Source organism: Roseixanthobacter liquoris, from assembly GCF_043195135.2.
Taxonomy (GTDB): domain Bacteria; phylum Pseudomonadota; class Alphaproteobacteria; order Rhizobiales; family Xanthobacteraceae; genus NCEH01.
In genome coordinates, this window is the sequence record NZ_CM195537.1 from 3,378,327 (window position 1) to 3,604,531 (window position 226,205).

The window sequence follows — 226,205 nt, forward strand, 5'->3', positions numbered from 1 at the left end:
GCGATGAGCTGGTTCACGGGCACGTCCTGCGTGCCCTCGGGCACCAGGATCTTCGCCATCACACCTTCATCGACGGCTTCCACTTCCATGGTCGCCTTGTCGGTCTCGATCTCGGCGATCACGTCGCCGGACTTGACGCTGTCGCCTTCCTTCTTGAGCCATTTGGCGAGGTTGCCCTTCTCCATCGTGGGAGACAGGGCCGGCATCAGGATTTCGATGGGCATCTGGTCTTCCCCTCAGCGATAGGTCACGGCGCGCACGGCCTCGATCACGTCGGCGACCGTGGGCAGAGCGAGCTTTTCGAGATTGGCGGCATAAGGCATGGGGACATCCTTACCGGTCACGCGCAGGACCGGGGCGTCGAGATAATCAAACGCATCGGCCATCAGGCGGGCGGAAATCTCGGCGCCGACGCCGGACTGGGCCCAGCCCTCCTCGATGGTCACGCAGCGGCCGGTCTTCTTCACCGACTCGATGATGGTCGCGGTGTCCATGGGGCGAATGGTGCGCAGGTCGATGACTTCCGCCTCGATCCCCTGCTTGGCCAGTTCCTCGGCCGCCTTCAGCGCATAGGTCATGCCGATGGACCAGGCCACCAGGGTCACGTCCTTGCCGACGCGGGCAATGCGCGCCTTGCCGATGGGAAGCACGTAATCGTCCAGCTTCGGCACCTCGAAGGAGTGGCCGTAGAGGATTTCGTTTTCCAGGAAGATGATGGGGTTGGGATCGCGGATCGCCGCCTTCAGCAGGCCCTTGGCATCGGCGGCGCTATAGGGCGCGATCACCTTGAGGCCGGGAATATGGCTGTACCAGGAGGTGTAGTCCTGGCTGTGCTGGGCGGCGACGCGCGCGGCCGCGCCGTTCGGGCCGCGGAACACGATCGAGCAATGCACCTGCCCGCCGGACATGTAGAGCGTCTTGGCGGCGGAATTGATGATCTGGTCGATCGCCTGCATGGCGAAATTGAAGGTCATGAATTCCACGATGGGCTTCAGGCCCGCCATGGCGGCGCCGACGCCCATGCCGGCGAAGCCATGCTCGGTGATGGGGGTGTCCACCACGCGCTTGGCGCCGAATTCCTGAAGCAACCCTTGCGTGATCTTGTAGGCGCCCTGATATTCGGCGACTTCCTCGCCCATCACGAACACGTCCGCGTCGCGGCGCATTTCCTCGGCCATGGCGTCGCGCAGGGCCTCGCGCACGGTCATGGTGACCATCTCGGTGCCGGGCGGCACTTCCGGATCCGGCTGGCTCTTCACCTGGGGCGGATTGGCGACGGCGGAGGGCACGGCCGCCTGCGGGGCAGGCGCGGCGGCGGCAACCGGAGACGGCGAAGGGGCGACCGGCGCGCTCTCGGCCGCCTTCTGGGCCGGGGCCGGCGCGGCATTGGCGTCTTCGCCTTCGCCCAGGATCGAGGCGATGGGCGTATTCACGGCCACGTCCTGCGTGCCTTCCGGCACCAGGATCTTGCCGAGGATGCCCTCGTCCACCGCTTCCACTTCCATGGTGGCCTTGTCGGTCTCGATCTCGGCGATCACGTCGCCGGACTTGACGCTGTCACCCTCTTTCTTGAGCCATTTGGTGAGATTGCCCTTCTCCATGGTGGGGGAAAGGGCCGGCATGAGGATATCGATGGGCATGGCTTCTGCTCAGCTCTTGCTCGACGCGGGCTCGCTCACGCTCGCCGGGGCGGGCGGGGCGGGACGCTGTCTCGTGAGATTGGTGTAGGCGGAGGCCGCGGCGGCCGCGACCATGAGGGAGGCGATGAACAGGATGAGGGCCTTGCCGACCCGCCGGGCATGATCGCCCGCCGCGCCTTCGCGCAAACGGGCGGAGAAGGGCCAGAGCACCAGCAGCGCCTGCCGGCCGGCGCTCACCGCGCCCGAGGCGGCCTCGGCCCTCATCCCTTCGCGGATCGCGAGGCCCCAGCTCGCGGCTGCACCCGCGAGCGAGGCCAGAAGGAGAATGAGGGCCGGGATCGCCATGGCCGCCGCCTTAGCGCAGGATGTCCGTGTACAGCTCGGAAGGATCGGGCTCGGGATCATTGGTCGCGAAGTCCGCGGCCGCATTGACGATCTCGCGGATCTCGCCGTCGATCGCCTTCAGTTCGTCCTCGCTCACGAGGCCGTTCTCCAGCAGGCGCGCCCGCACCTGCTCGATGGGGTCGTGCTCGGTCCGCATCTTCTGCACCTCCTCCTTCGACCGGTATTTCGCCGGGTCGGACATGGAGTGGCCGCGATAGCGGTAGGTCTGCATTTCCAGGATGTAGGGGCCCTTGCCGTCGCGGGCGAAGCCGAGCGCCCGTTCGGCCGCGGCCTTCACCGCCCGCACGTCCATGCCGTCCACCTGCTCGCCGGGGATGTTGAAGGAGGTGCCGCGCTTGGAGAAATCGGTCTGGGCCGAGGCACGATTGACCGACGTGCCCATGGCATACTTGTTGTTCTCGATCACATACACGGCCGGCAGCTTCCACAGCTCGGCCATGTTGAAGCTTTCATAGACCTGGCCCTGGTTGGCCGCGCCGTCGCCGAAATAGACCACCGAGACCGAGCCATTGTCGCGATAATGGTTGGCGAAGGCGAGGCCGGTGCCGAGCGAGACCTGGGCGCCGACGATGCCGTGGCCGCCGAAAAACTGCTTCTCGATGCTGAACATGTGCATCGAGCCGCCCTTGCCCTTGGAATAGCCGCCCCGCCGGCCGGTGAGCTCGGCCATGACGCCCTTGGCTTCCATGCCGGTGGACAGCATGTGGCCGTGGTCGCGATAGCCGGTGATCACCTGATCACCCTTCTTCATGGCCATCTGCATGCCGACCACCACGGCTTCCTGGCCGATATAGAGGTGGCAGAAGCCGCCGATCAGGCCCATGCCGTACATCTGGCCGGCCTTTTCCTCGAAGCGGCGGATCAGGAGCATCTCGCGATAGGCGTGAAGTTCCTGTTCCTTGCTGAAGTCCGGTATCGCGCCGGGCGCGGCTTCGGTGCGGGCGACTGCCTTTTTTACGGCCATCTCATCCTCGGGACACGCTGGAACCGAGGAGTCTCTAGCGCACCTGCGACCCGTCTCAAAGCGCGATTTGCGTCGTGCTGCACCGCAACACGTTGCAAACGCTTGACTCTGTTGAGTTGAACTGGATTTCAGTTAATTGATGTCATGAACTTATAATCAGTTCATTATCTGGGTTTTAGCAGCACCAGGTCCTTCGCATTGACGAAATCCAGCTGCCGCCGCCCCTCTTCGTCCAGCAGGTCCGGATCCAGCCGCGACGCCTGGAGGAGGGAGACCTTGTTCTCGATCGCGCGCCGCTGGGCCTTCAGCGCCGCCAGCTCGCCCTCGAGCTGCGCCATCTCCACCTGGAAGTTGCGCTTCGCCATCAGCCCATGCTGGCCGTTATAGGCATGGTACGCAAAATAGCCGATGACACCCCCGGAGAGGGCATAGAGCAGCAAAACGAACAGGAAGGAGCGCAGGCGCGAGCGTGTTTGCATGCCGCCATCCTGCCCCATCGCGGTTGCCGGCTGGTTAAGAGTTGGAGAATGGGTTTGCAGGTGCCGGCGGCAACCGGTCGCTCGTGCCCCCTCCCCACCCCCCCCGCAAGCGGGAGAGGGAGCCCCCGGCGCTTCGCACAGAACATCCCTTCCGTTCCGCCGCAATCCCCTCTCCCGCTTGCGCGGGAGGGATAGGGAGGGGGAATGGAGCGAGGGCGTGAGGGGGAATTCGGGAGAGCCAGGAGGGCGCCGGCCTTCCGAAAACGCAAAAAGGCGGGGCGCTGCCGCCCCGCCTTCCGCTATCCCAAAAGCCCCGGTCGAAAGCTCAGGCGAGCGCCTTCAGCGCGGCCTTGCCGGCGTATTTCGCCGCATCGCCCAGTTCCTGCTCGATGCGCAGCAGCTGGTTGTACTTGGCGATACGATCCGAGCGCGAGAGCGAGCCGGTCTTGATCTGCCCGCAGTTTGTTGCCACGGCGAGATCGGCGATGGTGGAATCCTCGGTCTCGCCGGAACGGTGGGACATCACCGCGCGATAGCCCGCCTTGTGGGCCATTTCCACCGTCTCCAGCGTCTCGGTGAGGGAGCCGATCTGGTTCACCTTCACCAGGATGGCGTTGCCGGTGGCTTCCTTGATGCCGCGGGACAGGCGCGTGACATTGGTGACGAACAGATCGTCGCCCACCAGCTGGCACTTGGAGCCGATCGTGTCGGTGAGCAGCTTCCAGCCCGCCCAATCATCCTCGGACATGCCGTCCTCGATGGTGACGATGGGATAGCGCGACACGAGGTCCGCCAGATACTTCACCTGGGTTTCGATATCGCGGACCTGCTTCTCGCCTTCATAATGATAGGCGCCGTCCTTGAAGAATTCGGTGGCGGCGCAGTCGAGGCCGAGCAGCACGTCCTCGCCCGGCCGGTAGCCGGCCTTCTCGATCGCCTTCATGATGAAGGACAGCGCATCGTCCGCGCTCAGCAGGTTCGGGGCGAAACCGCCCTCGTCGCCCACATTGGTGTTGTGGCCGGCATCCTTCAGGCCCTTCTTCAGGGTCTGGAAGATTTCCGAGCCGATCCGCAGCGCATCGGCGAAGGTGGGCGCGCCCGCCGGCAGGATCATGAATTCCTGGAAGTCGATGGGATTGTCGGCATGGGCGCCGCCATTGACGATGTTCATCATGGGCACCGGCAGTGTGCGGGCGTTCACGCCGCCGACATAGCGGTAGAGCGGCAGATTGTTGGAGATCGCGGCCGCCTTGGCCACCGCCAGCGACACGCCGAGAATGGCATTGGCGCCGAGGCGGGCCTTGTTGGGCGTGCCGTCGAGGGCGATCAGGGTGGCGTCGAGCTTGGCCTGGTCCTCGGCATCGAAGCCGCCGACCGCGTCGAAGATCTCGCCGTTCACCGCATCCACGGCCTTGAGCACGCCCTTGCCGCCGTAGCGGGACGTGTCGCCGTCGCGCAGTTCCACCGCCTCATGGGCGCCGGTGGAGGCGCCGGAGGGAACGGCCGCGCGGCCGAGGGAGCCGTCTTCCAGCACCACGTCCACTTCCACCGTGGGATTGCCGCGGCTGTCCAGGATTTCGCGGCCGATGATATCGACGATGGCGGTCATTGGATGTCCCTCCCTTTGGTCCTGGAGCCGAGATGTCCAGGCGCGCCCGATGTCGCGGCCGCTTCTAGCGCGAACCCGCGCGGCTGCGAAGGGGCGATGGGAGCGGCACCTTGCCCGTTTTCGGCTAATGTCCTGTTCCAGACTGCGATGGGACCGCCTCTTTTGCCGAACAAGGACTTGTCATGACTGCCGCCGACCTCCAGCTCGGTCGCGAGACCGCCCTGCCCGCCTCGCCCGAAACGGCGGTGCTGGATCGCGTGCCCAATCCGCACCCGGACGCGGATTATGTGGCGCGGTTCACCTGCCCCGAATTCACCTCGCTGTGCCCGGTCACGGGGCAGCCCGACTTCGCGCATATCGTCATCGACTATGTGCCGGACCAGTTCCTGGTGGAGTCCAAGTCGCTGAAGCTCTATCTCGCCAGCTTCCGCAACCATGGCGCCTTCCACGAGGATTGCACCATCGCCATCGGCAAGCGCCTCGTGGCGCTGCTGGCGCCGCGGTTTCTACGAATCGCGGGCTATTGGTATCCGAGGGGGGGCATACCCATCGATGTTTTCTGGCAGACTGGGGTTCTGCCGACGGGCGCCTGGCTGCCGGACACGGGAGTTGCGCCTTATCGCGGAAGGGGATGACCATGCCCAACCTGGTGATCACCAATGGGGATGCGGCGGTCGAGCGCCTGAAGGCCGGCGGCATTGCCGGCCATTTCCTGCCCTGGCGGGACATGCTCCACGACGGCCCGGTTCCCGCCGACGCGTCTCTCGCCATCGTCGCCGACGCGCGCGCGGCGTTTCTGGCCCAGTCGCTCGGGCTGGAGTTCGATTCCGTCCGCGCCGATTTCGCCGAGCGCGACGGGCAATTGGAAATCCACATCGCCTTCAATTGCGTGGACCTGTGGTTCGAGCACGACCTCTACGACCAGCTCCAGCTCATCCAATTGCTCAATTATTTCGCCCGCGAGCCGGAGCGCCTCGGGCTGCGGCTGATCCAGGCCGACCATTATCTCGGCCTCATGGACGAAACCCAGGTGCACGACCTGGCGCGGCGGGCCTGCGGGGTCAGCGCCGTGCAGCTGGAGGCGGCGAGCGATGCCTGGGAGGCGTTCACGGCGCCGACCCCGCGCGCCCTCGCCCGCTTCGTGAAACAGCAGATCCCGGCCCTGCCGTTCCTGGTGCCGGCGCTGCGGCGGGCGCTCGCGGAACTGCCCGCGCCGCGCACCGGACTTTCGCTGACCGAGGAACGCATCCTGCGCCAGCTGGCGGACGGCCCGCAGACCGTCGCCCATGTCTATGGCGCTGTGCACAAGATGGACGAGGCGCAATTCCTCGCCGACCTGCCCTTTTTCCTGCGATTGGACGGGCTTGCCTTCGCCCACGAGCCGCTGATCGAGGGGCTGCCGTTCGCTTCCAGCGAGTGCAAACCATTCCAGGCGAGCACGCCGGCGGGTCCGGAGGAGATCACCTATCGCACCTTCGCCTCCGCCGAGATCACCATAACCGAGGCCGGGCTGGCGGCGCTGAAGGGCGCGTTCGACCATGCCTGCCAGAATGCCATCGACCGCTGGCTGGGCGGAACCCGCCTCCAGCCCGGCGCCATGTGGCGGTATGATCGCAATGCGGAACGACTGATCGACCCCAATTAAGGGGAGGCGCAGCCGCCCCGCCGGCCGATGCGCGCCAAAAATGTTTCACGTGAAACAATGGCTTAGGCTAGACGAACAGCGGATTAAAGGGTCATCTCCGCGCTTCTCGGGCCGACCAAACTGCGAATTCGGACGAATCTCATTCGATGAATTTCGGCAAGAGCCCGAACCCTTCGGCAAAGCGTTCCCGCGCCGCCGGGATGGCGTGTTCCCCTTCGCCGGTCGCCACGCCGGTCCGGTCATGGCCGGGCGCGTCCCGGCCATCCGCGCCGGGCCGGGGCGGGCCGGGGCGGGCCTGGAAACGCAGGCACCAAAGGTGCTGCGTGGAGGCACGGGACGGGCCCGTGCAGGAGGATGGCTCCCGCACGGGCCGCAGGCCGGGACAGCCGATCCGCCCTTACGCCGGCGTCAGCAGCTTGAGACCGACGATGCCGGCGGCGATCAGGCCGATGCAGCCGAGGCGCAGGGCGCCGGCGGGCTCGTTCAGCACGAAGATGCCGATCAGCACGGTGCCGACGAGGCCGATGCCGGTCCACACCGCATAGGCCGTGCCGAGCGGAAGATCGCGCAGGGCAAGGCCGAGAAGGCCGATGCTGGCGGTGAAGGTGACCGCCGTGAACAGGGTCGGCCACAGGCGGGTGAAGCCTTCCGCATGCTTCAGCCCGTAGGCCCACCCAATTTCCGCAATCCCGGCCAGAGCCAGGTAAACCCAGGACATGAGACGCTCCGGTACAAGCGGGGTCGTCCCCACCGATCACCCGAAAGGGGCAAGGTCGTCCCGCCCCCGGTGCATTTCATCGTCTCTCTGAAACGGTGAAATGCACCCACAGCTTGTTTTGGCGCATTATCTTCACGCGAACCGGTTCGGCTTCGCTCGAAAATGCTCCAGCGCGCCTCCACGGCACACCAATTGAGAATATTATTTTCTCAATAAGAATATTCTAGCGCCGAGTTTCGCCAGTTCAAGCGGCTCCGGCCGGGCGCTCCACCACCAAAGCGGCGCCGAGCGCGCGCGACGGCTTCACGACCACGATCCCCTCGATGGCCTCTTCCACCATGCCGCGCGCCTGGAGCGAGCGGCGCAGGCTGGCGGCGCCGGGGGAATCGAACCGGATGGCGGCGAGGCGCAGGCCCTCCCCGGCGGGGGCGGGCACGCCATAGCGCTGGGTGAAATTGGCCCGGGTCATCAGGTCGATCTCGCCGCGCGGCGTCTGCGCCACATACCAGTCGTCGCTGGCGCGGCGCGGGGTCACGCCGGTCAGCGTGTCGAGGAAGCTCACATGGTCCACGAGGCTTTCCGACACCAGCACCACGCCGGACACGCCGGTGACGCCGTTGGCGTGACGCTGGAGATCGGGCGACCAGAAATTCTCAGGCCGACGCTGGGTGCAGGTGAAGAAACCCACGTCGGGCGCCAGCGGATCGACGGCGAAGGCGAGCGAGAAGCCCACTTCCACGTCGTTGCCGTCCGGCCGCCGCGCGAGGCGGGAGAAATCGAAGAGATCGAACCCGCCGACGCCGGCGGCATCGAATGTCGCCTTCTCGGCGACGGGATCGGTGCCTTCCAGCGCCAGCATGGAGAGGCCCTCGCCATTGCGGGCGAGAAAATCGCGATTGAAGGCGCCGAAGGAAAACTGCTCCGCCGTGCCGGCGGGGATCTTCTCCGGCTCGGAGATTTCCAGCAGTTCGATGAAGAAGCCGGGCATCTGCACGATGCGGTTCTGGGTGCCCCAGGGATGGCGGTTGCGCGGGCTCACGGTGAAGCCGAGCAGGTCATAGACCTCCCCCGCCGCATCGAGGTCGCGCACCACATGGACGACGTGATCGAGACCTCTGCGCATGGGGAAATTCCTTATACCCGTGGGACGCCGACGCTAGACCAGCCGGCTTTGCTCCATCGCCGCGCCCACGAAGGACGCGAACAAGGGATGCGGCTCGAACGGCCGCGATTTCAGCTCCGGATGGAATTGTACGCCGATGAACCAGGGATGGTCGGCATATTCCACGATTTCCGGCAGCAGTCCGTCCGGCGACATGCCGGAGAAGCGAAGGCCGTGCTGTTCCAGCCGGTCCTTATAGGCGGTGTTCACTTCGTAACGATGACGATGCCGCTCATGGATGTCGGTCTCGCCATAGATGCCGGACACGCGGCTGCCGGGATTGAGCACCGCGTGATAGGCGCCGAGCCGCATGGTGCCGCCGAGGTCGCCCGCCGCCGAACGGCGCTCCAGCTCATTGCCCTTGAGCCATTCGGTGAGCAGGCCCACCACCGGCTCGCTGGTCTCGCCGAATTCGGTGGAATTGGCGTTCTGCACGCCGGCGAGATTGCGGGCCGCCTCGATCACCGCCATCTGCATGCCGAAGCAGATGCCGAAATAGGGCACCTTGCGTTCGCGGGCGAACTGCGCGGCGCGGATCTTTCCTTCCGCCCCGCGCTGGCCGAAGCCGCCGGGCACCAGGATGCCGTGCACATGCTCCAGGAACGGCACGGGGTCTTCGTGCTCGAAGGTCTCGCTCTCGATCCAGTCGAGATTGACCTTCACCTTGTTGGCGATGCCGCCATGGGCCAAGGCTTCGATGAGCGACTTATAGGCATCCTTCAGGCCGGTATATTTGCCGACCACGGCGATGGTCACTTCGCCTTCCGGATTGCGGACGCGGTTCTCGATGGTGGACCAGCGCTTGAGGTTCGGCGCCGGCGCGGGATCGATGCCGAACGCGGCCAGCACTTCCGTATCCAGCCCTTCGGCGTGATAGGCGGCGGGCACGGCGTAGATATTGTCCACGTCCCGCGCCTCGATCACCGCGCTTTCCCGCACGTTGCAGAACAGCGAGAGCTTGCGCCGTTCCTCGCGCGGGATCGCGCGGTCGGTGCGGCACAAAAGGATGTCGGGCTGGATGCCGATGGAGCGCAGCTCCTTCACCGAATGCTGGGTCGGCTTGGTCTTCAGTTCCCCGGCCGAGGGAATGAAGGGCATCAGGGTGAGATGAATGAAGATGGCATGGCCGCGCGGCAGCTCGTTCTTGAGCTGGCGGGTCGCCTCGAAGAAGGGCAGGCCCTCGATGTCGCCCACGGTTCCGCCCACCTCGATGAGCACGAAATCGTAGCCCTCGTTGCCCTCCAGGACGAAGTCCTTGATGGCATTGGTGACGTGCGGGATCACCTGGACGGTGGCGCCGAGATAGTCGCCGCGCCGCTCCTTGGTGATGATGTCCTGGTAGATGCGGCCGGTGGTGACATTGTCCCGCTTGGTGGCGGGGCGGCCGGTGAAGCGCTCGTAATGGCCGAGGTCGAGGTCGGTCTCGGCCCCGTCGTCGGTCACGAACACTTCGCCATGCTGATACGGGCTCATGGTGCCCGGATCGACGTTCAGATAGGGGTCCAGCTTGCGCAGCCGGACCGTATAGCCGCGCGCCTGAAGAAGCGCGCCCAAGGCTGCGGAAGCGAGGCCCTTGCCCAGCGAGGACACGACGCCGCCGGTGATGAAGATGTAGCGCGCCATGGGCTTAAACTCTAATCCGCGCAAACGCGATTCGGCGAGAGCAATGCCGTACGGGCATCGCCTCGCCTGTGGAGAACCTCATATCGCGGCGCGACCGCCGCGATACACGATCACTGAGACTTCGGAACCTGCGGGCCGCTCGGCGCCGCGGGGGCCTCCGGGGCAGGTGCGGGCGCAGCCTGGCCAGCCGGCGCCTGCTGGCGGAGCTGATCGAGAATCGTGCCGCCGCTCTGGGGAACCGCGGGTCCGCTCGGGGCGGCCGGGTTCAGCAGCGCCGGCGGGGTGCGGCCCCAGCCGGCCAGAATGGTCAGCGAAATGGAGGTGATGAAGAAAATGCCGGCAAGGATCGCGGTGACGCGCGTCAGCAGGTTGGCGCTTCCGCGCGCGGTGAAGAAACCGCCGCCGGAGCCGCCGCCCCCGCCGCCAATGCCCAGGCCGCCGCCCTCGGAACGCTGGATCAGCACCACGCCGATCAGCGCGAGCACCACCATCAGATGAATGACGATCAAAACAGTCTGCATGGAATCCACGTCTTCGCGCCGGCGTCGGCCAGAAGGCTCGGCAACCGCGCACAGGTCCGGAAAAAGTCAGTCGGGCGCGTTCCTACACGATCGCGCCGGGCAATGAAAGAGTGCCTGATTTCGCAGCACCTCCCCGCGCCCCGCATGGCATGCCCGCCTCATGCCAGCGCGAAGCCGACCACCGAGGCAAAGGCGATGATCCATACCGCCCCGCTGACGCTGCGGGCACGGCCGGCGATGACGTTCACCACCGCATAGGTGACGAAGCCGATGCCGATGCCGGAGGCGATGGAGAAGCTGAACACGGTGCCGAGGGCGGTCGCCGCGGCCGGCAGCGATTCGCAGGCATCGTCGAAATCCAGCTCGCGCAGCGCCGAGACCATGAGGCACGCCACGAACACCATGGCCGGCGCCGTGGCGAAGGCCGGCACCGCCATGGCGAGCGGCGCCAGCAGCAGGCAGGCGAGGAACAGCGCCGCCGTCGCCACCGAGGCCAGGCCGGTCCGCCCGCCGGCCTGGATGCCGGCGGCGCTCTCGATATAGGACGTGGTGGTGCTGGTGCCGAGCACCGCGCCGAGGATCGCGCCGCCGCTGTCCGCCAGCAGCACTTCGCGCAGGCGCGGCACGGTGCCGTCCGCGCGCATCAGCCCGGCGCGGAACGTGGTGGCGATCAGCGTGCCCATGTTGTCGAGCACATCCACCAGGAAGAAGGTGAACACCACGCTCAGCGCCCCGAGCCGCAGGGCGCCCGCCACGTCCATCTGCAGAAAGGTGGGCGCCAGCGAGGGTGGCAGGGCCGCGACGCCGTCGAATTTCGTCAGGCCCAGCGGCACGCCGAGCAGGGTCGTGACCGCGATGCCGATGAGGATCGCCCCCGGCACCTTGCGGGCGGCGAGGCCCGCCATCAGCAGGAAGCCCACCGCCGACAGCAGCGTCGTGGTGCGGTTCAATTCGCCGAGGCCGATCATGGTCGCGGGCTTGGCCACCACCAGCCCCATGCCCTGGAATCCCAGCAGGCCGAGGAACAGGCCGATGCCGGCGGCGATCCCGAGCTTCAGCGACAGGGGAATGGAATTGATCAGCCATTCGCGCACATGCAGCACGCTGATGGCGAGGAACAGCAGGCCCGAGAGGAACACCGCGCCCAGCGCCACCTGCCAGGGGATCTGCATGCCCAGCACGACGGTGAAGGCGAAATAGGCGTTGAGCCCCATGCCGGGGGCGAGCGCGATGGGATAATTCGCCAGCAGCGCCATCGCCAGCGTGCCGAGCGCCGCGGCAAGGCAGGTGGCGGTGAAGGCGGCGCCATGGTCGATCCCGGCGGCGGCCAGGATCTGCGGATTGACCACGATGATATAGCTCATGGTCAGGAAGGTGGTGGCCCCGGCCATCAGCTCGGTGGCCGGCCGCGTCCCGTTTTCCGTGAGATGAAACAGCCGCTCCAGCATGCCGCCGGTCCCCGTTCGCGCCCGTTGGAAAGCTAGCAGGAAGTCGCCTCCCCGCCAGCCCTTCGCAGGTGCGAACGGTGTTTTTTGCAGCCCGCCCCCTCCCCCGCCCGCTGCGCGGTCGACCTCTCCCCCGCGGGGAGAGGTGGGGGACAGGGGTAGGAAACAGACTCCCTCCCTCGGCCCGGGCCGAATCCCCTCTGCCCGGCGGGGAGAGGGTTAGGGTGAGGGGGCCGCCCGCCGATGACGCGGACGCGCCTCACTGAGCGGTTGCGGACAGCACATATGTGCGGCCTGCCCCCTCACCCGCCCGCTGCGCGGTCGACCTCTCCCCCGCGGGGAGAGGAGGGGGACAGAGGGGTAAGAAACAGACCGCTTCTTCGGCCCGGGCCGAATCCCCTTTCCTCGCCGGGGAGAGGGTTAGGGTGAGGGGGCCGCCCGCCGATGACGCGGACGCGCCTCGCTGAGCGGTTGCGGACAGCACATATGTGCGGCCTGCCCCCTCACCCGCCCGCTAGGCGGTCGACCTCTCCCCGTCGGGGAGAGGTGGGGGACAGGGGTAGGAAACAGACCGCTTTCTCTGTCCGGGCCGAATCCCCTCTCCCCGCCGGGGAGAGGGTTAGGGTGAGGGGTGAGCGTGCGCCGCCTAATGGGCCAGCACCGCCAGCAGCAGCAAGGCGACGATGTTGGTGATCTTGATCATGGGATTCACGGCCGGTCCCGCCGTGTCCTTATAGGGATCGCCCACCGTGTCGCCGGTGACGGAGGCCTTGTGCGCCTCCGAGCCCTTGTAGTGGCGCACGCCGTCCTTATCGACGAAGCCGTCCTCGAAAGACTTCTTCGCATTGTCCCAGGCGCCGCCGCCGGAGGTCATGGAGATGGCGACGAACAGGCCGGTGACGATCACCCCGAGCAGCATGGCCCCCACCGCCGAGAAGGCGGCGGACTTGCCCGCCACCCCGCCGCCCGCCACCAGATAGATGAGGAAATAGCAGACGATGGGCGAGAGCACCGGCAGCAGCGAGGGAATGACCATCTCCTTGATGGCGGCTTTCGTGAGCAGGTCCACGGCGCGGGAATAATCCGGCTTCTCGGCATAGGTCATGATGCCGGGATGCTCGCGGAACTGGCGCCGCACCTCTTCCACGATGGCGCCGGCCGCGCGGCCCACCGCCGTCATGCCCATGGCGGCGAACAGGAACGGCAGCAGGCCGCCGAACAGCAGGCCCACCACCACATAGGGATTTTCCAGCGAGAAGTTCGGCGTGACCCCGGCGAAATAGGACCCGGGAGCGGCCGTGCTGGTGAAGAACTTCAAATCCTGGCTATAGGCCGCGAACAGCACCAGCGCGCCGAGGCCGGCGGAGCCGATGGCATAGCCCTTGGTGACCGCCTTGGTGGTGTTGCCCACCGCGTCCAGCGCGTCGGTGGAATGGCGCACCTCCGGGGGAAGGCCGGCCATTTCCGCGATGCCGCCGGCATTGTCCGTCACCGGGCCGAAGGCATCGAGGGCCACCACCATGCCCGCGAGCGCCAGCATGGTGGTGGCGGCGATCGCGATGCCGAACAGGCCGGCGAGCCCATAGGCCACCAGGATGCCGGCGATGATCACCAAAGTCGGCAGCGCCGTGGATTCCAGCGAGATGGCCAGACCCTGGATGATGTTCGTGCCGTGCCCCGTCACCGAGGCCTGGGCGATGGACACGACCGGGCGATAGCCGGTGCCGGTGTAATATTCGGTGATGACGACGATGGCGCCGGTCACCACCAGCCCGGTCACGCCGGCCAGGAACAGGCTGGTGCCGGTGATGGCGCTGCCGGAGATCGGCCCGAAGCCCGCCAGCACCCAGGTGACGAAGGCGAGGGCGAACACCGAGAGCCCGGCGCTCGCGCCGAAGCCCTTGTAGAGCGCCCCCATGATCGAGGAGGTGGGCCCGAGCCGCACGAAGAAGGTGCCGGCAATCGAGGTGATGATGCACGCGCCGCCGATGGCGAGCGGATAGAGCAGCATGGATTCCAGCGCCGGCGTATTGGCGAAGAAGATCGCCGCCAGCACCATGGTCGCGACCACCGTCACCACATAGGTCTCGAACAGGTCTGCGGCCATGCCGGCGCAATCGCCGACATTGTCGCCCACGTTGTCGGCGATGGTCGCGGGGTTGCGCGGATCATCCTCCGGGATGCCGGCTTCCACCTTGCCCACCAGATCGCCGCCCACGTCCGCGCCCTTGGTGAAGATGCCGCCGCCGAGCCGCGCGAAGATGGAGATCAGCGAGGCGCCGAAGCCGAGCGCCACCAGCGCGTCCACCACCGTGCGGCTGCCCGGCGCCATGCCGAGGCCCTTGGTGAGCACGGCGAAATAGACCGTCACCCCCAGCAGGGCGAGGCCGGCCACCAGCAGGCCGGTGACGGCGCCCGCCTTGAAGGCGAGGTCGAGCCCGCCGGCGAGCGATTTCGTCGCCGCCTGGGCGGTGCGCACATTGGCGCGGACCGAGACGTTCATGCCGATGAAGCCGGCCAGGGCCGAGAGAATCGCGCCCACGGCGAAACCGACCGCCACCAGCCAGCCGAGCAAAAATCCAACCGCAATGAAAATGACGACGCCGACGATCCCGATGGTCGTGTACTGGCGCTTGAGATAGGCCTGCGCGCCCTCCGCGATGGCGGCCGCGATTTCCTGCATCCGCGCATTGCCCGGATCGGCCGACATGACCGCGCGCCCGGCCCAGACTCCGTAGCCGACGGCCAGCAGGCCGCAGGCGATGATCACCACCAATGCCAACATGAATCCACCCCTACGTTTCCACCCGGATGTTCTTGTCTTATGGGGGGAGTGTGAGGGGTGCGCCGGAAAGTCGCAATCGTCTCTTTGCGGGTTTCGCGGGGGCGGCGTGCGCCCCGCCCCGCCGGGCGGCGAAAAGCGGCCGCGCCGTCAGAGCTTGCTGCGATGGAACAGCGGGCGCGGCAAATTGCGCACGATGGCCATGATGCCGGACCAGAACCAGGGCGTGTAGAGCACGGCGCCGCGCTTGGCGATGGCGGCCTCGATCTCGCCCGCCACCTTCTCCGGCGTCGCCCACAGCGGCCCGCCCTGGGGCAGATGGGCGGTCATCTTGGTGGCGACGAAGCCGGGGCGCACGTCCAGCACCGCGACATTGGCCTTGAACAGGCGATGGCGCAGGCCTTCCAGGAATTTTTGCAGCCCGCCCTTGGCGGCGCCATAGAGATAATTGCTCTGCCGCCCCCGGTCGCCGGCCACCGAAGTGATCACAGCGAGGGTGCCCGCCTTCGCCGCCTCGAAGCGCGCGGCGAGCGCGTCGGCGAGCAAAGCCGGGCTGACGAAATTCAGCGCGAGCGCCGCCTCCCCTTCCGCAGCGTCGGCGGAAACGCGGGCCTGGTCGGGCAGCGAACCATAGGCGATGAGCGCCACGTCCAGCCCGCCGAGCGCGGTCCAGGCATTTTCGGCCACCGTTGAAAGTGCTGCGGTGCGGGCGAAATCGGCCTCTTGCACCTCCACCTGCGGCGCCCCGCGCACCGAGAGGTCCGCCGCCAAGCGGTCGAGCGCGGCGCGGTCGCGGCCCACCAGCACGAGGCGCTGGCGCGCCTCGGCGCAGCGGCGGGCGAAGGCGACGGCGATATCGGAGGTGGCGCCGAAGATGGCGACGCGGCGTGCGGTCAAGGTCATGTCTGGGCCTCCGCCGGGTGAATGCCGACGCGGCGCGAGAACGCCGAGGACATTGCGGGATCGAGGAAATGCCGGAACGCGGAGAGGGCCGGATAGCCCTTCGCATAGGTCGCGGCCGACATGGAGAAATCCTTAGCGGGATAGATGCGCCCGCGCGCTTCGACCACGATGTCCTCCAGCCGCCGCAGCAGGCGCAGCGTGCCGTCCCCGAGATTGGGAAAGTCCAGCGCCAGCGTCACGCCGGGCATAGGGAAGGACATGAGGCCGGGCGAACCGACGCTGCCGAAGCGCTTCAGCACCACCAGCATGGAGCCCTGCCCCGCCTCCGCGATGGCGCGCAGCAGATCGGCCGTGCCGTCGCGCGCCGCCTGGGGCGGGATCACCGCCTGGAACTGGTAGAAGCCGCGCGGGCCATAGAGCTTGTTCCACTGGCCGATGGCGTCCAGCGGGAAGAAGGTCTTCTCGTAAGAGGCGATCTGCGTCTTGCGGCCCGAGGGGCCGAGCTTGCGCCAATAGGCGGCGTTGAAGGCGCGCAGCGAAAGGGCGTTCACCGCCGAAATGGGCGGGGCGACGGGCACCGCGATCCGGGTGTCCCGCGACGGCGGCGGCGCGCCGACGCCCGGCGCATGGCGCGCCCGCACATAGATGCCGCGCCCGAGCTGCGCCCCGCCGGCGAGGCAATCCACCCAGGCGGCGGTATATTCCCAGGCCTCGGCGCTTTCCGCATCCAGGGCGAAGAAATCGTCGAGATGGCCGAAGCGGATCTCCTCGCTCTCCAGCGCCAGCCCGCTCACCTTGCGCAGGCGCAGGGTCGCGGAGAGGATCAGCCCGGTCAGGCCGAGCCCGCCGATGGTGGCACTGAACAGGCCGGGATGTTCGGTGCGCGAGCAGATGAGGCGGCTGCCGTCGCTGCGTGCCAGCTCCAGGCTTTCCACATGATTGCCGAAGCTGCCGCAGGCATGGTCGTTCTTGCCGTGCACGTCGTTGGCGATGGCCCCGCCGACGCTGACGAAGCGCGTGCCCGGCACCACCGGCAGCATCCAGCCCGAGCCGTCCGGCAGCGGGCGGGAGATGACCGCGAAAATATCTGCGAGCCGCACCCCGGCCTCGCACGTGAGCAGGCCGGTATCGGAATCGAACGCCATGAAGCAGTCGAGATGCCGGGTATCCACCAGCAGCCCGCCGGGATTGAGCGCCACATCCCCATAAGAGCGCCCGCAGCCATAGGCGATGGCCGGCGCGGCAGGCGGCCCCTGGAGAAAGCGCGCGGCACGGTTCGGATCGAGCGGGCGCACCACCTCGCTCTCGGCGCGCAGCACGCCGCCCCAGGAGCGATAGGCGCGTCGGACCGGCTCCATCAGGATGCCGCCCACAAGGTGAGCAAGGCCAGGACCCCGAGCAGGAGCGAGAAGCGATCCTTCAGCGCGAACACCACCGGGTCCTCGCTCATGCGCCCGTGCACGGTGAGATGCCACACCCGCAGCACCCAGATCAGCACCAGCGGCATCAGCGCCCACAGCATGCCGGGATGCCGGTAGATGTCGCTCGGATACTGCTCGTTGATCAGATAGATCATGAAGATGACGATGGCGGAAAAGCTCGACGCCACGCCCGCCGCCAGCAGCAGCGGCAGATCGCGCATCGTATAGCCGCGCGAAACCACGGCGGTGCCCCCCGCCTGCACCACCCGGTTCAGCTCCGCATAGCGCTTCACCATGGCGAGGCCCAGGAAGATCAGCATGGAGAAGGTGAGCAGCCAGGGCGAAACCGGCTGCGGCGCCAGCAGGCTGCCGGCGAGCACGCGCAAGGTGAACAGCCCCGCCAGCACGAACACGTCGATGATCGGCTGGCGCTTGAGGATCAGCGAATAGGTCAGCGTGACCCCCGCATAGGCCGCGAGCGCCGCCGCGGCGGCGATCGGCAGCGCCAGCGAGATCAGCCCCGACAGCGCGAACAGGGCGATGGCCGCGAACGCGCCGTCGCGCGGGGGAATGGCGCCGGCGGCGAACGGGCGGTGGCGCTTGCGCGGATGCTGCCGGTCGGAGGGCAGATCCAGCAGGTCGTTGACGATATAGGTCGCCGAGGCGAGGATGCCCATGGCGAAGAACAGCAGGACCGCGTTCATCGCCAGCACGGGCGTCGCATGGCTGAAGCCGAGGATGGGCGCGACGAACACCAGCGCGTTCTTCGCCCAATGCTGGATGCGCAGCGCCTTCGCCCAGGTGCGCGCGCCGGCGCGCTTCACCGCAAACGCCTGCTCGATGGCCTTGCCTGCCGGCAGCAGGGGCTTGAGGCGCTCCACCTTTCCCACCAGGACCACCGATTGCGCGGCGGCGAAAATGGGGGCGTCCACCGGGCTGTCGCCGGCATAGACGAACTGTTCCCCCAGCATCTGCCGGATCGCCGCCAGCTTGCGCGTGCCGGAGAGATTGATCCCATTCTGCGAGCCGCGCGCGAGATCGAACAGGCCGAGATGGGCGGCGACCGCATCGGCGATGGATTGATCGGCGGCGGTGACCAGGGCGAGCCGGCGGCCGGCGCGCTTCTGCGCCTTCAGATAATTCAGCAGGTCGGTGTTGTAGGGCAGCAAGGCGGGATCGAAATCGGTGCGGTCGGCGACCGCGCGCTTGAATGCGGCCTTGCCTTCGCCCAGCCGGGCCGCGAGATCGACGACATCTTGCAGCCCCGTCTTCACATAGGCGAGACACCCCTCGTGCAGGGTATCGGAGAAGGTCAGGGTGCCGTCGAGATCCACCGCCAGGGGCGGGAGGGACGCTTGTTCTGTCGCGGCCAGACCTTGCACCTGCTCACAGCCTCCGAAGACACGCCGAAGGCGTCCGGTGCGACGTCCCGGCCGCGCGAACATCTGTCCGCGCCACGCGATGCGGCCCTGGCTTATTGCATTTGCCCTGCGCAGGCGCAACCCGAGCCGGCTTCGCGCGCGCCCGCCGCCGGGGTCGGCGCTTGCGGCGGAGGCCGATAAAAAAGGCCCCGGACGTGTCCGGGGCCTCGCGATCGTGACCGGCCGGAGCGGCTCAGTTCTTGGTCTTGTCCACCAGGGCCTTGGCCTTGATCCAGGGCATCATGGCGCGCAGCTTCTCGCCGACTTCCTCGATCTGGTGGGCATTGGCCTTGGCGCGGGTGGCCTTGAACGAGGTCTGGCTGACCTTGTTCTCCAGCATCCAGTCGCGGGTGAACTTGCCGCCCTGGATGTCGGCCAGGACGCGCTTCATCTCGGCCTTGGTCTCGGGCGTGATGATGCGCGGGCCGGTGACGTATTCGCCATATTCGGCGGTGTTCGAGATGGAATAGTTCATGTTCGCGATGCCGCCCTCATAGATGAGGTCGACGATCAGCTTTACTTCGTGCAGGCACTCGAAATAGGCCATCTCGGGGGCGTACCCCGCCTCGACCAGGGTCTCGAAGCCGGCGCGGATCAGCTCCACGAGGCCGCCGCACAGCACCACCTGCTCGCCGAACAGGTCGGTCTCGCACTCTTCCTTGAAGGTGGTCTCGATGATGCCCGCGCGGCCGCCGCCGATGGCGCTGGCATAGCTGAGGCCGAGATCATGGGCATTGCCCGAGGAATCCTGGGCGATGGCGATCAGGGTCGGCACGCCGCCGCCGCGCTGATATTCCGAGCGCACGGTGTGGCCGGGGCCCTTGGGGGCGATCATCAGCACGTCGAGATCCTTGCGGGCCTCGATCAGGTTGAAATGGATGTTGAGGCCGTGGGCGAACAGCAGCGCCGCGCCGGTCTTCATGTTGTCCTGCAGGCTTTCCTTGTAGATGTCGGCCTGGAGCTCGTCGGGGGTGAGCATCATCACCACGTCGGCCCATTTGGCGGCCTCGGCGGGGGACATCACCTTGAAGCCCTCGGCCTCGGCCTTCTTGGCGGTGGCGGAACCGGGGCGCAGCGCGACCACGACGTCCTTGACGCCGCTGTCACGCATGTTCAGCGCATGGGCGTGGCCCTGGCTGCCATAGCCGACGACGGCAACCTTCTTCCCCTTGATGAGGTTCAGGTCGGCGTCACGATCATAATAAACGCGCATCATTCTCTCCTGTTGGGCGTTTCTTGGATTGTTCGTTACTCAAGGAAGGCGGGACCCACCATCGAGACGGGCCGGAATGGACGAAGGGCCGGCGCGACCTGGCTTGCGGCGGCGCGCAGACCCCTCACACCATTCGACGGCTTTCTTTTCGGCCCTCAGGTATCCCAGCCCCTCGCATCAGCGCAAGCGCAGCCTCGCATGGCCGCGCGCCCAGCCCTGCGGCGGGCGCGCCGCCTCACATGGCCTCCGGGCCGCGGGAAATGGCGACGATGCCGGTGCGCGACACCTCGACCAGGCCGAGCGGCGTCATCAGCACCGCGAACTGGTCGATCTTGTCGGACTTGCCGGTGATCTCGAACACGAAGCTCTCGGTGGTGGCGTCGATCACGCGGGCGCGGAAGGCTTCGGCGATGCGCAGCGCCTCGCTGCGGGCGTCGCCGGTGCCGCGCACCTTCACCATGGCCAGCTCGCGCTCGATGGAGGTGGCCTCCACGGTGAGGTCGCGCACCCGGTGCACCGGCACGAGGCGGTCCAGCTGGTTGCGGATCTGCTCGATCACCATGGGCGTGCCGGTGGTGACGATGGTGATGCGCGAGAGATGGCCCTCGTGGCTCACCTCGGACACGGTCAGGCTGTCGATATTATAGCCGCGGCCGGAGAACAGGCCGATCACGCGGGCGAGAACGCCCGGCTCATTGTCCACCAGGACGGAGAGCGTGTGGCGTTCGATGCGTTCGGGAGGATGGGACATTTGGGTGTCTCTGATCAGGCGAGTCCCTCTCCCGCTTGCGGGGGAGGGTCAGGAAGGGGCCCGGCCAAAGGCCGGAAAAGGCGGGATGGGATGAGGGTGCGTCTGCCCCCTCCCCAGCCCTCCCCCGCACGCGGGAGAGGGCGTTACGGCGCGGTGGACCGAAGCCCTCACACCAGCATCTTGCCCTCGTCGGTGATGGCGTCGTCGAGATCCACCGCCATGTCGCCGAGGATCATCTCGTTATGGGCGCGGCCCGACGGGATCATGGGGAAGCAGTTTTCCTGCTGGTCCACGATGCAGTCGAAGATCACCGGCCGCCTGATGTCGATCATCTCGGCGATCGCCGCATCCAGATCGGCCGGCTTGTCGCAGCGGATGCCGACGCCGCCATAGGCTTCCGCCAGCTTCACGAAGTCCGGCAGGGCTTCCGAGTAGGAATGGGCGTAGCGCCCGCCGTGCAGCAGCTCCTGCCACTGGCGCACCATGCCCATGTAGCGGTTGTTCAGGATGAAGATCTTCACCGGCAGCTCGAACTGCACCGCGGTCGAAAGCTCCTGCATGTTCATCAGGATCGAGGCTTCGCCCGCGATGTCCACGCACAGCGCGCCGGGATGGGCGATCTGCGCGCCGATGGCGGCGGGCAGGCCGTAGCCCATGGTGCCGAGGCCGCCGGAGGTCATCCAGCGGTTCGGCTCCTCGAAGCGGAAGAATTGCGCCGCCCACATCTGGTGCTGGCCCACCTCGGTGGAGATGTAGACGTCCTTGTCCTTGGTGGCCGCATAGAGGCGCTCGATGGCGTATTGCGGCTTGATGATGTCCGTGCCCTGGCGATAGGCGAGGCTGTTGCGCCCGCGCCAGCGGTCGATCTGCTTCCACCACAGGTCCAGCGCGTCGCGGTCGAGCTGCTTGTCCTTCGCCCGCCATTCGGCCACCAGCGCCTCGAGCACCTTGGTGCAGTCGCCGACGATGGGCAGGTCCACCTTGACGTTCTTGTTGATGGAGGACGGGTCGATGTCGATGTGGATCTTCTTGGAATTGGGCGCGAACGCGTCCAGGCGCCCGGTGATGCGGTCGTCGAAGCGCGCGCCGATGCACACCATCACGTCGCAGCCGTGCATGGCCATGTTGGCTTCATAAGTGCCGTGCATGCCCAGCATGCCGAGCCATTGGCCGCTCGCCGCCGGAAAGGCGCCGAGGCCCATCAAAGTGGAGGTGACCGGCACGCCCGTGAGGCGCGCCAGCTCGCGCAGCGCGCGGCTCGCCTGGGGCCCAGAATTGATCACGCCGCCGCCGGTATAGAAGATCGGCCGCTTGGCGCCGGCGATCATCTCCACCGCCGCGGCGATCTTGTCGGCATCGCCCACCAGCTTGGGACGATAGGTCTTATGCTGGATGTTCTCGCGGCCCACATAGGTGCCGGTGGCGAACTGCACGTCCTTGGGGATGTCGACCACCACCGGGCCGGGCCGCCCGTTCTGCGCCACATAGAAGGCTTCGTGCAGCACGCGCGCGAGGTCGTTCACGTCGCGGACGAGATAATTGTGCTTGGTGCAGGGGCGCGTGATGCCGACCGTGTCGCATTCCTGGAACGCGTCATTGCCGATCAGATGGGTCGGCACCTGGCCGGTGATGCAGACGATGGGGATCGAATCCATCAGCGCGTCGGTGAGGCCGGTGACCGCATTGGTGGCGCCGGGGCCGGAGGTGACGAGCACCACGCCCACCTTGCCGGACGAGCGGGCATAGCCCTCGGCGGAATGCACCGCCGCCTGTTCGTGGCGCACCAGGATGTGCTCCACCTTGTTCTGCTGGAACAGCGCATCATAGATCGGCAGCACGGCCCCGCCGGGATAGCCGAACAGATGGTCGACACCCTGGTCGGCCAGCGCCTGCATGACCATTTCGGCGCCCGTCATTTCCCTGCTCATCTCATCCACTCCTCTGCGCCGGTCCCCAAGGGGCATGCGCGCACGTCTATTCTTCATCCGCCCGCCGGCCGCCGGACACCCGATCCGAACGGCGGCCCAGAAACGACGAAGGGGCCCGAAGGCCCCTCGTCACGCGCCACCAGACCCCGAAGCAGCGTTCAAGCAGCTCCGCCGGTGGCGCTCCTGCCTACAAGAATGGTAACGATCTTGCGCATGACTGCACATTGCCTTCCAAAAGTTGCGCGAACCTACCCGCGCACGAAATCTCCGTCAAGGCGCCCTGCCACTTTTTTGTGACGCGCGCGCAAGGAAGCGCCATTGTCCGCGCTTCGCCCCGATATTGCCCAATCTTTCGTGGCAATATAAGGGGGAAAAGCTGGATCAGCAGCCGCTGCGGAAGACCTCATGCTCTTGAACACCAAATGCGCGCGCCTGTCGGCGATCACCTTCGCCCTGTTCCTGACCGGGGCCGGCGCAGCGCTGGCGGATTGCCAGACCGACTTCAACACCCTGCGCCAGGAGATGGAAGAGAAGGGCCAGGCGCTCCAGGCCGCCGGCAAGCGCAAGGCGCCGCCGCAGGAATTGTGCGGCCTGTTCCGCACCTATACGGCGGTGGAAGGCAAGCTCGCCAAGTATCTCGCCGACAACAAGGACTGGTGCCAGATCCCCGATCAGGCCGTGAACTCCGCCAAGGCCAACAACACCAAGACCGCCGCCTTGCGCGACAAGATCTGCGCGGCCGCGGCCTCCGGCGCCACCGGCGGCGAAGCGGGCGGCGGCAAGCCCCCGCCGCAGGGCTCCATCTCCAGCGCGCTGGGCGTCACCACCGGCTACGTGCCCGGCCAGAACTCAAAGGGCGGCGGCGTCTTCGATACTTTGAACGGCAACGCCCTCGGCAAGTGAGGGCCGCCCGATGACCAGCTGGGGGGGAGACGGGGCGGTCGCGCCGGTCGCCGATGCGCCTGCGAACAATTGGGTGGACCGCTACGCCCCGGGGCCGATCCGCCCCTATCTGCGCCTCGCGCGCGCCGACCGTCCCATCGGCAGCTGGCTGCTGGTGCTGCCGTGCTGGTGGTCGACCGCGCTCGCCGCCATCGCGGCCGGGCAGCCCTATCCCGATCCCGTGCTCCTGCTGCTGTTCGCCATCGGCTCCGTGGCCATGCGCGGCGCCGGCTGCACCTGGAACGATATTCTCGACCGGGACATCGACCGCAAGGTCGCGCGGACCCGCAATCGTCCGCTCGCTTCCGGGCAGATCGGCCTGCCCGCCGCGTTCGCCTTCCTCATCTTCCAATGCCTCATCGGCTTCGCGGTGCTGCTCTCCCTGCCGCGCTTCGCCGTCATCACGGGCATCGCCTCGCTCGGCGTGGTGGCCATCTATCCGTTGATGAAGCGCATCACCTCCGTGCCCCAGCTCGCCCTCGGAATCGCCTTTTCCTGGGGCGCGCTGATGGGCTGGGCGAGCGTGTTCCGCAGCATCGACGACCCGGCGCTGCTGCTGTTCGCCGGCTCGGTGTGCTGGGTGTTCGGCTACGACACCATCTATGCCCATCAGGACCGGGAGGACGACGCCATCGTCGGCGTGCGCTCCACCGCCCTGCTGTTCGGGCGCCGCAGCTGGATCGCCCTCGCCTTGTCCTACGGCGCAGCGCTGATCCTGTTCGCCATGGCCCTGGTCTCGGCCCAGGCGGGCCTGTTCGCGGCCCTGGGGCTGGCCGCTTTCGCCGGCTATCTCTTCATTCAGGTGAGGCGGCTGGACATCGACGATCCCGACCGCTGCCTCGCTTTGTTCAAATCCAACCGGGATGCCGGCATCGTCCTGTTCATCGGCCTCGCGCTCGATGCCGCGCTCCAGCATGCGGTGGCGATCGGCCTTTTGTGACCGGCGCGCGGCTGTAGGCGCGCGCCGCGGCATCACCAGATTGTGCACTGCACGCAGAACACCGTCCGGCGCACCGATTCCCCCCGGAACGGGGCGATCTTCGCTTGCGCGGGAAGGCGCCTCCGCCTATTGCCTGCGCCATGAGCCTGCTTGATCCCCCGACCGCGTCCGGTGCGTCCGAAGCGGCGATCGAGGTGCCCGCCCTTGCGGCCCGCCATCTCGCCGACGCCGTCGCGGCGGCTGGCGCGGTTGCGCTTGCCATGTTCCGCACCGGCGTCACGAGCTGGACCAAGGACAATAATTCCCCGGTCACCGAAGCCGACATCGCCGTCGACCGCTTCCTGCGCGAGCGCCTGACGGCGCTGGCCGGCGATTACGGCTGGCTGTCGGAGGAAAGCGCCGATTCGTCCGAACGCCTGGGCGCCCGCCGGGTATGGGTGGTCGATCCCATCGACGGCACGCGCGGCTTCATGGCTGGCGGGGCGGATTGGGTGATCTCCGCCGCCCTGGTGGAGAACGGCCGCCCGATCGCCGGCGCCCTGTTCGCCCCGGTCTCGGACGAATTGTTCGTCGCCTCCCTCGGCGGCGGCGCGACCCGGAACGGCGCGGCGATTTCCGCCGGCGCGCGCCGCGCGGTGGGCGGTTCCGTGATTGCCGGCCCCGCCTCCATTCTCGACCGGGTGGCGCGGCACGCCAGCGTGACGCGGCCGCCGCGCCTGCGCTCGCTGGCGCTGCGGCTCGCCCGGGTCGCCACCGGCGAGCTGGACATCGCCCTCGCCCACGGCAACAGCGCCGACTGGGACATCGCGGCCGCAGACCTGATCGTGCACGAGGCGGGCGGCCTGCTGACCGGCCTCGACGGCACGGCGCCGGTCTATAACGAACCCGTTCCGCTGCACCGGCCCCTGGTCTGTGCCGGGACCGCGCTTCACGCCGAAACCCTCGCCCTCGCCCAGCGCGAGTTCGGGGCCATCTTCTGATCGTCACCGCCGGGGAACGTTGACACCATGACCACCTCTTCCGAACCGAAACAATTGCTGCACCTCGTTTTCGGGGGCGAGTTGAAGGAACTCGACGGGGTCGAGTTCAAGGATCTGTCGAAGGTTGACATCGTCGGCATCTATCCCGACTACGCGAGCGCCGCCGCCGCGTGGCGCGCCAAGGCCCAGCAGACCGTGGACAATGCCCTGGTGCGCTATTTCGTGGTGCATATGCATCGCCTGCTGGATCCCGACACCCACACCCCGGGGCATTAGGCCGAGACGCCCCGGCTGCGGCGCCGCGCAGGGCGCGCAGCCGGGCCAAACACCGCCAAGCTTGCGTTCGGCGGTATCATAGGGGTAAGACTTCCCCCTTCGTCCAAAGTATGCCCCGCTTAGGGGGTGGGTGTGTCCGCGTTCCGTCCGGAACCGCGCCCACGCAAGGAGCAGGACGCTTTTCGAGCATGTGGCGCCGTCTTCGCACGAACCGTGGCTTCCAGATTGCCGCCGGCACGACCTTCGCGTCCTATTTCGCGCTGGTGGCGCGGACCACGCGTTTCGACGTGGAGCCGGCGGACATCTATGAGCGCATCGATGCGCACCTGCCGCTGATCATGACCTTCTGGCACGGCCAGCATTTCCTGACCCCCTTCATCATGAAGCCGCACCACAAGGCCAAGGTGCTGATCTCCCGCCATGCGGACGCGGAGATCAACGCCATCGCGGCGGAGCGGCTCGGGGTCGGCACGATTCGCGGCTCGGGGGCGACCTCGCCGGGGGATTTCCACCGCAAGGGCGGCGTCTCGGCCACCTATGCGCTGATCGAGACCCTGCGCGAGGGCATCAACGTGGCCATGACGGCCGACGTGCCGAAGATCGCCCGCCGCGCGGGCCTCGGCGTGATCACCGTCGCGCGCCATTCCGGCCGGCCGATCCTGCCCATCGCCATGGCAACCGCCAATCGCATCGCCCTGAAGAGCTGGGACAAGGCCAGCCTCAACCTGCCGTTCGGGCGCGGGGCCGCCGTGGTCGGCGAGCCGATCTTCGTCGATCGCGATGTGGACGAGGCCGGCATGCAGGCGGCGCGCGCCCGATTGCAGCTCAGCCTCGAAACCATCACCGCCCGCGCCGAGGCCATGGTCGGCCGCCCGCAGGGGGCGCCGGCATGAAGGGCATCCGCTTGCCGGTTCCCCTGCGCCTCTATCGGGGCGTGACATCGGCGGCGGCGCTGCTCACGCCCGCATGGCTCGGCTATCGCGTGCGCAAGGGCAAGGAAGATCCCGCGCGCCTGCCGGAACGCCGCGGCATCGCCAGCGCCGCCCGCCCGCGCGGGCCGCTGATCTGGGTGCATGGCGCCAGCGTGGGCGAGATCGTCTCCGTCCTGCCGCTGATCGAGCGCCTGGCGGGGCGCGGCTATGGCATCCTGCTCACCTCGGGGACCCTCACCTCCAGCCGCATCGCGGCGCGGCGGGCGCATCCCTCGGTGATCCACCAGTTCATGCCGCTGGACGCCCACCGTTTCATCGGCCGGTTCCTGGACCATTGGAAGCCGGATCTCGTGCTGCTGGCGGAATCGGAATTGTGGCCGAACCTCATGAGCGAGCTCGGCCGCCGCAACACGCCGCTGGTGCTGGTGAACGGGCGCCTGTCGCGCCGCTCGGCGGAGCGCTGGGCCCATCTGCCGAAGAGCGCGCGCGCGCTGCTCTCGCGGGTGGACCTGTGCCTCGCCCAGAGCCGCGACGATGCCGCGCGCTTCAAGGCGCTGGGCGCGCCGCGCGTGGAAGTGGTGGGCAATCTGAAGTTCGACGCCCCCGCCCCGCCCGCCGATGCCAAGGCGCTCGACCGCATGAGCGAGGAATGCGGCAACCGGCCGATTTTCCTCGCCGCTTCCACCCATCCGGGCGAGGACGAGGTCGTGCTGGCCGCCCACCGGCGGCTGACGCAGGAGATTCCCGACCTGCTCACCATCATCGCCCCGCGCCATCCCGAACGTGGCGCGGACGTGCGCCTGCTCGCCGAGGCGGCGCAGCTCGCGGCGGTGCAGCGCAGCGAAGGCTATCTGCCGGACGAAGGCACGGAGATCTACGTCGCCGACACCATCGGCGAACTCGGCCTGTTCTATCGCCTCGCCCCGGTGGTGTTCATGGGCGGCTCGCTGGTGCGCCATGGCGGGCAGAATCCCATCGAGCCCGCCAAGCTCGGCGCGGTCGCGCTGCATGGGCCCCATGTGTGGAACTTCGGCTCCATCTACGCCCGCCTCGACGAACGCCACGGCGCCGCCCTGGTGCAGAATGACGGCGACATCGCCCAATGCGTGTCCGCCTTGCTGTTCGACGGCCATCTGCATGCGCAGACCGCCGCCGCCGCACGCCAGGTGGTGGATCAGCTCGGTGGCGCGCTGGATCGCACGCTCTCGGCCATCGAGCCGTATCTCCTGCATATCCGCCTCGCGCGCTGATGTTCGCCCGGGCGCCCGCCTTCTGGTCGCATCCGCACACGCTGGCCGGACGTCTGCTCGCGCCCTTCGGCTGGATCGTCGGGGTGATCACCCTGCGGCGGATGGCCAAGCCCGGCACCGAGGTCGGCGTTCCGGTGATCTGCATCGGCAATCCGACGGTGGGCGGCGCGGGCAAGACGCCGACCGCCCTGGCGCTGCTCGATCAGCTGAGCGCGCGCGGCGCCCGCCCGTTCGCCCTGCTGCGCGGCCATGGCGGGCGCGAGGCGGGTCCGCTGCTGGTGGATCCGGCCCGCCACGATGCGGCAGCGGTGGGCGATGAAGCCCTGCTCCTGGCTCGGCGCGCGCCGACCGTGGTCTCCCGCGACCGGGTGGCGGGGGCGCGGCTCGCCGTGGCGCGGGGCGCCTCGCACATCGTGATGGACGACGGCTTTCAGAACCCGTCCCTGCACAAGGACGCCGCTTTGCTGGTGGTGGATGGCGCGGCCGGGCTCGGCAATTGGCGCGTGCTGCCGGCCGGGCCGCTGCGCGCGCCGTTCCTCGCCCAGGCGGCGCGGGCGGATGGGCTGCTCATCATCGGCGCGGGGGCGGCCGGCGACGCGACTGCGGCGCGCGCGGCGGGGCAGATCTCGATCCTGCGCGGGCATCTTCTCGCCGACCCCGGCGATGCCGCAGCCCTCGCCGGACGCCGCCTTCTCGCGTTCGCCGGCATCGGCCGGCCGGAAAAATTCTTCCAGACCCTGCGCGACCTCGGTCTCGACGTGGCGCAGGGCCGCCCGTTCCCGGATCATCATCCCTATACGGCGGAGGACCTCGCCGAACTGCACCGCACCGCGCAGGCCGGCGGCCTCAGCCTCGTGACGACGGCGAAGGATGCGGCCCGCCTCGAGGCGCGGGAATTCGCGGACATGCGCGCGCATGTCCGGGTGTTGCGGGTGGGGCTGGACTTGGAAGGTGCGGGCTTGGAAGGCGCGGGCTTGGACAGCGCGGGCGCGCCGGAGGCTCGGGACCTTTCGGCGCGCGGCTTCGATGGGCTGATCGCCCTGGCGGAGGCGCGCGCGGCGCGCCGGCTCAGCCCTGCTGCTGGCGGCGGAGCTGGTTGACGCGCGTCAGCACGGCCTGCGGATCGGCATAGGCTTCCTGGAGATCGACGCTCCAATAGCGCAGCTCATCCAGCGCGATCCCCTGGCCGGTCACGGCGCAGCGCACGAAGGTGCCGGGGCGCACGATGCGGAATTCGCCATCCAGATAGCGCAGCTCGGCTTCGCCATTGCTTTCGGGGAAACGCTCGAATCTGTTCATCACGGTTAAAACAAGGCCTCATCTAGCCGGGTCAACATAAGCCCAACCGGCGCCGACCGAAAGGGCCGTTGCATCCATTGTCAAAGGTCGAACAGGCCAGGCTGGGATTTCGCCGTCTCGCCGCCGCGCGGGCGGGCCGGTTTTACCCGCGCCGGCGCGGCCATGCCCTGCCCGCCCGTGGGCGGAAGCGGAGCGGCGCCGGCACCGTTCGCCACGGCGCCGACACGGCCGTCGGCGAATTCCAGTTCCAGCGCCGCGCCCGGCGCCACGGCCGCGGCCGAGCGCACCGCCGCGCCCCGCGCATCGCGCACCAGAGCGAAGCCGCGCTTCAGCACGCCGTGATAGGACAGGGCTTCCAGCATCTGCGCGGCGCTCGAAAGCTGGCGCCGTTGCTCGCGCAGCAGAATGCGCGCCGCCCGGGCCGCGCGATCGCCGAGCCCCTCCAGCCGGTCGCGATTGCGGGCGATCTGGACCCGCTGTGCGCGCCGCGTCGCATCGAGCCCGGCACCGATGGCGGAGAAGCGCTCGCGCTTGCGCTCCACCGCGCGCCTCAAACACCGCTCCAGATTGGTGCCAAGGCTCGCCGAGCGCTCGCGCGCGCGCTCCAGCCGCGTCTTCAGGGCGGAGGGCGAGAGACGCGCGCTCGCCTTCTGAAACTGGATGCGGTGGGCGAAGGCATTCGCCCGCAAGGCCCGCGGCAGGCGCCCGGAGGCGGCATCCAGGCGCTGGCGGGGAATCGCCAGAAGCGCGTCGGCGGAGGGCAGCAGGCGGGCCAGGCCGCGCAATTCGCCGCGCCGGCGCTCCAGCAGGCGCAGGGGCGCGGCCATGAGCCGGCCGCCCAGCCCCTCCACTGCCACCAGCAGGTCCGCCCGCACCGGAACCACCATTTCGGCGGCGGCGGTGGGGGTCGGGGCCCGCACGTCGGCGGCGAAATCGATCAGCGTCACGTCGGTCTCATGGCCGACGGCGGAGACGAGGGGGATCGCGCTTTCGGCGGCGGCGCGCACCACCGCTTCCTCGGAAAAGCCCAGCAGGTCTTCCAGCGAGCCGCCGCCGCGCGCGACGATGATCACGTCCGGCCGGGGCACCGGCCCGCCTTCGGGCAGCGCGTTGAAGCCGCGAATGGCGGCGGAGACCTCCGCCGCGCAGGTGTCGCCTTGCACCCGCACCGGCCAGACGATGACCCGGCGCGGAAAGCGGTCCGCGAGGCGATGGAGAATGTCGCGGATGACGGCGCCGGTGGGCGAGGTGACGATGCCGATCACGTTCGGCAGATAGGGCAGCAGCGTCTTGCGCGCGGGATCGAACAGGCCTTCGGCGGCGAGCCGGCGCTTGCGCTCCTCCAGCATCGCCATGATGGCGCCGGCGCCGGCGAACTCCAGGGATTCGATGATGATCTGGTAGCCCGACTTGCCGGGATAGGTGGTGAGGCGCCCGATGGCGATCACCTCCAGCCCCTCCTCCGGCCGCAGCTTGAGACGGGCGAAATTGCCCTTCCACACCACGGCATCGAGCCGCGCGCCCTCGTCCTTCAGCGAGAAATAGGCATGGCCCGAGGAATGCGGGCCGCGGTAACCGGAAATTTCGCCCCGGACGCGGACATGGCCATAGGCCTCCTCCACCGTGCGGCGGAGCGCGGCGGAGAGTTCCGAAACGCTCCATTCGGGAGCATTGGCATGGGGTTCGGGCAGTTGGACCATCGACTCACATCGCTGCATACGATCTTGGCAAGAGCATAGCGGCATCATCTCATATGCGGCGAGCGCAATGCCTCCCCCCTTGTTTGGAAGCCCGCAAGCCGATAGCGAAGTTAAAAAGGGAGATGACGCCGCATGAATGTGCTTCTGCTCGGTTCCGGTGGCCGCGAGCATGCCCTCGCCTGGAAGCTCGCGCAGAGCCCTAGCATCGCTCAGCTCTATGCCTTGCCCGGCAATCCCGGCATCGCGGATCACGCCGAGCTGGTGGAAGGCATCGCGCTCTCCGCCCACGACACGCTGGTGACGTGGTGCAAGAAGGCCGGCATCGAACTGGTGGTTGTCGGTCCCGAGGCGCCCCTGGTGGCGGGCCTGGTGGATCGCCTGGCCGAGGCCGGCATTCCCGCCTTCGGCCCCACCGCCGCCGCCGCCCGGCTGGAGGGCTCCAAGCTCTTCACCAAGGAATTGTGCCGCGCCCACGGCATTCCCACCGCCGCCTTCGCCCGCTTCACCAAGCCCGAAGCCGCTTGGGCCTATGTGACCACCGAGGGCGCGCCCATCGTCATCAAGGCCGACGGCCTGATGGCCGGCAAGGGCGTCGTGGTCGCGCTGACGGTGGAAGAAGCCGTCGCCGCCATCGACCAGGTGTTCGCCGGCGGCGGGCAGGAAGTGCTGATCGAGGAGTTCATGGAGGGCGAGGAGGCCAGCCTGTTCTGCCTCGTGGACGGCGAGACCGTGATCCCCTTCGGCAGCGCCCAGGACCACAAGCGCGCGTTCGACGGCGACCTCGGCCCGAATACCGGCGGCATGGGCGCCTATTCTCCGGCTCCCGTGCTCACGGCCGAGCTGGAAGCGCGGGCGATCGCGGAAATCGTCATCCCCACGGCGCGCGCCATGGTGGCCGAGGGCAGCCCCTATCGCGGCATCCTGTATGCCGGCCTCATGCTCACGCAGAGCGGGCCGAAACTTGTGGAATACAATTGCCGCTTCGGCGATCCGGAATGCCAGGTGCTGATGCCGCGCCTGGAGAGCGACCTTCTCGCCTTGCTCAACGCCGCCGCCCACGGCGAACTCGCGGGCGCGGCGCCCCAATGGTCGCCGAAGAGCGCCATCACGGTGGTCTATGCCAGCCGCGGCTATCCCGGCCCGCACCAGACCGGCTCGGAAATCCGCGGCATCGAGGAAGCCGAGAAGGAGGAGGGCGTGATCGTCTTCCAGGCCGGCACCAAGCGCTCGGGCGCCAAGATCGTGTCCAACGGCGGGCGGGTGCTGAATGTCACCGCCACCGGCGACACGCTGCGCGAGGCCCGCGACCGCGCCTATCGCGCCGCCGCCCGCATCGACTGGCCGGACGGCTTCTATCGCCACGACATCGGTTGGCGCGCCCTGGACTGAACGCCCCGCACGGCCGGCAGGGCGCTGGCCCTCGCCGCCTGGGCATGTCACGGTCCGTCCTCCCATTGCCGCCCTCCCCGCGCGGAGCCCGATCATGCCCGATCTCGCCGATTTGTTTCCCGGCTTCTCGACCCACAATGTGGACACGCCCGCCGGTCGCCTGTTCGCGCGCACCGGCGGAGAGGGGCCGCCGCTGCTGCTGCTGCACGGCTATCCGCAGACCGGGGTGATGTGGCATCGCCTCGCGGGGGAGCTGGCCAAGACCCATCGCCTCGTCATTCCCGACCTGCCCGGCTATGGCTGGAGCGCGGCGCCCGCACCGGGCAAGGACCATGCGCCCTATTCCAAGCGCGCCACCGGCGCGGCGCTGGTTTCGCTCATGGAAACCCTCGGCCATGCCCATTTCGCTTTGGCCGGACATGATCGCGGGGGGCGGGTGGGCTACCGGCTGGCGCTCGATGCGCCCGGCCGGGTGGACCGGCTCGCCGTGCTCGATATCGTTCCGACCCTTGCCATGTGGCACGGCATGGACCGGGCCCGCGCGCTCCAGGTGTATCACTGGGCCTTCCTCGCCCAGCCTTATCCGCTGCCGGAAACCCTGATCGGCGGCAATCCGCGCTTCTATCTCGACCACACGCTGGCGAGCTGGACCGCCGCGAAGGATCTTTCCGCCTTCGATGCGCGGGCGCTCGCCCATTATCGCGCGGCCTATGCCTCGCCGGACCATATCCGCGCCATGTGCGAGGATTATCGCGCCGGCGCCACCATCGACCTTGCCCATGACGAAGCCGACCTTGCCGCCGGCCGGGTGATCGAATGCCCGGTGTTCGCGATCTGGGGCGCCCACGGCATTCCGAGCCGGGGCGTCTCCCCGCTGGACGCCTGGCGGGCGTTCGCGCCGAAGATCGAGGGGCAGGCGGTGGAGGCCGGGCATTTCCTGTGCGAGGAAAATCCCGAGCCGACGCTGAAGGCGCTTCAGGGCGTCTTGGGCTAAAGGCGCGGCATGGGCTGCGGGGGTCTCGCAAGACCTGCCCCTCCCCCTGCCCCCTCCCCCTGCCCCCTCCCCCAGCCCTCCCCCGCAAGCGGGAGAGGGAGCGGGCGCGTTCTTTTTGGCCGCGTATTTCCCGCGATCCCACCACAGTCCCCTCTCCCGCTTGCGGGGGAGGGTAAGGGAGGGGGACGGGGGAGGGCGAGAGAGGGGGAATATGCCAGGAAATAAGCGCAGAACCGGCCAAACTCCCGACAGCCTCAGCGCCGGTCCTTGAAGAACGCCCGCAGCACGTCCGCCGCTTGCCGCTCGGCGATGCCGCCATAGACTTCCGGCGCATGATGGCAGGTGGGCTGCGTGTAGAAGCGCGGGCCGCTCTCCACCGCGCCGCCCTTGGGATCGGGCGCGCCGTAATACAGCCTGCGGATGCGGGCGAAGGAGATCGCGGCCGCGCACATGGCGCACGGCTCCAGCGTCACATAGAGATCACAGGACAATAGCCGCTCGGCGCTGAGCATGCGGGCGCCGGCGCGCAGCACCTGCATTTCCGCGTGCGCCGTGGGGTCGGACAATTCGCGCGTGCGATTGCCGTCGCGCGCGATCACGGTCGAGCCCCGCACCAGCACCGCGCCGACCGGCACTTCGCCCCGCTCGGCCGCCGCGCGCGCCTCATTCAGCGCCGTTTGCATGAAAGTCTCGCCCAACCCGCGCTCCTGCACCTCGTGTCGCCGCACGGTTCGTGCTATCGGCCTTCCATGCCCCGTACACAACCTCCCCGCAAGGACAAGAACCGCGTCCCGCGCGACAAGCGCGCGTTGCCGCCGGCCAAGACCAATGACGCCGAGCGCGTCGCAAAGGTGATCGCACGCGCAGGCCTCGGCTCGCGGCGCGAGATCGAGACCTGGATCGAGGCCGGGCGGATCGCCGTCAACGGCATCGTCCTCACGAGCCCCGCCTTCACCGTGACGGAGAAGGACGCCATCCAGGTGGACGGCCAGCCGCTGCCGGAGCGCGAGCGCACCCGTCTTTACCTCTACCACAAGCCCAAGGGCGTGGTGACCACCAACCGCGACCCGGAAGGCCGCACCACGCTGTTTGAAATCCTGCCGAAGGGCCTGCCGCGCCTCGTCAGCGTGGGGCGGCTGGATCTCAATTCGGAAGGCCTGCTGCTGCTCACCAATGACGGCGGCCTTGCCCGCGCGCTGGAGCTGCCGGAGACCGGCTGGCTGCGCCGCTATCGCGTGCGCGCCAACGGCGCCATCGACCAGGCCAAGCTCGACGCGCTCATGGGCGGCATCACGGTGGAGGGCATCGAATACGGCCCCATCGAAGCCACGCTGGAGCGGGTGCAGGGCGCGAACGCCTGGATCAGCGTCTCGCTGCGCGAAGGCAAGAATCGCGAAGTGCGCAACGTCCTCGCCGCCCTCGGCATGCGGGTGAACCGGCTGATCCGGGTCTCCTACGGGCCGTTCCAGCTCGGCGATGTGCCCGAGAACGGCATCGAGGAGGTGCGCACGCGCATCCTGCGCGACCAGCTCGGCGAGGAACTCGCCGCCGCCGCGGGGGTGGATTTCGACGCGCCCCTGTTCGAGCGTGCCATGGAGGAAGCCCAGCGCTACACCCCGCGCGCCGAGGATCTGGACGATCGCCCGGTGCGCCGCGCCCCCACGCGCCGCGACACGGTATCCGTGCGGCACGATACGGAAATCGAGCATCGCGGCCGTTCGCGCCATCCCCACGGGGATGGGGACAGCGAAGGCGGCGCGTTCCGGGTGCGCAGCCGCCGCAAGGAGGAGCGCGAAACCGTCAGCGCCGGAACCGTCGCCGACCGCAAGGGGCGGCAGGTGAAGGTGGAACGTTTCGTGCCGGAACCGCAGGAAGAGCGTTTTGCGGAGCGTTCCGACGCCCGCCGCCCGGCGCGCCCCGGCATGGGCCAGAAGTTCGGGGCGCGCACGCCGCGTCCCGAGGGGCGCTTCAACCGCGATGAGGAGCGCCCGCGCGCGGCCCGTGCCGATGCTGGCGGCCCCAAGCGCGGCCCGGCCCGTTTCCAACGCGAGGACAGCCGCGATGGCGCGCCAGCGCGCGGTCCGCGTCGCGAAGGGGCTGGCGCGTCGCCGCATAAGCCGGTCTTCGGCCGCGGCCGCCCTGAAGGTGCCGAAGGCGGCTTCCGCCGTGAGGGTGGCGCCGGTAAGCCCGGCGGCTTCCGGTCGGATCGCTCGGAACGGCCCAAGCCCTTCAGCGCCGACCGGCCCGAGCGCGCCCCGCGCCGTGACGACCGGCCTGCCTATGGCGACAAGCGCCCGCCCCACCGCGAGGGCGGCGCCGGCAAGCCGGGCGGCTTCCGCTCGGATCGCGCGGAGCGTCCCAAGCCCTTCAGCGCCGACCGGCCCGAACGCGCACCCCGCCGTGACGACCGCCCAGCCTATGACGACAAGCGCCCGCCCCGCCGCGAGGGCGGCGCCGGAAAGCCGGGCGGCTTCCGCTCGGATCGCGCGGAACGGCCGAAGCCCTTCAGCGCCGACCGTCCCGAACGCTCCATGCGCCGTGACGACCGGCCGGCCTATGACGACAAGCGCCCGCCCCGCCGCGAAGGTGGTGCCGGAAAGCCGGGTGGCTTCCGGTCGGATCGCGCGGAACGGCCAAAACCCTTCAGCGCCGACCGGCCCGAACGCGCTCCGCGCCGGGACGAGCCGGGCCGCGGCCCGCGCGGCGGCGGCTTTGCCGAGCGCGGACGCGGGTCGGAAGACGTCGGTTTCTCCGGCGCCCGTCCCCAGCGGCCCGATGCCCCGCGGGGCCGTGGCGGCTTCGGCGATCGCCCGCCGCGCGAGGGGGGTGAACGCGGCGGCTTCGGTGCCGGGCCGGGGAGCGAGCGTCCCGCCGGCAAGCCCGGCTTTGCCGGTGGCCGGCCGCGCGCCGGCGCCGCAGAAGGTGGCGAGCGCACCGGTTTCCGCCCCGGCGGCAAAGCGGGTCCCGGCGGCCCCAAGCGGCCCGGCTTCGGCGGACCGAAGGGCGGTGCCCGTCCCGGCGGCGCGCCGCGCGGAAAGCCTTCCGGCCCGCGCAAACGGGACTAGGACTCATCGACAGTCGGGGGTTGACGCCGTTGAAGCAGCGCATCGTCATGCACGGGATTGTCCCGTGCATCCACGCGGCCCCGCTGGCATCGGTGTTTCAAGGCCCGCGCCAACGGCTCGACGTGAATGGCCGGGACAAGCCCGGCCATGACAAAGGGTGAAAGAAAGACAATCGCGTGCACCTGCCGCCAGGCGCCGCGACGATCCCCGACGCCGCTGACTGTCGATCCGTCCCAGACGTTTCCCCCTGTCGCATTCTAGGGGAAACACTCCGCCCCATTGTACACACGCGTTCTCATTACGCGATCCGGTGTCCCGTTCGCCCGAAACTGCTCCGGGCGCAGCTTCAAGGGTGATGCAGCATGCGCATCGTCGGCGGCCTTCATCGCGGGCGGGCTCTGAAAAGCCCGTCCGGCAGCGCCACCCGGCCCACCACGGACCGGCTGCGCGAGGCGCTCTTCAACGTGCTCGCCCATGCCTATGACGACGCGGCCGACGGCGCGCGCGTGCTGGACCTGTTCGCCGGCACCGGCGCGCTGGGCCTGGAAGCGCTCTCGCGCGGCGCCGCCTTCGCCTTGTTCGTGGAGGATGCAGTGGAACCGCGCGCGATCATCCGCACCAATGTGGAAACCCTGGGCCTCACCGGGGTGACGCGCATCTTCCGGCGCGACGCCACCAAGCTCGGCGCCATGGGGCCGGGCGAACCTTATTCGCTGGTGTTCTGCGATCCACCCTATGGCAAGGGGCTCGCGGAGCTGGCCCTGGCCTCGGCGCGGACCGGCGGCTGGCTCGCGCCCGACGCCCTGCTGGTGGTGGAGGAGAAGGCCGGCGCCTTCGTGGCGCCCGAAGGCTTCCGCGAGCTGGAGCGCCGCCGCTATGACGAGACCGAGCTGACGTTTCTCTCGGCCTGATCATTCCGCCGGATCATTCCGCCTTGAGGAACGCGCCCACCCGCTCCACCGCCTCGCGCATGTCGCTCGCCGAACCGGCATAGGAAAAGCGCAGGAACTGGCGGCCCCGGAATGGGTCGAAATCCACGCCGGGCGTCACCGCCACCTGCACCGCATCCAGCATGCGGGAGGCGAAGGCGTGCGAATCGCCGGTGAAGGCGGAGACGTCCGCATAGAGGTAGAAGGCCCCGTCGGCGGGCAGGAAATGATGCAGCCCCACGCGCGGCAGTCCCTCCACCAGGATGCGGCGGTTCTCCTCATAGCCGTGCTTGACCGCCTCCATCTCCGCCCGCCCCTCGAAGGCGGCCGTCGCCGCGACCTGCGAGAGGGTGGGCACGGAGATGGAGAAATTCTGCTGCAACCGCTCCATGGTGCGCGAGAGGCCGGGCGGCACCACCATCCAGCCCACGCGCCAGCCGGTCATGCAGAAATATTTCGAGAAGGAATTGATGACCACCGCATCCTCGGCGATCTCGGCCGCGCTCACGGTGGGAAAGGCATAATCGAGGCCGTGATAGATCTCGTCCGAGACGAAGCGCAGGTCGAGGTCGCGCGCGCAGGCCATCAGCGCCGCGAGGGCGGCGCGGTCCATCATGGTGCCGGTGGGATTCGCGGGGCTCGCCACCAGAACCCCCTTGAGCGGCTTTTCCCGGTGCGCGGCGATCAGGCTTTCCGGCGTCAGGGCGAATCGGTCCTCGGCGCGGGTCTCGATCAGCACCGGCTCGCAGCCGAGCGCGGAGAGCACGTGCCGATAGGGCGGATAGCCCGGGGCGGCGATGGCCACCCGGTCGCCGGCCTCGAACAAAGCGAGAAAGGCGAGAATGAAGCCGCCGGACGAGCCGTTCGTGACCACCACCCGCTCGGGATCCAGCGCCAGGCCATGCACCTCGCCATAATGCCGGGCGATGCGCGCGCGCAGGGCGGGGATGCCGAGCGCGGCCGTATAGCCCACCTGCCCGGCCTGGAGAAACGCCGCTGCGGCATTGCGCGCGCTCAGCGGCGCGGGGGCCGCCGGCTGGCCCACTTCCAGATGGATCACCCGCGCCCCTGCCCGCTCCAGCCGGGCGGCATGCTCCATCACGTCCATGACGATGAAGGGCGCGACCGCGCTGCGGCGGGAGGCGAGCTCGAAATCGGACGCGAGACCCATGATCACTTCCTGCCCTGCGGGCGTTTTGCCGTGGCGCGCCGCCGTGCTCTCGCCGCAATCGCGCGTTGGGTAAGGGGCTCGTCGCCCCAACGTGAACGGGGGTGCATTGACCGCAGCCGCCGGCCCGTGTTCCTTCGTTTCGTACCGTGTCGGCCGGCGTCCGCCAAGGGTGCGCATCCGAGCGCGGAGCAACAGCGCACCGGGGCGTGGCCATGGCGGGTTGCCGCCGCATCCGGCTTGGAACGGCTCCGGGTTGAAACGAAAGTGAGCACGCGCGTTCGATGAGCTTGACGGCCAGTCCTTCCCGCCCCGGGTCCGGCATCGCGCAGCGCTTTGCCGGGGCGTGCGGCCATGGCCTTGCTCTCCTGGCCGCCGCCTTGTTCTGCACTCCCCTTGTGCACGCACAGGAAAGCGGCGCCAAGCCCCGCAGCCAGATCATCCGCGACGCCGAGATCGAGGAATTGCTGCGCGACTATACGCGCCCGGTGCTCAAAGCCGCAGGGCTGGCGCAGCAGAATGTGGAAGTCGTGCTGATCGGCGACCGCGCCTACAACGCCTTCGTCGCCGACGGCAAGCGCATCTTCGTCAATGTGGGCGCCCTGATGGATGCCGACACCCCGAACCAGATCATCGGCGTGCTCGCGCACGAAACCGGCCATATCGCCGGCGGCCATCTTGCGCGCATGCGCGAGCAGATCGCCGGGGCGCAGACCATGGCGATCGTGGCGATGCTGCTGGCCGGCGCCGGCGTCGCGGCGGGAGCGGCCACCGGTTCGAGCAGCCTCGGCAGCGCGGCGGCCGGCGCCATCACCGCGCCGCAGGAGATGATCCGCCGCTCGCTGCTCTCCTACCAGCGCGGCGAGGAACAGGCGGCGGACCGCTCGGCGGTGAAATATCTCAACGCCACCCAGCAGTCCGCCAAGGGCATGATCGAGACCTTCCAGCGCTTCCAGAACGAGCAATTGTTCATCAGCCAGCGCGTCGATCCCTATCTGCTGAGCCATCCCATGGCGCGCGAGCGCATTGCCGCGCTTGAGGAACTGGCCAAGGCCAGCCCCTATTACAACACCAAGGATGCCCCCGCCCTCCAGGCCCGGCACGACATGATGCGGGCCAAGCTCTACGGCTTCGTCGAGCGGCCGGACGTGGTCTATCGGCGCTATCCGCTGAACGACACGTCGCTCCCCGCGCAATATGCCCGCGCCATTTCCGCCTATCGCTTCGGCAATGTGAACGATGCGGTGGCCAAGATCGACGCTTTGGTGGCCAAGCAGCCGTCCAATCCCTATTTCCTGGAATTGAAGGGTCAGGCGCTGCTGGAGGCCGGCCGCGCGGGCGCGGCGGTGCCGCCCCTGAAGCAGGCGGTGAGCATGACCAACGGCAATCCGCTGATCCGCGCCATGCTCGGGCAGGCGCTCGTGCAGTCGGACAATCCGGCCTATACGGACGAGGCGATCCGCGAATTGTCGTTCGCGACCCAGCGCGACCCCAATTCCGCCACGGGATGGCGCTCCTTGTCCCAGGCTTACGGTCGCAAGGGTGATCTCGCCAATGCCGATCTGGCGGCGGCGCAGGCCGCCTTCGCCTCCGGCGACTACAAGACCGCGCGGGAACTCGCCGCCCGCGCCCGTACACGCTTTCCCCAAGGCACTCCCGGCTGGCTGAAATCCGACGACATCGTCAATTTCAAGCCGCCCGCCACCGCCCAGCGTCAATAGACGCCGTTACTGACTGGAGATCTCGATGCTGTCCCGCCTTGGCCCGCGCGCCGCCCTTGCCGCCTTCGCCGCGCTCGCGCCGGCCCTGGCCCTCGTCACACCCGCAGCCGCCTTCACGGATGCCGAGAAGGCGGAGATGGGCCCGATCATCCGCGACTATCTGCTGAAGAACCCGGAAGTGCTCCAGGAGGCCATCACGGTGCTGGAAAGCCGGCAGCAGCAGGCGGAAAGCGCCGGCCGGAAGGATGCGCTGGTGAAGATGAAGGACCTGGTCTTCAACAGCCCGCGCGGCGTGGTGGTCGGCAATCCGAAGGGCGATGTCACCCTGGTCGAGTTCTTCGACTACAATTGCGGCTATTGCAAACACGCCCTTTCCGACATGAACGCCCTCATGAAGGCGGACCCGAACCTGAAGATCGTGCTGCGCGAATTCCCCGTGCTCGGACCGGGCTCGGTGGAAGCCGCGCAGGTGGCGGTCGCGGTGCGCATGGTGGCGCCGGAAAAATATCTCGCCTTCCACGAGGCCCTGCTCGGCGGCAAGGGCCAGGCCGATCGCGCCCGCGCGCTCGCGGCGGCGAAGGAGGTCGGCATCGATCCGGCGCTGATCCAGAAGCAGGCCACCTCGCCCGAGCTGAACGCGACGCTCGATGAAAGCATGAAGATCGCCCAGGCGCTCGGCCTCAACGGCACGCCCAGCTTCGTGGTGGGCGACGACGTGATCATCGGCGCGGTCGGCTTCGACAAGCTGAAGAGCGCGGTCGATGCGGTGCGCAAGCCGGTCGCCAATTGAGGCGTCCGCATTTTTGCGCAGGACCCGGTCTGAACGCCGCGTCGCGCCTCCGCGCGGCGCGCTTCGGCGGTGTATTGCGCGCAACGGCGCTTTTCATGTCGCACCGGGACCCCTATAACCCCGTGGCCCGGCTTGGCCGGGTTCACGGCTGAACGGTCACGGATGCCCGATACCATCCACGTCCTGAACGGACCCAATCTCAATCTGCTCGGCACGCGGGAACCCGCGATATATGGCGCCGCGACGCTCGCGGACGTGGAGGCGCTGTGCCGTGCCGCCTGCGAGAGCCACGGCCTCGACCTCGTGTTTCGCCAGACGAACCACGAGGGCACGCTGGTGGAGCATATCCAGGAGGCGCGCGGCGCCTGCGGCATCGTGCTGAACGCGGCGGCCTACACCCACACCTCGGTCGCGGTGCGCGACGCCATTGGCGGTTGCGGCGTGCCGACGGTGGAAGTGCACCTCTCCAACGTGTTCGCCCGCGAAGACTTCCGCCACCATTCCTATATTTCCCCGGTTGCGCGCGGGGTGATCTGCGGCTTCGGCCCGCAGAGCTACGTGCTCGGCATCGCGGCCCTCGCCGCCGGCCGGACCAAACCCGCATGACCCGCACGATTATCCGCAAGGAGCCCTTGTGCGGCCGCCCAGGCCACACGATCGCAGGACCATGATGAAACCCAGCAAAACCCCCATCGACACCGCGCTGGTGCGCGAAATCGCCAAGCTTCTCTCGGACTCCGATCTGACCGAGATCGAGGTGGAGCAGGACGCGCTGCGCATCCGCGTGGTGCGCACCCCCGCCGCCGTCACCATCGCCGCGCCCGCCCAGAGCTATGCCCCGGCGCATGCCGCGCCCGCGACCGCCGCGGACCCCGCGCCGCTCGCGGCGCCGACCGATTTCTCCAAGCATCCGGGCGTGCTCTCCTCCCCCATGGTGGGCACCGCCTACCGCGCCTCCGAGCCCGGCGCGCCGGCGTTCGTCGAGCTGGGCACGGTGGTGAAGGAGGGCCAGACGGTCCTGATCATCGAGGCCATGAAGACCATGAACGCCATTCCGGCTCCCCATGCGGGCACGGTGACGCGCATCCTAGTGGAGAACGGCCAGCCGGTAGAATATGGCGAGCCGCTGATCGTCATCGAGTGAGGGTGCGCCGAGGCGCACGTCTTGCCCGGCCGGCGTTCGTCGGGTCGGCGTTCGTCGGGTCGGCGTTCGTCGGGTCGATGCCGCCGCGTTCGGCGCGGGGCCGCGCCACGCGGGCGAGCCGAAGAGGTCCGCCCGGAACGGGCGGGCCAGATCCGTTTGAAGACCAGTTTCAGGTGAAAGCAGGCATCCTCAGATGTTCCAGAAAATCCTGATCGCCAATCGCGGCGAGATCGCCTTGCGCATCCTGCGGGCCTGCAAGGAATTGGGGATCGCCACCGTCGCCGTGCATTCCACCGCCGATGCCGACGCCATGCATGTGCGTCTCGCCGACGAGAGCGTGTGCATCGGCCCGCCGGCGGCGCGCGAGAGCTATCTCAACATCCCCTCCCTGCTCGCGGCCTGCGAGATCACGGGCGCGGACGCGGTGCATCCCGGCTACGGCTTCCTGGCGGAGAACGCCCGGTTCGCGGAGATCCTGGCGGACCACAAGATCCATTTCATCGGCCCCAAGGCCGAGCATATCCGCATCATGGGCGACAAGATCGAGGCCAAGCGCACCGCCCAGCGGCTCGGCATTCCCGTTGTGCCCGGTTCGGAAGGCGGCATCCATTCCGACGAGGAGGCGCACCGCGTCGCCAAGGAGATCGGCTTCCCGGTCCTGGTGAAGGCGGCGGCCGGCGGCGGCGGGCGCGGCATGAAGGTGGCAATGACCGAGGAGGATCTCTCCACGGCCCTTTCCACCGCCCGCACGGAAGCCAAGGCCGCGTTCGGCGATGACGCGGTCTATCTGGAAAAATACCTTTCCACCCCGCGCCATATCGAGATCCAGGTGCTCGGCGACGGCAAGGGCCATGCGGTCCACCTCGGCGAGCGCGACTGCTCGCTCCAGCGCCGGCACCAGAAGGTGTGGGAGGAGGCGCCCTCCCCGGCCCTCACCGCCGAGCAGCGCCAGGAGATCGGCGAGACCGTCGCCAAGGCCATGCGCGAGCTGCAATATCTCGGCGTCGGCACGGTCGAGTTCCTGTACGAGGACGGGAAATTCTATTTCATCGAGATGAACACCCGCATCCAGGTGGAGCATCCGGTGACCGAGATGGTCACGGGCATCGACCTCATCAACGAGCAGATCCGCGTCGCCGCCGGCGAGTCGCTGACCATCCAGCAGTCGGATGTGGTGATCGAGGGTCATGCCATCGAATGCCGGGTGAATGCCGAGCATCCGAGCACGTTCCGTCCCTCGCCCGGCCGTATCACGCATTATCACGTGCCGGGCGGCCTCGGCATCCGCGTCGATAGCAACGCCTACCAGGGCTATGTCATTCCGCCCCATTACGATTCGCTGGTGGGCAAGCTGATCGTCCACGGCAAGACGCGGGCGGAATGCCTCAACCGCCTGCGCCGGGCGCTCGACGAGTTCGTGGTGGACGGCATCGACACCACCTTGCCGCTGTTCCGCGTGCTGGTGCGCACCCACGACATCGCCGAAGGGCGCTACGACATCCACTGGCTGGAGCATTTCCTGGCCGAGGGCGAAGGCGCCGATACCGGCAAGCACGGCTGAGGCGAAGGCAAGCGCCGATCGACATTCAGCGGCGAGGAGCCGCGTCGAGGCGCCTGACGCCGGGTGCGCGCGATTGTCTTTCTTTCGTCGGCGGTGATGGCCGGGCGTGTGCCGGCCATCACCGCCGGGCTGCTGGCGCGCGCCTGGAACGCTGGCCGGGCTTGGTCCTGGAGCATTTTCGAGCGAAATGGATACCGGTTCGCGTGAAGAAAATGCGTAAACGCAAAAGCTTAGATCGTTTCCCTGGTTCTATGAAACTGGGAAACGATCTAGCGTTCCGGCCCGAGGAGGCGCTCCAGCAGATCCTCGATGATCGGAGCGACCAGCGCCTGGGCGGAGACCACCACCAGGATGCCGCCGACGATGCCGATCAGGCGATCGATGGCCGGAAGGATGTCCGCCGAGGGGGCGAGGCCCTGCACCATCGACATGAGCAGGGCGATCGCCGCCTGGTGCCCGCTGTAGCTGGCATCGCCGGTGCCGTGCTTGATATGGGCGCTGAAGAACAGACCCACGAACAGCAGCACGAGCCACGGCACGAAGCTGTCGCCCACGAGCCGCATGCACGCGAGGCCATAGCAGCCGCCCATCACGCAGCCGAGCAGGCGGTTCACGCCGGTCAACACCGGCTCGCGCCGCATGGCGATCACGATCACGAAGGCGGTCACCGGCGTCTGGCCGAGCCCGGGAAGCTGTAGACCATCCCAGATCACCGGAATGGCGGCGGTGGCAAGGCCCGCCGTGAGGGCGATGGCCAATTGCGCCCGGTCGAGCGGCGGCGCGAACAGGCCCGGCTTCGGCGCGCCCTTCACCCGCTCGCCGGGCGGGCCGAGGGCATAGTCCACGCCATAGGTGGCGATCACCCCCACCAGGATCTCCGCCGCCCGGTAGAAGGCGACATCGAACGCCTGTTCCGGCGCGCTCATGGCGCCGAACATCACCAGCAGAACGGTGACCGCCGCCAGCAGCAGCGCATAGCCGTGCTCGATGCGGTCCTGTCCATAGATGGCGAGGGCCACCGCCCCGCCGCAGATCAACAGAAAGACGCCGTGCACGTCCACAAAGACGGCGCCGACATACCCCAGCGTCGCGCCCGCGATGGTGCCGAAGGCGCGGTCGACGCTGCGCGTGAGGGTCGCCGCCGAATCCCGTTGCAGGATCGAAACCGCGGTGATGCCGGCCCAATAGGGATTCTCCAGGTGCAGCATCATCGCCGCCAGCACGCTGAGCACGCCGGCGATGGCGGTGCGCAGGGCAAGCCCAGCCTGCGGCCCTTCGAGCGACAACAGGCGCAGTTCAGCCCACAGCCCCGTGCCGATCCGATCGAGCGTGTCCATGCCCTAGCGCCAGAGGAAGACGCGCGCGTCCGCCCCCATGTAGAGGGCGTCCGGCCGGGTATCCAGGTGGATGGTCACCGGCAGGCGGCGGGCGAGGTGGATCCAGTCCGTGGTCGGCGCCACATAGGGCAGGAGCCGATCCGGCTGCTGCGCCCGGGCAATGCCGCGCCCGGTGCCGACCACATGGCCGCGGTATAGCGTCCAAGGGCGGGTCTCCAGCCACACCCACACGGTCAGGCCCTCCGGCAGATTGGCGGCCACGTCTTCCTTGAAATTGGCGATCACGCGCCAGTTGCCGTCGTCGACGAGGCCCACCAGGGGCTTGCCTTCGCTCGCATAGGCGCCGGGCCGCAGGCCGAGATTGGTGACATAGCCCGCCACGGGCGCGACGATCCGGGTGCGGGACAAGCTGTATTGCGCCAGGGCGAGATCGGCCTCGGCGGTTGCGACCTGCGCCTGCGCCACCGCCACGTCCTGGGCATTCTCCCGCATCCGGCCCTCGGCGTCGGCCAGCGCATCCTGCGCCGCCTTGCGATCGTCGGTGGCCTTGTCGAGCGTCGCCTGGGAGAGGTCGTCGGAGCGGACGAGGGAGAAGATCCGGTTGTATTCCTGGGTCGCGAGCGTCAGGGCCGCGCGGGCGGAATCCACGTTCGCCCCGAGCGAGAGGCCGCTCGCCTGCTTCACGCCGATGGCGGCGCGCGCTTCCGCGACCTCACGGTTCTTGAGGTCCACCCGGAGCTGGAAGGGCTGCGGGTCGATCTGCGCGAGAAGGTCGCCCGCCGCGACCTTCTGGTTATCGGTCACGTTCACGCTGACGACCGGACCGGAGACCTCCGGCGCAACCTCGACGAAGTCGGAGCGCACATAGGCATCCTCGGTATAGGCGAGAATGGCATGCAGGCCGAAATAGAGGAGAATGCCGCACGCCAGAACGCCGAGCGCGATCTTCACGCGGAGCCGACGGGGACGCGGCGGCGGGGGCGGTGGAGCTGCCTCGGTCGTCATGGGTCCGCGCTTGCCCCCTCCTGCCAACCGGCGGCCGGCGATGTATCCACCCGGGGCGGACCGCCCTCGGCGCCCGAACGAGATAAACCGCGTCGGTTACCATGACGTGACGCGGGTACCGCACGCACCCGCGCTTACCCCGTCTCCCGCGCCCGAGATGAATCCGCAGGCACGGGCGGGAGGACGGCGGCCGACGGCAGTGCGCTCCACGCAAACCTTATCGTCTGCGCGCGGGCGTTGCGATAGGCTCGGACGATCGGCTCGGGCGATCCTGCGGCGCCGGACATTTCGGCCAGGCCCCTTCGGGGTGGCCGGGCCGAGGGGCCGGCGGCTCAGTCTTCCTCGCCCAGGCTGAACTGCTGCAATTGCTCGTCATAGGCGAAGCTTTCGCCATAGCGGGCCCAGGTGATCACCGCGCGCAGGGATTCGTCGGCGAATTCCTCCGACATATGATCTTCCAGCTCATCCTCGAAGCGCGACCAGGGCGCCTTGTGGCTCGGCCGCTCCTCCAGCACGTGGCGGATGTGGGCGGCGAGCGGCACATGGTCCAGCAGGTGCTTGGCGAACAATTCCTTGCGGTCGTCGATGTCGGCCTCGACGAACTGGCGCCCGGCCTCCGTCAGCAGGATATCGCCGCTCTGCACGTCGGCGAAGCGCAGGATCTGGAGCGTTTCGGCGATGGGGAAGAGCGCGTCGGCCGGCATGTTGAGGCTGTCCGCGAGTGCCGGCAGGTCCGCCCGCCCATTGTAGGGCGCGTCGGTCAGTTCCTCGAGCAGGCCCGCCAGCACGTTGGTGGACACCGCCGTGAGCGGCGTGGTGATGGTGATTTCCTGCCCCTGGCCCTGGTCCGCGCCCGGCTTGTTCAGCTCGGCGCCGGGACCCTCGCGATTGGTCATGCGCGAGTAGATCTCTTCCACCAGCGCGCGGAATTCCGGCGCCAGCCGGTCGCGGGGATGGGCGAGCGGGATCGGCATCTCGTGCGCCACCCGGCCGGGATTGGAGGAGAAGATCAGGACGCGGTCGCACATCAGCACCGCCTCCTCGATATTGTGGGTCACGATGAGGATCGACTTGATGGGCAACGCGCCCTCGGTCCACAGGTCGATGATGTCCGTGCGCAACGTCTCGGCGGTCAGGACGTCGAGGGCGGAGAAGGGCTCGTCCATCAGCATCAGGCGCGGGTGCACGACGAGGGCGCGGGCGAAGCCCACGCGCTGGCGCATGCCGCCGGACAATTCCTTGGGATAGGCGCTTTCAAAGCCGCCGAGGCCGATCAGGTCGATCGCCTGCTCGGCCCGGCGACGGCGCTCGGCCAATTCGATGCCGATGGCCTCAAGGCCGATCTCCACGTTCTGGAGCACCGTGAGCCAGGGGAACAGGGCGAAGGTCTGGAACACCATGGAGATGCCCTGGGCCGGCCCGTCCAGCTTGCGGCCGCACCAGGTCACTTCGCCCGAGACCGGCCTGGTGAGGCCGGAAATGATGCGCAGCAGCGAGGATTTGCCCGAACCCGAGCGGCCGAGCAGGCCGACGATCTCGCCCTCCCGGATCGCCAGCGAGACATCATCCAGCACCAGGAAGCGGTTGTTGTCGCTCTTGCGATACGACTGGACCACATGGGACACCGACAGCATCGGCGTGGTCGCGACCGGGGACGTGGTTTCGAGCATGGGAGGTCTCCTCAGTCGAGCCGCAGGCGGCGGGCCGCAAAGGTGAACAGGGGTCGCCACAAGACCCGGTTGAAGGCGATGACATAGAGCGACATGATTGCGATGCCGAGCGTGATGCGCGGAAAATCCGCCGCCGTCGTGGCATCCGCGATATAGGCGCCAAGGCCCTCGGCGCGCAGGGTGGTGTTGCCCCAGCTCGCCACCTCGGCAACGATGCTGGCGTTCCATGACCCGCCGCTCGCGGTCAGCGCGCCGGTGACATAATAGGGAAACACGCCGGGCAGGATCACCTTGGTCCACCAGTGCCAGCCGCGGATATGGAACGCGGACGCCGCCTCGCGCATGTCGCTCGGGAACGCGCTGGCGCCGGCGATCACGTTGAACAGAATGTACCATTGGGTGCCGAGGATCATCAGCGGCGAGAGCCAGATGTTCGGATCGAGCCCGAGCGCCACGATGCCCACCACCGCGAACGGAAACACGATGTTGGCCGGGAACGCGGCCAGGAACTGCGCCAGCGGCTGCACCGCCGTCGCCACCTTCGGGTTGAGGCCGATCCACACGCCGACCGGCACCCAGATCAGCGAAGCCAGGAAGATCAGCACCGCCACCCGCACCAAAGTGAGGAAGCCGAGATAGAGCACATGCACCACCTCGCCGCCGGCCACCTCGGTCGCCACGAAGGCAACGATCACCCACAGGCTGTAGAGCGCGGCCGCGATCACGAGGCCCGCCCAGATGCGGTCCATGGTGCGGCTGCCCCAGGCCTTGTGGACCTCGCGCGGCACCCGCACCGGCGCGCGCAGCGGCATGCGGCCGAGGGCCCGGGCAAGGCTGCCGAGCGGCGACAGGACGATTCGGAAATAATGCGCGCGCTTGACGAGGTCGAGCACCCAGGAGCGCGGCGGCGGGCCGCCCGCCGATTGCTCGAAGCGGAATTTTTCCGCCCACGCCACCAGCGGGCGGAACAGCACCTGATCATACAGCAGGATGATCACCAGCATGGCCAGCACCGCATAGACCACGGCGGCGATGTTCCGGTCGGAGATGGCGGTCGCGACATAGGCGCCGATGCCCGGCAGGGTGATCGTGGTGTTGCCCACGGAGATCGCTTCCGAGGCCACCACGAAGAACCAGCCGCCCGACATGGACATCATGGTGTTCCACACCAGCCCCGGCATGGAGAACGGCACTTCCAGCCGCCAGAAGCGCTGCCAGCCGGTGAGGCCGAAGCCGTCGCACACCTCTTCCAGGTCGCGCGGCAGCGTCTTCATGGACTGGTAGAAGCTGAAGGTCATGTTCCAGGCCTGGCTGGTGAAGATAGCGAACACCGCCGCCAGCTCCACCCCCAGCACCTGGCCGGGGAACAGGCCCATGAAGAACACCACGGTGAAGGACAGGAAGCCCAGCACCGGCACCGACTGGAGAATGTCGAGGATGGGGATCAGCACCATCTCGGCGCGCCGGCTCTTCGCGGCGATGGCGCCATAGATGAAGGTGAACACCAGCGAGGCGACGATCGCCGCGAGCATGCGCAGCGTGGTGCGCAGGGCATATTCCGGCAGCATTGCCGGATCGAGGGAGATCGGCGTCTGCTGCAATTGCGCGATGGGGACCAGAGTCTCCTGCGTGCCATGGGTGAACAGCGCGAACAGCGCGAAGATGACCGCGAAGGCGAAGATGTCGAAAATGGAGAACCGGTGCTGCCGCACAGGGTTGGGATCGTTTCCGGCACCAGCTGGCTGAAAAAGCATGGCAGGCCCACCGCGCAGAGGAGGATGCAAGCGGTTCACGCCGAGGTGAACACCTGGGCAGTAGCGCGCGCGCATGACAAATGCACTACGCATTTGTCATGCGCCAGCCGGTTGCGCGGCACGGGCCGGAGAATGCGTGTCGGGCCGGTTTGGCCGGGCCGGCGGCAAAGCGCCACATCCTCGCTCAACTTATATGCGCCATCAATGGAGCCATGAGCCGCCCCAACGAACCGATCGTCGAAATCACCCCGGACGTGCTGCTGAAGGCCTATGCCTGCGGCATCTTTCCCATGGCCGAAAGCGCGGACGATCCCGGCCTCTACTGGATCGAGCCGGAGCGCCGCGGGGTGTTTCCCCTCGACGGGCTGAAAATCTCCTCGCGCCTCGCCCGCACCATCCGCTCCGACAAGTTCGAGATTCGCATCGACCACGATTTCCACGGCGTCATCGACGGCTGCGCCGCGCCCCAGGAGGGCCGCGCCAAGACCTGGATTAATGCCCGGATCCGGCGGCTGTATGGGGAATTGTTCATGCGCGGCCGCTGCCACACGGTGGAAGCCTGGCGCGACGGCCGGCTGGTGGGCGGGCTCTACGGGGTGCGGCTCGGCGGCGCGTTCTTCGGCGAGAGCATGTTCCACATCGAGCGCGACGCTTCCAAGGTGACGCTGGTGCATCTGGTGGCGCGGCTGAGGGCCGGCGGCTTTCGCCTGCTCGACACCCAGTTCGTGACCAGCCACCTGGAGAGCCTCGGCGCCATCGAGATCAGCCGGCGCCAATATCACCGGCAACTGGAACAGGCGCTGGAGGTGGAAGGAGACTTCTATTTCTGGCCGGCGGCCTTGCCGGTGGCCGGCGCGGTGGCCTTGCAGTCGGTCAGCCACACGTCATAGACGGGGTGCTCCACGCCGTGCAGGCCGGGGCTGGAGGCGAACATCCAGCCGGTGAAGATGCGCTTCGCCTCGCCCTTGAGGGTGATCTCGTTCACCTCGGTGAAGCTGGTGGTGTTCTGCGTCTCCGTGGGCGGGCGCGTGTAGCATACGCGCGGCGTCACCTGCAGGGCGCCGAACTGCACCGTCTCGCCGATGCCGACTTCGAACGAGGTGATGCGGCCGGTGATCTTGTCGAGCCCGGCATAGACCGCGGTGCGATTGGCGATCCGCTCCGGCGGCGGTTGAACCACCACGACGTCGCCGGAATCGCCAGCGGCGGAGGGCGTTCCCGCGGCCGGCGGCTGCGCCACGGAGGGGGCCGGCAACGGCCCTTGCGCCGGCTGTCCCTGCCCCGGCGGACGGGCCGAGCCGGGCGGCGGCAATTGCGGCGCCGAGGGCCGCTGGGCGGGCGGGGGATATCCCGGCGGGAGCGCGCCATTCGGCGCGGGAGCGGTTGAACTGCCGAAGCCGCTCGGCGGCGCCAGCGGCGCCGATTCGATGCCGGTGCGGCTCTGCGCCAGCGCCGGACCGGCGGCGCAAAGCCCCATCACGAGAGCGAGGCCGGCCTTCAGCCGCGATGACGGAGGGAACGGCCGACGCACGTCGAATTGGACTTTGACCATGAAAACGCAGACCCGAACATGCCGAGGACGAACCCCTTTCCGCGCGCGGCGCGGGCATCCGGCGGACGGCGTGCCGTCCAAGCCGTCCTCCCGGCGCACGCGGCACGGTGAAGCGCGCCCAATTCCCTGCTGGTTATCACCTGCAATGCGGCGCTGCGAGGGCGAATCGCGCCTGCCGGGCGGAAAGCGCGGGACCGGTGCCCGCGCCCGCTGGCTCGATCACTACCGGCCTCAGCGCACGACCGGCGCGCGCCAGCTCACTCGCCGGGCGCCCAGGCCTTGTAGTCGCCGGTGACTTCCGGCCGGTTGCGGCCGCCGGGAAACGCGCCCCTTGGCCGATAGGCGGCGGGCGAGCCGGTCAGGTTCGGCAGATGCGGCTTCTGCCACTCGCGCGGGGTATAGGCGACCTCGGTCGGCGGCGTGTCGGTGCGATGGTGAATCCAGCCGTACCAGCCGGTGGGAATAGTGGTGCTGTCGGCATAGCCGGGATAGATCACCCAGCGGCGCTCAAACCCCAGTTGCGGATCAATGGCGCCGCCCTTGGTGCGGAAATAACGGTTGCCCGCCTCATCCTGCCCCACGAACTCGCCGAAGCGACGGGTCCACACCATGGTGCCGACCGTCTGCTTATTCCACCAGGTGAACACATAGAGCAGGAACTCTTTCACGGCCCACGCCTCGCTGCTTGACGCCTCGCCCTTGATCGCGCGGACCATGCCACCGCGCTCCGGCGGTGTCCACCGCGCGGAAGCGCGTGCCGACGGTCAGGGCGAAAAAAGCGTCATGACATAAACAAAGAACAGCACCAGATGGACCAGGCCGGTGAGCGCATTGGTCTTGCCGGTGCCGAAGGACACGACGCTGAGGATCAGCGCCAGGAGCAATTGGGTACGGTCCTCGGGATCGAGCGAGAGGGTCACTTCCCGATTCACCAGGAACCCCACGGCCACCATCACCGGCATGGTCAGGCCGATGGTGGCGAGTGCCGAACCGAGGGCGGCGTTCAGCGCCCGCTGCAACCGGTTGCGGCGCGCCGCGCGCACGGCGGTGATCGTCTCCGGCAGCAGCAGGATGGCCACCACGATCGCGCCCACCACCGCGTCCGGATCGGGCAGGCCCTGGCGATCCATGAACCGCTCGGCGGCTTCCGCGACATGGTTGGACAGCAGCACCACGCCGCCGAGGCTGAGCAGCAGGAACAGCACCGCGCGCCAGAATTCGCTGGCGGTCGCCTCGCGCTCCTCGGTTTCGTCCCAGCCGAGGAAATGATCGCGGTGCCGCACCGTCTGCATGAACAGGAACGACCCGTAGAGCAGCACCACGCCGATCATGATCACCACGATATCGACCGTGCTCGGCGCGCCGGCCTGGCCGGACTTGGTGACGCTCGGCAGGATCAGCGCGAGAACCGAGATCGCCATGATCACCGAAAGAAAGCCGCTCAGCCCCTGCTGGCGCACTTCCTGCTCGCGATGGCGCAGCCCGCCCAGCAGCAGGCACAGCCCGATGACGCCGGTGAGCACGAACATCACCGTGGAGAGCACCGCCTCGCGCGGCAGCGTCGGGTTGTTCTCCCCGTTCAGCATCATCGACACCAGCACCGCCACCTCGATGAGGGTGACGGAGAAGGTCAGCACGAGCGTGCCGTAGGGCTGCGGCAGCCGGGCGGACACCGTGTCGGCATGGTGCACGGCGGCGAAGATGGTGCCCATCATCAGCAGCGACGCCGACCATTGGGCGACGTGGTCCAGCATGGGATAGAGCACCGGCCATGCCAGGGCCAATGCCAGAGCGAGCAACGGGAAGAGGAAGGGCAATTGCCGGCGGAGCATCGGGCCGGGCCGCTAAAGCGCGATGCTCAGTCCCTGCGCCTTGCGCTGGGCGAGCAGGCACAGATAGGTGGCGGCAAGGCTCGCCCCCGCGAGCGCCGTGATCTCGGCATGGTCATAGGGCGGGGAGACCTCCACCACGTCGAAGCCCTTCAGGTTCAGGCCGCCGAGCCCGCCCACTGTCATCAGCGCCTCGCGGCTGGAAAGGCCGCCGCACACGGGCGTGCCGGTTCCGGGCGCAAAGGCCGGGTCGAGGGCATCGATGTCGAAGGTGAGATAGACCGGCGCATCGCCCACCCGCTCGCGGATATGGCGGATGATGCCGCGCGGGCCGAGGTCCGCCGCGTCGAAGCCGTGCAGCACGTCGATGCCATAGGTCTGCGGGGCATGGGTGCGGATGCCGACCTGCACCGAGCGGTCCACCCGGATCAGCCCGTCCTTCACCGCGCGGGTGATCATGGTGCCGTGGTCGACGCGCGTGCCGTCATCATCCCACGTGTCCTGGTGGGCGTCGAACTGCACCAGGGCGATCGGCTCGCCGAGGTGCGCCACCAGCGCCTTGAGCACGGGATAGGTGAGGAAATGGTCCCCGCCCAGGGTCACGAGATGGGAGCCGCGCGCGAAATGCTGCGCCGCCTGCGCCTCGATGGCGGCGGGGATGGAATACGGCAGGCCGTAGTCGAACACGCAGTCGCCGGCATCCGCCACATCGAGGGTCGCGAAGGGATCGAAGCCGAAGGGATAGAAATCGTCGCCGTCGAGAATCGCGGACGCGGCGCGGATCGCCCGCGGCCCGAACCGGGTGCCCGGCCGGTTGGACACCGTGACATCGAGGGGAATGCCCCACACCACGGCCTCCGCTCCGCCGCCGTCCTTGGCGTATCGGCGGCGCAGGAACGAGGTGGCGCCGGAATAATTCGGCTCCATCGACTGGCCGTGGCGGAAGCTGCGATCCAGGGCCCGATCCACGGGGCGCGGGTGAAGGGGATCATCGCTCATGGAAGACCTCTCGGCGCTGGAACGGCTGCCGCGCCGCCGCGCGCGGCGTTGCGATCGTGCGGCGAAGTACACGCCCCTGTCGATAGCGCCCGCACGCGGCGGCAGGCAAGCCTTTCGCCCGCAAAACACCGTATGACGGCCCGCAAACGTCAGATCGCGTATTCGCCCACCTGGTGGGATGCCGGCGGGCGGCAATCCACCCCCGGCCCGCTGGCCGGAAACAGCCGGGCGCGATCGAACCGCACGGAAACCTTGCCGGCCTCGGGCACCTTGGCCGTGGGCGCGACGTCGGCCTCCACGTGCGCACCGCCCACCACCAGCTCCAGCCGGCGGATGGCGCCATGGCGCCGATAGGCCTTGACGATCCCCTCCGCCCCCGGCGTGCCGGCGAGCGCGACCGTGATGTCGTGCGGCCGCGCGAACAGCACCGCCGGACCGTCCGCCACGCGCTCCACGGCGGTGGCGATGATCTGCCCCTCGGCCCGCACCACGCCCTGCGCGACCTCGACCGGTATGCGGCTCGATTCCCCCATGAAGCCGAACACGTCCGGCGTGGACGGCCGGTCGTAGACATCGTCCGGGGTGCCGACCTGCTCGATGCGCCCCTTGCTCATCACCACCACGCGGTCGGCGAGTTCAAGGGCCTCCTCCTGGTCGTGGGTCACGAACAAGGTGGTGTGGCCGGTCTGCTCGTGCAGATGCCGCAGCCAGGCGCGCAATTCCTTGCGGACCAAGGCGTCGAGCGCGCCGAACGGCTCGTCCAGCAGCAACACCTTGGGTTCGATGGCGAGCGCGCGGGCCAGGGCCACCCGCTGGCGCTGGCCGCCGGACAATTGCGCCGGATAGCGCGCGCCATAGCCCGCAAGCTGCACCAGGGCGAGCAGGCTTTCCACCCGCTTCGCGATGTCGCCCTCGGGCGGACGCGTGGCGCGCGGGCGCGAGCGCAGCCCATAGGCGATGTTGTCGGCGACGTTCATATGGCGGAACAGGGCATAATGCTGGAACACGAAGCCGATGCCGCGATAGCGCACCGGGACGGTCGAGGCATCCGCCCCATCCAGGATCACGCGGCCGGAATCCAATTGCTCCAGCCCCGCGACCGCCCGCAGCAAGGTGGTCTTGCCCGAGCCGGAAGGACCGAGCAGCGCCACCAGCTCGCCCGGCTCCACGTCCAGGGAGATGCCCGCGAGCGCCTGCTGGGTCCCGAACGTCTTGACGGCATTTTCTACGGCAACGGCGACGGTCATACGCGATGCAGGCCCCGGTGAAGCGGATATGCCGGTTATGGCATGATCGCGCGGCACAGGAAACGCACGGCCCGCCGGAGGCGATCAGAGCCGCTTGAGCGGCCCGCTGAGGATCACCTCGCTGGCGCCCTGCCCCGGCGCGACGTCGACCGCTTCGAGTGTGATCTCCACCACGGCCGAGGGCTGCCCGGTCCAGGCCGTGAGATCCGGGGCGAGCGCGGTCGGGTCGCGAAAGGCGCACAGGAGATGGCGGGTCCCGTCCGGCGAGACCAGCCACAGGCGATAGGTCTGTCCTTCCGGCGGCGGCCCGGAGAGCCCCGACACGTCCAGGCGACGGGTCGCCGGATCGAGCGTGATGGTGACGCGGGGGCTGCTGCGCGGGGTCAGCACCGCCTCGTGCTGGGTCGGGGCGGGGGAGATCTGCGCGGCGGGCGCCGGGTGGGCGCCCTCTTTTTCGGGGCGTCCCCAATCCCGCAGCAACAGCCCGCCGAGGGCGAGGACGATGATCGCCATCAGCCCGCTCGCCACGCGCCAGGGATTGCGCGCGGCGGGCGGCGGCGCGGGGGTGGGCTCGGAGGGCGCGGGCTCTGAGGGGGTGCGCGCCGGCGGCACCGGCGCGGGTGCGGGGACCGATGGGGCGGCCGCGAGGGTGGGATCCTTCTCGAGTTCCCGGATTTCCGCTTCCGCCACCACCGGCGGAACCGGCAATGCCTCCTCCGCCACCGGTGCTTCCGTGGCGGGGGACGGTTGGGCGGGGGACGGTTGGGCCTCGGAGGGCGCTTCCTCGGACGGCGGTTCCGGGGATGGCGCCTCGTTGGACGTCGGAAGCGCGGACGGAGCAGCGCCGGGGCCGTGTTCCGGCGCGGCCTCCGCGACCGCTGGCGCGGCTGGCTCCGGCAATTCCGCCATCAGCTCTTGCAGCAGCCCTTCGGGCGGCGCCACGCCCACCGCGAGTTCGTGCAGCGGCCCGAGCCGGCGTTCCCAGAGCGTGACGAGCGCGGCGAATGCGCTGTCGCTGGCGATCCGCGCCCGCGCGGCGCTGCGTTCGGCGGCATCGAGCGTGCCGAGGACATATTCGGCGGCTTCGCGGCGATCTTCTTCGCGCGCACCCGTCATTGCAGGACCGCGTCGATCTCGCCGACGCTGCGTCGCAACCAGCTGTTGATGCCGTGGAGGGGCGCGTCGAAATAGATCGACAGCGCGTCGCGCGTCCAGCCGTCATAATAGGCCAGCAGCACCATGCGGCGGCGTTCCTCCGACAGCTGGCCGAGGCAGCCGAGCAGCTCGAGCAATTCGCGGCTGCGTGGTTCACCGGCGAGCGGATCGTCCGCCTCCTCCTCGGCGGCGAACGGCTCGAACACCGAGCCGTCGTCGCTCGCCTGCTCCCGGGCGAGATCGAGCGCAACGCGCCGGACGTGCGCGACCATCCAGCACAGGGGATCGCCGATGAGGTCGCGCAGGGCCTCGCCCTCGGGCCGGCCGGCGGGGGCATCGCCCGCCCGCGCGGCGGCATCGAGCAGGGGACGCAACGCCGCCGCCTCGTTCCAGATCGAAAGATAGGCCGCCTTCAGCGCGGCCGTGGCGCGATCCTTGTGGCGCAGGAGGCGCAGGGCAACGCCATAGAAGCGGGGGCTCGTGCGGGCATAAAGAATCTGGAAGGCGTCGCGCTTCCCTGAGGAAACCGCGATCAGAAGATCACCCAGCACATCCGAGTTCGCCACGACCGTCTTGATCCCGCACACGGGAACCGCCGGAGAGCGAGACTTAAACTCTCACTCCAAAAGACGGCAGCAAGGCCTTGCAGAAAAACGATTTTTTCTCTGCAAGCCCGCGAACGGCGGAAGCGCCGCACCCCAAGAAAATGAGGCTAAATCAAGACCTGCCAAAGGTGAAGCCCTTCCGCGCCTCCCGCAGGCAAGAAGCTGAAATAACGTCTCTTTTGATAACCGGCCGGCGGGACGGGGGCGCCAGCGCCATCCGCGCGGCCTCAGGCGCGGGCCGGCTCGCCCATGCGCCAGCCGATGCGCCGCTCCAGCGCTTCCGCCTCGCTGACGCGTTCGCGCTCGCTGGCCGCCTCTTCCATCTGGAGCTGGGCCTCGGCATCGGCGAGGGCGCCTTCCGCCTCCTCGCGCTGGGTGCGCAGGTCCTGGGCGGAGCGGGAGAGATTGTCGCGCCGCTGGCGGGCCGCGGCGGCGAGCGGCGAATAAGCGAAATGGCGCGGATCGGATATGCCCGACCGCTCCTCCTCGCCCGCGATGTCGCGATCGAGGTCGGCCGCCATGCGGTCGAACTCGGCGATCATGGTGTCGATCCGCACGATGCGCCGACGCGCATCCTCGATCTTGAACCGCTTGGCGCGGATCAGGGGTTCACGCGACTTCATGGAACGCCATACTCCGAAGGCACAAATGAACGCGGCGGCCGGTTTCCGGGCGCTTCCAGAGCCACAATGACGCCGACCCGTTGCCCTTTCCTTACCGCTGCGCGGCTTTGGCGAGGAAAATCGCTTAACCTCACCGCTCGGAAACCAATCGTTTACCGACTTCGTTAATGATGCCTCCACGGTTCGGATGAGGGTGCTTCGAAAAGGCCCCTCGGCCGACGCTCCCGAGGCTCGGGAGATGGTGTGGAGATACAGGCCGAGTTGGCCGAAACAACTTTAGCCGCGTGCGGAGAGTCAGTCTTCGCATTCATGCACAAAGTTTTTTCGAAGGACTCTTGTCCAGTTGAATCGGTATCGGGTATCGATTCATCACACGTATCGCGAATCACACTGTCGGCTGAGCACACCAAGGGCGGCACGCCGCTTTTCGGGTTGTTGCGAGGAAGGGGATTGCCATGCGCGTCTTGCTCATCGAGGACGACAGTGCGACGGCCCAAAGCATCGAGCTGATGCTGAAGTCCGAGAGCTTTAATGTCTACACGACGGATCTCGGTGAAGAAGGCATCGACCTGGGTAAGGTCTATGAATACGACATCATCCTGCTCGACATAAACCTTCCGGATATGTCGGGCTTCGAGGTGCTGCGCAACCTTCGCGTCGCCAAGGTGAAAACCCCCATCCTCATCCTCTCCGGCCTCGCCGGGACCGAGGACAAGGTGAAGGGCTTCGGCTTCGGCGCCGACGATTATCTCACCAAGCCGTTCCACAAGGACGAGATGGTGGCGCGCATCCACGCCATCGTGCGCCGCTCCAAGGGCCATGCCCAGTCGGTGATCCAGACCGGCGACCTGATCGTCAACCTCGACACCAAGACGGTGGAAGTGGAAGGCGCCCGGGTCCATCTGACCGGCAAGGAATACCAGATGCTGGAGCTGCTCTCGCTCCGCAAGGGCACCACCCTCACCAAGGAGATGTTCCTGAACCATCTCTACGGCGGCATGGACGAGCCCGAGCTGAAGATCATCGACGTGTTCATCTGCAAGCTGCGCAAGAAGCTCGCGAACGCCTCGTCCGGGAAAAACTACATCGAGACCGTCTGGGGCCGCGGCTATGTCCTGCGCGAACCCCTGACGGGCGCCGACCGCATCGCGGTCTGACGCACGCCGGATCCAGCGGTCCGACAAAAAGGCCTCGCCGGCGGCGAGGCCTTTTTCATGGGCGCGCCGCGGGACTGTACCGTCGGCCTCACCGCCCCTTATCGGCGAGCCATTTGCGCATCTCGGCAATTTCCCGCTCCTGGGCCGCGATGATGCCTTCGGCGAGCGTGCGGATCTGCGGATCGGTGCCGTAGCTCAGCTCCACCTTCGCCATGTCGATGGCGCCCTGGTGGTGAGCGATCATGCCCCGCACGAAATCGACATCCGCATCACCGGTATAGGCGATCGCCATGTCGGCGTGCATCCTGGCGTTCGCAGCCTGGAGCGCGGCGGTGGCCGGGGACGCGGCGGCAGCCGCCGGAGCGGCCACGCCCGGCATCGCCATGGGCATGGAATGGTCGTGGCCGGCGGGCCCCGGCATGGACTGGGCCAATGCGGCGCCGGCCAGCCCCAGCAGTCCCATCGCGAGGGCGGCCGCGCACAGTCGTGCGGATCGATGTGTCATGGTCCTGTTTCCTTCCGGCGCCGACGCGCTCCGCGACAAGGAGCGCGGCGGCGGCGGCAAAAATAGGACCTACGGGCCGGCCGCGCGTCGGGACACGACACAGGCGCGCCGGGCCCCTGACCGGCGCAATCGCCGCGATGCGGATGGGCCCGTCGCAGACCTAGGCCGGAGGCGTCACTTCCCGTCGGCCACCGCACGCATCTTGCGCATCAGGGCTTCAAGTTCGGGGTCATGTTCGGCCGGCAGCACCACATTGGCGCTCACCAGCAGGTCGCCATGGCCGCCGGAGGCCTTGGGAAGCCCCTTGCCGCGCAAGCGGAAGGTGCGCCCGCCCGACGTCCAGGCCGGAATGTTCAGGTCCACCGCCCCGGTGAGCGTCGGCACGCGCACCTTGGCGCCCAGCACGGCGTCGGGCAGCGGAACGTCCGCCTCGTAGCGCAGGTCGAAATCCTCGCGCTTGAACTTGTCGTGCGGGGCATAGCTGATGGTGACGAAGGCATCCCCCGGCGGACCGCCGAGCGGGCTCGCTTCCCCCTGCCCCTTCAGGCGCATGCGGTGGCCTTCCAGCGTACCGGCGGCGATCTTCACCTCCACCTGCTTGCCGCTGGGCAATTGCACGCGCTTGCCGGCGCCATGGGTCGCCTCCTCGAAGCTCACCGGCAAGGTCAGCTCGATATCGGCGCCCGGCTCCGGCATGCCGCCGCGCGCACCGCGCCGCTGGCGACCGAAGCCGAAGATATCGCCCAGGTCCTCGCCCAGGTCGGGACCGCGCCGGGCATTGCGCCGCACCCCTTCGGGACCGAAGGAAAAACTCTCGAAAATGGTATCGCCGTCGAAGCCGGAAAAGCCGCCCGGACCGGAGCGGCCGCGCCCGCCGCCGAAGCCGGAGAAATCCGGGGCGCGTGGCTTGCCCTCCGCATCGATCTCGCCCCGGTCGAACTGGCCGCGCTTTTCCGCGTCGGCCAGAATCTCGTGGGCCGTGTTCAGCTCGGCAAAGCGGTCCTGCGCCTTCGGATCGCCCTGATTGGCATCCGGATGCAGTTTCTTCGCCAGCCGCCGATAGGCGCGCTTGATCTCCGCTTCGTCGGCGTTCTTGGCAACGCCGAGGACGTCGTATGGATCACGCATGCAAATTCACCTCAGGGTCGGCGCTTTCCGGCCGACCTCGCCCTTCATGTGGGAACAAGGTGCCCTATTTCAACAGCGGGGCTCAAGCCCGTCCAAGGACTCGCACCTGCGACAGGGTGGTTCCCTTGCCATCGCGGCAGGCTTCGCCCTGCACCCAATGTTCGCCACCGCTGTCGACGACCCCGATGCGGAAATCGCGGCAACCGTTGTCCTTCAACGCGCCCAGCGGCGTGGAGGTCCCGCGCGCGCCGGTAATTGTGTTCTGCCAGGGCATGCTTGCGCCGGCGTCGCGCGATTTCAGCGCCTGGTCGAGGGCGACCTTCGCCTGCACCCAATCGGTTGAGGCAATGCCTTGCGGTGCGTCCCCGGTGGGCATGGACAGCGCCACCGGCTGCGCCTTCAAGGAGCCCGTCACCAGCTGGTCGTCCTCCGACAGGCCCGGCAGCGAACCGCAGCCGGCGAGCGCCAGCACGGCGCCCACAAGCGCCCCTGCGACCAATGGCCGAACGGCTGTGCGGCGCCGGCCGATCGCCCTATATAAGGCGGTCTTCGCGCCGCCTCGGTCCGCCGTTTCACGATAACGCCACACGGGAAAGGCTCCCAGCCATGTCCGATTCGCCTATGGAAGCCGCAAACCCCTTAACAGGCGGTGATTTCACGCAGAGTACCGAGCCTTTTCGCCTGTTTGCCGCATGGCTCGACGAAGCCGGCCGCACCGAGCCGAACGATCCGAACGCCATGACCCTCGCCACCGTGGACGAGGACGGCCTTCCGGACGCCCGCATGGTGCTGCTGAAGGGGCTCGATGGGCGGGGGTTCGTGTTCTACACCAACACGACCAGCGCCAAGGGCCAGGAACTGGCCGGCACTCCCAAAGCGGCGCTCGTGTTCCACTGGAAGTCGCTGCGCCGGCAGGTGCGGGTGCGCGGCCCGGTGGAGCAGGTGACCGACACCGAGGCGGATGTCTATTTCGCCACCCGCCCGCGCCTGTCCCAGATCGGCGCCTGGGCGAGCCAGCAGTCGCAGCCCCTGGAGGGGCGGTTCGCCTTCGAGGCGGCGGTGGCCGCGACGACGGCGAAATACGCCCTCGGCTCCGTGCCGCGCCCGCCCCACTGGACCGGCTTCCGCGTCGTGCCCGTGGCCATCGAATTCTGGCACGATCGCCCGTTCCGCCTGCACGACCGCATTGTGTTCCGCCGTCCGGACCCGGCCGGAGACTGGACCCGCACGCGCCTCTATCCCTGAGGTGCGGCGCGGAACGCCTGGGCGCCGCGCTTGACCCCGCGTCGTGCCCGTGCTGCCTGCGGCGAGCAGGCGCCGGGCGCGCCGCACGGCTTTACGTTTCGAGGAATCCATGTCCGCCAGCAACCTATCGCCACGCATCATGCTGCTGACCGGCGCCTCGCGCGGCATCGGCCACGCGACGGTGAAGCGCTTTTCCAGCGCCGGCTGGCGGGTCATCACCTGCTCGCGCCACGCCTTTCCCGAGCAATGCCCCTGGGCGGCCGGGCCGGAGGACCACATCCAGGTGGACCTCTCGGACCCGGAAAACACCGAAGCCGCCATCGCCGAGATCAAGAACCGGCTGCCGGCCGGGGAACTGCACGCCCTGGTCAACAATGCCGGGATCTCGCCCAAGGGCCAGGGCGGCGCGCGCCTCGGCTCGCTCGACACCACGCGCGAGACCTGGGCCCATGTGTTCCAGGTGAATTTCTTCGCGCCGATCATGCTGGCGCGCGGGCTGGTGGAACAGCTGGAGGCGGCGCGCGGCTCGGTGGTGAATGTCACCTCCATCGCCGGCGTGCGCGTGCACCCGTTCGCGGGCGCGGCCTATTCCACGTCCAAGGCGGCGCTGGCGGCGCTCACGCGCGAAATGGCGGTGGATTTCGGCCGACGCGGCATCCGCGTCAACGCCATCGCGCCGGGCGAGATCGATACCGCCATCCTCTCCCCCGGCACCGACAAGATCGTGGCGCAGATCCCCTTGCAGCGGCTCGGCACGCCGGACGAGGTGGCGAAGATCATCTATGTCCTGTGCACCGAAACCTCGTCCTATCTCAACGGGGCCGAGATCCACATCGACGGCGGACAGAACGTCTAGAGCCTGAAATGCTCCAACTCCATTATCGCTTTTTCTTTACGCGAAGCGGTGTCCGCTTCACGCGAAATGGCCTGGCCGCGCGGGCTACAGCCAGCGGCGCCATTTGAAGAAGACGTAGGGCATGATCGCCGAGATCACCATCGCGGTCAGCGCGAGGGGATAGCCATAGGTCTCGGCAAGTTCCGGCATATGCTGGAAATTCATGCCGTAGATCGAGGCGATCAGGGTCGGCGGCATCAGCACCACCGAGAGCACGGCGAAAATCTTGATGATGTTGTTCTGCTCGAGGCCCACCATGCCGATGGTGCCGTCCAGCAGGAATTGCAGCTTGTTGCCGAGAAAGTTCGCATAGTCCGAGAGGCCCGCGACGTCGCGCGTCATGCTCTTGATCTGGCTCTTGGTGTCCGGGCCGAGGGGCTTGGCGTCGCCTTCCGTGCCGATGAAGGCGAGCACGCGCGAGAGCGAGGCGAGGCTTTCCCGGGCATAAGAGAGCAGGCCTTCCTTGCGGCCGATATGGGTGAGGATCGCCCGATAGCGCTGGGTGCGGTTGCCGCCGTCGGTGTCGCGCTCGAACACGCGCTTCGACAGGCGCTCGATGTCGGTTCCGGCGCGTTCCAGCACCTCGGACACGCGGTCGACGATGGTGTCGAGGAGTTCCATCAGGATCTGCCCGCCGGTGGTCTGCGTGCACAGCTTGTTGAGCCGGGTCGCCAGCACGGTGAAGGGCTTGGGACTGGCGTAGCGCACCGACACCAGCTTTCCCTTGACCAGGATGAAGGTGACCGGCTCAACCGACGGCGCCTCGGTATCGGCGCCGCACAGGATCGACAGCGTCATATAAGCGGCGCCGCCTTCAACATAGAGCCGGCTGGACGGCTCGATCTGGCGCATCTCTTCCCGGGTGGGGATTTCGACCCCCACCGCGCGCTCGATCTGCTCGTCCTCGTGTTCCGCAGGAGACACGAGATCCAGCCACAGCGCATCCGTCGGCACTTCCCCGTCGGGCGCAACGGTCTGCGCCTTGAGCGCACCGTCAACCAGGCAATAAGCCAGCAGCATGTGTCACCGTTTACGCTCGCGGACGCGGCACATGGGCATCCGCTTCACGCGATACATGCGCGGCCCGACATCGGCTGGCAAGCGACTCGCCCGGCGAGCACCGCGAACCGAACGTCGCGACTCAGGCTGCGAGGTGGTCGATGTCGCGCAGGGTGACGATCTTGTTGGGCTCTCCGGCGCTCTTCGGCGTCGCGGCCTTGGTCTCGCTGGCGAGACGGGCGGCGGCGGCAGCGGCAGCAACGGCCGTGATCCCGATCTCGCGCCACTGGCCCGCATGGGCGCCGTAACGGTTTGTTTCGGTCTCCGCGCGGGGGGCTGCGCCCTGCCCAGGCTGATTGCTAGACATCGTACTCTCTCCTAACGAAGGCATCTGCCTAAAACAGAAGCCCTTGGGTGTGAAGACCTCTGACAGATGGTGTGCAACTGCGTCGAAACTGTGCAGCAGCTGCGACATTGCAAAGGTCTTAGTGGGAGAGCATTGCGCAAGGCTTTCAACAGGGTCTTAACGGGTGACGAAAGGTGAGCCACTGAGACATTTTTGCCACGCTTTTCCGCGCTGCGGCGTGGCGAGTTCGTGGCCTCTTCAAGGCGTGGCGGGGTTCGGGTAATCCAGTTTTACGAAACGAATCTGTTCACCCTATTTTGGTAAGAGGCGGTCATGGCGAAGCGGGCGGTCGCGGCTGTTCTGCTTGGACTTCTATTAGGTGGCTGCATGGCGTCTACGCCTCAGCCCGCTCCGGAATCGTCGCTCAAGCCGCGGGACAAGCAATTGCTCGCGCAGGCGCCTTATCCGAAGGTGAAGCCCGAGGGGATGTTTGCACGACAGATTGTCGAGTACACCGGCAAGGAGAAGCCGGGGACGATCGTCATCGATACCGACAAGAAGCTGCTCTATTTCGTCGAGGGCAATGGCCAGGCCATTCGCTACGGCGTGACGGTGGGCGAGGAGAGCCTGGCTTTCCGTGGCGACGCCAAGGTCGGCCGCAAGGCCGAATGGCCGAGCTGGACCCCGACCCCGGAAATCCACCAGCGCATTGCCGGCCTGCCGGCCTATGTGGGTCCCGGCCCGCATAACCCGATGGGCGCCCGGGCGCTGTATCTCTACCAGGGCCAGAAGGACACGCTGTTCCGCATCCACGGCACCAACCAGCCGGAACTGCTGGGCCAGGCCATCTCCTCGGGCTGCATTCGCATGCTCAACGAGGACGTGATCGACCTCTACAATCGCGTACCGGTCGGCGCGGAAGTCGTGGTTCTCTGAACCTGACTCCATCGAAGGGTTGAGAAAGCCGCTGCGCCGATGCGCGGCGGCTTTTTCGTTTTACACGGCCCTTTCCGGGGGGACCCTGGACATCGGCTGGCGATCCGCACGCCCCGCGCCGGCCGCCCTCGCATCGGCGGCGCGTGCGGCCGATGGGAGATGGCGTCGGCCGCAGGTCGGGAAGCCGCGCCGGTGGCCACGCGATGCGAGGAGAGCGATCCGGATCGCGGGAAGACCCGGCCTGCCGCACGCCGGCCGCTTCACCCGGGTGAACGATCCGTCGAACCACAGGCGCCCGCGCGAAGGGGGTCGTGGAAGATCCGCCGGATGCGCGACCCCGGCCCGCCTCACCCGCCGGGCAGCTTTCCGCCATCGCCGGCCGCCTTCGGGCCGGGCTTGATCTGCGGGCGCTTCAGGGGAAGCGGCACCGGCTCCGGGATCATCGTCGCGCCGGCTTCCGCCGCCTCCTGCGGTTCCGCCGCAGCCGCCTCCGCTTCATCCTGGGCGCCCGGCTTGGCACCGGCGGCAGGAGGGTGCGCGGCTTCCGTGCCGGTGGAATGCGCGGCGATCAGCGCCGGGGCCGGCGCCTTGATGATCCAGCGGCACAGCTTGATGTCGAGCCGGCGCTTGGCAATGTCCACGTGGATATGGTCCTCGTGATACCCGTCCGATCCCGGGCCGAGCACGGTCGAGAAGCGCGTACAGGCGTCCGCCTTGATCCGCTCCTGGAGGGCGATGGGCAGCCCGCCGTTCTTCACCTCCATCACTCGCTTGTCGACGGTCTCGAAGCCGCCGAAATCGATCGCATTGCCCTGCCCGTGCTCGCTCATCTTGGCGCCCTTGATGCGGTTGCGGGGGCGGCAGTCGTAGGAGGCGGCGACCTTGAAGGTCTCCATCCGTGTGCCCAGCGCCGCCACCGCGGGGCCGAGATCGTCGCGCACCCATTGCGTCACCGCCGCCGCCATTTCGCATTGGAGGATCGCGGCGGGCGACAGGGTCACGAGATTGCCGTCCACCAGCCGCACTGCCGTGACCTGGACCGGCGCCGGCAGCGCGCAGCCGGGCTTGACCGCGACCGGCGGCGCCGGGGTCGCCACCAAGGCCTGCTGCGCCACCAGCGCGGCGCATAAGGCAGGCAGGGTTCCGGGCGCGACCACTTCCACCGGCACGCCGGCGGGCGGCGGCGCGCCGGGTGCGGCCGACCCGCTCGGCGGCGGCGGCGATACCAGGGCCGGGGCCGGCTTGTCCGCGGCGGCCGGCTCGGCATCCTCCTCGCCCGGAAGCGGCTCGCGCGGCCGGGGGACGGGCACATTGGCGAGGCGCGGCAGGGGACCGGGCGCGACCTCCGCTGCGGCGGGCGCCGGATCGGGCGGCGGCGGGGGGGCGAACGCGGGCGCCGGCGCGAAAGCGGCGAAGGCCGGAAAGGCGAAGGCCGGCGGCGCGGCCTGTTCCTGAACCGGCTGCGATTCGGCCTCCGCCGCCTCCTCGGCCTCGATCTCGGCATCGAGCGTATCGGGACGAGGCGCCGGCAGGGGCACCTTGGCCAGCGGAAGGCGCGGCTTTGCCGTAGGCAGAGAGGCGGGCGGGCGCGGCGCGGGGGTGGTGGCCGCCTGCGTGGCCCCCGCCATCAGCGCCGGCGCGACGCTCGCGAACAGAAGACAGACCCACAGGCGTTTCGCACGCGCCTTCGGATCATGACCCCGCGCGGGGCGATGGGGCACGGCGGTCCACCGCACGGGTGGCGACCAGGTGAGCGGGGATCGCAGTCTCATCGGCGCGATCATAGGCAGATGACGTCATGATGTGAACGCCTATCCACACCAGGCGCGCCTCGCCAAGGTGAAGCTCGCGGTGCGCCTTGTGTTTCCGGTCTCCGGCTTCCACAACACATGGAACTGTTCGCGCCGCATCGGGCGCTATCCCAATTTTATCCTTGCGGGGAGGTCCCATGCGCGACCTGAAGGCGGTTTTATTCGACAAGGACGGCACGTTGGTGGATTTCGACCGGACCTGGGGTCCGTCGGCCGGCTATGTCATGCGCACGCTCGCGGCGGGGAACGCCGCGGCCCTGGCGCGGCTGGAGGCGGTCAGCGAATATCTGCCCGACGAGGAACGCTTCCTGCCCTCCTCGCCCCTCGTCGCCGGCTCCTCGGCCCATTACGGGCCGCTCTGGGCGCAGACCCTGTCGCGGCCGGCGGACGCGGAATTCCTGCATCTCATCGATCGCCTGTTCCGGGAAGCCGGCCTCATCCATCTCACGCCCATCGGTGCGCCGGCCCAGGTGCTTCACCGCCTGCACCAGGGCGGCCTCAAGCTCGCCATCGTCACCAATGACGCCGAATCCAATGCCCGCACCCAGGCCGAGGCGCTGGGCCTCCTGCCATACCTGGAGGCCGTGCATGGCTATGATTCCGGCTTCGGCTCCAAGCCCGATCCCGGCATGGTGAGCGCGTTCGCGAAAAGCCTCGCGCTCGAGCCCCATGCCATGGCGGTGGTGGGCGATACCGAGCACGATTTTACCGCCGCGCGCAGTGCCGGCGCCCGCTTCATCCTGGTCCGCACGGGCCCGGCGCCGGTGGAGCATCTTTACGACGCGGCGGACCTGGTGGTGGATTCCATCGCCGATTTGCCGGCCCGCCTTCTGGCGGAGTGAGAGCCGGCGCTGGAAACGCCCGTAAAAAGCGGGCATAGATCGGCCTGAAGCGGCGCCGGCCGGCGCCGGCCTCTCCTGGGACACCGACGCGACCGCAATGATCAAGCGCCAGCTCTATGTGGAGGAGCGATCTTCCGCCCTCGCATCCTGGAGCCTGCGGCTCGCGCTGTTCGCCATTCCGGTCGTCGCGCTGGCCTCGGGCCTTTATCGCGCCAACCTGCTCGACTTCGAACCGGCCATGGCCACAGTAGGCGCCGGCCTCGGGCTTGCCGCGGTGGGCGCGCTGGTGGCGGTTGCGGCGTGCATTTCCATCTGGGAGAGCGGCTGGCGGGGCCTGGGCAAGGCCATCGGCGCGCTGGCGATCGCGCTGTTCGTGCTGGCGGGGCCGGCCGCCGTGCTGGCGCGCGGCGTGATGCTGCCGCCGCTCACCGATCTTTCCACCGACATGGAAGACCCGCCCTATTTCCGCGCCATGGGTTTCGCGCGGCCGCGGGCCGCCAATCCGGCCGTCTATCCGGGCGAGGATGTGGCGGCGATGCAGCGCTCCGCCTATCCCGGCATCAAGCCCATCGACCTCGACGCGACGCCGGAGGAAGCCTTCAACACCATGCTCGCCCTGGTGCAGAAGCGGCGCTGGCGGGTGCTCGACGCGGTGCCGCCGCGCGGCGGCCTGCGCGACGGGCAGATCGAGGCCGTGGCCATGACCCCGCTGCTCGGCCTGCGCAACGATGTGGTGATCCGCGTGCGGCCGACCGCGAAGGGCGCCCGCATCGATATCCGGTCCATGTCCCGGTTCGGCGTGCATGATCTCGGCGAGAATTCCTGGCGCATCTCCAGCCTGCTCGCCGATATTTCCGCCGAGCGCCGCAAGAAGCGGCAATAGGCTGCCCCCCTTCAGGGGCGCTTCATCGGCGTCTGCGCGAACGCCGGTTCACACCGCGACCGGGTGCGTGAGGTCCTCCCCCTCGTTGCGCACCGCGTTCACCCGGGTGGAAACCGCCCACATCTCCATCGCGGCCGCCGGATAGGGCTTCATCAGATCGACGGGCGCGGGATCTGTCAGCCAGCGTGGGATGTCCGCCGGATCGAGAATCACCGGCATGCGGTCGTGCAGGGGCGCGAGCAGCTCGTTCGCGGCGCAGGTGAGGATGGTGAAGGTGCGCACCCACGCCCCCGACGCCGGATCTTTCCAGCCTTCCCACAGCCCGGCCAGCGCCAGGGGCGCGCGGCTGCGCAACGCGATCAGAAAAGGCTGGCGACCGGCGGCCGTGCGCTGCCATTCGTAGAAGCCGTCGACGGGGATGACGCACCGGCGGGGCTTTCGCCAGGCGGCACGAAAGCTGGGCTTTTCCGCCACGGTCTCGCTGCGGGCGTTGATGAGCGCGGCGGCGCCCGTCATGTCCTTGGCGAAGGAGGGCACCAGCCCCCAGCGCAGCAGGCCGATCTCCGGGCGCGCCGTCTCCGGATTGTAGCGGATGACCAGCAGATCCTGGGTCGGCGCGGCGTTGTAGCGCGCCGGCGCATTGGGCAGGGGGAGGTCTTTCGACTCGAGCCCGAACCGCTCCATGTAATGGACCGGGCCCTGTCCCTGGATGAAACGTCCGCACATGGCCGCAGAGTGCCCCATTGTGCCCGGCGGGAGAAGGCCGCGCACCGCCGCCTCCGCCCGCGACGGCGGACCGCCGGTGCGCCTTAGCTGTCGTTTCCAAGAAGGTTGTTCAGCCTTTTCCAAGGTGGCAGTCCGCCGAGAGCGGTGTGGGGTCTGGAGAGATTGTAGGTGTCTGCCCAGGTGTGGGCGGCGGCCGCCCGTTCCCTTGAGGAGCAATAGGGCCTGGCGTAGGCCCACTCGCGCAGGGATGTCTGGATGAAGCGCTCGGCCTTGCCGTTAGTGCGCGGGGTGTAGGGGCGGGTGCGGACGTGACGGGCGCCGGCGTCCCGCAAGGCATCGGCGAATAGCCTGGAGCGATAGGCCGAGCCGTTGTCGGTCATCACCCGCTGGACGGTGATGCCGTGGCGGGCATACCAGGCCAGGGCCCGCCGCAGGAAGCCGGTGGCATCCTCGCGCCCCAGGCTCGGCAGCAGCTCGACATAGGCCAGGCGCGAGGCGTCATCGACGGCGACGTGCAGGTGTTCGTAGCCGATCCCCCGGGCCCGGTGATGGCCCGCATGCTGGCCGGTGATGCGGTGGCCGATCCCATCGATCCGGCCCAGGCTCTTGATGTCCATGTGGATAAGTTCGCCGGGCGCCGCCTTCTCGTAGCGGACGACCACAGGTTTGGGGTCCAGCGCCGAGAGCCGGCCCAGTCCCAAGCGCCGCAGGACCGCCCCAACCGTGGAGCGCGCCATGCCGAGCAAGGCTGCGATCTGGGGGCCGCTCATGCGCTGGCGCCGGAGCCGCTCGATCTCGGCCACCCGCCCTGCCGGCGTGGCACGGGGACATCGGCGGGGCGCCGAGCTGCGGTCACAATGCCGGCCCGCGCCCCCTCGCCGATGCCGGCCCAGCCACTTGTAGGCCGTTCGCACCGATACACCAGCAGCGGCCGCCGCCGACCGTACGCGCCAGCCCGTCTCTATCCGATCCACAAGCAGGGCTCGACCCGACGGTGTCAGCCGGGCATTCTTATGAACGTTCATCCGGGAAGCTCCGGCTCAGGGTTGGTTGGCTCGCAACCCCAGCTTCTCAGCCAAGCTCCGGATGAACAACCTTCATAGCTTCGACACTTAGCGCGCGATGCGATACGCCCCGGTGATGGAGGGCGCGCCCTCGGTCTCCACCTGCCCCTTTTCCACCAGATGCTCCAGATGGGCGAGCACGGTGAGCGCGGCGGCGCCGAACAGGCGCGGATCGAGGCCGATATAGATGCCGCGTACCAGTTCGGGAATGGCGGAGGTGCGCTCCAGCCCGCGCAGGATCGCCGCCTCGCGGGCGTGGCGATGGTTGAGATAATCGCGCACGAAGGCGGGCGCGTCGGTCACCGCCGGGCCGTGGCCGGGCAGATAGAGCGTCTCGCTGCGCCGGGCGAGCTTTTCCAGCGAATGCACATAATCGCCCATGGAGCCGTCGGGGGGCGCGACGATGGAGGTCGCCCAGCCCATCACATGGTCGCCGGAGAACAGCAATTCGTCCTCGTGCAGGGCGAAGGCGAGATGGTTGGCGCAATGGCCGGGCGTGGTGATCGCCTCCAACGTCCAGCCGCCGCCGGTGAGCACGTCCCCGTCGGCGAGCACGATGTCCGGCACGAAATCGGTGTCGGCGCTCGCGTCCATGGGATTGATCTCGCCGATGAACAGGGGACGCGCCGGGCGATGCGGCCCCTCCCCCACGGTGCGCGCGCCGGTGGCCGCCTGCACCGCCGGGGCGCTGGGAGAATGGTCGCGATGGGTGTGGGTGATGACGATATGGCTCACGCTCTCGCCGCGCACCGCATTCAGCACCGCCGCGACATGGGCGGCATCGTCCGGGCCGGGATCGAGGATCGCCACGTCCCCGCGCCCGACGATATAGGTGCAGGTGCCGGTAAAGGTGAAGGGCGAGGGGTTCGGCGCCACGATGCGGCGCACGTTGGGCGCTACCTGGTCCACCTGTCCGGGCGGCACGTCGAAGCGCCGGTTAAACGCAATGTCATCGCTCATGGGCAATTTTTCGCAGGCTGGCGGGCGCGTCGCGGAGTAATGTCGCGCCGCAGTTGAGGATCGCAAGGACGAGTCGCATGACAATCTTCCGCAGCTTCGCTGGCAAGGCAAATGCGCGGCTGCGCCGCGGCGCCCGCCTGACGCTCGTCGTCGGCGCGGCGATGGCCGGCACACTCTCCGGGGCCGGCGCCGCGCTGGCGCAGGAGGCCTATCCCAGCGGCCCGTCCAGCGTGAACATGACCTGCGCGCAGGCGCTGAGCTTCGTGACCAAGGCGGGCGGCACGGTGCTCGCCACCGGCGGGCTGACCTATGACCGCTATGTGCGCGACCGCTCGTTCTGCAATTATTCCGACGTGACCAAGCCGGCCTTCGTGCCGACGCGGGACGTGAAGCAGTGCTTCGTCGGCTACACCTGCATCGATCCGACCACGGACACGGGCGGGCGGCACTGAGCGGCGCGCGCGCAAGGCCCACACCGCCGCCCATGACAGGCGCGGCCATGTGGCCGCGCCGGACGTCACGAAACGGGCGCTCGCGTCACACCCCGTAGCCGCGCTGCTTCAATACCTCGCCGATTTCCTCCAGCACCGCCGGATCGTCGATGGTGGCGGGCGCTGTCCACACGTCCGCGTCGGCGATCTTTTTCATGGTGCCGCGCAGGATCTTGCCGGAGCGCGTCTTGGGCAGGCGCGCCACGGTCACCGCCAGCTTGAAGGCGGCGACCGGGCCGATGCGGTCGCGCACCAGCCCGACCAATTCCTTCTCGATGATCTCCGGCGCGCGCCGCTCGCCGGCCTTCAGCACCACGAAGCCGCACGGGATCTCGCCCTTCAGCGCATCCTTGACGCCGATCACCGCGCATTCCGCCACATCGGGATGGGAGGACAGCACTTCCTCCATGCCGCCGGTGGACAGGCGATGGCCGGCGACATTGATGATGTCGTCGGTGCGGCCCATCACGAACACATAGCCGTCGTCATCGAGGAAACCGGCGTCGGAGGTTTTGTAATAGCCCGGGAATTCGGCGAGATAGCTCTCGCGGAAGCGCTCGTCCTGCTGCCACAGGGTGGGCAGGCAGCCCGGAGGCAAGGGCAGCTTGATGACGATCGACCCCATCGTGCCGTTGGGCACCGGCTTTGCCGCTTCGTCGACGATATGAAGATCGTAGCCGGGAAGCGGCACCGTGGGCGAACCAGGCTTGATCGGCAGCAGGCCGAGCCCCACCGGATTGCCGGCGATGCCCCAGCCGGTTTCCGTCTGCCACCAATGGTCGACCACCGGCACCTTCAGCTTGTCCCCGGCCCAGGCCACCGTATCGGGATCGGCCCGTTCGCCGGCGAGAAACAGGGTGCGCAACGAAGAGGTGTTGTAGCGCTTGAGGAAGGTCGCGTCGGGATCTTCCTTCTTGATGGCGCGCAAGGCGGTGGGCGCGGTGAACAGCGCCGCGACCTTGTGCTCGGCCACCACGCGCCAGAAAGCGCCGGGGTCCGGCGTGCCCACCGGCTTGCCCTCATAGATCACGGAGGTGCAGCCCATGAGCAGCGGGCCATAAACGATGTAGGAATGGCCCACCACCCAGCCGATGTCCGAGGCGGTCCAGAACACGTCGCCGGGCTTGAGGCCATAGAGATTGTCCATGGTCCAGCGCAGGGCCACCATGTGGCCGCCGGTGTCGCGCACCACGCCCTTGGGGATGCCGGTCGTGCCAGAAGTATAGAGGATGTAAAGCGGGTCGGTGGCGCCCATGGGGGTGCAATCCACACCCCGCCCGGCGGCGGCGGCGGCGGCGCGCTGCTCGGCCCAGTCGAGGTCGCGCCCCTCCAGCATGTCCGCCGCCAGCTGCGGACGCTGGAGGATCAGGCATCCCGAGGGCTTCACATTCGCCATCTCGATCGCGGCGTCCAGCAGCGGCTTGTACGGCACCACGCGGTTGGGCTCGATGCCGCACGAGGCGGCAAGAATGACCTTCGGCGCCGCATCGTCGATGCGCACCGCCAGTTCCTTCGCGGCAAAGCCGCCGAACACCACGGAATGAATGGCGCCGATGCGCGCGCACGCCAGCATGGCGATCACCGCCTCGGGCACCATGGGCATATAGATGACCACCCGGTCGCCCTTGCCGACGCCCATGTCGCGCAGCACCGCGCCGAGGGTGCGCACCTCCGCCAGCAAGGTGGAATAGGTGATCTCGCGCTTGACGCCGGTGACCGGGCTGTCGTGGATCAGCGCGACCTGTCCGCCGCGACCGGCATCCACATGGCGATCCACGGCGTTGAAGCAGGTGTTGCACACCCCGCCCACGAACCAGCGGCCATAGGGCCCAAGGTCGGGATCGAAGACGGTGCGCGGGGGTGCGATCCAGGCGATGTCGCGTGCCGCTTCTCCCCAGAAGGCCTGCGGATCGCTCTGCCAGCGGGCATAAACTTCGCCATAGCGGCTGGAGCCCAGGTCGAGCATGGCACATTCCTCCCGATAGACGTGCTCTGATTGGCGCGCATGATGCGCGGGCGTTTTCACAACGCAAGTCCGCTCTACTGCGTAAGACCTTGGTCGACTACACGGGGTGATTGCGCCGGCCCGAACGGCTCAGCTAGGTTCTGCCCGCCGTTACGGCCCAAAAAGGGGGAAGCGCCATGGTGAGCATATATGATCGCGATCTCGACCGGACGCCCGCCAATTTCCAGCCGCTGACCCCGCTCGGCTTCCTGGAGCGCGCCGCGAGCGTGTTTCCCGAGCACACGGCGATCATCCACGGGACCTTGCGCCGCAATTATCGCGACTTCTACGCCCGCGCGCGGCGCCTCGCCTCGGCGCTGGAAAAGCGCGGGGTCGGCCCCAACGATACGGTGGCGGTGATGCTGCCGAACGTCCCGGCCATGCTGGAAGCCCATTATGGGGTGCCCATGTGCGGGGCGGTGCTGAATTCGCTGAACACCCGCCTCGACGCGGCGATCCTCGCCTTCACGCTCGAGCACGGCGAGGCGAAGGTGCTGATCACGGACCGCGAGTTCTCCCCCGTCATCAAGGCGGCGCTGGCGATCTCCACCAACAAGCCGATCGTCATCGATTATGACGATCCCGAATTCACCGGCTCCGGCAACCGCATCGGCGAGATGGAATATGAGGATTTCCTCGCCACCGGCGATGCCGACTATGAATGGGCCATGCCCAGCGACGAATGGAATGCCATCGCGCTGAACTATACCTCCGGCACCACGGGCGATCCGAAGGGCGTGGTCTATCACCATCGCGGCGCGCATCTGCTCGCTGTCGGCAATGTGGTGACCTGCGCCATGGGCCGGCATCCGGTCTATCTCTGGACGCTGCCCATGTTCCATTGCAACGGCTGGTGCTTTCCCTGGTCGGTCTCGCTCGCCGCCGGCACGCACGTGTGCCTGCGGCAGGTGCGGGCGAAGCCGATCTTCGATGCGTTCGCGGATTATGGCGTCACCCACATGTGCGGCGCGCCCATCGTCATGTCGACGCTGCTGAACGCGCCGGAGAGCGACAAGCGTCCCCTCCCGCACGTGGTCGAATTCATCACCGCCGCCGCCCCGCCCCCCGCCGCCGTGCTCGCGGCCATGCAGGAGGCCGGCTTCAATGTGACCCACGTGTACGGGCTGACCGAAGTGTACGGCCCCGCGGTGGTGAACGAATGGCATGCGGAATGGAACGATCTGCCGGCCCCGGAGCGGGCCGCGAAGAAATCCCGCCAGGGGGTGCGCTACGGCGCGCTGGAGGCGCTGGACGTGATGGACCCCGATACCATGGTCCCCGTGCCGGCCGACGGCGAGACCCTGGGCGAGGTGATGTTCCGCGGCAATGTGGTGATGAAGGGCTATCTGAAGAATCCCTCCGCCACCGAAAAGGCGTTCGCCGGCGGCTGGTTCCATTCCGGCGACCTCGGGGTGAAACATCCCGACGGCTATGTGCAGCTCAAGGACCGCTCCAAGGACATCATCATTTCGGGCGGCGAGAACATCTCATCAATTGAAGTTGAAGACGCGCTCTACAAGCATCCGGCCGTCAGCGCGGCCGCCGTGGTGGCCCGGGCGGACGACAAATGGGGCGAGACCCCGGTCGCGTTCGTGGAATTGCGCGAGGGCGCAAGCGTCACGGTGGAAGAGCTGATCGCCCATTGCCGGGCCCATCTCGCCGGTTACAAATGCCCGCGCCACATCATTTTCGACGAGATCCCGAAGACCTCCACCGGCAAGATCCAGAAGTTCAAGCTGCGGGAAATGGCGAAGGGAGCCTGACCTGCCGCAAGGGCACGCGGGGGTTCGGAACGCAATGACCTTCCGTTCCGAACCTGACCAAGCGGTAATATGCCGGCCATCGTTTTTTCACATCCCCTGGGCGTATGGTGCGCGAAAGTCTCCAACGCCAGGACCGCGATGCGCTCCCTTTTCCGTCTGCTCGGCGATATCCGCCGTCTTGCCCTGCCCTATTTTCGCAGCGAAGAGCGCTGGAGCGCCCTCGGCCTGCTGGCGGCGGTGATCGCCCTGGAACTCGCCTGGGTCTATGCCACGGTGCTGTTGAACGAATGGAACAGCGCCTTCTACAACGCCATCCAGGAAAAGGACTTCCCGGCCTTCCAGAAGCAATTGCTGGTGTTCTGCGGCATCGCCATCGGCGCGATCATCGTTGCCGTGTACCAGATCTATCTCAAGCAATGGCTCCAGATCCGCTGGCGCCGCTGGCTGACCAAGCGTTATCTCGACCATTGGCTGGCCGACGAGACGCATTATCGGCTGCGCCTCTCCGGCGATTCGGCGGACAATCCCGACCAGCGCATCGCCGAAGACGTGAACATGTTCGTCAGCCAGACCATCGGCGTCGGCATCGGGCTTCTGGGCACCATCGTTTCGCTCGCCTCGTTCAGCGTGATCCTGTGGGGCCTGTCCGGCTCCTATGACCTCAAGCTCTTCGGCACCAATCTCCTCATTCCCGGCTATCTGTTCTGGGCGGCCCTGATCTATGCCGGCGTCGGCACATGGCTCGCCCATCTCATCGGCAAGCCGCTGGTGCGGCTCAATTTCGACCAGCAGCGCTACGAAGCCGACTTCCGCGTCGACCTGGTGCGCGTGCGCGAGAATGCCGAGCAGATCGCGCTGCTGCGCGGCGAGCCGGCGGAGGAACGCCGCCTCACGGGCCGCTTCGCCCGCATCCGGGAGAATTTCTTCGCCCTCATGGGGGCGCAGAAGCGCCTGACCTGGTTCTCCGCGGGCTACAACCAGATCTCCACCATCTTTCCCTATGTGGTGGTGTCGCCGGCCTATTTCTCCGGCGCCATCCTGCTCGGGCCGATGATGCAGACGGCCTCCGCCTTCTCGTCCGTGCAGAGTTCCTTCTCTTTCTTCATCTCCTCCTATGCGACCCTGGCCGAGTGGACCGCGGTGGTGAACCGGCTCACCGGCTTTGAAGCCTCCATGGCGGCGGTGAAGCGCGATGCCGGCGCGCCGGCCTTCCGGCATGTGGAGAGCGGCGGCGCCGAGGTGCGGCTGGCGAACCTGGACGTGCGCCTTCCCGACGGCAGCCCCCTGCTGCATGCGCAGGGCATCGCCGCCCATCCCGGAGAGCGCGTGCTGGTGACCGGGCCGTCGGGCGCCGGCAAGACCACGCTGCTGCGCGCGATCGCCGGCATCTGGCCGTTCGGCGAGGGGGAAATCGCCCTGCCCGCGCAGGCACGGCTGATGATCCTGCCGCAGCGGCCCTATATTCCCGCCGGCCGCCTAGACGCCGCCCTCTCCTATCCCGCCGAGCCGGAAACCTACGAGCGCGCCCAGCTGGAGGAGGTGCTGGCGGCGGTGGGGCTTCCCGCGCTTGCGACGCGGCTCGACGAGGCGGCGGCCTGGCCCCATGTGCTCTCGCTCGGCGAACAGCAGCGCCTCTCCATCGCCCGCGTGCTGCTGGTGCGGCCCGACGTGCTGCTGCTGGACGAGGCCACCGCCGCCCTGGACGAACCCCTGGAGGCGCGGCTCTATGCTTTGATCGCGCAGCGCCTGCCGCACGTGGTGCTGCTGTCCATCGGCCATCGCTCCACCCTGGTTGGCCTGCACGATACGGCGCTGGCGCTGGAGGGCGCGCAATCCCCCCGCACGCTGGCGCCGTCCCAATTGGCTCCGGCAGCATGAGGCGACGCGTCGCATAGGATCCGAAGGCTCAATGCTGCCGGACAGTGCAATGCAGCAAAAGGAAAGGTAGCGGGAGGCGACCTTCACCTGAGTAAACCGATTTATTCACGCATTCGATAACTTGCGCGACACCCTTTAACTTGCCCTTAGGGTTTGCTATAAAAGGACAACCATCGGGTGTTTGGATCATGATTTTAGTCGGACGCAAGTTGACCCGTTTCACGACGCTCCGCTAACGGGGAAGTCTTATGCGCAAGGTTCAGGAGTTGATGAACGTATTGTCGATGTTCTTTTTCGTCGCTTGTGCGGCGATTTTGACATGCTCGATGATTGCGTCCACAGCTTACTCGCTTTTCGTCTTCCTCTTTTACGGGTTTGCTCTGCCTCAGGCGGCCATGGCCGGCTTTGACCTGCTGTTCAAGCTCATCATGTGCGCCATTGCTGCCCTGGTCATGTCGATTTTCTGTCGCGCGGTGGCGCGCCTCAGCGCCGAAATGGCCGAGGCTCCGGTCGCCCTGAAGCCCTCCCTTCAGCGCAAGTCGATTTCCGAATAGCGCCGCGCCCGCTCCGCTCGGGCCATCTGCCGCGGGTGAACCGCAGGGCGCGGGACCCGCACACGCCCCGCATTCCAGATCTTTTGCCCGTCGTGCGCATTGACGGTGGCGCCGCCAGCCCGTAACGCCTGGAAAGGCTGGGTGTGAGGCGAAAACCATGATCTTCAAACGGGATCTGCGGCGGGTCCGTGTGGCTCTCACGTCGCGGATCTTCTGGAAGCGTCGAGTCGTCTTCCTGCTGGGCGCGATCGCCGTGGGCCTCGCCTCCGTTCTGTTCGCCGCCGCCGCCGATCGCGGACAGGATCTCTATGTCGCGATCGTGCGCGAAGCGCCCTATGCCTTGCTCATCGTGACGCCGGTCGGCTTCGGCCTGTTCGCCCATCTCACCGCGCGCTATTTCGACGGCGCCCAGGGCAGCGGCATCCCGCAAGCCATTTCCGCCCGGCGCTCGGACGATCCCGCCCATCGGGCCAAGCTGCTCAGCGTGAAGGTCACGCTCGGCAAGGTCGCCCTCACCATCGCCGGCCTCGCGGTGGGCGCTTCCATCGGCCGGGAGGGGCCGACCGTGCAGCTCGGCTGCGCGATCATGGTGATTCTCGCGGGCTTCGTCGGCATCGGCCGCGCCAACGGCCTGATCCTCGCGGGGGCCGCGGCCGGCATCGCCGGCGCCTTCAACACGCCGCTCGCCGGCATCATGTTCGCCATCGAGGAGATGGCCAAATCCTACGACAAGCGCCTCTCGGGCATGATCTCCTACGCCGTGGTCATATCCGGCATGGTGAGCCTGCTCCTGGTCGGGCAATATTCCTATTTCGGCACCATTCCGGCGGAGGCCTTCCCCCAGCAGATCGGCTGGACGGCGGTTGCCGCCTGCGCGGTCATGGGCGGCATCGGCGGCGCCATTTTCTCGCGCGGGCTGGTCGCGCTCTCGTTTGCCAAGGGCGGAATGATCGGCCGCCTGAAGCGCACGCCCTGGCTCTATGGCGGCCTCATCGGCCTCGTGGTGGCCGTGCTCGCCGTGACGACCGACGGCTTCGCCGGCGGCTCGGGCTACGCCCCCACCCGCGACCTGCTGGAACAGGGCATCACCCATCCCTGGTGGTACGCCCCGATCAAGCTCGTGACCACGCTGCTGTCCTCTGCCGCCGGCATTCCCGGCGGGCTGTTCTCGCCCTCGCTCTCCGTGGGGGCGGGCTTCGGCGCGGCGCTTTCGGGGATTCTGCCCCACATCGACGTGCGCGCGCTCGCCATGCTGGGGATGGTGGCCTATTTCGCCGGCGTGGTTCAGGCGCCGCTGACCGCCTTCGTCATCGTTATGGAAATGACCAACGAAGTGCATCTGGTGGTGCCGCTGCTGGCAACCGCCCTGCTGGCCGCCGGCCTCTCCCGCCTGCTCGCGCCCGAGCCGCTCTATCACGCGCTGTCCTATGCGTACGACCCCAAGCCCGTGTCGCCCCCGCCGTCCCGCCCGGCGGCCTCCTGACCCTCGGTCGATGCGGTCGAGCGTCACCGCCTCGGCGTTCGGCCCGGATCAGGCCAGTTGCGCGCCCGCCCGGGCCAGCAATGCAGGAAAGTCATCGCCCGCCAGGACGGCATATTCGCGCGCGCGCTGATCGGTGACGGGATCGCGGCTTGCGAGCACGGCATCGGGATGGCCGGGATGCACCATCGCAAGGCCGCCATCGGGAAGCCCCGCGATGAAATGGCCGAGCAGCGCCGCGAAATCGTGCTGCGGACCGAAATCATACGCGCCGGCAAATCCATCATTGGTGGGAAGGCCCCGCGCCCGCGCCTGGGTCGCAAGTCCGGTGGCAAACAGTCCGAGCAAGCGGGCCTTGGCATCGAACCCGAGGCGCGCCCGCGGGGCCGGCGTGCAATCGCGCACACGGGCACCGGGCGCATGGCGCGCCGTCGCCTCCAGCACCACGCCCCGAATGCCGGGCAGAAGATGCACATGCTGGTGCCCGTCCACATGCGCCGGCGGACGGCCGAACGCGGCGTGAAACGCCTGGAACTGGGCCTCCACCTCGGCGCGGACCGCGCGCGCGTCCAGCCGGCCGGTGAGCGCGCGCAGGACGAGGGTCCGCAACGGCGCGAAGGCCGCGCCGCCGAGCGGATCGGCGGCGAGCGGGGTGAATCCGCCCGTGAACGTGACATGCAGTCCGATGCTGGCGGAGACGCGCGTGGATTTCGCTTGCAGCGCCGCATCGAGGCGCGCGGCCTCCGCGGCAAGGCCGGGAAACACGGTCATCACCGAGGTGGCGTTCAACCGGCCCGTGACCAGCAGCGCGCGGATCGCTTCCGACACACCCGGCGCGAGGGCATAATCGTCCGCGCAGATCCAGATGGACTTCACGGCCGCATCATCGGGCGGGCGCCCCGGTCGGCATAATCGGCGGCGGGTGCGGCGGCTTCCTCGTCATGGCGCAGCGCATGGTCGGCGACGAAATAGACCGGGCGCGCTTTGATCTCGGAGAGGATGCGCGCGATATATTCGCCCATCACGCCGATCACCAGCAATTGCACCCCGCCGATCACCATCAGGCCGACCACGAGCGACGGATAGCCCGGCACGGGGATGCCCCAGAACAGGCGCTCGATCACGATCCACACGCCATACAGGAAGGCGATGCCGGCAAGCCCGGCGCCCACCAGACCGGCGAGCCGCAAAGGCGCGGGCGAGAACGAGGTCAGCGCTTCCATGGACAGGCTCAGCAGGCGGAAAAAGCTCCAGCTGCTGGACCCGTGGGTGCGCCCCGCGGGGCGATAGGGCACGGCGATCTGCCGAAAGCCGATCCAGCTCGACAGGCCCTTGAAGAAGCGGTTGCGCTCCGGCAGGCGGCGCAGGGCCGCCGTGGCGCGCGGCGACAGCAGGCGAAAATCCGCCGCATCCTCGGGAATGCGCGTGGAGGCCCCGAAATTCAGCAGCTTGTAGAACACCTTGACGAACCAGCGCCGGGAGGCCGCCTCATCCATGCGATCCGCCTTGACCGCATAGGGCACGTCATAGCCCTGGTCCTTCCAGAGGCCGACGAAGGTTTCGATCATCTCCGGCGGATGCTGGCCGTCGCCGTCCATGAACAAAAGCGCATCGCCGCGCGCATGGTCGAGCCCGGCGAGCAGGGCGGCTTCCTTGCCGAAATTGCGCGACAGCGCCACCACCTGCACATCGACGCCGAGGGCCGGCAGTTCGGCCGCGACGGTCGCGCACGCGTCCCGGCTGCCGTCGTCCACATAGACGATCTCGATCCGCATGCCGCGCGCGCGGGCCACCGCATGGGCGCAGGCGCTGAGCTTGGCGTGAAAGCTCGGCAGGCCATCCGCCTCGTTGTAGACCGGAACGACGATGCTGAGGTCGGGTGTCATGGGAAAGCCGCCCTTGGCGCCGCTGGCAATTTTCACCCGTTTAGCCGGGATCGTGGGGATAGGCGAGAGACTCGACATTTTTTTAGGACCCAAGGGAACCGCGTGCCCGGAGCTGCGTTGAAGCGATGGACACTGCTCTCCCCCCGGGCGCTGTCCACAGACGCGGTCGCCTCCCCCGGGCGGCCGCGTTTTCCGTTTCAGATGTTGATATCCGACGCGCGGTCGAAATTTGCGGCGGGTCAATGAAGGAATTGTGGCCAATACTTAAGCTGAATTAAATGTCGCGGACACGAGCTAAGGTCGTGTCGCCGACACGGCTAGGAGAGGCCATTTCCGATGATCCGGGACATTCTCGTCAATCTCACCAACGGCGGCGCGCGTGACGCGGCCGGCGAATTCGCCATTCACCTCGCGGGCCGCCTGTCCGCCAACCTCACCGGCTTGGCCGTCACCTATGAAATGGAAGTGCCGCCCTTCTACATGGGCGCGCTGCCGACCGATTTCATCGATGCGCAGATCAAGGAAAACGAGGAAGCCGCGCTGAAGGCGGCGGAGCGGTTCTCGCACGAAGCCTCCGCGGCCGGGATCGTGTACGAAACCCGCACGCTCAGCGCCTCGCTCGGCATCGCGGCGAATCGTTTCGCGAGCATGGCCCGCCTGTTCGATCTGACCGTGGTCGCCCAGCCCGATCCGGATCGTCCCGGGCCGGAAGAGGTGATCGCCGAGACCGTGCTGATGGACAGCGGGCGCGCGGTGATGCTGGTTCCCTACGTGCAGACCCAGCCGCTCGGGACCGGCCGCGCCGTGATCGCATGGGACGGCAGCCGCGCCGCCGCCCGCGCCCTCAACGAAGGCATGCCCCTGCTGCATCAGGCCAAGGCCATCGAGGTTCTCTCGATCATTCGCGGCAACGAGGATGAAGACAGCTTCGAAGGCTGCGCGGAAGTGGCCCGCCACCTTGCCCGCCACGGTCTCAAGGCGGACGTGCACAAGCTGCATATCGGCGCCGGACAGCAGGTGGCCGACACGATCCTGAACGAAGTGTCGGACCAGGGCGCGGATTTCGTCATCATGGGCGGCTACGGCCACTCCCGGTTGAAGGAGCTGGTGATGGGCGGCGTCACCCGCGAAATCCTCGACACCATGACCGTGCCGGTGCTGATGGCCCATTGAGGCCCAAGGCGGCGCGAGGCCGCGAACGGCCGCACCACAAGCCACGCTGAAACAATAACGGCGCCTCAAGGGGCGCCGTTTCTATTTTGGAGCCGATCGCGGCTGCCCCTGAAGGCATGGGTCGGCGCGGCTTATCCGAAGCGGATCACTCGCCCTTCTTGGAGCCGCCCAGCTTGGCGAACACGGTTTCCAGATCCAGCGATTCCCGACGGCCGCTCGGCGCATGGTCGGTATCGTCCTCGTCCTGGCGGGTCGTGACATCGGCGGGCAGAAGGGTCGCGCCCTTCTCCTCGCCGGCCGGGGCGGCGGGTCGATCCTTGGCGGCGCGCTGGACTTCCATGTCGAGATCGATCTGGCTGCACAGGCCGAGGGTCACGGGATCCATCGGGGTCAGGGCCGCCGAATTCCAGTGGGTGCGTTCCTTGATCTGCTGAATCGTCGCCTTGGTGGTGCCGACCAGGCGGATGATCTGCGCGTCCTTCAATTCGGCATGGTTGCGGATCAGCCACAGGATAGCGTTCGGGCGATCGTGGCGGCGCGACACCGGGGTGTAGCGCGGCCCCTTGCGACGCTTCTGCTCCGGCAGGCGCACCTTGGATTCCTGCAACTTCAGCCGGCGGCTCTCATTCTTCTCCGCAAGATCGATCTCCTCGCGGGTGAGCTGGCCGTTGGAGATGGGATCGAGCCCCTTGATTCCCTGCGCCACTTCGCCGTCGGCGATGCCCTTCACTTCCAGCGGGTGAAGTTTGCAAAAATCGCCGATCTGCTCGAACGTGAGGGCGGTATTCTCCACCAGCCAAACGGCCGTCGCTTTTGGCATCAGGGGGGTGTTGGATGACATGGGCTGCCTCTGAAGCTTCTCTTAGGTGGACATTCACGACACCTGGGGCGCAAATCTGCGCGAGGTCGCTCCGGGCCGGGAGCGAACCGCGGATGTCTCACGATGTCCGGGATGCCTTTAATATAAGCGCCTGTGCAGTCTTATGCAAATGCTCCCCCGCGGCAGCGTGCGAATCCGTCCCTGCGGGCCGCGCCGCTTGACAGGCAGGGTGCCGGCGAGGCTTTTCAGCGTCTGAACCCTGGAACACATGAATCATGGAAGAAAAGCCCCCGCTCCGTGTCCTGCTCTGCGCTCCGCGCGGCTTCTGCGCCGGCGTCGTGCGCGCCATCGACGCGGTGGAGCGGGCGCTGGAACTCCATGGCGCGCCGGTCTATGTGCGCCACGAGATCGTGCATAATAAGTATGTGGTGGAAGGGCTTAAGAACAAGGGCGCGATCTTCGTGCGCGAGCTGGACGAGATCCCGCCCACCAGCGCGCCGGTGATTTTTTCCGCCCACGGGGTCGCGAAATCGGTGCCGGAAGACGCGGCCGCGCGCAATTTCTTCTCCATCGACGCCACCTGCCCGCTGGTCACGAAGGTGCATCGCGAGGCGCAGGTGCATCACAAGAAGGGCCGCGACATCCTGTTGATCGGCCACCGGGGCCACCCGGAAGTGGTGGGCACCATGGGGCAGTTCGAGCCCGGCGTGGTCACGCTGATCGAAACCGCCGAGGATGCGCGCGCCTTCATCCCGCGCGATGCGAACAACCTCGCCTATGTGACGCAGACCACCCTTTCCATCGACGACACGGCGGAGATCGTCGCCATCCTGACGTCGCGCTTCCCGGCGACGGTCGCGCCCCACAAGGAAGACATCTGCTATGCCACCACCAACCGCCAGGAAGCGGTGAAGAAGGTGGCGCCCAAGGTGGATGCCATGGTGGTGGTGGGCGCGCCCAATTCCTCCAATTCCCAGCGCCTGCGCGAGACCGCCACGCGCGAAGGATGCGGCGTCGCCGTGCTGGTGCAACGGGCGGCGGACATCGACTGGCCCCGCTTCGAGGGCATCTCCAGTCTCGGCGTGACCGCCGGCGCCTCCGCGCCCGAAGTGCTGGTGGAAGAAATCCTCGACGCATTCGCGGAACGCTACACCTTGCATGTGGAGACCGTGACCGCCGCCCAGGAAGACGTGTTCTTTCCCCTGCCCCGCGCCCTGCGCCCCGACGCGGCGGAATAGAACGTGGCTGTCTATACCGACGTTTCGGCCACGAGCCTTGCCGAATTCCTTGAGCGCTACGATATCGGCACGCTGGAATCCTTCCACGGCATCGCCGAGGGCGTGGAGAATTCCAACTTCCTGCTGCAAACCAGTCGCGGCACCTTCATTCTCACCTTGTACGAGAAGCGGGTGGACCCGGCGGACCTGCCGTTCTTCATCGGGCTAATGCAGCATCTGGCCGCGCGCGGCCTGTCGTGCCCCGAGCCGGTGGCTGGGCGGGACGGCTCCATGCTGGGGGAACTGGCCGGCCGGCCGGCGGCGATCGTCACGTTCCTGCGCGGGGTTTCCGTGCGCCGGCCCACCGCCGCCCAATGCGGGCAATTGGGCGAGGCGCTCGCGCGGCTGCATCTGGCTGGCGCGGATTTCGCGCTGAAGCGGCCGAACGCCCTGTCCGTCGCCGGCTGGCGCCCGTTGTACGCCGCCGCCCGCGACCGGGCCGACGAGGTGATGCCGGGCCTGGCCGAGACCATCGGCACCGAGCTTGCGGAGCTGGAAAGCGGGTGGCCGCGCGGCCTGCCCGCCGGGGTCATCCATGCCGACCTGTTTCCGGACAACGCCTTCTTTCTCGACGATCGGCTCTCCGGCATCATCGATTTCTATTTCGCCTGCACCGATCTCTACGCCTATGACGTCGCGGTGTGCCTGAACGCCTGGTGCTTCGAGCAGGATGGTGCCTTCAACGCCACCAAGGGCCGGGCGCTTCTGGCCGGCTATCAGACCGTGCGGGAGCTGGTGCCCGGCGAGGTCGAGGCCCTGCCGCGCCTCGCGCGCGGGGCTGCGCTGCGGTTCCTGCTGACCCGCCTCGTGGACTGGCTGAACGTGCCGGAAGGCGCGCTGGTGCGCCCCAAGGACCCGCTGGAATATCTGCGCAAGCTGCGCTTCCACCGCGCCGTGGACAGCGCCCGCGATTATGGGCTGACCCCATGAGCGCCCGCATCGAGATCTGGACCGACGGCGCCTGTTCGGGCAATCCGGGGCCGGGCGGCTGGGGCGCGGTTCTGCGCTCGGGTCCGCACGAGAAGGAACTCTCCGGCGGCGAGGCGCACACCACCAACAACCGCATGGAGCTGATGGCCGCCATCAGCGCCCTGGAGGCGCTGAAGAAGCCGAGCGCGGTGGATCTCCACACCGACAGCGAATATCTGCGCAACGGCATCACCAAATGGGTCGCCGGCTGGCGCCGCAACGGCTGGAAGACCGCCGACAAGAAGCCGGTGAAGAACCAGGATCTGTGGGAGCGGCTCGACGCCGCCCTCGGCCGCCACGAGATCGCGTGGCATTGGGTCAAGGGCCACGCCGGCAACGAACTGAACGAGCGCGCGGACCAGCTGGCCCGCGACGGCATGGCCCCCTTCAAGGGCGGCGGCTTCGCCCGCGTCGGGGCGGGTTAGGGCCGATCGCCATCCACGGCGGGACGTGCTTGCGGCCGCCGCCGCCATGCGCGGGCTTGTCCCCTCACAACCGTGACGACCGATCGGGGAACGACACGGGCGCCTTCAAAGAGGCCATGATCCCGCGAGATGCCGATCGGCCTCGAACGGATCGCGCACGGCGTCGCGCCATTGCAGGCGGCGCCCTTGAATGCCGAAGGCTCCGAGCCCAGCCCCTCCCTCAGCCGAGTCCCTCAGCCGAGCGCAGCGGCGTAGTCGGCCTCCTTGAAACCCACCATCAGCCGGCCGCCCAGGTCCAGCACCGGCCGCTTGATCATGGAGGGCTGGGCCAGCATCAGCGTCACCGCCTTGGCCTCGTCGAGGCCGGTCTTCTCGGCTTCGGGCAGCTTGCGGAATGTGGTGCCGGCGCGATTGAGCAGCACCTCCCATCCGAGCGCCCGCACCCAGGTTTCCAGCGTCGCGCGGTCGATGCCCTGGGTTTTGTAGTCATGGAACGCATAAGCGACCCCATGGGCATCGAGCCAGGCCCGGGCCTTTTTCATGGTGTCGCAATTCTTGATGCCATAGATCGTCGCCGTCGCCATGGTGCCGTCTCTTCGCTGATCTGTATGGGTTCTAGCATCTCAGGCCGCGTGCCCGCACGACCCTGACGCGGGCACGCCCGCAGCCATTCGCCGCCCCGGCGCCTGCGCGCACAGCACAGGAAAGAAATTAATTAAATCGCATTTTTAATTATTGATGTGAGATTACGGAGCCGCTAGCCTTCCTTCCAATCGGCGCGGATTCAGACGCCTGTCAGGAGGAAATGCATGTCCAAGCGCGTTCTCGCGGCCCTTGCGCTCGCCTTCACGGCCGCCTTGCCGGCCATGGCCAGCGCCGAATGGGTGCCCAATCGTCCGATCGAATTCGTCGCGGCGGCCGGTCCCGGCGGCGGCACCGATACGTTCGCCCGCGTGGTGCAGTCGGCGATCAACAAGAACAATCTTCTGCCCACGCCCATCATCGTCACCAACAAGGCGGGCGGCAGCGGCGCGGAGAGCTTCATCTACGCCAAGACCAATCCCGGCGATCCCAACAAGCTCTATTTCGGCACGCAGGACGTCTATGTCCTGCCCCTCGCCTCCAAGCTGAGCTACAAGCTCGACGACCTGACACCGGTCGCGGCCATGACCTTCGATCCGTTCCTGCTGTGGGTGAATCCCGCCTCCGGCATCAAGGACGTGAAGGATTTCGTCGCCCGCGCCAAGGAAAAGCCCGGCCAGTTGAAGGTCGGCGGCGCCAAGGCCAAGGAAGCCGACGAAACCCTCATGACGCTGGTGGAGCGCGCCGCAGGCATCGATCTCACCTATATCCCCTACAAGAGCGGCAGCGAGGCGGCGGTGCAGCTCGCGGGCGGCCATATCGACGCCAACATGAACAATCCCAGCGAAAGCGTGGAGCAATGGCGCGCCGGCGTGCAGAAGCCGCTGTGCGTGTTCGAGGAAACCCGCCTCGACAACAAGACCGAAATCTTCGAGGGCCAGTCCTGGGCCTCCATCCCCACCTGCATCGAGGCGGGGCTCGACATCAAGTCCTTCGCCCAGCCGCGCACCGTCTGGCTCGCCGCCAAGATGCCGCCCGACGTGGTCGCCTTCTACATTGACCTGTTCAAGAAGGTCGCCCAGACGCCGGAATGGAAATCCTATGTGGAGCGCGGCGCGCAGATCCCCCGCGTGCTGACGGGCGATGAATTCGCCGCCTTCATCAAGAAGCACGAGGCGGAATACACCAAATACTACGAAGCCAACGGCTGGCTGGTGCGCTGAGGCTGAACGCCCCCTTCCGCGCGGCCGTGCGCCGCGCGGGTCCGGTTTCGGAGACATGCCATGATTTCACGCTTCCGCATGGATGTGGGCTTTGCCCTGCTGGTGGCGCTCGCGGGCGCCGTGGTGAGCTATAATTCGCTCGAAAACGGCATCGCCTGGGGCTCCTCCGGGCCGGAGCCGGGCTATTTTCCCTTCTATGTGGGCTGCCTGATCATCCTCGGCGCGTGCGGCGTGCTCGGGGAAGCCGTGGTGCGCCGCCGGGAGGAAGCCGAGCCGTTCGTGACCGCCGCCAAGCTCGCGGCGCTCGCGCGCTTCTTCCTGCCGGTGGTGGCCTTCGCGCTCGTCTCGGCCGTCCTCGGTCTCTACATCGGCATGGCGCTCTATGTGTTCTACGCCCTGGCCGTGCCGGGCGGGTTCCGCTGGCCCACCTGCATCGGCGGGGCGCTGGCGGTGACGATCGTCTCCTTCATCGTATTCGAGAAGCTGTTCCAGGTGCCGCTGCTGAAGGGCCCGGTCCTCGACGCTCTCGGCATCTATTGAACAAACCGGGCGGAAACACGCGATGGGCAATTTCGGTCAGCTCATGGACGGCTTCGCCGTCGCGCTCACCTTCAACCATGTGGCGATCATGGTGGGCGGGGTGCTGCTGGGCCTGGTGGTGGGCGTGCTGCCCGGCCTCGGCGCGCCGAACGGCGTCTCGCTGCTGCTGCCGCTCACCTTCACCATGGACCCCATCTCGGCGATCATTCTTTTGACCTCCATGTATTGGGGGGCGCTGTTCGGCGGGTCCACCACCTCCATATTGTTCAATATTCCCGGCGAACCCTCCTCGGTCGCCACCACGTTCGACGGCTATCCGATGGCGCGCAACGGGCAGGCCGCGCGGGCGCTGACGCTCGCCTTCTCCTCCGCCGGCATCGGCGCGCTGACCGGCGTCATCGTCATCACGCTCCTGTCGGGCTGGGTCGCGAATTTTGCCCTGCGCTTCGGCGCGGCGGAATATTTCGCGGTCTATTTCATGGCCTTCGCTTCCTTCATCGGCATGAGCGGCGGCTCCCCCTTCCGCAGCCTCGTGTCGATGATGATGGGCTTCGCCTGCGCCACCATCGGCATGGACACCATTTCCGGCGCGAGCCGCCTCACCTTCGAGATGGACGAGCTGATCGGCGGCATTTCCTTCCTGGTGGCGGTGATCGGCCTGTTCGGCTTCGGCGAGTTGCTGCTGACCATGGAGGAGGGGCTGAAGTTCGAAGGCGTGAAGGCCCGCCTCAGCCTGCGCGAGATCTTCCGCACCGTGTGCGAGCTGCCGCGCTATTTCGTGACCATCGTGCGCAGCGCGCTGATCGGCTGCTGGATGGGCATCACGCCCGGAGGCCCCACGGCGGCGTCCTTCATGTCCTATGCCATGGGGCGGCGCTTTTCCAAGCGCGGCAAGCATTTCGGCAAGGGCGAGCCGGAGGGCATCGTGGCCCCGGAAACCGCCGATCATTCGGCCGGCTCGTGCGCCCTTCTGCCCATGCTGGCGCTCGGGATTCCCGGCTCGGCCACCGCGGCGGTGATGATGGGCGGGCTGATGATCTGGGGCCTTGCGCCCGGGCCCATGCTGTTCACCACCCAGCCGGATTTCGTGTGGGGCCTGATCGCCTCCATGTATCTCGGCAATCTCATCGCCGTGGTGCTGGTGCTCGCCACCGTGCCGCTGTTCGCCACCATCCTGCGGGCGCCGTTCACCGTCGTCGGCCCGATGATCGTCGTGGTCTGCGTCATCGGTGCCTATACGGTCGCGAGCCACGTGTTCGACCTGTGGCTGGCGCTGGGTTTCGGCGTGATCGGCTATATTTTCAAGAAGCTGGAGTATCCCCTCGCCCCGTTCGTGCTGGCCATGGTGCTGGGCGACAAGGCGGAGGATGCCTTCCGCCAGGCGATGCTCAGCTCCGGCGGCTCGGCCTCGATCTTCTGGTCCAATCCGCTGGTGGGCACGATGATGGCATTGGGCGTGCTGCTGCTTCTGCTGCCCGCCATCGGCGCGGTGATGGGGCGCCTGCGCGGGCCGCGCGGAGCGGAGGCGGTGTGATGGCGAATCAGTGCTACCAAAGGGATATTTGGCCCACCCGACGCCGGATGATCCTGTCATGACGAGCTCCGCGCACATCGTCCGCCATTCGCTGCACGAAACCCTCGTGGCGCCCTTGCGGGACATGATCCTGCAAGGCGAACTGAGGCCCGGCGAGAAGGTGCCGGAAGAGCAGCTGTGCGCCCATTTCGGCGTCTCCCGCACCCCCATCCGCGAAGCCCTGAAAGTGCTGGCGGCGGAAGGCGTGCTGCAAATCCTGCCCCATCGCGGCGCGATCGTCGCGCGCATCACCGAGGAGCAGGTGGAGGAGTTGTTCCCGATCATGGCGTCGCTGGAAGCGCTGGCCGGCGCGCTCGCCTGCCGCAACGCCACGGACGCGCAGATCGCCAAGGTGCGGGCGCTGCACGAGCAGATGATGTTCTATTACCGGGCCGGCGACGAGCCCGCCTATCTCAAGCAGAACCGCCTGATCCACGACGCCACGTTCGAGCTGGCGGGCAATGCCACGCTCGCGTCCTTCTATCATCAGGTGCTCACGCGCATTCACGCGTGCCGGTTCGTGATGCGCAAGAGCACCGCGCACTGGCGCCAGGCGGTGGCGGAGCACGAGCAGATGATCGCCGCTCTGGAAGCGCGCGACGGGCCGCGCCTGTCCAAGCTGCTGGAAGACCATGTGACCGGCACGACCGTCGGCATCGCCCGCGAATTCATCGCCCGTGAGAGCGCCGCCGACGGCGCCGCGGGCCGCGAAGGCGCGGGCGCGGGAAGCGCGGGGGAAGGGCCGGCCGGGGGGCGGCCCGCAGACACCGCGCTTCCCACCCCTGCCCGGCGCGCGGTCGGCCGGCCGCGCAAGATCCGCGCCGAATAGCAGAAGACGCATGCTCCCTCGGCGCCGTGCGCCGCAGCAAATGTAATTATTGATTAGATGCCAGGAGGCCCATCATGAGCGCAACCCATCGCCCCGCCGCCGCGCGGGACACCGCCGAGCGGCCCGCGGTCGAGGGACAGGCGGCGCGCCGTCCCCTGCCGCTGGAGGGGGTGCGCGTGCTCGATGTCAGCCAGGTGATGGCCGGGCCCTATGCCAGCATGCTGCTGGGCGACCTCGGTGCCGACGTGATCAAGGTGGAGCCGCCGGGCACCGGCGACCAGACCCGCAGCGCCATGGGCTTCAAGATGAAGGGCCCGGACAGCATGGGCTTCCTCAACATGAACCGGAACAAGCGGTCCATCGCCATCAACCTGAAGAGCGAGGCCGGCCGCGACCTGTTCTACAAACTGGTCGAGACGGCCGATATTCTCATCGAGAATTACCGCCCCGGCGTGATGAAGAAGCTCAAGTGCGATTATGAGAGCCTCAAGGCCATCAATCCGCGCCTGGTCTATGCCTCCATTTCCGGGTTCGGCCAGACCGGCCCCTGGGCGCTGCGCCCGGGCTTCGACCTGATGGCGCAGGCCATGTCCGGCGTGATGAGCGTCACCGGCCATCCCGGCGGCCCGCCGGTGAAGGCCGGCGTGCCGGTGGCCGACATCGGCTGCGGCCTGTTCGCGGTCTATGCGGTGCTGGGCGCCTATATCGGCCGCACCCACACCGGCGAAGGGCAATATATCGACACCTCCCTGTTCGAGGCGGCGCTGGCCTTCTCGGTGTGGGACACCAGCGAATATTGGGGCACCGGGAAGGTGCCGACCCCGCTCGGCACCGCCAATCGCATGAGCGCGCCCTATCAGGCGGTGCGGTCCAAGGACGGCTATTTCGTCATGGGCGCCACCAACCAGAAGCTCTATCGCGCCTTGTGCGAAAACCTCGGCCGGCCGGAGCTGATCGAGGACCCGCGCTTCAGCGATATTTCCGCCCGGCTGGCCAATCGCGAGGCGCTGATCGAGGAGCTGGAGAAGGTGTTCGTCACCCGCACCTCGGAAGACTGGGTGGAGCGCCTGCTCGCCGTCGGCATTCCCGCCGGTCCCATGTACAACTACCCCGAGGCGTTCGAGAGCGCGCACGGCCAGCATCGCAACATGCGGATGGAAGTGCCGCACCCCATCGAGGGTACGGTCCCCAATATCGGCTTTGCGGTGAAGCTCCAGGGCACGCCCCAGCAGGTGCGGCTGCATCCCCCGCTGCTTGGCGAGCATACCGAGGCTATTCTCGGCGAGTTGGGCGTGGTCGGAGAAGCCGTGGACGCCCTGCGCACGGGAGGAGCCTTCGAGCCATGAACGACACCCTGACCGCCACCGCCCCTCCCGCCGCCGATTCCGGCACGGTGCGGCTGGAGATCGACGGACCGATCGCCCGCCTCACCTTCGACCGGCCCCATGCGCACAACGCCATGACCTGGCGCATGTATGAGGAATTGGCGCAGGCCTGCGCCCTGCTCGCCACCAAGGCCGACACGGTGCGCGTGGCGGTGCTGCGCGGCGCCGGCGGCAAGGCGTTCGTGGCCGGCACCTCGATCGATCAGTTCCGTGCCTTTGCGGGCGGAGACGACGGCATCGCCTATGAAGCCAAGGTGGAAGGCTTCATCGGCGCGCTGGAGCAGCTGCCCATGCCCACCATCGCCGTGATCGAAGGCTTCGCGGTGGGCGGCGGCATGGCGATTTCCAATGTCTGCGACTTCCGCGTGGCGACGCCCGGCGCGCGGTTCGGTGTGCCGATCGCCCGCACGCTGGGCAATTGCCTTTCGGCGGCGAACCTGCGCCGCCTCACCCAGGCCCTCGGCCTGCCCGTGGTGAAGCGCATGCTCATGCTGGCGGAGCTGATGCCGGCCGAAAGCCTGCCCACCGGCTATGTGAGCGTGGTCGCGCCCGAGGCGCTGGACGCCCATGTGGCGGAGCTGTGCGCGCGCATCGCATCCCAGGCCCCCGTCACCATGCGGGTGACCAAGGAAGCCCTGCGCCGGCTCGGCGATGATCTCGACCCCGAGGACGGCGACCTCGTTCGCGCCGCCTACGGCAGCGCCGATTTCCAGGAAGGCGTGGACGCCTTCACCTCCAAGCGCCCGCCGGTCTGGCGCGGCGTCTAGCCGCCCGCCCGGATTCGTCCCCGGTCCGAAACGACCATGCCCGGCAGATCGCCGGGCATTTTCTTGAATGCGCGTCCCTCAGCGCAGGACGTCGAGGGCGGCTGCCGGCGTTTCGATGGAGAAGGTCTTCATCGCCTTGGCGTCGAGGTCCGCCTTCGTCAGGTCGAGCACCTGGGTCTGGCTGTTCTGGTAGGTGCGCAAGTAGAAGCGCTTCGTCTTGAGATCCGAAACGGCGCTCCATTCCGTGGTCTCGACCCCGGCGATGCCGCCGCCGGCCTGGCTGTCCGCCGCCGTACGCACGACCCCGGGCGCGATGTCGAACGTATTCAGCAGATGGAACGCAAGATCCACCGCATCCGAACTCTTGGCGAGCGGGGGCGCCGCGCGGCTATATTGGAACGCCCGCACGAAACGCGACGGCGACGACACATCGCCCGGCAGGCCCACGGCGCCGGAACCGGTGCTGGGCGGCGAGATCGTCAGCCCGCCGATGGTGACCGGCTTGGGGTCATAGGCCGAGAGATTGAGATAATTGCCAAGATTGGCGATGTGCCACTCGAAGTTCGGCGCATTGGTCAGCACGCCCGTCGGGTTGTCGTGCATCTGAAGCAAGCCGCCGATATATTCGATCACAAGGCTTTTCCCGCCGGCGTCGTGCAGCGTGACATGCAGCGGCGCGGGCATCTTCAGCACCGATTGCAGCGCTTTGTTCACCTTGATCTTGGGCAGGGCGACCTTGACTTCCTCGACCGTGGCGAAGTTCGTCAGGAGATAGAGCAGCAGTTCGTAGGACGCGATCGAACTCTTCGCATCGGCGGGCGCGACCTCCTGATAATCCGCAAGGCCCGGCAGATAGAGCATGCCGCCGGCAAGGCCCGCCTCGTTGAGGCCGTCCACGAGCACCGGGAGGCCGAGCCCATTGAGGCCGACGGCCCCATATTTCGTGGTCCACGGCAGGCCCGCATTGGCGGTGCCGTCCGGCGCGGTGCCGGCGAGCGCGAGCTTGCGCGGCACCACCAGGAATTGCGACTGCATGGGCAGGCCGAATTCCATGGTGCGCCCATAGACGAAACCACCGTCATTGGAGTGCAGCAGGAAAGAGGTGCAGGCATTCGCCTGCTGCACCGGCAGAACGACCGCCGATATCAGGGCAAACGCGGCGGCCATCGATCGGGTGACGCGTGACAGCATGTTGAGCCCCCTTTGCGCGGCCGGTTCGCCGCCGGGGAAGCATAAGCATCGCACCCGCCGCTGCCCAGGGCGCCCGCCAAGTCTTCCCGGTTCCAGAGGTCGGAAATGTTCGGCGGCGGGCACTCCGGTGATTCTCTTTTCGGCATCGCGCCGGCTTCACATTTACGTTTAGTCAATCGTATTGAGACACAAATGTCGCAGAATTCGAGAGTCCGGGCGCGAGAAGATCCGGGTGGAATGGTAGGCTGGCACCCGATTCCACGAACCCTATTTCCTAACGCCAGCCAGTTGCGCGCGCTCTTTCGCCGGCGGCGATCAGGACACCGAAATATCGATGGGATAAAGGGTTGCGGCTCGACGGTCGGGAGCGGAAACACGAAGATTACCTCACGCCAAGTCTCCCGCAACGCGCCTTACACCTGCGTCTTCGCTGCGGCTGCGAGGTTGCTTCTCTTCCGGGCAGCACGCAAAAATCGTGCGTTACCATTTTAACGCGAAAAACGACGAAGACTTGCGGTTGTCAATGAGATGAGGCAATAAAGCATCACTCAAGAATAAGGACGACTTCATTGACCGACGAATCCAACCCCGCCTTGAATGCAATATATGTGGAGCTCGCTGCAGAGATCGTGGCGGCCTACGTCAGCAACAATTCGGTGGCGGCAAGCGAGATCGCGAGCCTGATCGAAACCGTCCACACCTCCATCGCCAACCTCACGCAGACCACCAAGGAACCCGAAGTGGTGCCGCTGACTCCCGCCGTCAGCGTCCGGAAATCGGTGACGCCCGATTACATCATCTGCCTGGAAGACGGAAAGCAGTTCAAGTCGCTGAAGCGCCATCTGCGCACGCGTTACGACCTGACCCCCGAAGAGTACCGCGCGAAGTGGGGCCTGCCGAGCGACTATCCCATGGTTGCTCCGAACTATGCTGCCGCCCGCTCGGAATTGGCGAAGGCCTCCGGCCTCGGCCAGCTGCGCAAGACCGCCGCCGCCGCCCCCGTGGCCGCCAAGCCGGCCGCCAAGCGCCGCGCCCCGGCCAAGAAGAGCTGAAGTCCTCTGCTTGAAAAGACGGCGCGGGCCGCAACGCCCGCGCCGTCTTTTTATTTGCCGGCCGCGCATTGCGCAATCCGAGCCGGCGATTTTTGAAGCCGCGGGCAGTGTTTATACTGACTCCACATTGAGCCGCACCGGTCAGCCGGCGCTGAACGTCCCGTGCGGCGGACGACGCCGGTTTTGCGCATTCGCCTGAGGGCGAATTCAGGCCCGCACCACGGCCCGCGCGCCGCGCACCACACCCGCTCTTGCCATCTGCACCGGATCGTCGCGCAGCGGCGCGGGATCCTCCATCGGCTCGGGGTCGGGGAAAGGATCGCGCCGTGGCTCACGGCGCGGATCATCGTCCGGCAGGGGCGGCAGGTCCGGCCCGGGATCGGGAACATCCTCAGGATCGCCGATGGGGTCGATGGGTGGCACAGGGGGCGTCGGGGGCCGGATCGGCTCGGGATTGCCGGGAAACGGCCCCGCGTGAGGGCCGGAGCGGCGCAGCAATGCGGCCCCGTGCTCCAGGGAATTCATGGACTGTCCTTCCGCGTCTAGACCGGAAGAACCCCCGTGCCGCCCCAGCAGTTCCCATCTGCGCCCGAACAGGCTGCAAGCGAATGCTGAAAAGAAAAGTGCCGGACCTCGCGAGAGGCCCGGCAAGTATCGCCGCAGTGCGGCGAACCTTCCAGAGGGGAACAGCTGCTGCACCGCACAGGATGCAAGCAGTGCAAGAACAAATTGCCCCTTCCTTGGGCAGATTGCAACGCAAAATGATCGCATGTCAGGCATGTGCCTAACGCTGGGCTAATGCGCGCCCAAGCCGCGTGCACCGGCCGGAAGCGTCACAAATCAGTAATTCCAGCGCTGCGCCTTGGAAATCAGGAAGTCGCGGAACACCTGAATCCGCGCCACCGAGCGCATTTCCTGAGCATAAGTGAAATATGCCTCAAGTTGCGGCGTTTCGCGGTCGGTAAACAATTGCACCAGCGAGGTGGAATCGTCGGAGAGATAATCCGGCAAGGTGCCGATGCCCACGCCGCGCTCCACCGCCCGCTTGAGCCCCAGGACGCTGTTGACCTCGAACGCCGGCACCCGCGGGGCCCCGCCCTCGCGGCCGGCATGCTCCAGCCAGTTCAGGCCCTGGAAATAGCTCGGGATCGGCCCGCCGAGCAGCAGGATGCGATGCTTGTCCAGCTCGTCCAGCGTGCGCGGGTGGCCGTGCCGCTTGAGGTAATCCGCCGAGGCATAGGCGTGGAAATGCACGGTGAACAATTTGCGCTGCACCAGATCCGGCTGCACCGGCTGGCGCATGCGGATGGCGACGTCCGCCTCGCGCATGGCAAGGTCCAGTTCCTCGTCCGTGAGGATGAGCTGGATGCGGATGTCGGGATAGAGATCGACGAACTCGCCCACGCGGGCGGTGAGCCAATGGGTGCCGAGGCCGACCGTGGTGGTCACCCGCAGGTCGCCATTGGGCTTCTCCCGGCTGTCCGTGAGCTGCGCGCGCGCCGATTCCAGCTTGAGGAACACCTCGTGCGCGGTGCGATACAGAAGCTCGCCCTGCTCGGTGAGAATGAGGCCGCGCGCATGGCGGTGGAACAGGGGCACTTTCAGCTCCTGCTCCAAGGCCGAGACCTGCCGGCTCACGGCGGATTGGGACAGGCCGAGGGTCTCACCCGCATGGGTGAAGGAGCCCGCTTCGGCAGCGACGTGGAAAACCTTAAGCTTGTCCCAGTCCATGCTTGCGCCCTTACGCTGCTACTCTGCCGCCGCCGAGACCTCGTTGAGCGCCAGGAAGCGCTCCGCTTCCAGGGCTGCCATGCAGCCACGCCCGGCGGCCGTCACCGCCTGGCGATAGACGTCGTCCGCCACGTCGCCGGCGGCATAAACGCCGGGCACGGAGGTGGCGGTGGAATCGGGAGCGGTCCACACATAGCCGCTGTCCTTCAGCTTCACCTGCCCCTCCACGAGGCTGGTCGCCGGCGCATGGCCGATGGCGATGAACACGCCGTCCGTGCGCAGTTCGGCGATCTTGCCGCTATGCACGTCGCGCAGCTTCACCGCCGTGACGCGGGAGGGATCCTCCTCGCCCACGATCTCTTCGAGAGCGGCGTTCCACACCACATTGACCTTGGGATGGGCGAACAGGCGATCCTGGAGGATGCGCTCCGCCCGCAGCCGGTCGCGGCGATGCACCAAGGTGACCTTGGAAGCGAAATTGGTGAGGAACAGCGCCTCTTCCACGGCCGTATTGCCGCCGCCGACCACCACCACTTCCTTGCCGCGATAGAAGAAGCCGTCGCAGGTGGCGCAGGCGGAAACGCCGAGGCCGCGATAGGTCTCCTCCGAGGCGATGCCGAGCCAGCGGGCCTGCGCGCCGGTGGCGAGGATCACCGTCTCGGCCACATAGACCGCGCCCGACTCGGTCACGAGGCGGAACGGGCGGTGCGACAGATCGAGGCTGGAGACATGGTCGGAGACGATTCGCGTGCCCACGTGCTCGGCCTGGGCGCGCATCTGATCCATCAGCCAGGGGCCCTGGATGACGTCGGCGAAGCCCGGGTAATTCTCGACGTCGGTGGTGATGGTGAGCTGGCCGCCGGGCTGGATGCCCTCGATGAGCACCGGTTCCAGCATGGCGCGGGCGGCATAGATGGCAGCGGTATATCCAGCGGGGCCGGATCCGATGATCACGACCTTCACATGCTGGGCGGATGCGTGGAGAGCAGGCATGGCAACCTCGAACCGGGAGCAGTCCCCCCGCTTGCGAGGGCTGCAAGGGCCGAGACCGCCTCTTCCTGCGCCTTCCCTGGCGCGAGCTATGCGTGAATGTAAGGACAGCCGCGCTGTCCCACAAGGCGCTGCCTGCACCCGAATAGGGTTCAGGGCCGATGTCCCCAGCCCACTGGCGAAATATTATTTCGTTGCGTGCCGCTGCGGCTTCACTAAGGTGCGGCGCAAACGCCCCGAAGGAGTGACCCCTTGACCTCTCATCTCGACGCCGTGGACTGGAAAATCCTGGCCGAGCTGCAACGAGACGGGCGCATGACGAATGTGGAGCTGTCCCGCCGCGTGGGGATTTCCGCGCCGCCGTGCCTGCGCCGCGTGCGCGGGCTGGAGGAAGAGGGCATCATCCAGGGCTACCGCGCCCTGCTGGACGAGAAGCGCCTGGGCTATGATTTGATGGGCTTTGCGATGGTGCATCTCATCAGCCAGGCGGAAGTGGACCTTTCCGCCTTCCAGGACCGCATCGACAATTGGCCGCTGGTGCGGGGCGCCTGGATGCTGTCCGGCGACGTGGATTTCCTGATGCTGTGCGTCGCGCCGGACCTGCGCACATTCCAGAATTTCGTGCTCGAAATCACCGCCGCGCCGAACGTGCGCAATGTGAAGACGGCGCTGACCCTGAAACAGGCGAAGAACGCGCCCATCGTGCCGCTGGAAACGATCGAGATGCCGGAGTGAGGGCCACGAGGGCGTAAGCGCCGCGTCGTTCGGCTGGTCTCCGGGTGTGCCTCTCTTTCCACTGGCGCGATCCAACCCTCCGCCGCCGCTCCCTCACCCTGCCTTCAGGACCGCGTTTGCGATTTCTCCCTCCCCCCTTGCGGGGAGGGTGAAACCGGGCGGGATGATCTTCCAAAGGCAAAGCCCTCTCCCGCTTGCGGGGGAGGATTGGGAGGGGGAACGGGGAGGGCAAGAGGGGATTGCCGCGCGACAGAGAAAAGAGAGACGCAGACTCCCCCAAGCCGCAGGCGGACGCCCGCTCAGATCCAGCGCACCGAGACGATCTCGAACGAGCGGGCGCCCTTCGGCGTCACCACCTCGACGGAGGCGCCCTTCTGCTTGCCGATCAGCGCGCGCGCCACGGGCGAGGAAATGGAGATGCGCCCGGCCTTGGCGTCGGCTTCATTGTCGCCGACGATCTGCCAGACCTTCTCTTCTTCCGTGTCCTCGTCCACCAAGGTCACGGTGGCGCCGAATTTCACCGTCTCGCCGGAGAGCTTGGAGACGTCGATGATATCGGCGCGGGATATCTTGTCTTCCAGCTCCGCGATCCGGCCCTCGTTCAGGGATTGCTGCTCCTTCGCCGCGTGATATTCGGCGTTTTCCGAAAGGTCGCCATGAGCGCGCGCTTCGGAAATCGCTGCGATGATCCTCGGACGCTCCACCTGCTGACGGTTGCGCAATTCAACTTCCATGGCGGCAAAGCCGGCCTGGGTCATGGGAATCTTGTCCATGGGTCCTTCGTAGAACCTCCTAGAAACGGAGCGACTCACTGGTCGCCGGCCGGTGGGGACGCCCCATCCGGCCCTGAATATGATACCGCAAGCGCGCGACGATCACCGTCTCGGTTTACGGCGCGCCTTCAAGCAGTCACGCCAATCGCGCGCGCGGGCCTTTTGTCCCGCACGTTCGAAAGGGCTGAGCCCTCAGGATACGGACACCTTGTCCGCCGCCTTAGATGCACCGACGCCGAAATAGCTTTGCAACGCGCGCACCTGGAGATCACCGCCCACATAGGCCTTGACCCCCTGCGCCGCTGCTACGGCTCCTGATAGCGTGGTGTAATATGGCACTTTGTGCAAGAGGGCCGACCGGCGCAACGAGCGGCTGTCCGCAAGTGCCTGTGCACCCTCCGTGGTGTTGAACACCAGTTGCACTTCGCCGTTCTTGATCGCGTCCACGATATGCGGGCGGCCTTCGAGCACCTTGTTGATCTTGCCGGCGGCGATGCCGTGCTCCTCCAGATAGCGCTGGGTGCCGGAGGTCGCGATGACCCGGAAGCCCAGGTCCTGCAGCAAACGCACGGTGGGGAGAATACGTTCCTTGTCGCTCTCCTTCACGGAGACGAACACCGTGCCCGCCTTCGGCACCTTGGTGCCGCCGCCGATCTGGCTCTTGGCGAAGGCGACGCCATAATCGGTGTCGAGGCCCATCACCTCGCCGGTGGAGCGCATCTCCGGGCCGAGCACCGTGTCGACGCCCGGGAAGCGCGCGAACGGGAAGACCGCTTCCTTGACCGCGATGTGGTTCATGTTCTGCTTCACGAGATCGAAGCTCGAAAGCTTCTCGCCCGCCATCACCCGCGCGGCGATCTTGGCGATGGGCACGCCCACCACTTTGGCCACGAAGGGCACCGTGCGCGAGGCGCGCGGATTGACCTCAAGCACATAGATGTCGTCGCCCTTCAGGGCGTACTGCACATTCATCAGCCCGACCACGCCGAGCGCCAGGGCGAGCGCGGAGGTTTCCTCCTCCAGCCGGGCGATCATCTCCGCGGAAAGCGAATGAGGCGGGAGCGAGCAGGCGCTGTCGCCGGAATGGATGCCGGCTTCCTCGATATGCTCCATGATGCCGGCCACGAACACCTGCGTTCCGTCGCACAGCGCATCCACGTCCACCTCGATGGCGTCGGAGAGATAGCGGTCGAACAGCAGCGGGTTCTTGCCCAGCACCGTGTTGATCTGGCCGGTCTTGTCGTTGGGATAGCGCGCCTTCACATCCTGCGGCACGAGGCCGGGAAGGGTCTCCAGCAGGTAATCGCCGAGCTGGCCTTCCTCGCGGATGATCTGCATCGCCCGCCCGCCGAGCACGTAGGACGGTCGCACCACCAGCGGGAAGCCGAGCTGCGCGGCGACGATACGGGCCTGTTCCACCGAATAGGCGATGCCGTTGTCCGGCTGGCGCAGCTTGAGCTGGTTCAACAGGCGCTTGAAGCGGTCACGGTCCTCGGCGAGGTCGATGGCGTCGGGCGAGGTGCCGAGGATCGGCACATTCGCCTGTTCCAGCGCATGGGCGAGCTTCAGGGGCGTCTGTCCGCCGAACTGCACGATCACGCCCACCAGCGTGCCACAGGTGCGCTCGCGCGCGATCAGCTCCAGCACGTCCTCGGCGGTCAGCGGCTCGAAATAGAGCCGGTCCGAGGTGTCATAATCGGTGGAGACGGTCTCGGGATTGCAATTGACCATGATGGCTTCATAGCCGGCTTCCTTCAGCGCGAAGGCGGCATGGCAGCAGCAATAGTCGAACTCGATCCCTTGCCCGATGCGGTTCGGGCCGCCGCCGAGGATGACCACCTTCCTGGCATCGGAGGGGCGCGCCTCGTCGGCGGGCGCAGCGCCGAACGGGCGCTCATAGGACGAATACATATAGGCGGTCGGCGAGGCGAACTCCGCCGCGCAGGTGTCGATGCGCTTATAGACCGGCCGCACGTCCAGGGCCTGCCGGCGCGCCCGCACCTCGCCCTCGGCGAGGCCGGCGAGGCTTGCCAGGCGGGCATCCGAGAAGCCCATGCTCTTCAGCCCGCGCAGCGCGCCGGGCGTGGTGGGCAGGCCGAACTGGCGGACCTTGTTCTCGGCCTCCACGATGCCGCGGATTTCCGCCAGGAACCAGGGATCGATCTTGCAGGCGGAATGAATCTGCTCGTCGCTCATGCCGACGCGCATGGCCTGCGCCACATAGAGCAGGCGCTCGGGCGTGGGCGTGCCCAAGGCGGCGCGCACGGCATTCTTGTCGTCGCCATGGCCGAGCCCGCCGATCTCGATCTCGTCGAGCCCGGTGAGGCCGGTTTCCAGCGAGCGCAGGGCCTTCTGCAAGCTCTCCTGGAAGGTGCGGCCGATGGCCATGGCCTCGCCCACCGACTTCATGGAGGTGGTGAGCGTGGTGTCGGCGCCGGGGAATTTCTCGAATGCGAAGCGCGGGATCTTGGTGACCACATAGTCGATGGTCGGTTCGAACGAGGCCGGGGTCGCGCCGCCGGTGATGTCGTTCTCGATCTCGTCCAGCGTATAGCCCACTGCGAGGCGCGCCGCGACCTTGGCGATGGGGAAGCCGGTGGCCTTGGAGGCCAGCGCCGAGGAGCGCGACACGCGCGGGTTCATCTCGATCACGATCATGCGGCCGGTCTGCGGATCGATCGCGAACTGAACGTTCGAGCCGCCGGTTTCCACGCCGATCTCGCGCAGCACCGCAAGCGATGCGTCGCGCATGATCTGATATTCCTTGTCGGTCAGCGTCAGCGCCGGCGCCACCGTGATGGAATCGCCGGTGTGCACGCCCATCGGGTCGATGTTCTCGATGGAGCAGATGATGATGCAATTGTCCGCCTTGTCGCGGACGACCTCCATCTCATATTCCTTCCAGCCGAGCACGCTCTCTTCGATGAGCACCTCGCTGGTGGGCGAGGCATCGATGCCGCGCTCGACGATCTCGATGAATTCCGCCTTGTTGTAGGCGATGCCGCCGCCGGTGCCGCCCATGGTGAAGGACGGACGGATGATCGCCGGCAGGCCGACGATGTCGAGCGCGTCCAGCGCCTGGGCCAGGGTCTTGATCTGGCGCGAGGTGGGCGTGTCGAGGCCGATCTTGGTCATGGCCTCGCGGAACAGCTCGCGATCCTCGGCCTTGTCGATGGCTTCGGCGGTGGCGCCGATCATCTCCACGTCGAACTTTTCGAGCGTGCCCATGCGTTTCAGCGACAGGGCGCAATTCAGCGCCGTCTGGCCGCCCATGGTGGGCAAAAGCGCGAACCCGCCGGGGCGGACATAGCGCTCCTTCTCGATGATCTTGGCGACGATCTCCGGGGTGATCGGCTCGATATAGGTCGCGTCCGCCATGTCCGGGTCGGTCATGATGGTCGCCGGGTTGGAGTTCACCAGGACGACCCGGTAGCCCTCTTCCCTCAGCGCCTTGCAGGCCTGGGTGCCGGAATAATCGAACTCGCAGGCCTGACCGATGACGATGGGGCCGGCGCCGATGATGAGGATGGTTTCGAGGTCAGTGCGTTTCGGCATGTCTCGCGGGCGCTCAGCGGGCGCAAAAAAAGGGCCGCGGGAAGCGCGCCCCTGATGAATGGAAACCGTCGTGAATGACGGCAGACGCTGCGCAGGGCGTTGAATTATCTCTTCCCGACGCGCTATTGGGCTTCCTTAGACCATATTTGGACGCGACGGAAGACGCCTCCATGGCCCCATGCTCCGGAGTCCGCAGTCCCGTGCCCCTCCCCTTCGGCCATATCTTATCTCAATACCGCCCCCTGCTGATCCAGCTGGCGACCTTCCTCGGCGTGGGCTTCACGGCGCTGTTCTTCCATTTCCTGGTGCTGAGCGCGCTGGTGGAATGGGAGGTGGTGGGGCCGGTTTCCGCCTCGCTGGTGGGTTTCGTGGTGGGCAGCTGCGTGACCTACACGCTCAACAGCCGCTTCACCTTCAAGTCCACCCGCTCCCATGCCGGCGCCATGCCGCGCTATTTCGCGGTCGCGGGCGTGGCGTTCGTGCTGAACGGGGTGCTGATGGACGTGTTCGTCCATCGCCTTGGCGTGTTTTACCTGCTGGCGCAATTCCTCACCAGCGCGCTGGTGCTGTGCTGGACCTTCACCGGCTACCGGGTGTGGGCGTTCGCGGAGAAGCGGCCGCGGCCGGAGGCGCGCTGAGCGGGCCTCAGCGCGTCGCGAGAAACGCCATGCGGGCCTGATTGTGCCCCACGTTCGGCCGGTGCCGTGCGGCGGCGAATCCCGCCGCTTTCAGCAGGGCGAGCACGTCGGCTTCCTCATAGGTGGCGAGACCGAGGTCGGCCCGCAGCTTGCGATAGGGCGAAACCGCCGTGCGGGCGAGCCCCAGGACGGCGGCGAAGAAGAACCCTTCCCGCGCCGCGAAGGACAGCAGCGCCGCCGCATCGCGTGCCGCCCCCACGCCGGGGGGAATCACATCCGCCAGCAGCAGCCGGCCGCCGGGCGCCAGGAGCCGGTGAAACAGCACGAGCAGCCCTTCGAGCTGGGCGCGGGAGAGATATTGCGCGAGCGAATTGACGATCACGAGGTCGAAGCTCCCATCGGGGAGCGCCTCCACCTCCGCGATCGACAGGACCGAGAGGGCGGGATCCCCTGAAAAGCGGGCCTTGAGCTTTTCCCGCACGCTCGGCGCGGCATCGCTCAGGGTGAGATGCGCGCAGGTCCGCGCCATCGCCTGCGCCGCCAGGGCCTCGCCGCAGCCATAATCCAGCACCCGCGCGGCAGGGCCGGGAACGAAGCGCGCGAGATCCGCCGCGAGGCGTTCATAATGCACGCGCTTGTGGCGCTCGTTCACATAGATGGCGTTCGCGCCGTCCCAGAACGAAACCCAATCCATGCGAAAGTCCTCCGACGCGCCGGGCCAGGGGCGCGGACCGCCCCGGCGCCGCGATGCGGCCCGCCTCGCGCGCCATCGTGCCCCGGCCAACGGCAAATTGCACGGGTGCCGTAACGGCGTTGTGATTTTGCATTCATTATGCATGAAAACGCGTCACCTGCCTCAAAGGCGGGCATTCGCCGATGTGCCTATTTATGGGACATGCGCTTCACGCGCCGGGAATTCCTTGCACTGCAACATTTTTTCCGGGTGGCACAGCGGTTGCCTATGGACTGGCGGCAGACAGGAGACGCCATGTCATCACCCAAAGTGCAACTGCGCCTTAATGGCATCCGCAAAAGCTTTCCTGGAAAGCAGGGTCCCACCCAGGTGCTCGACGGCCTGACCTTCGACATCCACGAGCGGGATTTCGTCAGCATCATCGGCCCCAGCGGCTGCGGCAAGACGACGGTCTTCAACATTATCGCCGGCCTCGTGGATCCCGACGAAGGCATGCTGCTGTACCGCGGCCAGGAGGTGGACAGCCTGCGCGGCAAGGTCGGGTACATGATGCAGAAGGACCTGCTCTTCCCCTGGCGCACGGTCCTCGACAATGTCCTGCTCGGGCTTGAGACGAAGGGGGTCGATCCGCGCGAGGCCGTGGACACGGCCCGCGAATATCTGTCCACCTTCGGCTTGTCGGGCTTCGAGAACGCCTATCCCAAGATGCTTTCGGGCGGCATGCGCCAGCGCGTGGCGCTGATCCGCACCCTGGTGCTCGATCCCGACATCCTGCTGCTGGACGAACCCTTCTCCGCGCTCGACTACCAGACCCGCCTCTATCTGGAAGGCATCCTGATGGAAGCGGTGGAGACCTTCCACAAGACCGTGATTCTCGTCACCCACGACATCGACGAGGCGGTCGCGCTCTCCAAGCGCGTGGTCGTGCTCAGCCAGCGCCCGGCCCGGGTGAAGGCGGTGCACGATATCGCGCTCAACGAGCATTCCCCCATCGCCGCGCGCAGCGATCCTCGCTTCTCCAGCTATTTCAACACGCTGTGCGCGGAACTCGACATCCAGACCAGGGCGAGCGCATGACTGAGATGGCTCAACTCGCAAAATCCGGCGTCCGCAGGCACCTGCGTGCCGCCAAGCGGCGCAATGTGTTCGATTCCACCGTCGGCCGCAGCGTGCTGCAGATCCTCGCCGTCGTCGCCTTCTTCCTGCTCTGGGAAGTGGCGGTGCGGATGGGCTGGCTCAACGCCTTCCTGGTCGGGCAGCCGAGCGGCGTGCTGCACGTGCTGATCTCGATGGTCGCCGACGGCTCCCTGTTCGTCGACACCGGCTATACCGTGTTCGAGGCGATCCTCGGCTTTGCGTTCGGCACCGTGATCGGCTCGGTGATCGGGCTGACGCTCTGGTACTCGGCCTTCGTCGCCCGCCTGGTGGAGCCGTTCATCGCCGCCATCAACTCGGTGCCGAAGATCGCGCTCGCGCCGATCATCATCCTGTGGTTCGGCACCGGCCTGACCTCCAAGGTGGCGCTCGCCATCTCGCTCACCTCCATCGTTGCCCTCATCACCGCCTATCAGGCGGCGAAGGACGCGGACAAGGATCTCCAGGCGCTGCTGTTCTCCATGGGCGCCAGCAAGCACCAGATCTTCAAGCGGGTGATCGCGCCGTCCACCTTGCCGGCCATCATCGCCACCTTCCGCATCAATATCGGCTTCGCGCTGGTGGGTGCCGTGGTGGGCGAATTCATCTCCTCCCAGCACGGCCTCGGCCATGTGATCTACGTCGCCTCGAGCCTCTACGACCTCAATACGGTGTGGGCCGGCCTGTTCACGCTGATGCTGGTCGGTTTCCTTTTCTACCAGATGGTCGAAGTCACCGAACAGCGCCTGCTGCCCTGGAAGCAGCAGATGGGCGGGACGCAGATCAACGTTTGACCCCTATTACCGGAGACATGCCGACATGACTTTCTTGCCGAAACTGGGCGCCTTTTCCCTCGCCCTGGCGCTTTCCTCCGCCGCGCTCGCCCCGGCCTCCGCCGTGGAGATGAAGAAGGCCACCATCTCCCAGGCCTTCCAGTCCATGCTCTATCTGCCGCTCTATGTGGCCATGGACGAGGGCTTCTTTGAAAAGCAGGGCCTCGACCTCACCAAGGAAAGCGCCGGCTCGGGCTCGGTTGCCCTCTCGGCGGTGATCTCGAAGAGCGCGCAATTCTCCCTGCACGGGCCGGAATGGACGGCGATCGCCGCCTCCAAGGGCGCGCCGGTGAACACCATCGCCAATGTGGTGAACGGCGCCGCCGTGTGGATCGCCGCCACCCCCGACTTCAAGTTCGACAGCGTCAAGGACCTGAAGGGCCAGAAGATCGTCACCGGCCTGATGCCCACCACCAGCACCTCGCTGTTCATCAAGCTGCTGAAGGAAAACGGCATGGATGCCAATAAGGACGTGGAGATGATCCAGGTTCCGCTCGGCACCGAGCCCGGTCCCTTCGTCGCCGGCCAGGCGAAGGTCGCGGTCATGTACGAGCCCGGCCTCGACCAGGTGGTGGCCAAGGGCATGAAGGTCGTGCTCGGCTTTCCCAAGCTGTATGGCCCCTATGCCTTCTCCACCATCACCGCCCGCACCGATGTCGATCCCGATCTCGCCCAGCGCCTGACCAATGGCCTGGAGATGGCGGTTCGCTTCATGCACAAGAACGAGGCCCGCACCATCGAGATCGCGCAGAAGGAATTCCCGAAGCTCGATCCGGAAGTGGTCGCCGCCGCCACCAAGCGCATGCTCGCGGACAACGTCTATCCCACCAGCGTCGACATCACCCCGGCCGCGCTGACGCTCGCGCTCGACACCCAGATCGCGCTCGGCAACCTCGGTGCCCAGCCGGATTACGCGACCTTCGTGCCGCGCACCTACATCGACAAGGCGATGGCGATGCCGACGAACTGAGGCGCACGGTTCGCGCTTCAGGGGGCTTCGGCGGGGTTCTCACCCTTCGCCGCCGGAGCCCCGCCTTCACGGACCTTCGAGCCGGGAGCGGCTGCCGCACGGACACGGCGCAGAACCGCCGGTGCCCCTTCCGAGCGACGGCAAACCAGCCGCGCCGTCCCTCGCGCGGCCCCGCCCGCCCGCACGATACGTCCCGCCCGCTTCTCCCCGTTCCGGATCTTCCCATGACCGCCCTCAAGACCAGCGCCGGCGTGCTCGACATCGTGCATGCCCTGGCCGCAGGCGAAGCCTTGCCGCAGGACCTGATCGCCGCCAGCCACGCGCGCGCCCTGGCGCTGGAAGGCGCGCTCCATGCCTTCGCCCACCTGCCCGCCGAAGCCCCCGCCGCGACACCGGGCGCCGGGCCGCTCACCGGCGTCGCGGTGGGCGTGAAGGACCTCATCGCCACCGCTGACATGCCCACCACCTATGGATCGGCGGTCTATGCGGACCATCAGCCGGCGGAAGACGCGTATGTGGTGGGGCGCCTGAAGGATCTCGGCGCGACCATCCTCGGCAAGACGATCACCACCGAATTCGCCTGGCGCGAGCCCGGCCCCACGCGCAATCCCTGGAACCTCGGCCACACGCCGGGCGGCTCCTCCTCCGGCTCGGCGGCCTCGGTTGCCAGCGGCTCGGTCCAGGTGGCGCTGGGCACCCAGACCCTGGGCTCGATCCTGCGGCCCGCCGCCTATTGCGGCGTGGTCGGGCTGAAGCCGAGCTATGGCACCATCGCCCTGAAGGGCGTTCATGATCTCTCCCAGTCCCTGGACCATCTCGGCCTGTTTGCACGCAGCGTGGACGATGCGGCCTACGTCCTTTCGCTGCTGGCGGGCGGGCCCGGTGCCGCGCGCCGCACGATCTTCCCGTTCGGCGTCGCCGGCGTTGCGCCGTTCCCGGCGCCGCGCATCGCCTGGCTGCTCCCGGCCGGGGCGCCGGCCCTGGAGGACAGCCAGACCGCCCTGATGGAAATGGCGGCGGCCCGTCTCGCCGGTTCGGGCGCCACGGTACAGGCGGTGACGCTGCCGGAGGCGTTCGCGCAATTGCCGGCGATTTCCGCGACCCTGTGCGGCGCGGAAGGCGCGGCCAATTTCGGCGCCCTGGTGGCGCGCTTCCCGGACAAGACCTCCGCGCGGCTCCAGGGGCTGGTGGAGCGGGGCGCCGCCATCGCGGCCACCGATTATCTCGCCGCCCGCGCGGCGCAGCTGGCGCTGCGGACGGCGTTCACGCACGCCCTCTCGGGCTTCGATGCGGTGCTGACGGCGCCGGCCACGGGCGAAGCCCCCGAGGGCCTCGGCGAAACCGGAGATCCCGGCCTGTGCGTGCCGTGGACGACCCTCGGCGTGCCGGCCATCGCCGTGCCGGCGGGCACCGGTCCGCGCGGCCTGCCGCTCGGCATCCAGCTGGTGGCGCCGTTCGGCGAGGATGTGAAGCTGCTGCGCATCGCGAAATGGTGCGAGACCGCGCTCGCCTATCCCGCGCGCATCGCGCCGGGCGTTTGAAACCACCGCCTGCCGGGGGGCGAGCGGTGGGCTGTGGCCGGCGGCGGATGCGTTCCGCCGCCGGCCACATGCCGTCAGGGAGAAAAACCGGCCTCAGCGCCCGGCGGCGAAGGCGATGCCTTCCTCGACCTGCGCGATCGCCTGGTTCACCAATTGGATGGCGTTCTCGCGATGACCGCCCTTGTTGGGCTCGGCCTGGATGAGATTGCCCTTCGCGGCACGCAGGGCTTCCAGCGCCGCCACCATGAACGGCTGGTTCGCCCGCGCCGACGACACCAGCGCGTTCGCGCCGATGGTGCAGGCGATGCCAAGCGCGAAGGCGAGGGCAAGAGTACGGCGCGAGCTTCTGCGTTCCGGCGTCTTCGTCTGCATCATCTCAGTCATGGCAACCTCCGTCTGAGCCGCGCGATGCCGGATCATGGCACCGCCACGGTGTTTCGGCCTACCACCGATAATTCACCCAGAAGAGGCCGACAATCGGTTTCAGCGCGCGGACATTGGGATCCGACGACAGGAAGATTTTCGGCCCGGAAACCTTCGCCTGCGCGGCGTTCGACGCCTCCGCCGTCAGCGCGAACTGCACGCCCAGCCGGCACGGGCCGGGCATGTTGCCGAGCGCGCCCTTCTGCCAGTCCACCACCACGCCGCCGGCATTGCCGCCGAAGCCCTGGATGCGGAACGGGCGCCCGTTGGCGCGCTCCACATCGGCCAGCGAGGAGCCGATGCGCACCCCGGCGACGCTCCAGGCGCTTTCCTCGGTGAAGGCGACGCGGGTCGGCACGGTGTAACCGAGCGCATCGGCCCAGGCGATATCGACCCTCAGCTTGGGATCGCCCGCCAGCAGCACCGAGCCGGGGCCGGTGGAGCCGTCCGGCTCCTGCACGTCCGCGCGGGTGACCGCCTGCGCGCCGAAATCGGCGACCAGATTGACTTCCGTCGTGGTGGGCGCCCACGGTCCGCTGCATTGGAACACGCGCGGGCCGGCCGTCGGCGCGGGAATGCCGACCACGGTTTCCGAAACGCTGTCGAACGGCCCGGTCTCGATCACGGTGCCCGTGCCCCAGCTCGGCCCGGGCGCCTGGCACCCGGACACAACGCCCGCAAGCGCCAATCCCGCCAAGGCAAAGATGGGCCGACTGAGCCCTTCGAAACGCGCCGCCATCCCCGAGCCTCCCGTGTAAAAGCCTTTCATATCCGAGAGTTCGGCCGGCCACCAGGGTCGCCTTGTCATATGGTATTCATCGCCGGTGCGCATCTGTGCGGGGATTGCGGGGGATTGCTGATGAACGATATGCACGCGCCCAACCCATCGGCACCGGCGGTGGAAGCCCGTTCCGTTCAGGAATATATCGATGAGCGCCCGCTGTGGCGTGACGGTACGGAAGTTTCCGTCACGCCTATGACGGCCATGCAATGGCGCATCTGGGGGCTCGCGGCGGCGGGAAAATTCTTCGAGGGGCTGGTCGTGTTCATGACCGGCGTCGCCATGCCGCTGATGGCGGTGGAATTCTCCATGGGCGCGTTCGAGCACGGGCTGGTCGGCGCGGCGAGCCTGTTCGGCATCCTGATCGGCGCCCTGTTCCTCGGCGGGCTGGCGGACCAGTTCGGCCGCAAATTGATGTTCATCGCCGAGATGGCGCTGTTTATCCTGTTCCTGGTGCTGCTGTCGGTGGCGCCGAATTTCTATTGGATGGTGTTCTTCCTGTTCGGCGTGGGCGTGGCGCTGGGCTGCGATTATCCCACCGCCCATCTGGTGATTTCGGAAAGCATCCCCTCCAGCGCCCGCGGCCGCCTGGTGCTCAGCGCGTTCGGCTTCCAGGCGGTGGGTGCCCTGGTGGGCACCGGGGTGGGCTATCTCATCCTCACCTTCGCCCCGGAACTGGCGGCGTGGCGGCTGATGTATGCCACCGCCATCATTCCCGCCGTGATCGTGCTGGTCGGGCGCTTCTACGTGACCGAGAGCGGCCATTGGCTGGCGGCCCACGGCCGCATGGCGGAAGCCGAGCGCGAGGTCCACAAGCTGCTCAAGCGCAACCCGGATTATCCCAAGGAAATCAAGCTCAAGGTGCGCCACCCTCACGCCCATCCGCACCATGAGCGCAACATGTGGGCGCTGTTCAAGGCCAAGAACCTGCGCGCCACCATCCTCGCCTCGGTGCCCTGGTTCCTGCAGGATCTCGGCACCTACGGCATCGGCATCTTCACCCCCACCATCCTTGCCGCCGCCCTCGGCGCGCAAGCCAGCACGCAGCACAATCTCACCGGGATCATCGCCAAGGACATGTTGGCGGCGGAGGGCGCGGCCTTCATCGATCTGCTGCTGATCGTCGGCATCTGCGCCGCCGTCATGCTGGCCGACAAGGTCGGGCGCATCCCGCTCCAGGTGTTCGGCTTCATCGGTTGCGCGGCGGGGCTGCTGATCGCCTCCTTCTCCGTGGACTATACCGGCGGGGCGCAGATCTTCCTGATCTATACCGGCTTCATGCTGTTCAACTTCATGACCAACATGGGACCGAACGCGCAGACCTATCTCCTGGCCGGCGAGGTGTTCCCGACCCATATCCGCGGGCGCGGCGCGGGCTTTGCCGCCGCCTTCGCCAAGATCGGCGCGGTGCTCACCGCCTTCCTGTTCCCGATCCTGCTGCTGGATCTCGGCACGAAGCCGCTGCTCTATATCCTCGTCGCCACCTCGCTGGTGGGCGCCTGGATCACCTGGCAGTTCCGCATCGAGACCACCGGCGTCAAGCTGGACGATATCGGCGTGTGAACAAAAGGGCCCGCGGCAGCGGGCCCTTCCCCGGCGCCGGGCCGGCTCAGCCGAAGCGTTCGCCCACCACCTGCCAGTTCACGCGATCCTTCAGCACGGCTTCCACATGGGCGGTGCGCCTGTTCTCATAGTCGAGATAATAGGCGTGCTCCCACACATCGATGCCGAGCAGCACCTTCTTGCCGTCGGGCAGCGGATTGGCGCCGTCCTTCATGCCGAGCACGGCGAGGCGCTCGCCGTCGCGCACCAGCCAGACCCAGCCGGTGCCGAACACCCCGTCGCCGGTCTCGGTCATCTTGCGGTTGAGCGCCTCCAGCGATTGGAAATCCGCCTCGACGGCCTTCGCAAAGGCGCCCGTCGGGGCGGCCGGGCCGCCCTTGAAGCTGGCCCAGTACAGATCATGGTTCCAGGCCTGGGCGGCCTGGTTGAACATGGCGGTATCGCCGACCTGCTTGGAGGTGACGACGATTTCCGAAAGCGTCATGTCGGCATAGGGCTTGCCGGCGGAAAGGGCATTGACCTTGTCGTAATAGCCGCGGGTGTGCTTGCCGTAATGCAGGCCAACCGTGCGGGCCGAGATGGTGGGCGCCAGCGCATCTTCCGCATAGGGCAGCGGCGGCAGCACGAACGGCGCCGCCGCCCGCGCCACATGGGGCATGAACACGCTGGCGGCGATCGCGGCGCTGCCGAGCACCAGGGCATCGCGGCGGGACAGGCCCGCGTCGGGCGCGGACGGCTCCGGCGCGGAACCACCGAAGGAGGCGGAGGAACTGAAGGAGGATGTCATGAAACGTCTCCCGATATTGCGCCCGATGCACCGCATCCCTTGCGGGCTGGCGCGGGCCGCGAGGTTCGATCCCGCCCCGCGGGGATCATCGCCCCGGGGCTGTGCCGCGCGCAACCGCTTCGCGCCCGATCGGTGAATGGCCCCCTCCCCTTGATCGCAAACCGGTTCACCGCACCCGCGCGATCGCCGCCGGGATCGGACGAGCCCGGAACCGGGACCGGTGCGATCCGGGGTCCCGGCGCGGGGCGCGGGTCTGGTGCGCGCGGGCTTCTGCACGGTTTCAATGGCTTCTGGCCACGCCCTCAGCTAGAAAGAGGCGCATTTTCATTCGCGTCTCGGCCGCGCGGGGCGGAGCCCTGTCGCACAGGGTGCATGCCCGTGCCGTATCGCTACCCCATCCAGCGCTTCCCGAAGGAGGCGCGACACGGCGCTTGCGCCTCAAATCGAAACAGGTTTCGCCTTTGGCTTTCTCGACCCCCTCCCCGTCCATTGCCCGCGCCCTCGCGGCCCGCGACTATAACGAGCCGACGCCCGTGCAGGCCGCCGTGCTGGCGCCGGAAACCGCCGGGCGCGATCTGCTGGTCTCGGCCCAGACCGGTTCCGGCAAGACCGTGGCCTACGGCCTGGCGATCGCCGAGACCCTGCTCGGGGAAGCCGAATTCCTCGGCGCCGCCGGCGCGCCGCAGGCCTTGATCGTGGCGCCCACGCGCGAACTCGCCCTGCAGGTGCACCGCGAGCTGGAATGGCTGTACGAGAACGCGCGCGCGCGCATCGTCGCCTGCGTCGGCGGCATGGACCCGCGCCGCGAACGCCGCCTGCTCTCGGACGGCGTGCATATCGTGGTCGGCACCCCCGGCCGCCTGCGCGACCATATCGAGCGCGGCGGGCTCGACCTCTCGGCCCTCCAGGTGGCGGTGCTGGACGAAGCCGACGAGATGCTCGACCTCGGCTTCCGGGAGGATCTGGAATTCATCCTCTCTGCCGCGCCGGAGACCCGCCGCAGCCTGCTGTTCTCCGCGACCCTCCCGCGCGGCATCGTCGCGCTCGCCAAGCGCTACCAGCACGACGCCATGCGCATCGAGGTGGCGAACACCCAGGGCGGGCATGCCGACATCGAGTATCGCGCCGTGCGCATCGTGCCGAAGGAGATGGAGCACGCGGTCGTCAACCTGCTGCGCTATTTCGAATCCCCCTCCGCCATCGTGTTCTGCAACACCCGCGAGAGCGTGCGGCACCTGCTCTCCACCTTGCAGGAGCGTGGCTTTGCCGGCGTCGGCCTCTCCGGCGAGATGGGCCAGAACGAGCGCAACCAGGCGCTCCAGGCGCTGCGCGACGGGCGCGCGCGCGTGTGCGTCGCCACCGATGTCGCGGCGCGCGGCATCGATCTGCCCAATCTCGGCCTCGTCATCCATGCCGACCTGCCGCACGATGCGGAGAGCCTCCAGCACCGCTCCGGCCGCACCGGACGCGCCGGGCGCAAGGGGGTGAGCGTCCTGCTCGTGCCGCCCTCGCGCCGCCGCCGGGCCGAGCAATTGCTCCATTTCGCGAACGTCGTGCCGCTCTGGAGCGGCCCGCCCGGTGCCGAAGACATTCGCCGGCTCGACCAGGAGCGCATGCTCGCCGATCCGCTGCTGAACGAGGAGCCCTCGCCCGAGGATCTGGTCCTCGCCCAGGCGATCCTCGCCGAGCGCTCACCCGAGCAGGTGGCCGCCGCCTTGGCGCGGCTCTATCGCGACCGCCTGCCGGCGCCGGAAGACGTGCTCGACCCCGGCGAGGGCCGCAATGCCGCGCGCCTGCGCGATGCCGAGCGCGAGGAGCGCCGCCCCGAACGCGCGCCGCGCGAAAGCCGGGCCGGCGGCGCCGGTGGTCCCGGCGGGGCCAGCGTGTGGTTCCGCATGCCGGTGGGCCGGCGCAAGAATGCCGATCCCAAATGGCTGCTGCCGCTGATCTGCCGGCGCGGCGTCGTCACCAAGCAGGACATCGGCTCGATCCGCATCTTCGACAGCGAGACCGTGTTCGAGATCGCCGAGGACCTGGCCGAGAGTTTTCTGGCCAATGCCCGCGCCTCCGAGGGCGGCGACGTGCCCATCGAGCCCCTGACCGGCGATCCGGCGCCCGCCGCGCGCCGCCCGAGCTTCAGCAAATCCCGCAAGCCGGCCTACGACCCCGCCGCCATCGAGCGCCCCGCGGGCTCCGGTCGCACCGATGTGAAGGGCGCGTTCGGCAAATCGCGCCCGCCGAAAGCGGCCGGGGCGAAATATCCGCCCAAGGCGCCGGGCGCCGGCAAGGGCGGAAAGGCCAAGCCGAACAAGGGCCGTTTGCGCGACTGAGGCGGAGGCGCGGTCTCGCCCGCGCCGCCTCGAAATCGCCCGGCGCGCGACAACCGCAGCGGGCGGTGGCGCGCCTTTCGCGCGACCGCCGGATTTGGTGTCGCAGGCCGGCCGAAGCCTTTGAACGCGGCTCCCTCGTCCGCTACAGCAAAGCTTGCCGGGGGCGCCGTCGCGCGTCGAAATCCCTTCCCGCCGCGCCCCCAGGGAAAGCATGATGCAACGCCTTGTCCTGATCTGCGGCGCCCTGCTCCTCACCGCCGCGCCCGCGTTCGCCGACCGCGCGCCCACCGATGCCGAGCGCACCAAGGTGCTGGCCGCCATGGAAGCGGAAGGCTGCACCGACGGCTTCATCAAGGTCGACGACGGCATCTTCGAAGTGGACAATGCCAAGTGCCGCGACGGGCACATCTACGACCTCAAGTTCGATCCCGCCTTCAAGCTGATCGACAAGGACATGGAGCACTGAGGCGCGCGCCGCGCGGCGCTGCCGGCGGCGCTTTTCAAGGCGGCGCGCGGGCCCCGGGGCGCGAGGCTGCCGGGCCCGCGCGGTTTCGGCCTCACCTTTGCCATACAGATGATGCGGTTTGTGCGTTGGAACCCCGGAAACGCACGCCTTGATTCGTCGTCCCCTCTCCTTCTGCGCGCTCCCCCTGCTGGCCCTCGCCCTTATGGGACCGAGCGGCGCGTTCGCCGCCTCCCGCAGCCAGCAGACCTTCGCCAGCGGCGCGCACGACAAGGAAATGCTCTCGCTCGCGCCCGGAACCCGCATGGAGCAGCGGTGCAACGCCCGCGCCATGGGCGAGGTGGGGCGCGGCCACAAGGATCTGCACCCCGACGAGCTCGTCGCCTACGCGTTTGCCGATACCGTCACCTCCGACACCGCCGTGAAGGCGCCGGGCGCGGCGGTGCGCAGCGGCGGGAAATGGTATCGCCTGTCCTATTCCTGCCGCACCAGCCCGGACGGCATGACGGTGCTCTCGTTCGAATATTCCCTGGGCGACGTGGTGCCGAAGAGCGATTGGTCCGCCCATTATCTCGTGCCCTGAACGGCGGGCCCGCGACGCGCCGGGTCTTCGGACAGTTCTTTCCCGGGCCGCCTATTCCCCGGGCGACTTATTCCTCGGGCGACTTATTCCTCGGGCTCTGTGGTGAACATCAGGGGATAGCCCTTGGCGCGGGCGGCCTCCGAGGCGCGGGCGGACTTGGTTTCCGCCACATCGCGCGGAAACACCGCCACCACGCAGGCGCCGCGCCGGTGCGCCGTGAGCATGATTCCGAGCGCCTGGGGCTCGTTCATGCCGAACTCGGCTTTCAGCAGCATCACGACGAACTCGCGCGGCGTGTAATCGTCGTTGAGCAGGATCACCTTATGCAGGCGCGGCCGCGCGAGCTTGGGGCGCGTCTCATCCTTCGGCCGTTCAATGGTCGAGGGTTTGTCGGCGGCGCTGAAGTGTTCGCTCATGGTGCGGCCCGCATCTGCTGGAGGTCCCGGCCCATGGGCGGGGCTTTTACCGCAGGTGCGGGGGTGGGGCAAGGGGGTGGGTGATCTGGAGATTCCGCCTCCGTCTGGACCCGAAGCCGTCATTTAGCCGCGCCAATCAATTCGATTCTAGACAACAAGTAAGAATTGTAATATTGATTATCTATTACAAATGCAGGCATTACTTATGATATTTTCCAGCATCCCCTGGAAGGAAGGATTGTTAAAAGATGCAAAAAAGCTCGAAAAACTTCAGATAAAAACAGAATCATCATTTATATCATTTGAAAAAATGATATTTGTTTCCGCCTTAGCTATTAGAAAATTAATAGAATCACATAAGTTGACGGATCGAACAATTAAATCACAAATACTTTGCACGAGATATAAAATAATTAATCCGACATCGGTGCCAGACATTCTCAATGGTCATAACTTCAATGTATTTTACGACATTAAAAACGGTAGCGAGATAAATTTATCTATAAAATCATTTGTAAATAAAATAATTCATAGTTTTATATTAATTCCAGAAGTGAGGGATGAAATAAGCAATCAATTAAGCGGATTTTTTGTAAACAGCGATTTTGATAAGTCGAAATTTTTAGACTATTTCGCACTCCCTGAAATAATCAGAATTATGCGCCTTATTGGAAATGATGAAGTTATCGAGGCTGTATTTGAAAGATCGAAAGATGGATCAATGAAGGTTATAAATTTCGGACCCGATGATATACAACATTAAGTTGGAATAAAAATTTCACCGCGCTTAAAATACAGACGCGCAATATTCAGACACTTTCTTTTAATATAGAAAGAAGCCTCCTCGCTTCCTTCTCCCTCCTTGCGATACCCCTTCTCCCCGGATCGGGCCGCGGCCCCAGCTTGTAGTCCAGGGCGCAGACGAGCCCGGTCGCTCCCCGGGCCCATGTCATCGAGCGAGGGCTTCGCCACGCGCGAGCCGCCGATTTCACCTCTCCCCGACGGGGAGAGGTCGGCCGCGCAGCGGGCGGGTGAGGGGTTGAGCTTTCACGACTTCAAGGTGCACCGAACCGACGGCGGGCCCCCTCTCCCCAGCCCTCTCCCCTCGGGGAGAGGGAGAAGGCCCTTGTGTCGAGCCTCCAGCCCTTCTCGGGCCGCCCCTCACTTCCGCCGCCCACCCTTCCGATACCCCTTCGTCCCCGGATCGGGACGCGGCCCCGGCTTGTAGTCGAGGGCCGACAGGGGTTCGGCCCGGTCGCTCCCCGGCCCCATGTCGTCCAGCGTCGGCTTCGCCACGCGGGAGGAGGCGCGCGGGGCGTAGAGGGGGAGTTCGTCGGGGGTGCGGTCGCGCTCGGTCGGGGCCGGCTTCACCCGGCCGATCGGCGCCGGGGGAACAGGGGCCTCGGGCGCGGGGATACCGGGCGCCGGCGCGTGGCCGCTGCCGGTGTCGGATTTCGCCCGCCCCGTGATCTTGCCCCGCCCGCCCCGGCCGGAGGAGGCGCCCGCAGAAGAACCCGCCGAAGATCCCGCCGCCTTGGGCGGCTGGTTGGCGGCGCGGCCGTATTTGCGCTCGCCCCGGAAGCCGCCGGTCTTGTCGTCCACCGCCTCCTGCCGCGCCATGGGATCGTCGGAGACCGCAAGCTCGGTGGCCTGAAGGCGCTTGATCTCGTCGCGCAGCCGCGCGGCGGTCTCGAAGTCCAGGTCGGCGGCGGCGGCGCGCATGCGCTTTTCCAGATCCGCCATCACCGCCTTGAGATTATGGCCGAAGGCCGCCCCCTCTTCCGCAAGGCCCGCATCCACCTGCACGTGGTCGCGCTCATAGACCGAATTGAGGATGTCGCCGATGGCCTTCTTCACGCTCTCGGGCGTGATGCCGTGCTCGGTGTTGTAGGCCACCTGCTTCTCGCGGCGGCGCGTGGTCTCGGCCATGGCGCGCTGCATGGAGCCGGTCTCGTGATCGGCATAGAGGATGACGCGCCCGTCCACATTGCGGGCGGCGCGGCCGATGGTCTGCACCAGCGAGGTTTCCGAGCGCAAAAACCCTTCCTTGTCGGCGTCGAGAATGGCGACAAGTCCGCACTCGGGAATATCCAGCCCCTCGCGCAGCAGATTGATGCCGATCAGCACGTCGAACGCGCCGAGCCGCAGGTCGCGGATGATCTCGATGCGCTCGATGGTGTCGATGTCCGAATGCATGTAGCGCACGCGGATGTTGTTCTCGTGCAGATATTCGGTGAGGTCCTCGGCCATGCGCTTGGTGAGCACGGTGACAAGCGTGCGATAGCCCTTCGCCGCCACCGCCCGCACCTCGCCGAGCAGATCGTCCACCTGGGTGCGCGCGGGGCGGATCTCCACCGGCGGGTCGATGAGCCCGGTGGGGCGGATCACCTGCTCCACGAACACGCCGCCGGTGCGGTCCATCTCCCACGGGCCGGGGGTCGCCGAGACATGGATGGTCTGCGGGCGCATGGCCTCCCATTCCTCGAACCGCAGCGGCCGGTTGTCCATGCAGGACGGCAGGCGGAAGCCGTATTCCGCCAGCGTCGCCTTGCGGCGAAAGTCGCCGCGATACATGGCGCCGATCTGCGGAATGGTCACATGGCTCTCGTCGATGAAGACGAGCGCATTGTCGGGCACATATTCAAACAGGGTCGGCGGCGGCTCGCCGGGCTTGCGGCCGGTGAGCCAGCGGGAATAATTCTCGATGCCCGCGCAGGCGCCGGTGGCCTCCATCATTTCCAGATCGTAGCGGGTGCGCTGCTCCAGGCGCTGCGCCTCCAGCAGGCGGCCCATCTTGTAGAGTTCGTCGAGCCGAACCTTCAGCTCGGCCTTGATGCCGGCGATCGCCTGGATCAGCGTCGGGCGCGGGGTGACGTAATGGGAGGAGGCGTAGACCTTGATCGACTTCATGTCGCCGGTCTTGTGGCCGGTGAGCGGATCGAACTCGGCGATGCTCTCCACCTCGTCGCCGAACAGCGAGACGCGCCAGGCGCGGTCCTCGTAATGGGCGGGGAAGATCTCGATATTGTCGCCGCGCACCCGGAAGGTGCCGCGCGCGAAATCCGACTGGATGCGCTTGTATTGCAGGGCCACGAGATCGGCGATCAGCTGGCGCTGGTTGATGCGCTCCCCCACCTCCAGCTTGAAGGTCATGGAGGAATAGGTCTCCACCGAGCCGATACCATAGATGCAGGAGACCGAGGCGACGATGATCACGTCGTCGCGCTCCAGCAGCGCGCGGGTGGCCGAGTGGCGCATCCGGTCGATCTGCTCGTTCACCGAGGATTCCTTCTCGATGTACGTGTCGGTGCGCGGGACATAGGCCTCGGGCTGGTAGTAATCGTAATAGGAAACGAAATATTCCACCGAATTGTCGGGGAAGAACGACTTGAACTCGCCGTAGAGCTGGGCCGCGAGCGTCTTGTTCGGCGCCAGGATGATGGCGGGGCGCTGAAGCGTCTCGATCACCTTGGCCATGGTGAAGGTCTTGCCGGACCCCGTCACCCCGAGCAGCACCTGGTCGCGCTCGTGCGCGCGGGCCTGGGCCACCAGTTCGGCGATGGCCGCCGGCTGGTCGCCGGCCGGCTCGAACTCGCTCTTGATCACGAGGGGAACGCCGCCCTCGCTCTTGTCCGGGCGGGGCGGGCGATGGGGAGTCCAGGTCTGGCCGGTGACCTCTGGGCGCCCCTCCTGGATCAGCCGGGAGAGCGCCGCCACCGTCGCCGATGCGCCGGCGGATTCGAAATCGCCGCTCATGTCCCCCGGTGCGAGGCCGAGCGACTTCGCAACTTCAGGATCGAGGGGTTGGGCGGGCGCAGGCTCGAAATGACGCTGCGAGCGCTCGCCGAGTTTGCCGGGTCGGGATGCTTTGGCCATGGCGCCAATATGGGGTGCATCGGCGCCGGAGAAAAGGTGGCCCCGGCCCGATCAGGGCCGCCCCGCCTGCTCCAGTTCCTGCGCCCTTTGCTGGGTCAGCACGCGCCGGCATTCGGCGCCCTCCACCCGGGCGATGGTGCCGGCCCCGTTGACGTAGAAGGCGCAGTCCGCGTCCCGGAAGGCGGTCCAGGCCTTCTGCGCCGCCTTCAGCCGCTCCTGCTGCGGGGCGGTCTGCTGGGCGAGCAGCGCCTTGAGGGCGGTCTCAAGCCGGCTCTCCCACCCTTCGGTGAGCTTGGTGATGCAGCGCACGATTTCCGGCGTCGTGTCCTGGTCGCAGCTTTTGTATTCGCCGGAATACCAGGCATTCGGCTCGGCAGCGCGCGCCGGCAGCGCCGCCGCCGCCAGCATCAGGCAGCCGAGCAGCGCCGCGCGGCGCCGGCCGCCGGCTTGAAGGGATCCCCGTTTCGCTCCACGCGCATCACCCATCCGCGCCTCCCGATCTCGCATTCCGCGCAGCGACCATAGCCCAGCCGCGCGAGTCGCGCGCCGTCACCGCCGGACGATGACCATGCCGCGCGCAAAATCAACATCCCCATGGGGCAGGCGGGCGGGAACAGACGCTCGATCCGCCCTAGCCCGGCGGCGGGCCGCCCGGCACCGTGGCGCGGAACTGGCTGATCACGCTCGCTTCCAGGACATTGTAGCGGTTGCGGGCATCCGAAAGGTTCCAGCGCTCGCGGTCGAGCTGGTCGCGCAGATTGTTGCGGGTGCGCTGCTGGTTCTGTTTCGTGAAGTAGCACGCGGAATCATTCACGCACGGCTTGGAGAGATCGTCCTCGGCGCGGCGCAGCTGGTTTTCCAGGTCGAGCACCCGCGATTCGTAGCGCCGCACATTCTGCTGCGCGTCCCACAATTTGCGGCCGACCATATAGCCGGAGGAGAAGGCGGCCGCCGTGGCCGGCGGGCAGACGCCGGCATAATCGTCGCCGGCGCGTCCATGGGCAAAGCCCGAAGCGGGGGTGCAATAGGAGGCCAGGCCGATTTCGCGGCCGGCCATATAGGCCTGCACATTGGGGGCGACGCTATAGCTGCTGCAGGCCTTGGCATGCTCCTGAAGGCGGCTTTCCGGCTCGCCGTTGAAGCCGTCGGCCTGCCCGATCTCCTGCCAATTGCCGCTCTGGCATTCTTCCTTGGACAGGGTGGCGCAGCCGTTGAGGGCCATCAGCGCCACGGGAAAAACCATCAGCAGCGCCAGTCGCTTCGCCCGCATCGTGCCTCGCCCCTCGAACCCCGCGACCCCAGCCTGCGGTATGCTCGTAGGTTAATTGGCACGGCTCACGGGTTTATGACACCAAGTCGCGCCAGCGTGCGCGCACGGCCCAGCAGGGGGAGAAGCGCGGCGAGTTCCGGGCCGGTCTCCTGCCCGGTCAGGGCGAGACGCAGCGGCCGGAACAGCGCCTTGCCGCTGCGCCCGCTCGTGGCCTTCACGGCGGCGATCCAGGGGCCATAGGTGCCGGCGTCCCAGGGCTCCGGCGGCAAAAGCGCGCCGGCCGCGGCGAGAAACGCGCGGTCTTCCTCGGCGATGACGCCGTGCCCGGCGTCGGAGCACACCTGCCACCAATGGAGCGCATCGGCGAAGGTTGCGAGATTGCCGCGCACCGCCAGCCAGAAATCCGCGCCGCCGGAGATGCCGGCCGCGCTCAGCCGGCCCGCCACCGCCTCGAAGGGCAGATGGTGCAGCGTGCGCGCGCTCAGCAGGGCGAGGTCCGCGGGATCGAACCGCGCCGGCGCGCGGGAGATGTGGGAGAGATCCACCTTGGCGGCGAGCGCGTCCATGCTCTCCACCGGCGCCAGCGCATCCGAGGTGCCGACCAGAACCGCGGCGGCGGCCACCGCCAGCGCCTCCTGCCCCTCCTCGCGCAGCGCCCGCAGCGAGAGGTGCCCGAGCCGCTTGGAGAGGCCCTCGCCGCTCGGCAAGGTGAGCAGATTGTGGTGGGCGAAGCGCGGCGCGACGCCGCCGAGCGCCTCGAACAATTCGATCTGCACCGCCGTGTTGGTGACGTGGTCCTCGCCCCGCACCACGCAGGTGATGCCCATGTCGAGATCGTCCACCACCGAGGTGAAGGTGTAGAGATAGGTGCCGTCCGCCCGCACCAGGACGGGATCGGACAAAGTGGCGGTGTCCACATGCTGCGGCCCGCGCACGCCGTCGTCCCAGGTCACCGCGCGACGGTCGAGGCGGAAGCGCCAATGGGGCGCGCGGCCTTCGGCCTCCAGCGCGGCGCGCTCTTCCGCCGTGAGGGCGAGGGCGGCACGATCATAGACCGGCGGCAGGCCGCGCGCGCGCTGAAGGCCGCGCTTGAGGTCCAATTCGGCTTCGGTCTCATAGGCGGGATAGAGGCGCCCGGCGGCCTTCAGCGCCTCGGCGGCCGCGTCGTAAAGGGCGAGCCGGTCGGACTGGCGCGCCACGCGGTCGGGCGGAATGCCGAGCCAGTCGAGATCCTCGGCGATGGCGTCGGCAAATTCCGCGCGCGATCGCGCCGCGTCCGTATCGTCATAGCGCAGGATGAAGGTGCCGCCGCCGCGCCGTGCGAGCAAAGCGTTCAGCAGGGCCGTGCGCGCATTGCCCACATGGATCAGGCCGGTGGGCGAGGGCGCGAAGCGCAGGACCGGCGCGGGTCCGAGGAAGTCCGAAGGGGAGGATGATGCCGACATGGCCAAGCCCATAGCGCGCGGCGGCCCGCGCGTCGATGCCCGGGATGTCCCGGCCACGAACCGGCCGCGCGGGGCCGGGCCGGGCCGAAAGCGGGCGGGACCTATGCCCCGCCTGCCCGTGAAAATCGCCGATGGCCGGCTGCGCTCATTGCGGCGGGCACGGCGCGCCGGGGGCGCAGCCGGGCGGCGCTCCCCGCGGCGGGCGCTGCTGGCCCGGAGGCGGACCTCCCGGATTGCCGTGCGGCGGACGCCCGGGATACGCGCCCGGAGGCGGGCCGCCGGGATTGCCGTGCGGCGGGCGACCCGGATAGGCGCCCGGGGGCGGACCGCCCGGGTTGCCGTGCGGCGGACGGCCAGGATAGGCGCCGGGAGGCGGACCGCCCGGATTGCCGTGCGGGGGACGGCCGGGATACGCGCCGGGAGGCGGGCCGCCCGGGTTGCCGGGATAACCGCCCGGCGGGCGGCCCGGATACGCGCCCGGCGGATGATAGCCGGGGCCGCCGGGATAGCCCGGACGGCCTGGACCGACCACCGGATAGCCGGGACGGCCGGGATGGTTCCACCAGCCGGGCGGGCGCGGGCCGGGGCCGGGCGGCGGCACGCCCCAGCCCGGGCGCGGGCGGGGATTATAATACTGCCAGCGATTGTACTGGTTCCACCACGGTGCGCCGCGATAATAGCGGCCCCAGTAATTGCCGAAATTGAACCCGACCACCGGAATGCCGATCACCGGGGCATATTCCGGCACCAGGACCCGCTCGCCGCGATAGTCTAAGGCGAGATATTCCCCATACACCCAGCCGCGATTGGGACCCCAGGCCACATCGCACCAGGACTGGTTGGAGAGGCAGCCGAAAATCTCCACCGGCGCGCCTTCCGGCAGCACCGTGACGCGGGGATATTGGGTGTCGGGACCGGCACGCATGTTGACGTCCGCCGTGGTGAAGCCGGGCGAGGCCTGCGCTGCTCCCGCCAGGCAGGCAAAGGCCAGGGCCCAGCCCGCGATCTTCATTGCCCCAATCATCCGCACCCTCGATTCACGCAATAACGCCACCGTTACCGGGAGTCGTGATCCGTTTCCATGGCGTTTCCGGTACGTGACCGCGGCGGCATTGCGACACCGCGCGGGCTTAATCATGAGATGGCAAACGGCACCACGTCGCGGATGTTCGGATCGGTGCGGATCTCCCGGTCGAGCGGCGGGAACGCCCGCAGGTCGCAGTCGCGGCGCGGGCAGATGCGGCACGAGACGCCGAGCCGCGCCACCGGCGCCGCTTTGAGGTCCAGCCCGTCGGCATAGACCATGTCGTCGGCGAACGAGACCTCGCAGCCGAGCCCGAGCGCATAGGCGCGGTGCGGCTGGCCGTGGCGCAGGCTCGGCGCGTGGATCGAGCGGGCGAGGCAGATGTAGCGCACGCCGTCCGGCATCTCGCCCAGCTGCACCAAGGTGCGGCCCTGCGCCTCGAATGCCTCGTGCACGTTCCACACCGCGCAGGCGCCGCCATGGCGGGCGAACTGGAAGCGCGTGGCGCTGTGGCGCTTGGTGATGTTGCCGGCGCGGTCCACCTTGGCGAAATAGAACGGCACGCCCTTCGCGCCCGGCCGCTGGAGGGTGGAAAGGCGATGGCACACCTGCTCCAGGCTCGCGCCGGTCTCCAGCACCAGCCGGTCGAGATCGTGCCGGCGCGCTCGGGCCAATTCGAGGAACCGGCCATAGGGCAGCACCAAAGCGCCCGCGAAATAATTGTTGAGCGCGAGGCGGCAGATTTCCCCGGCCGTCTGGCTGCGGAACCCGGCGCCCGCCACGAGGCGATCCATCAGCGGCCCATGCTCCAGCTGGGCGATCGTGACGCCGAGACGGAACGCCCGGCTCGCGGGCGAGAGCACCCCCGACAGCGTGAGAAGGCGGCTGCGCGCGTCATAGCGCGACAGCGGCAAGGCGGGATCGGGCGGCCCCACCTCAGTGCGCACGTTGAAGCGGTCGGCGAGATAGGCCGTAAGGGCGGAAATGGGCTCGGCGCCGGCCAGGAGCCCCAGGCGCTCCGCACACGCCTCCGCCGCCCGGTCCAGGGCATCGACGTAATTGTCGATATAATGGAAATAGTCGCGCACCTCCTCATAGGGGATGAGCTTTGCCTCGTCGCCGATGCCGGCGGTCAGCATGTCGTCCATGGAGGCGCGCCATTCCGCCGTGCGGCGCAAGGCGGCATTGGTGCGCAGGAAGGCGTGGGCGAAGGCCGGCGAGAGATTGGCCACCGCCTTCATATCCTGGAGGCCGAGGTCGAGATCGCGGAACAGCGGGTCTGCGGCGGCCTCGCGCAGGTCCGCCACCAGGCGGTCGAGATCCTCCGCGCCGAACGAGGTGATATCGACCGAAAAGGTGCGCGAAATGGCGATCAGCACCGAGGCGGTGAGCGGGCGCTGGTTGCTCTCGATCTGGTTCACATAGGACGGGGACACGCCGAGCCGGTGGGCCAGCTCGCTCTGCTTGAGCCCGAGCTTCTCGCGCAGGCGACGGACCGCATGGCCGGCGAAAACCTTCTGGCGCATGGCCGCCTCGAATTGTAAATTCTTTACACATTACAACATGGTTTTTTTACATATTCAACTTTCTCACCGCATTTGCTAGCGCAACAGCCCTGGTGCCGCATTTCGCCCGGCGCGGGGGGATGTGAACCCTTTCCCTCGGGCGTTCGGCACCATTAGACTGGTTGCAAGAAACCGGGACGAGACTGGGCAATCCGGCAGGGGACTTGGGCGCATGAAGGAAATTCTGGAAGAGCTTGAGAGCCGGCGCGGCGTTGCACGCCTGGGTGGCGGCGAAAAGCGCATCGAGGCGCAGCACGCCCGTGGCAAGCTGACCGCCCGCGAGCGCATCGAGCTTCTGCTGGACCGTGGCTCGTTCGAGGAATTCGACACCTTCGTGCAGCATCGCTGCATCGATTTCGGCATGGAAAACCAGAAGATCCCCGGCGACGGCGTGGTCACCGGCTGGGGCACGGTGAACGGCCGCAAGGTGTTCGTGTTCGCCAAGGACTTCACCGTGTTCGGCGGCTCTCTGTCTGAGGAGCACGCCCGCAAGATCACCAAGATCCAGGACATGGCGCTGAAGACCCGCGCGCCCATCATCGGCCTGTTCGATGCCGGCGGCGCGCGCATCCAGGAAGGCGTCGCGGCGCTCGGCGGCTATGGCGAGGTGTTCAAGCGCAATGTCACCGCCTCCGGCGTGATCCCGCAGATCTCGCTGATCATGGGCCCGTGCGCCGGCGGCGACGTCTATTCCCCGGCCATGACCGACTTCATCTTCATGGTGCGCGACACGAGCTACATGTTCGTCACCGGCCCGGACGTGGTGAAGACCGTCACCAACGAGACCGTGACCGCCGAGGAACTGGGCGGCGCCAAGGTGCACACCTCCAAGTCCTCGGTCGCCGACGGCGCCTATGAGAACGACGTGGAGATGCTGCTCCAGACCCGTCGCCTCATAGATTTCCTGCCCGCCAATAATTCCGCCGGGGTGCCGGAATGGCCCTCCTTCGACGATCCGCTGCGGATCGACGAGAGCCTCGACACGCTGATCCCGGACAATCCCAACAAGCCCTACGACATCAAGGAACTGATCCTGAAGACCGTCGACGAGGCGGACTTCTTCGAGATCCAGGCGGCCTACGCGAAGAACATCGTCACCGGCTTCGGCCGCATCGAGGGGCGCACGGTGGGCTTCGTCGCCAACCAGCCCATGGTGCTGGCCGGCGTGCTGGATGCCGACGCCTCCCGCAAGGCGGCGCGCTTCGTGCGCTTCTGCGATGCGTTCGAGATCCCCATCGTCACCTTCGTCGACGTGCCGGGATTTTTGCCGGGCACCGCGCAGGAATATGGCGGCCTCATCAAGCACGGCGCCAAGCTCTTGTTCGCCTATTCCCAGGCGACCGTGCCGCTGGTCACCCTCATCACCCGCAAGGCGTTCGGCGGCGCCTATGACGTGATGGCCTCCAAGCACGTGGGCGGCGACGTGAACTATGCCTGGCCGACCGCGCAGATCGCGGTGATGGGCGCCAAGGGAGCGGTCGAGATCATCTTCCGCGCCGACATGGGCGATCCGGACAAGATCGCGGCCCAGACCAAGAATTACGAGCAGCGCTTCCTTTCGCCCTTCGTGGCGGCGGAGCGCGGCTATATCGACGAAGTCATCATGCCGCATTCGACCCGCCGGCGCATCGCCCGCGCGCTCGCCATGCTGCGCTCCAAGCAGGTGGAACAGCCCGCCCGCAAGCACGACAATCTGCCTCTCTAGAGGCCCCCTCCCAACCCTCCCCCGCACGCGGGAGAGGGCTTTTCCGCATCCCCGCACCCGCCCCCTCTTCCGCTTGCGGGGATGGGCTGGGGAGGGGGAAAGCGGGAGGTGCAATCGAACGAACACGGGCGCCGAGCGCCGAGGGGATCGACCTAGATGTTCTCGAAAATCCTGATCGCAAACCGGGGCGAGATCGCCTGCCGCGTCATCAAGACGGCGCGCAAGATGGGCATCAAGACCGTGGCCGTCTATTCCGACGCCGACAAGGACGCGCTCCATGTGGAGATGGCGGACGAGGCGGTGCATATCGGCCCGCCCCAGGCCGCCCAATCCTATCTGATCATCGAAAAGATCATCGACGCCTGCAAGCAGACCGGCGCCGAGGCGGTGCATCCCGGCTATGGCTTCCTCTCCGAGCGCGCCGCCTTCCCGCGCGCGCTGGCCGAGGCCGGCATCGTCTTCATCGGCCCCAATCCGCACGCGATCGACGCCATGGGCGACAAGATCGAATCCAAGAAGGCGGCGGCGGCGGCCAATGTCTCCACCGTGCCGGGCTATCTCGGCGTGCTGGAGGACGGCACCCAGGCGGCGAAGATCGCCGACGAGATCGGCTATCCGGTGATGATCAAGGCCTCCGCCGGCGGCGGCGGCAAGGGCATGCGCATCGCCTATTCCCGCGAGGAAGTGCAGGACGGCTTCGACCGCGCCAAGAGCGAGGCCAAGTCCTCGTTCGGCGACGACCGGGTGTTCGTGGAAAAGTTCATCGTCGACCCGCGCCACATCGAGATCCAGGTGCTGGGCGACAAGCACGGCAATGTGGTCTATCTCGGCGAGCGTGAATGCTCGATCCAGCGCCGCAACCAGAAGGTGGTGGAAGAGGCCCCCTCCCCACTGCTGGACGAAGAGACCCGGCGGAAGATGGGCGAGCAGGCGGTCGCGCTCGCCAAGGCAGTCGGCTACGACAGCGCCGGCACGGTGGAATTCGTCGCCGGCCAGGACAAGAGCTTCTACTTCCTGGAAATGAACACCCGCCTCCAGGTGGAACATCCGGTCACCGAGCTGATCACCGGCATCGACCTCGTGGAGCAGATGATCCGCGTCGCCGCCGGCGAGCCCCTCACCTTCTCGCAGGCGGACGTGACGCTCACCGGCTGGGCGGTGGAAAGCCGCATCTATGCGGAAGATCCCTATCGCTCCTTCCTGCCCTCCACCGGCCGGCTGGTGCGCTATCGCCCGCCGGCGGAAGGCGTGCACGACGGCATCACCCTGCGCAACGACACGGGCGTCTATGAGGGCGGGGAAATCTCGCTGTTCTACGATCCCATGATCGCCAAGCTGGTCACCCACGCGCCGACCCGCGCGGAAGCCATCGAAGCCCAGGCGGACGCGCTGGACGCCTTCGCCATCGACGGCATCGGCCACAATATTCCCTTCCTCTCCGCGCTCATGGCGCATGAGCGCTGGAAGGACGGCCGCCTCTCCACCGGCTTCATCGCCGAGGAATATCCCGACGGCTTCCACGCCCGCGCGGCGGTGGGCGAGCTGGCCCATGTGCTGGCGGCGGTGGCGGCCGCCATCGACCATGTGCAGAACGACCGCAAGCGCCGGATCTCCGGCCAGATGTCGGGCATCCCGGTCACCTTCGACCGCCGCCGCATCGTGCGCCTCAACGGCCAGGGCGGCGTGCAGCTGCTGCCGTGCGAGATCGACGTGACGGCGGACGGCTTCACCGTCCACATGCTCACCTGGAAGGGCGAGACCATCCATTCCCACCAGCTGGTCACGGCGTGGAAGCCGGGCGACATCGTGTGGAGCGGCACGGTGGACGGGGTGAAGGCCTCGCTCCAGGTGCGGTCGATCCCCAACGGCGTGTCGCTCGCCTATAAGGGCGTGGCGGTTCAGGCGCAGGTCTATACCGAGCGCGAGGCCGCGCTCGCGACCCTGATGCCGGAGAAGGCGGCGGCCGGCGGCGGCAAGGAATTGCTCTGCCCCATGCCGGGCCTCGTGGTCTCCATCGCCGTCGTGCCGGGCCAGGACGTGAAGGCCGGCGAGGCGCTCGCCGTGGTCGAGGCCATGAAGATGGAAAACGTTCTGCGGGCCGAGCGCGACGGCATCATCAAGGCGGTCCACGCCAAGCCGGGCGAGAGCCTTGCGGTTGACGCGGTGATCCTGGAATTCGCGTGATGAAGGGGCGCGCTTCCCCGTCCCGCGGTGTGCGCTGTGCACCGTTCAAGCCCTCCCCCCGTGCGGGGGAGGGTTGGGAGGGGGGTCGCGCCGCCGCAACGCGCCGACGCGCCGCGTCTTCGCCGGCGCGAGGATCCCTTGTCCGTGCGCGGCACCATACCCCCCTCCTCATCCCTCCCCCGCACGGGGGGAGGGGCCGCGGCGCGCTCCCGACAAACGGCCCCGCGGATCCGGAGACCCTGTGATGCGCCTGCTCTCGCACCTGCTGAAGCGTTTCGTGGAGAAGGGCCAGCTCACGGTCATCACCGTGGACGGCATGCGGCACGTGTTCGGCAGCGGCGGGGACGGGCCGAGCGTCACCGTGCGCATGCACGACAAGAAGCTCGAGCGCGACCTGTTCTTCAACCCGGAGCTGGTCGCCGCCGAAGCCTATATGGACGGCCGCCTCACCTTCGAGGACGGGGCGGGGGTGTTCGACCTGCTCAACCTGTTCTCGGTGAACCGCAAGGGCCTCGGCGCCCATCCGGTGCAGCAGGCGCTGCGCAAGGGCTGGCGTGCGCTGCGGCGGTTCCACCAGGCGAACCCGATCGCCAAGGCCAAGGAGAATGCCTCCAGCCATTACGACCATCCGGCCGAATTCTACCGGCTGTGGCTGGACGAAACCATGGCCTATAGCTGCGCCTATTTCTCCGAGCCGGACGAGCCGCTGGCGGAGGCCCAGCGCAACAAGTTCCGCCATGTGGCGGCGAAGCTGAAGCTCACCCCCGGCATGCGGGTGGCGGAGATCGGCTCCGGCTGGGGCGGACTGTCCATCTATCTCGCCAAGAATTGCGGCGTGCACGTCACCGCCATCAACGTCTCGCCCGAGCAACTGGCGGAATCGCGCCGGCTCGCCGCGGCGGCGGGCGTCGCCGACCAGATCGATTTCCGCGAGATGGATTATCGCGACCTGAAGGGCCCGTTCGACCGCGTCGTCTCCATCGGCATGATGGAGCATGTGGGCGTCGCCCATTTCGACGCCTATTTCGCCACCATCCGCGACTTGCTCGGCCCCGGCGGGTTTGCCCTGGTGCACGCCATCGGCCGCATGTCGCCGCCCGGCACGACAGCGCCCTTCATCCGCAAATACATCTTCCCCGGCGGCTATGTGCCGGCCCTGTCGGAAGTGTTCGCCTCCACCGAGCGCACCCATCTGTGGGTCGCCGACATGGAGGTGCTGCGGCTGCATTATTACTGGACCATCCGCGCGTGGCGCCACAGGTTCGAGGCGCGCCGTGCCGAGGTGGAGGCCATGATGGGCGCGCGCTTCACCCGCATGTGGGAATTCTATCTCGCGGCGGTGGAGCTGGGCTTCCTGCACGGCTCCAACATGGTGTTCCAGCTGCTGCTCGCCGAGCGGCGCGACGACGTGCCGGTGCGGCGCGACTACATGTTCACGGGGGAAGAGGCGCTGGCCGCGCAGGAATTGCGCCTGCCGCCCGCCCCCTCCAGCCAGGAGTTTGCGCGATGACCGAGGGTTCCGGCACCTTGCCGTTCACGACCGATCTTCCCCCCGCGACGCGCGAGGACTGGCTGAAGCTGGTGGAAGGCGTTCTGAAGGGCGCGCCCTACGACAAGAAGCTCGTCACCCGCACCTATGAGGGGCTCTCGCTCGACCCCTTGCCGCCGCGCAAGCGCGATGCCGCCCCCATCGCCGGGCGTCCGGCCGGCGCGCCCTGGATCATCAGCGCGCGGGTGGACCAGGCGGACAAGGACGCCGCCAATGCCCAGGCGCTGGAAGACCTGGACGGCGGCGCCTCCGGCCTCACCCTCGTCTATGCCTCCTCGCCCCATGCCCACGGCTTCGGCCTGCCGGACGGCGAGGTGCTGGAGCGGGTGCTGGACGAGGTGATGCTCGACCTCATCGACACGCGGCTGGAGAGCGGCGCCTTCAAGGGCCGCGAGAACGCCCTCGCCTTGGCGAAGCTGGTGCAGGATCGCGGCCACAGCCCGGCGGACCTCTCGGTCTCGTTCGGCCTCGATCCCATCGGTGATCTCGCGGCGGCGGGCTCAGCGCCCATGCCCTGGGCCAATCTCGCCCAGCGCTTTTCCGAGACCGCCGGCATTCTCGCCGGCAAGGGCTTCAAGGCCCGCTTCGGCCGTGCCGACGGCGCGGTGCATCACGCCGCCGGCGCCTCGGACGCGCAGGAGCTGGCGGCGGTGCTCGCCACCGGCGTCGCCTATCTGCGGGCGCTGGAAGCGGCGGGCGTATCGCTGGAAGCCGCCTTCGGCCAGATCGAGCTGGCCTTGACCGCCGACGTGAACCAGATCGCCACCATCGCCAAGTTCCGCGCGCTCCGCCTGCTCTGGGCCGCCGTGCAGCGCGAGAGCGGCGTCGCGGCGAGCCCCGCCCATGTGCACGCCACCACCGCCTGGCGCTCCATGACGCGGCGCGATCCTTACGTGAACCTGCTGCGCGCCACGGTCGCCGCCTTCTCGGCCGGCGTGGGCGGCGCGGACAGCGTAACCGTGCTGCCCTTCACCCAGGCGCTCGGCTTGCCGGACGCGTTCGCCCGCCGCCTCGCCCGCAATACGCAACTGGTGCTGCTGGAGGAATCCAATCTGCATCGCGTCGCCGACCCGTCCGCCGGCGCGGGCGCCATGGAGACGCAGACGGAAGGGCTCGCCGCCGCCGCCTGGCAGATCTTCCGCGCCATCGAGGGCAAGGGCGGCATGGCGCAGGCGCTCACCACCGGCTGGTGGCAGGCGGAGATCGCGCAGGTGCGCGCCCGCCGCGCCAAGGATGTGGCGACCCGCAAGGAGCCCATCACCGGCACCTCCGAATTCCCCCTGCTGGGGCAGGCCATGCCGGCGGTGCTCGCGCCGAGCCCCGCGCGGGCGGCGCCGCTGGTGGAGGGCGCGCTGGCGCCCCACCGCCTCGCCGAGCCGTTCGAGGCCCTGCGCGATGCCGCCGAGGCGGAAGCGCCGACCGCCTTCCTCGCCACTCTCGGCCCCATCGCCGCCTTCACGGCGCGCGCCACCTATGCCCGCAATCTGTTCGAGGCCGGCGGCATCGCCGCCCCCGTGCCGGAGGGCTTCGCGACGCTGGAGGATCTCATCGCCGGCTTCGCGGCCTCCGGCGCGCGCATCGCCTGCCTGTGCGCCTCGGACGAGCTTTATGCCGAGCAGGCGGAGAAAGCCGCCCGCGCGCTGAAGGCCGCCGGCGCGAAAGCCGTGTGGCTCGCCGGCCGGCCGGGCGAACATGAGGCGGCCTGGCGCGCCGCGGGCGTCGACGGCTTCCTGTTCGCCGGCTGCGACGTGCTGGAGGTGCTCGGCACCGCCCAGCAGCAATTGAGTGCCTGAACCGGACTGGACTTGCGCGACCCCGCGCCTGCTCGCGCGGTGCGCCGAACTGAGTTAGGATGAGACATGAGCCGCTTGCCCGCCTTCGCCGATATCGACTGGCGCGCGCCGGACCTCACGCAGGACCTGGCGCCCCCGCCGGCTAAGTTCGCACCCTGGGTGACGCCCGAGGGGATCGCGGTGAAGCCGCTTTACGGCCCGCGGGACGTGGCGGGGCTCGATTTCATCGACACTTATCCCGGCATCGCGCCGTTCCTGCGCGGCCCCTACCCCACCATGTATGCGAACCAGCCCTGGACCATCCGGCAATATGCCGGCTTCTCCACGGCGGAGGATTCCAACGCCTTCTACCGCCGCAACCTCGCGGCCGGGCAGAAGGGGCTTTCGGTGGCGTTCGATCTCGCCACCCATCGCGGCTATGACAGCGACCATCCGCGCGTCGCCGGCGACGTGGGCATGGCCGGCGTCGCCATCGACAGCATCTACGACATGCGCACGCTGTTCTCCGGCATCCCGCTGGACCAGATGAGCGTGTCCATGACCATGAACGGCGCGGTGCTGCCGATCCTGGCCCTGTTCATCGTCGCGGGCGAGGAACAGGGCGTGCCCCACGCCAAGCTTTCCGGCACGATCCAGAACGACATCCTCAAAGAATTCATGGTGCGGAACACCTATATCTATCCGCCCGCGCCCAGCATGCGCATCATCTCGGACATCTTCGCTTATACGTCGAAGGAGATGCCGCGCTTCAACTCGATCTCGATTTCCGGCTATCACATGCAGGAAGCCGGGGCGACGCAGGATCTGGAACTCGCCTATACGCTCGCGGACGGGGTCGAATACGGCCGGGCGGGGGCCGCCGCCGGCTTGCCCATCGACGTGTTCGCGCCGCGCCTCAGCTTCTTCTGGGCCATCGGCATGAACTTCTTCATGGAGGTGGCCAAGCTGCGCGCCGCGCGCCTCCTGTGGACCCGCCTGATGACCGACCTCGGGGCGAAGAACCCCAAGTCCCTGCCTCTGCGCACCCATTCCCAGACCTCGGGCTGGAGCCTCACCGCGCAGGACGTGTTCAACAACGTCATGCGCACCGCCGTGGAGGCCATGGCGGCGACCCAGGGCCACACCCAGTCGCTGCACACCAATGCCCTGGACGAGGCGCTGGCCCTGCCCACCGACTTTTCCGCCCGCATCGCCCGCAACACCCAGATCCTGCTGCAGCAGGAAAGCGGCACCACGCGCCAGATCGACCCCTGGGGCGGCTCCTTCTTCGTCGAGCGCCTCACCGCCGATCTCGCCACCAAGGCCTGGGCCCATATCCAGGAAGTGGAAGCGCTCGGCGGCATGGCGAAGGCGATCGAGGCCGGCATTCCCAAGCTACGCATCGAGGAAGCCGCCGCCACCACCCAGGCCCGCATCGACGGCGGGGCGCAGACCGTGGTGGGCGTCAACAAATACAAGCCGCTCAGCGAGGCGCAGATCGACGTGCTGAAGGTGGACAATTCCGCCGTGCGCGCGGCGCAGATCGAAAAGCTCAACCGCCTCAAGGCCGAGCGCAGCGATGCCGAGGTGGAAAGCGCGCTCACCGCCCTCACCCATGGCGCGAGCGCGGGCGCGAACCTGCTGGAACTCGCCGTCAATGCCGCCCGCGCCAAGGCGACGGTGGGCGAAATCTCCGATGCGCTGGAGAAGGTGTTCGGCCGCCATCGCGCCGAGATCCGCGCCATTTCCGGCGTCTACAAGCGGGAGGCCGGCGCCATGACGGACAAGGTTGGCAAGGTGCAGCGCCAGGTGGAGGAGTTCGAGCATGCCGAGGGCCGGCGCCCGCGCATCCTGGTCGCCAAGGTGGGCCAGGACGGGCACGATCGCGGCCAGAAGGTGATCGCCTCCGCCTTCGCCGACCTCGGCTTCGACGTGGACATCGGCCCCCTGTTCGCCACCCCGGAAGAGGCGGCACGGCAGGCGGTGGAGAACGACGTCCATGTGGTGGGCATCTCCTCGCTCGCCGCCGGCCATCTTACGCTGGTACCGGCGCTGAAGAAGGCGCTGGAGGCGGAAGGGCGCGGCGACATCATGGTGGTGGTGGGCGGCGTGGTGCCGCCGCAGGATTATGAGGCCCTGCGCGCGGCCGGGGCGGAAGCCATCTTCCCACCCGGCACCGTGATCGCGGACGCCGCGCGCGACCTGCTGGTGACGCTCTCCCAGCGGCTCGGCCATTCCAAGGCGGCGGCCGAATAGCCGCCTCTCCCGCCCGCAAGGATTCCCCCATGCCGGACTATGGCGCGACGATGGAGGTGCTGCGCCTCGCACCCCATCTGCTCGGCTTCTATGACGGCCGCATCCCCGGCGTGCGGCTCTACAGCGAAAAGCCGAATTGGCTCGACGACGGCGCCTTCGCGCTGGGCATCTGCACCTATGCGGTGGTGGATGGCGGGGAGGCCCTGGTCTACGATCCGCACATCTCCTTGCCGCACGCCCGCATCATCCGCCGCACGCTGGAGGAGAGGGGCGTCACGCACATGCGCCTCGTGCTCTCCCATTGGCACGACGACCATGTGGCCGGCACCGCGGTGTTTGCCGATTGCGAGATCATCGCCAATCGGGACACCGCCGAAATCCTCGCGGCCCACAAGGATGCGCTGGAAAGCGGCGATCCCCCCATCAAGCCGCTGATCCTCCCCAATCGCCTGTTTTCCGGCACGCTGGACCTCACAGTCGGCACGATCCCGGTGCAATTGCGCCAGCTCGACATCCACAGCCGCGACGGCACGGTGGCGCTTTTGCCCGGCGGGGTGCTGCTGGCGGGGGATACGCTGGAAGACCCGATCACCTATGTGGCGGAAGAAGACCGGCTGGCGATCCACCTGCGCGATCTCGACCGCATGGCGGAATGGGATATCTCCACCCTCCTTCCTAACCACGGCTCGAAGGCGCAGATCCTGGCGGGCGGCTATCCGCCGGCCTTCATCGCGGCGACCCGCCTTTATGTGGAAAAGCTGCTGCGGCTGGAGCGCGAGCCCGCGCTGGCCGCGCAGGACCTTTCCACCTTCGCCGCCGAGGCGTTGGCGACCGGGGCGGTGAGCTATTTCGAACCCTATGAGGCGGTGCACCGCCTCAATGTGGAAAAGGTGCTCGGTTTGGCGGGGCAAGCCGCCTGACGCGCGGGCGCCCCGCTATTCCGCCGCGACCAGCGCTTCGGCCTCCGCCTCGGGGGCGGGCGCGCCGAACAGGAGCAATTGCTGTTCGCGCACCGGGGTGAAGGATTGGCGATGATGCCGGCAGGGGCCGTGGGCGCGCAGCGCCTCCCCGTGCTCGCGGGTGCCATAGCCCATGTGGCGCTCGAACCCATAGGCGGGAAACGCCGCGCCGAGGCCGCACATCAGCCGGTCGCGCGTGACCTTGGCGACGATGGAGGCGGCCGCGATGGAGGCGATGATCCCGTCGCCGCCGACGATCATCTCCACCGTGCAGGATAAGGGCGGGCGATCGTTTCCATCGACAAAGACCAGCGCCGGCGCGCAGGGGAGGCCGCGCACCGCAGTGGCGAGCGCCCATAGCGTCGCCTGGCGGATATTGTCCCGGTCGATGCGCGCGGGCGGCGCGAGGCACACCGAGACCTCCGCCGTGGCGCAGATTTCCGCGAACAGGCGCTCGCGCACCTCGCGCGTCAGCTTCTTGGAATCGTTGAGGCCCGCCGGAACGCGCTTGGGATCGAGCACCACGGCGGCGGCCACCACCGGCCCGGCCAGCGGGCCGCGCCCGGCCTCGTCCGCCCCGGCGATGGGCCGGACGCCCGCCTTATAAGCGGCGCGCTCGCGCTTGAAATCCAGGCCGAGCTTGGCTTTCGCGGGGCGGCCCTCGATGGCGGCCATGGTGTGAACTCTCCCCCCGGGCGGGCGATTCGGCTTCACCGACGATGCGCGAGGGTGGCGCCGCCGCCCGTCGAACGCAAGGGTGGGCCGGGTGCGGGCCATCAGCGCCGCCCAACGCCCGTCGCGCGGCCTTCGCACACCTCTTCTCCCCGCCGTTTCGATCGCCCCTCACCGCAGCGCTCTCCCCGACGGGGAGAGGGAGATAGGGCTCCATCACACCACCTCCCACCGGGCATAAGGGTCAGGCCCATCCCTCCACCTCTCCCCGCCGGGGAGAGGTCGGCCGCGCAGCGGACGGGTGAGGGGCGCCTCGCACGGCGTTTCGATCCACCCCTCACCCCAGCCCTCTCCCCGTCGGGGAGAGGGGGTCAGGCCCATCCCTCCACCTCTCCCCCCCGGGGAGAGGTCGGCCGCGCAGCGAACGGGCGAGGGGCGCCTCGCACGGCGTTTCGATCCACCCCTCACCCCAGCCCTCTCCCCGTCGGGGAGAGGGGGGGCGGGGCCTCCGGCCGTCGCGCCAAAACCTTTCCTGAAGGAAAATTTAATCCCGGCCGAGGCGCAGTGTCGCGGCGCGTGGGCCGGAGGCGACCGGCGCGCGAACGAGGATTTCGCCGCAAAGCTGTGCTTTATGGTGAAGCAGAACGGACCCTTGCGCCCCTGTTTGCGTTGTCGGCGCAGCGGGAAGCGAGCGCAGGTTCGCGCGATGGATGCCGGCGGGCAGGAGGCTAAGGTCATGCGGTGGGACGACTTCCGGTCCAGCGGCAATGTGGAGGACCGGCGCGGCGACGGCGGCGGCGGGTTCCAGATGCCGGGCGGGCGCGGCGGGATGGGCATCGGCACCATCATCATCGTCGGGCTGGTGGGCTGGGCGCTGGGCATCAATCCGCTGGTTCTGCTCGGCGGGCTGGAGGCGATCCAGGGCGGTGGAAGCCCCTCCCAGCAGAGCGCCCCGTCCCAGGCGACCCGCCAGGGTCCCCCCACCGACGAGCTTGGCCGCTTCGCCGCCGCCGTGCTGGCGCAGACCGAGGATGTGTGGACCGAATTGTTCCGCGCCCAGGGCCGCACCTATGTGGACCCGAAAATGGTGCTGTTCTCCGGCCAGACCCGCTCCGGCTGCGGCGGCGCCTCGGCCGAGATGGGGCCGTTCTATTGCCCGACCGACCAGAAGGTCTATCTCGACCTCTCCTTCTTCCAGGAGATGAAGACCCGCTTCAAGGCGCCCGGCGATTTCGCCGCCGCTTATGTGATCGCGCACGAGGTCGGCCACCATGTGCAGAACCTCAGCGGCATCCTGCCGAAGATCCAGGCGGCGCAGCGCAATGCCTCGACCAAGAGGGAGGCGAACGCGCTCTCCGTGCGGGCCGAGCTGATGGCCGATTGCCTCGCCGGCGTGTGGGCCTATCACGCCAACGAGCGCTTCCGCATCCTGGAGCCGGGCGACGTGGAAGAAGCGCTCGCCGCCGCCACCGCCATCGGCGATGACCGCCTGCAACGCCAGTCGCAGGGCGTGGTGGTGCCCGACAGTTTCACCCACGGTTCCTCGCAGCAGCGCGTGACGTGGTTCACGCGCGGGCTTAAGAGCGGCTCCATGCAGCAATGCAACACCTTGCAAGGAGCCATCTGATGCCGGGCATCGACGTCGCGCGGACCTTCGTCGCGCTGAAGATCGCCGTGCTCACCGTGTCCGATACCCGCGCGCTGGCGGACGACAAGTCCGGCGCCGTGCTGGCCGAGCGCATCGAAACCGCCGGCCACGTGCTGGCGGACCGCAGGATCGTGCCGGACGATGTGACGGAGATTCGCGCCGTGGTTCAGGGCTGGATCGAGGATCCCGCCATCGACGCGGTGATCACCACCGGCGGCACCGGCTTCACCGGCCGCGACGTGACGCCGGAGGCGCTGGAGCCGCTGTTCGAGAAGCGCATGGAGGGCTTCTCCACCGTGTTCCACATGATCTCGTTCGCGAAGATCGGCACCTCCACCCTGCAAAGCCGGGCGACCGCCGGGGTCGCGCGCTCCACCTACATCTTCTGCCTGCCCGGCTCCCCCGGCGCCTGCAGGGACGGGTGGGACGAAATCCTCGTCAACCAGCTGGACGTGCGCTACCGCCCCTGCAACTTCGTCGAGATCCTGCCCCGCCTGGACGAGCACCTGCGCCGCGACAAGGCCAAGGGCGCGAGCGTCTAGACCGAATCGACCGTCGGCGGCAGGGGCGATCGTTGGGGCGCACGCGGGCGATCGCCCGTGCATGACGATCGTTCCCGCCGGACAGGCCATGGATATCGATCCGGGTCAGCGGCGCGCGAGTCGGAGCCCTCCTACCCCTACTCCAGAACCATCAAGACGCCCGTGCGCGTCCACCGGCGGCGCGCCGAAATTCGGCGGGAAACTTCGGCCGAAATCGCGGTTTGGTCTGGCGGAAAGGCGCAGAGAAGCGCGGAGAAGTGCCTTCTCGCCCCTGTTCGTCTGCGCTAAGCTATTGTTTCACGTGAAACATTTTGCGCACGCTCAGGCCGCCGGAGCCGGTGGACGGCGGGGTTTGCGGGGCGCGCGCGCCGGTGCGGCCGGGGCCGGCGGCGGCGCGGGCACCCGCCCCTGCGGCGTCCGCCCCTTGAAGGCCACCGCCATGAGCGTCGCCGGAACGGCGGCATTCAGCACCTGGATCGCCACCAGCGGCCAAAGCCCGATGAACCCTCGCAGATAGGCCAGCAGCGAGCCCATCAGCACCGCATGCACCAGCAGGCCGGCGAGACTCACAAGGCCGATCGCCTTCACCCCCGCCCCGTGGCGCCGCACCGCCACCGCGAGCGTCCACAGGCACAGCGGCAGGAACACGACCACCGCGCTGAACAGGCCCGGATTATAGCGGCGCTCCAGCACGGCCGGGACGATATGGGCGAAGGCGTTCACCAGCGGGACGGCAAAAAAGCTGAGCGCGATCAAGGGAAAGCGCCGCGCCGCCAAGGCGCTGGCAAAGCCCGCGACCCAGACCGCCGAGACGTTCACGGCGGTGATGAAGGCCAGCGGCACCGGGCAGGAAATGGCATCGCCATAGCCGAGCGTCGCGCACAAGGTGCCGCGAAAGGCATAGGGCGCGCCCAGCAGGCTCACCCCATGTTCCTCGAACTGGTGCAGGAGATAGGCCGTCACCGCGAGCCAGGTGAGCCATTGCAGATCGAACCAGCGGGCAATGCGCCGGTCGGCCTGGAGCGCGTCCGTGGCGACGAGCAGAATCAGCAAGGCCCCGGCAGCGCCGAGGCCGATCCAGGGCCAGGTGGTTGCGAACAGAGGCATGGGCGGGCAGCTTAGCGGGCGGGAAAAGCGTGTCCAGCCGAAGGCACCGCCCGGCACCGCGACATGCCGCCTGGGAGGGCGCGCCATGACCAGTTCCACCGCCGAAGACACCGTCTTCAACCAGCCGCCGCCGTTCACGGATGTGAATCTGGTGACCCGGGACACGCCCCTGCGCGCGGCCGCGGGCCTCTCCGGCGCGGCTGGGGCGGCGCTGGCGGCGTTCGGCGCGGACTGGGGGACGCAGGAGCGCCTCGCCCTCGGCCGGCACGCGAACGAGAACCCGCCGCGCCTGCGCACCCACGATCCCCAGGGGCGGCGGCTCGATCTCGTGGAGTTCCATCCCGCCTATCATGCCCTGATGGCGCACAGCCGCGCGGCCGGCCTCGCCCATTCCACCTGGTCCGGCGGCAGCCATGTGGCGCGGGCGGCGCGCCTGTTCGTGATCTCCCAGGTGGAGGCCGGGCACGTCTGCCCGCTCACCATGACCCATGCCGCCCCCGCTGCGCTCGCCGCCGCGCCAGGGCTCCTGGCGGAATGGCTGCCGCGCATCATCGCCGGCCCCTATGATTCGCGGTTCCTGCCGTTCTGGGAGAAAAGCAGCGTCACCCTCGGCATGGGCATGACCGAGAAGCAGGGCGGCACGGACGTGCGCGCCAATCTCACCCGCGCCACGGCGACCGGCGGCGACACCTATGAGATCACCGGCCACAAATGGTTCTTCTCGGCGCCCATGAGCGACGCCTTCCTGGTTCTGGCGCAGGCGACGGGCGGCCTGACCTGCTTCCTGGTGCCGCGTTTCCGCCCGGACGGAACGGTGAACGCCCTGCATCTGCAACGGCTGAAGGACAAGCTCGGCAACCGCTCCAACGCCTCCTCGGAGGTCGAGTTCGCCCGCGCTTTCGCCTGGCGGGTGGGCGAGGAGGGGCGCGGGGTGCCGACTATCATCGAGATGGTGCAATTGACCAGGCTGGATTGCGCCGTCTCCTCCGCCGGCCTCATGCGCATGGCGCTCGCGCTGGCGGTGCACCATGCCCGCCATCGCACGGTGTTCCAGAAACGGCTGATCGACCAGCCGGCCATGACCGCCGTGCTGGCCGATCTCGCCCTGGAAAGCGAGGCGGCAACCGCCCTTTCCTTCCGGCTGGCGGCGAGCTTCGACCGGGCGAAGGAGGATCCGCTCGAAGCCGCCCGCGCGCGCCTGCTGACGCCGGCGGTGAAATTCAGCGTCTGCAAGGCGGCGCCGGGCTTCATTTATGAGGCGATGGAAGCGCTCGGCGGCAATGCCTATGTGGAGGAAAGCCCCCTGCCCCGGCTCTATCGCGAGGCACCGGTGAACGCCATCTGGGAGGGCTCGGGCAATGTCATGGCCCTCGACCTGCTGCGCGCGGCGGGCCGGGATGCGGCCGCGACCCACGCGGTGATCGCGGCCCTGGCGCAGGAGGCACGCGCGGTTCCCGGCGCCCGCGAGACCGCGCAGGAGATCGCCGAGGGCCTCGCGGGACAGGATCTGGAAAGCCGCGCCCGCTATCTCACCGAGCGGCTCGCGGCCCTGGCGGCCGCGGCGGCGCTGGCCGCATCCGCGCCCGAGGCGGTCAGCCATGCCTTTGGGACAACCCGCCTGCTGCGTCCACGCGCCATGTTCGGCGCGAATTCCATCGCCGAGCCCGCAAGCCTGCTGGATCGCGCCTTAACCGAACCGTGAGGGGAAACGGTATCGCGCCGCCACCGCCGCGCGGTTCCCATTGAAACCTCAGGCCGCCTTCGCTATAGGGCACTTCGACTATCCGAGGGGCCGCAGAGGCCAAGCCTCGGCCGTGGCCGCTTTTCTCGCCCGCAGCGAGCAGGTCGTGCCCCGAGCGGCCGAGCCATAACAGAGGCGCACTCATGTCTTCGACGTTCGATACCGTCGCCAATATCATCGCCGAGACGTGCGACATTCCGCGCGACACCATCACGCCGGAAAGCCATGCCATCGACGATCTGGGTATCGACAGCCTGGACTTCCTCGACATCGCCTTCGCCATCGACAAGGCGTTCGGCATCAAGCTTCCGCTGGAACAGTGGACGCAGGAAGTGAACGACGGCAAGGCCACCACCGAGCAATATTTCGTGCTCAAGAACCTGTGCGCTCGCATCGACGATCTGGTCGCGGCGAAGACCGCCTGAGGTCGGACGGAGCGAATGCGTCCTGAAGTTTTCAAGATGGTGGACCGGGTCGTCGCGATCGATCCGGGCCTTGAGACCATTCATTGCGAAGGCCTTGTGCCGGAAGAAAGCTCCATCTTCGAGGGGCATTTTCCTGGCCATCCCCTGATGCCCGGCGTCCTGCTGATCGAGGCCATGGCCCAGACCACGGGCTGGCTGGTGCTCGCGCGCAATCGATTCGACAAGATGCCGTTCCTGGCCACCGTCAAGGAAGCCAAGCTGCGCACCTTCGTCGTGCCCGGACAGAATCTGGACCTCTATTCCAAGATTCTGCACGAGGGCTCCGGCTTCGTGGTCGCGCAGACCCGCTGCACCTGCGAGGGCAAGCCGATCTGCAATGCCGAGCTGGTCTTCCGGGTGCTGCCCTGGCCCGAAGGACGGATGAAGGACGTGGTTCTCAAGGTGGCCGAGCGGGTGGAATTCCCGGTCGCGGACTATGTCGATGCCTGAGCAGAGCCCGAGCACCAGGCGCGACGTCTGGATCACCGGCATCGGCCTCGTGTCCTCGCTGGGCGAGGGGCCGCAGGCGAATTGGCAGGCGCTCGCCGCCGGCACCGCCCCGGTGACGGATGCCGAGCGCTTCGCGCCCTATGTGGTCCATCCCCTGGTCAAGGTGAATTACGACAGCCAGATCCCCAAGAAGGGCGATCAGCGGCAGATGGAGCCCTGGCAACGCATCGGCACCTATGCCGCCGGGCTGGCGCTCGATAGCGCGGGCATCGCCAAGAATGCCGAAATCCTCGGCCAGACGGACATGATCGTCGCGGCCGGCGGCGGCGAGCGCGACTTCCTCGTCGATGCGGCGATTCTCAACGACATCCTGGCCACCAACGACGCCGGCCGCCTGCTGAACGAGCGCCTGCTCTCGGACCTGCGCCCGACCCTGTCGCTGGCGCAATTGTCCAATCTGCTGGCCGGCAACATCTCCATCGTCCACGGCGTCACCGGCTCCTCGCGCACCTTCATGGGCGAGGAAAGCGCGGGCGTGGATGCCACCCGCATCGCGTTTTCGCGCATCGCCGCCCGCCAGAGCGAGATCGCCCTGGTCGGCGGGGCCTATAATGCCGAGCGCGAGGACATGCTTCTGCTCTACGCGCTCAACGATTTCTGCATGAAGAACGGGTTCCGCCCGATCTTCGGCGCGGATGGTGCGCCGGGCATTCCCTCCGGCTCCATGGGCGCGTTCCTGGTGCTGGAATCGCCCGAGCACGCCACCGCGCGCGGCGCCAAGCCGCTGGCGAAGCTCTCCGGCGTCTGGTCGGAACGGGCGCGGCGCGACGCGCCCGGCAGCATCGCCGAAAAGGTGACGGCGCTGCTCGCCAAGGCCGGCACCACGCCCGGAACCGCCGTATTCTCCGGCGCCACCGGCGCGCATGGCGCCACCGAGGCGGAAGCGCAGGCCCTGCGCGCGGCCGGTCTTCCGGTGCGTTCGCTGGCCAATCGCATCGGTCACGGCTTCGAGGCGCAGTTCGCCGCCGGCCTCGCCCTTGCGGCGCTCGCGGTGGACGAGGGCACGCTGTTTCCCGCCTTGCCCGGCGATACGCTGGAAAGCGATGGGCCAAAGACCGGCGGCGAAGCCGTCTCCCGCGTGATCGTCACCGCCGTCGGCCATTGGCGCGGCGAAGGCGCGGGACTGGTGGAACGGGTGGGTTGAGCCTTATATCTCAAGCGTGACGGCGGACGGGCATCGGGGCTGGCGAGGGGCGCGCCGGAGATTCCTTCGAAGTCCGCCGATGCGGGGGGAGGCGCGACGTCCCCCTCTCCCCGCCGCCCGCCGCCCGCCGCCGTCCGTCATGGACACGGCACCAGGACGTGCGGACGTTCACCCCGGTGGACGTCCTTGGAAGGAGGCGCCCGTGGCGCAGGCATATACGGACAAGTTCGGCCGCCCCATCGTGGTGGTGACCGGCATCGGCATCGTGACCTCGCTCGGACAGGGCAAGGCGGACAATTGGCGCCGCCTGACCGCCGGAGAATCCGGCATCCACACCATCACCCGCTTCCCGCTGGAAGGCATGCGCACCACCATCGCCGGGACGGTCGACTTCCTGTTCGACGGCCGCGTGCCCGCCCCCGATCTCTCCCAGCGCCTGGCGACCCTGGCGGCGGAAGAAGCCATCGCCGAGGCCGGCATCGGCTCCAAGGGGTGCTTCCCGGGCCCGCTGTTCGCCGCCGTGCCCCCGGTGGAGCTGGAATGGCCGGAAAAGCGCGCCCTGGCCGAGGTCGTCCCCCACAAGCCGCTGGTCTACCACGACCTTCTCGACGCGGCGGAGACCGGCAAGTTCGCCAGCTGGCACGAGCGCTTCCTGTTCGGCTCGGTGGCCGACCGGCTCGCCGACCATTTCGGCACCCAGGGCCAGCCGATTTCCCTCTCCACCGCCTGCGCCTCCGGCGGCACGGCGATCCAGCTCGGCGTCGAGGCGATCCGGCGCGGGGAATGCGATGTCGCGCTGTCGCTGGGCACCGACGGCTCGGTGCATCCCGAGGCGCTGATCCGCTTCTCCCTGCTCTCCGCCCTGACCACAGCCAATGAGAAGCCGGGCGAAGCCGCCCGCCCGTTCGCCAAGAATCGCGACGGCTTCGTGATGGCGGAAGGCGCCGCCGCTTTGGTGCTGGAAAGCCTGGAGCACGCCACCGCCCGCGGCGCCAAGATCCTCGGCGTGCTCGAAGGCTGCGGGGAGATGTCCGACAATTTCCATCGCACGCGTTCGAGCCCGGACGGCAAGCCCATCATCGGCTGCATGATGAATGCGCTGAAGGATGCCGGCATCACCCCGGGCGATGTGGATTACATCAACGCCCACGGCACCTCGACGCCGGAAAACGACCGCATGGAATATGTCGGCATGAAAGCCGTGTTCGGCGAGGAGGCCCTGGCGGGCATTCCCATCTCGTCCAACAAATCCATGATCGGCCACACCCTCACCGCCGCCGGCGCCATCGAGGCGGCGGTCTCGCTGCTGACCATCGCCAACGGCCGCATTCCGCCGACCATCAATTACAACATCCCCGATCCGGCGATCCCGCTGGACGTGGTGCCCAACGTCGCCCGCGACGCGCGCGTGAACCGCGTGATCTCCAATTCCTTCGGCTTCGGCGGGCAGAATGTGTGCCTCGTGCTGACGGGGGAGCCGGCGTGAGCCTGTCGCGTCCCGCAGGGCACGCCGGGGTGCCGAGGGCATGAGCCTGGACGCGCGCAAGCGGGTTCTCGTCACCGGCGGCGGGCGCGGGCTCGGCTCCGCGATCGTGCGCGCGCTGGCCGCGGCCGGCCATGACGTGACCTTCACCTATCGCAGCGCCGGGCCGGAGGCCGAGGCGCTGCTGGAGGAGATCCGCGCGGCCCATCCGCAGGCGACCGTCGGCGCCAAGGCGGTGGACCTCGCCGACCGCTCCGCCGTCGAGGCCCTGGCGCTGGAAATCGAGGCGGACGCGGCCTATTACGGCTTCTGCCACAATGCCGGTGCCTCCTACGACACGCTTGCCGCCATGGTGGACCAGGACAAGGCGGAGCAGGTGATGCAGGTCAATCACCACGCCTTCGTGCGCCTCGCCCGCGCGCTGGTGCGCCCCATGATCCGCGCACGGGTGGGCAGGATCGTCGCCATCGGCTCGGTGGCGGCATTGCAGGCCAACCAGGGCAATGTCGCCTATGCCGCCTCCAAGGCCGCCCTGCTGGCCCATGTGAAGGGCCTTGCGGTCGAGAGCGCAAAGCGCGGCGTCACGGTAAATTATGTCGCCCCCGGCTTCATCGACACCGCCATGCTCGCCAAATTCGCCGACTATCGCGACCGCATCGCGGCACAGATCCCCGCCGGGCGTTTCGCACAGGTGGAAGAGGTCGCGGCGCTGGTGGCCTTTCTCTTCTCGCCCGGAGCAAGCTATATCACCGGGGCCGTGATCCCGGTGGATGGGGGCCTTTCGGCCCAGCTTGCCGTCCATCGCTGACCTTCAGGACCAAAATGCGCGCCCTTCAGCTCGTCTCCGACCGCAATCTCCAGATCGTCGACATGCCCGAGCCCGCCGCCCCCGGCGCGGGCGAGGTGCAGATCCGCGTCAAGGCCCTCGCCCTCAACCATATCGATGTCTGGGGCTGGCGCGGCATGGCCTTCGCCAAGCGCAAGATGCCGCTGGTGGTGGGCGCGGAAGCGTCCGGCGAGGTGGTGGCGCTGGGCGCCGACGTGCGCGGGCTGAAAGTCGGCCAGACCGTCGCCATGTACGGCGCCATGACCTGCGGCCATTGCAAGCAATGCCTTAAGGGCCGCGACAATCTGTGCGAGAATGTCGGCGGCGTGTTGGGCTTCCACATCGACGGTTTTGCCCGCGATGTCATCAACATGCCCGAGCGGCTGGTGATTCCCGCCCCCGAGGGCGTCTCCTTCGAGGAGGCCGGCTGCGCCGGAATCACCTTCTCCACGGTCGAGCACATGCTGTTCGACAATGCCAAGCTGGAGGACGGCGAGACCGTGCTGGTGCACGCCGGCGGCTCGGGCATCGGCTCGGCCGCCATCCGCCTCGCCAAGGACATCGGCGCCACCGTCATCACCACGGTCGGCGACGACGAAAAGATGGAAAAGGCCAAGGCGCTGGGCGCGGACCATGTCATCAATTATCGCGTCGACCGGTTCGAACACGAGGTCCGCAAGATCACCAAGAAGGTGGGCGTGGACGTGGTGTTCGAGCATGTGGGCGCCGACACGTGGAACGCCTCCCTGCTCTCCATGAAGCCCGGCGCGCGCCTCGTCACCTGCGGCTCCACCTCCGGGGTGAGCGTGCAGATGAACCTGATGCAGTTGTTCCAGCGCCAGTACAAGATCTTCGGCTCGTTCGGCGCCACCATCCGCAATGTCGCGAACGGCCTGGAGAAGATGGGCCGCGGCGTGAAGCCGGTGATCGACACGGTGGTGCCGCTGGAGCGCTTCAACGAGGGGCTGGAGCGCCTGGAGAGCCGCAAGGTGTTCGGCAAGATCATCGTCCGCTTCTGATCCGTGCCTCCTGAGGAAACTGGCCCGTGTCGCCGCTGAAGATTCTATGGGGCCGTCTGGTGCGGCGGGTGCGCCATGCGCTGGCGCCGATCGCCGAGAGCCTCATCGTCGGCTTCGTGCGGGTGCTGGTGTGGTGGTCGCGGCTCTATCCCATCTCCTGGTCGTCGGCGGTGGTGAGCACGCTCGCGCGCCTGCTGGGCCCGTTCTTCCTGGTGAGCCGGGTCGCCCGCGCGAACCTGCGCCGCGCCTTCCCGGAAAAGAGCGACGCCGAGATCCGCCGGATCCTGGATGGGGTTTGGGACAATCTCGGCCGCATGTCGGCGGAATTCGCCCATCTTGACCGGATCTGGGATTATGACCCGGTTCATCCCGGCAAGGGGAGCATCGAGATCGTCGGCACCGAGGTGATGGCCCGCCTGCGGGACGACGGCAAGCCGGCCCTGTTCTTCACCTCCCACACCGGCAATTGGGAATTGAACGCCATCACCGGCGGTAAGCTCGGGGTGAAGGGGGGCGTGCTCTATCGCGCGCCCAACATCCAGAAGGCCGCCAAGCTGATCGAGGACATGCGCGCGGAGACCATGCCGGGCCTGATCCGCGCCAACCGCAATGCCGGCCGGCAGATGGCGCGGATGCTGGAAGAAGGCCAGCATATCGGCATGCTGGTGGACCAATATTGGGGCCAGGGCGTGATGGTGGATTTCTTCGGCCGCCCCTGCCCCACCAATCCCACCTTGGCCCGCCTCGCCCGGCAGTTCGAATGCCCGGTGCACGGCATGCGGGTGATCCGCCTGCCGAAGGGGCGGTTCCGCATCGAGATCACGGAAGAGGTCGCCCTGCCGCGGGACGCGGACGGCCGCATCGACGTGCAGGGCGCCATGCAGGCGGTCACGGCGGTGATCGAGGATTGGGTCCGTGAATATCCCGGCCAATGGCTCTGGCTGCATCGCCGCTGGCGCTAGAGGGGAGAACCGGGGCATGACCAAGCGGAACCTCCTCGCCGGCTGGCTCGCGCTCTGCGTCGCGACCGTCGGCGCCTTGCCCGCCACGGCCGCGGACGCGCCCCGCAGCCGGCTCGATGCCGTCGCGGCCTCCGGGACGCTGCGGATCTGCACCACCGGCGATTACCGGCCCTTCACCCTGGCGATCGCGGGAACGGACAAGTTCGAGGGCATCGACATCGATCTCGCGGAGGATCTCGCGGCGGCGCTCGGGGCGAAGCCGCGCTTCGTGAAGACGGGCTGGCCGACGCTCATGACCGATTTCGCGGCCGATGCCTGCGACATCGCCATGGGCGGCATTTCGATCACCCTGCCCCGCCAGAAGGCGGCCTATTTCAGCATTCCCTATCTGCGCGACGGCAAGACGCCCATCGTGCGCTGCGCCGATGTGGAAAAATACCAGACCCTCGCCGCCATCGACCAGCCGGGTGTGCGGGTGGTGGTCAATCCCGGCGGGACGAACGAGAGCTTCGCCCGTTCCGCGCTCAAGGCCGCGCAGGTGCGGGAATTTCCCGACAACACGCTGATCTTCGAGGAAATTCTCGCCGGCCGGGCGGACGTGATGATGACCGACGCGGTGGAAACCCGGCTCCAGGAAAAGCGCCATCCCGGCCTGTGCGCGGTGCATCCCGACGCGCCTTTCACCTTCGCCGAGAAAGCCTATCTGCTGCCGCGCGGCGATGACGTGTTCAAGGCGTTCGTGGACCAGTGGCTCCATCTGCGGCTGAACGACGGCACCTTCGCGCGCATCAGCGCCGCCCATATGCGCTGAACCCGATGCGCACCCTTGCCCCTCGACCCCTTATCCTATAAAGCCGCGCTTTCCTTTTTTCGGGGATGATCGATATGGGTTCGCGGCCGGTGGCCGTCATCATGGGCAGCCAGTCGGACTGGGAGACCATGCGGCACGCTGCGGAAACGCTCGCAGCACTCGAGATCGGCAAGGATGTGCGCATCGTCTCCGCACACCGCACGCCGGAGCGCATGTTCGCCTTCGCCAAGGGGGCGAAAGCGGAGGGCTTCAAGGTCATCATCGCGGGCGCCGGCGGGGCCGCGCACCTGCCGGGCATGGTCGCCGCCCTGACGCCGCTGCCGGTGTTCGGCGTGCCGGTGGAGTCGAAGGCCATGTCCGGCCTCGACAGCCTCTATTCCATCGTCCAGATGCCGGCCGGCATTCCCGTGGGCACTTTGGCCATCGGCAAGGCCGGCGCGACCAACGCCGCCCTGCTCGCAGCCGCCGTGCTGGCGCTCACCGACGAGGCGCTGGCCGCCCGGCTCGACGCCTATCGCGCCGAGCGCACCGCCGCGGTCGCGGATTGCCCGGTCTGATCCATGCTGAAGCCCGGTTCCACCATCGGCATCCTCGGCGGGGGACAGCTCGGCCGCATGATCGCCCTCTCGGCGGCGCAGCTGGGCCTGAAGGCCCATATCCTGTGCCCGGACGAGGACAGCCCCGCCTTCCAGGTGGCCGACGGCCATATCTGCGCCGCGTATGACGATGAGGCCGCCCTCGCCGAGCTGGCGCGGGTGAGCGATGTCGTCACCTATGAATTCGAGAATGTGCCCTTGGCCACGGCCGAATTCCTGGAACGGCGCGTGCCCGTGCGGCCTGGCGCGAAGGCGCTCGCGATCACCCAGGATCGTCTGCTGGAAAAGACCTTCGTGCGTGGCCTCGGCATCGAGACCGCGCCGTTCGCCGCCGTGGACGATTTCGCCGGCCTGGAAGCGGCGGCTGCCGCCATCGGCCTGCCGGCGGTGCTGAAAACCCGCCGCTTCGGCTACGACGGCAAGGGGCAGGTGACGCTCCGCCCGGGCGACGATCTACGCGCCGCCTGGCAGGCCATCGGGGCGCAGAGCGCCATCCTCGAAGGCTTCGTCACCTTCGCGCGCGAGGTCTCGGTGATCGCGGCGCGCTGCGTGGACGATGCGTTCGCGGCCTATGACGTGACCGAGAACGTCCACCGCGACCACATTCTGCACACCTCCACGGTGCCGGCCGCCATGTCCCGGCAGGCAGCGGACCGGGCGCACGCCATCGCCTGCAAGATCGCCGGTTCGCTCTCTTATGTGGGGGTGTTCGCGGTGGAATTGTTCATCACCTCCGCCGCCTCGGGCGAGCGGGTGATCGTCAACGAGATCGCGCCCCGGGTGCACAATTCCGGCCATTGGACGCAGGACGGGGCCGTCACCAGCCAGTTCGAGCAGCATGTCCGCGCCATCGCCGGCTGGCCGCTCGGCGATGCATCCCGCCTCGGCGCGGTGCAGATGATCAATCTCATCGGCGCGGATGCGAACGATTGGGCGAAGATCCTCGCCGAGCCGGGCGCCCATCTGCATCTCTACGGCAAGGACGAGGCCCGCCCCGGCCGCAAGATGGGCCATGTGAACCGGCTGCGGCTCGACGGCCGCGTGTCGCCGACCTCGACCTGCTGAGACCCGCGCGCCGCTGGAAACGGCCGCGCCCGGGGCCTCACGGCGTCGTTGCGCCCAGCGAGCCGACGACCAGCGTGCGCGCCATCCAGCGGACGGTGCCTTCGATCTCGGTCGGATCGAGGCCGCAGATATCCTTCAGCACCACCAGGGTCTCGATCCCCGCGAGCAGCGACAGGGCGTTGATCAGGCGCGTGAAGGCCTGCGGCGGCATGGAAGGGGCGATGCCGGCGAGCGCCTCGGAAATCCAGCGCACGCGTCGACCGCCCCGGCTCGTGCCCTGCCCGGCGGCCGCAAGGGCGAGATAGGTGCGGAACAGGGCCTCGTGGCGCAGCACCATGGCGAGCACGCTCACCACCACCTCCTCCGCCTGCCGGGCGGGAGCAAGCGCGCGCAGCCCCGCATCCAGCATGACCCCGTCCACCTCCTCTGCGATGGCGTCGAGCAGGGCTTCCTGGGCCAGGGCTTCGGCGGTGGAGAAATATCGATAGGCGGTGGCGCGGGAGATATCGGCGGCATCGGCCGCCTCGCCGACGGTTGGCGTGCGGCCTTCCGCCAGGAGGCGCCGCGCGGCGCCAAGAAGGGCGGCGCGGGTGCGCTGCTTTTGGGCCAGCCGTTCGCTCGAAGGTTGACGATCCAAGGCAAACCTCTTATGAGACATTTGTCTCGTTATGAGATTTTTGTATCAAACTTCGAGAAAGGGCACAAGCCGTGACGCTTCTCTCTCCCGCCGCGCTTGCCGCTGCGGCGCCGCCGCGCGTCGGATCATCCATCCACCTGCTCGGCACCATCGTGACCTTCAAGGGCATCGCCGCGCAGACCGAGGGGCATTATTCGCTCGTCGAGGCCGCCACCGCGCCCGGCGCGTTCACGCCGCCCCATGTCCACAGCGCCGACGCCGAAGCCTTTTATGTGCTGGAAGGCGAATATGAGGTGTTTCGCGATGGCGAGACCAGCCGTCACGGACCGGGCTCGTTCGTCTACATGCCGCGCGGAACCGCCCACGGCTTCCGCAATGCGGGCAGCGAAACCGCGCGCATGCTGATCATCAACGTGCCCGGCGGCCTGCACGAACAATTTTTCCTCGAAGCGGGCGAACCGGCGGCCGGCCCCCTCGCCTTTCCCCCGCCCCAGCCTCCGGACGTGCCGAAACTGATCGAGGTGGCGGAGCGCTATGGCATCACGATGCTGCCGCCCGAATGATCCTGTCATTCGGGCGAAGCAATCCATTCATTTTGGAGCAATCTTCGGCAGAGGGATCAGTTTTCCCTCTTCCGCCTTGTAGAAATACTGGCTCGCCACAAGCCACCCCTTCAGAGGTCGCAGGGGCGGAATGCAGGTGAGCAGAAGCAGCGGCAGCGTCGTCACCAGATGGACCCAATAGGGCGCCTGATAGGCCACTTCCAGCCAGATCGCGAACAGGGTGGACGGCAGGCAGCCGAAGCAGATGACGAAGAAGGCGGGACCATCGGCCGGATCGGCAAAGGAATAATCGAGGCCGCACACCTCGCATTTTGGCGCGAGCGTCAGGAACCCCTTGAACAGATGCCCCTGCCCGCACCGGGGACAGCGCCCGCGCAAGCCGGTTTCCAGGGGGGACAAGGCGGGCCAGGAGGGAGTGGCCATGATCGTATCCAGTCACATGCGTTATTTGACTGCATATAATATACATTCAATTTAGTCGGGCAATGAGGGCCAATGTCGCAGGCGGTCGCGCAGGGCAGCCGGAGCGGACGCATCAAGTTCGGCAGCGGGGCTCGCGTCCCCTCCTAAAGGGGCCCTAGCCACGCTTGCGGGCGGCGCCGACTGACATGTTGCGGGCGATATGCGCGGCAAGGTAATCGGCCGCCTGGAGCAGGCCGGGTTGGCGCTCCCACAGGATCAGGTCCACCGAGGGCAGGATCGGCAGGCCGTCCGCCGGGCCGATCCGCACCAGCCCGCGGCTGCGCACCGAATGGGCCAGCACGATGATCGCCGCATCCGCCAGCGCCATGGCCTGCATGCCGGCAATGCTTTCTGAAACGCAGGCGATGCGCCAGGCGCGCCCCTGCTCGTTCAGCGCCGCCAGCGCGTAGTCGCGATACAGATTGCCCTCCGGAAGCATGGCCAGCGGCAACGGATCCTCGCGATGGGCGCTGCCATTCTCCGCACCCAGCCAGACCAGGGGCTCCGCGCGCAGGACCGTTCCGCGGGCCACTTTCGGCGCGACGCCGGGCATGCGCGTGGCGAGGGCGATGTCGATGACGCCGTCGTCCATATCCTGCGCCAATTGCCGGGACAGGGCACACCGCACGGTCACCTCGACCCCCGGATAGCTGGCGCGGAAGCTCGCCAGGGTCTGCGGCAGCAGAAAGGCGGCATAGAGATCCGGACAGCCCAGGGTCACGCGCCCCTCGATCTCCTCCGCCGCGAGGCGCAGGCGCGCTTCCTCATGCATGCGCAGCATGGTGCGCGCATAGGGCAACAACATCTCCCCATGGCGCGACAGCCGCAGATGGCGCAGGTCGGGCTCGAACAGGGAGCGGCCGGCGGCCTCTTCCAGCCGCTTCACCTGAAGGCTTATCGCAGGTTGCGTTCGATTGAGGCGACGCGCCACGCGCGTCACACTCTGCTCCTCGACCAGCAGGACGAAGGTGCGCAGCAAAGTGATTTCGAGGGGGCGCGCCATGGGTTTGAATAAATATTAATTTGCTTTTCACAAAGCAATATAAATTTGATTGCTTCGCTCATCACGGCTTTAATTTGAAACACTCTGGAATGACCTGTTTAAAACGTAGGCATATGCACAAAGCTTGATCTGAATCAAATGAGCTCATGCAACCAGAAAGGGCAGTCGACAGGCCCGATTTTATAATCAATAAGATCTATGGACGTAGGGGTTTGTTGATGGCCATTGGATTTCTGAACGTGGCGGGGCTGGTGAAGCATTATGGCGGCGTGGCGGCCCTGGACGGGTGCAGCCTGTCGCTTCGCAAGGGCGAGGTCACCGGGCTGATCGGACCCAACGGCGCCGGCAAGACCACCCTGCTGAACGCGCTCACCGGGCTCGCCAAGCCCGAGGCGGGTACGGTCACCTTCGATGGCGTCGATGTCACGGGCCTGCCCGCCCATCGCATGGCGGCGCTCGGCGTCGTGCGCAGTTTCCAGATCGTACGCGAGCTCTCCAGCCTCACCGTGTTTGAGAATCTGCTGCTCGCCCCGCCGCGCCAGATCGGCGAAGGCCTTTTGGGCGCCGTGGTCGCGCGGCGCAAATGGTGGGCGCAGGAGCATGAGAATGCCGCCAAGGCCCGCGCCTTGCTCGAACGCGTCGGCCTGTGGAAGCTGGCGGACCAGCCCTCCGCCGCCCTTTCCGGCGGCCAGAAGAAGCTTCTGGAGGTGGCCCGCGCGCTGCTGCTGGAGCCGAGGCTCCTCCTGCTGGACGAACCCGGCGCCGGCGTCTCCCCGCCGCTGCGCGAGGAGATCATTCGCCTGGTGCGCGAGCTGAAGGCGGAGGGCCTGTCGTTCGGCATCGTCGAGCACGACATGCATCTCGTTGGCGAAGTCTGCGACCATGTCCATGTGCTGGCCGAGGGGCGGACCTTGGTCTCCGGCACCTTCGCCGAGGCCACGTCCGATCCCCGCGTGGTGGACGCCTATCTGGGGCTCGCGGCATGAGCGGAAACGCGGAGACCGATGCCCTGCGCATCCAGGGGCTGCGCGCCGGCTATGGCCGCGGCGGCGACATCGTGTGCGGCATCGATTTCACCCAGCGGGCGGAAACGATCATCGCCGTGATCGGCCCCAACGGGTCGGGAAAATCCAGCTTCGTCAAGACTATCGCCGGCCTGCTGCCGGCCCGTGCGGGATCCGTTTCGGTGACCGGACGCGATGTCACCGCTCTCTCCCCCGCTCGCCGCGTGTTCGCCGGCCTCGCTTATGTGCCCCAGGAGGCCAATGTCTTCCGCAGCCTCACGATCCGCGAGAATCTCAAGCTCGCCACGGAATTCCTGCGCGGCCGCGCGGGCATCGGGCGCGAGCAGGAGGAACGGGTGCTGAGCCTGTTTCCCGAAATCGCCGCCCGGCCCCGCACGCTTGCGGGCAATCTTTCCGGCGGCCAGCGACAGATGCTGGCCTTCGCCTGCGCCCTGCTCGCCAATCCGGAAGTGCTGCTGCTGGACGAGCCTTCCGCCGGGCTGTCGCCGAAGATCGTGGGCGAGACCATGGAGGCCATCGCCCGGGTGCGCTTGTCCGGCGTCTCCATCGTCCTGGTCGAGCAGAATGTTTCCGCCGCCCTGAAGATCGCCGACGAAGTGGTGGTGCTGGTGGCGGGACGCCTCAGCCTGCGCGCGCCGGCGGCGGACGTGGTGCCCGCCGATCTCGCCGGCCTATTCTTCGGGAAGGCGGCCTGACATGGCGCAGCTGTTCCTGAACGGCCTCGTCACCGGCCTGCTCCTCGCCCTGCCCGCGCTGGCGCTGACGCTGGTGTTCGGGATTCTCAAGTTCGCCAATTTCGCGGTCGGCGCCCTGCTTACCTTCGGGGCCTATGCGGGCTTCGTCGCGAATGTGCAGTTCGGCTGGCCGCTGCCGCTCGCCGCCGCGTTTGCCGCTTTGTGCGTGGCGCTGGCCTCGATCGTCGCCGATGCCCTGGTGTTCGAGCGGCTGCGCGAGCGCGGCTCCATCACGCTGCTGGTGGCCTCCATGGGGGTCTCGCTGGTGGTGGAGAACATCTGCCGCTTCTTCTTCGGCAATGCCGCGCGCAGCTTCGATGTCACCCTCGCGCGGCCGATCCGCTGGCAGGGCGTGCGCATCAATCAGGAACAGATCGTCACGGCGAGCGTGGTGATCGTCGCGCTGATCCTGGTGCACGTGCTGCTGACCGCATCGCCCCTCGGCCGCGCCATGCGGGCGGTGGCCGACAATCCCGCCCTTGCCGCCGTGCGCGGCGTGGAGCGGCGCACCGTCGCGCGCATCGCCTGGGCGCTGACCGGCGCGCTCCTGGGTGTCGCCGGGGTGCTGGCCGGGCTCGATCGCGCCATCGACCCGTTGATGGGCTGGAACTACCAGATCCCGATCTTCGCCGCCGCCATCCTGGGCGGGCTCGGCAGCCCGCTCGGCGCGGTCGCCGGCGCGCTGATGATCGGCATCGCGGAAGAAATGTCGGCCCTCGTGCTGCCCACCAATTACCGGCAGGCGGTGAGCTTCACCGTCATCCTGCTGCTGCTGCTGTTCCGCACCAACGGCCTGTTCGGCGCCAAGGCGGTGCGCAAATGAGCGCCTATCTCGTCACCCTCGTCATCCTGGTCAGCGTCGCCGCCCTGGTGGGCCTTGCCCTGAACCTGCAATGGGGCCTCGCCGGCCTTGTGAATTTCGGCGTCTCCGGCTTCGTGGCGCTCGGGGCCTATGGGGTGGCGATCACCGCCCCCCATATCGGCTGGCTGCCGGCGCTGATCTTCTCCGCCGTGCTCTGCGCCGCCATCTCCATGGCGCTGGCGCTGCTGTCCATCCGGCTGGAGGAGAATTATCTCGCCATCGTCACCATCGGCTTCGGCGAGATCGTGCGGATCCTGCTGCTGAACGAGGGCTGGCTGACCGGCGGGGCGCTGGGCATCGCGGACATTCCGCGCCCGTTCGCCGCCATCACGCCGCCGGGCGGAGGCGACGGGGTGATCCTCGCCTTCGCCATCGGCCTTGTCCTGGTGGTGTTCGTGCTGCTGGAATTGTTGGTGCGCTCACCCTTCGGCCGGGTGCTGCGGGCGGTGCGGGACGATGCCACCGTGGCATCCGCGCTGGGCAAGCCGGTGCTGGCGCTGCGGGTGCGGGCGTTTGCCGTCGGCGGGGCCATTATGGGGCTCGCCGGGGCGCTGCACGCCTTTTACCTGACCTATATCGACCCGAGCCAGTTCACCCCCATCATCACCGCCTATGCCTTCATGGCGGTGATCGCGGGCGGGCGCGGATCCAATCTCGGCCTGCTGTTCGGCGCCGGCTCGATCATGGCGCTGCTGGAGGCGACGCGGTTCCTCAAGGATCTCGTGCCGTCCATCGACGGGGCGCAATTGTCGGCGCTGCGGCTCGGCATGATCGGCATCGGCATCGTGCTGCTGCTGATCCTGCGCCCGCAGGGCCTTGTGGCCGAGCCGCGCCGGCGCGCGCGCGAATTCTTTCCCGATGCGAAGAGAGACGGCTGATGCCCCGCGTGACCCCGCTGCCCCCCACGGCCCTGCCGCCCGAGATCGCGCAGGTGTACGAGCAGTTCGCCGGCGGCTATGCCGATTTCGCCGATCAGGCGGCGGTGCTCGCCCATGTGCCCCCGGCGCTCGACCACATCTACCGCATGCTCATGGAGCTGCGGGCGCGCGAGGCCGTGCCCTGGCGCTACATCGAGCTGGCCGTGGTGGTGGTCTCCAAGCTGAATGCCTGCCCCTATTGCGTCTCGCACCACGCGCCGCTGCTCGCCGTGGAAGGCATTCCCGCCGACGCGATCGAGGGACTTCCCGATTCCGAGCATGAAGCTTTCGACGAGGTCGACCGCCTGGTGATCGACTATGCGCGGCTGGTGACGGAACGCGCCTGGGGCATCCGCTCCGGCGTCTTCACCCAGTTGCGCGCGCATTTCTCGGAAGCGCAGATCGTCGAGCTGACGCTGCGCATCGCGCTCTGCGGCTTCTTCAACCGGTTCAACGACGCATTGCAGATCGACGACGGCGTGGCCGAGGCCGCGCTTCGCCTTCATCCCGCCCCCTCGCCCACTTCCACAGGAGAACAGCCATGAGCCCGTCGCCGCGTCTCACCCGCCGCCAGGTCGTTGCCGGCCTCGGCGCCCTGCCCTTCGTCGGCGCCGCGCTGCCGGCGTTCGCCCAGGCCGCAGAGGTGCCGCTCGGCATGGTGCTGCCCTTCTCCGGCGCCACCGGCCCCTATGGGCCGGACATGAAGAAGGCCGCAGAGCTGGTTCTCGGGCAGGTCAATGACGCCGGCGGCATCCTCGGCGGGCGCAAGCTCAAGCTGTTCATCGAGGATTCCGAGACCAATCCGACGGTCGGCGTCACCGCCACGAAGAAGCTGCTGGAAGTCAACAAAGTGGAGCTGGTGGGCGGTTTCTGGGGCAGCCCGATCGCGCTTGCCGCCAAGCCCATCATCCTGGCCGCCAACAAGGTGCAGATGGTTTCCTGCTCGGCCAATGCGGTGACCGACGGCGACACCCGCGGCCTCGTGTGGCGCTTCCAGGCGAAAAGCACGTCCTGGGGCCCGGCCGGGGCGAAGGTGATGAATTCCATCGGCGCCAAGAAGGTGGTGGTGCTGGCGCAGCAGAATCCGTTCGTGGTGGCGATGATCGAGCCCTTCAAGGCGGAGATGGCCAAGCTCGGCGGCAGCGTTCTGGACGTGGTGATGTACAATCCCGACCAGCCCTCCTATCGCGCCGAGGTGGAAAAGGCCTTCGGCGGCGATCCCGACGGCGTGTTCTGCCTGTCCCTGCTGACCGATTTCACCTCCATCGCCAAGGAGGTCTATCGGGGCGGCTTCAAGTCCAAGATCGTCGCGCTCTCGATCGGCGCCGATGCGGAAGGCAAGTTCCTCCAGGCGGTCGGGCCGGAAGTGGCGGAGGGCATCTATCATCTCCAGCCCGCGCCGCCGCTCGATACCCCCTCCTACAAGAAGTTCGTCAAAGAGATGGGCGCTCCGGCCGGCACCGTATTCCTGTTCGCCGGCAATGCCCACGACCAGATCTGCGTCACCGCGCTGGCCATGGAACATGCCAAATCCAGCGACGCCCTGGTTTGGGCCAAGTCCATTCCCGAGGTCTGCAACCCGCCCGGCGAGGAAGTGGACGATGTGGTGAAGGGGCTGGAGCTGATCCGCGCCGGCAAGAAGATCAAGTTCGTGGGCGCCGGAGCGAGCTGCGATTTCGATGCCCGGGGCGACCAGATCAATCGCTCGTTCCTGGTGCAGGTCGTCAAGGGCGGCAAGAACACCATCGTCGGCGTGATCTCCTGATCCGCTAGACGCCGCTTCCAGCCCGACCACCAGCAGCGCGCGGAGGCCTCCGCGCGCAACGAGAACGCGCGCCTTCAAGGCCGCTGGGAGAAACCTCATGACACATCCCAAGCCCATGCATCTGTGCGGCTTCCTGATCGCCGGGCCGGTGGTGCACAGCCACGCCATCTGGCGCAATCCGGCGCACGAGACCGCCTTCCTCAGCCTCGAACATTACGCCCACATCGCCCGCACCCTGGAGCGCGGCAAGTTCGACTTCCTGTTCTTCGCCGACCGCCTCGCCGTCGCCGATCGCTATGGCGAGAGCCTGGAAACCGGGATCCGGCTCGGCGACCAGGACGCGACCCGCATGGATCCGATGCCGGTGCTCGGCGCCATGGCGGCGGTCACGCGGCATATCGGCCTCGGCGCCACGCGCTCCACCACCTATGACGCGCCCTACAACATCGCCCGCGAGTTCGCGACGCTGGATCATCTCTCCGGTGGGCGGGTGGCCTGGAACGTCGTCACCTCCATGAATGACGGGGAAGCTTTGAACTTCGGGTCCGTGCCGCACCTCGGCCATGACGAGCGCTACGACCGCGCGGACGAATTCATGGAGGTCGCCTTCAAGCTGTGGGACAGCTGGGAGGACGGCGCGCTGGTGCTGGACCGGGCCAACGGCATCTATGCCGACCCCGACAAGGTCCATTATGTGAACCACCAGGGCAAATGGTTCCAGTCGCGCGGGCCGCTGAACATTCCCCGCAGCCCGCAGGGCCGGCCGGTCATCATCCAGGCCGGCTCGTCGGGCCGGGGCAAGGCGTTCGCGGCACGCTGGTCGGAGGTGATCTTCGCGTTGCAGCCGAACCGGGAGCGCATGGGGGTGTTCACCCGCGATGTGCGCGCCGCACTGGAGGCCGCCGGGCGCGCGCCGGATGCCAGCAAGGTGCTGATGGCGGTGATGCCCTTCATCGGCCGCACCCGGGCGGAGGCGGAGGAAAAGCGCGACCTGCATGATTCCCTGGTGGATCCGCGCGTCGGCCTCTCCACGCTCGCGGCCCACGCCAATGCGGATTTTTCCAGCCTGCCGCTGGATGCGCGGGTGGATGAGATCGCGGTCTCCGGCAGCCAGGGCAATTTCGCGGCGCTGCGCAGCATCGCCCCCGACGGGTCCATGACCATCGCCGAAGCCGGGCGGGTCTATGGGCGCGGCGTCATGTGCCCGCGTATCGTCGGGACGGCGCAGGACGTGGCGGACGAACTGGCGGGTATCGTCGAGTCCGGCCTCGCCGACGGCTTCGTGATCTCGCCCGCCTTCCTGCCGGAGACGTTCGACGACTTCGTCGACCAGGTGGTCCCGCTGCTGCAGGCGCGCGGCGCCTTGCGGCGCGATTATCCCGGCGGGACCCTGCGCGACCTGCTGAGCCAGGCGACCTGACCGGATCGCGCGGCGATCCGACCGGGTTGGGCTCCAGGGCTGCGCGAGGGCGCGCGTCAGGCCACCTGGTCGACGGGCGCCGCGATCCCCTCGCCGGCGGCGGGGCGGGCGAGGCCGTAATGCGCGCGCAGGGTGGTCCCGGTGTAATCCTCCCGGAACAGGCCGCGCTTGCGCAGGATCGGCACCACCTCGGCGGCGAAGATGTCGAAGCCGCCGGTATACCAGGGCGGCATCACGTTGAAGCCGTCGGCGGCGCCGCTCTCGAACCAGAGCTGGATCGCGTCCGCCACCTGCTCGGGCGTGCCGACCTTCACCCAGTGCCCGCGCGCGCCCGCGAGCCGCCGGATCAGCTGGCGCAGGGTCGGCTTCTCCCGGTCGACGATGTCCAGCACCACCTTGAAGCGGCTCGCCACATTGCTGCCGGCGTCGATGAGGTGGCGCGGGAACGGCGCGTCGAGGTCATGGCCGGAGAGGTCGAGGCCGATCAGGCGCTTGAGCTGGTTGAGCGAATAGGCGGGCTGGATCAGGTCATCGAACTCGTCCGACAGGCGCTGCGCCTCCGCTTCCGTGCTGCCGATGAAGGGGCTGATGGCCCGGCAGGATGCGGATGCTCTGCGGCCCGCGCCCGAGCGCCCGCGCCTGACCCTTGATGTCGCCATAGAAGGCCTGGGCGCTGGCGAGGGTCTGGTGTGCCGTGAAGATCGCCTCGGCATAGCGCGCGGCGAAGGCGCGGCCATCCTGCGAGGACCCGGCCTGCACATAGACCGGCCGGCCCTGCGGCCCGCGCGGGATGTTCAGCGGTCCGCGCACGTCGAAATGCGGGCCGTGATGGTCGATGGGATGGATCTTCGCGCCGTCGGCGAACACGCCGCTTTCCTTATCGGCGACCACCGCGCCGTCCTCCCAGCTGTCCCACAGCTTGGTGACCACATCGACGAATTCGCGTGCGCGGGCATAGCGATCGCCGTGCGGCGGGTGCTGGGGCAGGCCGAAATTCAGCGCCGCGTCCGCCGCCGTGGTGGTGACGATGTTCCAGCCGACGCGCCCCTTGGAGATGTGGTCGAGCGTGCCGAACAGGCGGGCGAGATTGTAGGGCTCGTAATAGGTTGTGGAAGCGGTGCCGATCAGGCCGATGCGGCTGGTGACGGCGGCGATGGCGGTGAGCCAGGTGATGGGCTCGAAGCGGAAGCGCGAGGCATAGCGCACGTCGTCGGACAGGGCCGGGCCGTCGGCGAAGAAGACGGCATCGAACTTCGCCGCCTCCGCCCGCTGGGCGAGATCCTGGTAATAGCTGATGTCGAACGCCCGCTCGGGCGCGGAGCCCTTGTAGCGCCAGCCGGCTTCGTGATGGCCGCCGGGATAGAGGAAGAGATTGAGGGTGAGCTGGCGGTCTTGAGCGGTCATGGCAACCTCCCGGTGATGAGGGCGGAAAATCGGCCTGGGGCGATGCCTCGACATGCCCTGGGCTGGGTGAAATGTTTCACGTGAAACAATGACTTGCGGTGGACGAACATCGGTTCAGGGCGGCTTCTCCGCGCCTTTTCGGCGGTCGAAACCGCCTGTTCGGGCGAAGCGTCGCGGATGAATTTCGGCGGCGCACGCCGGGCGCCGCGTCCCCGCCCGGAGCGCGGCCGCCAGGGCCGGATGCGGAAGGGGACCGGGCCTAGGCAACGTCGCGCCGGGCGGCATGCAGCTTGGCGAATGTCTCGCCGAGGCGGGTCGCGCCCAGCACCTGCTCGCCGATGGCGCTCGATTCCCAGGAGGCGCCGCGCAGCGGATGGCCGATGGCGAACAGGCTCTGCGAGGCGCGGCCGGCCGCATCCAGCACCGCGCCGGACGCGGCATCGGCGGCGATGCCGTAGCCGGTGGGATGGGGCCGCACCAGATCGCGCGCGACCGCATTGCGCACCAGGGGATGGGCGATGCGCCGCCAGTCGAAATCGTGGCCGAGGCCGTTCACCACCCGGTCCACCGTCAGCGTCTGGGGCGCGGATGCGCCGCGCGGACGCACCACCACGTCGACCCGCCCGTCCGGCGCCGCCGCCAGATCGGTGACCGTGCCGGCGACCTGCCGGAAGCGGCCCTGCGCCTGGACCTGTTCGAGGAATGCGATCGAGCCCGGGGCCGCGCGATGCAGGCTCACGTCCCAGAACACCCGCAGGTGCCGCACGAAGCGCCGCCGCTCGGCATCGCTGGCGCCGGCCCACAGGCCGATGAGGTGTTGCTTGAGCACCGGCGTCAGGCGCTGCCAGTCCTCGCCGGCCGCCGCCACGGCGCGCCGCTCGCGCTGCACCAGGCGCAGCAGGTCGCCGATCCGGCGCGGCAAGGCGGCAGCATCGAGGAAATTCGCCCAGGGCTCCACCTCGCGCCGCCGGTTGACCAATTGCCCGCGCCGCGAGATCGCGACATAGGTGCCGCGGAATCCCTGCTTCTCCAGGCTGATGAGCGCATCCAGCGTGGTCAGGCTGGTGCCGAGCAGCAGGATTTCGCCGTCGCGCTCCGCCCCCGCGAACGCGCCGTCGCGCCAAACGTCGCCCACATAGCGCCCGCTGTCCCGCAGGCGGGCGCCGATCCGGATGCCGCGCTCGGCCGCATGCAGGCCGGTGGCGAGCACCACCTGGTCCGCCGCCAGCGCCGCCCCCGAGGCGAGGTGCACCGCGTATCCGAGGCGCGCGGGCGCGAGATCCACCGCCGTGTCGCGCACATGCTGGAAACGCACCCGCCCCTCGCCGTCGCGCAGCGCGCGGGCCAGTTCGTCCTGCACATAATCGCCATAGAGGATGCGCGGCAGGAAGGCGTCGCCCGGCGGCGCGCCTTCGTCCGGCGCCCAGCCGCGCCGGCCGGCATTGGCGAGCACCCATTGGGTGAGATGCTCGGGGCGATCCGCATGCAGGCTGAACACGCGGGCCGGGCCGTTCACCAGATGGTCGGGATCCGGCGTGCTGTACGCGATGCCGCGCCCGAGTTCGGCCCGGCTTTCCACGATCGCGATGTCCAGCGGCGTCGCGGTGGCGTCGATGATCTTGATCGCCGCCAGGACACCGGCGAGGCCGCCGCCGATGATGACGATCGCGGGTCTGCTTGCTTGCGACATGACGTGCCTTTTCTTCGGCTGGTCGAAACGGGGGCCGGCGCGGGCGCGCTCACCAGGTCTGGTCGAGACCGAGCAGCGCCAGCACCTCGTGGCGCAGCGCCGCGAGGCGCGGGTCGCCGCGATGGCGGGGATAGGGAACGTCCACGATCACCTCGGCCTTGATGCGCGCCGGGCGGTCCGTGAACACGATCACCCGCTGCGCCAGGAAGAGGGCTTCCTCCACGTCGTGGGTGACGAGCAGGGCGGTGAAATTGGCGTCCTGCCAGAGGCGCAGCAATTCCCCCTGCATGGTGATGCGGGTGAGGGAATCGAGCTTGCCGAGCGGCTCGTCCAGCAGCAGCAGGCGCGGTTCGTTCACCAGAGCGCGGGCGAGCGCCACGCGCTGGGCCATGCCGCCGGACAATTGCCGGGGATAGGCGCTGCCGAAATCCGCGAGCCCCACGAGATTGAGCGCGGCTTCCACCCGGTGGCGCTGGCTGCGCAGCAGGCCCCGCGCCTCCAGCCCCAGCGCCACGTTCGCCGCCACCGTACGCCACGGGTAGAGGGTCGGGTCCTGGAACACCAGGATGCGGGAGGGATCGGGGCCCGTGATCGGCCCGTCATCTTCCTTCACCGTTCCCGCGGTGGGATGGTCGAGGCCCGCCACCAGGCGCAGAAGCGTGGACTTTCCGCACCCGCTCGGCCCCAGCAGGGCGACGAACGCGCCCGGCTGCACCGAGAAGCTCACCTGCTGGAGCACCGGCAGTGGCGCCCCCTCAAGCTCGAACCTGTGGCTGACGTTGGAGACATCGAGGCGGATGCCGGCGACGGCGCCCGCGGGCGTGTGTTTGACGGCGGCAGCGCTCACCAACGCACCAATTCCTTCTGCCAGGAGAGGACGTGATCGCGCAGGCGGAACAGCGCGGTGATGAGGCTGGAGCACATCAGGGCCATCACCAGCAGCGCGGCATACATGTTGGCATAGGCGGCCCAGCCCTGGGCCCATTGCAGGTACCAGCCGAGCCCGGCCTTCACGCCCAGCATCTCCGCCACCACCAGCACCGCGAACGAGGCGCTGAGGCCCATGAACAGGCCGACGAAGATGTGCGGCAGCGCTGCCGGCACCGCGACCCTGGACACCAGGAAGACCTGGCTCGCACCGAGGGTGCGGGCGATGTCGTAATAATCCTTGTTCACGCTGGAGATGCCGGACCAAGTGAGGATGGTCACCGGGAAGGCGGTCGCGAGCGCGATCAGGAAGATGCTGGCGCTCCAGCTCGACGGGAACAGGAAGAACGCCACCGGCAGCCATGCGGTCGCCGGCAGCGGGCCGATGAAGCGCAGCACCGGATGGGCCCAATAGCCGGCGATGCGCCACCAGCCGATGGAGACGCCCAGCGTCACGCCCACCAGCGCGCCGATGCCATAGCCCCAGGCCAGAAGCTTCACCGAATGCACGACGCTGAGGCCGAGCTTGGGCCAATCCTCCAGATAGACTTCGAGCAGCGCCTGGGGCGGCACGAAGAACGGGCGCGGCAGCAGGCCGAGCTTGGCGGTGATCGCCTCCCAGGCAAGCACGCCGAGCGGCAGCACCACCAGCCAGGGCACGGCGGCCCGCAGGCGGACGAGCCGCCCGCCGAGCCGGGGGGAGGCCAGGGCCAGCAGGGCGAGCACCCCGCCCAGGGCGGCCAGGCCATAGGCGAATTCCAGCGTATAGCCATAGTCGTCGGCATCCGGCACGAGGCCGGTATAGGCGCCGGCGCCGGCCCACGCCGCCGCCGCGATCAGCCCGCCGGACCAGAAGCGCGCGGGGGGTGCCGATGCGGTGGCCGGGCGCGCCGCGGGGTGCGCCGCAAGGTGCGCTCCTCGGCTTTCCGCATGCTGGGCCGTCAGGGGTGCGTCGAGGGTGCGGTCGCTCATGGGCGCACCCCTCAGCTCAGCACGTCGAAATAGACCTTGTCCGCGAACTTCGCGGAATCCGTGGTCTTGCGGAACACCTTCACCAGCTTCAGCTCGTCGGCATAGGCGGCGATCTCCTGCTTCAGGGCGGCGCCGGCGGGATGGTGGTGATGGGTGTGGCTCTTGAGCATGTCCACCAGATCCTGGATCGAGCCCTTGCCGCCGTAATCGGCGAAGCTCTTGGCGGCGAGCGCCGGGTCGCTGCCGACGATGTGGCCTCCCTCCAGCACGGCGCGGGTGAGGGCGGCGGCGGTCGGCTTGTCGTCGCGGATCAGGCTGCCGCGGATCGCCAGCACGCAGCACGAGCGCTCGGCATATTTGTCGGTGAGATTGGTCGCCACCTCCACCAGGCTGCCCTTGGAATCCTTCAGGAAGATCCAGGTGCGCGGGTCATTGTCGGCGAGCGCCTGGGCTTCGCCCTTCTCCACCGCAAGCGGCAGCACCTCGGCGGGATACTGGCGCCATTCCACGTCCTTGAACGGGTCGATGCCGGCCTCGGCCAGCAGGATAGAGAAGAAATTCTTCGCCGGCCCCGCCTGGTCGGCGATGGCGATGGTCTTGCCCTTCAGGCTCTCCAGCGTGGTGGTGCCGGCGGACGGCGCGCCGAGCAGGCGCAGGCAGCCGCCGTGTACCCCGGTGGTAATGCGCACGTCGAACCCCTGCTCCAGGGGCTTGAGCCAGCGCAGCGCCATGCCGATGCCGGCATCCGCCTTGCCGGTGGCGATCGCCTCCAGCAATTGCTCGGTGGAGCCGCCGAAATTCACGAATTCCACGTCGAGCCCGTTGCGGGCGAAGATGCCCGTATCCTTCGCCACCGGCGCGGCGGCGGTGCAGATGGCGCTGGCGTTCCAGGCGAGCTTGATGGATTTGAGCGGCCCGCTCGCGGCCGGCGTGCCATCCGCCGCCGTGAGGCAGAGCGGGAAATCCGCGAGCCCGCTCACCGACGTCGGCGGGCGAATAAGGCTGGAGGCGAGCACATGCCCGCCATAGCCCCCCAGCGGAATCGCCGCGCCGAGCGTCGCCCCATAGCGCAGCAGCGCACGGCGCGTCAGACCGGAGGCGCGGGCCGTGCCCGCCGCGTCACTGTCATCATCGAAACCAGGCATCGACCCATCCCCGAAATCATCAGTCGGGTTATATTTCATAATATCGATGGATTGAGTCAACAATAAAGATGCGCGCCATGCGCCGCCGCCACGCCCGTGCCTCGTATCGTCACGGCCAGGCTGGTTCCGGTCCTCCTTGCGAGGTCATCGGCGCGGATCGAAGGACCGGCAATCGGCCCCTACACCCAGTCGGGCGGCAGGTCCGGGCGGAAGGAGAGCGGGTGCGGGGCGTCGCGATAGGTGACGCCCGGCAGGATGCACAGCATCTCGAACAGCAGGTTCGCGCCGATCAGCGCCGTGTTGCCGGTGGTGTCGTAGGGCGGCGACACCTCCACCAGGTCGAAGCCCACGATGTCGAGCCCGTGCAGGCCGCGGATGAGTTCCAGCGCCTGGGGCAAGGTGAGGCCCGCCGGCTCGATGGTGCCGGTGCCCGGCGCGATGGAGGGATCGAGGCTGTCGATATCGAACGAGATGTAGGTCGGCCGCCCCATGAAGCGGGTGCGGATCTCGCGCGCCAGATCCGCCAGCGAGCGATGCCAGCAGCGTTCCGCCGGCACCACCCACACGCCGAGGCCGCGCTGCCAGTCGAAATCATCCGCCGCATAACCCGAGCCGCGCAGGCCGACCTGCACCATGCAGCGGGGATCGACCAGCCCTTCCTCCAGCGCCCGCCGCATGGGCGTGCCGTGGGCGATGCGCTCGCCGAACATGGTGTCGTTCACGTCCGCATGGGCATCCACATGCACCAGCGCCACCGGCCCGTGGGTCTTGGCCGCCGCGCGCAGGATCGGCAGCGTCATGGTGTGGTCGCCGCCCAGCGCCATCGGCCGGCAGCCGCTCGCGAAAATGCCGGCGAAATGGGCTTCGATGAGATCCACCGCGCGTTCCAGGCTGTAGGGATTGGTCGCCACGTCGCCGAGATCGGCGATCGCGAGGCTGTCGAACGGCGCCGCGCGCGTCGCCACGTTGTAGGGCCGCACGAACACCGATTCGGTGCGGATCTGGCGCGGCCCGAAGCGCGTGCCAGCGCGGTTCGAGGTGCCCCCATCCAGCGGCACGCCGATGAAGCCGGCATCGAGCTGCGCCGGATCGGAAATATGCGGCAGCCGCATCATGGTGGCGATGCCGCCGAAGCGGGGCATGTCGTTGCCGCTGAGCGGCATGTGGCGGGGTCGTTCGGTCATGGGGAATCCGCAAGCAAGACAAGTCTCAGCCTAGGACACCGCGTGCATCGCACCAAGAGCGCGCGGGCGTGCTGGACCCGCAGCCGCCGACGGGCGGCGCGTCTCCTGACGCGCGCGGCCTCGGCTCATCGCATCCAGCCGGGGAAGATCGCGCCGAGCCCGCCGGCGATCATCTCCATGGCGATGGCGGCCAGGACGATGCCCATCAAACGCTTGGAGATGGAGAGCGCGGTCGGCGTGAGCCGCGCCCCGAGCCAGGGCGTGAGCGCCATCGCGCCGGCGAAAAAGATCAGATAGCCGATCAGGCCGAGATAGAAGGCGGCGATGTCGCTCGGCTCGTGCGCGGACTGGGCGAAGATGATGATGGTCGCCATGGCGCCCGGCCCGAGCGCAATCGGCAGGCCGAGCGGATAGACGCCGGCATTTTCCACCGACTTGAACTGCTCCTGCTCCTGCTCGGCCCCGTGATGGGAGGGATGATCGTCGCCGCTGAGCATCGAGAGGGCGATCAACAGCACGATCAGCCCGCCGGCGAGGCGAAAATGCGAGACGCTGATCCCGAACAGTCCGAGGAGCGCATGCCCCGCGAGCGCGCAGACCAGCGCGCCGATGCTCACGGTCGCGATCATGGCGATCAAGGTGCTGCGCCGCGTGGCGGGCGTGGCATCCGCCGTCAGCGCCAGGAAGATCGGCGCGATGCTGAGCGGACCCATGATGGCAAACAGGGCCGCGAACAATTTCGCGGACAATGAGAAATCGATCATTCCAGCGCCCCTTCATCCGTCCCGACCCGTGGGAAAGGGTGTGCCCGATTTTCCCGCGCTTCGATACCTTTCCCGCAAATTCCCCCGACGATCCGATGCTCCTGTGCCCGCTCCAGCCGGCGGGTCGCAGCCCCTCCCGCGCGGGCGCCGGCCGGGGGCGACGGCGCGGGCGTTTCTCCCGGCCGCCGGTTCCGTGCCGAAGCACCGTGCCGAAGCACCGTGCCGGGCACCGCGAGGGCTGATGGTTCCATCATCCGCTCTGCCGACAGATCCGTTCGCCGGCACGAACCTTGCTCCTCCCGACCGGAGGCACCGGCCGCCGCGCCGCCGGTCCCTCCAATGCCCATCAGATGCGCTTGACTCGCCTGCGACATCATGTTCCAAATTAGTTGACCACTTTGCTAGTCGACTAGCACGCTACGCACTCAGGGAATTCGCTGGCTTTCAAGCGGGTTACGGCCCACGGGAAGGCGCGGGCGCGCGTCGGCACCGGCGCGAAACCTGGCGCGGCGGTGCGGTGGCTCACGGAAGCAGCGGCGGCGGGCGGCCGGCGCGGGAGACCGCGCACGGTCGGGCGAAAAGAAGAAGCGAGTAAAAAATGCTCAATATCGACGAGGCGAATGCCGCATTCGTGACCTATCGCGAGATCAAGAGGCGCATCGTGGATCTGTATTACGGCGTCGGCGAGCGACTGTCCGAGGCCCGCCTTGCGGAAGAGCTGGGGGTCGGCCGCTCGCCCATCCGCACCGCTCTGTCGCGCCTGAAGTCGGAGGGGTGGATCGCCATTTCCCCGCAGAGCGGCACCTATATCAAGGCGCTCACCCCGCGCGAGATCCGCGAAGTGACCGAGCTGCGCATGCTGCTGGAGATGCATGCCGCCGGCGCGGCGGCGACCCGCATGTCGGCGCCCATGCTCAAGACCCTGCGGGCCGATTTCCGCGCCAAGGCGCCGCGCATCGCCAAGGGCGACGCCGATGCCTTCATCGCCCTCGACAATCGCCTGCATGCCGCCATCTACGATGCCGCCGACAATTCCCTGGTGCGCCAGACGCTGCTGGACCTGCGCGACAAGGTGCAATGGATCCGCCGGGTGTGCGCGGTCTCCCAGGAGCGCGTGCAGGACGGCTTCGCGGAGCTGGAAGGCATCCTCGCGGCGCTCGAACGGCGCGACGCGGACTGCGCGGCCAAAGCCATGCGCGACCATGTGAAGAGCGCCGCCGCCTTCTGCGAGCGCCTCGAGGACATCGCCGCCCTCAATCCGCGGACGCCCTGACGGCGGCGCCCGCCCTCCCTTCACCGCATCCCCGGCCAGGAGCGCGTTTCTTAAGTCGTTTCAGAGTTCGTCCGAGAATTGCGCACAAGCGCGACCGGACATCCAGAGGAGAACATGAGCATTATGGCAGCCATTGCGGGTGCAACACCCTTTATTGTCAACACGCAGGGGCAAAAGCCGCTTTCCCCGGCTGTCGTCACGCTCAATGACGTGACGAAGGTCTATGAAACCGCGTCCGGCGGCACGGTGCATGCCCTGAGCAAGATCAACCTTGCGATCCGCGGCGCGGAATTCGTCTCGGTCATCGGGGCGTCGGGCTGCGGCAAGACCACCTTGCTGCGCATCATCGGCGGGCTCGAAGACGGGTTCGGCGGCGAGCTGGTGCTCTCCGGGCGCAAGGGCGGCGGCCCGAGCAAGGACGTGGGCATCGTGTTCCAGGACGCGAACCTGCTGCCCTGGCGCACCATTCTCCAGAACGTGCTTCTCCCGGCGCAGGTGCTGCGCCTGGACAAGCAGGCTTCGCTCGCCCGCGCCCACGAGCTGATCGAGCTGGTCGGCCTCAAGGGGTTCGAGGACAAGTATCCGTTCGAGCTGTCGGGCGGCATGCGCCAGCGCATCTCGATCGCCCGCGCGCTGATCCACGACCCGTCCGTTCTGCTCATGGACGAGCCGTTCGGCGCGCTCGATGCGCTGACGCGCGAGGTGATGAACGCGGAAGTGCTGAAGATCTGGGACGCCACCAAGAAGACCGTGTTCATGATCACCCATTCCATCACCGAAGCGGTGTTCATGAGCGACCGGGTGATCGTCATGTCGCCGCGCCCGGGACGGGTGATCGCGGAAGTGGACATCGCCCTGCCCCGGCCCCGGCACATCGGCATGCTGAGCGAGGAAAAGTTCGGCGCCTACACCGGAAAGCTGCGCCGCCTGCTGGACGTCGGCGCCGACTAGGTCGCTCCCGCCCCGCATCGCCCTGTTCCGCGTTCCGTGCCTCGCGCCTCCTGGCGCCACCCGAACCTGTGAGAAATCGCCATGTCCATCGACGCTACGGCTGCGGCCGAAATCCTCGCCTCGCGCAAGCGCGAGCGCCTGCGGTGGCTCTCCGTTTCCAGCACCGATTCCCTGATCTCGCTCGGCGGCTTCGTGATGCTGGCGCTGATCTGGGAACTGGCGGTGGATCTGTTCAAGATCCCCGACTTCATCCTGCCGGCGCCCTCGGCCATCGCGCTTTCACTGTATAACGGGTTCGCCTCCGGCCTGTTCGTCTATAATTTCTTCGTCACGGCCTTCCAGACCATTGCCGGCTTCCTGCTGGCGGCGGTGGTCGGCACGGCCGTCGGCGCCGTGGTGGCGCAGTTCCGCATCGTCGAGCGCATCGTCTATCCCTGGCTGGTGGCGTTGCAGACCCTGCCGAAGATCGCGATCGCGCCGCTGATCATCATCTGGGCCGGCTACGGCATCGGCTCCAAGGTGATCATCGTTGCGCTGGTGGCCATCTTCCCGGTGCTGGTGAACATCATCATGGGGCTGAAATCCTGCGACCAGGGCAAGCTCGACCTCATGCGCTCGCTCGGCGCGGGGCGCTGGGAAACCTTCCGCACGGTGCGCCTGCCGAACGCTCTGCCCTTCATTTTCGCCGGGCTGAACGTCGCCATCGTGCTCGCCATCCTGGGGTCGATCGTGGGCGAGTTCGTGGGCTCGAAGGCCGGGCTCGGCAACCTCATCCTGGAAGCGAATTTCCAGTTCGACGTGGCCCGCATCTTCGCGGTGCTGGTGGTGCTCGGCGTGTTCGGCGTCGTGCTCAGCCTGATCATGCGCATGGCCCAGAGCCACTTCCTGTTTTGGAACAAGTCGCTCAGCTGAAGGCGACGCAAATACCGAAAACCTAAAGCAACCAGAGGCGGAGTTTAATAATGCGAAGCATTCGTTTGGGTTTATTTGCGCTGGGCACGGCACTCGCCCTCGCCGGCACGGCGGGTGGCGCCGGCGCGGCGGAGAAGGTGGTCTATGCGGTGACCACCTCCAACATCTCGGTCGGCCACGCCGCCCAGTCCTCGATCCCGCTCGCGGCGGAGTTCTGGAAGCAGGAAGGCCTCGATGTGGAGGTGATCGGCCTGTCCGGCGCCACCGCCGGCGTGCAGCAGGTGGCCAGCGGCCAGGTGGATTTCGCCACCGTCGGCGGCGATGCGCTGCTGATCGCGCGCTCCAAGGGCATCAAGGTGAAGGCGGTCTATACGTACGCCCGCAAGTCGATCTATCGCATCGTGGTGCCGGCCGACAGCCCGATCAAGAGCGTCGCCGACCTGAAGGGCAAGACGCTGGGCGTGCCCGACATGTCGGCCGGCTCGGTGCCGTTCGCCCGCGCCGCGCTCTCCTCAGCCGGCATCGACCCGCAGACCGGCGTGAAATGGCTTTCGGTCGGCATCGGCGGCCAGGCGGCCAACGCCTTCCGCCAGAACGTGATCGACGCCTGGGCATCGTGGGATACGGTGATCGCGGCGCTGGAGAACAACGGCTTCAAGTTCCGCTACATCGATCCGCCGTGGATCGACGAGGTGCTGGGCAACGTCATCATCGCCCGCGAGGAGACCATCGAGAAGAAGCCCGAGCTGGTGGTGAAGGTCGCCCGCGGCATCGCCGAAGCCTCGGTCTACGGCCTCACCAATCCCGACGCGGCGCTGCGCAACCATTGGAAAATGTATCCCGAGACCAAGCCGCAGACGGTGAATGACGACACCTTCAAGCAGGCCCGCCGCATCTTCGATTCCCGCTTCGATCTCACCAAGCTGGAGCCGGGCGTGAAATGGGGCGAGAACGTCCCGGCCCAGTGGACGCGCATGGCCGACATCTCCATCGAGGAAGGCCTGATCCCCAAGGGGTTCGACGTCTCCTCCGCCTACACCAACCAGTTCATCCCCCAGATCAACGACTTCGACGCGAAGAAGATCGAGGCGATGGCGAAGGCCTCCACCTGGTGAGGATGCGCTGACCAGCGCGCCACGTGATCTGTCCGTTTCACCCTTCCCTTCACAATAAAAGCCGTGCCGCGCCCCGGCGTTGCACAAGGAGAACAAGAAAATGACCGAACGACGCAAAGATCAGATGAGGCTGGGTGGCTTCTTCCATCCCACGGGCAATCACGTGGCCGCGTGGCTCGATTCCGGCGCGCAGATCGATGCCGGCACCAATTTCGACCATTACGTGCGGCTCGCCCAGACCGCCGAGAAGGCCAAGTTCGACCTGATCTTCCTCGCCGATGCCATCGCCACCCGCGACGGCAACCTTCAGGCGCTCTCGCGCTGGCCGCAATACATGGCCTATTTCGATCCGGTGACGCTGCTCTCCGCGATTTCGGCCGTCACCAAGCATATCGGGCTGGTGGCCACCGCCACCACCTCGTTCAACGAACCCTACAGCCTCGCCCGCAAATATGCCTCGCTCGACCATATCAGCCACGGCCGCGCGGGCTGGAACGTGGTGACCTCCTCCAACCCGTCGGAAGCCTATAATTTCGGCCGCGACGCCCATTACGGCCATAACGAGCGCTACGAGCGGGCCGAGGAATTCGTCAAGGTCGTGAAGGGCTTGTGGGACAGCTGGGAGGATGATGCGTTCCTGCGCGACCGCGCCACCGCCCGCTATTTCGACCCCGCCAAGCTGCATTACCTCAACCACAAGGACAAGCACTTCCAGGTGCGCGGGCCGCTGAACGTCGCCCGCCCGCCGCAGGGCTATCCGGTGATCTTCCAGGCCAGCGCCTCCGACACCGGCAAGGAACTGGCGGCGCAGATCGCGGAAGTCATCTTCACCCCGCTCCACGACCTGGAGCAGGCGCAGAAATTCTATCGCGAGCTGAAGGACCACGCGGCGAAATACGGCCGCGGCGAGGATGAGATCGTCGTCATGCCCGGCCTCAACGTGGTGGTCGCCGCGACCGAGAAGGAGGCGGACGAGAAGATCCGCTATCTCCAGAGCCTGATCCACCCCGATGTGGGCAAGGAGCTGCTCTCGGCCGCGCTGGGCGGCATCGATCTCAGCCAGTGCGACGTGGAAGAGCCCCTGCCCGCCCATCTCGTCGCCGAGGAGCTGGGCCGCTCCAATTCGCGCGTCTCCTACATGCTCAAGGGCAATCCCACCCTGCGCCAGATGTACGAGCAGTTCGGCACCGGGCGCGGCCAGCGCACGGTGAAGGGGACGCCTTCCAGCATCGTCGACCAGATGGAGAACTGGTTCCTCAATCGCGGCGTGGACGGCTTCCTCATCCAGCCGCCCATCCTGCCGGCCGGGCTCGACGAATTCTGCGAGCACATCATCCCGGAATTGCAGAACCGGGGCCTGTTCCGCACCGAATATACCGGCAGCACGCTGCGGGAAAATCTCGGCCTGCGGCGTCCCGCCAGCATGTATGCGAAGGCGGGCTGAGGCGCATCGACGCCGGCGCCGCCGCTCGCCCGGCGGCGCCCCAAGGGAGGAAGAAGACATGAGCGTGCATGCGGCCTTTGAATGCGATCCCGCCCGCGAGCCCCAGGAATTCCGCCGCTGCCTCGGCCAGTTCGCCACCGGCGTCACGGTGGTGACGGCCAATGTGGGCGGCGAACTAGTGGGGCTGACGGTGAATTCCTTCGCCTCGGTCTCGCTGAACCCGCCGCTGATCCTGTGGTCCATCGACCAGGCGTCGAAGAGCTATCCCAAGTTCAGCATCGCGGAGAATTTCACCATCAACGTGCTGGCGCACGACCAGATCGCCCTGTCGCGCCATTTCGGCCGGTCCGGGCCGGACAAGTTCCAGGACATCGGCTGGAGCGCCGGAGAAACCGGGGCGCCGGTGCTCGACAATGTCGCCGCCTTCTTCGAATGCCGCCGCGAAGCCGAGCATCGCGGCGGCGACCATCTCATCCTCATCGGCCGGGTGCGGCGCGCGGTGCATTTCGAGCGCGGCACGCTGCTGTTCGCCCAGGGGCGCTATCGCATCGCCACCGACCATCCCGCCGAAGCGAGCGCGGTGCGCGCCGCCTCCTGATCCACCCCTGCGAGGATCGCGCCGGGGCGGATCGACGGTCGCGGCCTGTGCCCATGGCCGGAGACATCGTCTGCGGGTGAGACCGTCATGCACGGGCTTGACCCGGCCATGACGAGCGAAGGACGCAGGCAAGGGGCACGCCTGCTTTCGGCCGCGCCGTTCCTGCGCATGCTCCAACTCATTGCATGATCGCGTTTTCTTTGCGCGAAGCGGTGGCCGCTTCGCGCGAAAATGCCCTAGCGCAGGCACAATTCGGAAAGCGCGCGGGCGGGTTCGGCGAGGCTCGCCAGGGCCAATGCGCAGATGGCCGCCCCCAGCAGCCGGCGCGGCACCGTGCGATCGTGCGCGTGCCGGCCCAGCCCCACCAGGGCGCCCGCGCCAAGGGCGGTTGCCGCGACCGCCGGCACGGTCGCAAGGCCGAACCCGGCCATGAAGGCCGCGCCCGAGAGCGCCGAACCGCTCAACAGGGAGGTCAGCAAGGCCGAATAGACCATGCCGCACGGTGCGAAGCCCCAGACGATGCCCAGCGCGAGCGGCGATGCCGCCTTCAGCCGGCCGGGCAGCGCCGTGCCGAGGCGCCGCGCGAGGCGCCCCACGGGGACATCCAGGCGCCGCACGCCCGGGCCGAAGCCGGCGACGGAGGCGCCGACCCAGAGCAGGCTCAGCGCCGCCAACGCGCGCAGCACGCCCTGCGCGCCGGCCAGTTCCAGCAGCACGCCGAACCCCGCCCCCACCGCGCCCACCGTGGCGCCGAAGGCGGTATAGGTCAGCGCGCGGCCCAATTGCGTCGCCAGCAGCGCCGGCGCGCGCAGGGCCGCCCCGCGAGACGCCCCATTCGGCGCCCCATTCGGCGCGCTCGCCAGCAGGAGCGAGGAGGCGATGCCGCCGCACAGGCCCGCGCAATGCAGGCTGCCCGCCAGGCCCATCAGCGCCCCGCCGACAAAGGTGAATTCGCCGGTCATGTCCGCCTGTCTCCTCATCGGGCGCGAAGGCCGGGGCGCGGCGAGCCTTGCTCCCTGCCGCTCCCCGCGAACCCGCGCGCCGCCGCCCGGCGCGGGGTGGAGCACCTGAGCCGCCGCCGGAAGGGGACCGCGCGACCGCTTGCGACCGCGCGGGCGGTTTCGGTTCATGCCGTCTGCGCGTGGGCGCAGCAGCTCGCCTCGTTGGTTTCCGGCGGCAGGTCGATGCAGGGATTGCCGTTGAAGAAGTTCGCCGGCATCAGCTTGAAGCCGGTGGTGACGCACGGCTGCACCGGGAAATCCTCGATCCGCACCGGGTGATGCAGCCCGAACACGTGCCAGAGCACGATGTCGGTGTTCTCGATCGGCCGGTCCTGCTTGATGAAGTCCGGCAGGCCGCCGGCGCCGGTGGAATGGTTCATGTAGTCGCCGGCGGGAAAACGCTCCTCGCCGTTGTAGGCCGTCACCCATAGATGGTTCTGCACGAAGCCGGCGCGCCGGCCGGAGGGCGAATCCGGCCGCACGAACGGGGTGACGCAATTGCCGGACTCCAGCTTGTAGCCCACCGGCGTGCCCGCATAGTTGAGCTTGTTGGGGTTGATGACCTTCCAATAGCGCTGGCTCGGCGCATTGGCGCGCCGCGCCGCCTCGCTCTCGCGCTTCAGCACGGTCTCTTCCTCGAAGAAGGCATTGCCGTAGGGATTGGCCGGGCCGTCGGGCTCGGCATAGGTGTTGCACTCGACGACACTGTTGGCGTCCCCGTCCACGGCCATGTCGAGGCGGGCGCAGAAGATGTGCTGGTGGATCTGCCCGACCACGCCCGGCAGCACTTCGCGACCGTATTTGCCGGGCTGGCCGGGAATGCACGCTACCGTATTGATGATGCCGGTGGCCTTCATCTCGAATTCGATGGAGCCGTCGAGGAAGAAATACCAATAGAGCGCGTATTCGTAATTGCCGACCGTGCAGATGGTGGAAACCACCAGCTTGCGGGCGCGGCGCACCTCGGCCCGCTCGGTGCGGAAGTCCCAATGCTTCCACAGCAGGCCGGCATCCTCCTCGTGGATGCAGATCGCCTTCTCGATGGTCAGCGGCGCGCCGTCCATCATGTTCATCTCCACGTCGAGATATTCGATGGCGCCGAGGCAGTCGCAGCCGAGTTTGAGGGAATTGGCCAGCTTGCCGATGCCGTACTCGCCGATGTCGAACACATGCTTGCGGAAATGCCCGTTCTCCGGGCTGCCGTAGGGCACCACCATTTCCACCAGCGAGGCGCGATGCAGGATCGGCCGGCCGTCGAAATGGATGTCGTGCAGGGTCAGGGATTCGCGCGCGTTGAAGCCGATGACGAACGACCAGCGGTCCCAGGTGAGCTTGCGGTCCTCGATGACGAAGTTCACCCCCTCCGGCTGGGTGACATTGATGGGCTTGAGCGGCTTGCGCGTGGTCTTGACGAAGTCGCGCTCATAGTTCGCCTCGGTCATGGGCACCGGGACGACGCCGTAATCGTCCACCCGGATCACCTCCCAGCTGTTCAGGTCGATGACCGCGTTCAGCCCCTCGATGGGATGGGCGTAGAAATTCTCGTTCTCGCGCAGGCGCAGCCACGCGAAGACATGGCAGAGCTGGCGCCCCTCCTCGCCCGGAATGCCGAAATTGCCGGCCGACCAGGGATCGATGCACACCTTGGACATGTCGGTGATGCCGCGCTTCGCGCAGCCGGCGATGAAGTCCGGATCCTGCCGGACAATCCCCTCGATGGCGAGGAACTGTTCCAATTGGATCATCGGCCGCATGGTCGGGAAATCCTGCCGCGACACGATCTGCCGGGAATCCAGCGAGACCACGAGGCGGCTCACGCCGATGGCGGTGGCGCTGAACACATTGACGCGGGCGGCGCGGGGAATGACGTCGCCGGGCTTGAATGCGCGCACGCTGGCCTTGTCCGGCTCCATCAGCTCGATGGTCTCGAACCTTGTATCGTCCCCATAGGGCGCGGCGGCGCGCACGATCTCGGCCGCCTTGGCGATCTCGGCGCTGGTGAGCGGCTGGAGCGGATGGCTCACCTTGAGGCTCGGTGCCGGCACGGGCGTCGCCTGCGACGCGCAACAGGCCTGGGGCGTGAGGACAACCGTCATGACATGGACTCCACTCTTCGAATATTGGGGAAGCGGGCACGGGAGGCGGCGACGCGCCTCCCGCGGGGGGCGTCAGCCGAACGCGCGGCCGAGATTCTCGTAGACGGCCGGACGCACCGACCGCAGCCATCTGGCGAACACGTAGCCGGCGACGCCGATGGCGACGACCAGCACCGGGAAGGCGTTCACCACCGGCGATTCAGAGCCGCTCACCAGCGACAGATTGGCGATCATGAAGGCGAGGCAGGCGCCGAGGCCGACGATGCTCAGCGCCGGCGCGACCAGCCGGTGGCCGATGCCCACCCCGCGCGCATCGGCCCGGAAGAAGCCGATCACCGCCAGCGACACCAGGATCTGCACCACCAGGATGCCGATGCTGGCGAACGTGCCCATCCAGGCAAACACCACCGCATAGGGGTCCTGCCCGCCGAGCGCGAACAGCGCCGCCGCGCCGAGCGCGATCACGCTCTGCACCGCGCCGGCCACATAGGGCGACTGATGGTCCGCATGGGTGCGCGCAAACCCCGCCCAGACCAGGCCCTCGCGGCCGATGGCGTAGAAATAGCGGTTGATGGTGTTGTGGAACGACAGCGCGCAAGCGAACAGGCTGGTGATCAGCAGCAGGTTCATGGCGAGGCCGGCAAGCGGCCCGAGCCGGGTCTGGATGGCGGTGAGATAGAGCGTCGCGGTATTGGCGGTGGCTTCGGCCGCGATATTGGAGGGGCCGTAGTTCAGCGCCACGGTCCAGGTGGCGAAGGCGTAGAACACCGCGATCACGATCACCGCGAGATAGGTGGCGCGGGGAATGGTGCGCTTGGGGTCGCGCGCCTCCTCGCCGAAGATGGCGGTCGCCTCGAAGCCGATGAAGGAGGCCACCACGAACACCAGCGACACGCCGAAGCCGGGCGCGAAGATCGCCTGCGGCCCGAAGGCGGAGAGCGTCACGCCTTCCGGCCCGCCGCCGCCAATCAGGATGGCGAGGCCGAGCAGCAGCAGGATCGCGATTTCCGCCACCATGCAATAGCCCAGCAGCTTGCCGCTGAACTCGATGTTGCGCATGCCGCACAGAAAAACCGCGATGCCGAGAAGCGCGGCATAGAACAGCCAATGAATATCCGGCCCGCCGGCGCTCTTCACCATGTCGGCCACGAAGAAGCCGAACAGGCCGTAGACCGCGATATCGATGGCATTATAGGTGGCGATGGCGATGAAGGCGCCGGCCACCCCGGCGGGCCGGCCGAGGCCGTTGGCGATATAGGGATAAAAGCCGCCGGCGGTGCCGACGAAGCGGTTCATGGCGGTGAAGCCGACGCTGAACAGCAGGTAAAGCAGGCCGACGATGAGATAGGTGCCGGGGGTTCCCGCACCATTGCCGAAGGCGAAGGCGGCGGGCGAGGCGCCCACCACCGCCGTGAGCGGGGCCGCCGCGGCGACCACGAAGAAGACCACATGCCAGACGCCGATGGCATCCGGCCGGAGCTGGGTCGAACTGTTGGTGCTCATAGACATCGAACTCCTCTGGATCGGTTTTTGCGATGTCCGCCCCGTGACCGGCGTGCGCGTGCGTTCGGCGTGCAGGGCACGCCGCGCCTGATCGGGGCATGGTGTCCCGGATTCGAGCCGGGGCGTTGGGTATGGGCAGACGCTAGCCCTAAGGAGTCTCCCGGACTTGACAGTTGGCGCCAAATCGCGCGCGCCGGGCGGCATGATGCTTGCAAAGCGGAACGGGCGGATTAGCCGACTGAGCAGCCCATGTACCCATCGAGCATCATCGCCACCGGCGCCACGCAGGCGCTCGTCTCCACCATCGCCGGCAAAGGCACGGACACGGGTGAGGTGATCGCGAAGCTCGGCATGGGGCGGGCGAATATCGGTGGTTCTTCAAGCTTCCTGCCGCTCGCGACCTTCACCTCGATCCTGGAATGCGCCGCCGAGGTGCGGGGCGATGCAACCTTCGGCGTCGAGCTCGGCAAGGCGTTCCGTCACGAGGGCCTCGGCCCCATCGCCCTGCTTTTCCTGACCTCGAGAACGGTCGGCGACGCGCTCGACAAATTTACCCGCTGCTTCCCCAGCGTTCAAAGCAACACCAAGCATGCCCTTACAGTGAGCAACGGCATCGCGCGGCTTGCCTATTCCATCGCCGATCCGGCGGTGCGCTTCCGCGTGCAGGACGCCAATTTCACCCTCGCCATCGAATATTCCATGCTGGCGCGGCTGCTCGGCCCGGGGCGGCGCATGGCGTGCGTGGAGCTGGAGCACCTGCCGGGGGAGGATCTTTCGGTCTACCAGGCGCATTTCGCCTGCCCGGTGAAATTCGGCCGGCGCGAGAATGCCATCTGCTTTCCGGCGGAATATCTCACCATTCCCATCGCCGGCGCCGACCTGCCGCTGAATGCCCGCATCGAGGCCGAACTGTCGGAGGTGATCCGCACCAACGACGGGCGGCTCGATATCGTCGCCGGCATCGAGGCATGGATGACCGCCAGCCTGTCGCGCTCCACCAGCATCGATATCGAATATGCCGCGAGCGATTTCGGCATGAGCCTGCGCTCGTTTCAGCGCAAGCTGGCGGAATATGGCGTGAGCTATCTCGACATTCGCAACAATGTGCGCTGCCGGATCGCGAAATGCATCCTGGCGGAGACGTCCATCTCCATCACCGCGCTCGCCCTCTATCTCGGCTATAGCGAGACCAGCGCCTTCTCGCGCAGCTTCCGCCAGCACGTGGGCCTGACGGCGGCGGAATTCCGCGGCCGGGCCCAGGCGAGCGCCCTCGCCCCGGCCGGCCTGGACATGAACCTCCTGTCCTGACCGGCCGCGCCGGATGGGGCGGCGCGGGTCAGGCCGGAACTCGCCCGGCCTGGCGGTCAGCTCAGGCCGGCAACCACTCAGACCGGCAGCCAGCTCGGACCGGCAGCTCAGACCGGCAAGCCGCGCGGCGCGGCTTCGACGCGGGCGTCGTGCGCCTCGCCGGCCAGCAGCGTCGCCTCGTGCATCGGAAGCTCGCCCGCCGATTTCGGCAGGCTGATGGAAGCCCGCAGGCCCTTGGGCTGGTTGAACAGGATGATGTCGCCGCCGTGCCGCCGCACGATCGTGCGGGCGATCGACAGGCCGAGGCCGAGCCCGCCGGTCTCGCGGTTGCGCGAATGCTCCATGCGGAAGAACGGCGCGAACACCTGCTCGCGCGCCACGTCGGGAATGCCCGGCCCGTCGTCCTCCACCACGATCTCGATATTCTCGGACCCCTGCGTGACGCTCACCCGCGCGCGCTCGCCATAGCGGACCGCATTTTCCACCAGATTGCGGCAGGCGCGACGCAGCGCATCGGGCCGGCAGCGATAGCTGATCCGGCGCCCCTCGGTGAAGGTGACGGCATAGCCGAGCTCGGCGAGATCGTCGCACATGCTCTCCACCAGCGCCGGCAGGTCCACCGTGCGGGTGGCCTCCGCGGTGGCCTCCTCGCGCACGAAGGTCAGGGTCGCCTCGGTCATGGATTGGATCTCGGCGATGGTGCTGAGCATCTTTTCCCGCAGGTCGTCGTCGGAGACGAATTCCGCCCGCAGCCGCAGCGAGGTGAGCGGCGTGCGCAGGTCATGGCCGATGGCGGCGAGCATGCGGGTGCGGTCGTCGATGAAGCGCACCAGCCGGCTTTGCATGCGGTTGAAGGCCTCGGCGGTGCGGCGGATGTCGTCCGGCCCGGTCTCCGGCAGGGGGGCGATCTTTTCCCCCCGGCCCAGCGCCTCGGCCGCCGCCACGAGGCGCCGCATGGGCTGGGCGATGCCGCGTGCCGCGAACACCGCGATCACCGACAGCACCAGCGCCGAGAGCGCGAGCGAAACCGTGGATTGGGAGGTCCAGAAGCTCTCCTGCGCGCGCTTGGCGAAGGCCGAGTTCAGCCAGGATCCGTCGGCGAGCTGCACCGTGATGCCCATCGCGCCGTCGTCGTCCAGATAGATGAACTTCGCCGGCCGCGAGAGCGGCCATGCGTGGGGCGGAAGGTCGATCCAGGCCGGGGACAAAAGCGCGACGCGGGGCGCATCGCCGGCTTCGGGCGGCGTCGGGGCCGCGGCATCGGCGGCCTCGTTGCCCGGCGGCGCGAGCGGCGGCAGCGGCTGGGCGAGATAGGCCCAGGCCTGCTGGCGCCAGGCGGTGGCATCCTTCGGCCGGTCGGGCGAGATCCAATAGCGCGTGGTGCTGGTGCTGCTGGCGGCGAGGATATCCTTGTGAAGCGCCGGCGGCGTCGCTTCCAGCACGCGCGCGAGCGAGGCGCAGCGGCTCAGCGTCTCGACCTTGGCGGCCTTTCGGATCACCTGCCCGTGCTCATCCCAGGAAATGAAGAACACCACCGCCTGCGACAGCATCAGCGACAGCAGGGTGAAGCAGATGAAGCGCGCCGCGAGGCCGCGCGTCCACAGGCGCATCATCACGAAGCGACCTCCGCCACCAGGCTGTAGCCGCCGCCCCAATGGGTCTTGATGACGGCCGGGGTCTTGGGGTCGGCCTCGATCTTCTTGCGCAGGCGGCTGACCTGATTGTCGATGGAGCGGTCGAACGGATCGGCCGCCCGACCCACCGTCAGGTCGAGCAATTGGTCGCGGCTGAGCACGAGGCCGGGATGGTCGAGAAACGCGCACAGCAGGCGGAATTCGGCGGTGCTGAGCGGAACCGCGATGCCGTCCGGCCCCAGCAGCTCGCGCCGCCCGGCATCCAGCGTCCAGCGGTCGAAGCGCACCACCTTCGCGGCCAGCTGGCCCTTCTGCGGCGGCAGGCTGTGCACCCGGCGCAGCACCGCCTTGATGCGGGCGAGCAGTTCGCGCGGGTTGAACGGCTTGGTGAGATAATCGTCGGCGCCCACCTCAAGGCCGACGATGCGGTCGGTCTCCTCGGCCATGGCGGTGAGCAGGATGACCGGCAGGTCCGTGGTGCTGCGCAGGTGCCGGCACAGGGAAAGCCCGTCCTCCCCCGGCATCATCACGTCCAGCACGATGAGATCGGGCGCATTGCGCTCCAGCAGGCGGCGCAGCGCCAGCGCGTTCTCCGCAAGGCTGATGCGGTAGCCGTGCTGCGTCAGGTATTTGCCGACGAGGTCCCGGATGTCGCGATGGTCGTCCACGACGGCGATGTGATGTGCCGAGTTCATTTCGATGCTCCTCCCGGAACATACCCACGCCCGCCACCACGCCCAATGGGATTATGTATCAGAATGTATCGTGCCGCACCCGTGCGACACACTGCGATCAAAAACCTGCCCGGGCCATGGCCCACCGCCGCCGCACGCCGGTGGCGCGCCGGTTTCGCCGCATGCGCGGACCCACCCCGGCCATTCTCCTTCAGGGCGCAGGTTTGGCGGCATTCCCATCACGGATCGGCGAGCTCGTATCAGAATGCCCGCGCAGCCGCGGCGCACGACATTTCGCGACACTTTCCATGGTGCGGTGCGATAGTTTTGCGACAACCCGGATCTAGTTTGATCGTGCTTCGGCAATCACACGAATACGCAGATCAAATCTGCGTTCAACAGATGGATATATCACCATGCGCTACGCTATTCTTGCCCTGGTTTCCGCATCCCTGTTCGCGACCGCCGCTTCCGCGCGCGAAAGCCACCCGGATCAGCAGGCGACGCGCAGCCAGCAGCAGCAGACCACCACGGTGCCCGCCCAGCGCGACCACGCCCCGGTCATCTCCGAGCAGGACCGCCTGTTCCTGAAGCTCGGCGACCGCGGCATCGGCAACGGCTGATCGCCTGCGGTTGAAATCGCACCCGAGGGCGGTCGGCCATGCCGGCCGCCCTTGCGCGCGCGGGGCGTCCTCAAGGTTCCCGCCGATGGATCCTCAGGGCCGCACGGCCGGCGTTTCCACCGGCAGGCCGGCGGCGCGCGACATGAGGTAGAGTTCCAGATCCACATAGTCCGGGGCGCCGAGGTCGTAGGGTTCGGCCCGCACCCCCACCATGCAATTGCGCATCCGCCGTTGCAGCGAGCCCACCGCCTGCCATTCCAGGCGATAGATCGGATACCCGTTGGGCTGCCCCTGGGTGATGGGACTGCCGCCGAGCCGCCCGCGCCAATGGTCGTCGTGGCAGGAGGCGCAGGCGAGATCGAGCTGGCCCATGCGGCGCTCGAACAGGCGGCGGCCATGCTCCCGGAACGGCACCAGCCGCGCATCGGCATCCGGCGTCACCGGCAGGCCGGCCGACTGGTGCGCCACATAGGCGGTGAGCGCGAGCAGGTCCTGTCCGTCGCGCACGAGGGCGCTCGCGCCCTGCTGGTCCGTGCGGCACGCATTGATGCGCCCGGCGAGATCCACCGGGCGGCTCGCCCGCGCATCGAACGCGGGATAGCGCGCCGCCACCCCGCGCATGCTGCTCTCGGCCGCGCCGTGGCAATCCGCGCACGATTTTCCCGCCGCGCCCGCCGGCGCCTGCCACAGCCGCTCCCCGTCCAGCACCCACAACATGCCGGGATTGGCCGCATCGTCGGCCTGCATGGCGCGGCTTTCCGCCGACATGAAATCGGCGCCGGACCTGCGGTCCTGCGACGCGATCTCCGCCGCCCCCGCAAGGCCGCCGGCGGCGGCCGCAAGCAGAAGGCCCGCCACGTAGAAGCTGAGAGCGCCTCCCCGTTTCAGGGAGGCGGGAAGACGCTCCATCTCACCGTGCCGGCGCCGCATCAGGTCACGACGATCTCGGCGGTGGCGGTCTGCGTCGCGCCGGCATCGTCGGTCCAGGCGAAGGTCACCGTGCCGCTTGCGGTCGCGCGGGTCGAGAAGGCGAGATAGGGATTGGCCGAAACGGCGGGGTGGAAATCCGCCGCGAACACCTCGGCCCCGTCATAGGTGCAGACGAACCTTCGGATGATGTTGCGCGGGATCATCGCGCCGTTGGGCCCCTGGCGATAGCCGGTCTCCATGGGATGGGCGATCATCGCCCGGATCTCGATGATGTCGCCCGCCCGTGCGGTCTTCGGCACGTTCACCAGCGCCCGCGTCATGACAGGTCCTCGATGCAGGCGGCGAGGGTGACGATGACGCCGGCGCGGCTGACCCAGAAAGTGCCGTCGCTCATCTGCGCCACCGCCACAACGGTCTGCGAGGTGGCGAGGCGGATGCGGGTCGCCACCCGCGCGCGCCCCGCGCGCGGGCCGAGCTGGAACTGGACGATCTCGGCCTCGGGATTCTTCTCGTTGAACAAAGCGATGCGCCGCACATGGTCGGCTTCGCTCATGGGGCTCTCGACATCGATCACGACCCCCACCGCATTGCCGTTCTCCACCAGCGGCGGCATGTCGAGCCGCACCCGCCCGTCGTGAAGCGGCGCGCCGCCGGTGAAGGCGGCGATCGCCTCGTCGAGGGTCGGCCGGGCCAGCGCCTCCAGCGGCAGCATGCAGACCGTCAGCGCGCCCGCGCCCGCCGCGAGGAAGGCGCGCCGGTCGAGGCCGGGGCCGGGCGGCGCGTCGCATGCGGCCGGTGCATCCACCATGGCTCACTCCTTCAGGGTCGAAAGATAGGCGACGAGATCCTCGATCTCGCCCGCGTTCAGAATGGGCTTTCCGCGCCACGCCTCGGCGACGCGCGGGGCATCGGCGATGCGATAATAGGCCGGCATGATGCTCGCGGGATGCAGCGCTTTCATGTCCACGATCCGCAACCGGATCTGGCCCGGCGAAAGGCGGGCGCCGATGCCCGCCAGATCGGGCGCGAGGGTGCCTTGCAGCTGCGGCGGCCCGAACGGGCCGGAATGGCACAGCACGCACAGGCTCTTGTGGCGATCCCCCATCAGCGCCGCTCCGCGCCCGGCATCGCCCGCCTGCCCGGACAACGGACGGTCGATGGCATCGCCCGCGACCGCATAGGGCAACGGCGCTTCCTGCGCCCCGAGCGGCGCGGCGGGGAGCATGGCGAGCCCGGCGGCGAGGAGGGAGGCAAGGCCCGGGGCGCGCTCCGTCGCGTCCCCGCTCACGCGAACACCTCGTGCGTGATGGTTTCGAACCAGGCGCCGGCATAGGTCGCTTCCAGCGCGCGCACCTCATGGGGCGCGCCGAGCGGGCTGACGCCGCCGGCTCCTTCCACCTCGGTCAGGAGGCCGGCGCTCGGGTGATAGACCCCGGCGATGGAAATGCCGTAGTCGGGCGCGACGAGGCTGTAGCAGGTGTTGATCAGCTTCGGCGCCTGGGGCTCGCGCTCGTGCAGCAGGGTCGCGACGGCAGCCGCGCAGACCTTGGCCTGGGCGTTGGCGGTGAAGGCGGATTTCGGCATCGCCCCGCCGATCGCCGCATCGCCGATGACATGGATGCCGGCCTGGAGGCGGGATTCGAACGTCACCGGGTCCACCGGGCACCAGCCGGTGCGGTCCGCGACCCCGGCGGCCTGGGCGATGGCGCCGGCGCGCTGGGGCGGGACGACATTGATCACGTCGCCCGTATGCTCGCCGAACTCTGTGACCAGGGTCTTGCCCGCGACATCCACCTCCGTCACGCGCCCGCCCTGCGACAGGCCCACCCATTCGATGAGGCCGGGATAAAGCTCCGTCCAGGCCGCCTGGAACAGACGCTGCTTGGAGAACACGTCCTTGGCATCGAGGATCAGCAGCTTGGAGCGCGGCTTGTGGGTCTTCAGATAATAAGCGATCAGGCTCGCCCGCTCGTACGGCCCCGGCGGGCAGCGGAACGGGTTGGCGGGCGCGCTGATGAGCACGACGCCGCCATCCTCCATGGCTTCGAGCTGGCGCCGCAGCAGCAGGGTTTGCGCGCCGGCCTTCCAGGCATGGGGCAGGCTCTCGGCCGCGGCGGCGTCATAGCCGGGCAATGCGGTGAAATCCACGTCGATGCCCGGCGCCAGGACGAGGCGCTGGTAGTCAAGCTGGGCGCCGTCATCCAGCATCACCCGCCGCGCCTGCGCATCGACCGCCACCGCGTGCCGGCGCACGCGGACGATGCCGTCGCGCTCGAGGGCCGAATAGTCGAAGCGCTGCGCCGCCATGTCCCGCAGGCCGGCGATGACGCCATTGCTGAACGGGCACGCGACATAATCGTCGCCGGGCTCCACCAGCGTCACGCCGAGCGTGGGATCGGCGCGCTTGAGTTCCCGCGCGCAGGTCGCGCCGGCGAAGCCGCCGCCCACCACGATCACCGGCGCGCCGCGCTGTGCCAGCACGGCCGGAGCGCCGAGCACCAGCGCCGCGCCCCCGGCGAGGCCGGCGAGCACGCGCCTACGGCTTGGCGTCGAGCCGGCTTCCGGCGGCGATCCAATCGGCGATGGCGCGTGTTTCCTCATCGGTGAAGCCTTTGGCGATGCGATCCATGACGGTGGCGGGGCGCGCGCCGGTGCGGAACGCCTGCATGTCGGCGACGATCTCGCCCGCCGGCCGCCCCGCAAGGGCGGGTATCGCCCCGCCCGCCGCGCCGTGACAGCCCGAGCAGGAGGCGGCGCCCGGGGGCGCGGCGCCGGCGGCGAATGTCGTTCCGACCAGGGCGCCGAGCACCAGGATCGCACGCCGCGCGCCGCGCGCCGCCCGGGGGTGCCGGGCCCTCGCGCCCGGCGCGGCCGGCCCGCTCATGCGAGCGGGTGGTTCTTCAGCGGCAGGGTGCGGATGCGCTTGCCGGTCGCCGCGAACAGCGCGTTCAGCACCGCCGGCGCGGCCACCGCGATGGTCGGCTCCCCCACCCCGCCCCAGAAGCCGCCGGACGGCATGACGATGGTTTCCACCGCCGGCATCTCCGCGAGGCGCAGCACCTCGTAGGTGTCGAAATTCTCCTGCTCCATGCGGCCGCCCTTCACGGTGCACTCGCCATAGAGGCACGCCGACAGACCGTAGACGAAGGAGCCCTCCACCTGGCGCTCGATCTGCGCCGGGTTCACCGCATGCCCGGCGTCGGTGGCGGCGACGATCCGGTGGATCTTCAGCTGCCCCTTTTCCACCGACACCTCGGCGGCGGCGGCCACATAGCTGCCGAAGCCCATGGTGTGGGCGATGCCGCGGTAAACCCCGGCCGGCGCCGGCTTTTCCCACTCGATGCGCGTGGCCACCGCCTCCAGCACCGCGCGATGCTTGGGATGGTTCGCCATGAGCTTGCGGCGGAACGCCAGCGGATCGACCCCCGCCGCATGGGCCAGCTCGTCCATGAAGCATTCCATGTAGAGCGTGTTCTGGTTGAGGTTCACCCCGCGCCAGAATCCGGGCGGAATCGGCGGATTGCGCATGGCGTGGTCCACCAGCACATTGGGGATGGTGTAGCCGATATGGCCTTCCGGGCTGTTCGCCGTCAGCCCCTGGAACACCACCGGGTCCATGCCGCCCTGCATGCCCTCGGGCCGCACCGCCGCCAGGATCGACTGGCCGGAAATGCGCATGTGGAACGCGGTCAGATTGCCCTGCGCGTCGAACCCGCCGGTGAGCTTGGCCTGGGTGATCGGATGATAGGCGCCGTGGAGCATGTCCTCCTCGCGCGACCACAAGAGCTTCACCGGCGTGCCGGGCATCTGCTTGGCGATCAGCACCGCCTGGCGGACATAATCCTGGAAATTGCCGCGCCGGCCGAAGCCGCCGCCCAGCAGCAGCTTGTGCACGTCGCATTTCTGCACCGGCAGTCCGGCCGCCTCCGCCGCGACGGCGAGGCTGGATTCGCCGTTCTGGGTGGGCACCCACACCTCGCACTTGTCCGCCGTGTAGAGCGCGGTCGCGTTCATCGGCTCCATGGTGGCGTGGTTGAGATAGGGGAAGGAATAGGTGGCGGTGACGGTCTTCGCGGCGCCGGCCAGCGCGGCCTTCACATCGCCCTGCTTGTTGCCCACGAAGGCATCCGGCGCATCGAGGCCGGCGGCCAGCGTGGCGGCGATATCGGCGCTGGACAGGTTCTTGTTGGGCCCCTCGTCCCAGGTGATCGGCAAGGCGTCGAGCGCGGTCTTGGCCTGCCACCAGGTGTCGGCAACCACCGCCACCGCATTGTCGTCCACCTGCACGACCTTGCGCACGCCGCTCTTGCCGGCGATGGCCGCCGCATCGAAGCGCGCGACCTTCCCGCCGAACACGGGACAGGCCTTGATGGTCGCGATCAGCATGCCCGGCAGGCGCAGGTCCGCCCCGTAGATCTGCTTTCCGGTCAGCTTGTCCGCCGTGTCGAGGCGCGGCAGGGGCTTGCCGGCGATGGTCCAGTCCTTGGGGTCCTTGAGCTTGATGTTCGCCGGCGGGGTCTGCGTGGCGGCGGCATCGGCCACCTTGCCATAGGTGGTGGTGCGGCCGCTGGCGGAATGGGTGATCACCCCCTTCGCGGCCTTGCATTCACCGGGCGCAACCTTCCACTGGGCGGCGGCGGCGGCGATCAGCATCTCGCGGGCGGCGGCACCGCCCTGGCGGACATAGCTTTCCGAATCGCGGATGCCGCGGCTGCCGCCGGTGGAATAGCTGCCCCACACCCGGTTGCGGGCAAGATTCTCACCCGGCGTCGGATATTCGGTCGTCACCTTGGACCAGTCGCATTCCAGCTCCTCGGCCACCAATTGGGCAAGGCCGGTGAGCGTGCCCTGGCCCATCTCGGAACGGGCGATGCGGATGATGACGGTTTCGTCGGGCTTCACCACCACCCAGGCATTCACCTCGGGCGGGAGGGCGGGCGCGCCCTGCGCCAGCGCCTCTCCGAGGAACGGCACATGGAAGCCCAGGGTGAGGCCGCCGACGGCGGCGGCCGAGCCGGCGAGGAAGGCGCGGCGCGAAACGTTCGGCTGATAGGTCATTGTGCCCTCCCTCACCCGGCCTGCTTGGCGGCGCCGCCTTCGGCGGCCATGTGGATGGCCGCGCGCACCTTGGGATAGGTGCCGCAGCGGCAGATATTGGTGATCTCGGCCGAAATGTCGTCGTCGTTCGGCTTCGGATTTTGCTGCAGCAGCGCCGCCGAGGCCATGATCATGCCGGATTGGCAATAGCCGCATTGCGGCACGTCCAGCGCCAGCCAGGCCTTCTGCACCGGATGGCTGCCATCGGGCGAGAGCCCCTCGATGGTGACGATCTTCTGCTCCTCCCCGACCGCGCTGACCGGCAGCGCGCAGGAGCGCGTGGCGACGCCGTCGATATGCACGGTGCAGGCGCCGCATTGGGCGATGCCGCAGCCGAACTTGGTGCCGGTGAGACCCACCTGTTCGCGGATCACCCAGAGCAGCGGGGTGTCGGGATCGACCTCGACTTCCCGAATCTGGCCGTTGATGGTCAATCGAGCCATGTTGTTCTCCTGAGGACGAGGGCTTCGGCATGCCCGCGCGTCGCGGCGCAGGGGGCCTGCCATGCGGACGCCGGGCGACGCGCCGGTTTGAAATCCAGTGTGGCGAGCCTAGGCGGCAGCTGTCGCAGAACCTTGCCCGGGGGAGCCGGGTTTGTCGCAAGCTGTCGCAGAAGCCGCCCTGCATAAGAATTGATACAATTTCAGATCGGCAGGCGCAGACGCCCGCATCCGGCCGGGATCATTGCGGCTTGGCGGGCTGCTGGGCGCGCAGATAGGCGATGACCGCCTGGCGCTGCGCCGCATCGCGCAGGGCAAAGGTCATGGTGGAGCCGGGGACCACATCGCGCGGGTTGGCGAGATAGGCCTCAAGGCTCGCGTCGTCCCAGGTCACGGCGGCGGCGTGCATGCCGGGCGAATAGCGGGCGCCCTCCACCTTGCCGGCGGCGCGGCCATAGACCCCCGCAAGGCTCGGGCCGATGCGGTTCTGGCCGGCTTCCAGGCTGTGGCAGGAGCCGCAGCGGGTGCGGAACACCTGCTCGCCATCGGCCGCCGGTGCGGGGGCGGCCGTGCCGGTTGCGGAGGGGCTCGCCGCCGAAGGGCCGGCGCCGGCCTCCTCAGCCCGCGCCGGAGCGGCGTGGGCTATTGCGAGGGCGAGGAGAGGGGCCAGCGGCGCCAACGCGCGCAGAAGAGAGAGGCGGGCAAGAGGCATCGAGGGTCCTTTTTGAAAGGCGCGCGGCCGGCGGGCGGCGGGCCGGCACCTGGGCCGCACGCGGCACGCCGCCCGGGCCGCACGCGGCACGCCGCCGCCCGGCGGTGCGCCGGAACGGCCGAGGGAAGCGGGGGATCGCTCCGACCCGCGCACCATCGCCCGCCTCCATCGCAGAACTTTGTCAGGACGGCCCGAAAGTGTCGCAGACTGTGACCGGCGGACGCGGTGTTACAGATCGATACAGTCCGCCCGCGTCCCCTGCGCGGGCGATGTCGAATGATCCGCCCGGCCATGGGAAACACCTTCGGCCGGGGGCGGACTGCTCGTAAGTGCCGGGGTGTGACGTGCCGTATCGAACCGTCCTGCGTGCCGCTTTCCTGATGGTTTCCGCCCTCTGCGCCCTGCCGCAGGGGCTTGTCGGCACGGCCCGGGCGCAGGCACCGGCCGGGCTTTCCGCGCCGGCGGGCGCGCGCCTCCAGGGGGTGGTGCTGCTGAGCCGCCACGGCCTGCGCGGCCCCACCAAGGCCACGCGCTGCAACGCCGGCCCCGGCGCCGGAGATTGTTTCGACGCTCTCGCAAGCCGCCCCTGGCCGGCGGACGTCGCGGCCGGGCACTTGCTGCCGGAGGGCTATGGACGCGTGACGCGTCTTGGCCGCTTCTATCGCACCCATTATGCGGCGCTGGGCCTGCTGGCGGGCGCGGCCTGCCCCCCGCGCGGCGCCGTGGCCTTCACCGCCGACACCTCCGAGCGCACCATCGTCACGGCCGGGGCCGTGATGGACGCCATGTTCCCCGGCTGCGCGCTCCCCGGCTGGACGATCGACGCCGCTGTCTACAAGGGACCGTCCTGCGGCTTCGATCCCGCTCTCGCCGCCCGCGCCGCGCAGGCGATGGCCGGTGGCTCCTGGGCGGCGGCAGCGGCGGGCGAACTGCGTGCGCCCCTCGCCGCGATGGACGCGGCACTCGGCCCCTTCTCGGATGCCGGCTGCGCAGCCCACGGCGCCACCGCCCCATGCTCGCTCGCAAGCATACCCGTCTCCGCCGAGGCGCCGGGGCCGATCGCGCTCGCCACCGCGCCGTCGGAACAATTCCTCATGCAATACGCCGCCGGCCACCCGTCCGATCAGGTGGCATGGGGCGGGCTGGAAGCGGCGGCCGGCCGTCCGCTGCCGGCGGCGCTGACCTTCGTCAACGCCATCCATGCCTTCTACGACCGCGCCGCGCACATGCCGAAATACCAGGCCGTGAAGAAGGGGTCGCCTGTCCTGTCCGTGGTGCTGGACGCCCTGGAGGCGACGGCGGGCGGCGGCCCCGCGCTCCAGGTGTTCGCCAGCCATGACGACCTGATCTTGAACCTCGCCGGGATGCTCGACCTGACCTGGCAGCTCGAAGGCTACCAGCCCGAGCAGGTGCCGCCGGGCGGAGCGATCGCCTTCGAGCTGTGGCGCGGCGCGGACGGCGAGACCATGGTTCGCCTCGTCTATTTCGCCCAGACCCTCGCGCAGATGCACGCCGACGCCGCGCTTTCGGACGCCGCTCCGCCGGCGGTGGCGCTGCTGCCGCTCCCGGCCTGCGCGGGCGGCAGGGATGGCCTGTGTCCCTTTCCGCGCTTCCGGCAGATCGCGCGCGCGGCCATCGACCCGGCCTGCGTGGGCAAGCCGGAGCGCTGACGCCGGCGCGAGGACGAGGCGCGCCCACGCGCGGGAAAGGGCGCTCTCCAAGCCGCCACGCGGTCGCCGAACCTCACGCTGAACCCTACATGGAGGCCAGCGCACCGTTGGGAATGTCGCACACCAGCATGTGGCCGGGCGCGTGGGTGATGCAGAATTCCGGCCGCACACTGGCGATCACCGCCTGCGGAGTGACGCCGCAGGCCCAGAACACCGGGACTTCGCCGGGCCGGATCTCGACCGGGTCGCCAAAATCCGGCGCGCCGATGTCGGCGATGCCGATGGCCGCCGGATCGCCGATATGCACCGGCGCCCCGTGCACGGAGGGAAAGCGCGAGGTCACCTGCACCGCGCGGACCGCATCGGCCGGCGAGAGCGGGCGCATGGAGACCACCAGCGGCCCGCTGAAGCGCCCCGCCGGCTTCGTCGCGATGGAGGTGCGATACATGGGCACGTTGCTGCCCTGCTCGATATGGCGCACCGGCAGCCCCGCCGCGCGCATGGCGTCCTCGAACGAGAACGAGCAGCCGATCAGGAACGCCACCAGGTCGTCCCGCCACAGATCGGTGATGTCCGTGGGCTCGGCCACGAGTTCGCCCGCCCGCCACACCCGGTAGCGCGGAATATCGGTGCGGATGTCGAGGTCGCGGCCGAGCACCGGGAGAAATGGATCCCCCACTTCCGACACGCCGACCAGCGGGCAAGGCTTGGGATTGCGCTGGCAGAACAGCAGGAAATCATAGGCCAGCGCGCGCGGCAGGATGGCGAGATTGGCCTGGACGAAGCCGGGCGCGACATTGGCCGTGGGGCCGCTCAGCGCGCCGGAGCGGGCGGCGAGGCGGGCCTCATAGGGCAGCGCGGGAAGGACGGGGGACATAGGCGCCTCCATACAGCTCAGCGGCGCAGGGCGGCGTCGAAGGCCGCCTCCACCGCCTGCCCGATGGCCAGGATCGCGCGGTCGCGGCCCGCCGGCCCGGCGATCATCAGGCCCACCGGGGCGGTGCCCGGCCAGTGGCAGGGGATCGACAGGGCGCAGCCGTCGAGGAAATTGATGAAGGTGGGATTGCGCAGCATCAGGATATTGGCGGCGCCATAGGCGGCCTCGTCCGCTTCCAGCGTGGCGAGCGCGGGGGCGATGACGGGCACGGTGGGCAGGATCAGGGCATCGAACGGCGCGAGGCGCGCTTCGAGGGAGGCGATCCAGGCGGCGCGGGCCTCCAGCACGTCGATATAATCCGCCGCCGACATGTCCCGCCCGCGCATCAGCCGCACCAGCACGCGCGGGTCGTAGCGCGGCCCGGCCCGCTCGATCAGCGCGCGATGCCAGTGCCACGCCTCGGCGGCGATCAGGCCGCCCTTGGCGTTGATGGCGGGGAGCCGCGCGAATTCGGGAACCGCGATCTCGCGCACCTGCGCACCCGCCGCCGAAAGGATCGAGAGCGCCTGGGAAAAGGCGGCGGAGACCGCGCCGTCCATGCCGTCGAGGGCCATCGTGGTCGGCACCGCGAGCCGCAATCCTTCCAGCGCGGCGGGGGCCGGCACGTCCGCCCCGCTGCCGGAGAGAACGGCATCGAGCATCGCGCAGCACGCAACCGTCGGCGCGATGGGCCCGATGGAATCCAGGCTGGTGGACAGCGGCAGCACGCCGTCGCGCGGCACCCGGCGGGGCGTGGGCTTGAAGCCGGAAAGGCCGCACAAAGCGGCCGGAATGCGCACCGAGCCGCCGGTGTCGGTGCCGATGGCGGCCGCCGCCATGCCGTCGCTCACCGAAACCGCGGCACCCGAGGAGGAGCCGCCGGGAATGCGGCCGGTGGCCCGGTCATAGGGGTTCAGCGGCGTGCCGTAATGGGGATTGAGGCCGAGGCCGGAAAAGGCGAATTCGGTCATGTTGGTGCGCCCGGTCAGCACCGCGCCGGCGGCGAGCAGGCGCGCCACCACCGGGGAATGGGCGGCGGCGGGCGGCGCGTCGTCGAGCGCCACCGACCCGGCGCGCGTGGTTTCGCCGGCCACATCGAACAGGTCCTTGATGGAGATCGGCAGCCCCTCGACGGGGGAGCGGGGAACCCCCGCCTTGCGCACCGCATCGCTGGCGCGCGCCAGTTCCGGCGCCCATTCCCCATAGAGGCGCGTGAACACCCGCGCCCCCTCCCCGGCCGGATCGCGCCCGCGGTCCAGGGCCGCGTCCGCGAGGGCCGCCGCGCTGGTGCGGCCGGTGTCGAGGTCGGCGCGCAGATCGGTGAGGGGGCGCATCATGGTCAGGCCACTTCCGGCAGGATGTCGATGGCGTAGCTGTGACGGATCGTGCGGCCCTTCACGGGGTCGAACAATTCCATGGTGAAGGCCGGCGCCGGGCGGATGCCGCCGATGGCGCCCACCGTGCCGCAGATCATGCCGACGCCCGCCGGAAGCGCCGCGGCGCCGCCGGTGAAGCCTTCGATCAGCTCCAGCGGCGGACGCAGGGCGGAGAGCGGGCCTTCCTGATAGACCACGCGCGCGCCGTCCTCCTCGATGAAGGCGCGGATGATCATTTCGTCCCAATGGCCGGCGACGTCCGCGAAGCGCCAGGCGGTGCGGGCGATGGGCTTGGCGCAGATCTGCTTGGAGAGCGCGACGCTCTGCGTCTCCAGCTTGCGGTCGGTATGGTCCGAGGACAGGCTGACAAACATCTCGCCCTCGGCGGAGAACACGAAGGTCTCCACCTCGCCCGAGGTTTGCGCGCCCAGCACCTGGATGCGGTCGGCCTGGGTCATGAGGTTCTCGGCGGCGCGGTAATAGAGCGGCACAGCGCTCGGGCGCGGCACGCCGATGGCGTACAGCTCCTCGATATGGTGCTCGATAGCGGCCATGTCGCGCCCGGCCCAGCCGGCGACCACGAGATCGGTGAGAGTGACCTTGAGCGCCCGCGCGGCGCCCTCGGCATCGACGGTAAAATTCAGTTCCATGACAACCTGCGAAGAAGGACCAGGGGAAGGCCGCGCCTCAGGAGAAGACGCGCGGCAGATAAAGGGCGAGGCCCGGAAAGATGGAGATCAGCACCAGCAGCACCGCCATGGCGACGACGAACGGCAGCGAGCCGACGATCACCGCCCCCATGGACCCGCTCTTGCGCAGGCTCTGCACCACGAACAGGTTGAGCCCCACCGGCGGAGTGATGAGCGCCGCTTCCACCAGGATGATGATGAGGATGCCGAGCCAGATCGGGTCGTAGCCGAGCTGGAACATGATCGGCGCCACGATCGGGATGGTGGTGATCATCATGGAGAGCGTCTCCATGAAGCAGCCGAGGATCAGGTAGAAGATCACGATCACGAACAGCATCGCCGTCGCGGAAATCCCGAGGCCGGAGATGGAATTGGTGATGGCGTCGGTGATCCCGGTCGCCGACATGACGAAGTTGAGGAAGCTGGCCGCTATGATGATGAGCATGATCATCGCCGTCGCCTTCATGGTGCCTTCCACCGCCTCGCGCAGCATGGTCAGCGTCAGCCGCCCGAACCAGGCGGCGAGGATCAGCGCGCCCAGCACGCCGAGCGCCGCCGCCTCCGTGGGCGTCGCGAGCCCGGCATAGATCGAGCCGACCACCAGCAGGAAGATGCCGAGCGGCGGGGCGAGATGCACCAGGCTGCGCAGCCGCTCGCCCCAGCTCGCCTTGATCTTGTGCCCGCCCCATTGGGGCTTGGCGATGCAGGCGATGATGATGGTGAGCATGAACAGGCCCGCCAGCAGCAGGCCGGGAATGATGCCGGCGAGATAGAGCTTCGGCACCGAGGCGTTGGTGAGCACACCGTAGATGACGAGATTGATGGAGGGCGGGATCAGGATGCCCAGCGTGCCGCCGGCGGCGAGCGAGCCGAGGAACAGCGGCTCGTTATAGCCATAGCGCTTGATCTGCGGGATCGACACCGTGCCCACCGTCGCCGCCGTGGCGACGCTGGAGCCGGAGGTCGCGGCGAACAGGGCCGAGGCGCCGATATTGGCATGCATCAGCCCGCCGGGCAGCCAGGAGAGCCAGAGGCTCATGGCGCCGTACATGCGCTCCGCGAAACCCGCCCGCAGCAGCACTTCGCCCAGCAGGATGAACAGCGGAATGGCGACCAGCAGGAATTCGTTATTGGTGCTCCAGGCCAGCTCGCCCATGGCGCGCGAGAGCGGCAGCATGGAATAGAGCGGGTCGAGGATGAGCCCGAGCACGCCGAGCGCCGCGCCCACCGGAATGGACAGGCCGATCAGCACCAGCAGGAGGACGATGGTGGTCGCGATCATGCCACCTCTCCCTTCACCATGCGCTCGCCTGCGGCGGCTTCTTCCTCGGCCTCCTCCTGGGTGGAGCGCACGCCGGCGATGGAGGTCACCGTCGCGATATCGCCGGTGACCAGCGCGACCGAGGCGCGCAGCAGCATCATGGCGAGGATCACGCACATGAACACCAGCCCGAGGAACCACAGGCCCTGGGGAATGAACAAGGGCGTGGCAAGCGGGGTGTTGGCGTGGGAGCCCTGGGCGATGGAGGTGCCCACGACGTCATAGGCATAATAGGTCAGCACGGCCATGAAGGTGCCGAGCGCCACCAGCGAGAGCCAGTCGAGCACGGCCGCGACGCGCACCGGCATGTATTGGTAGAGCACGTCCACCCGCACATTGGCCCGCTGGAGCGTCGCGAAGGCGAGCGACCAGGAGGTGCTGACGGCGAAAGCATAGCTGGAAAGCTCGTCCGCGCCGCCGGTGGTCCAGCCGATGAACTTGCGGCACAGCACGTCGAAGGAAATCAGCAGCACGCTCGCGATGGTGAGCGCCCCGCCGAACCACACCGCGCCGCGCGACAGGGTTTCGGCGAAGCGGAGCGCTTTGGCGAGCGCTGGAAGGGATGTTGGACTGGTCATGGGCGAAGGCTCCACGCACGCGAGACGCTCGGGAGGGCCGGATCGCCCCCCCGCGCCGGCGCCGTCACTTGTTGACGGCGAGGCCGAGCTGCTTGCCGATGGTGGCATTGAAGCTCGCGACGCATTCGGCCGAGCAGCGCGCCGCCCACTTGGGCAGGATCTGGTCTTCCAGCACCTTGCGCAGCAGCGCCTTGTCCGCGTCGCTCGGGGTCACGAGCACCATCTTGCCCTTCACCTCGAACGGGCAGGCGGCCGCGCCGGTGTTGCAATCATAGCCTTGCTGGGTCTGCTGGGCGGCTGCGGTCCAGATGTCGTCGACCATGCCCTTGATGTTGGTCTGCAGGAAGGCCTGCACCTTCGGGTCCAGCTTCTGCCAGGCCTTCTCGTTCACGGCGTGGATCTGCTGGTTCCAGTTGATCGGCAGCGCCACGAGGTGGGTGGAGACTTCATACCACTTGGCGGAATAGCCGGAGAGCGACCCCGTGATGGCGCAATCCACCACCTTGTTCTGGAGCGCCGGCACCACTTCGCCGAACGCCATGGTCACGCTGGACCCGCCGAAGGCTTCCACGAACTCGGCCTGGGTGCGCGAGGAGGTGCGCACCTTCTTGCCCTTCAGGTCCGAAAGGCTCTTGATCTCGGCATTGCAGAACAGGACCTGCGCCGGATAGGTGGAGATGCCGAGCAGCCGCACGTTGGAGCCGTCGCCATAGAGCTTGGCGAGCACCGGCGCGAACGCATCGGTCACCTTGCGGGCGGTCTGCACGTCCGGGGCGAGGCCCGCGAGGTCGATGGCCTCGTTGATCGGATTGTCCGAGGCGAAATAGGACAAGGTGGCGGTGCCGAACTCCACCACGCCCTGGGACATCAGGCGCAGCAGTTCCGGCCCCTTCAGCCCCATCTCGTTGAAGCCCTTGATCTCGGCCGTCACCTGGCCGTTGGACTTCTCGGGGATGGTCTTGGTCCAGAACGGCTTTTCATAATCCTGATAGGCCGTGAGATTGCTCAGGCCGCCCACGACCTTCACATTGGTCTTGGGCAGTTCCTGCGCGCCGGCGGAGAGAGTCGCGGCAAACAAGGCGGCGGCGGCTAAAGCGAGGTGTTTCATTTTATATCCTCTGGTTGGTCTGAGTTCTGATCTTGTTTTTATTGGTGGCATTGCGTGTGGGTTCAGTTCCATTGCACGCAGGAGCGCGGAAAGCGCAGCAGCACTTCGGGGCCATGCTGAGCCAGCAGCACCATTTCGCCCAGCGCGGCCCCGCCAAGGCCCGCGACGAACAGATTGGGATGCAGCTCGAACAGCATGCCCGGCGACAAGGTGAGATCCGGCGCCGCCACCGGTGCGGCGGTGGGATCGAAATGCTGGCGGAAGGCATCGGTCAGCAAAGGGTCCTCGTAGGAGCAGCCGAGCCCGTGGCCGTTTCTGAACCGGCGGATGCGCGGATCGCCCGCGGCGAGGCCGCGCCGGGCGCGCTCCGCCTCCATGGCGGCTTCCACGCCGGCCAGCGGCAGGCCGGGCCGCAGCGCGGCAAGGCCGGCCTCCAGCATGGCGTCCACATGCCCCGCGAGCTCCGCATGCGCCACTCTCTGCGGGCCCATGCTGCCCATGCGGATGCCGTGGCCCCAATGCCCGTCCACCGTCAGCGCCACGCCGAGCAGAACCTGGTCGCCGGCTTGGGGCACCGCCTGGGCTTCCTCGCGCCAATAGCGGCAATAATCCGCCTCGGGGCGGATGGTGAGCCAGGTGCGGCAATAATCGGCGCCGGCACGGCGCGCCCGCATTTCCAGGTTCAGCTGGATCTGCCAGGCCGGCAGGCGCGCGCAAAGCTCTGCGCCCAGCGCCGCGAACAGCTCGTCGCACAAGGCGGCGGCGGCGCGGTGAAGGTGCTGCTGGGCCGCGTCCTTGACCAGCCGCAGCCGCGCCACGTCCGCATCGAGCGCGGGGCCGCCGGCGAGGGCGCCGAGATCGCGGAAGATGCGCGCCGGCATCTCGTCGAAGCCGACGCAGCCGAGGGGCGCGCCCGCCGGCACCAGGGCGCCCAGCGCTGCGGCCCAGGCGTCCGGCCGCACGTCATGCACCACAAGGTCGGGGCGCAGATCGCGCGCCAGCGGCACCATGAAGGGGCTCGCCACCAGCAGATGGGACCCGGCGGGGAGGATCAGCAGAAGCGCGGCGCTCTCATGGCCGTCCCAGCCGCTGAGAAAGCGCAGCGCGCCATGGGATTTCGTGCCCGTGCCGAGCGCGCTGCCATGGCCGAACACGGCGATCCCGCCAAGTCCGCGCCCGCCGGCAAGTTCCAGCAGGGCGCCGCGCCGCGCCGCGAGGAAAGCCGCCTCGTCGATGGGGAAAAGAGCCGGCATGCCGGCCTCAGCCGACCGAAGCCGGCAGAACGTCCCCACGGGACACCCATCGCACGCCGGGCGCACGCTCGTATGTCATGATCGCTATCCCTCTGCCGCAGCGTTGACGCCGTCGTTCTGAGGGTCATTGCAAGGCATGGGGGCGGCGGCTGTCCAATTGTATGTTTGGAAGCGACGTATAAGCCGGATTTATGCCTGCATCTCGCGCGGGGACACACCCCCGGCCACGGTCTGCGCGAGGCGGGCGATGACGCGCGAGGGATAGCTCTCCGGCCCGTCGATCCAGCTCGCCGTGAAGCTGAGGTCCGGCAGCGGATCGCACACCACGTTCAGCAGCTGCAAGTCGCCCCGCTCCAGCTCCTTGCCGAGGAAAACCGGCGTGATGACGGCGGTGCCGATGCCGTCCAGCACCATGCGCACCACCATGGAGAGCGAGGCGCAGCCATACATGCGCGGGGTTGATATGCCGGAGCGCATCAGCATGTCGCGCACCATGCGATAGGGCGAGCTGTTGGAGGGATAGGTGATGATGGGCAGGGTCGCGACCCGGTCCAGGGTCAGCGGACCCGGCCCGAGGTCGACCCCCGGCTTCACCACCCAGGCCAGCGGATAGGTGCACAGGTGCAGGTTTTCCACCCGCGCCTCCAGCACCGGCCCCATGAGGAACGCCACGTCGATCTGCCGCGCCATGAGGTGGGATTGCAGCACGTGCGTGCTGTCCACCTCGATTTCCAGCACCAGCGAGGGATAAGCAGAATGCACCTGTTCGATCAGGCGCGGCAGCCAGGTCTGGACGATGGTTTCCGCCACGCCGATCCGCAAGGTGCCGCTCATGGTGGTCTGGTCGCGCGCCGCTTGCAGCATGTCGTGGCGCGCCTGCATCATGCGCTCGGCATGGGAGAGCAGCTCGTGTCCCTTGGCCGTGAGCTTGACGCCGCGCGCCTCCCGCTCGAACAGCCGCACGCCCAGCGCCGCCTCCAGCGAGGCGATGCGCTGGGAGATGGCGGGCTGGGTCGTGCCGAGCTTCTCCGAGGCCGCCCGCAGGCTGCCGAGCGCCGCCGCCCAGAAGAAGGTCTCGATGTTTCGCAGGTCGATCATGGGGCGATGATGGCCCCGCCCGCCGCCGCCTCCAACCGAAACTTCCGCGGCTGCCGGCCGGCGCGCCCGCCGCGGCCCCGCGCCGCATTCATGGCAACAAAATACCATCCGGCGCACCCGGCGGCCCCGCAACGGCGCCCGCAGGCCGCCGCTCGCCTTGCGCGGAGTTTGCAAAGCGGCTTGTTTTATCACGCATTTTAGAGGTGCGACGGCGCGGCGTTTGCACGGATCTAGGCTCCCGCGCTACATATTTGCGCCATCCTGATTTGCTTGATGCGGCAAGATCAATAAAATGGTTACCAAGCGCTGGTAGCTGTGGGGTATCGGCAGGACGGACAGACCATCGGTTCCGGCCTGGAAAGCCAAGGTAAAAAGCCCACGGGCCGTTCGGCGCGGGCGCAGACATCCGATTCGCACAGCGCGGCACAATCCGCCGCGTTCAGGATCGGGATCGAAATCCGTTCGCGCAGTGAGGACCATGACCTACACGCCCTATGACGACACCGGCTACATGGATAGCCCTGTCTCATCCAAGGCCCGGCTGCCGCTGGTCGTCTTCGGCGCGTTGGTCATCGGCATCGGCGCGCTGGCCGCCGCAACGCTCATCGTCACTTCCGATGCCGAATGGCGCATGCTGGCCGGCGGCTCCAGCCACCGGATCGACGTGCCGCCGGCGCCCCTGCCGCCCCCGGTCCAGGTGTTCGCCGCCCCCGTGCAGCCGGCCCCTGCGCTGGACGACGCCGCTGGGGACGTGACCGACATCGAGAGTTTCCGGTCCGCCGGGGCGATCATCCTGGCGCCGAGCTGGATGTTCGACGGCGGCATCCGCACCGCGCAGGGCTCCTTCGTGCCCCGGCGGACCGCCCTTGCCTCCGCGCTGCCGCCGGCCGAGCCGCTGGAAGCGTCCCGCTCCGTGCCCCTGCCGCCGGTGAAGCCGCTGCTCTCGCCCGGCCTGCCCTCGCAGACCCAGCTGTCCGCCGCGCCCGATCTCGGCCTGCCGAGCAGCGCCCCGCTGCCCACGCGCAACCCGCTGTCGCGCCAGATCGCCAACCAGATCGGCGGCACGCAGCTCGCCTATCTCCCGCCCTCGGACAAGCCGTTCGGCGAGGAGCCCGCGCCGAAGCTCGCGCCCCAGGTGGTGCCGCCGGCCGCCCAGTCCATCCTGCCCGGCCCCACCGACCGCTTCGCCGTCTACGACATCGCCGGCAAGACCGTGTACATGCCGAGCGGCGAGAAGCTGGAGGCGCATTCCGGTTATGGCGACACGTTCGACGACGTGCGCCACGTCTCGAAGAAGATGGTCGGCCCCACCCCGCCGAACACCTATGAGCTGAGCATGCGCGAAGCCCTGTTCCACGGGGTCGAGGCGCTGCGCATGCGTCCGGTGGGCAAGGAGCCCATGTACGGCCGCGACGGCTTCCTGACCCACAGCTACATGATGGGGCCGCGCGGCGATTCCAACGGCTGCATCTCGTTCAACGAATATCCAAAGTTCCTGGAAGCCTATAAGCGCGGCGAGGTCACGCGGATCATCGTCGTGGCGAGCCTGCCGGGCAGCCAGCCCAAGAAGCCGGACAATCCCCTGCTCTCCTGGCTCGCCGGCCGCGCCGGCACCGCGCCCGAGACCCGCTGAGCGGGCGCCGCGCGCCCGTCGGGATCACACCCCAGCGTCAGACATAGGCGATCGCCCGTCCCGCGAGCAGCACCAGCACCCAGCTCGCGAGCGAGATCGCCGCCGGGCCCTTCGCCCGTTTCAGCTCCGCCCCGCTGCGCAGCGCGGCCCCGAAGCGGACGTGGAAGGCGGCCACATTGGCCAGGGCCAGCACCAGCAGCGCCATCTTCGCCAGGAAGGCCGGGTTCTTCACCATCGTCGCGGCCTCGGCCGAGACCAGGACCACCCCGGAGACGGCCTGCAGCAGGAGGCCCGCCACGGCCACCGGGAGCGCCGCGCGCACGACGCAGCCCGCCTCCGGCGCCCCGCGCAGGATCTGCACGTCGAATGTGGCGATCGCGCCCACCGCCAGCGCCGCTCCGAGGATGTGGGCGAGATTGGCGGCGGGATAGAGCCAGGTGGTGGCACGCGCCGCCGTGCCCAGCGCCGAGACCTCCAGCGCCGCCGCGCCCGCCGCGATGAGCTCGAGCATGGCTAGCGCAATTCGTAGCTCTCGCCGGCGATCGTGATTCGCTCGGCCCGCATCTCGTGCGCGGTGCGGGTGGAGGGATAGCCGAACACCTGCACCACCGTTCCCGGCTTCAGCGCATCGGGCGAGAGGCCGCGCGCCGCCATGCGCGAGAGCGGGGCAAGCGTCGCCTCCCAGGTTTCGTTTTCGTATTTCAGCTGGATGTGCGCGTGGGGATTGCTCCAGTCGAGATGATCCACGGGCGCGGAGATGGTGAACGCCTTCGCGACGTCGTAGCTGCCCCATCCGTGATGGGCGGCAGCGGTGCCGGCCAGGGCCAGCGTCGCGCCCAGAACGGCCACATAAGCGAGAGGACGTAGGGCCATGGCTGTTCTCCTTGCGGCAGGAACTCTGCCCGAGCCGGTGCCGCAACGGAACCCCGCCCCGCCTCACGTCTGCGTGCGGAGCGCGGGCGGATTTGCCATCATTGACCGGCGTATTCCGTCTCGTTTGCCGCCCTGCTCTCGGCTAGAGTGCGGGTGATGCCCGATACCAGCGAAGCCCTTGCGCAGCTTTACGAACACACGCCGGTCCTGGTGGCGGCGTACGACATGTTCGACCGCCTGCGCTATGCCAACGCGTCGTTCCGCTCGGCCTTCTTCCTCGACCCCGGCGAAGCCCCCTTCTGGGGCGACCTGATGCGGCGCAACTTCCATGCCGGGCGCGGCACCGTGATCCGCACCGCCGATTTCGAAGCCTGGCTGATCTCGACCCAGTCGCGCCGCGGCAAGACCGGATTCCGGGCCTTCGAGACCGATCTGATGGACGGGCGCTGGCTGTGGATGACCGAGACCGTGCAGAGCAACGGCTGGATGCTGTGCCTCGCCAGCGACATCACCTCCCTGCGGGCCGAGGAGCGCCGGGTGCGGCAGGATCGCGACCGCGCCATCAAGGCCGCCCATACGGACGATCTCACGGGCGTCGCCAACCGGCGCTATGTGATCGCGCGCATCGAGGACATGCTGCGGCCCGACGGCAAGCTCGCCCGCCCGGGCCGCGCGCCGGGGGCGGCCGGCTGCGTGGCCGTGCTGGATCTCGATAATTTCAAATATATCAACGACCATTACGGCCACCAGGCGGGCGACCTGATCCTGCGGGATTTCGCCCGGCGCATCCAGGGACAGGTGCGGCGGCGCGATTGCTTCGGGCGGATCGGCGGCGAGGAATTCGTCCTGGTCTTTCCCGATACCTCCATCGCCCAGGCGCGGCTGCTGGTGGAGCAGATGCTTGCGACGATCCAGATGTCCCGTCCGCTGCCGGAGCGGCCGGACTTCGCCTATACCTTCTCCGCCGGCGTCGCCGCCGCCATACCGGGCGAGAACGCGGCCGATATCTATGGGCGCGCCGACAAGGCGCTCTACCGGGCCAAGATGGCCGGGCGCAATTGCATTCTGCTGGAAGATCCCGGCCCCGCCGCCGCCACCGCCTAGGGTCCCTGCCCGACCAGGACCCGCCCTGCGGGTTTCAGGACAAGGTCCCGCCCTGCGGGTTTCATCTGTGGATCGTGACCACCGCGGGGCTTCGCGGACCGGCGGAATTCTGTCTACTCAGCCCATGGAATTCGCATCCGACAACACAGCCGGCGTTCATCCCACGATCCTGGCCGCGCTCGCGCAGGCGAACGAAGGGCCGGCGCCCTCCTATGGCGCCGATCCCTGGAGCGCGCGCGCGGCGGATCTGCTGCGGGAGGTGTTCGAGACCGAGGCACAGGTCTTCCTGGTGGCCACCGGCACCGCAGCCAATGCGCTCGCGCTCTCCGCGCTCAGCCCGCCCTTCGGCACCATATTCTGCCACCGCGATTCCCATCTCAACACGGACGAATGCGGCGCGCCGGAATTCTTCACCGGGGGCGCCAAGCTCACCACGCTGGAGGGTTTCGGCGGCAAGCTGAGCGTGGACGAGATCGAGCGGTCGCGCCGCGATTTCAAGCGCGGCTTCCATCAGCAGATGCCGGCTGCGGTCTCAATCACCCAGGCGAGCGAACTCGGCCTCGTCTATGGGGCCGACGAGGTGGGCGAGATCGGCGCCTATTGCCGCGCGCACGGCCTCACCCTGCACATGGACGGCGCGCGCTTCGCCAATGCGCTCGCCGCCTCCAACGCGAGCGCGGCCGAGCTGACCTGGAAGGCGGGCGTGGACATCATGACCTTCGGCGCCACCAAGAACGGCGCCATGGGGGCGGAGGCCGTGGTGGTCTTCGATCCGGCACGGGCGGAGCATTTCGCCTATCGCGTAAAGCGCGGCGCCCATGTGATTTCCAAGAGCCGGTTCCTGGGCGCGCAGATGGTGGCCTATCTGGAAGGCGGGCTCTGGCGCGAAACCGCCCGGCACGCGAACGCCATGGCGGCGCGGCTCGCGGCCGGGCTCGCAGGCGTCCCGGGCGTCGCGCTGCCCGTGCCGACGCAGGCCAATGAGGTCTTCGCCATCCTGCCGCGCCCGCTCCACGACGCGCTGCAAGCGGCCGGTGCGCATTATTACGAATGGCCGCGCCTCGCCTCCGGGCTCGCGCCCATCGGCCCGGACGCCGCCTTCGTGCGCCTGGTGTGCTCGTTCCGCACCGATCCGGCCGAGGTGGATCGGCTGGTCGCCGCCGCGCACGCCGCCCGGGCCTAGCATCCCGCCGGCGCGGCGGGGGCTGTTGCAGGACCCGCCGTCTCGCACGGGCCTGCCCCGTGCATGCACGGGGCGCCGCGGAAGCTGCCGTTCCAAGGATCGCCCGCGCGGCGCCGCGTAAGGGCCGCGGCACGCCCGGCCCTCGGCCGCGGGCGCGCGATCCCGTGCGCGGTCTCCACCACCCCCACGACAGAGCACCAATCGAGCAAGCGTGATCGCGCGGGACTGGCGCGGCGGCGATCGTGTCATATAACGTGCTGCTAATGAGCATGCTTATAATATGAAAGCTCTCAAATGGTGGACCATTCCACGCTCGGTTTCCTGCTGCACGACGTTGCCCGCCTGCTGCGCAAGCGGTTCGAGCAGCGCGCGCGCTGTTCCGGGCTGACGCGCTCCCATTGGCAGACGCTGGCCTATCTCAAGCGCAACGAGGGCATCCACCAGGGCGGACTCGCCGACCTGCTGGAGATCGAGCCCATCACCCTGGTGCGCATTCTCGACAAGCTGGAACAGCGCGGCCTCATCGAGCGGCGGCGCCATCCCACCGACCGGCGGATCTGGCTGCTCTATCTGCGCGCGGACGCGAGCCCGCTGCTCGCCGAGATGCAAAAGATCGGCGAGGCCACGCGCGCGGAAGCGCTTGCGGGCGTTTCCGACGAGGACCGCGCCCGCGTGATGCAGGTGCTCGCGGTCATGAAGACCAATCTCCTCGACTCCCTGTCCAACGAACCTGGCGACGATCAGGAAAAAACCCATGGCTGAAGCTCAATCCATCGAACGCCCCGCCCTCGCCGCGCTCCGGGCGGATGCCGGCGCCGCAAAGCCGGCCAGCCTCGACACCATGCGGGAAGGCCGGAGCGAACCGCCGGCCATACCACCCGCAGCTGAGGAAAAGGACGCGCCCGCGCGTCCCGCCAGGTCCCGCCGCAGCCTCGTGCGCACCGTCCTGTTCGCGCTGCTGCCGGTGGCCCTGGTGGTGGGCGGCTATTTCTACGTCACAGGCGGGCGCGTGATGTCCACGGACAATGCCTTTGTCCAGGCCGATACGGTGGGCATCTCCACCGATGTGGCGGGCATCGTCGCGTCCATCGCCGTGCACAACAACCAGACCGTGAAGAAGGGCGACATCCTGTTCCAGCTCCAGCAGGATACGTTCCAGATCGCGCTCGAAGGCGCGACCGCCCAACTCGGCACGGTGCGCAACCAGATCCTCACCCTGAAGGCCAATTACAAGCAGGCGCAGGCCGAGATCGCCCAGGCGCAGGCGGACCTTCCGTTCTACGAAACCTCGTTCAAGCGCCAGGAGGAATTGCTGGCGAGCGCGGCCGCCTCCAAGGCCGCCTATGACCAGGCCAAGCAGAATCTCGACAGCGCGAACCAGAAGGTGGCCGTGGCCAAGGCCCAGGCGGCGGCGACGCTGGCGCAGCTCGGCGGCGATGCCGACCAGCCGGTGGAGCAGAACCCGTCCTATCTCCAGGCGAAATCCGCCGTGGACAAGGCCCAGCGCGACCTCAACGAAACCGTCGTCCGGGCGCCGTTCGACGGCATCGTGACCAATGTGCCCTCGCTCCAGGTGGGCGCCTATCTCGATACCGCCCAGCAGGCCTTCAGCCTCGTCTCGACCACGAATATCTGGGTCGCGGCGAGCCCGAAGGAAACCGAGCTGACCTTCGTCAAGCCGGGGCAGCCGGCGATCATCACGGTGGACACCTATCCCGGCGTCGAATGGACCGGCACGGTGGAGAGCATCAGCCCGGCCTCGGGCGCCAGCTTCTCGCTGCTGCCGGCGCAGAACACCACCGGCAATTGGGTGAAGGTGGTGCAGCGCATCCCCATGATCATCCATTTCGACAACCTTGCCGGCAAGCCGCCGCTGCGGGTCGGCATGAGCGTCACGGTCGAGGTGGACACGGGCCATCCGCGCGGCCTGCCGACCTTCGTGTCGGACCTGTTCGGAGCCCCGAGCCATGGCTGAGGCCGCCGCCGGCGCGACCCCGGCGATCGCGAACCGGGGCGCGATCACCGCCTGCGTGATCCTCGCCGTGATCATGCAGGCGCTCGACACCACCATCGCCAACGTGGCGCTGCCCTATATCCAGGGCAGCGTCTCGGCGAGCGCGGACCAGATCAACTGGGTGCTGACCTCCTATATCGTCGCCGCCGCGATCATGACGCCGCCGTCCGGCTTCCTCGCGAACCGGTTCGGGCGCAAGCGCGTGCTGCTCACCGCCATCGCCGGCTTCGTGATCGCCTCGATCCTGTGCGGCCTGTCCCAGTCGCTGGTTGAGATCGTCGCCTTCCGCCTGGCGCAGGGGCTGTTCGGCGCGGCCCTGGTGCCGCTGTCGCAGGGCATATTGCTGGACATCTACACGCCGCAGGAGCGCGGCTCCGCCATGGCGCTGTTCGGCGTGTCGGTGATGGTCGGCCCGGTGCTCGGGCCGGTGATCGGCGGCTGGCTGACCGACAACATGAGCTGGCGCTGGGTGTTCTACATCAACCTGCCGATCGGCCTGCTGGCGTTCGCCGGCATCACCGTGTTCGTGGTGGAAACCTCCCGCAACGCGAGCGCGAAGCTCGACTGGCTCGGCTTCGGCGCGCTCTCGGTGGCGATCGCGACGCTGCAATTGTTCCTGGACCGGGGCGAGCAGCTCGACTGGCTCTCCTCCGGCGAGATCATCATCTGGGCGGTGGTGTGCGCCTCGGCCACCTATGTGTTCCTGGTCCACACGTTCACGGCGCAGAACAGCTTCGTCAATCCGCGGCTGTTTCTGGACCGGAACTTCTCGGTCAGCATGTTCTTCATCTTCATCGTCGGCGTCACCTATCTCGCCTCGCTGGCGCTGATGACGCCCTATCTCCAGACCCTGATGGGCTATCCCGTGATGACCGCCGGGCTGGTGATGGGCCCGCGCGGCCTCGGCACCATGCTGTGCATGTTCATCGTCGGCCGGCTGATCGGGCGGGTGGATACGCGCATCCTTCTGACCCTCGGCCTCGGCCTCACCGCCTGGGCCATGTATGCCATGACGGGATGGACGCCGGACGTGTCGCAATGGACCGTGGTGTGGGTCGGCTTCGTGCAGGGGGCCGGGCTCGGCTTCCTGTTCGTGCCACTGACCACCGTGGCCTTCTCCACCTTGCCCGCCCCCATGCGCGGCGAAGGCACGGGCCTCTACAATCTCTCCCGCAACATCGGCTCCAGCGTCGGCATCGCCTATGTGACGGCGCTGCTGGCGGACAATGTGCAGGTGAACCACGAGAATATCGCGGCCTATGTGACGCCCTTCAACCACGCCTTCGAGGACCCCTGGGTGCATCAGCACATGGACCCGCTGCTCGCGGGCGGCCGCGCGGCGCTGGACCAGATCATCACCCTCCAGGCGACCATCATCGCCTATATGGACGACTTCCAGTTCATGATGATCCTGACCCTGATCGCCATGCCGCTCGTGCTGCTGCTGCGCGCGCCCGCCGCAGCGCCGGCGGACAACGACCATGCCGTGGTGATGGAGTGAAGCGCTCCTGAAAATGCCGCGGCGAATGTCGGCGCGGCGGCCCACGCCGCGTCTTAGGATCGGCGGCGGATGAAACGCCCCGATCCCGAGAGGAGAGACCCATGCGCGTGATGGTGATGGTGAAGGCGACCGCCGAGAGCGAAGCGGGCATGATGCCCTCCAGCGACTTGCTGGAAGCCATGGGCAAGTTCAATGCGGAGCTGATCGCCGCGGGCGTCATGCTGTCCGGCGACGGCCTGCAACCCACCTCCAAGGGCAAGCGCGTCGCCTTCGACGGCACCAGCCGCACGGTCATCGACGGGCCGTTCGCCGAGACCAAGGAAATCGTCTCCGGCTTCTGGATGTGGCAGGTCAAGGACATGGCGGAAGCGGTGGCCTGGGTGAAGCGCTGTCCCAATCCCATGCCCGGCCCGAGCGAGATCGAGATCCGCCCGGTGTTCGAATTCGCCGATTTCGGCGAGGCGCTGACCCCGGAGATCGCCGCGCTGCACGAGCACAATCGGGACCAGATCACCGGGCGCTGATGCCGTGCGCCCGCTCACTCCGGATGCTCTCCGCCCCCAGGGCATCCGGTGGGCAGGAGCGGCCCTCGCGCGCCGTTCCTGCCCACCCTTCGGTTTTCCACGCGCCACAACGCGCTAGAATACTCAGCTGCAGCCGGTGGTGCCGCCGCAGGTATCGCACTTCAGGCAGGTGCCGTTGCGCACCATGGTGAAGTTCATGCACTCGGGGCAGGCTTCGCCCTCATAGCCCTTGGCGCGGGCCTCGGCGCGGCGGTCGGCGGTGCGGGCCGCGCCCCAGTTGAGCGAGGTCGAGACCGAAATCTCAAGGCTGGGCGCCGCCTCGGGAAGCGCGTCCTGCCGCAGGGCCGGGGAAAGCTCGGGCTCGACCTTGAGGGCGGTCGCCCCCTCGGTGCGGGCTCGCAGCAGGGTGACATTGTCGCTCGCCGCGCGCGGCTCCGCCGGCGGGGTCGCCAGCAGGCTCACATTCTTGCCGCGCACCAGGCCCTTGGAGACCACCCGCGCGGCGGCCGAGGCCGGCGCCTTGCCTTCGTCCACGCCCTTGCCGAGCGCGTCGAAGCCGGTTTCGGAGGGCTCCACATGGCCGAGGTCGTTGCGGCCGAGATAGGACACCGCCAGCTCGCGGAACACATAGTCCAGGATCGAGGTGGCATATTTGATGGTGTCATTGCCCTGCACCGGGCCGGCGGGCTCGAAGCGGGTGAAGGTGAAGGCGTCCACATATTCTTCCAGCGGCACGCCATATTGCAGGCCGAGCGAAATCGCGATGGCGAAATTGTTCAGCAGCGAGCGAAGGGCCGCGCCCTCCTTGTGCATGTCGATGAAGATCTCGCCGAGCGAGCCGTCGTCATATTCGCCGGTGCGCAGATAGAGCTTGTGGCCGCCGACCACCGCCTTCTGGGTATAGCCCTTGCGGCGATCGGGCATCTTCTCGCGCTCGCGCACCCGGTGCTCGACGATGCGCTCGATCACCCGCTCGACGATCTTCTCGCTGACCGCGGCGGTGCGGGCGGCGGCGGGCTGGGCGACCAGCGCTTCCACCGCATCCTCCTCGTCCTCATCGTCCGCCACGAGCTGGGCATTGAGCGGCTGGGAGAGCTTGGAACCGTCGCGATAAAGCGCATTGGCCTTCAACGCGAGGCGCCAGGAGAGCAGATAGGCGTCCTTGCAATCCTCCACCGTCGCGTCGTTCGGCATGTTGATGGTCTTGGAGATGGCGCCCGAGATGAAGGGCTGCGCCGCCGCCATCATGCGGATGTGGCTCTCCACCGACAAGAACCGCTTGCCGATGCGCCCGCACGGCGAGGCACAGTCGAACACCGGCAGGTGCTCGGCCTTCAGGAAGGGCGCGCCTTCGAGCGTCATGGCGCCGCAGATATGCACGTTCGCCACGTCGATATCGGCCTTGGAGAAGCCGAGATGGGCCAAGAGGTCGAACTTCGCATCGGCGAGCTGGGCCGGGGCGACGCCGAGGGACTTCACTAGGAAGTCCTCGCCGAAGGTCCAGCGATTGAACGCGAACTTGATATCGAACGCGGTCTTCACCGCGGCTTCCGCCTTGGCCAGGGCCGCGTCGTCGAAGCCCTTGGCGCGCAGGGTGGAATGGTTGATGGCCGGGGCCTGGGCCAGCGAGCCGTGGCCCACCGCATAGGCCTCGATCTCGGCGATCTGCGCCTCCCCGTAGCCGAGCGCGCGCAGCGCCTCGGGCACGGCGCGGTTGATGATCTTGAAATAGCCGCCGCCGGCCAGCTTCTTGAACTTCACCAGAGCGAAGTCGGGCTCGATGCCGGTGGTGTCGCAATCCATCACCAGGCCGATGGTGCCGGTGGGGGCGATCACCGAGACCTGGGCATTGCGATAGCCGTTGGCCTCGCCGCCGGCGAGGGCCTTGTCCCACGCGCCCTTGGCGTGCGCGGCGAGCCGGGCATCCTTGATCGAGCCATGGTCGAGCGGCACCGGGGCGACCGAGAGCCCCTCATAGCCCGAGGCTTCGCCATAGGCGGCGCGGCGGTGGTTGCGGATCACCCGCAGCATGGATTGGGCATTGGCGTCATAGGCCGGGAAGGTGCCCAGCTGGGCGGCCATCTCGGCCGAGGTGGCATAGCAGATGCCGGTCATGATCGAGGAGATGGCGCCGCAGATGGCGCGGCCCTCGGCCGAGTCATAGGGAATGCCGGAGCTCATCAGCAGGCCGCCGATATTGGCGTAGCCGAGGCCGAGCGTGCGGTATTCATAGGACAGCTCGGCGATGCGGCGCGAGGGGAATTGCGCCATCAGCACGGAGATTTCCAGCACCACGGTCCACAGCCGCACCGCGTGCTCGAAGCTCTCCACGTCGAACCCCCACCCCTGCCCTCCCCCGCCTGCGGGGGAGGGTTGGGAGGGGGCACGGAACTGCAGCAGGTTCAGGGACGCCAGATTGCAGGCCGTGTCGTCCAGGAACATATATTCCGAGCACGGATTGGAGGCGCGGATCTCGCCGCCCGCCGGGCAGGTGTGCCAATCGTTCACGGCGGTGTGGAACTGGATGCCGGGATCGGCGCAATGCCACGCCGCCGAGCCGATCTTCTCCCACAATTCGCGGGCCTTGATGGTCTTGGAGATCTTGCCGTCGGTGCGGCGGATCAGGTTCCAGTCGGCATCGGCTTCCACCGCGCGCAGGAAGTCGTCGGTGACGCGCACCGAATTGTTGGAATTCTGCCCCGCCACCGTGAGATAGGCTTCCCCGTCCCAATCGGTGTCGTAGATGGCGAGATCCAGGTCCTTATAGCCCTGGCGGGCATATTGGATGATGCGGCGGATCGCGGCGTCGGCCACGCAGGCCTTGCGGGCGGCCTTGATCTCGCGCTTCAGCGCCGGGTTCTTCTCCGGGTCGAAGCAATCATCGCCATTGCCGTCGCAATTCACGCACGCCTTGAGCACGGCTTTCAGGTGCTTGGCATTGATCTTGGAGCCGGTGACGAGCGCGGCGACCTTCTGCTCTTCCGCGACCTTCCAGTCCACATAGGCTTCGATATCGGGATGGTCGGCGTCCACCACCACCATCTTGGCGGCGCGGCGCGTGGTGCCGCCCGACTTGATGGCGCCGGCGGCGCGATCGCCGATCTTCAGGAAGCTCATGAGGCCGGACGAGCGCCCGCCGCCGGAGAGCTTCTCGCCCTCGCCGCGCAGGGACGAGAAATTCGAGCCGGTGCCGGAGCCGTACTTGAACAGGCGCGCCTCGCGCACCCACAGATCCATGATGCCGCCGTCGCCGACCAGATCGTCCGCCACCGACTGGATGAAGCAGGCGTGCGGCTGGGGATGCTCATAGGCGGAAGTTGAGGCGGTCAGCTCCCCGCTCTCGTGATCCACATAGAAATGGCCCTGCCCCGGCCCGTCGATGCCATAGGCCCAGTGCAGCCCGGTGTTGAACCATTGCGGGGAATTGGGCGCCACCATCTGCATGGCGAGCATGTAGCGGTGCTCGTCGAAGAACGCCTGGGCGTCGGCCTCGGTGTCGAAATAGCCGCCCTTCCAGCCCCAATAGGTCCAGGTGCCGGCGAGACGGTCGAACACCTGCTTGGCGGAGATTTCCCCCACCGTGCGCTGCTCCCTCGGCAGATCGGCGAGCGCCGCCTCGTCCGCCACCGAGCGCCACAGGAAGGAGGGGACGGCATTCTCCTCCACCTTCTTGAGGCGCGCGGGGACGCCGGCGCGGCGGAAATATTTCTGCGCGAGGATATCGCTCGCGACCTGGGAGAATTGGGCCGGGACTTCGATGCCTTCCTGGCGGAAGACCACCGAACCGTCCGGATTGCGGATCTCGCTCACCGTCTCGCGGAACGGAATGGCCGCGTAGGGAGACTGTCCATCCGTGGTGTAGCGGCGTTCAACGCGCATGACCGAAGCTCCTCGCCCCCGGGGGGCACATATTAGCTCAAAGGGCGCAACCGGTACGCAACAAAGCGGGTACGGCGGCGTGCGCCGTCCCTGGCCGGACTGCTGTGATTGGGGATCCGCGCCGGTCGGGTCCGAGGCCGGAGCCAGAGGATTTGTCCGCCGCTGAGGTGACTGACGCTAAAGCGAGTCTGCCGATTCCGCAAACACAGATTTGGGGCCAACGAGGCCGTTCGCCTACTAAATATAGTGGACCGCAGCCTGTTAATAAAGCCCTAACGCCCTTGCGCGTGTGGAGTTTCCGGCGCCCCCGCCCTGTGGATAGCGGCCCCGGCGCGGGCGCCGTCTTATGCACGTCATCCACAGCCGGCGAACCATTTTCCCGCCATTTTTCCGCCGCCCTCCGAAAGGGCTTGCGCCGTCCCGACTCGCCCTCCCTGCCCGGCAAGGGGGTGACCCTCCCCCCTTGCGGGGGAGGGCTGGGAGGGGGGTGTCTTTCCGCCCGCCCCGCGCTGGGGTTTTCGGCCCGAGCCCCCCTCCCCGGCCCTCCCCCGCAAGGGGGGAGGGAGAATGGACCCCACTAGTCCTGGTCGATCCTCACCGCCGGGCGAACAATTTTTCCATGTCCTTCAGCGACAGGGCAACGAAGGCCGGCCGGCCGCGATTGCCCTCCCCGCAAAGGGTTTCACCCTCCCCCCGTGCGGGGGAGGGCTGGGAGGGGGGTGTCTTTCCGCCCGCCCAGCGCCTGGGGTTTTCGGCCCGACCCCCCCGCCCCGACCCTCCCCCGCAAGGGGGGAGGGAGTATGGACCCCACTCGCCCTGGTCGGTCCTCACCGCCGGGCGAACAATTTTTCCATGTCCTTCAACGACAGGGCGACGAAGGTCGGCCGGCCGCGATTGCACTCCCCGCAAAGGGTTTCACCCTCCCCCCTTGCGGGGGAGGGCTGGGAGGGGGGTATCTTTCCGCCCGCCCCGCGCTGGGGTTTCGGCCCGAGACCCCCTCCCCGGCCCTCCCCCGCAAGGGGGGAGGGAGAATGGACCCCACTCGCCCTGGTCGATCCTCACCGCCGGGCGAACAATTTTTCCATGTCCTTCAGCGACAGGGCAACGAAGGTCGGCCGGCCGCGATTGCCCTCCCCGCAAAGGGTTTCACCCTCCCCCCTTGCGGGGGAGGGCTGGGAGGGGGGTGTCTTTCCGCCCGCCCCGCGCTGGGGTTTTCGGCCCGACCCCCCCGCCCCGACCCTCCCCCCAAGGGGGGAGGGAGTACGGACCATACTCGCCCTGGTCGGTCCTCACCGCCGGGCGAACAATTTTTCCATGTCCTTCAACGACAGGGCAACGAAGGTCGGCCGGCCGCGATTGCCCTCCCCGGCATTAGGGGTGACTCTCCCCCCTTGCGGGGGAGGGCTGGGAGGGGGGTATCGCTCCGTCCGCCCCGCGCTGGGGTTTCGGCACGTGACCCCCCACCCCGACCCTCCCCCGCAAGGGGGGAGGGAGTATGGACCTTACTCGCCCTGGTGGATCCTCACCGCCGGGCGAACAATTTTTCCATGTCCTTCAGCGACAGGGCAACGAAGGTTGGCCGGCCGTGATTGCACTCCCCCGCATTAGGGGTCGATTCCATCTCGCGGAGAAGAGCGTTCATCTCCTCCACCTTCAAGCGACGCCCGGCGCGCACCGAGCCGTGGCAGGCCATGGTGGCGGCCACATGCAGCAGGCGGCGTTCCAGCGGCAAGGCATCGTCCCATTCCGCCGCATGCTCGGCGAGGTCGCGCACGAGGCGCGTGACATCGCCGTCCTTCAGCAAGGCCGGCACCTCGCGCACCAGCACGGCGCCGGGGCCGAAGCTCTCCACCCCCAGGCCGAGGGCGGAAAGATCGCCCGCCCGCTCGATCAGCCGGTCCGCCTCGGCCGGCTCCAGATCCACCACCACCGGCACCAGCAATCCCTGGCGGGCGACCCCGTCGCGGGCCAGCGCCACCTTGAGCTTCTCATAGACCAAGCGCTCGTGGGCGGCGTGCTGGTCCACCAGGATCACGCCGTCGCGGGTCTGGGCGACGATATAGGTCTCGTGCAATTGCGCCCGCGCGGCGCCGAGCGGCTTGTCCAGATCCGCCCCCTCCACCGGCGTCGCGGCGGGGCGGGAATCGGCGGTCGGCGCGCCCACGTCCAGCAGGCCCTGGAGGCCCGGGAGCGGTCCGGCGCCCTCCCCGCTTTCGGAAAATCCCTCGTCCCCCAAAGGCCGCGCCGGCGACGTGCGCCAATCATAGGGTGCGGCGGGCGAGGGGTGCGGCGCGACGAAGCGCGGCGTCCAGGCCGGCCCGGAGGCCAGCCCGCCGCCCCCACTGCGCAAGGGCATGGCGAGCGCCTGCTCCTGCGGACGAGCGAAGGCCACCAGCCGGTCGGCCATGCTGCCGGCGGTGCGGGGTGCCCGCAAAGCGAGCGCATCGGAGAGCGTGCGCACGATGAGCGCGCGGATGTTGCCGCCGTCGCGAAACCGCACCTCGGTCTTGGCGGGATGGACGTTCACATCCACCTCGCGCGGCTCGAGCGTGATGAACAAGGCCAGCAGCGGGTGGCGATCGGACGGCAGCAGGTCCGCATAGGCACCACGGATTGCGCCCATCAGCAGCTTGTCGCGCACCGGGCGGCCGTTCACGAACACATATTGGGAGAGCGAATTGGCCTTGGAGAAGGTGGGCAGGCCCGCCAGCCCCTCCAGCACCGCCCCGCCCCGTTCGCCCCGCACGGGAATCACATTGTGCCCCGCCTCCGCCCCCAGCACATCGGCGATGCGCAGCGCCCGGCCGGCATCGTCCGCCGTGCGGGCGGGATAGGTGAGCGGGCCGCGCTCCTCCGCGACGAGCGTGAAGGCCACCTCCGGCCGGGCGAGCGCGAGCCGGCGCACCACATCGAGCGCGGCGGCGGTTTCCGCCCGGTCGGATTTCAGGAATTTCAGCCGTGCCGGGGTGGCGAAGAACAGGTCGCGCACCTCCACCCGCGTGCCGCCATTGAGCGCCGCGGGGCGCGGCGGCGCGACCACGCCGCCTTCCACGCGGATCTCGTAGGCATGGGGCGCGCCCGCCGGCCGGCTGGTGATGGCGAGCCGCGCCACCGCGCCGATGGAGGGCAGCGCCTCGCCCCGAAAGCCGAGAGTCGAGATGGCGAGCAGGTCTTCCGTCGGCAGCTTGGAGGTGGCGTGCCGCTCGATGGCGAGCGAGAGATCGTCCGGCCCCATGCCGCCGCCGTCGTCGGTGACGCGGATAAGCCGGCGGCCGCCGCCGTCGATCACCACCTCGATCGCGCGCGCGCCGGCATCGAGCGCATTCTCGACGATCTCCTTCACCGCCGCAGCCGGCCGCTCCACCACCTCGCCGGCGGCGATGCGGTCGATCAGGACGGGCGGCAGGCGGCGGATGGCCATGGGGAAACGACTCGCAGGGATGGCCGGACATGATAGCGCGGGAGGCGCCGGTTGGCAGGGCGCGGAGGCGGCCGTCCCCGTGATCCCCTGATACGGCCGCAAAATGAAAAAGGCGCCGGAGGAACCCCGGCGCCCCTTCTCAAAACCTAAAAGGCGTGTTTACGCCGCCAGCGGCTTCAGCCGGCCCTCGATCTGCGCCCGGCGGGCTTCCAGGAAGGGCGGCAGCGAGAGCTTTTCGCCGAGGGTCGCCAAGGGCTCGTCGGCGGTGAAGCCGGGTTCGTCCGTGGCGAGTTCGAACAGGATGCCGTTGGGCTCGCGGAAATAGAGGCTGCGGAAATAGAAGCGGTCCACCGGGCCGGAGGACGGCATGCCGAATTCCCGCAGCCGGGCCGCCCAGGCGTCGTAATCGGCGAAGGTGGGCACGCGGAAGGCCACGTGATGCACCGCCCCCGCGCCCTGCCGCGCCCGGCCCATGCCTTTGTCCAGGCGCACCTGCACTTCGGCCGCGGGGCCACCGGCGCCCATTTCGTAGACGACGGTCTCCACCCCGTCCGGCCCGGCGAAGCTGCGCGCCTTGCGCAGGCCCATCAGGCCGGTCAGCACCGCGTCGGTGGGCGCAAGGTCCGGCACGCTGAGCGTGATCGGGCCGAGGCCGCGGATCTGATGGGCGGCGGGCACCGGGCTGCGGTCCCACGCAACGCCGGGGCCCTGCCCGCCATCGACGATGAGGCTGAGCCGCTGGCCCTCGCGATCCTGAAGGTCGAGCGTCGCGCGCCCGTCCCGCTCGGCGATCGGCGCGGCGGTGACGCCGGCATCGGCGAGGCGCCCGGCCCAATACTCAAGCGCGGCCTCGTCCCGCACCCGCAGGCCGGTGCGGACCACCGCATTGGTGCCGCGCTTCTCGGGCGTCACCGGCCAGTCGAAGAAGGTGAGGTCGGTGCCGGGATTGGCTTCGCCGTCCGCATAGAAGAGGTGATAGGCCGAGGTGTCGTCCTGGTTCACGGTCTTCTTCACCAGCCGCATTCCCAGCGTTTTGGTGTAGAAATCATGATTGTACGGAGCATCCGCCGTGATGGCGGTGAGGTGGTGGATGCCGGTGAGTTCCATAGCCGTCTCCCGAGGCGGCGCCTGCCGCCCGTTTGGGGTCTTTGATCCGGCGCTGTCGGCCGGGTCCATGGCGCTTTACTTAAGGGGGCGGCCCGGGCGGTGCGAGCCGCGCCTTCGCAAAGGAAGTTTGCACGGGCGCATTCAGAAATCGGCGGAACTTTCCCGAATGCCGTGCGAAAAGGCACGGTGAAGCGCGGAAGAGCGCTTCAAACCGGGCGTTCGTCGGCGCGCCGCGCCCATCTGCCCTTTCGCGGCAAAATGGGCTAAGAGGCGCGCCATGGCCTATGCGGTGAAGGAAATGTTCAAGACCCTCCAGGGCGAGGGCGCCCAGGCGGGGCGGGCGGCGGTGTTCTGCCGCTTTTCCGGCTGCAACCTGTGGTCGGGCCGGGAGCAGGATCGAGATACCGCCACCTGTCGCTTCTGCGACACCGACTTCGTGGGCCTGGATGGCGAGGGCGGCGGCCGGTTCACCGATGCGGAGGCGCTGGCGGAGGCGCTGGCGCGGGTGTGGGGCGACGGCGGATATGAGCGCCGCTATGTCGTCTTCACCGGCGGAGAACCCTTGCTGCAGCTCGATTCCACTCTGGTTGCGGCGACCCATGCGCGCGGCTTTGAGATCGCCATCGAGACCAATGGCACCCTGGCGCCGCCGGACGGCATCGACTGGATCTGCGTCAGCCCGAAGGCCGGCGCCGATCTGGTGCTGCGGCGGGGGCAGGAACTGAAGCTGGTCTATCCGCAACCCGGAATTGCGCCGGACGCCTTGGCCGGACTGGATTTCGCCCATTTCTTCCTGCAACCCATGGATGGTCCGCGCCGGGTGGAGAATACCGCCGCTGCGGTCGCCTATTGCCTTGACCATCCGCGCTGGCGCCTCAGCGTCCAGACCCACAAGATGGTTGGAATCCCTTAGGTTTTTACCGAGCATGCGCCCATGAAGATCACCCAGGCCTTCACCTTCGAAGCCGCCCACCGCCTGCCCAACGTGCCGCAGACGCACCGCTGCTTCCGCATGCACGGCCATTCCTACCGGGTGGAACTGGTGCTCGACGGGCCGGTGGATCCGGTGAGCGGCTTCGTCGTCGACTTCTTCGACGTGGAAGCCGCTTTTGCCCCGCTTCTCAAGCGGTTGGACCATTATTGCCTGAACGAGATCGAGGGGCTGGAAAACCCCACCGCCGAGCATATCGCGATCTGGATCTGGCAGCGCGCCAAGCCCGCCCTGCCCGCCCTGTTCGCGGTGAAAGTGTTCGAAACGCCAATGTCTTGGGCGGAATACCAGGGCGCCTGAGCGCCCCGGCGGTCAGGGCGCCACGCGCCGGACATAGGCCTCGAACGCCTTGAGCTGGCCGGCGATGAACTCGCGGGTGCCGGCATCCGAAAGCTCGCCCTGCTCGCTCACCTTGTGCTGCGCCTGCCCCACCATCACCTCGGGCACGTTCATCACGAAGGCGTCGAGGAACACCAGGATCTGGCGCAGATGATATTGCGCCCGCGCCCCGCCGAACACCCCCATGGACGCCGACTGGATGAGAACCGGCTTTTCCTTCAAGGGCTTGGAGGGCAAGCGGGACACCCAGTCGATGGCATTCTTGAGGCCGCCGGGCACGGAATAATTATATTCCGGCGTCACCACGATGAGCCCGTCGGCGGCCTTCAGCGTCGCGCCGAGGTCGGTCACGGCATCGGGAAAGCCTTCCGCCTGGAGGTCCGCATCATAGATGGGCAGAATTACAACCGAAGGTAGAATTTCCACCTCGACGCCCACGGGCGCCAGGGACTGAAGCGCGCGGGCAACCGCCGCGTTGTAGGACCCCTTGCGCACGCTGCCGACCCAGACAACCCATTTCATGGCCGTTCCTTTTCGTTTATTCCGAGCGCCGCCGCCGCACCTGGCGCCACACAGCTCTGGCACCGTCCGGCGAATTATTGCACGTTCGGCACATTCATACATGGGGTGGCGGCATGCTTGAAGATTACGACCTGTTCCTGACCCAGTTCGTAACGCTCTGGGCCGTGCTCGAACCCGTAAGCCACCTATCCATGTTCGTTGCGACGACGGCGGAGATGCCGCCGGTCCAGCGGCGCAAGACGGCGCTTCTATGCTGCTTCTTTGCGTTCCTGATTTTGGTCTTCTTCGCCCTGGCGGGCCGCGCCCTGCTCGATGCCATGCATGTGTCGGTGCTGTCGTTCCAGATCGCCGGCGGCCTCATCCTGTTCATCTTCGCCACCGGCATGATCTTTTCCGATCCCCATCCCGCCCCGACCCTGGAATTGGACGCCGACAAGACCATCGCCTCGCTCGCGGTCTATCCCCTTGCGATCCCGATCATTGCCGGCCCGGGCGCCATCCTGTCCGTGGTGATCCTCGCCGACAACAACCGCGGCATGCTGGAGCACCAGGCGGTGACGATCTCCGTGCTGGCCCTGCTCATGGGCCTCATGGCGGTGCTGTTCTTTCTCGGGGATTATGTGCTGAAGCTCATCGGCCGGTCGGGCGCGAACCTCATCCGCCGCATCATGGGCCTGGTGCTGGCCGCCCTGTCGGTGGACATCGTGCTCACCGCGCTCGCGCGATGGTTGAACCTGCCGCCGATCTGAGGACGGTCCGCGCGCTCAATCCTGCGAATAGCGCTCTTCGGCCCAAGGATCGCCGCGCTCGTGATAGCCGCGCTCCTCCCAGAAGCCGAGCGTGTCGGCGGGGAGAAACTCGATGCGCTTCAGCCATTTAGCGCTTTTCCAGAAATAGAGATGCGGCACCACCAGGCGCATGGGGCCGCCGTGCTCGCGGGTCAGGGCCTCGCCCTGCCAGCTGTGGGCGAGGATCGCCTCGGGCGCGGCGAAATCCTCCAGCGGCAGGTTGGTGGTGTAGCCGTCATAGCTGTAGAGCAGCACGAACCGCGCCTGTGGCATGGGTTCAACCATGGCGAGCAGATCGCGGGTGGCAACGCCATCCCAGCCATTGTCGTAGCGCGACCAGGTGGTGACGCAATGGATGTCGCTGACCTCATGGGTCTGGGGCTGGGCGCGGAAGGTGGTCCAATCCCAGGAGAGCGGATGTTCCACCAGCCCGTCCACATCCAGCCGCCAGGACATGGGCGAGACGAAGGGCTGGGTGCCGAGATCCAGCACCGGCCAGTCCTTCACCAGATGCTGGCCGGGCGGCAGGCGATCCGCATCGGGGCGGGAGATGCGCCCGGTCAGGAAGCGTCCTTCCTTGGCCCAGCGCTGCTTGGTGCGGGTCAGCTTGGTCTCCGCCGCCTCGGCGGCCCCCGGAGCAGCGGGATCGGAAAGGGACGGCGAAGGCTCCTCGGTCATGACCCGCTCCATTCAAACGCGTGCGCTGCGTCCAGCCTCCCACAGCCCAGGCCCGGCCTCAAGCGAGGACCGGCGTGCGCGCGGCGATGGCGCCGACTTCGGCCAGGATTTCATAGCTGCGCAGCCGCGCCCCATGGTCGTGGATGGCCGCCGCCACCATGAATTCATCGGCGCCGGTCTGCGCCAGCAGGCGTTCCAGCCCCGCCCGCACGGTGGCGGGCCCGCCGACCACCGAGCACGCCAGCATGCCCGACGCCTGGCTCTTCTCCATCGGCGACCAATAGGTCTCGATGTCGTCGATCGGCCGGGGCAGCAGGCCGCGCGTGCCCCGGAACATATTGGTGAAGGCCTGCTGGGCGGACGTGAACAGGCGCTTCGCCTCCGCGTCGGTATCGGCGGCGATCACATTCACGCCAACCATCGCATGGGGCTTATCAAGCTGCGCGGAGGGCTCGAACCGCGCACGGTAAACCTCCAGCGCCTGGAGCAAGGCGTCGGGGGCGAAATGGGAGGCGAAGGCATAAGGCAGGCCGAGCATGCCGGCGAGCTGCGCCCCGAACAGGCTGGAGCCGAGGATCCAGAGCGGCACATTGGTGCCGGTCCCAGGCACGGCGCGGATCACCTGGTCGGGTCGCGCGGGCCCCAGAAGCGCCTGCAATTCCAGAACATCCTGCGGGAAGCGGTCGGATGCGGCAGGGTCGCGATGCAGCGCCCGCAAGGTGCGCTGGTCGGTGCCCGGCGCGCGCCCGAGCCCGAGGTCGATCCGGCCGGGGAACAGCGTCGCGAGGGTGCCGAACTGCTCGGCGATGACGAGCGGCGAGTGATTGGGCAGCATGATGCCCCCCGCCCCGACCCGGATGGTCTTCGTGCCGCCGGCCACATGGCCGATCACCACCGAGGTCGCCGCGCTGGCGATGCCGATCATATTATGGTGCTCGGCCAGCCAGAAGCGGGTGTAGCCCCAGGCCTCCGCGTGGCGGGCCAGATCCAGCGAACGCGCCAGGGCATCGGCCGGCGTGGCGCCGTCGGGAACGGGGGCGAGGTCGAGAATGGAAAGCGGGGGCATGGCAAGAGGGGGCATGGACTGTGCGCTCCGTGGGTGCGGGCGTCAGCGCTGCGCCCGCGGCATCTCAGCTTCGCCGGCAGACATGCGCCCCCACCGGCGCAAGGAGAGATTGGGACCCCGGAGCGGAAAAACAAGGGCGGCGGCGTCCCGATCCGCCCCGGCCGACGGTATGCGGCACCCGCCGGGCGGGATCGGCCGCTGTCCGGTCACGCGCCCAGGGCGCTGAGCGTCACCGTCTCGCCATCGATGGCGAAATCGACCGAAATGCCGCAGTCCCGGGCCAGAAGTCCGGCGTAATAGGGCTGAATCGCGTGGGCATCGAGCCCGCCGTCGGGAATGCCGCCGGCGATCAGGGCCGGCGCGGTCTGCGGGATGCGCGCGCTGACGCCATTGGTGGTAATGACGAAGCCCTTCTCCACCCCGCCCGGCGCCGCATCCACCTTGATCACGCCCCCGCGCGGAATCGTGGTGCCCGCCAAAAGCACGAGATTGAGCAAGAGCTTCACCCGGTTCTTGGGCTGGAACTCGCGCGGCAGGGTCCATTCGATCTTGGTCCGGGAATCCTCCATCATGCCGCGCACCACCTGGTCGGCATCGCTGAGATCGATGGTGGCGCCTGCGGACCCCGCCGCACCGAAGGCGAGGCGGGTGAATTGCAGCCGCGCCGAGGCCTGGCGGGCGCTCTTCGCGATCAGGTCGAGGGCGACCTCGCGCATGTCGGGCGCATCCTCGTCCTCAAGCACTTCCAGGCCGTTGACGATCGCGCCCACCGGGCTGATCACGTCGTGACACACGCGCGAACACAGCAGTGCCGCGAGATCGAGGGGGGAGACCGCAAGCTGCACGGGGGCGTCGGAAAGGGACATGGCGGATCCGTAGACGGCGAGACCGGCCGATCCCACCGCGAAGGCGAAGCCGGCAATGCCCGCGGGAGCGAGTGCGGTCTGATACCCCGCACCTCGGCCGGCCACAAGCCGGCTTTGGACTAGGACAAGGGGAGAATCCTGCAATGTCAGCGCCCGGCGCAGGCCCAGCGCCTGCGAAACCGACGCGAGCACCGGTCCGAACGCCTTGCCTCGCGCCTTTTCTGCGTCACAGTCATCGGCGATCCTACGCTGCCGATTCGCGGCGATCCTTGAAAGCCCAGCGCGAGACCTTCATGACCGCACTGCGATCCGCCCTTTTCCGCCTCGCCGCCGCGTCCGCGCTGTGCGCGGGCTTCGCGGGAACCGCCGCCGCCCAATATGCCCAGCAGCCTCAGCCGGCTCCGCAATATGCCCAGGGCCAGCCGGTCGCCGCACCGCAGCAGCAATATGCCGCCCAGAACCGCTACGCCCAGCCGAATTCCCAGCCCGCCCCCTATTCCACCAACGAATTGGTGAGCAAGGGCCATTCCTTCTTCGGCAGCGTGTCGCGCGGGCTCGCCCTTTCCATCGAGAAGGCGGTCGGCCAATGGGGCCAGCCGAACGGCTATATCCTCGGCCAGGAAGGCGGCGGCGCGTTCGTCGGCGGCCTGCGCTACGGCGAGGGCACGCTCTATACCCGCAACGCGGGCGACCTGAAGGTGTTCTGGCAGGGGCCCTCGATCGGCTGGGATTTCGGCGGCGACGGCGCCCGCACCATGATCCTGGTCTATAACCTGCGCACGGTGGACGATGTTTTCCGCCGGTTCGGCGGGATTTCCGGCTCCGCCTATTTTGTCGCCGGCTTCGGGATGACGGCCCTGACCGCGGATAATATCGTCGTTGTTCCCATCCGCTCCGGCGTCGGGGTGCGGCTCGGCGCGAATGTGGGCTATCTGAAATTCACGCCCCAGGCCACCTGGAACCCGTTCTGATCGCGCAAGCCGCTCACCCGCTGGCACGAAACGCTGCGGCGTCGTATGTATCAGGGCGTTGCAGTTGAAAGCGTAGGTTCCGCGTGATCGAGCAGATCATGTATTTCGCGCTGGGCGTCCTTGGGGCGACCCTCGTGGCTCTAATGGTGCTGCCTGCCGTTTGGCATCGGGCGGTGCGCCTCACCACGCGCCGCATCGAAGCGGCCGTGCCCATATCCATGTTCGAGATCCAGGCGGAGAAGGACCAGCAGCGCGCCGGCTTCGCCCTCAACCAGCGGCGCCTGGAACTGCAACTGGATGCGGTGCGCGAGAGCGTGGTCGCCCACGCCCGCACCATCGAGCAGCAGCGCCTTCAGTTGGTCGAGCTGGACAAGGCGCTCGCCGCAAAAACCGCCGCCCATGAGGCGCTGACCCTGGCCCATGGCGAACTGGATGCGCGCTTCAATGCCGAGCAGGCGGCGCTGATCGAGCGCAATGCGCAGCTTGCGGAGACCTCCGCGACGCTGGAACGGACGGCGGCGGACCTGTCGCAGACCCGTGCCACGCTTGCGACCACCACCGCCCGCGCCGACGACCTCGCCGCACGCCTCGCCACGAGCGAGACAACGCTCGCCGCGCGCATCGCCGACATCGCCGCGCTTCAGGCCGAACGTACGCAGCTCTCCACCGATCTCGCCGCCGTCCGCGCCACCCTGGCGGAGACGAGCAACACGCTCGCGCGCGAGCGCGCCGCCGCCTCGGCCGCCGCCGCCAGCGCCGAGGCAGAGCGCATCCGCCTGGAAACGGCGCTCGCCGACACGAGCCGCCGCCTCGCCGCCAGCGAAACCCTCGCCGCCGAACGGGCCGTGACGCTTGCGGCGCAGGCCGCCGACATCGAGAGCCTCACCACCCGCCTCGCCGCCAGCACGGCCGACCTGGACGCCAGTCGTGGCGTTCTCCAGGCGCTGTCCCAACAGCGCGCGAACGAATTCGCCGCCGCCCAGGCCCAGCAGACGCGCCTGTCGCAGGCGCTCGACATGTTGCGCGCCGACCATTCCATGATGGAAGCCGCGCTCGCCAAGGCCCGCGCCGAGCGCGACGCGCATCTCGAACGCGAGGAAGATCTCGAACTGCTGCGCAAGACGCTGGCAGGCCTCGCGGAGCAGGTGGTCACCCTTGCGGCCGCGCCAGGCTCGAACGGCATCGCCGGCGGGCCGACCATCGCCCCCGCCCTCCCGGCGGAAGCGGCGCCTGCCGAGGCCGTGGATCTTGCCGCATCGGGGGATTTTGCCGCATCGGTGGATCACGCCGCCCCGGTGGATGCGGCCAGCCCCAGCCGGCGCAAGCGCGCAAGCTGAACGGACGTTTCCGCCGGCCCTGCGGCTCCCGGCAGCGGGTCGTCAGCGAATGAAATTGCCCGTGGCTTCGCGCGACACCATCAGATCCTGGATGCGGCGGCGCAGGTCGTTGGTGATCTTGGGATAGCGCTCCGGCGTCACAAAAGTGGCAGCCGAATAAGGCACCCCGCCCTTGGAGCCCGCGAAAATGCGCGGCCCGTCGGCCTGCATGACGATATCGCCCTTCTGCAGGGACGTGTCTTCCTCGATCGGAACGGCGGCAAGGCCGAGCGGCCCATTGCCGGTGCATGTGCACGCATCGGTGAGCTTGGTCCGGTAGACGAAGGCGTTCGGCGTATCCGAATAGGCGGTGCCCCCGCGGTCCGTCGCATGCTCGATGCTCCCGCCGCGAAACACTGCGGTCTTCGCTGCCGGGCACAGCGCGGCGCAGCGCCCCTCCTCCTGTCCGGCGCTGACGCCGGACATGGGAAAATAACGCCCGTCGCACGTCCGCACGCAAAAGGCGACGCCGCTGCCTTCGCTGCGGCGCACGTCCGGCGGGCTGGGCGTGACGGTGATGGACGGCGGAGCGATCGGCACCGCGCGCACGATGCCGCCGAACAAAGCGGCGAAGAAGTCGCCGGGACTCTGCGCCGCCGCCGGCCCTGCGCCGAGGGCGGTCAGCGCAACGGCGGCCACCTGGAGCGTCTTCGCGGTGCGCATCCCGTCCCCTCCCCTATCAGGCCGCGCTCAGCCGATGTGGAAGGGCGCGGGAGCTTGGAAGGAAGCAAAGGCGCTCGGTCCGAAATAACGCTGCTTGGGCGCCGCAGGGGTTTCCAATTCGGGCAGGACGACAAAAGCGGAAGCGGAAACCAGCGTCACCATCATGGAGACGATGACCAGGGCGCGTGCGATCATGGACATGGCAAAACTCCGTCGGTGCCTCGCCTTCCCCCGGTTTCATCTCGGAGGGCTGCCATGGGAACGCCTTATTAACCACACAGTTCCATTGCTCCCGTCGCAAGGCGCTCGGGCGCGGAACCGGCGATCCAACCCGCTTTCTTCGGCGCCACGCGCTTGTGGCTTGCAGCGCGCGTCATTCCGGGCGAAGGAACGGGACCTTAGGTCAGCTTATGCGTTGAAACGGCGACATGATCGACAAACTCGAATATCTGATCGCCCTCGCGCGCGAGCGCCATTTCGGCCGCGCCGGTGAAGCCTGCGGCGTCACGCAGCCAACCTTGTCGGCGGGCATCAAGCAATTGGAAGACACGCTCGGCGTGCTCCTGGTGCAGCGCGGCTCGCGCTTCATGGGTTTCACGCCGGAGGGGGAGCGCACGCTGGAATGGGCGCGCCGCATCGTCGCCGATTCGCGCGCCATGCGGCAGGACATCGACGCGCTGAAGCGCGGCCTCTCCGGCCCGCTGCGTATCGCCGCCATCCCCACGGCCTTGCCGATGGTGGCGGCGCTCACGACGCCATTCCGCGCGCGCCATCCCGACGTGCGCTTCACCATCATCTCGCGCACCTCGATCGAGATCCTGAACCATCTCGAAAACCTGGAGATCGACGCCGGCCTGACCTATCTCGACAATGAGCCGCTCGGCCGGGTGAATACCGTGCCGCTGTATCGCGAGCGCTATCGTCTGGTGAC

General features: G+C 68.0%; 210 protein-coding genes and 1 pseudogene (2 of these 211 cut by a window edge). 101 read left to right on the top strand and 110 right to left on the bottom strand.

Annotation, left to right across the window (positions count from 1 at the left end; genetic code table 11):
- The 6 genes from V5F84_RS15225 to eno all read right to left on the bottom strand — a co-directional run.
- Positions 1-224, bottom strand: the 5' end (the start) of a protein-coding gene (locus tag V5F84_RS15225; protein ID WP_394043818.1) for a pyruvate dehydrogenase complex dihydrolipoamide acetyltransferase. Its footprint begins 1,156 nt before the window's first position; 224 of the gene's 1,380 nt are visible here — the first part of the coding sequence; it begins with the start codon at positions 222-224; its stop codon lies off the left edge, out of view.
- A gap of 12 nt (positions 225-236) precedes the next feature.
- Positions 237-1,640 (bottom strand): pyruvate dehydrogenase complex E1 component subunit beta, encoded by a 1,404-nt coding sequence (locus V5F84_RS15230; protein ID WP_394043819.1) that lies wholly within the window; start codon positions 1,638-1,640, stop codon positions 237-239.
- A gap of 9 nt (positions 1,641-1,649) precedes the next feature.
- A complete protein-coding gene (locus V5F84_RS15235; RefSeq protein ID WP_394043821.1) occupies positions 1,650-1,985 on the bottom strand; it encodes a hypothetical protein in 336 nt (111 codons plus the stop codon).
- 10 nt (positions 1,986-1,995) lie between these two features.
- Positions 1,996-3,009 carry a pyruvate dehydrogenase (acetyl-transferring) E1 component subunit alpha gene (gene pdhA / locus V5F84_RS15240; RefSeq protein ID WP_394043822.1) on the bottom strand — a complete coding sequence of 338 codons (1,014 nt, stop codon included), beginning with the start codon at positions 3,007-3,009 and terminating at the stop codon, positions 1,996-1,998.
- Between the two features lie 164 nt (positions 3,010-3,173).
- Positions 3,174-3,488: an FtsB family cell division protein gene (locus V5F84_RS15245; protein ID WP_394043823.1), complete on the bottom strand. Its 315-nt coding sequence runs from the start codon at positions 3,486-3,488 to the stop codon at positions 3,174-3,176.
- Positions 3,489-3,813: 325 nt separating this feature from the next.
- Positions 3,814-5,097, bottom strand: a complete 1,284-nt coding sequence (gene eno / locus V5F84_RS15250; RefSeq protein ID WP_394043824.1) for a phosphopyruvate hydratase — start codon at positions 5,095-5,097, stop codon at positions 3,814-3,816.
- A 182-nt stretch (positions 5,098-5,279) separates the two neighbouring features.
- On the opposite strand from eno, the gene queF reads away from it, so the two are divergent.
- Complete coding sequence (gene queF, locus V5F84_RS15255) at positions 5,280-5,732, top strand: preQ(1) synthase (RefSeq protein ID WP_394043825.1); 453 nt, start codon at positions 5,280-5,282, stop codon at positions 5,730-5,732.
- Positions 5,729-6,742, top strand: a complete 1,014-nt coding sequence (locus V5F84_RS15260) for a hypothetical protein (protein WP_394043826.1) — start codon at positions 5,729-5,731, stop codon at positions 6,740-6,742. Before queF ends, V5F84_RS15260 begins: the two co-directional genes overlap by 4 nt.
- Before the next feature lie 397 nt (positions 6,743-7,139).
- Here V5F84_RS15260 and V5F84_RS15265 read toward each other — a convergent pair whose 3' ends face one another.
- The 12 genes from V5F84_RS15265 to V5F84_RS15320 all read right to left on the bottom strand — a co-directional run bounded on the left by V5F84_RS15265 (position 7,140) and on the right by V5F84_RS15320 (position 22,630).
- Positions 7,140-7,460 (bottom strand): DMT family transporter, encoded by a 321-nt coding sequence (locus V5F84_RS15265; RefSeq protein WP_394043827.1) that lies wholly within the window; start codon positions 7,458-7,460, stop codon positions 7,140-7,142.
- A 244-nt stretch (positions 7,461-7,704) separates the two neighbouring features.
- Entirely contained in the window at positions 7,705-8,583 is an 879-nt protein-coding gene (locus tag V5F84_RS15270) for a VOC family protein (RefSeq protein WP_394043828.1), read from the bottom strand.
- Between the two features lie 33 nt (positions 8,584-8,616).
- Positions 8,617-10,245 carry a CTP synthase gene (gene pyrG, locus V5F84_RS15275; protein ID WP_394043829.1) on the bottom strand — a complete coding sequence of 543 codons (1,629 nt, stop codon included), beginning with the start codon at positions 10,243-10,245 and terminating at the stop codon, positions 8,617-8,619.
- 110 nt (positions 10,246-10,355) lie between these two features.
- The gene (secG, locus tag V5F84_RS15280) at positions 10,356-10,766 is read right to left on the bottom strand and encodes a preprotein translocase subunit SecG (RefSeq protein WP_394043830.1); all 411 of its coding nucleotides are present in this window, start codon (positions 10,764-10,766) and stop codon (positions 10,356-10,358) included.
- A 158-nt stretch (positions 10,767-10,924) separates the two neighbouring features.
- Positions 10,925-12,214, bottom strand: coding sequence for an NCS2 family permease (locus tag V5F84_RS15285; protein ID WP_394043831.1), 1,290 nt, complete (start codon positions 12,212-12,214; stop codon positions 10,925-10,927).
- Between the two features lie 643 nt (positions 12,215-12,857).
- Positions 12,858-14,996: a sodium-translocating pyrophosphatase gene (locus tag V5F84_RS15290; RefSeq protein WP_394043833.1), complete on the bottom strand. Its 2,139-nt coding sequence runs from the start codon at positions 14,994-14,996 to the stop codon at positions 12,858-12,860.
- A gap of 147 nt (positions 14,997-15,143) precedes the next feature.
- Positions 15,144-15,896: an SDR family oxidoreductase gene (locus tag V5F84_RS15295; RefSeq protein ID WP_394043834.1), complete on the bottom strand. Its 753-nt coding sequence runs from the start codon at positions 15,894-15,896 to the stop codon at positions 15,144-15,146.
- On the bottom strand, positions 15,893-17,254 hold the full coding sequence (locus V5F84_RS15300; RefSeq protein WP_394043835.1) for an FAD-binding oxidoreductase: 1,362 nt from the start codon (positions 17,252-17,254) through the stop codon (positions 15,893-15,895). Before V5F84_RS15300 ends, V5F84_RS15295 begins: the two co-directional genes overlap by 4 nt.
- Complete coding sequence (locus V5F84_RS15305) at positions 17,254-18,699, bottom strand: UbiA family prenyltransferase (protein WP_394043836.1); 1,446 nt, start codon at positions 18,697-18,699, stop codon at positions 17,254-17,256. Before V5F84_RS15305 ends, V5F84_RS15300 begins: the two co-directional genes overlap by 1 nt.
- 232 nt (positions 18,700-18,931) lie before the next feature.
- A complete protein-coding gene (gene ilvC, locus V5F84_RS15310; RefSeq protein WP_394043837.1) occupies positions 18,932-19,951 on the bottom strand; it encodes a ketol-acid reductoisomerase in 1,020 nt (339 codons plus the stop codon).
- 235 nt (positions 19,952-20,186) lie between these two features.
- Positions 20,187-20,702 (bottom strand): acetolactate synthase small subunit, encoded by a 516-nt coding sequence (gene ilvN, locus V5F84_RS15315; RefSeq protein ID WP_348844863.1) that lies wholly within the window; start codon positions 20,700-20,702, stop codon positions 20,187-20,189.
- Between the two features lie 167 nt (positions 20,703-20,869).
- Positions 20,870-22,630: an acetolactate synthase 3 large subunit gene (locus V5F84_RS15320; RefSeq protein WP_394043838.1), complete on the bottom strand. Its 1,761-nt coding sequence runs from the start codon at positions 22,628-22,630 to the stop codon at positions 20,870-20,872.
- Between the two features lie 405 nt (positions 22,631-23,035).
- On the opposite strand from V5F84_RS15320, the gene V5F84_RS15325 reads away from it, so the two are divergent.
- The 7 genes from V5F84_RS15325 to lpxK all read left to right on the top strand — a co-directional run bounded on the left by V5F84_RS15325 (position 23,036) and on the right by lpxK (position 29,050).
- Positions 23,036-23,533 (top strand): hypothetical protein, encoded by a 498-nt coding sequence (locus tag V5F84_RS15325; RefSeq protein WP_394043839.1) that lies wholly within the window; start codon positions 23,036-23,038, stop codon positions 23,531-23,533.
- A 10-nt stretch (positions 23,534-23,543) separates the two neighbouring features.
- Positions 23,544-24,512, top strand: coding sequence for a 4-hydroxybenzoate octaprenyltransferase (gene ubiA / locus V5F84_RS15330; protein WP_394043840.1), 969 nt, complete (start codon positions 23,544-23,546; stop codon positions 24,510-24,512).
- 140 nt (positions 24,513-24,652) lie between these two features.
- A complete protein-coding gene (locus V5F84_RS15335) occupies positions 24,653-25,492 on the top strand; it encodes a 3'(2'),5'-bisphosphate nucleotidase CysQ (protein ID WP_394043841.1) in 840 nt (279 codons plus the stop codon).
- A gap of 27 nt (positions 25,493-25,519) precedes the next feature.
- Complete coding sequence (locus V5F84_RS15340) at positions 25,520-25,768, top strand: DUF4170 domain-containing protein (RefSeq protein ID WP_394043842.1); 249 nt, start codon at positions 25,520-25,522, stop codon at positions 25,766-25,768.
- A 188-nt stretch (positions 25,769-25,956) separates the two neighbouring features.
- Positions 25,957-26,661, top strand: coding sequence for a lysophospholipid acyltransferase family protein (locus V5F84_RS15345; RefSeq protein WP_394043843.1), 705 nt, complete (start codon positions 25,957-25,959; stop codon positions 26,659-26,661).
- On the top strand, positions 26,658-27,950 hold the full coding sequence (locus tag V5F84_RS15350) for a 3-deoxy-D-manno-octulosonic acid transferase (protein WP_394043844.1): 1,293 nt from the start codon (positions 26,658-26,660) through the stop codon (positions 27,948-27,950). Before V5F84_RS15345 ends, V5F84_RS15350 begins: the two co-directional genes overlap by 4 nt.
- Positions 27,950-29,050, top strand: coding sequence for a tetraacyldisaccharide 4'-kinase (lpxK, locus tag V5F84_RS15355; protein WP_394043845.1), 1,101 nt, complete (start codon positions 27,950-27,952; stop codon positions 29,048-29,050). Before V5F84_RS15350 ends, lpxK begins: the two co-directional genes overlap by 1 nt.
- On the opposite strand, the gene V5F84_RS15360 is transcribed toward lpxK, so the two are convergent.
- Together V5F84_RS15360 and xseA are read right to left on the bottom strand one after the other, a co-directional pair.
- On the bottom strand, positions 29,019-29,249 hold the full coding sequence (locus tag V5F84_RS15360) for a DUF2093 domain-containing protein (protein ID WP_394043887.1): 231 nt from the start codon (positions 29,247-29,249) through the stop codon (positions 29,019-29,021). The two genes, lpxK and V5F84_RS15360, sit on opposite strands and share 32 nt — an antisense overlap.
- Before the next feature lie 80 nt (positions 29,250-29,329).
- The gene (gene xseA, locus V5F84_RS15365) at positions 29,330-30,949 is read right to left on the bottom strand and encodes an exodeoxyribonuclease VII large subunit (protein ID WP_394043846.1); all 1,620 of its coding nucleotides are present in this window, start codon (positions 30,947-30,949) and stop codon (positions 29,330-29,332) included.
- A gap of 132 nt (positions 30,950-31,081) precedes the next feature.
- Between xseA and purD the strand changes: the two genes are divergently transcribed.
- Positions 31,082-32,338 carry a phosphoribosylamine--glycine ligase gene (purD, locus tag V5F84_RS15370; protein ID WP_394043847.1) on the top strand — a complete coding sequence of 419 codons (1,257 nt, stop codon included), beginning with the start codon at positions 31,082-31,084 and terminating at the stop codon, positions 32,336-32,338.
- A gap of 94 nt (positions 32,339-32,432) precedes the next feature.
- Positions 32,433-33,332 (top strand): alpha/beta fold hydrolase, encoded by a 900-nt coding sequence (locus V5F84_RS15375; RefSeq protein ID WP_394043849.1) that lies wholly within the window; start codon positions 32,433-32,435, stop codon positions 33,330-33,332.
- Positions 33,333-33,586: 254 nt separating this feature from the next.
- Here the strand turns inward: V5F84_RS15375 and V5F84_RS15380 are convergent, their stop codons facing one another.
- Positions 33,587-34,015, bottom strand: coding sequence for a nucleoside deaminase (locus V5F84_RS15380; RefSeq protein ID WP_394043851.1), 429 nt, complete (start codon positions 34,013-34,015; stop codon positions 33,587-33,589).
- 66 nt (positions 34,016-34,081) lie between these two features.
- On the opposite strand from V5F84_RS15380, the gene V5F84_RS15385 reads away from it, so the two are divergent.
- A complete protein-coding gene (locus V5F84_RS15385; protein WP_394043852.1) occupies positions 34,082-36,397 on the top strand; it encodes a pseudouridine synthase in 2,316 nt (771 codons plus the stop codon).
- A 362-nt stretch (positions 36,398-36,759) separates the two neighbouring features.
- A complete protein-coding gene (gene rsmD, locus V5F84_RS15390; RefSeq protein WP_394043853.1) occupies positions 36,760-37,308 on the top strand; it encodes a 16S rRNA (guanine(966)-N(2))-methyltransferase RsmD in 549 nt (182 codons plus the stop codon).
- 13 nt (positions 37,309-37,321) lie between these two features.
- On the opposite strand, the gene V5F84_RS15395 is transcribed toward rsmD, so the two are convergent.
- Positions 37,322-38,497, bottom strand: coding sequence for a pyridoxal phosphate-dependent aminotransferase (locus tag V5F84_RS15395; protein ID WP_394043854.1), 1,176 nt, complete (start codon positions 38,495-38,497; stop codon positions 37,322-37,324).
- A gap of 281 nt (positions 38,498-38,778) precedes the next feature.
- Here V5F84_RS15395 and V5F84_RS15400 point away from each other — a divergent pair, with 281 nt between their 5' ends.
- From V5F84_RS15400 to accC, 5 genes are all read left to right on the top strand, one after another.
- The gene (locus V5F84_RS15400; RefSeq protein WP_394043855.1) at positions 38,779-40,215 is read left to right on the top strand and encodes a M48 family metalloprotease; all 1,437 of its coding nucleotides are present in this window, start codon (positions 38,779-38,781) and stop codon (positions 40,213-40,215) included.
- 25 nt (positions 40,216-40,240) lie between these two features.
- Positions 40,241-41,005, top strand: a complete 765-nt coding sequence (locus V5F84_RS15405) for a DsbA family protein (protein WP_394043856.1) — start codon at positions 40,241-40,243, stop codon at positions 41,003-41,005.
- A 162-nt stretch (positions 41,006-41,167) separates the two neighbouring features.
- A complete protein-coding gene (gene aroQ, locus V5F84_RS15410; RefSeq protein WP_394014991.1) occupies positions 41,168-41,611 on the top strand; it encodes a type II 3-dehydroquinate dehydratase in 444 nt (147 codons plus the stop codon).
- A 61-nt stretch (positions 41,612-41,672) separates the two neighbouring features.
- Positions 41,673-42,149, top strand: a complete 477-nt coding sequence (gene accB, locus V5F84_RS15415; protein ID WP_394043858.1) for an acetyl-CoA carboxylase biotin carboxyl carrier protein — start codon at positions 41,673-41,675, stop codon at positions 42,147-42,149.
- A 193-nt stretch (positions 42,150-42,342) separates the two neighbouring features.
- The gene (accC, locus tag V5F84_RS15420; protein WP_394043859.1) at positions 42,343-43,710 is read left to right on the top strand and encodes an acetyl-CoA carboxylase biotin carboxylase subunit; all 1,368 of its coding nucleotides are present in this window, start codon (positions 42,343-42,345) and stop codon (positions 43,708-43,710) included.
- 269 nt (positions 43,711-43,979) lie between these two features.
- Here the strand turns inward: accC and V5F84_RS15425 are convergent, their stop codons facing one another.
- The 4 genes from V5F84_RS15425 to V5F84_RS15440 form a co-directional block, all read right to left on the bottom strand.
- The gene (locus tag V5F84_RS15425; RefSeq protein ID WP_394043860.1) at positions 43,980-45,047 is read right to left on the bottom strand and encodes an FUSC family protein; all 1,068 of its coding nucleotides are present in this window, start codon (positions 45,045-45,047) and stop codon (positions 43,980-43,982) included.
- Positions 45,048-45,050: 3 nt separating this feature from the next.
- Entirely contained in the window at positions 45,051-46,052 is a 1,002-nt protein-coding gene (locus tag V5F84_RS15430; protein WP_509277117.1) for an HlyD family secretion protein, read from the bottom strand.
- Between the two features lie 332 nt (positions 46,053-46,384).
- Positions 46,385-47,722 carry an ABC transporter ATP-binding protein gene (locus V5F84_RS15435; protein ID WP_394043862.1) on the bottom strand — a complete coding sequence of 446 codons (1,338 nt, stop codon included), beginning with the start codon at positions 47,720-47,722 and terminating at the stop codon, positions 46,385-46,387.
- A gap of 11 nt (positions 47,723-47,733) precedes the next feature.
- Positions 47,734-49,476, bottom strand: a complete 1,743-nt coding sequence (locus V5F84_RS15440; protein WP_394043863.1) for an ABC transporter permease — start codon at positions 49,474-49,476, stop codon at positions 47,734-47,736.
- A 212-nt stretch (positions 49,477-49,688) separates the two neighbouring features.
- On the opposite strand from V5F84_RS15440, the gene aat reads away from it, so the two are divergent.
- Entirely contained in the window at positions 49,689-50,366 is a 678-nt protein-coding gene (aat, locus tag V5F84_RS15445; protein WP_394043864.1) for a leucyl/phenylalanyl-tRNA--protein transferase, read from the top strand.
- On the opposite strand, the gene V5F84_RS15450 is transcribed toward aat, so the two are convergent.
- The 8 genes from V5F84_RS15450 to V5F84_RS15485 all read right to left on the bottom strand — a co-directional run bounded on the left by V5F84_RS15450 (position 50,297) and on the right by V5F84_RS15485 (position 57,486).
- The gene (locus V5F84_RS15450; RefSeq protein WP_394043865.1) at positions 50,297-51,028 is read right to left on the bottom strand and encodes a DUF2155 domain-containing protein; all 732 of its coding nucleotides are present in this window, start codon (positions 51,026-51,028) and stop codon (positions 50,297-50,299) included. The two genes, aat and V5F84_RS15450, sit on opposite strands and share 70 nt — an antisense overlap.
- Positions 51,029-51,285: 257 nt before the next feature.
- On the bottom strand, positions 51,286-51,696 hold the full coding sequence (locus V5F84_RS15455) for an NADH:ubiquinone oxidoreductase subunit NDUFA12 (protein WP_394043888.1): 411 nt from the start codon (positions 51,694-51,696) through the stop codon (positions 51,286-51,288).
- Between the two features lie 96 nt (positions 51,697-51,792).
- The gene (locus tag V5F84_RS15460; protein WP_394043866.1) at positions 51,793-52,860 is read right to left on the bottom strand and encodes a calcium:cation antiporter; all 1,068 of its coding nucleotides are present in this window, start codon (positions 52,858-52,860) and stop codon (positions 51,793-51,795) included.
- 12 nt (positions 52,861-52,872) lie between these two features.
- Entirely contained in the window at positions 52,873-53,856 is a 984-nt protein-coding gene (gene speB / locus V5F84_RS15465) for an agmatinase (protein ID WP_394043867.1), read from the bottom strand.
- Positions 53,857-54,005: 149 nt separating this feature from the next.
- On the bottom strand, positions 54,006-55,103 hold the full coding sequence (locus V5F84_RS15470; protein WP_394043868.1) for a sulfate/molybdate ABC transporter ATP-binding protein: 1,098 nt from the start codon (positions 55,101-55,103) through the stop codon (positions 54,006-54,008).
- Positions 55,104-55,187: 84 nt separating this feature from the next.
- Complete coding sequence (locus V5F84_RS15475; protein ID WP_394043869.1) at positions 55,188-56,219, bottom strand: hypothetical protein; 1,032 nt, start codon at positions 56,217-56,219, stop codon at positions 55,188-55,190.
- Entirely contained in the window at positions 56,216-56,824 is a 609-nt protein-coding gene (locus tag V5F84_RS15480) for a sigma factor-like helix-turn-helix DNA-binding protein (RefSeq protein ID WP_394043870.1), read from the bottom strand. Before V5F84_RS15480 ends, V5F84_RS15475 begins: the two co-directional genes overlap by 4 nt.
- 266 nt (positions 56,825-57,090) lie before the next feature.
- Positions 57,091-57,486: a flagellar export protein FliJ gene (locus V5F84_RS15485; RefSeq protein WP_394043871.1), complete on the bottom strand. Its 396-nt coding sequence runs from the start codon at positions 57,484-57,486 to the stop codon at positions 57,091-57,093.
- 455 nt (positions 57,487-57,941) lie between these two features.
- Here V5F84_RS15485 and ctrA point away from each other — a divergent pair, with 455 nt between their 5' ends.
- Complete coding sequence (gene ctrA / locus V5F84_RS15490) at positions 57,942-58,643, top strand: response regulator transcription factor CtrA (protein ID WP_394043872.1); 702 nt, start codon at positions 57,942-57,944, stop codon at positions 58,641-58,643.
- An 88-nt stretch (positions 58,644-58,731) separates the two neighbouring features.
- On the opposite strand, the gene copM is transcribed toward ctrA, so the two are convergent.
- The 3 genes from copM to V5F84_RS15505 form a co-directional block, all read right to left on the bottom strand.
- Complete coding sequence (copM, locus tag V5F84_RS15495; protein WP_394043873.1) at positions 58,732-59,148, bottom strand: CopM family metallochaperone; 417 nt, start codon at positions 59,146-59,148, stop codon at positions 58,732-58,734.
- Between the two features lie 174 nt (positions 59,149-59,322).
- Entirely contained in the window at positions 59,323-60,276 is a 954-nt protein-coding gene (locus V5F84_RS15500) for a DnaJ C-terminal domain-containing protein (protein WP_394043874.1), read from the bottom strand.
- Between the two features lie 82 nt (positions 60,277-60,358).
- Positions 60,359-60,757 carry an RT0821/Lpp0805 family surface protein gene (locus V5F84_RS15505; RefSeq protein ID WP_394043875.1) on the bottom strand — a complete coding sequence of 133 codons (399 nt, stop codon included), beginning with the start codon at positions 60,755-60,757 and terminating at the stop codon, positions 60,359-60,361.
- A gap of 125 nt (positions 60,758-60,882) precedes the next feature.
- Between V5F84_RS15505 and pdxH the strand changes: the two genes are divergently transcribed.
- Positions 60,883-61,521 (top strand): pyridoxamine 5'-phosphate oxidase, encoded by a 639-nt coding sequence (gene pdxH, locus V5F84_RS15510; RefSeq protein ID WP_394043876.1) that lies wholly within the window; start codon positions 60,883-60,885, stop codon positions 61,519-61,521.
- A 109-nt stretch (positions 61,522-61,630) separates the two neighbouring features.
- Positions 61,631-62,377 carry an SDR family NAD(P)-dependent oxidoreductase gene (locus tag V5F84_RS15515; RefSeq protein WP_394043877.1) on the top strand — a complete coding sequence of 249 codons (747 nt, stop codon included), beginning with the start codon at positions 61,631-61,633 and terminating at the stop codon, positions 62,375-62,377.
- Positions 62,378-62,461: 84 nt separating this feature from the next.
- On the opposite strand, the gene V5F84_RS15520 is transcribed toward V5F84_RS15515, so the two are convergent.
- A complete protein-coding gene (locus V5F84_RS15520; RefSeq protein ID WP_394043878.1) occupies positions 62,462-63,436 on the bottom strand; it encodes a magnesium transporter CorA family protein in 975 nt (324 codons plus the stop codon).
- A gap of 121 nt (positions 63,437-63,557) precedes the next feature.
- Positions 63,558-63,782, bottom strand: coding sequence for a hypothetical protein (locus tag V5F84_RS15525; protein ID WP_394043879.1), 225 nt, complete (start codon positions 63,780-63,782; stop codon positions 63,558-63,560).
- 312 nt (positions 63,783-64,094) lie between these two features.
- Between V5F84_RS15525 and V5F84_RS15530 the strand changes: the two genes are divergently transcribed.
- Positions 64,095-64,697 (top strand): L,D-transpeptidase, encoded by a 603-nt coding sequence (locus V5F84_RS15530; protein ID WP_348844824.1) that lies wholly within the window; start codon positions 64,095-64,097, stop codon positions 64,695-64,697.
- Between the two features lie 347 nt (positions 64,698-65,044).
- Here V5F84_RS15530 and V5F84_RS15535 read toward each other — a convergent pair whose 3' ends face one another.
- Positions 65,045-66,469, bottom strand: a complete 1,425-nt coding sequence (locus V5F84_RS15535) for an extensin family protein (protein ID WP_394043880.1) — start codon at positions 66,467-66,469, stop codon at positions 65,045-65,047.
- Positions 66,470-66,645: 176 nt separating this feature from the next.
- Between V5F84_RS15535 and V5F84_RS15540 the strand changes: the two genes are divergently transcribed.
- Both V5F84_RS15540 and V5F84_RS15545 read left to right on the top strand, forming a co-directional pair.
- Positions 66,646-67,350 carry an HAD family hydrolase gene (locus V5F84_RS15540; RefSeq protein WP_394043881.1) on the top strand — a complete coding sequence of 235 codons (705 nt, stop codon included), beginning with the start codon at positions 66,646-66,648 and terminating at the stop codon, positions 67,348-67,350.
- Between the two features lie 97 nt (positions 67,351-67,447).
- A complete protein-coding gene (locus tag V5F84_RS15545; RefSeq protein WP_394043882.1) occupies positions 67,448-68,233 on the top strand; it encodes a DUF1499 domain-containing protein in 786 nt (261 codons plus the stop codon).
- A 48-nt stretch (positions 68,234-68,281) separates the two neighbouring features.
- Here the strand turns inward: V5F84_RS15545 and V5F84_RS15550 are convergent, their stop codons facing one another.
- From V5F84_RS15550 to V5F84_RS15560, 3 genes are all read right to left on the bottom strand, one after another.
- Positions 68,282-68,959 (bottom strand): SOS response-associated peptidase family protein, encoded by a 678-nt coding sequence (locus V5F84_RS15550; protein ID WP_509277118.1) that lies wholly within the window; start codon positions 68,957-68,959, stop codon positions 68,282-68,284.
- An 83-nt stretch (positions 68,960-69,042) separates the two neighbouring features.
- Positions 69,043-69,984, bottom strand: coding sequence for an IS481 family transposase (locus tag V5F84_RS15555; RefSeq protein WP_509277113.1), 942 nt, complete (start codon positions 69,982-69,984; stop codon positions 69,043-69,045).
- Between the two features lie 87 nt (positions 69,985-70,071).
- Positions 70,072-70,983 carry an MBL fold metallo-hydrolase gene (locus tag V5F84_RS15560; RefSeq protein ID WP_394044544.1) on the bottom strand — a complete coding sequence of 304 codons (912 nt, stop codon included), beginning with the start codon at positions 70,981-70,983 and terminating at the stop codon, positions 70,072-70,074.
- Between the two features lie 77 nt (positions 70,984-71,060).
- Between V5F84_RS15560 and V5F84_RS15565 the strand changes: the two genes are divergently transcribed.
- Entirely contained in the window at positions 71,061-71,435 is a 375-nt protein-coding gene (locus V5F84_RS15565) for a hypothetical protein (protein ID WP_394044546.1), read from the top strand.
- A gap of 85 nt (positions 71,436-71,520) precedes the next feature.
- On the opposite strand, the gene V5F84_RS15570 is transcribed toward V5F84_RS15565, so the two are convergent.
- Complete coding sequence (locus tag V5F84_RS15570; protein ID WP_394044548.1) at positions 71,521-73,440, bottom strand: propionyl-CoA synthetase; 1,920 nt, start codon at positions 73,438-73,440, stop codon at positions 71,521-71,523.
- A gap of 176 nt (positions 73,441-73,616) precedes the next feature.
- Between V5F84_RS15570 and V5F84_RS15575 the strand changes: the two genes are divergently transcribed.
- From V5F84_RS15575 to V5F84_RS15590, 4 genes are all read left to right on the top strand, one after another.
- On the top strand, positions 73,617-75,242 hold the full coding sequence (locus tag V5F84_RS15575) for an acyl-CoA synthetase (RefSeq protein ID WP_394044550.1): 1,626 nt from the start codon (positions 73,617-73,619) through the stop codon (positions 75,240-75,242).
- A gap of 138 nt (positions 75,243-75,380) precedes the next feature.
- Positions 75,381-77,120: an ABC transporter ATP-binding protein/permease gene (locus tag V5F84_RS15580; protein ID WP_394044552.1), complete on the top strand. Its 1,740-nt coding sequence runs from the start codon at positions 75,381-75,383 to the stop codon at positions 77,118-77,120.
- A gap of 248 nt (positions 77,121-77,368) precedes the next feature.
- On the top strand, positions 77,369-77,674 hold the full coding sequence (locus V5F84_RS15585; protein ID WP_394044554.1) for a hypothetical protein: 306 nt from the start codon (positions 77,369-77,371) through the stop codon (positions 77,672-77,674).
- 157 nt (positions 77,675-77,831) lie between these two features.
- The gene (locus V5F84_RS15590) at positions 77,832-79,157 is read left to right on the top strand and encodes a chloride channel protein (RefSeq protein WP_394044556.1); all 1,326 of its coding nucleotides are present in this window, start codon (positions 77,832-77,834) and stop codon (positions 79,155-79,157) included.
- A gap of 48 nt (positions 79,158-79,205) precedes the next feature.
- Here the strand turns inward: V5F84_RS15590 and V5F84_RS15595 are convergent, their stop codons facing one another.
- Together V5F84_RS15595 and V5F84_RS15600 are read right to left on the bottom strand one after the other, a co-directional pair.
- Complete coding sequence (locus tag V5F84_RS15595; protein ID WP_394044558.1) at positions 79,206-80,030, bottom strand: ChbG/HpnK family deacetylase; 825 nt, start codon at positions 80,028-80,030, stop codon at positions 79,206-79,208.
- Positions 80,027-81,040, bottom strand: a complete 1,014-nt coding sequence (locus V5F84_RS15600) for a glycosyltransferase family 2 protein (protein ID WP_394044788.1) — start codon at positions 81,038-81,040, stop codon at positions 80,027-80,029. The genes V5F84_RS15595 and V5F84_RS15600 overlap by 4 nt, the downstream gene beginning before the upstream one ends.
- 336 nt (positions 81,041-81,376) lie before the next feature.
- Here V5F84_RS15600 and V5F84_RS15605 point away from each other — a divergent pair, with 336 nt between their 5' ends.
- Complete coding sequence (locus V5F84_RS15605) at positions 81,377-82,213, top strand: universal stress protein (protein WP_394044560.1); 837 nt, start codon at positions 81,377-81,379, stop codon at positions 82,211-82,213.
- Between the two features lie 145 nt (positions 82,214-82,358).
- Here the strand turns inward: V5F84_RS15605 and V5F84_RS15610 are convergent, their stop codons facing one another.
- Positions 82,359-83,054: a DUF1013 domain-containing protein gene (locus tag V5F84_RS15610; protein WP_394044563.1), complete on the bottom strand. Its 696-nt coding sequence runs from the start codon at positions 83,052-83,054 to the stop codon at positions 82,359-82,361.
- 254 nt (positions 83,055-83,308) lie between these two features.
- Here V5F84_RS15610 and ispH point away from each other — a divergent pair, with 254 nt between their 5' ends.
- From ispH to rnhA, 3 genes are read left to right on the top strand one after another with little or no spacing between them, the layout of a single operon-like run.
- Positions 83,309-84,271, top strand: coding sequence for a 4-hydroxy-3-methylbut-2-enyl diphosphate reductase (gene ispH / locus V5F84_RS15615; RefSeq protein WP_394044565.1), 963 nt, complete (start codon positions 83,309-83,311; stop codon positions 84,269-84,271).
- A 3-nt stretch (positions 84,272-84,274) separates the two neighbouring features.
- Positions 84,275-85,240 carry a homoserine kinase gene (locus tag V5F84_RS15620; protein WP_394044567.1) on the top strand — a complete coding sequence of 322 codons (966 nt, stop codon included), beginning with the start codon at positions 84,275-84,277 and terminating at the stop codon, positions 85,238-85,240.
- Positions 85,237-85,704 (top strand): ribonuclease HI, encoded by a 468-nt coding sequence (gene rnhA / locus V5F84_RS15625; RefSeq protein WP_394044569.1) that lies wholly within the window; start codon positions 85,237-85,239, stop codon positions 85,702-85,704. Before V5F84_RS15620 ends, rnhA begins: the two co-directional genes overlap by 4 nt.
- A 233-nt stretch (positions 85,705-85,937) precedes the next feature.
- Here the strand turns inward: rnhA and V5F84_RS15630 are convergent, their stop codons facing one another.
- Positions 85,938-86,288, bottom strand: coding sequence for an ArsC family reductase (locus V5F84_RS15630; protein WP_394044571.1), 351 nt, complete (start codon positions 86,286-86,288; stop codon positions 85,938-85,940).
- A gap of 225 nt (positions 86,289-86,513) precedes the next feature.
- Here V5F84_RS15630 and V5F84_RS15635 point away from each other — a divergent pair, with 225 nt between their 5' ends.
- The 6 genes from V5F84_RS15635 to V5F84_RS15660 all read left to right on the top strand — a co-directional run bounded on the left by V5F84_RS15635 (position 86,514) and on the right by V5F84_RS15660 (position 92,603).
- Positions 86,514-87,509 carry a Bug family tripartite tricarboxylate transporter substrate binding protein gene (locus V5F84_RS15635; RefSeq protein WP_394044573.1) on the top strand — a complete coding sequence of 332 codons (996 nt, stop codon included), beginning with the start codon at positions 86,514-86,516 and terminating at the stop codon, positions 87,507-87,509.
- Positions 87,510-87,569: 60 nt separating this feature from the next.
- Positions 87,570-88,049, top strand: a complete 480-nt coding sequence (locus V5F84_RS15640) for a tripartite tricarboxylate transporter TctB family protein (protein ID WP_394044575.1) — start codon at positions 87,570-87,572, stop codon at positions 88,047-88,049.
- Between the two features lie 22 nt (positions 88,050-88,071).
- Positions 88,072-89,583 carry a tripartite tricarboxylate transporter permease gene (locus V5F84_RS15645; RefSeq protein ID WP_394044577.1) on the top strand — a complete coding sequence of 504 codons (1,512 nt, stop codon included), beginning with the start codon at positions 88,072-88,074 and terminating at the stop codon, positions 89,581-89,583.
- A gap of 58 nt (positions 89,584-89,641) precedes the next feature.
- Positions 89,642-90,451, top strand: a complete 810-nt coding sequence (locus V5F84_RS15650) for a GntR family transcriptional regulator (RefSeq protein WP_394044579.1) — start codon at positions 89,642-89,644, stop codon at positions 90,449-90,451.
- 74 nt (positions 90,452-90,525) lie between these two features.
- On the top strand, positions 90,526-91,797 hold the full coding sequence (locus tag V5F84_RS15655; protein WP_394044581.1) for a CaiB/BaiF CoA transferase family protein: 1,272 nt from the start codon (positions 90,526-90,528) through the stop codon (positions 91,795-91,797).
- Entirely contained in the window at positions 91,794-92,603 is an 810-nt protein-coding gene (locus tag V5F84_RS15660; RefSeq protein ID WP_394044583.1) for an enoyl-CoA hydratase/isomerase family protein, read from the top strand. The genes V5F84_RS15655 and V5F84_RS15660 overlap by 4 nt, the downstream gene beginning before the upstream one ends.
- 78 nt (positions 92,604-92,681) lie before the next feature.
- On the opposite strand, the gene V5F84_RS15665 is transcribed toward V5F84_RS15660, so the two are convergent.
- Entirely contained in the window at positions 92,682-93,794 is a 1,113-nt protein-coding gene (locus V5F84_RS15665) for a linear amide C-N hydrolase (RefSeq protein WP_394044585.1), read from the bottom strand.
- Between the two features lie 569 nt (positions 93,795-94,363).
- Here V5F84_RS15665 and V5F84_RS15670 point away from each other — a divergent pair.
- Positions 94,364-94,846 (top strand): Ros/MucR family transcriptional regulator, encoded by a 483-nt coding sequence (locus tag V5F84_RS15670; protein ID WP_394044587.1) that lies wholly within the window; start codon positions 94,364-94,366, stop codon positions 94,844-94,846.
- 207 nt (positions 94,847-95,053) lie between these two features.
- Here the strand turns inward: V5F84_RS15670 and V5F84_RS15675 are convergent, their stop codons facing one another.
- The 3 genes from V5F84_RS15675 to trxB form a co-directional block, all read right to left on the bottom strand.
- On the bottom strand, positions 95,054-95,371 hold the full coding sequence (locus V5F84_RS15675; protein ID WP_394044589.1) for a hypothetical protein: 318 nt from the start codon (positions 95,369-95,371) through the stop codon (positions 95,054-95,056).
- A 315-nt stretch (positions 95,372-95,686) separates the two neighbouring features.
- Positions 95,687-96,577: a LysR family transcriptional regulator gene (locus V5F84_RS15680; protein WP_394044591.1), complete on the bottom strand. Its 891-nt coding sequence runs from the start codon at positions 96,575-96,577 to the stop codon at positions 95,687-95,689.
- Positions 96,578-96,595: 18 nt separating this feature from the next.
- On the bottom strand, positions 96,596-97,570 hold the full coding sequence (gene trxB, locus V5F84_RS15685; RefSeq protein WP_394044593.1) for a thioredoxin-disulfide reductase: 975 nt from the start codon (positions 97,568-97,570) through the stop codon (positions 96,596-96,598).
- A 249-nt stretch (positions 97,571-97,819) separates the two neighbouring features.
- Between trxB and V5F84_RS15690 the strand changes: the two genes are divergently transcribed.
- The gene (locus V5F84_RS15690) at positions 97,820-98,302 is read left to right on the top strand and encodes an Lrp/AsnC family transcriptional regulator (protein WP_348844795.1); all 483 of its coding nucleotides are present in this window, start codon (positions 97,820-97,822) and stop codon (positions 98,300-98,302) included.
- Between the two features lie 299 nt (positions 98,303-98,601).
- On the opposite strand, the gene greA is transcribed toward V5F84_RS15690, so the two are convergent.
- Positions 98,602-99,075, bottom strand: a complete 474-nt coding sequence (gene greA / locus V5F84_RS15695; RefSeq protein ID WP_348844794.1) for a transcription elongation factor GreA — start codon at positions 99,073-99,075, stop codon at positions 98,602-98,604.
- A 192-nt stretch (positions 99,076-99,267) separates the two neighbouring features.
- Positions 99,268-102,630, bottom strand: a complete 3,363-nt coding sequence (carB, locus tag V5F84_RS15700; RefSeq protein WP_394044595.1) for a carbamoyl-phosphate synthase large subunit — start codon at positions 102,628-102,630, stop codon at positions 99,268-99,270.
- A gap of 200 nt (positions 102,631-102,830) precedes the next feature.
- Here carB and V5F84_RS15705 point away from each other — a divergent pair, with 200 nt between their 5' ends.
- Positions 102,831-103,268 carry a GtrA family protein gene (locus tag V5F84_RS15705; protein WP_394044597.1) on the top strand — a complete coding sequence of 146 codons (438 nt, stop codon included), beginning with the start codon at positions 102,831-102,833 and terminating at the stop codon, positions 103,266-103,268.
- A gap of 7 nt (positions 103,269-103,275) precedes the next feature.
- On the opposite strand, the gene V5F84_RS15710 is transcribed toward V5F84_RS15705, so the two are convergent.
- Positions 103,276-103,962: a class I SAM-dependent methyltransferase gene (locus V5F84_RS15710; RefSeq protein ID WP_394044599.1), complete on the bottom strand. Its 687-nt coding sequence runs from the start codon at positions 103,960-103,962 to the stop codon at positions 103,276-103,278.
- A 294-nt stretch (positions 103,963-104,256) separates the two neighbouring features.
- Between V5F84_RS15710 and V5F84_RS15715 the strand changes: the two genes are divergently transcribed.
- The 4 genes from V5F84_RS15715 to V5F84_RS15730 all read left to right on the top strand — a co-directional run bounded on the left by V5F84_RS15715 (position 104,257) and on the right by V5F84_RS15730 (position 108,440).
- Entirely contained in the window at positions 104,257-105,039 is a 783-nt protein-coding gene (locus V5F84_RS15715) for an ABC transporter ATP-binding protein (RefSeq protein ID WP_394044601.1), read from the top strand.
- Positions 105,036-105,890 (top strand): ABC transporter permease, encoded by an 855-nt coding sequence (locus V5F84_RS15720; protein WP_394044603.1) that lies wholly within the window; start codon positions 105,036-105,038, stop codon positions 105,888-105,890. The genes V5F84_RS15715 and V5F84_RS15720 overlap by 4 nt, the downstream gene beginning before the upstream one ends.
- 25 nt (positions 105,891-105,915) lie before the next feature.
- Complete coding sequence (locus tag V5F84_RS15725; RefSeq protein ID WP_394044605.1) at positions 105,916-106,899, top strand: ABC transporter substrate-binding protein; 984 nt, start codon at positions 105,916-105,918, stop codon at positions 106,897-106,899.
- 224 nt (positions 106,900-107,123) lie between these two features.
- Positions 107,124-108,440, top strand: coding sequence for an amidase (locus tag V5F84_RS15730; protein WP_394044607.1), 1,317 nt, complete (start codon positions 107,124-107,126; stop codon positions 108,438-108,440).
- A 93-nt stretch (positions 108,441-108,533) separates the two neighbouring features.
- Here V5F84_RS15730 and V5F84_RS15735 read toward each other — a convergent pair whose 3' ends face one another.
- Both V5F84_RS15735 and V5F84_RS15740 read right to left on the bottom strand, forming a co-directional pair.
- Positions 108,534-108,824, bottom strand: coding sequence for a hypothetical protein (locus V5F84_RS15735; RefSeq protein ID WP_394044609.1), 291 nt, complete (start codon positions 108,822-108,824; stop codon positions 108,534-108,536).
- Between the two features lie 58 nt (positions 108,825-108,882).
- Positions 108,883-109,602 carry a hypothetical protein gene (locus V5F84_RS15740; RefSeq protein ID WP_394044611.1) on the bottom strand — a complete coding sequence of 240 codons (720 nt, stop codon included), beginning with the start codon at positions 109,600-109,602 and terminating at the stop codon, positions 108,883-108,885.
- A gap of 120 nt (positions 109,603-109,722) precedes the next feature.
- Here V5F84_RS15740 and V5F84_RS15745 point away from each other — a divergent pair, with 120 nt between their 5' ends.
- Positions 109,723-111,207 carry an MFS transporter gene (locus V5F84_RS15745; RefSeq protein WP_394044613.1) on the top strand — a complete coding sequence of 495 codons (1,485 nt, stop codon included), beginning with the start codon at positions 109,723-109,725 and terminating at the stop codon, positions 111,205-111,207.
- Positions 111,208-111,253: 46 nt separating this feature from the next.
- Here V5F84_RS15745 and V5F84_RS15750 read toward each other — a convergent pair whose 3' ends face one another.
- Complete coding sequence (locus V5F84_RS15750; protein WP_394044615.1) at positions 111,254-111,994, bottom strand: superoxide dismutase; 741 nt, start codon at positions 111,992-111,994, stop codon at positions 111,254-111,256.
- 461 nt (positions 111,995-112,455) lie between these two features.
- Here V5F84_RS15750 and V5F84_RS15755 point away from each other — a divergent pair, with 461 nt between their 5' ends.
- From V5F84_RS15755 to V5F84_RS15765, 3 genes are all read left to right on the top strand, one after another.
- Positions 112,456-114,324: a DEAD/DEAH box helicase gene (locus V5F84_RS15755; protein WP_394044617.1), complete on the top strand. Its 1,869-nt coding sequence runs from the start codon at positions 112,456-112,458 to the stop codon at positions 114,322-114,324.
- A 214-nt stretch (positions 114,325-114,538) separates the two neighbouring features.
- Positions 114,539-114,790: a PepSY domain-containing protein gene (locus tag V5F84_RS15760; RefSeq protein WP_394044619.1), complete on the top strand. Its 252-nt coding sequence runs from the start codon at positions 114,539-114,541 to the stop codon at positions 114,788-114,790.
- A gap of 148 nt (positions 114,791-114,938) precedes the next feature.
- Positions 114,939-115,370 (top strand): DUF930 domain-containing protein, encoded by a 432-nt coding sequence (locus tag V5F84_RS15765; RefSeq protein WP_394044621.1) that lies wholly within the window; start codon positions 114,939-114,941, stop codon positions 115,368-115,370.
- A gap of 83 nt (positions 115,371-115,453) precedes the next feature.
- Here the strand turns inward: V5F84_RS15765 and clpS are convergent, their stop codons facing one another.
- Positions 115,454-115,786 (bottom strand): ATP-dependent Clp protease adapter ClpS, encoded by a 333-nt coding sequence (clpS, locus tag V5F84_RS15770; RefSeq protein ID WP_394044623.1) that lies wholly within the window; start codon positions 115,784-115,786, stop codon positions 115,454-115,456.
- Positions 115,787-115,976: 190 nt separating this feature from the next.
- On the opposite strand from clpS, the gene V5F84_RS15775 reads away from it, so the two are divergent.
- The gene (locus V5F84_RS15775) at positions 115,977-116,549 is read left to right on the top strand and encodes a hypothetical protein (protein WP_394044625.1); all 573 of its coding nucleotides are present in this window, start codon (positions 115,977-115,979) and stop codon (positions 116,547-116,549) included.
- Positions 116,550-116,947: 398 nt separating this feature from the next.
- Here the strand turns inward: V5F84_RS15775 and uvrB are convergent, their stop codons facing one another.
- From uvrB to V5F84_RS15805, 6 genes are all read right to left on the bottom strand, one after another.
- Positions 116,948-119,662, bottom strand: coding sequence for an excinuclease ABC subunit UvrB (uvrB, locus tag V5F84_RS15780; protein ID WP_394044627.1), 2,715 nt, complete (start codon positions 119,660-119,662; stop codon positions 116,948-116,950).
- Between the two features lie 51 nt (positions 119,663-119,713).
- Entirely contained in the window at positions 119,714-120,148 is a 435-nt protein-coding gene (locus V5F84_RS15785; RefSeq protein ID WP_394044629.1) for a lysozyme inhibitor LprI family protein, read from the bottom strand.
- A gap of 145 nt (positions 120,149-120,293) precedes the next feature.
- Positions 120,294-120,932 carry a DUF2799 domain-containing protein gene (locus tag V5F84_RS15790; RefSeq protein ID WP_394044631.1) on the bottom strand — a complete coding sequence of 213 codons (639 nt, stop codon included), beginning with the start codon at positions 120,930-120,932 and terminating at the stop codon, positions 120,294-120,296.
- 65 nt (positions 120,933-120,997) lie between these two features.
- Complete coding sequence (locus tag V5F84_RS15795) at positions 120,998-122,377, bottom strand: glutamate--tRNA ligase (protein WP_394044633.1); 1,380 nt, start codon at positions 122,375-122,377, stop codon at positions 120,998-121,000.
- A gap of 145 nt (positions 122,378-122,522) precedes the next feature.
- Positions 122,523-123,389: an SH3 domain-containing protein gene (locus V5F84_RS15800; RefSeq protein WP_394044635.1), complete on the bottom strand. Its 867-nt coding sequence runs from the start codon at positions 123,387-123,389 to the stop codon at positions 122,523-122,525.
- Positions 123,390-123,511: 122 nt separating this feature from the next.
- Positions 123,512-124,927 (bottom strand): short-chain fatty acyl-CoA regulator family protein, encoded by a 1,416-nt coding sequence (locus V5F84_RS15805; RefSeq protein ID WP_394044637.1) that lies wholly within the window; start codon positions 124,925-124,927, stop codon positions 123,512-123,514.
- Positions 124,928-125,138: 211 nt separating this feature from the next.
- Here V5F84_RS15805 and V5F84_RS15810 point away from each other — a divergent pair, with 211 nt between their 5' ends.
- The 6 genes from V5F84_RS15810 to V5F84_RS15835 all read left to right on the top strand — a co-directional run bounded on the left by V5F84_RS15810 (position 125,139) and on the right by V5F84_RS15835 (position 135,352).
- Positions 125,139-126,671, top strand: coding sequence for an acyl-CoA carboxylase subunit beta (locus tag V5F84_RS15810; protein ID WP_394015055.1), 1,533 nt, complete (start codon positions 125,139-125,141; stop codon positions 126,669-126,671).
- Between the two features lie 156 nt (positions 126,672-126,827).
- A complete protein-coding gene (locus V5F84_RS15815; protein ID WP_394044639.1) occupies positions 126,828-128,855 on the top strand; it encodes an acetyl-CoA carboxylase biotin carboxylase subunit in 2,028 nt (675 codons plus the stop codon).
- Positions 128,856-129,099: 244 nt separating this feature from the next.
- Positions 129,100-130,365, top strand: a complete 1,266-nt coding sequence (locus V5F84_RS15820) for a class I SAM-dependent methyltransferase (RefSeq protein ID WP_394044641.1) — start codon at positions 129,100-129,102, stop codon at positions 130,363-130,365.
- On the top strand, positions 130,362-132,197 hold the full coding sequence (locus V5F84_RS15825) for a methylmalonyl-CoA mutase subunit beta (RefSeq protein ID WP_394044643.1): 1,836 nt from the start codon (positions 130,362-130,364) through the stop codon (positions 132,195-132,197). The genes V5F84_RS15820 and V5F84_RS15825 overlap by 4 nt, the downstream gene beginning before the upstream one ends.
- A 66-nt stretch (positions 132,198-132,263) precedes the next feature.
- Positions 132,264-134,432 carry a methylmalonyl-CoA mutase gene (scpA, locus tag V5F84_RS15830; RefSeq protein ID WP_394044645.1) on the top strand — a complete coding sequence of 723 codons (2,169 nt, stop codon included), beginning with the start codon at positions 132,264-132,266 and terminating at the stop codon, positions 134,430-134,432.
- 29 nt (positions 134,433-134,461) lie between these two features.
- Complete coding sequence (locus tag V5F84_RS15835) at positions 134,462-135,352, top strand: MBL fold metallo-hydrolase (protein WP_394044647.1); 891 nt, start codon at positions 134,462-134,464, stop codon at positions 135,350-135,352.
- Positions 135,353-135,367: 15 nt separating this feature from the next.
- Here V5F84_RS15835 and rnhB read toward each other — a convergent pair whose 3' ends face one another.
- On the bottom strand, positions 135,368-136,066 hold the full coding sequence (gene rnhB, locus V5F84_RS15840) for a ribonuclease HII (protein WP_394044649.1): 699 nt from the start codon (positions 136,064-136,066) through the stop codon (positions 135,368-135,370).
- A gap of 733 nt (positions 136,067-136,799) precedes the next feature.
- Between rnhB and ypfJ the strand changes: the two genes are divergently transcribed.
- Positions 136,800-137,690 (top strand): KPN_02809 family neutral zinc metallopeptidase, encoded by an 891-nt coding sequence (gene ypfJ / locus V5F84_RS15845; RefSeq protein ID WP_394044651.1) that lies wholly within the window; start codon positions 136,800-136,802, stop codon positions 137,688-137,690.
- Positions 137,690-138,253, top strand: a complete 564-nt coding sequence (gene moaB / locus V5F84_RS15850) for a molybdenum cofactor biosynthesis protein B (RefSeq protein WP_394044653.1) — start codon at positions 137,690-137,692, stop codon at positions 138,251-138,253. Before ypfJ ends, moaB begins: the two co-directional genes overlap by 1 nt.
- Positions 138,254-138,574: 321 nt before the next feature.
- On the opposite strand, the gene V5F84_RS15855 is transcribed toward moaB, so the two are convergent.
- Positions 138,575-139,360, bottom strand: a complete 786-nt coding sequence (locus V5F84_RS15855) for an HXXEE domain-containing protein (RefSeq protein WP_394044655.1) — start codon at positions 139,358-139,360, stop codon at positions 138,575-138,577.
- A gap of 85 nt (positions 139,361-139,445) precedes the next feature.
- Here V5F84_RS15855 and V5F84_RS15860 point away from each other — a divergent pair, with 85 nt between their 5' ends.
- From V5F84_RS15860 to V5F84_RS15910, 11 genes are all read left to right on the top strand, one after another.
- Positions 139,446-141,062, top strand: a complete 1,617-nt coding sequence (locus tag V5F84_RS15860) for an acyl-CoA dehydrogenase family protein (protein WP_394044657.1) — start codon at positions 139,446-139,448, stop codon at positions 141,060-141,062.
- 182 nt (positions 141,063-141,244) lie between these two features.
- Positions 141,245-141,526 (top strand): acyl carrier protein, encoded by a 282-nt coding sequence (locus tag V5F84_RS15865; protein ID WP_348844761.1) that lies wholly within the window; start codon positions 141,245-141,247, stop codon positions 141,524-141,526.
- Between the two features lie 15 nt (positions 141,527-141,541).
- Entirely contained in the window at positions 141,542-142,015 is a 474-nt protein-coding gene (locus V5F84_RS15870) for a 3-hydroxyacyl-ACP dehydratase FabZ family protein (protein ID WP_394044659.1), read from the top strand.
- On the top strand, positions 142,008-143,219 hold the full coding sequence (locus V5F84_RS15875; RefSeq protein ID WP_394044661.1) for a beta-ketoacyl-ACP synthase: 1,212 nt from the start codon (positions 142,008-142,010) through the stop codon (positions 143,217-143,219). Before V5F84_RS15870 ends, V5F84_RS15875 begins: the two co-directional genes overlap by 8 nt.
- A 202-nt stretch (positions 143,220-143,421) precedes the next feature.
- The gene (locus V5F84_RS15880) at positions 143,422-144,705 is read left to right on the top strand and encodes a beta-ketoacyl-ACP synthase (protein WP_394044663.1); all 1,284 of its coding nucleotides are present in this window, start codon (positions 143,422-143,424) and stop codon (positions 144,703-144,705) included.
- A 40-nt stretch (positions 144,706-144,745) separates the two neighbouring features.
- Complete coding sequence (locus tag V5F84_RS15885) at positions 144,746-145,510, top strand: SDR family oxidoreductase (protein WP_394044665.1); 765 nt, start codon at positions 144,746-144,748, stop codon at positions 145,508-145,510.
- A 14-nt stretch (positions 145,511-145,524) separates the two neighbouring features.
- Positions 145,525-146,547 (top strand): zinc-binding dehydrogenase, encoded by a 1,023-nt coding sequence (locus V5F84_RS15890; protein WP_394044667.1) that lies wholly within the window; start codon positions 145,525-145,527, stop codon positions 146,545-146,547.
- 35 nt (positions 146,548-146,582) lie between these two features.
- Entirely contained in the window at positions 146,583-147,509 is a 927-nt protein-coding gene (locus tag V5F84_RS15895; protein ID WP_394044790.1) for a lipid A biosynthesis lauroyl acyltransferase, read from the top strand.
- 16 nt (positions 147,510-147,525) lie between these two features.
- The gene (locus V5F84_RS15900) at positions 147,526-148,320 is read left to right on the top strand and encodes a transporter substrate-binding domain-containing protein (protein ID WP_394044669.1); all 795 of its coding nucleotides are present in this window, start codon (positions 147,526-147,528) and stop codon (positions 148,318-148,320) included.
- A 74-nt stretch (positions 148,321-148,394) separates the two neighbouring features.
- Positions 148,395-148,877, top strand: coding sequence for a 5-(carboxyamino)imidazole ribonucleotide mutase (purE, locus tag V5F84_RS15905; protein WP_394044671.1), 483 nt, complete (start codon positions 148,395-148,397; stop codon positions 148,875-148,877).
- A gap of 3 nt (positions 148,878-148,880) precedes the next feature.
- Positions 148,881-149,981, top strand: coding sequence for a 5-(carboxyamino)imidazole ribonucleotide synthase (locus tag V5F84_RS15910; protein ID WP_394044673.1), 1,101 nt, complete (start codon positions 148,881-148,883; stop codon positions 149,979-149,981).
- 37 nt (positions 149,982-150,018) lie between these two features.
- Here the strand turns inward: V5F84_RS15910 and V5F84_RS15915 are convergent, their stop codons facing one another.
- Positions 150,019-150,618 carry a TetR/AcrR family transcriptional regulator gene (locus V5F84_RS15915; RefSeq protein WP_394044675.1) on the bottom strand — a complete coding sequence of 200 codons (600 nt, stop codon included), beginning with the start codon at positions 150,616-150,618 and terminating at the stop codon, positions 150,019-150,021.
- A gap of 71 nt (positions 150,619-150,689) precedes the next feature.
- Between V5F84_RS15915 and V5F84_RS15920 the strand changes: the two genes are divergently transcribed.
- Complete coding sequence (locus tag V5F84_RS15920; RefSeq protein WP_394044676.1) at positions 150,690-151,181, top strand: cupin domain-containing protein; 492 nt, start codon at positions 150,690-150,692, stop codon at positions 151,179-151,181.
- Between the two features lie 27 nt (positions 151,182-151,208).
- Here the strand turns inward: V5F84_RS15920 and V5F84_RS15925 are convergent, their stop codons facing one another.
- Positions 151,209-151,604: a DUF983 domain-containing protein gene (locus V5F84_RS15925; RefSeq protein WP_394044678.1), complete on the bottom strand. Its 396-nt coding sequence runs from the start codon at positions 151,602-151,604 to the stop codon at positions 151,209-151,211.
- 154 nt (positions 151,605-151,758) lie between these two features.
- A complete protein-coding gene (locus V5F84_RS15930) occupies positions 151,759-152,646 on the bottom strand; it encodes a LysR substrate-binding domain-containing protein (protein ID WP_394044680.1) in 888 nt (295 codons plus the stop codon).
- 218 nt (positions 152,647-152,864) lie between these two features.
- Between V5F84_RS15930 and V5F84_RS15935 the strand changes: the two genes are divergently transcribed.
- The 7 genes from V5F84_RS15935 to V5F84_RS15965 all read left to right on the top strand — a co-directional run bounded on the left by V5F84_RS15935 (position 152,865) and on the right by V5F84_RS15965 (position 159,369).
- Positions 152,865-153,632 (top strand): ABC transporter ATP-binding protein, encoded by a 768-nt coding sequence (locus tag V5F84_RS15935; RefSeq protein ID WP_394044682.1) that lies wholly within the window; start codon positions 152,865-152,867, stop codon positions 153,630-153,632.
- Positions 153,629-154,366 carry a branched-chain amino acid ABC transporter ATP-binding protein gene (locus V5F84_RS15940; protein ID WP_394044684.1) on the top strand — a complete coding sequence of 246 codons (738 nt, stop codon included), beginning with the start codon at positions 153,629-153,631 and terminating at the stop codon, positions 154,364-154,366. The genes V5F84_RS15935 and V5F84_RS15940 overlap by 4 nt, the downstream gene beginning before the upstream one ends.
- 1 nt (position 154,367) lies before the next feature.
- On the top strand, positions 154,368-155,228 hold the full coding sequence (locus V5F84_RS15945) for a branched-chain amino acid ABC transporter permease (RefSeq protein WP_394044686.1): 861 nt from the start codon (positions 154,368-154,370) through the stop codon (positions 155,226-155,228).
- Positions 155,225-156,145 carry a branched-chain amino acid ABC transporter permease gene (locus V5F84_RS15950; RefSeq protein ID WP_394044688.1) on the top strand — a complete coding sequence of 307 codons (921 nt, stop codon included), beginning with the start codon at positions 155,225-155,227 and terminating at the stop codon, positions 156,143-156,145. Before V5F84_RS15945 ends, V5F84_RS15950 begins: the two co-directional genes overlap by 4 nt.
- Entirely contained in the window at positions 156,145-156,729 is a 585-nt protein-coding gene (locus V5F84_RS15955; RefSeq protein WP_394044690.1) for a carboxymuconolactone decarboxylase family protein, read from the top strand. The genes V5F84_RS15950 and V5F84_RS15955 overlap by 1 nt, the downstream gene beginning before the upstream one ends.
- Entirely contained in the window at positions 156,726-157,949 is a 1,224-nt protein-coding gene (locus V5F84_RS15960; protein ID WP_394044692.1) for an ABC transporter substrate-binding protein, read from the top strand. Before V5F84_RS15955 ends, V5F84_RS15960 begins: the two co-directional genes overlap by 4 nt.
- Before the next feature lie 97 nt (positions 157,950-158,046).
- Positions 158,047-159,369, top strand: a complete 1,323-nt coding sequence (locus tag V5F84_RS15965; RefSeq protein ID WP_394044694.1) for an LLM class flavin-dependent oxidoreductase — start codon at positions 158,047-158,049, stop codon at positions 159,367-159,369.
- Between the two features lie 56 nt (positions 159,370-159,425).
- Here V5F84_RS15965 and V5F84_RS15970 read toward each other — a convergent pair.
- From V5F84_RS15970 to V5F84_RS16000, 7 genes and pseudogenes are all read right to left on the bottom strand, one after another.
- Positions 159,426-160,773, bottom strand: a pseudogene (locus tag V5F84_RS15970) (LLM class flavin-dependent oxidoreductase).
- 259 nt (positions 160,774-161,032) lie between these two features.
- Complete coding sequence (locus V5F84_RS15975) at positions 161,033-162,463, bottom strand: FAD/NAD(P)-binding protein (protein ID WP_394044696.1); 1,431 nt, start codon at positions 162,461-162,463, stop codon at positions 161,033-161,035.
- A gap of 49 nt (positions 162,464-162,512) precedes the next feature.
- Positions 162,513-163,313 carry an ABC transporter ATP-binding protein gene (locus V5F84_RS15980; RefSeq protein ID WP_394044698.1) on the bottom strand — a complete coding sequence of 267 codons (801 nt, stop codon included), beginning with the start codon at positions 163,311-163,313 and terminating at the stop codon, positions 162,513-162,515.
- Positions 163,307-164,362, bottom strand: coding sequence for an ABC transporter permease (locus tag V5F84_RS15985; RefSeq protein ID WP_394044700.1), 1,056 nt, complete (start codon positions 164,360-164,362; stop codon positions 163,307-163,309). Before V5F84_RS15985 ends, V5F84_RS15980 begins: the two co-directional genes overlap by 7 nt.
- A gap of 11 nt (positions 164,363-164,373) precedes the next feature.
- A complete protein-coding gene (locus tag V5F84_RS15990) occupies positions 164,374-165,507 on the bottom strand; it encodes an ABC transporter substrate-binding protein (RefSeq protein ID WP_394044702.1) in 1,134 nt (377 codons plus the stop codon).
- 179 nt (positions 165,508-165,686) lie between these two features.
- Positions 165,687-166,691, bottom strand: a complete 1,005-nt coding sequence (gene speB, locus V5F84_RS15995) for an agmatinase (RefSeq protein ID WP_394044704.1) — start codon at positions 166,689-166,691, stop codon at positions 165,687-165,689.
- 125 nt (positions 166,692-166,816) lie between these two features.
- Positions 166,817-167,455: a MarC family protein gene (locus tag V5F84_RS16000; RefSeq protein WP_394044706.1), complete on the bottom strand. Its 639-nt coding sequence runs from the start codon at positions 167,453-167,455 to the stop codon at positions 166,817-166,819.
- A 598-nt stretch (positions 167,456-168,053) separates the two neighbouring features.
- On the opposite strand from V5F84_RS16000, the gene V5F84_RS16005 reads away from it, so the two are divergent.
- From V5F84_RS16005 to V5F84_RS16030, 6 genes are all read left to right on the top strand, one after another.
- A complete protein-coding gene (locus tag V5F84_RS16005; RefSeq protein ID WP_394044708.1) occupies positions 168,054-168,728 on the top strand; it encodes a GntR family transcriptional regulator in 675 nt (224 codons plus the stop codon).
- A 114-nt stretch (positions 168,729-168,842) separates the two neighbouring features.
- Positions 168,843-169,679, top strand: coding sequence for an ABC transporter ATP-binding protein (locus tag V5F84_RS16010; RefSeq protein ID WP_394044710.1), 837 nt, complete (start codon positions 168,843-168,845; stop codon positions 169,677-169,679).
- Between the two features lie 81 nt (positions 169,680-169,760).
- The gene (locus V5F84_RS16015; protein WP_394044711.1) at positions 169,761-170,591 is read left to right on the top strand and encodes an ABC transporter permease; all 831 of its coding nucleotides are present in this window, start codon (positions 169,761-169,763) and stop codon (positions 170,589-170,591) included.
- A gap of 50 nt (positions 170,592-170,641) precedes the next feature.
- Entirely contained in the window at positions 170,642-171,706 is a 1,065-nt protein-coding gene (locus V5F84_RS16020; RefSeq protein ID WP_394044713.1) for an ABC transporter substrate-binding protein, read from the top strand.
- A 100-nt stretch (positions 171,707-171,806) separates the two neighbouring features.
- Positions 171,807-173,150 (top strand): LLM class flavin-dependent oxidoreductase, encoded by a 1,344-nt coding sequence (locus V5F84_RS16025; RefSeq protein WP_394044715.1) that lies wholly within the window; start codon positions 171,807-171,809, stop codon positions 173,148-173,150.
- Positions 173,151-173,208: 58 nt separating this feature from the next.
- Entirely contained in the window at positions 173,209-173,748 is a 540-nt protein-coding gene (locus V5F84_RS16030) for a flavin reductase family protein (protein ID WP_394044717.1), read from the top strand.
- Between the two features lie 236 nt (positions 173,749-173,984).
- Here the strand turns inward: V5F84_RS16030 and V5F84_RS16035 are convergent, their stop codons facing one another.
- The 3 genes from V5F84_RS16035 to V5F84_RS16045 form a co-directional block, all read right to left on the bottom strand.
- The gene (locus V5F84_RS16035; RefSeq protein WP_394044719.1) at positions 173,985-174,710 is read right to left on the bottom strand and encodes a sulfite exporter TauE/SafE family protein; all 726 of its coding nucleotides are present in this window, start codon (positions 174,708-174,710) and stop codon (positions 173,985-173,987) included.
- 164 nt (positions 174,711-174,874) lie between these two features.
- Positions 174,875-176,845: a primary-amine oxidase gene (locus V5F84_RS16040; RefSeq protein WP_394044721.1), complete on the bottom strand. Its 1,971-nt coding sequence runs from the start codon at positions 176,843-176,845 to the stop codon at positions 174,875-174,877.
- Positions 176,846-176,917: 72 nt separating this feature from the next.
- Positions 176,918-178,354, bottom strand: coding sequence for an APC family permease (locus V5F84_RS16045; protein ID WP_394044723.1), 1,437 nt, complete (start codon positions 178,352-178,354; stop codon positions 176,918-176,920).
- A 243-nt stretch (positions 178,355-178,597) separates the two neighbouring features.
- Here V5F84_RS16045 and V5F84_RS16050 point away from each other — a divergent pair, with 243 nt between their 5' ends.
- On the top strand, positions 178,598-179,656 hold the full coding sequence (locus V5F84_RS16050; RefSeq protein WP_394044725.1) for an AraC family transcriptional regulator: 1,059 nt from the start codon (positions 178,598-178,600) through the stop codon (positions 179,654-179,656).
- A 107-nt stretch (positions 179,657-179,763) separates the two neighbouring features.
- Here V5F84_RS16050 and V5F84_RS16055 read toward each other — a convergent pair whose 3' ends face one another.
- The gene (locus V5F84_RS16055) at positions 179,764-181,269 is read right to left on the bottom strand and encodes an ATP-binding protein (RefSeq protein WP_394044792.1); all 1,506 of its coding nucleotides are present in this window, start codon (positions 181,267-181,269) and stop codon (positions 179,764-179,766) included.
- The gene (locus tag V5F84_RS16060) at positions 181,269-181,985 is read right to left on the bottom strand and encodes a response regulator (RefSeq protein ID WP_394044727.1); all 717 of its coding nucleotides are present in this window, start codon (positions 181,983-181,985) and stop codon (positions 181,269-181,271) included. The genes V5F84_RS16055 and V5F84_RS16060 overlap by 1 nt, the downstream gene beginning before the upstream one ends.
- Before the next feature lie 395 nt (positions 181,986-182,380).
- Between V5F84_RS16060 and V5F84_RS16065 the strand changes: the two genes are divergently transcribed.
- Positions 182,381-182,587, top strand: coding sequence for a hypothetical protein (locus V5F84_RS16065; protein ID WP_394044729.1), 207 nt, complete (start codon positions 182,381-182,383; stop codon positions 182,585-182,587).
- A gap of 93 nt (positions 182,588-182,680) precedes the next feature.
- Here the strand turns inward: V5F84_RS16065 and soxA are convergent, their stop codons facing one another.
- The 9 genes from soxA to V5F84_RS16110 form a co-directional block, all read right to left on the bottom strand.
- On the bottom strand, positions 182,681-183,496 hold the full coding sequence (soxA, locus tag V5F84_RS16070; RefSeq protein WP_394044731.1) for a sulfur oxidation c-type cytochrome SoxA: 816 nt from the start codon (positions 183,494-183,496) through the stop codon (positions 182,681-182,683).
- A gap of 20 nt (positions 183,497-183,516) precedes the next feature.
- The gene (gene soxZ / locus V5F84_RS16075) at positions 183,517-183,837 is read right to left on the bottom strand and encodes a thiosulfate oxidation carrier complex protein SoxZ (protein ID WP_394044733.1); all 321 of its coding nucleotides are present in this window, start codon (positions 183,835-183,837) and stop codon (positions 183,517-183,519) included.
- Positions 183,834-184,325, bottom strand: coding sequence for a SoxY-related AACIE arm protein (locus V5F84_RS16080; RefSeq protein WP_394044735.1), 492 nt, complete (start codon positions 184,323-184,325; stop codon positions 183,834-183,836). The genes soxZ and V5F84_RS16080 overlap by 4 nt, the downstream gene beginning before the upstream one ends.
- Positions 184,326-184,328: 3 nt before the next feature.
- A complete protein-coding gene (soxX, locus tag V5F84_RS16085) occupies positions 184,329-184,805 on the bottom strand; it encodes a sulfur oxidation c-type cytochrome SoxX (RefSeq protein ID WP_394044737.1) in 477 nt (158 codons plus the stop codon).
- Positions 184,802-186,049: an FCSD flavin-binding domain-containing protein gene (locus V5F84_RS16090; protein WP_394044740.1), complete on the bottom strand. Its 1,248-nt coding sequence runs from the start codon at positions 186,047-186,049 to the stop codon at positions 184,802-184,804. The genes soxX and V5F84_RS16090 overlap by 4 nt, the downstream gene beginning before the upstream one ends.
- 4 nt (positions 186,050-186,053) lie before the next feature.
- Positions 186,054-186,401: a c-type cytochrome gene (locus V5F84_RS16095; RefSeq protein ID WP_394044742.1), complete on the bottom strand. Its 348-nt coding sequence runs from the start codon at positions 186,399-186,401 to the stop codon at positions 186,054-186,056.
- Positions 186,398-188,575: a xanthine dehydrogenase family protein molybdopterin-binding subunit gene (locus V5F84_RS16100; RefSeq protein WP_394044744.1), complete on the bottom strand. Its 2,178-nt coding sequence runs from the start codon at positions 188,573-188,575 to the stop codon at positions 186,398-186,400. The genes V5F84_RS16095 and V5F84_RS16100 overlap by 4 nt, the downstream gene beginning before the upstream one ends.
- 11 nt (positions 188,576-188,586) lie before the next feature.
- A complete protein-coding gene (locus V5F84_RS16105) occupies positions 188,587-189,057 on the bottom strand; it encodes a (2Fe-2S)-binding protein (protein WP_394044746.1) in 471 nt (156 codons plus the stop codon).
- Between the two features lie 238 nt (positions 189,058-189,295).
- Positions 189,296-189,766, bottom strand: coding sequence for a c-type cytochrome (locus tag V5F84_RS16110; protein ID WP_394044748.1), 471 nt, complete (start codon positions 189,764-189,766; stop codon positions 189,296-189,298).
- Between the two features lie 344 nt (positions 189,767-190,110).
- Between V5F84_RS16110 and V5F84_RS16115 the strand changes: the two genes are divergently transcribed.
- Positions 190,111-191,436, top strand: coding sequence for a histidine-type phosphatase (locus tag V5F84_RS16115; protein WP_394044750.1), 1,326 nt, complete (start codon positions 190,111-190,113; stop codon positions 191,434-191,436).
- 85 nt (positions 191,437-191,521) lie between these two features.
- Here V5F84_RS16115 and V5F84_RS16120 read toward each other — a convergent pair whose 3' ends face one another.
- From V5F84_RS16120 to V5F84_RS16155, 8 genes are all read right to left on the bottom strand, one after another.
- The gene (locus V5F84_RS16120) at positions 191,522-192,325 is read right to left on the bottom strand and encodes a putative hydro-lyase (protein WP_394044752.1); all 804 of its coding nucleotides are present in this window, start codon (positions 192,323-192,325) and stop codon (positions 191,522-191,524) included.
- Between the two features lie 5 nt (positions 192,326-192,330).
- On the bottom strand, positions 192,331-193,689 hold the full coding sequence (locus V5F84_RS16125; RefSeq protein ID WP_394044754.1) for an amidase: 1,359 nt from the start codon (positions 193,687-193,689) through the stop codon (positions 192,331-192,333).
- A gap of 2 nt (positions 193,690-193,691) precedes the next feature.
- The gene (locus V5F84_RS16130) at positions 193,692-194,378 is read right to left on the bottom strand and encodes a DUF2848 domain-containing protein (protein ID WP_394044756.1); all 687 of its coding nucleotides are present in this window, start codon (positions 194,376-194,378) and stop codon (positions 193,692-193,694) included.
- A 37-nt stretch (positions 194,379-194,415) separates the two neighbouring features.
- Positions 194,416-195,699 (bottom strand): TRAP transporter large permease, encoded by a 1,284-nt coding sequence (locus V5F84_RS16135; RefSeq protein WP_394044758.1) that lies wholly within the window; start codon positions 195,697-195,699, stop codon positions 194,416-194,418.
- Positions 195,696-196,316: a TRAP transporter small permease subunit gene (locus V5F84_RS16140; RefSeq protein WP_394044760.1), complete on the bottom strand. Its 621-nt coding sequence runs from the start codon at positions 196,314-196,316 to the stop codon at positions 195,696-195,698. The genes V5F84_RS16135 and V5F84_RS16140 overlap by 4 nt, the downstream gene beginning before the upstream one ends.
- 64 nt (positions 196,317-196,380) lie before the next feature.
- Complete coding sequence (locus V5F84_RS16145; RefSeq protein ID WP_394044762.1) at positions 196,381-197,424, bottom strand: TRAP transporter substrate-binding protein; 1,044 nt, start codon at positions 197,422-197,424, stop codon at positions 196,381-196,383.
- A 62-nt stretch (positions 197,425-197,486) separates the two neighbouring features.
- On the bottom strand, positions 197,487-198,677 hold the full coding sequence (locus V5F84_RS16150; RefSeq protein WP_394044764.1) for a M24 family metallopeptidase: 1,191 nt from the start codon (positions 198,675-198,677) through the stop codon (positions 197,487-197,489).
- Positions 198,678-198,866: 189 nt separating this feature from the next.
- Complete coding sequence (locus V5F84_RS16155; RefSeq protein ID WP_394044766.1) at positions 198,867-199,775, bottom strand: LysR family transcriptional regulator; 909 nt, start codon at positions 199,773-199,775, stop codon at positions 198,867-198,869.
- Between the two features lie 478 nt (positions 199,776-200,253).
- Here V5F84_RS16155 and V5F84_RS16160 point away from each other — a divergent pair, with 478 nt between their 5' ends.
- Entirely contained in the window at positions 200,254-201,408 is a 1,155-nt protein-coding gene (locus V5F84_RS16160) for a DUF2778 domain-containing protein (RefSeq protein WP_394044768.1), read from the top strand.
- A 37-nt stretch (positions 201,409-201,445) separates the two neighbouring features.
- Here V5F84_RS16160 and V5F84_RS16165 read toward each other — a convergent pair whose 3' ends face one another.
- Together V5F84_RS16165 and V5F84_RS16170 are read right to left on the bottom strand one after the other, a co-directional pair.
- Complete coding sequence (locus tag V5F84_RS16165) at positions 201,446-201,919, bottom strand: hypothetical protein (RefSeq protein ID WP_394044770.1); 474 nt, start codon at positions 201,917-201,919, stop codon at positions 201,446-201,448.
- 2 nt (positions 201,920-201,921) lie between these two features.
- Positions 201,922-202,281: a DUF6152 family protein gene (locus tag V5F84_RS16170; protein WP_394044772.1), complete on the bottom strand. Its 360-nt coding sequence runs from the start codon at positions 202,279-202,281 to the stop codon at positions 201,922-201,924.
- A gap of 156 nt (positions 202,282-202,437) precedes the next feature.
- Between V5F84_RS16170 and V5F84_RS16175 the strand changes: the two genes are divergently transcribed.
- The 6 genes from V5F84_RS16175 to V5F84_RS16200 all read left to right on the top strand — a co-directional run bounded on the left by V5F84_RS16175 (position 202,438) and on the right by V5F84_RS16200 (position 208,607).
- Positions 202,438-203,385 carry a sensor domain-containing diguanylate cyclase gene (locus V5F84_RS16175; protein WP_394044774.1) on the top strand — a complete coding sequence of 316 codons (948 nt, stop codon included), beginning with the start codon at positions 202,438-202,440 and terminating at the stop codon, positions 203,383-203,385.
- Positions 203,386-203,509: 124 nt separating this feature from the next.
- On the top strand, positions 203,510-204,568 hold the full coding sequence (locus V5F84_RS16180) for a threonine aldolase family protein (protein ID WP_394044776.1): 1,059 nt from the start codon (positions 203,510-203,512) through the stop codon (positions 204,566-204,568).
- 294 nt (positions 204,569-204,862) lie between these two features.
- Complete coding sequence (locus tag V5F84_RS16185; RefSeq protein ID WP_394044778.1) at positions 204,863-205,330, top strand: MarR family winged helix-turn-helix transcriptional regulator; 468 nt, start codon at positions 204,863-204,865, stop codon at positions 205,328-205,330.
- Entirely contained in the window at positions 205,323-206,543 is a 1,221-nt protein-coding gene (locus V5F84_RS16190; protein ID WP_394044780.1) for an HlyD family secretion protein, read from the top strand. Before V5F84_RS16185 ends, V5F84_RS16190 begins: the two co-directional genes overlap by 8 nt.
- The gene (locus tag V5F84_RS16195; RefSeq protein WP_394044782.1) at positions 206,536-208,083 is read left to right on the top strand and encodes a DHA2 family efflux MFS transporter permease subunit; all 1,548 of its coding nucleotides are present in this window, start codon (positions 206,536-206,538) and stop codon (positions 208,081-208,083) included. Before V5F84_RS16190 ends, V5F84_RS16195 begins: the two co-directional genes overlap by 8 nt.
- 101 nt (positions 208,084-208,184) lie before the next feature.
- Entirely contained in the window at positions 208,185-208,607 is a 423-nt protein-coding gene (locus V5F84_RS16200; RefSeq protein WP_394044784.1) for a YciI family protein, read from the top strand.
- 123 nt (positions 208,608-208,730) lie between these two features.
- Here the strand turns inward: V5F84_RS16200 and V5F84_RS16205 are convergent, their stop codons facing one another.
- From V5F84_RS16205 to V5F84_RS16215, 3 genes are all read right to left on the bottom strand, one after another.
- Entirely contained in the window at positions 208,731-212,486 is a 3,756-nt protein-coding gene (locus tag V5F84_RS16205) for a vitamin B12-dependent ribonucleotide reductase (protein WP_394044786.1), read from the bottom strand.
- Positions 212,487-214,008: 1,522 nt separating this feature from the next.
- Positions 214,009-215,907, bottom strand: a complete 1,899-nt coding sequence (mutL, locus tag V5F84_RS16210) for a DNA mismatch repair endonuclease MutL (protein WP_394046737.1) — start codon at positions 215,905-215,907, stop codon at positions 214,009-214,011.
- A 159-nt stretch (positions 215,908-216,066) separates the two neighbouring features.
- Positions 216,067-217,014 carry a ring-cleaving dioxygenase gene (locus V5F84_RS16215; RefSeq protein WP_394046735.1) on the bottom strand — a complete coding sequence of 316 codons (948 nt, stop codon included), beginning with the start codon at positions 217,012-217,014 and terminating at the stop codon, positions 216,067-216,069.
- 277 nt (positions 217,015-217,291) lie between these two features.
- Between V5F84_RS16215 and queE the strand changes: the two genes are divergently transcribed.
- Positions 217,292-217,927 carry a 7-carboxy-7-deazaguanine synthase gene (queE, locus tag V5F84_RS16220; RefSeq protein ID WP_394046733.1) on the top strand — a complete coding sequence of 212 codons (636 nt, stop codon included), beginning with the start codon at positions 217,292-217,294 and terminating at the stop codon, positions 217,925-217,927.
- A gap of 21 nt (positions 217,928-217,948) precedes the next feature.
- Positions 217,949-218,305, top strand: coding sequence for a 6-carboxytetrahydropterin synthase QueD (gene queD / locus V5F84_RS16225; protein WP_394046731.1), 357 nt, complete (start codon positions 217,949-217,951; stop codon positions 218,303-218,305).
- A gap of 12 nt (positions 218,306-218,317) precedes the next feature.
- Here queD and V5F84_RS16230 read toward each other — a convergent pair whose 3' ends face one another.
- A complete protein-coding gene (locus tag V5F84_RS16230) occupies positions 218,318-218,866 on the bottom strand; it encodes an NADPH-dependent FMN reductase (protein WP_394046729.1) in 549 nt (182 codons plus the stop codon).
- Positions 218,867-218,979: 113 nt separating this feature from the next.
- Here V5F84_RS16230 and V5F84_RS16235 point away from each other — a divergent pair, with 113 nt between their 5' ends.
- Entirely contained in the window at positions 218,980-219,615 is a 636-nt protein-coding gene (locus tag V5F84_RS16235; RefSeq protein WP_394046727.1) for a MarC family protein, read from the top strand.
- Positions 219,616-219,630: 15 nt separating this feature from the next.
- Here the strand turns inward: V5F84_RS16235 and V5F84_RS16240 are convergent, their stop codons facing one another.
- The 3 genes from V5F84_RS16240 to chpT all read right to left on the bottom strand — a co-directional run bounded on the left by V5F84_RS16240 (position 219,631) and on the right by chpT (position 222,264).
- On the bottom strand, positions 219,631-220,332 hold the full coding sequence (locus V5F84_RS16240; protein ID WP_394046725.1) for a sulfite oxidase-like oxidoreductase: 702 nt from the start codon (positions 220,330-220,332) through the stop codon (positions 219,631-219,633).
- Positions 220,333-220,390: 58 nt separating this feature from the next.
- Entirely contained in the window at positions 220,391-221,398 is a 1,008-nt protein-coding gene (locus tag V5F84_RS16245; protein WP_394046741.1) for an LLM class flavin-dependent oxidoreductase, read from the bottom strand.
- Positions 221,399-221,604: 206 nt separating this feature from the next.
- Positions 221,605-222,264 carry a histidine phosphotransferase ChpT gene (chpT, locus tag V5F84_RS16250; RefSeq protein ID WP_394046723.1) on the bottom strand — a complete coding sequence of 220 codons (660 nt, stop codon included), beginning with the start codon at positions 222,262-222,264 and terminating at the stop codon, positions 221,605-221,607.
- Positions 222,265-222,557: 293 nt separating this feature from the next.
- Here chpT and V5F84_RS16255 point away from each other — a divergent pair, with 293 nt between their 5' ends.
- Both V5F84_RS16255 and V5F84_RS16260 read left to right on the top strand, forming a co-directional pair.
- Positions 222,558-223,235 carry a DUF1134 domain-containing protein gene (locus V5F84_RS16255; RefSeq protein ID WP_394046721.1) on the top strand — a complete coding sequence of 226 codons (678 nt, stop codon included), beginning with the start codon at positions 222,558-222,560 and terminating at the stop codon, positions 223,233-223,235.
- Positions 223,236-223,318: 83 nt separating this feature from the next.
- Positions 223,319-224,572 carry a coiled-coil domain-containing protein gene (locus V5F84_RS16260; RefSeq protein ID WP_394046719.1) on the top strand — a complete coding sequence of 418 codons (1,254 nt, stop codon included), beginning with the start codon at positions 223,319-223,321 and terminating at the stop codon, positions 224,570-224,572.
- Between the two features lie 42 nt (positions 224,573-224,614).
- Here V5F84_RS16260 and V5F84_RS16265 read toward each other — a convergent pair whose 3' ends face one another.
- Positions 224,615-225,274 carry a DUF2865 domain-containing protein gene (locus tag V5F84_RS16265; RefSeq protein ID WP_394046717.1) on the bottom strand — a complete coding sequence of 220 codons (660 nt, stop codon included), beginning with the start codon at positions 225,272-225,274 and terminating at the stop codon, positions 224,615-224,617.
- 27 nt (positions 225,275-225,301) lie between these two features.
- Positions 225,302-225,475, bottom strand: coding sequence for a hypothetical protein (locus V5F84_RS16270; RefSeq protein ID WP_394046715.1), 174 nt, complete (start codon positions 225,473-225,475; stop codon positions 225,302-225,304).
- Positions 225,476-225,702: 227 nt separating this feature from the next.
- Between V5F84_RS16270 and V5F84_RS16275 the strand changes: the two genes are divergently transcribed.
- A protein-coding gene (locus V5F84_RS16275) for a LysR family transcriptional regulator (protein ID WP_394046713.1) crosses the window boundary here: on the top strand, positions 225,703-226,205 show its 5' portion. It continues 436 nt past the right edge of the window; only the first 503 of its 939 coding nucleotides appear in the window; it begins with the start codon at positions 225,703-225,705; the stop codon falls past the right edge of the window.

Bases quoted from the DNA above. Each gene is read 5' to 3' on its own strand.
- V5F84_RS15230 (WP_394043819.1), bottom strand. From the start codon at position 1,640: ATGCCCATCGATATCCTCATGCCGGCCCTTTCCCCCACCATGGAGAAG.
- V5F84_RS15235 (WP_394043821.1), bottom strand. From the start codon at position 1,985: ATGGCGATCCCGGCCCTCATTCTCCTTCTGGCCTCGCTCGCGGGTGCA.
- pdhA (WP_394043822.1), bottom strand. From the start codon at position 3,009: ATGGCCGTAAAAAAGGCAGTCGCCCGCACCGAAGCCGCGCCCGGCGCG.
- V5F84_RS15245 (WP_394043823.1), bottom strand. From the start codon at position 3,488: ATGCAAACACGCTCGCGCCTGCGCTCCTTCCTGTTCGTTTTGCTGCTC.
- eno (WP_394043824.1), bottom strand. From the start codon at position 5,097: ATGACCGCCATCGTCGATATCATCGGCCGCGAAATCCTGGACAGCCGC.
- queF (WP_394043825.1), top strand. From the start codon at position 5,280: ATGACTGCCGCCGACCTCCAGCTCGGTCGCGAGACCGCCCTGCCCGCC.
- V5F84_RS15260 (WP_394043826.1), top strand. From the start codon at position 5,729: ATGACCATGCCCAACCTGGTGATCACCAATGGGGATGCGGCGGTCGAG.
- V5F84_RS15265 (WP_394043827.1), bottom strand. From the start codon at position 7,460: ATGTCCTGGGTTTACCTGGCTCTGGCCGGGATTGCGGAAATTGGGTGG.
- V5F84_RS15270 (WP_394043828.1), bottom strand. From the start codon at position 8,583: ATGCGCAGAGGTCTCGATCACGTCGTCCATGTGGTGCGCGACCTCGAT.
- pyrG (WP_394043829.1), bottom strand. From the start codon at position 10,245: ATGGCGCGCTACATCTTCATCACCGGCGGCGTCGTGTCCTCGCTGGGC.
- secG (WP_394043830.1), bottom strand. From the start codon at position 10,766: ATGCAGACTGTTTTGATCGTCATTCATCTGATGGTGGTGCTCGCGCTG.
- V5F84_RS15285 (WP_394043831.1), bottom strand. From the start codon at position 12,214: ATGCTGGAGCGGCTGTTTCATCTCACGGAAAACGGGACGCGGCCGGCC.
- V5F84_RS15290 (WP_394043833.1), bottom strand. From the start codon at position 14,996: ATGTTGGCATTGGTGGTGATCATCGCCTGCGGCCTGCTGGCCGTCGGC.
- V5F84_RS15295 (WP_394043834.1), bottom strand. From the start codon at position 15,896: ATGACCTTGACCGCACGCCGCGTCGCCATCTTCGGCGCCACCTCCGAT.
- V5F84_RS15300 (WP_394043835.1), bottom strand. From the start codon at position 17,254: ATGGAGCCGGTCCGACGCGCCTATCGCTCCTGGGGCGGCGTGCTGCGC.
- ilvC (WP_394043837.1), bottom strand. From the start codon at position 19,951: ATGCGCGTTTATTATGATCGTGACGCCGACCTGAACCTCATCAAGGGG.
- ilvN (WP_348844863.1), bottom strand. From the start codon at position 20,702: ATGTCCCATCCTCCCGAACGCATCGAACGCCACACGCTCTCCGTCCTG.
- V5F84_RS15320 (WP_394043838.1), bottom strand. From the start codon at position 22,630: ATGAGCAGGGAAATGACGGGCGCCGAAATGGTCATGCAGGCGCTGGCC.
- V5F84_RS15325 (WP_394043839.1), top strand. From the start codon at position 23,036: ATGCTCTTGAACACCAAATGCGCGCGCCTGTCGGCGATCACCTTCGCC.
- ubiA (WP_394043840.1), top strand. From the start codon at position 23,544: ATGACCAGCTGGGGGGGAGACGGGGCGGTCGCGCCGGTCGCCGATGCG.
- V5F84_RS15335 (WP_394043841.1), top strand. From the start codon at position 24,653: ATGAGCCTGCTTGATCCCCCGACCGCGTCCGGTGCGTCCGAAGCGGCG.
- V5F84_RS15340 (WP_394043842.1), top strand. From the start codon at position 25,520: ATGACCACCTCTTCCGAACCGAAACAATTGCTGCACCTCGTTTTCGGG.
- V5F84_RS15345 (WP_394043843.1), top strand. From the start codon at position 25,957: ATGTGGCGCCGTCTTCGCACGAACCGTGGCTTCCAGATTGCCGCCGGC.
- V5F84_RS15350 (WP_394043844.1), top strand. From the start codon at position 26,658: ATGAAGGGCATCCGCTTGCCGGTTCCCCTGCGCCTCTATCGGGGCGTG.
- lpxK (WP_394043845.1), top strand. From the start codon at position 27,950: ATGTTCGCCCGGGCGCCCGCCTTCTGGTCGCATCCGCACACGCTGGCC.
- V5F84_RS15360 (WP_394043887.1), bottom strand. From the start codon at position 29,249: ATGAACAGATTCGAGCGTTTCCCCGAAAGCAATGGCGAAGCCGAGCTG.
- xseA (WP_394043846.1), bottom strand. From the start codon at position 30,949: ATGGTCCAACTGCCCGAACCCCATGCCAATGCTCCCGAATGGAGCGTT.
- purD (WP_394043847.1), top strand. From the start codon at position 31,082: ATGAATGTGCTTCTGCTCGGTTCCGGTGGCCGCGAGCATGCCCTCGCC.
- V5F84_RS15375 (WP_394043849.1), top strand. From the start codon at position 32,433: ATGCCCGATCTCGCCGATTTGTTTCCCGGCTTCTCGACCCACAATGTG.
- V5F84_RS15380 (WP_394043851.1), bottom strand. From the start codon at position 34,015: ATGCAAACGGCGCTGAATGAGGCGCGCGCGGCGGCCGAGCGGGGCGAA.
- V5F84_RS15385 (WP_394043852.1), top strand. From the start codon at position 34,082: ATGCCCCGTACACAACCTCCCCGCAAGGACAAGAACCGCGTCCCGCGC.
- rsmD (WP_394043853.1), top strand. From the start codon at position 36,760: ATGCGCATCGTCGGCGGCCTTCATCGCGGGCGGGCTCTGAAAAGCCCG.
- V5F84_RS15395 (WP_394043854.1), bottom strand. From the start codon at position 38,497: ATGGGTCTCGCGTCCGATTTCGAGCTCGCCTCCCGCCGCAGCGCGGTC.
- V5F84_RS15400 (WP_394043855.1), top strand. From the start codon at position 38,779: ATGAGCTTGACGGCCAGTCCTTCCCGCCCCGGGTCCGGCATCGCGCAG.
- V5F84_RS15405 (WP_394043856.1), top strand. From the start codon at position 40,241: ATGCTGTCCCGCCTTGGCCCGCGCGCCGCCCTTGCCGCCTTCGCCGCG.
- aroQ (WP_394014991.1), top strand. From the start codon at position 41,168: ATGCCCGATACCATCCACGTCCTGAACGGACCCAATCTCAATCTGCTC.
- accB (WP_394043858.1), top strand. From the start codon at position 41,673: ATGATGAAACCCAGCAAAACCCCCATCGACACCGCGCTGGTGCGCGAA.
- accC (WP_394043859.1), top strand. From the start codon at position 42,343: ATGTTCCAGAAAATCCTGATCGCCAATCGCGGCGAGATCGCCTTGCGC.
- V5F84_RS15425 (WP_394043860.1), bottom strand. From the start codon at position 45,047: ATGGACACGCTCGATCGGATCGGCACGGGGCTGTGGGCTGAACTGCGC.
- V5F84_RS15430 (WP_509277117.1), bottom strand. From the start codon at position 46,052: ATGACGACCGAGGCAGCTCCACCGCCCCCGCCGCCGCGTCCCCGTCGG.
- V5F84_RS15435 (WP_394043862.1), bottom strand. From the start codon at position 47,722: ATGCTCGAAACCACGTCCCCGGTCGCGACCACGCCGATGCTGTCGGTG.
- V5F84_RS15440 (WP_394043863.1), bottom strand. From the start codon at position 49,476: ATGCTTTTTCAGCCAGCTGGTGCCGGAAACGATCCCAACCCTGTGCGG.
- aat (WP_394043864.1), top strand. From the start codon at position 49,689: ATGAGCCGCCCCAACGAACCGATCGTCGAAATCACCCCGGACGTGCTG.
- V5F84_RS15450 (WP_394043865.1), bottom strand. From the start codon at position 51,028: ATGGTCAAAGTCCAATTCGACGTGCGTCGGCCGTTCCCTCCGTCATCG.
- V5F84_RS15460 (WP_394043866.1), bottom strand. From the start codon at position 52,860: ATGCTCCGCCGGCAATTGCCCTTCCTCTTCCCGTTGCTCGCTCTGGCA.
- speB (WP_394043867.1), bottom strand. From the start codon at position 53,856: ATGAGCGATGATCCCCTTCACCCGCGCCCCGTGGATCGGGCCCTGGAT.
- V5F84_RS15470 (WP_394043868.1), bottom strand. From the start codon at position 55,103: ATGACCGTCGCCGTTGCCGTAGAAAATGCCGTCAAGACGTTCGGGACC.
- V5F84_RS15475 (WP_394043869.1), bottom strand. From the start codon at position 56,219: ATGACGGGTGCGCGCGAAGAAGATCGCCGCGAAGCCGCCGAATATGTC.
- V5F84_RS15485 (WP_394043871.1), bottom strand. From the start codon at position 57,486: ATGAAGTCGCGTGAACCCCTGATCCGCGCCAAGCGGTTCAAGATCGAG.
- ctrA (WP_394043872.1), top strand. From the start codon at position 57,942: ATGCGCGTCTTGCTCATCGAGGACGACAGTGCGACGGCCCAAAGCATC.
- copM (WP_394043873.1), bottom strand. From the start codon at position 59,148: ATGACACATCGATCCGCACGACTGTGCGCGGCCGCCCTCGCGATGGGA.
- V5F84_RS15500 (WP_394043874.1), bottom strand. From the start codon at position 60,276: ATGCGTGATCCATACGACGTCCTCGGCGTTGCCAAGAACGCCGACGAA.
- pdxH (WP_394043876.1), top strand. From the start codon at position 60,883: ATGTCCGATTCGCCTATGGAAGCCGCAAACCCCTTAACAGGCGGTGAT.
- V5F84_RS15515 (WP_394043877.1), top strand. From the start codon at position 61,631: ATGTCCGCCAGCAACCTATCGCCACGCATCATGCTGCTGACCGGCGCC.
- V5F84_RS15520 (WP_394043878.1), bottom strand. From the start codon at position 63,436: ATGCTGCTGGCTTATTGCCTGGTTGACGGTGCGCTCAAGGCGCAGACC.
- V5F84_RS15525 (WP_394043879.1), bottom strand. From the start codon at position 63,782: ATGTCTAGCAATCAGCCTGGGCAGGGCGCAGCCCCCCGCGCGGAGACC.
- V5F84_RS15530 (WP_348844824.1), top strand. From the start codon at position 64,095: ATGGCGAAGCGGGCGGTCGCGGCTGTTCTGCTTGGACTTCTATTAGGT.
- V5F84_RS15535 (WP_394043880.1), bottom strand. From the start codon at position 66,469: ATGAGACTGCGATCCCCGCTCACCTGGTCGCCACCCGTGCGGTGGACC.
- V5F84_RS15540 (WP_394043881.1), top strand. From the start codon at position 66,646: ATGCGCGACCTGAAGGCGGTTTTATTCGACAAGGACGGCACGTTGGTG.
- V5F84_RS15545 (WP_394043882.1), top strand. From the start codon at position 67,448: ATGATCAAGCGCCAGCTCTATGTGGAGGAGCGATCTTCCGCCCTCGCA.
- V5F84_RS15550 (WP_509277118.1), bottom strand. From the start codon at position 68,959: ATGTGCGGACGTTTCATCCAGGGACAGGGCCCGGTCCATTACATGGAG.
- V5F84_RS15555 (WP_509277113.1), bottom strand. From the start codon at position 69,984: ATGAACGTTCATAAGAATGCCCGGCTGACACCGTCGGGTCGAGCCCTG.
- V5F84_RS15560 (WP_394044544.1), bottom strand. From the start codon at position 70,983: ATGAGCGATGACATTGCGTTTAACCGGCGCTTCGACGTGCCGCCCGGA.
- V5F84_RS15565 (WP_394044546.1), top strand. From the start codon at position 71,061: ATGACAATCTTCCGCAGCTTCGCTGGCAAGGCAAATGCGCGGCTGCGC.
- V5F84_RS15570 (WP_394044548.1), bottom strand. From the start codon at position 73,440: ATGCTCGACCTGGGCTCCAGCCGCTATGGCGAAGTTTATGCCCGCTGG.
- V5F84_RS15575 (WP_394044550.1), top strand. From the start codon at position 73,617: ATGGTGAGCATATATGATCGCGATCTCGACCGGACGCCCGCCAATTTC.
- V5F84_RS15580 (WP_394044552.1), top strand. From the start codon at position 75,381: ATGCGCTCCCTTTTCCGTCTGCTCGGCGATATCCGCCGTCTTGCCCTG.
- V5F84_RS15585 (WP_394044554.1), top strand. From the start codon at position 77,369: ATGCGCAAGGTTCAGGAGTTGATGAACGTATTGTCGATGTTCTTTTTC.
- V5F84_RS15590 (WP_394044556.1), top strand. From the start codon at position 77,832: ATGATCTTCAAACGGGATCTGCGGCGGGTCCGTGTGGCTCTCACGTCG.
- V5F84_RS15600 (WP_394044788.1), bottom strand. From the start codon at position 81,040: ATGACACCCGACCTCAGCATCGTCGTTCCGGTCTACAACGAGGCGGAT.
- V5F84_RS15605 (WP_394044560.1), top strand. From the start codon at position 81,377: ATGATCCGGGACATTCTCGTCAATCTCACCAACGGCGGCGCGCGTGAC.
- V5F84_RS15610 (WP_394044563.1), bottom strand. From the start codon at position 83,054: ATGTCATCCAACACCCCCCTGATGCCAAAAGCGACGGCCGTTTGGCTG.
- ispH (WP_394044565.1), top strand. From the start codon at position 83,309: ATGGAAGAAAAGCCCCCGCTCCGTGTCCTGCTCTGCGCTCCGCGCGGC.
- rnhA (WP_394044569.1), top strand. From the start codon at position 85,237: ATGAGCGCCCGCATCGAGATCTGGACCGACGGCGCCTGTTCGGGCAAT.
- V5F84_RS15630 (WP_394044571.1), bottom strand. From the start codon at position 86,288: ATGGCGACGGCGACGATCTATGGCATCAAGAATTGCGACACCATGAAA.
- V5F84_RS15635 (WP_394044573.1), top strand. From the start codon at position 86,514: ATGTCCAAGCGCGTTCTCGCGGCCCTTGCGCTCGCCTTCACGGCCGCC.
- V5F84_RS15640 (WP_394044575.1), top strand. From the start codon at position 87,570: ATGATTTCACGCTTCCGCATGGATGTGGGCTTTGCCCTGCTGGTGGCG.
- V5F84_RS15645 (WP_394044577.1), top strand. From the start codon at position 88,072: ATGGGCAATTTCGGTCAGCTCATGGACGGCTTCGCCGTCGCGCTCACC.
- V5F84_RS15650 (WP_394044579.1), top strand. From the start codon at position 89,642: ATGACGAGCTCCGCGCACATCGTCCGCCATTCGCTGCACGAAACCCTC.
- V5F84_RS15655 (WP_394044581.1), top strand. From the start codon at position 90,526: ATGAGCGCAACCCATCGCCCCGCCGCCGCGCGGGACACCGCCGAGCGG.
- V5F84_RS15660 (WP_394044583.1), top strand. From the start codon at position 91,794: ATGAACGACACCCTGACCGCCACCGCCCCTCCCGCCGCCGATTCCGGC.
- V5F84_RS15665 (WP_394044585.1), bottom strand. From the start codon at position 93,794: ATGCTGTCACGCGTCACCCGATCGATGGCCGCCGCGTTTGCCCTGATA.
- V5F84_RS15675 (WP_394044589.1), bottom strand. From the start codon at position 95,371: ATGAATTCCCTGGAGCACGGGGCCGCATTGCTGCGCCGCTCCGGCCCT.
- V5F84_RS15680 (WP_394044591.1), bottom strand. From the start codon at position 96,577: ATGGACTGGGACAAGCTTAAGGTTTTCCACGTCGCTGCCGAAGCGGGC.
- trxB (WP_394044593.1), bottom strand. From the start codon at position 97,570: ATGCCTGCTCTCCACGCATCCGCCCAGCATGTGAAGGTCGTGATCATC.
- greA (WP_348844794.1), bottom strand. From the start codon at position 99,075: ATGGACAAGATTCCCATGACCCAGGCCGGCTTTGCCGCCATGGAAGTT.
- carB (WP_394044595.1), bottom strand. From the start codon at position 102,630: ATGCCGAAACGCACTGACCTCGAAACCATCCTCATCATCGGCGCCGGC.
- V5F84_RS15710 (WP_394044599.1), bottom strand. From the start codon at position 103,962: ATGGATTGGGTTTCGTTCTGGGACGGCGCGAACGCCATCTATGTGAAC.
- V5F84_RS15715 (WP_394044601.1), top strand. From the start codon at position 104,257: ATGTCATCACCCAAAGTGCAACTGCGCCTTAATGGCATCCGCAAAAGC.
- V5F84_RS15720 (WP_394044603.1), top strand. From the start codon at position 105,036: ATGACTGAGATGGCTCAACTCGCAAAATCCGGCGTCCGCAGGCACCTG.
- V5F84_RS15725 (WP_394044605.1), top strand. From the start codon at position 105,916: ATGACTTTCTTGCCGAAACTGGGCGCCTTTTCCCTCGCCCTGGCGCTT.
- V5F84_RS15730 (WP_394044607.1), top strand. From the start codon at position 107,124: ATGACCGCCCTCAAGACCAGCGCCGGCGTGCTCGACATCGTGCATGCC.
- V5F84_RS15735 (WP_394044609.1), bottom strand. From the start codon at position 108,824: ATGACTGAGATGATGCAGACGAAGACGCCGGAACGCAGAAGCTCGCGC.
- V5F84_RS15740 (WP_394044611.1), bottom strand. From the start codon at position 109,602: ATGGCGGCGCGTTTCGAAGGGCTCAGTCGGCCCATCTTTGCCTTGGCG.
- V5F84_RS15745 (WP_394044613.1), top strand. From the start codon at position 109,723: ATGAACGATATGCACGCGCCCAACCCATCGGCACCGGCGGTGGAAGCC.
- V5F84_RS15750 (WP_394044615.1), bottom strand. From the start codon at position 111,994: ATGACATCCTCCTTCAGTTCCTCCGCCTCCTTCGGTGGTTCCGCGCCG.
- V5F84_RS15760 (WP_394044619.1), top strand. From the start codon at position 114,539: ATGCAACGCCTTGTCCTGATCTGCGGCGCCCTGCTCCTCACCGCCGCG.
- clpS (WP_394044623.1), bottom strand. From the start codon at position 115,786: ATGAGCGAACACTTCAGCGCCGCCGACAAACCCTCGACCATTGAACGG.
- V5F84_RS15775 (WP_394044625.1), top strand. From the start codon at position 115,977: ATGCAGGCATTACTTATGATATTTTCCAGCATCCCCTGGAAGGAAGGA.
- uvrB (WP_394044627.1), bottom strand. From the start codon at position 119,662: ATGGCCAAAGCATCCCGACCCGGCAAACTCGGCGAGCGCTCGCAGCGT.
- V5F84_RS15785 (WP_394044629.1), bottom strand. From the start codon at position 120,148: ATGGGTGATGCGCGTGGAGCGAAACGGGGATCCCTTCAAGCCGGCGGC.
- V5F84_RS15790 (WP_394044631.1), bottom strand. From the start codon at position 120,932: ATGCGGGCGAAGCGACTGGCGCTGCTGATGGTTTTTCCCGTGGCGCTG.
- V5F84_RS15795 (WP_394044633.1), bottom strand. From the start codon at position 122,377: ATGTCGGCATCATCCTCCCCTTCGGACTTCCTCGGACCCGCGCCGGTC.
- V5F84_RS15800 (WP_394044635.1), bottom strand. From the start codon at position 123,389: ATGAAGATCGCGGGCTGGGCCCTGGCCTTTGCCTGCCTGGCGGGAGCA.
- V5F84_RS15805 (WP_394044637.1), bottom strand. From the start codon at position 124,927: ATGCGCCAGAAGGTTTTCGCCGGCCATGCGGTCCGTCGCCTGCGCGAG.
- V5F84_RS15810 (WP_394015055.1), top strand. From the start codon at position 125,139: ATGAAGGAAATTCTGGAAGAGCTTGAGAGCCGGCGCGGCGTTGCACGC.
- V5F84_RS15815 (WP_394044639.1), top strand. From the start codon at position 126,828: ATGTTCTCGAAAATCCTGATCGCAAACCGGGGCGAGATCGCCTGCCGC.
- V5F84_RS15820 (WP_394044641.1), top strand. From the start codon at position 129,100: ATGCGCCTGCTCTCGCACCTGCTGAAGCGTTTCGTGGAGAAGGGCCAG.
- V5F84_RS15825 (WP_394044643.1), top strand. From the start codon at position 130,362: ATGACCGAGGGTTCCGGCACCTTGCCGTTCACGACCGATCTTCCCCCC.
- scpA (WP_394044645.1), top strand. From the start codon at position 132,264: ATGAGCCGCTTGCCCGCCTTCGCCGATATCGACTGGCGCGCGCCGGAC.
- V5F84_RS15835 (WP_394044647.1), top strand. From the start codon at position 134,462: ATGCCGGACTATGGCGCGACGATGGAGGTGCTGCGCCTCGCACCCCAT.
- rnhB (WP_394044649.1), bottom strand. From the start codon at position 136,066: ATGGCCGCCATCGAGGGCCGCCCCGCGAAAGCCAAGCTCGGCCTGGAT.
- ypfJ (WP_394044651.1), top strand. From the start codon at position 136,800: ATGCGGTGGGACGACTTCCGGTCCAGCGGCAATGTGGAGGACCGGCGC.
- moaB (WP_394044653.1), top strand. From the start codon at position 137,690: ATGCCGGGCATCGACGTCGCGCGGACCTTCGTCGCGCTGAAGATCGCC.
- V5F84_RS15855 (WP_394044655.1), bottom strand. From the start codon at position 139,360: ATGCCTCTGTTCGCAACCACCTGGCCCTGGATCGGCCTCGGCGCTGCC.
- V5F84_RS15860 (WP_394044657.1), top strand. From the start codon at position 139,446: ATGACCAGTTCCACCGCCGAAGACACCGTCTTCAACCAGCCGCCGCCG.
- V5F84_RS15865 (WP_348844761.1), top strand. From the start codon at position 141,245: ATGTCTTCGACGTTCGATACCGTCGCCAATATCATCGCCGAGACGTGC.
- V5F84_RS15870 (WP_394044659.1), top strand. From the start codon at position 141,542: ATGCGTCCTGAAGTTTTCAAGATGGTGGACCGGGTCGTCGCGATCGAT.
- V5F84_RS15875 (WP_394044661.1), top strand. From the start codon at position 142,008: ATGCCTGAGCAGAGCCCGAGCACCAGGCGCGACGTCTGGATCACCGGC.
- V5F84_RS15885 (WP_394044665.1), top strand. From the start codon at position 144,746: ATGAGCCTGGACGCGCGCAAGCGGGTTCTCGTCACCGGCGGCGGGCGC.
- V5F84_RS15890 (WP_394044667.1), top strand. From the start codon at position 145,525: ATGCGCGCCCTTCAGCTCGTCTCCGACCGCAATCTCCAGATCGTCGAC.
- V5F84_RS15900 (WP_394044669.1), top strand. From the start codon at position 147,526: ATGACCAAGCGGAACCTCCTCGCCGGCTGGCTCGCGCTCTGCGTCGCG.
- purE (WP_394044671.1), top strand. From the start codon at position 148,395: ATGGGTTCGCGGCCGGTGGCCGTCATCATGGGCAGCCAGTCGGACTGG.
- V5F84_RS15910 (WP_394044673.1), top strand. From the start codon at position 148,881: ATGCTGAAGCCCGGTTCCACCATCGGCATCCTCGGCGGGGGACAGCTC.
- V5F84_RS15925 (WP_394044678.1), bottom strand. From the start codon at position 151,604: ATGGCCACTCCCTCCTGGCCCGCCTTGTCCCCCCTGGAAACCGGCTTG.
- V5F84_RS15930 (WP_394044680.1), bottom strand. From the start codon at position 152,646: ATGGCGCGCCCCCTCGAAATCACTTTGCTGCGCACCTTCGTCCTGCTG.
- V5F84_RS15935 (WP_394044682.1), top strand. From the start codon at position 152,865: ATGGCCATTGGATTTCTGAACGTGGCGGGGCTGGTGAAGCATTATGGC.
- V5F84_RS15940 (WP_394044684.1), top strand. From the start codon at position 153,629: ATGAGCGGAAACGCGGAGACCGATGCCCTGCGCATCCAGGGGCTGCGC.
- V5F84_RS15945 (WP_394044686.1), top strand. From the start codon at position 154,368: ATGGCGCAGCTGTTCCTGAACGGCCTCGTCACCGGCCTGCTCCTCGCC.
- V5F84_RS15950 (WP_394044688.1), top strand. From the start codon at position 155,225: ATGAGCGCCTATCTCGTCACCCTCGTCATCCTGGTCAGCGTCGCCGCC.
- V5F84_RS15955 (WP_394044690.1), top strand. From the start codon at position 156,145: ATGCCCCGCGTGACCCCGCTGCCCCCCACGGCCCTGCCGCCCGAGATC.
- V5F84_RS15960 (WP_394044692.1), top strand. From the start codon at position 156,726: ATGAGCCCGTCGCCGCGTCTCACCCGCCGCCAGGTCGTTGCCGGCCTC.
- V5F84_RS15965 (WP_394044694.1), top strand. From the start codon at position 158,047: ATGACACATCCCAAGCCCATGCATCTGTGCGGCTTCCTGATCGCCGGG.
- V5F84_RS15975 (WP_394044696.1), bottom strand. From the start codon at position 162,463: ATGTCGCAAGCAAGCAGACCCGCGATCGTCATCATCGGCGGCGGCCTC.
- V5F84_RS15985 (WP_394044700.1), bottom strand. From the start codon at position 164,362: ATGAGCGACCGCACCCTCGACGCACCCCTGACGGCCCAGCATGCGGAA.
- V5F84_RS15990 (WP_394044702.1), bottom strand. From the start codon at position 165,507: ATGCCTGGTTTCGATGATGACAGTGACGCGGCGGGCACGGCCCGCGCC.
- speB (WP_394044704.1), bottom strand. From the start codon at position 166,691: ATGACCGAACGACCCCGCCACATGCCGCTCAGCGGCAACGACATGCCC.
- V5F84_RS16000 (WP_394044706.1), bottom strand. From the start codon at position 167,455: ATGATCGATTTCTCATTGTCCGCGAAATTGTTCGCGGCCCTGTTTGCC.
- V5F84_RS16005 (WP_394044708.1), top strand. From the start codon at position 168,054: ATGCTCAATATCGACGAGGCGAATGCCGCATTCGTGACCTATCGCGAG.
- V5F84_RS16010 (WP_394044710.1), top strand. From the start codon at position 168,843: ATGAGCATTATGGCAGCCATTGCGGGTGCAACACCCTTTATTGTCAAC.
- V5F84_RS16015 (WP_394044711.1), top strand. From the start codon at position 169,761: ATGTCCATCGACGCTACGGCTGCGGCCGAAATCCTCGCCTCGCGCAAG.
- V5F84_RS16020 (WP_394044713.1), top strand. From the start codon at position 170,642: ATGCGAAGCATTCGTTTGGGTTTATTTGCGCTGGGCACGGCACTCGCC.
- V5F84_RS16025 (WP_394044715.1), top strand. From the start codon at position 171,807: ATGACCGAACGACGCAAAGATCAGATGAGGCTGGGTGGCTTCTTCCAT.
- V5F84_RS16030 (WP_394044717.1), top strand. From the start codon at position 173,209: ATGAGCGTGCATGCGGCCTTTGAATGCGATCCCGCCCGCGAGCCCCAG.
- V5F84_RS16035 (WP_394044719.1), bottom strand. From the start codon at position 174,710: ATGACCGGCGAATTCACCTTTGTCGGCGGGGCGCTGATGGGCCTGGCG.
- V5F84_RS16040 (WP_394044721.1), bottom strand. From the start codon at position 176,845: ATGACGGTTGTCCTCACGCCCCAGGCCTGTTGCGCGTCGCAGGCGACG.
- V5F84_RS16045 (WP_394044723.1), bottom strand. From the start codon at position 178,354: ATGTCTATGAGCACCAACAGTTCGACCCAGCTCCGGCCGGATGCCATC.
- V5F84_RS16050 (WP_394044725.1), top strand. From the start codon at position 178,598: ATGTACCCATCGAGCATCATCGCCACCGGCGCCACGCAGGCGCTCGTC.
- V5F84_RS16055 (WP_394044792.1), bottom strand. From the start codon at position 181,269: ATGATGCGCCTGTGGACGCGCGGCCTCGCGGCGCGCTTCATCTGCTTC.
- V5F84_RS16060 (WP_394044727.1), bottom strand. From the start codon at position 181,985: ATGAACTCGGCACATCACATCGCCGTCGTGGACGACCATCGCGACATC.
- V5F84_RS16065 (WP_394044729.1), top strand. From the start codon at position 182,381: ATGCGCTACGCTATTCTTGCCCTGGTTTCCGCATCCCTGTTCGCGACC.
- soxA (WP_394044731.1), bottom strand. From the start codon at position 183,496: ATGGAGCGTCTTCCCGCCTCCCTGAAACGGGGAGGCGCTCTCAGCTTC.
- soxZ (WP_394044733.1), bottom strand. From the start codon at position 183,837: ATGACGCGGGCGCTGGTGAACGTGCCGAAGACCGCACGGGCGGGCGAC.
- V5F84_RS16080 (WP_394044735.1), bottom strand. From the start codon at position 184,325: ATGGTGGATGCACCGGCCGCATGCGACGCGCCGCCCGGCCCCGGCCTC.
- V5F84_RS16095 (WP_394044742.1), bottom strand. From the start codon at position 186,401: ATGAGCGGGCCGGCCGCGCCGGGCGCGAGGGCCCGGCACCCCCGGGCG.
- V5F84_RS16100 (WP_394044744.1), bottom strand. From the start codon at position 188,575: ATGACCTATCAGCCGAACGTTTCGCGCCGCGCCTTCCTCGCCGGCTCG.
- V5F84_RS16105 (WP_394044746.1), bottom strand. From the start codon at position 189,057: ATGGCTCGATTGACCATCAACGGCCAGATTCGGGAAGTCGAGGTCGAT.
- V5F84_RS16110 (WP_394044748.1), bottom strand. From the start codon at position 189,766: ATGCCTCTTGCCCGCCTCTCTCTTCTGCGCGCGTTGGCGCCGCTGGCC.
- V5F84_RS16120 (WP_394044752.1), bottom strand. From the start codon at position 192,325: ATGGAGGCGCCTATGTCCCCCGTCCTTCCCGCGCTGCCCTATGAGGCC.
- V5F84_RS16125 (WP_394044754.1), bottom strand. From the start codon at position 193,689: ATGATGCGCCCCCTCACCGATCTGCGCGCCGACCTCGACACCGGCCGC.
- V5F84_RS16130 (WP_394044756.1), bottom strand. From the start codon at position 194,378: ATGGAACTGAATTTTACCGTCGATGCCGAGGGCGCCGCGCGGGCGCTC.
- V5F84_RS16135 (WP_394044758.1), bottom strand. From the start codon at position 195,699: ATGATCGCGACCACCATCGTCCTCCTGCTGGTGCTGATCGGCCTGTCC.
- V5F84_RS16140 (WP_394044760.1), bottom strand. From the start codon at position 196,316: ATGACCAGTCCAACATCCCTTCCAGCGCTCGCCAAAGCGCTCCGCTTC.
- V5F84_RS16145 (WP_394044762.1), bottom strand. From the start codon at position 197,424: ATGAAACACCTCGCTTTAGCCGCCGCCGCCTTGTTTGCCGCGACTCTC.
- V5F84_RS16150 (WP_394044764.1), bottom strand. From the start codon at position 198,677: ATGCCGGCTCTTTTCCCCATCGACGAGGCGGCTTTCCTCGCGGCGCGG.
- V5F84_RS16155 (WP_394044766.1), bottom strand. From the start codon at position 199,775: ATGATCGACCTGCGAAACATCGAGACCTTCTTCTGGGCGGCGGCGCTC.
- V5F84_RS16160 (WP_394044768.1), top strand. From the start codon at position 200,254: ATGACCTACACGCCCTATGACGACACCGGCTACATGGATAGCCCTGTC.
- V5F84_RS16165 (WP_394044770.1), bottom strand. From the start codon at position 201,919: ATGCTCGAGCTCATCGCGGCGGGCGCGGCGGCGCTGGAGGTCTCGGCG.
- V5F84_RS16170 (WP_394044772.1), bottom strand. From the start codon at position 202,281: ATGGCCCTACGTCCTCTCGCTTATGTGGCCGTTCTGGGCGCGACGCTG.
- V5F84_RS16175 (WP_394044774.1), top strand. From the start codon at position 202,438: ATGCCCGATACCAGCGAAGCCCTTGCGCAGCTTTACGAACACACGCCG.
- V5F84_RS16180 (WP_394044776.1), top strand. From the start codon at position 203,510: ATGGAATTCGCATCCGACAACACAGCCGGCGTTCATCCCACGATCCTG.
- V5F84_RS16185 (WP_394044778.1), top strand. From the start codon at position 204,863: ATGGTGGACCATTCCACGCTCGGTTTCCTGCTGCACGACGTTGCCCGC.
- V5F84_RS16190 (WP_394044780.1), top strand. From the start codon at position 205,323: ATGGCTGAAGCTCAATCCATCGAACGCCCCGCCCTCGCCGCGCTCCGG.
- V5F84_RS16195 (WP_394044782.1), top strand. From the start codon at position 206,536: ATGGCTGAGGCCGCCGCCGGCGCGACCCCGGCGATCGCGAACCGGGGC.
- V5F84_RS16200 (WP_394044784.1), top strand. From the start codon at position 208,185: ATGCGCGTGATGGTGATGGTGAAGGCGACCGCCGAGAGCGAAGCGGGC.
- V5F84_RS16205 (WP_394044786.1), bottom strand. From the start codon at position 212,486: ATGCGCGTTGAACGCCGCTACACCACGGATGGACAGTCTCCCTACGCG.
- mutL (WP_394046737.1), bottom strand. From the start codon at position 215,907: ATGGCCATCCGCCGCCTGCCGCCCGTCCTGATCGACCGCATCGCCGCC.
- V5F84_RS16215 (WP_394046735.1), bottom strand. From the start codon at position 217,014: ATGGAACTCACCGGCATCCACCACCTCACCGCCATCACGGCGGATGCT.
- queE (WP_394046733.1), top strand. From the start codon at position 217,292: ATGGCCTATGCGGTGAAGGAAATGTTCAAGACCCTCCAGGGCGAGGGC.
- queD (WP_394046731.1), top strand. From the start codon at position 217,949: ATGAAGATCACCCAGGCCTTCACCTTCGAAGCCGCCCACCGCCTGCCC.
- V5F84_RS16230 (WP_394046729.1), bottom strand. From the start codon at position 218,866: ATGAAATGGGTTGTCTGGGTCGGCAGCGTGCGCAAGGGGTCCTACAAC.
- V5F84_RS16235 (WP_394046727.1), top strand. From the start codon at position 218,980: ATGCTTGAAGATTACGACCTGTTCCTGACCCAGTTCGTAACGCTCTGG.
- V5F84_RS16240 (WP_394046725.1), bottom strand. From the start codon at position 220,332: ATGACCGAGGAGCCTTCGCCGTCCCTTTCCGATCCCGCTGCTCCGGGG.
- V5F84_RS16245 (WP_394046741.1), bottom strand. From the start codon at position 221,398: ATGCCCCCGCTTTCCATTCTCGACCTCGCCCCCGTTCCCGACGGCGCC.
- chpT (WP_394046723.1), bottom strand. From the start codon at position 222,264: ATGTCCCTTTCCGACGCCCCCGTGCAGCTTGCGGTCTCCCCCCTCGAT.
- V5F84_RS16255 (WP_394046721.1), top strand. From the start codon at position 222,558: ATGACCGCACTGCGATCCGCCCTTTTCCGCCTCGCCGCCGCGTCCGCG.
- V5F84_RS16265 (WP_394046717.1), bottom strand. From the start codon at position 225,274: ATGCGCACCGCGAAGACGCTCCAGGTGGCCGCCGTTGCGCTGACCGCC.
- V5F84_RS16270 (WP_394046715.1), bottom strand. From the start codon at position 225,475: ATGTCCATGATCGCACGCGCCCTGGTCATCGTCTCCATGATGGTGACG.